This window comes from Pseudomonas sp. LRF_L74 (assembly GCF_965644255.1).
In the GTDB taxonomy this organism is placed as follows: domain Bacteria; phylum Pseudomonadota; class Gammaproteobacteria; order Pseudomonadales; family Pseudomonadaceae; genus Aquipseudomonas.
The window spans coordinates 594850-820626 of record NZ_CBFFRH010000001.1; the positions used below are offsets into that span (position 1 = coordinate 594850).

Sequence of the window (225777 nt, forward strand, 5' to 3'; positions counted from 1 at the left end):
TGGAGAATATTGATACGAGAGGAGGGGGAGAGGGTCACCGGGTGCAGATTACGCACCGCGGTGACAGTAACGCGGGATAGGGACATTCAGCAGTTACAGGCGCATCGGCATGACGACATAGGAAGAATCGTCGTTACCTGCTTCCTGAACCAGTGCACTGCTGTTGGAGTCGGACAGGGTCAGGCGAACTTGCTCTGTGCTCATCACACCGAGTACATCGAGCAGATAGCTGACGTTGAAGCCGATTTCCAACGAGGCGCCGTTGTAGTCGACAGCCACTTCTTCTTCCGCTTCTTCCTGCTCCGGGTTGTTTGCCTGGATTTTCAGCAAACCACTGGCAAGTTGCAGACGGATGCCGCGGTACTTCTCATTGGAGAGAATAGAGGTACGGCTGAACGCCTCGCGCAGTGATTGACGTTCGCCGATCACCAGCTTGTCACCACCGCGCGGCAAAACACGCTCGTAGTCGGGGAACTTGCCATCGACCAGTTTGGAGGTGAAGGTGAACTCGCCGGTGGTCGCACGAATGTGATGCTGGCCCAGGACAATAGCGACTTCGCCATCCTGCTCGGTCAACAGGCGCGCCAGTTCGAGAATGCCTTTACGCGGCACAATGACCTGATGCTTTTCGTTCTGCTCGATGTTGGCTTCCATGGCGCACAGCGCCAGGCGATGACCATCGGTGGCGACTGCACGCAGCACACCCGTCTGCACTTCCAGGAGCATGCCGTTGAGGTAATAGCGCACATCTTGTTGAGCCATGGCGAAACTGGTGCGATCGATCAGGCGACGCAGCTTGCTCTGCACCAGGCTGAAGGTCAGCGAGCCCGGACCCTCTTCGACGGTCGGGAAATCGTTGGCCGGCAGCGTCGACAGGGTGAAGCGACTGCGGCCTGCCTTGACCACCAGCTTCTGTTCATCGACACGAATGTCGATCAGTGCGTCGTTCGGCAGGCTCTTGCAGATATCCATCAGCTTGCGCGCCGGTACGGTGATCTCGCCAGGTTCGGCGCTATCTTCCAGGGCTACGCGCCCGACCAGTTCGACTTCGAGGTCGGTACCGGTCAGGGACAGTTGCTGCCCCTCGACCACGAGCAGCACGTTGGAGAGAACCGGCAGGGTCTGCCGGCGTTCGACGACGCCTGCGACCAGTTGCAGGGGTTTCAACAAGGCTTCGCGTTGAATGGTGAAATGCATGGTCTAGTCCCTAGCCTCAAGGGCTGCGTTAGGTGGTCAAGGTGCGCAGCAGTTTCTTGTAATCCTCGCGGATATCCGCGTCGGACTCCCTCAGTTCCGCAATCTTACGACAGGCATGCAGAACCGTGGTGTGGTCTCGTCCGCCAAACGCGCCGCCAATTTCAGGAAGACTGTGATTGGTCAACTCCTTGGACAACGCCATGGCCACCTGGCGTGGCCTGGCGATGGAGCGGGAACGGCGTTTGGACAACAGGTCGGAAAGCTTGATCTTGTAGTAATCACCAACGGTGCGCTGGATGTTATCCACACTCACCAGCTTGTCCTGCAGGGCGAGCAAGTCTTTCAACGACTCGCGGATCAGGTCGATGGTTATCGGGTGGTTGGTGAAGTGCGAGTGAGCGATCACACGCTTCAGCGCACCTTCGAGTTCACGTACGTTGGAACGGATGCGCTGGGCGATGAAGAACGCAGCATCGTGGGGCAGGTCGACCTTGGTCTGCTCGGCCTTCTTCATCAGGATCGCCACACGGGTTTCCAGCTCGGGCGGCTCGACGGCAACGGTCAGACCCCAGCCGAAACGCGACTTCAAACGCTCTTCCAACCCGTCGATTTCCTTCGGGTAGCGGTCACTGGTAAGGATCACCTGCTGGCCACCTTCGAGGAGTGCGTTGAACGTGTGGAAAAACTCCTCCTGAGAGCGCTCCTTCTTGGCGAAGAACTGGATATCGTCGATCAGCAACGCATCCACTGAGCGGTAGAAACGCTTGAATTCATTAATTGCGTTGAGTTGCAGCGCCTTGACCATGTCCGCGACAAACCGCTCGGAATGCAGGTAGATGACCTTCGCATTGGGGTTCTTCTTCAGCAGATGGTTACCCACAGCATGCATCAAGTGAGTCTTGCCCAGGCCGACGCCACCATAAAGGAACAACGGGTTGTAACCATGCTTGAGGTTGTCGGCGACTTGCCAGGCAGCAGCACGAGCCATCTGGTTCGACTTGCCCTCGACGAAATTCTCGAACGTGAAGGTACGGTTCAGGTAACTGGTGTGCTTGAGTGCACCCTCGACCTGCACCGTACGCTCTACTGGACGGGTCGCTATCGCTGGAGCCGCCACCGGCTCCGGCAAACCCAGCTCCGCAGTGACAGCAGCTGCAGTCGGCGTAGCTTCTGGCTGACGATTGGCAACGACGGACTGAGCAGGCGGCATCACTGGCGCACGCATGGCAGCCGAACTCCGTTTGCTGCCGATGGCCATGGACAAGGAAGGAGCCATACCGCCACTGCGCTCGGTAAGCAATTCGAGCAGACGCGGCAAGTACTTTTCGTTGACCCAGTCGAGCACGAAGCGATTGGGCGCATAGACCCGCAGGTCCTCACCGCCGTCCGCCTCGACTTGAAGCGGGCGAATCCAGGTATTGAATTGCTGGGCGGGCAACTCGTCGCGAAGCAGTTCGACGCACTGCTGCCATAGTTCAATGGACACTGAAATCCCCTAAATACCGAGATGCCATGTTTGCAAGCAAAGGCGACCATTGTATCCGCGCATGGCCAGGTTATCCACACGAACCTGGTCACGGCTCTGAATAAAATCAACGATTTACCGTCTGTCCGAGAGCAGCGTGAGCCTTGTGGATAAGCATTCGAAAAGGCTGTCGAGAAATCCAGGGACAAACCTGTGATGCCAGCGCCGTGGATAACCCGTCAGTCCATGCACAGCTATTCCATAGGTCTCACACCTGAAAATCGCAATCTTTCGACAGCTTTCATATAAACGTATAATAATGATTTAAAAGGAAAAATATTACTTATCAACAAACTAGCCGGTGCATAAGGATTAATAAAAGAAACAAGCTTTTCTCAAGAAACTTTCTCTTCTTACTTCTTTGTACGCCTGCATGCTGTATGGAAATTGACCTAGAGGCGCGTATTCACTAGAATCCGCGGTCTCTTTAAACGGGGGCCATTCCGGCCGCCAGTGGATCACCCAGGTAAGCACCATGAAACGCACTTTCCAACCCAGCACTATCAAGCGCGCTCGTACCCACGGTTTCCGCGCTCGCATGGCCACCAAGAACGGTCGTCAAGTCCTGTCGCGTCGTCGCGCCAAGGGCCGTAAGCGCCTCACCGTCTGATAAACGGAATCGGTGGTGAATCGAGGCTTCGGCCGGGACAAGCGCCTGCTCACTCCCCGGCAATTCAAGGCGGTCTTCGATTCCCCCAGCGGCAAGGCTCCCGGCAAGAATGTCCTGGTCCTGGGTCGTGGCAATGATCTCGATCATCCGCGCCTTGGGCTGGTGATAGGCAAGAAAAGCGTCAAGCTTTCCGTCGAACGCAATCGCCTCAAGCGTCTGATACGGGACTCCTTTCGTCTCAATCAGGATGCTCTGGCGGGCTGGGATATTGTCGTGGTGGCACGCAAGGGCCTCGGTGATCTGGAGAACCCAGAACTGCACCAGCAATTCGGCAAACTCTGGAAACGCCTGGCCCGCCATCAGCCTGTCAACGTGACAGCGCCTGGAACCGGGGAGAACGACAATCCCCATGCGTAAACTGGCGATCCTACCCATCCAGTTCTATCGCTACGCCATCAGCCCCTTGATGGCTGCCCGTTGTCGTTTCTATCCGTCCTGTTCCTGCTACACCCAGGAAGCCATCGAACTGCATGGCGTCCTGCGCGGTGGCTGGCTCGGCATTCGCCGTCTGAGCCGCTGCCATCCCTGGAATCCCGGTGGCTATGATCCGGTTCCACCCCTTTCGCCCCCTTCGAAGACCGAGTAATCCATGGATATCCAACGCTCGATCCTGTTCGTTGCCCTGGCCGTCGTTGCCTACCTCATGGTTCTGCAGTGGAACCAGGACTACGGCCAGGCGAACCTGCCGGAACAAAAAGCGACCATCGCGGCCAACGCAGCCCCGAATCTGCCGGACGTTCCCACGGCCGCCAACAGCAATAGCCACGATGATGTGCCAAGCGCCAATGGCGAAACGCCTGTCGTACCGGAGCAAGCCAGCGCCCCGCGCGAAGGCCTGATCAAGGTCCGCACCGACGTGCTCGACCTGGCCATCGACCCTCGTGGTGGCGATGTCGTACAGCTCAACCTGTTGCAGTACCCGCGTCGCCAGGATCGTCCAGACGTGCCGTTCCAGTTGTTCGACAACGGCAGCGAGCGCACTTATCTGGCCCAGAGCGGCCTGATCGGCACCAACACGCCGGACAAGTCCGGTTCCCGTGCCCTGTGGAGCAGCGCCCAGCAGTCCTACCAACTGGTAGACGGTCAAGAGCAACTGGTGGTCGACCTGACCCACAGCGAAGGCGGTATCAACTACGTCAAGCGCTTCACCTTCAAGCGCGGACTGAATGCCCAGTGCTCGGAGAAAGAACAGTCACTGAAGAAGCCTGGCTGCATCGATCCATCGTCCTACCAGATCGGCGTCAGCTACCTGATTGACAACCAGAGCGACAAGGAATGGTCGGGTAACGTCTACGCCCAGCTCAAGCGTGACAACAGCGGCGATCCGTCCTCGACCACCGCCACCGGCGTGTCGACTTACCTGGGCGCGGCAATCTGGACCCCCGAGAAGTCCTACACCAAGGTGTCCATGAAGGACATCGACAAGGAATCGCTGAAACTCAGCGTGGACGGCGGCTGGGTCGCCTGGCTGCAGCACTACTTCGTCACCGCCTGGGTACCGGCGAAGGGCGAGCAGCACCAGATCATGACCCGCAAGGACGGCCAGGGTAACTACATCGTCGGCTTCACCGGCCCGAGCATTGCCATTGCGGCCGGTGCCAAAGCCGAAACCAGCATGACCCTGTATGCCGGTCCCAAGGCGCAGGATTACCTGGGTACCCTGTCGCCCGGCCTGGAACTGACCGTCGACTACGGTCCGCTGTGGTTCCTTTCCCAGCCGATCTTCTGGCTGCTGGAACATATCCACAGCATCCTCGGTAACTGGGGCTGGTCGATCATCATCCTGACCCTGATCATCAAGCTCGCGTTCTTCCCGCTCTCCGCCGCCAGCTACAAATCGATGGCGCGCATGCGTGCCGTCGCGCCGAAGCTCGCTTCGTTGAAAGAGAAGTTCGGTGACGATCGCCAGAAGATGTCCCAGGCGATGATGGAGCTGTACAAGAAAGAGAAGATCAATCCGCTGGGCGGCTGCCTGCCGATCCTGGTGCAGATGCCGGTGTTCCTGGCCCTGTACTGGACCCTGCTGGAAAGCGTCGAGATGCGCCAGGCGCCGTGGATGTTCTGGATCACCGACCTGTCGATCAAGGACCCGTTCTTCATCCTGCCGATCATCATGGGCGCCACCATGTTCATCCAGCAGCGCCTGAACCCCGCGCCACCGGATCCGATGCAGGCCAAGGTGATGAAGCTGATGCCGATCGTCTTCACCTTCTTCTTCCTGTGGTTCCCGGCCGGCCTGGTCCTGTACTGGGTGGTCAACAACTGCCTGTCCATTGCCCAGCAGTGGTACATTACCCGCCAGATCGAGGCGAGTACCAAGACAGCCTGATCGCCACATACGCTGTAATCAAGACGCCCCCTCGTGGGGCGTTTTGCTATCCGTCGGGAGAACGCCATGAACCTTGCCCAGGAAACCATCGCCGCCGTTGCCACCGCCCAAGGCCGTGGTGGGGTCGGTATCGTCCGCGTCTCCGGATCACGGGCCAGGATGATCGCCATCACCCTCAGCGGTATCGAGCCGACTCCACGTCACGCCCACTACGGCGCCTGGCATGACAACGAAGGCGAGGTAATCGACGAGGGCCTGATGCTGTTCTTCCCCGGGCCGAATTCGTTCACTGGCGAAGATGTGTTGGAGTTGCAGGGCCATGGTGGCCCGGTGGTGCTCGACATGCTCCTGCAGCGCTGCCTGGAACTCGGCACTCGCCAGGCGCGCCCCGGCGAATTCAGCGAGCGGGCCTTTCTCAACGACAAGCTCGACCTGGCCCAGGCCGAAGCCATCGCCGACCTGATCGAAGCCAGCTCGGCGCAGGCGGCGCGCAATGCCGTGCGCTCGTTGCAAGGCGAATTCTCGCGCCGCGTGCACGAATTGACCGAAAAACTCATCAGCCTGCGTATCTACGTGGAGGCTGCCATCGACTTTCCCGAGGAAGAAATCGATTTTCTTGCCGACGGCCATGTACTGAATCTGCTGAACGGCGTACGCGAGCAGTTATCCACAGTCCTGCATGAAGCCGGGCAGGGCGCCTTGCTGCGTGACGGCATGACCGTGGTCATCGCCGGCCGGCCGAATGCCGGCAAGTCCAGCCTGCTCAATGCGCTGGCTGGGCGCGAAGCGGCGATCGTCACCGAGATCGCCGGCACCACCCGCGACGTATTGCGCGAACATATCCACATCGATGGCATGCCGTTGCACGTGGTGGATACAGCCGGCCTGCGCGACACCGACGATACCGTCGAGCGCATCGGTGTCGAACGTGCGCTAAAGGCTATCGGCGAAGCGGACCGGGTGCTGCTGGTGGTCGACTCGACTTCACCCGAAGCCAGCGATCCCTTCGCCCTGTGGCCGGAATTCCTCGATACTCGACCAGATCCGGCCAAGGTCACCCTGATCCGCAACAAGGCCGACCTGTCCGGCGAAGCGCCGTCCCTGAAGTTATCCACAGACGGTCTGGCGACCTTGAGTCTCTCGGCCAAATCCAGCGACGGCCTGGACCTACTGCGTGAGCATCTGAAAGCCTGCATGGGCTTCGAACAAACCGCCGAAAGCGGTTTCAGCGCCCGCCGTCGACACCTGGAAGCGCTGCGCCAGGCCGATGGCCATTTGCAGCACGGCCACGCCCAATTGACCCTGGCAGGAGCCGGCGAACTGCTCGCCGAAGACCTGCGCCAAGCCCAGCAGGCACTGGGCGAGATCACCGGGGCCTTCAGCTCGGACGATCTGCTCGGGCGAATTTTTTCCAGCTTCTGCATCGGCAAGTGAACCGCGTCAGGCAAAACCATGACGCCTGGCAGCGCCGACCACCAGAAACGTAGCGCCCAGCAGTACGAGCAGAACCGGTGAGAAAGCCGTTACCCCCATGCGTTCGAGCAACACGCCGCCGAGGATGCCGCCACCGGCTATCGCTGCGTTCCACGCCGTCACCAGCATCGACTGTGCGACGTCTGCGGCCTGCCCTGCGGATTTGGCCAAGGCAGTCTGGAAAAGGGTAGGGGCACCGCCAAAGGCCAGTCCCCATATGCCGACAGCGCCATAGACCGCTACCGGAATTCCGCTGCCGGCAGCAAGCGCTGCAACGGCTAAGCCGAACAGCAACGTGCAGGCCAGCGTCATCAGCCGCAAGTGGTGATCGATCAGTACGCCAACGATCCAGATTCCCAGCAGCGAAGCAGCGCCGAATACCAGCAACACCAAGTCAGTGCGCTCGACCATGCCCGCACTCGCCAGGAAAGGCGCGATGTAGGTATAGAGAATGTTGTGGGCAAGGACGAAGGCCAGCACCACGAACAATACGGAGCGCACGCCTGGCAGACGGAACACGTCGCCGAGCTGCAATTTCCTGCCCTTGGGCTGGCCCGGGAAATCCGGCAACCGCCAGCGCACCCAGATCATCAACGCCAAGGCCAGCACGCTCATGATGGCGAAGCAGATACGCCAGCCCAACAGTGTGCCAAGCAGCGTGCCAGCCGGAATACCGAGCGACATCGCCAGCGGCGCCCCCAACATGGCGACGGCAATCGCCCGTCCCTGTTGGTGATCGGGAACCATGCGCGCGGCGTAACCAGCCAGTAACGCCCACAGCAGGCCGGCCGAAACGCCAGCCAGTAGGCGAGCAACCAGGATCAGCACGAAACCTGTGGATAACGCTGTCACCGTGTTGGCCACCACGAACCCTGAGATGGCCATCAACAACAGCGAGCGCCGGCGCATGCCCTGGGTCACCAGGGTCAGCGGAATGGCCGCGAGTAGAGAGCCAAGCGCGTAGAAGGTTACGGCCTGTCCGACCCAGGACTCGGACACCGACAGGCTCATCGCCATCTGTGGCAGCAAACCGGCCGGCAGAGCCTCGGTGAGGATGGTGATGAATCCCCCCATGGCCAAGGCCAGCAGCGCGCCCCATGGCAGGCGTTGTTCCTGGTCCTGTTCGGCAACGGAGGAGTGGAGAGTGGTCATGGGAGATACCTTCGGCAGGGAATGGCCACAACGATAAAAAGTCATGGATTGAAGAAAAAGTGGGATAAGTTTCCGATCAGAAAGGAACTATCAGTCCGCAATAGAGGTGCAGAATGGACAGCCTGAATGGCTTCATGGTGTTCGTGCAGGTCGCGGAAACCCGCAGCTTTGTCGCTGCCGGGCGTCTGCTGGGTATCTCCGCCTCGGCTGTGGGCAAGAGCGTGGCAAGGCTGGAAGAAAAGCTTCGCGTGCGCCTTTTCCACCGCAGCACCCGTAGCGTCACGCTGACCGCCGAAGGCTCGCTGTTTCTTGAGCGCAGCCGACGCATCCTCGCGGAAATAGAAGCCGCAGAGCTGGAGCTTTCCCAGGCGTCCTGCGCGCCACGTGGTCGCTTGCGGGTCAGCCTGCCCTTGGTCAGTTCCCTGGTGCTACCCGTGCTGGGTGAGTTCATGGCCGCTTACCCGGCAATCGAACTGGACCTGGATTTCAGTGATCGCCTGGTCGACGTGATCGAGGAAGGCTTCGACGCCGTGGTGCGCACCGGCGAGCCACAGGACTCCCGCCTTTCCGCGCGTCGTCTTGGTACCTTCGAATTGATGCTGGTAGCGTCGCCCAGCTACTTGCAACACTGCGGTACACCGCAGACTCCGGCTGACCTGCTCGACCATACCTGCCTGCGCTACCGCTATCCCAACAGCGGCAAGCTGGAAACCTGGCCGCTGAATCTCCCTGTCGGCGAACCTGACCTGCAGCTCCCCACCTCGATGATCTGCAACAACATCGAGACCCGTCTGTGCTTCGCTCTGCAAGGCCGTGGTATTGCCTGCCTGCCAGAGTTCTCGGTGAACGGCGCACTGGCCGCAGGGCATCTGATTCGCGTACTGCCTGAACAGGCACGACGTACCAATGTGTTCAACATTCTCTGGCCATCGAGCAAGCATGCCTCACCGAAGGTTCGGGCACTGGTCGACTTCCTCGGTTCTCGGGTATTTCCAGCCGATACCTGAAACGAGACCTTGATCCACAGGCCAGATAAACCCTGTGGAAAACGTCCGTACAGCTACGTTCATAACCCATGGAGCAACGCGAGGAAAAACAGCCCTGTGCATAACATTCGATTCCATCCACAGGGGTTCAGCAGCTTCCTACCGTCCAACGAGCAGGAACACCACACGTTTATCATTCGCTGGAGGCTCCATTGTTACTGGCCTGGGTAACGTTATCCACAGAAACGCTGTTAACTATACATAAGAATAAAAATAAGGCTTTATAAGAATTCTTTCTCTCTATTTTCTAAAAGCCTGTATGGAATCCTGAAAGCACGTCTCGTCACCATCTGGCTATTTTTTGTCCAGAAGACTTCTTTCAACGAGCCTAACTCCCTATACTTGCCGCCCTTTCCAGATAACCCCTTTTCAACAGGCACGAGGTGCGTGGTGGATTTCCCTTCCCGTTTTGACGTGATCGTGATCGGCGGCGGCCATGCCGGTACCGAAGCAGCGCTGGCCGCTGCGCGGATGGGCGCCAGGACCCTGCTGTTGACCCATAACGTCGAAACCCTCGGCCAGATGAGCTGCAACCCGGCCATCGGCGGAATCGGCAAGAGCCATCTGGTCAAGGAAATCGACGCACTTGGCGGCGCCATGGCCATGGCCACCGATAAAGGCGGCATCCAGTTCCGTGTCCTCAACAGCCGCAAAGGCCCAGCCGTACGAGCGACACGTGCCCAAGCGGATCGCGTTCTGTACAAAGCCGCCATCCGCGAAACCCTGGAAAACCAAACCAACCTGTGGATATTCCAGCAGGCGGCGGATGACCTGATCGTCGAGCAGGATCAGGTCAAAGGTGTCGTGACCCAGATGGGCCTGCGCTTCCATGCCGACAACGTGGTGCTCACCACCGGCACATTCCTTGGCGGACTTATCCACATCGGCCTGGAAAATTATTCAGGTGGCCGCGCCGGTGACCCGCCTTCCATTGCGCTTGCTCGTCGACTGCGTGAACTGCCACTGCGCGTCGGTCGCCTGAAAACCGGCACGCCACCGCGTATCGATGGCCGTTCCGTGGATTTCTCGGTGATGACCGAACAGCCTGGCGATACGCCGATCCCGGTGATGTCGTTCCTTGGCAGCAAAGAGCTGCATCCGCGCCAGGTCAGTTGCTGGATCACCCACACCAACGCCCGCACTCACGAGATCATCGCGGCCAACCTCGACCGTTCGCCGATGTATTCCGGCGTGATCGAAGGCGTCGGCCCGCGCTATTGCCCGTCCATCGAGGACAAGATCCATCGCTTCGCCGACAAGGACAGCCATCAGGTCTTTCTCGAACCCGAGGGCCTGACCACCCACGAGCTGTACCCCAACGGCATTTCCACCTCGTTGCCGTTCGACGTGCAGTTGCAAGTAGTGCGTAGCATCCGGGGCATGGAGAACGCGCACATCGTGCGTCCCGGTTATGCCATCGAGTACGACTTCTTCGACCCCCGCGACCTGAAATACAGCCTGGAAACCAAGGTCATCGGCGGCCTGTTCTTCGCTGGCCAGATCAACGGCACCACCGGCTACGAAGAAGCCGGCGCCCAGGGCCTGCTGGCCGGTGCCAACGCGGCGCTGCGTTCGCAGGGCAAGGACAGCTGGTGCCCGCGTCGCGACGAGGCCTACATTGGCGTGATGGTCGACGACCTGATTACCTTGGGCACCCAGGAGCCGTATCGCATGTTCACCTCGCGCGCCGAATACCGGTTGGTTCTGCGCGAGGACAATGCCGACCTGCGCCTGACCGAGAAAGGCCGCAAACTCGGCCTGATCGACGACCAGCGTTGGGCCGCATTCGAGGCCAAGCGCGAAGGCATCGCTCGCGAGGAACAACGCCTGAAAAGTACCTGGGTGCGTCCCGGCACCGAACAGGGCGATGCCATCGCCGCCCGCTTCGGTACGCCGCTGGCCCATGAGTACAACCTGCTCAACCTGCTCAGCCGCCCGGAAATCGATTACCCCAGCCTGATCGAATTGACTGGAGACGGTGCTGAAGATCCGCTGGTGGCTGAACAGGTGGAGATCAAGACCAAGTACGCCGGCTACATCGACCGCCAGCAGGACGAGATCGCTCGCCTGCGCGCCAGTGAAGACACGCGCCTGCCTGAAGACCTGGACTACACCAGTATTTCCGGCCTGTCCAAGGAGATCCAGGGCAAGCTGAGCAACGCCCGTCCGCATACCCTGGGCCAGGCCTCGCGCATTCCTGGCGTGACACCGGCGGCGATTTCCCTGTTGCTGATCCATTTGAAGAAACGCGGCGCCGGTCGCAGCCTGGAGCAAAGCGCCTGATGTCAGTGGTCACTTCTCGCCATGCTGACGAACTGCGTCAGGGCGCCTTGGAACTGGGTATCGAACTCAGTGAACGCCAGCAGGAGTTGCTGCTGGCTTACCTGGCGCTGCTGATCAAGTGGAACAAGGCCTATAACCTCACGGCTGTACGCAATCCCGACGAGATGGTTTCGCGTCACCTGCTCGATAGCCTCAGTGTGGTGACTCACGTTGCCGAACATGGGGATAACTGGCTCGACGTCGGCAGCGGCGGCGGTATGCCGGGTATTCCGCTGGCGATCATGTTTCCCGAGCGACGCTTCACCTTGCTCGATTCGAATGGCAAGAAGACCCGTTTCCTGGTCCAGGTGAAGCTCGAACTGAAGCTGGCCAACCTCGAGGTTATCCACAGTCGTGTCGAGTCCTACCAGCCGGGCGAGCCGTTCACCGGCATCAGCTCGCGGGCCTTCAGCTCGCTGCAGGATTTCACCGACTGGACCCGTCACCTCGGTGACCAATCGACTCACTGGCTGGCCATGAAAGGCGTGCACCCGGACGACGAACTGCAAGCGCTGCCGGCGGACTTCAGTCTGCAGAGCTGCCATGTGCTCAAGGTTCCCGGTTGCCAAGGCCAGCGCCATCTGTTGATACTGCGTCGCTCGATTTAAGGGAGAATGTCGGCCATGGCCAAGGTATTCGCGATTGCCAACCAGAAAGGCGGAGTTGGCAAGACCACCACCTGCATCAACCTGGCTGCGTCGCTGGTCGCCACCAAGCGTCGTGTGCTGCTCATCGACCTCGACCCGCAGGGCAACGCCACCACCGGCAGCGGTGTGGATAAGTTATCCCTCGAACACTCGATCTATGACGTGCTGGTCGGCGAGAGCACCCTTGGCGAAGCCATGCAGTTTTCCGAGCACGGTGGCTACCAGCTGTTGCCGGCCAACCGCGACCTCACCGCGGCGGAAGTCGAGTTGCTGGAGATGGACATGAAGGAGGCGCGCCTGCGCGACGCCCTGGCGCCGATCCGCGAGAACTACGACTACGTACTGATCGACTGCCCACCGTCGCTGTCCATGCTGACCATCAATGCCCTGGTGGCCGCCGATGGCGTGATCATTCCCATGCAGTGCGAGTACTACGCCCTCGAAGGCCTGACCGATCTGGTCAACAGCATCCAGCGCATCGGCGCACTGCTCAACCCGAATCTGAAGATCGAAGGCCTGCTGCGCACCATGTACGACCCGCGCATCAGCCTGGCCAACGACGTTACCGCCCAGCTCAAGGAGCATTTCGGCGACAAGCTTTACGATGCCGTGATCCCGCGTAACGTACGCCTGGCCGAAGCCCCGAGCTTCGGCATGCCGGCGCTGGTCTACGACAAGCAATCCCGTGGCGCCATCGCCTACCTGGCGCTGGCCGGCGAGCTGGTACGCAGACAGCGAACCCGCGCCAAACCCGCAACTGCATAAGGAATCCCATGGCCATCAAGAAACGCGGACTCGGCCGCGGGCTCGACGCCCTGCTTGGCGGAAGCAACCCGTCCACGCTGGAACAGGAAGCCGTCCAGGCCGACAGTCGTGAACTCCAGCAACTGCCCCTGGAACTGGTGCAACGTGGCAAGTACCAGCCGCGTCGCGACATGGACCCCACCGCACTCGAAGAATTGGCCAATTCGATCAAGGCCCAGGGCGTGATGCAGCCGATCGTGGTGCGCCCGATTGGTGGCGGTCGTTTCGAGATCATCGCCGGTGAACGTCGCTGGCGGGCCAGTCAACTGGCCGGCCTGGACAAGATCCCGGCCATGGTCCGCGAAGTGCCTGACGATGCCGCCATCGCCATGGCCCTGATCGAGAACATCCAGCGCGAAGACCTCAATCCCATCGAGGAAGCCATCGCCCTGCAACGCCTGCAGCAGGAGTTCGAGCTGACCCAGCAACAGGTTGCCGATGCGGTCGGCAAGTCGCGCGCGACCATCACCAACCTGCTGCGCCTGATCGCCTTGCCGGAGGAGATCAAGACCCTGCTGTCCCATGGCGATCTGGAAATGGGCCATGCCCGCGCCCTGCTCGGTCTGCCGCTGGAAAGGCAGGTCGAAGGGGCGCGACACGTTGTCGCACGCGGCCTCACCGTGCGCCAGACCGAAGCCTTGGTTCGGCAGTGGTTGAACGACAAAGGAAAAGTCGACGTACCGGTCAAGTCCGACCCGGACATCAATCGCCTCGAACAGCGCCTGGCCGAGAAACTAGGGGCTCCCGTGCAGATCAAGCACGGTCAGAAGGGCAAGGGTCAGTTGGTCATCCGTTACAACTCCCTCGACGAGCTGCAAGGCGTTTTGGCGCATATCCGCTGAAACGACCGAAACAATTGCTCATCTATGCTGCCCTGCCGGGCGGTCGGAATTCGTTAGGGCGCTGTTGAACCGGGGGGACTGCCCCCCTATACTCTGCGCGCATTTTGGCGGCACAAAACATGCCAAGTCATTGATTTTGGGCTGCCAGCGCCAGAGGACCGTTGTAATGGATAGCCGCAAGACCCATCGCTTGCCGATCCATCGTATTCCGGTCACTCCGGTATTAGTCGCGCAACTTATCGTGGCGCTGCTGCTCGCTGCTGGTGCATATGCCTGGCGCGGGCCGGTAAGTGGTTATTCGGCACTATGCGCTGGCTTGATCGCGTGGTTGCCCAACGTGTATTTCGCCCTCAAGGCGTTTCGTTTCAACGGAGCGCGGGCGGCCCAGAACATCGTCCGGTCATTTTATGCCGGCGAGGCGGGCAAACTGATTCTGACGGCAGTGCTGTTCGCGCTGACGTTCAAGGTGGTGAAGCCACTGGATGCGCCGATGTTGTTCGGCACGTTCGTGCTGACGCTGGGCGTTGGCTGGTTCGCACCGCTGTTGATGAGAACAAGACTTTCGAGACCTTAGGGCGTTTGAGGGCAACATGGCAGAACAAACCGCTTCGGGCTACATCCAGCACCACTTGCAGAACCTGACTTTCGGGAAACTGCCGAGTGGCGACTGGGGTTTCGCCCACACCGCGCAAGAAGCAAAGGAAATGGGCTTCTGGGCCTTTCACGTCGACACCCTGGGCTGGTCGGTGGTACTCGGCCTGGTCTTCGTCCTGCTGTTCCGCATGGCCGCCAAGCGCGCCACCAGCGGCCAGCCGGGCGGTCTGCAGAACTTCGTCGAAGTGCTGATCGAGTTCGTCGACAACAGCGTGAAGGACACCTTCCACGGTCGTAGCAACGTGATCGCGCCGCTGGCCCTGACCATCTTCGTCTGGATCTTCCTGATGAACCTGATGGACCTTGTGCCGGTGGACTTCCTGCCGGTCCTGGCCGCCAAGATCACGGGTAACGAGCACCTGTTCTTCCGCGTCGTGCCGACCACCGACCCGAACGCCACCCTGGGCATGGCCCTGTCGGTGTTCGCCCTGATCATCTTCTACAGCATCAAGGTAAAAGGTATCGGCGGCTTCCTCGGCGAGCTGACCCTGCACCCGTTCAGCAGCAAGAACATCGTGATGCAGATCGTGCTGATCCCGGTGAACTTCCTGCTCGAGTTCGTCACCCTGATCGCCAAGCCGATCTCCCTGGCGCTGCGACTGTTCGGCAACATGTACGCCGGCGAACTGATCTTCATCCTGATTGCCGTGATGTTCGGCAGTGGCCTGTTCCTCCTCAGTGCACTGGGCGTTGCCCTGAACTGGGCGTGGGCGGTGTTCCACATCCTGATCATCACGCTGCAGGCCTTCATCTTCATGATGCTGACCATCGTCTATCTGTCGATGGCGCACGAAGACAGTCACTAAGAGACGCCTTGGCATCTCTGAACGAAAACCGCTTTACCGCTTCACTTAACCCTTAACAAACACGACATAAAAAGTCGGGAGGAAAGATGGAAACTGTAGTTGGTCTCACCGCGATTGCCGTTGCTCTGCTGATCGGTCTGGGCGCTCTGGGCACTGCCATTGGCTTCGGTCTGCTGGGCGGCAAATTCCTGGAAGGCGCTGCTCGCCAGCCGGAAATGGTTCCGATGCTGCAGGTCAAAATGTTCATCGTCGCCGGTCTGCTGGACGCCGTGACCATGATCGGCGTGGGTATCGCTCTGTTCTTCACCTTCGCGAATCCCTTCGTTGGTCAAATCGCCGGCTAATCACTCGTTACGAGTGATTGGTTTGACGAACACACAACGAGCGAGGTGTTGGCGTGAACATTAATGCAACCCTGATTGGCCAGGCCGTTGCGTTCTTCATTTTCGTGCTGTTCTGCATGAAGTTCGTATGGCCTCCGGTCATTACGGCTCTGCGCGAACGGCAGAAGAAGATCGCTGATGGTCTGGACGCCGCCAACCGTGCGGCTCGCGATCTGGAGCTGGCCCACGAGAAAGTGGCCGAGCAACTGCGCGATGCCAAAACCCAGGCTGCTGAAATCATTGAGCAGGCCAAGAAACGCGGTACCCAGATCGTCGACGAGGCCCGTGATCAGGCTCGTGTCGAAGCTGACCGTGTGAAGGCTCAGGCTCAGGCCGAGATCGAACAGGAACTGAACAGCGTCAAAGACGCCCTGCGTGCCCAAGTGGGCGCCCTGGCCGTCGGCGGTGCCGAGAAGATCCTGGGTAGCACCATCGATCAAAACGCGCATGCGGAGCTGGTTAACAAACTGGCCGCCGAAATCTAAGCGAGGGCGATCATGGCAGAACTGACCACGCTGGCCCGACCTTACGCCAAGGCTGCTTTCGAGCACGCCCAGGCCCACCAGCAACTGGCCTCCTGGTCAGCCATGCTCGGCCTGGCTGCAGCGGTGTCGCAAAACGACACCATGCAACGCGTGCTCAAGGCCCCGCGTCTGACGAGTACAGATAAAGCCGCCACTTTCATCGAAGTGGTGGGTGACGAGTTCGATGCCCAGGCACGTAACTTCATTTCCGTGGTAGCCGAAAACGGTCGTCTCGACCTGTTGCCGGAAATCTCCGCCGAGTTCGAGCTGTACAAAGCCGAACAAGAACGGTCGGTAGACGTGGAAGTGACCAGTGCCTTCGCATTGAGTACAGAACAGCAAGACAAACTCGCCAAGGTTCTCAGCGCACGGCTCAGCCGGGAAGTGCGTCTGCACGCTACGGAAGACTCCAGCCTCATCGGCGGCGTCGTCATCCGTGCGGGCGACCTGGTTATCGATGGCTCGGTTCGCGGCAAAATCGCGAAACTGGCCGAAGCGTTGAAATCTTGAGTTTGAAGGGGCAGCAGAGCAATGCAGCAACTCAATCCTTCCGAAATTAGTGAAATCATCAAGGGACGTATCGACAAGCTCGACGTCTCTTCCCAGGCCCGTAACGAAGGCACCGTCGTCAGTGTGTCTGACGGTATCGTGCGCATTCACGGTCTCGCCGACGTCATGTACGGCGAAATGATCGAGTTCCCGGACGGCGTCTACGGCATGGCCATGAACCTTGAGCGCGACTCCGTCGGCGCCGTGGTTCTGGGTGCCTACCAGTCGCTGGCCGAAGGCATGAGTGCCAAGTGCACCGGCCGCATCCTGGAAGTCCCGGTTGGTCCGGAACTGCTGGGTCGCGTGGTCGATGCCCTGGGTAACCCGATCGATGGCAAAGGCCCGCTCAACAACGTCGCCACCGACGCGGTTGAAAAGGTTGCGCCGGGCGTGATCTGGCGTAAGTCGGTCGACCAGCCGGTACAGACCGGTTACAAGTCGGTCGATGCCATGATCCCGGTAGGCCGTGGCCAGCGCGAGCTGATCATCGGTGACCGTCAGATCGGTAAAACCGCTCTGGCCATCGACGCCATCATCAACCAGAAGAGCAGTGGCATCCGTTGCGTCTACGTAGCGATCGGTCAGAAACAATCGACCATCGCCAACGTCGTGCGCAAACTGGAAGAAGCCGGTGCCCTGGCCAACACCATCATCGTGGCTGCCAGTGCCTCCGAATCGGCTGCGCTGCAGTTCATCGCGCCGTACGCCGGCTGCACCATGGGCGAATACTTCCGCGACCGCGGTGAAGACGCCCTGATCGTGTACGACGACCTGTCCAAGCAAGCCGTTGCCTACCGCCAGATCTCCCTGCTGCTGCGCCGTCCGCCGGGCCGCGAAGCGTATCCGGGCGACGTGTTCTATCTCCACAGCCGTCTGCTGGAGCGCGCTTCCCGCGTTTCCGAAGAGTACGTCGAGAAGTTCACCAATGGCGCCGTGACTGGCAAGACCGGTTCCCTGACCGCCCTGCCGATCATCGAAACCCAGGCGGGCGACGTTTCCGCGTTCGTTCCGACCAACGTGATCTCGATCACCGACGGTCAGATCTTCCTGGAATCGGCCATGTTCAACTCGGGTATCCGTCCGGCCGTCAACGCCGGTATCTCGGTATCCCGCGTCGGTGGTGCTGCGCAGACCAAGATCATCAAGAAGCTCTCCGGTGGTATCCGTACCGCTCTGGCTCAGTACCGTGAACTGGCGGCATTTGCCCAGTTCGCTTCTGACCTGGACGAAGCCACCCGCAAGCAGCTCGAGCATGGTCAGCGCGTTACCGAGCTGATGAAGCAGAAGCAATACGCTCCGATGTCCATCGCGGACATGGCGCTGTCGCTGTATGCCGCTGAGCGTGGTTTCCTGACCGACATCGAAGTCGCCAAGATCATCAGCTTCGAGCAGGCTCTGATCGCCTTCTTCAACCGTGATCACGCCGCTCTGATGGCGAAGATCAACGAGAAGGGTGACTTCAACGACGACATCGATGGCCAGCTGAAAGCCGGTATCGAGAAGTTCAAAGCCACCCAAACCTGGTAAGCCGTGGTGGGGGCTAACGCCCCCATCCTGCTAACCGATAGGTGTACCTATATAGGTGTTGCATGGCAGGCGCAAAAGAGATTCGCAGCAAGATTGCGAGCATCAAAAGCACGCAGAAGATCACCAGCGCCATGGAAAAGGTGGCGGTCAGCAAAATGCGCAGAGCACAACAGCGCATGGCTGCCAGCCGTCCCTACGCGGAGCGTATCCGTCAGGTGATTGGTCATCTGGCCAACGCCAACCCGGAGTACCGCCATCCGTTCATGATCGAACGCCCGGTAAAGCGCGTCGGTTATGTGGTGGTGAGCTCGGACCGTGGTCTGTGTGGTGGTCTGAATACCAACCTGTTCAAGGCTCTGGTCAAGGACATGGCGAGCAATCGCGAGCAAAACGTAGAGGTTGACCTCTGCGTGATTGGTACCAAAGGTGCGGCATTCTTCCGCAGCTTCGGTGGCAATGTCGTTGCTGCGATCAGCCACCTGGGCGAACAACCGTCGATCAACGATCTGATCGGTTCCGTCAAGGTCATGCTCGATGCTTACCTTGAAGGTCGCATCGATCGTCTGTCCGTGGTCTCGAACAAGTTCATCAATACCATGACGCAAAAGCCGACAGTGGAGCAGCTCGTTCCCCTGGTGGCGACTCCGGAAGCTGAGCTCAAGCATCACTGGGACTACCTGTACGAACCCGACGCCAAACAGCTGCTCGACGGCTTGATGGTGCGTTACGTGGAATCGCAGGTGTACCAGGCAGTGGTCGAGAACAACGCAGCTGAACAAGCTGCCCGGATGATCGCGATGAAGAACGCCACCGACAACGCTGGCGATCTGATCAAAGGCCTGCAGCTGATTTACAACAAGGCGCGTCAGGCAGCGATCACCCAGGAAATTTCGGAAATCGTCGGCGGCGCTGCCGCGGTTTAAGAACGGTTCAACTGTTAGAACGGTTGAAAAAAGTCAGAGGAACCAAAGATGAGTAGCGGACGTATCGTTCAAATCATCGGCGCCGTTATCGACGTGGAATTCCCGCGTGATCAGGTACCGAGTGTTTATGAAGCGCTGAAAGTCAGCGGCGCTGAAACCACCCTGGAAGTTCAGCAGCAGCTGGGCGACGGCGTGGTTCGTTCCATTGCGATGGGTTCGACCGAAGGCCTGAAACGCGGCCTGGACGTCACCCGTACCAACAAGGCCATCTCCGTACCGGTCGGTAAAGCGACCCTGGGCCGGATCATGGACGTGCTGGGCAACCCCATCGACGAAGCCGGCCCGATCGGTGAAGAAGAGCAGTGGGAAATCCACCGCCCTGCGCCGTCGTACGCCGAGCAAGCAGGCGGCAACGACCTGCTGGAAACCGGCATCAAGGTCATCGACCTGGTTTGCCCGTTCGCCAAGGGCGGTAAAGTCGGTCTGTTCGGTGGTGCCGGTGTCGGCAAGACCGTGAACATGATGGAACTGATCCGCAACATCGCCATGGAACACAGCGGTTACTCCGTGTTCGCGGGCGTGGGCGAGCGTACTCGTGAAGGTAACGACTTCTATCACGAGATGAAGGACTCCAACGTTCTCGACAAAGTGGCGCTGGTCTATGGCCAGATGAACGAGCCGCCAGGCAACCGTCTGCGCGTGGCACTGACCGGCCTGACCATGGCCGAGAAGTTCCGTGACGAAGGCCGTGACGTTCTGCTGTTCGTCGACAACATCTACCGCTACACCCTGGCCGGTACCGAAGTATCCGCGCTGCTGGGTCGTATGCCTTCCGCAGTGGGTTACCAGCCGACCCTGGCCGAGGAAATGGGCGTTCTGCAAGAGCGCATCACCTCCACCAAGAACGGCTCGATCACCTCGGTACAAGCTGTATACGTACCGGCGGACGACCTGACCGACCCGAGCCCGGCGACCACTTTCGCCCACTTGGACGCCACCGTCGTACTGTCGCGTGACATCGCCTCCCTGGGTATCTACCCGGCGGTCGATCCGCTCGACTCGACTTCGCGTCAGTTGGACCCGAACGTGATCGGCCAGGAGCACTACGACACCGCTCGCGGCGTTCAGTACGTGCTGCAGCGCTACAAAGAGCTGAAGGACATCATCGCGATCCTCGGCATGGACGAACTGTCGGAAGAAGACAAGCAGCTGGTATCCCGTGCTCGTAAGATCCAGCGCTTCCTGTCCCAGCCGTTCTTCGTGGCCGAAGTCTTCACCGGTTCGCCGGGCAAGTACGTCAGCCTGAAAGACACCATCGCGGGCTTCAGCGGCATCCTCAAAGGCGACTACGACCACCTGCCGGAACAAGCGTTCTACATGGTCGGCGGTATCGAAGAAGCCATCGAGAAAGCCAAGAAACTGTAACCGGTGCGCCCGGCGACGGGCGCTCACGCGAGGTTAGAAATGGCTATGACAGTCCATTGCGATATCGTCAGCGCGGAGTCGGAGATCTTCTCCGGTCTGGTCGAGATGGTGATTGCGCACGGCAACCTGGGTGATCTTGGTATCACTCCGGGCCACGCCCCGCTGATCACCGACCTCAAGCCGGGCCCGATCCGTCTGGTCAAGCAAGGTGGCGAAACCGAGGTGTTCTACATCTCCGGTGGCTTCCTCGAAGTCCAGCCGAACATGGTGAAGGTCCTGGCCGACACCGTGCAGCGCGCTGCCGACATCGACGAAGCAGCTGCCCAGGAGGCCCTCAAGGCCGCCGAGAAAGCACTGAACGAGCACGGCGCGGAGTTCGACTACGGTTCCGCCGCCGCTCACCTGGCCGAGGTTGCAGCCCAGCTGCGCACCGTCCAGCAACTGCGCAAGAAGTTCGGCGGCTGATCGGCCACCGTCTTCATCGCAGCAAGATAAAAGGGTAGCCTTGGCTACCCTTTTTCTTTTTCTGGCTACCTGCAATCGTCGCCGTCAATCTCGTGTAGAGCCCTTGTCCGGTCGCGAACAGCTTCATTTCTTATCGGATCTGCCGCCTATGTCCCTCGATATCGTCATCCTCGCCGCCGGCCAAGGCACGCGCATGCGCTCGGCCTTGCCCAAAGTTCTCCATTCTGTCGCGGGCAAGCCGATGCTCGGCCATGTCATCGACACCGCCCGGCAACTGTCGCCGCGTCGTATCCATGTGGTGATCGGTCACGGTGCGGAGTTGGTACGCGAGCGTCTGGCGGCCGACGATATCAACTTTGTCCTGCAGAGCCAGCAATTGGGCACTGGCCACGCCGTTGCCCAGGCCCTGCCGGCGCTGGAGGCGGACAAGGTCCTGATCCTCTACGGTGACGTACCGCTGACCCGCGTGGAAACCCTGTCGCGTCTGCTGGAAAAAGCCAATGACCAGCAGCTCGGCCTGCTGACGGTCAACCTGGCCGATCCGACTGGCTACGGCCGCATCATTCGTGACGAAGCTGGCGTGGTCCAGGCCATCGTCGAGCACAAGGATGCCAGTGACGCCCAGCGTGCGATCCGCGAAGGCAATACCGGCATCCTCACCGTGCCGGGCAAGCGCCTGGGTGACTGGCTGGGTCGTCTGTCCAACAGTAATGCTCAGGGTGAGTATTATCTTACCGACGTGATCGCCATGGCCGTGGCCGATGGCCTGGTGGTCGCCACCGAAACCGCCCAGGACGAGATGGAAGTGCTGGGCGCCAACGACCGTATCCAACTGTCGCAGCTCGAATGCCATTACCAGCAGCGTATCGCCCGCCAACTGATGACCCAGGGCGTGACGCTGCTCGATCCGCATCGCTTCGACGTGCGCGGTGAAGTGACCGTGGGTCGCGACGTGACCATCGATATCAACGTGATCCTCGAAGGCAAGGTCGTGATCGAGGATGACGTACAGATCGGCCCGAACTGCGTGATCAAGGACAGCACCCTGCGCAAGGGCGCCGTCGTCAAGGCCAACAGTCATCTGGACGGCGCCGAGTTGGGCGAGGGGGCCGACTGCGGTCCGTTCGCCCGTCTGCGTCCGGGCGCCAAGCTGGGGGCCAAGGCCCATGTGGGCAACTTCGTCGAGATCAAGAACGCGGTGCTGGGCGAGGGTGCCAAGGCCGGTCACCTGAGTTACCTGGGCGATGCCGACATCGGCGCCCGCACCAACATCGGCGCGGGCACCATCACCTGCAACTACGATGGCGCGAACAAATTCCGCACCGTTCTTGGCGAAGACGTATTCATCGGCTCCAACAGCGCGCTGGTTGCGCCTGTGACGCTGGGTGATCGTGTGACCACCGGCGCCGGCTCGACCGTGACCCAGGACGTGCCGGCCGATGGCCTGGCCGTTGGCCGTGCTCGCCAGCGCAATATCGAAGGCTGGAAGCGCCCGGTGAAGGGCGAGAAGAAGTCCTGAGATAAAGGAGGCTGGGACGGATGTTCGGTGTAACCGATTACGGCGCCTTCGTGGTTGCCTTCATCCTCCTCCTGGCCATTCCCGGGCCGGGCAACCTGGCCCTGATCCTGTCCACAGGCAAGGGCGGCATTCGCGGTGGCCTGGCCTCGACGCTGGGTATCATCCTCGGCGACCAGGTGCTGATGTGGATGGCCGTGGCCGGCGTCGCGGCCCTGCTCAAGGCCTACCCGACGGCCTTCCACGTCGTGCAATGGCTGGGGGCCGGTTACCTGGTCTACCTCGGCCTGCGCATGTTGCTCGCCAAGCCTGGCGCGGCGCCGACCCTGGAGATCAAACCGCGCCAGTACCTGCGCCAGACCTGCGTGATCACGCTGTTCAACCCCAAGGCCATCATCTTCTACATGGCCTTCTTCCCGCTGTTCATCGATCCTCAGCACCATCAGGGCATGGTCACCTTCGGCTTTCTCGCCGTGACCATCGCCGTACTGACGTTCCTGTACGGGCTGGCGGTGGTGCTGTGCACTCACTTCCTCGCTGAGCGCATGCGCGCCAACCCGCGCATCGCTCGCGGCCTGGAGAAGCTGGCGGGCCTGTGCCTGGTGGGTTTCGGCATCAAACTGAGCCTGAACTGAACCCTGGCAGTGTTTCTGTTCCGGTTTTCACCGGGCGTGAAATTGTTTATTGAGAATAAATCTCTTTTTGAATACAGTGCGCCGGTCTTTCAACCGGGGTAGAGCATGGCGACGGAGCGCGAACTGTTGTTGCTGGCCTATAGCGAGCATCGCGATGCCTTGCTCGGCTACCTGACCCGGCAATTCGGCAGCCCCAGCCTGGCCGAGGACATCGCCCAGGAAACCTGGTTGCGCCTGGCCAGCCGCAACCTTGCCGAGCACATCGGCAACCCCCGCGCCTATCTGTTTCGCATTGCCACCAATATCGGCACCGACCACCAGCGCCACCATGGCATGGGCATCGAGGTGCAGGCCGATGACGAGGTGGTCCAGCAGGTGCCTGCGCAAGGCGTCGATCCAGCGCGTTCGGTACAATCGCATGACGAACTGCAGCGCCTGCTCCAGGTGGTCGATGGACTACCGCCGCGCTGCCGGGAAATTTTCATGCTCTGCCGCGTCGAGGGACTGAGCCATGCCGAGATCGCCGAGCGGCTGGGTATCGCCAAGAGCACGGTGGTGTCGCAGATGGTCAAGGCGCTTTCCAGACTCGAACAGGTGATGGCTTGAGCGCGTGGATAGGTCCTGCATGAACAGCGATAACGACGACCTTATGGAACAGGCACTGGAATGGCATGTGCTGTTGCAGGATATCGATGTGACTGACCAGCAGCGGCGCGATGCCCATGCCTGGCATGAACGCAGCGATGCCCACCGCGATGCCTGGCAGCGTGCCGAAGACGTGTGGCGTCGTCTTGACCCGCTGGCCGAGGCCCTATCGGCACCCGCAGTGCTACCGACTGTCGCCTCTCGCCGCCGACGCTGGTTCCGCCCGGCGTTGGCCTGCGCCGCGTCCCTGGTGCTCGCGCTGGTGTTGATTCCGACGCTCGATCCTGCGTGGCATGCCGACTACCGGACCGACATCGCCCAGCACGGTAGCTGGCAACTGGCAGACGGTTCACGCCTCGAACTGGCTGCGGACAGTGCCCTCGATGTCGATTACAGCGACAAGCAGCGGCGCGTCCGTCTGCTGCGTGGCCAGGCCTGGTTCCAGGTGGCTGCGGATGCCGGACGTCCCTTCATCGTTTCGGCCGAGGGTGGCGAAACGCGTGCGCTTGGCACGGCCTTCGCGGTGCGGCTGGGGGAGGATCATGTGCGGGTCGTGGTCGCCGAGCATAGCGTGCAGGTCAGTACGATGAACCAGCATCAGGTCGTTCAGCAGGGGCAAGTGATCGATTACAGCCATGATCGGCTGAGCCTGCGCAGCGACACGCTCGCCAGCAATGAGCTGGCCTGGAGAAAGCAACGGCTGGTGTTCGTCCGTGCGCCGTTATCCGAGGTTCTGGGCGAGCTGCAACACTATCTGCCGGGCTACCTTCGGCTTACCGATGGGCAACTGGGCCAACTGCCGGTAACCGTGGTGATCGATACGCGACAGCCGGACAAAGCGCTGTCCAGCCTGACTGAAATCCTGCCGCTACGCCTGACCGACGTAGGTCCTTGGCTTACGTTGGTCAGGCCCGCGCAAACTGCGAAATGATGCAGACGAAGCGCGCATTGGAAAATTATTTTCACTGAGCATCCTTGCAGTTTCACGCCCAGACGTCCTGTTAGCAGCGCAAACGAGAATGATTTGCGCATGAGCTAAGGGAGACGGATTTTTCATGCAAAGCCCAACCAGCACCCGCCGTTATGCGGATGTTATCCACACTCGTTGCAAACCCCTTCTGTTGAGCGCCGCCATCGCCTGTGCGATGTTTTCCACAGGCTGGGTTCAGGCCGAAGATGCCGCAGCAGTGGCCAGCCAGACGCAAACCTACGACATTCCTGCGCAATCGCTCGACACCGCCTTGGTCGCCTGGTCCCAGATCAGCGGCGTACAGTTGTTCGCCGATGCCACGCTCACCCGCGGCCTGAGCTCGGCCGCCCTGAGTGGCCAGTATTCGTCGCAAGAGGCGCTACGCCTGCTGCTTGCAGGCACTGGCCTGGTCGGTGATTTCACCGCGCCTGACCGAGTGATGCTGGACAAGGCTGCGCAGCAGGGCAGTGCGCTGGAGCTGGATACCACCAGTGTTGCCGGCCTGCGTGACCCGGCCACCGAAGGCACCGGCTCGTACACACTGACTGGCGCCTCGGGCACCGCGACCCGCCTACCCATGACCGCCAAGGAAACACCTCAATCGCTGACCGTGGTGACCCGCCAGCAGATCGATGACACCGCAGTGACCAGCATGGGCGAACTGCTCAGCTATGTACCGGGTATCGCCGGTGTCAGTTACAACTCGGAAAACACCGATTACTTCGTCCGTGGCTTCGCCCTAAACAACATTAGCGTCGATGGTTACACCGACCGAGCCAATGGTGATTTTGGCGGCGAAGAACAGCAGGCGCTGGACACTGTGCAGTTCGATCGTGTCGAAGTCATCAAAGGCGCTGCAGGTCTGCTGAAAGGCGAGGGCAACCCTTCTGCGTCGGTCAATGCGATCCGCAAGCGTCCTACGCGTAATTTCCAGGGCTACGCGACCCTGCAGGGCGGCTCCTATGATTTCTACCGACTCGAGGCCGATGTTGGCGGCCCACTGAATGATGACGGCAGCATTCGCGGGCGGATCGCCGCTGCCGATCAGCAGAACCATACCTTCCAAGACAACTACGCCAAGAAACGCCAGAGTGTCTATGGCGTTCTGGACTGGGACCTGATGCCAAGTACCACGTTGTCGCTGACCGCCGACTATCAGAAATCGGAAACCGACTCACCGTTGTTCTGGAGTTCGTTGCCGGCTTTCTACAGCGATGGCACTCGGTTGAAGCGCTCGCGCAGTTTCTCTACCGCACCACGCTGGGCTCGTCATGACATCGAGCAATACAATGTCGGAGCTGAGCTTGAGCATCGCTTCGACAACGGCTGGACCGCACAGCTGCAATACCGTCATCACGGCGCAGAGAGTGTTGGTATTTACGGCACGCCTTCTGGCGTGAACGCGCAGACCCAGAACATTACGGGGGCGGGCAGCATCAACACTCAGCCGACCACCCGCTCCAACGATTGGGAACTGCATGCCAATGGGCCGTTCACCTTGTTCGGGCGTGAGCATGAGTTGTCGATCGGTGCTACTTACTACCGCGATAACGTGGAAACCACTCAGTACAGATCGACCTACGGCAACGTTACTGGCATCAGTGTGGATGACCTGTACTACTTGCCCGAGCCAACCTGGAACCTGAGCAATCCCAGCCATCGTGAGTACCGAAGCTCCAGTTCCTATCTGGCATCACGCTGGAATATCGCCGACCCGCTCAAGCTGATTCTGGGCGCCCGCCTGGATGCGATAAAACAGAACAATGTGGTCAGTGCCTACTGGGGCAACCAGACGACGAAATACTCCGATAGCGACATCCTGATTCCATACGCCGGTCTGGTGTACGAAATCACCCCGGAGATTTCCACCTACGTCAGCTACACCGAAATTTTCCGGCCCCAAGCCAACATGTTCGATGCCAGCGATAGCCCTCTCGAACCTCGTACGGGCGATAACATCGAGGCTGGCGTCAAGATGGCCTTCTTCGACGAACGCCTCAATACCTCGCTGGCCGTCTACAAGGTGAGGGAGCGCAATGTCGCCAACGAGACGGAGGAAATCAGTCCGGTCACGGGTGGCAATGTGTACACGCTGATCGGTGGCGTGGAAACCCAGGGAGTGGAGCTGGAGGTCAGCGGTGAGGTGCTGCCAGGCTGGCAGGTATCGGGTGGTTACACCTATAACCACATCGAGACCAGCACGGGCGAGAAGAGCCAGCCCTGGGTGCCGAACAAGACCTTCAAGCTGTTCACCAGCTACCGCCTGCCCGGCGCCTGGAACAGGCTGACCGTCGGTGGTGGCGTGCGCTGGCAGGGTTCCATCTACTACGGCGAAGGCGCGACCCGTCTGGAGCAGGACAGCTACGAGTTGGTCGACCTGATGGCGCGTTATCAGATCAGCAACAACCTGACTGCCTCGCTGAACGTGCGCAATGTCTTCGACAAGCACTACATCATTCCGCAGTGGGGCCGCATCGCCTACGGCGAGCCGACCAATATGGTCGCCACGCTGAACTACAAGTTCTAGGCACAATCATCAGCCTGGCATCGCGCGCGGGGACGCCTAGTCCATGCGCGCGGTATGCCTTTCGTCCTGCCTCCCGCTTGAAGCGCTTTTGCCAATCGCCTTCTGTCGAACACCGTTCTAACGTCGTTTGCGTGACTTGACTATCCGACCTTCTTAGGTTTTGATTCGAACCTCTATTCTTTCGAATCGAAACATGATCTCCAAACGCAACACGCCTCAGCGTCGTCATGCCATCCTGGCCTTGCTCAACGAGCAGGGCGAGGTCAGTGTGGACGGCTTGGCGAAGCGGTTCAGCACCTCTGAAGTTACGATTCGAAAGGATCTGGCCGAACTCGAAAAGAACGGCCTGCTGCTACGTCGCTACGGCGGCGCCGTGCCATTGCCCCAAGAGTTGATGGTAGACAGCGCCCAGCCGATTTCTTCCTACAAGCTGGCCATCGCCCGTGCCGGGGTGGCGCGCATTCGCGAGCATGCGCGAATCATCATCGACAGCGGCACCACCACGGCGGCAATGATTCCCGAGCTGGGTCACCGGCCGGGCCTGGTGGTGATGACCAATTCGCTGAACGTGGCCAAGGCCCTGAGCGATCTGGAACACGAGCCGGTGCTGCTAATGACCGGCGGCACCTGGGACCCGCATTCGGAATCCTTCCAGGGCCAGGTCGCCGAGCAGGTGCTGCGTTCCTACGATTTCGACCAGCTGTTCATCGGCGCCGACGGCATCGACCTGGAGCGTGGCACCACCACCTTCAACGAGCTGCTGGGCCTCTCAAGGGTGATGGCCGAGGTGGCGCGTGAGGTCATCGTCATGGTCGAGAGCGACAAGATCGGTCGGCGCATTCCCAACCTGGAACTGCCGTGGAGCAGCGTCCAGACCCTGATTACCGACGACCGCCTGGACCCCCAGGTGGCCGAACAGATTCGCGCGCGCGGGATCAGCCTGGTCCTCGCTGCCGCCCCCGCCCAAGGAGATTGATCATGTGTGGCATCGTAGGCGCCATCGCTGAACGCAACATCACCCCGATCCTGGTCGAAGGCCTCAAGCGCCTCGAATACCGTGGCTACGACAGCGCTGGTGTGGCAGTTTTCACCCTGGGTGGTGAACTGCAACGCCGTCGCCGTGTGGGCAAGGTCGCCGAGCTTGAGCAGGCCCTGGCCAGCGAACCGCTGACCGGCAATCTGGGCATCGCCCACACCCGCTGGGCCACCCATGGCGCGCCGAGCGAACGCAATGCACACCCGCACTTCTCGGGCAACGAACTGGCGGTGGTGCACAACGGCATCATCGAGAACCACGAAGCACTGCGCGAACGCCTCAAGGGCCTGGGCTACGTCTTCACCTCCGATACCGACACCGAGACCATCGTCCACCTGTTGCACCACAAGCTGGCCGAGCTGGGTGGCGACCTGACCATTGCGCTCAAGGCCGCCATCCCGGAGTTGCACGGTGCTTATGGCCTGGCGGTGATCAGTGCCAAGCAGCCCGATCGCCTGCTCGCTGCCCGTAGCGGCAGCCCGCTGGTGATCGGCCTGGGCCTGGGGGAGAACTTCCTTGCCTCCGACCAGCTCGCCCTGCGCCAGGTCACCGACCGTTTCGTCTATCTGGAAGAAGGCGATATCGCCGAGATCCGTCGCGACAGCCTGCAGATCTGGGACGCCGCCGGCCAGCCAGTGCAGCGCGAACAGGTGCAGTACCACGAAGGTGCCGAAGCCGCCGACAAGGGCGAGTACCGTCACTTCATGCTCAAGGAAATCCACGAGCAGCCCAAGGTCGTGCAGCGCACCCTGGAAGGCCGCCTCGGCAGCGATCACGTGCTGGTGCAAGCATTCGGCCCGCAGGCCGCCGAGCTGTTCGCCAAGGTGCGCAACGTGCAGATCGTCGCCTGTGGCACCAGCTATCACGCCGGCATGGTCGCCCGTTACTGGCTGGAAGAACTGGCCGGGATTCCCTGCCAGGTCGAAGTGGCCAGCGAGTTCCGCTACCGCAAGGTGGTGGTGCAGCCGGACAGCCTGTTCGTGACCATTTCCCAGTCCGGTGAGACCGCCGACACCCTGGCGGCCCTGCGCAATGCCAAGCAGCTCGGCTACCTGGCCAGCCTGGCGATCTGCAACGTCGGCACCAGCTCCCTGGTGCGCGAATCCGACCTGACCCTGCTGACCCAGGCCGGCCCGGAAATCGGCGTGGCCTCGACCAAGGCCTTCACCACCCAGTTGGTGGCGCTGATGCTGCTGACCCTGTCCCTCGGCCAGGTACGCAAGACCCTGGAAACCGGCGTCGCCGCCAAGCTGGTGGAAGAGCTGCGCCGCCTGCCGACCCGCCTGGGCGAAGCCCTGGCCATGGACAAGATCGTCGAGAAGGTTGCCGAGCTGTTCGCCGAGAAGCACCACACCCTGTTCCTCGGCCGTGGTGCGCAGTACCCGGTGGCGATGGAAGGGGCGCTCAAGCTCAAGGAAATCTCCTACATCCACGCCGAAGCCTACCCGGCTGGCGAGCTCAAGCACGGCCCGCTGGCCCTGGTCGACGCCGACATGCCGGTGGTCACCGTGGCGCCGAACAACGAACTGCTGGAAAAGCTCAAGTCCAACCTGCAGGAAGTCCGTGCCCGTGGCGGCGAGCTGGTCGTCTTCGCCGACGAACAGGCTGGCCTGAGCAACGGCGAAGGCACCCACGTCGTCGCCATGCCGCACATCCACGATGCGTTGACGCCGATCCTCTACACCCTGCCGCTGCAACTGCTGTCGTACTACGTCGCCGTGTTCAAGGGCACCGACGTCGACCAGCCGCGCAATCTGGCAAAAAGCGTGACGGTGGAGTGATGAGCAACAGGCCAGCGCTTGCCGTGGATTTAGAGAATAAGAACTGTCGCAGGAGCTCTGGGAGGCCTTTCCTTCCAGCTCCTGCGCTCTACTTGGGCTGACACAGTGCGCAGGGCCTATCCCGAATTCCAGCACTGGGCTGCTTAAAATTCAGAAAGATGATTCCCTTCGCCCTCACGTGAGGCGCAACAACTATGTTGACCCCTCACTCCGCCCCTGGCGGATGTCCAAAGTATCTCTTGTAGGCGTGACTGAAATTAGCCGGATTGGCATACCCCAACCGATAGGCAATTTGCGCTACTTGCCACTTGCGCTGTAACAACAATGTCCGCGCCAACTCCATCCTTTGCTGACGCACATATTGCAGCATCGATTGCCCGAACACCCTGGCGAACGCGCGCCGCAGGGTAGTCTCGCCCACCCCGAGATCCTGCGCGAGGACCAGACTTCCAGGCGGCTCGGCGAGGTTCGCATCGAGCATCCGTCGTGCCTCATAAGCTAGGTCGCGCTGCCCCCGCACAGCAGGCGTCGGGCCCACCGGGCGGCCTTCGAGGTGCGAGGCCAGTTCGACCAGCAACGCCAGGCTCAGGCTCTCCTGGTGCAAACGCTTCAATGCTCCTCGGTAGGGCGAGAGGTAAAGCTGTTCCAGCAGCCTCCCTAGCGCCGGGCATCGTTCGAAGCCGGTGAAGCGCATGCCATCTTCAAGCAGACCCAGCAACGGTTGCAGGTGCGGATCCTCCTCCGCCAGCTCTCGCAGATAGCCACCGGCAATACGCAACCCCGCCATGCGCGCATGACTGCCGGCAGGCAACTGGTCCAGTATCTCCATGTGCTCGCTCAGGCCTAACGCGTGTGGCTTGCCTGTCGTGTAGCGATTGAGTTGGCCGTCGACACGGTGTTGCCATTGGCCACTCAGAACTTGAACCAGGCACAGGCTGTCAGGCAGGACCTTGTGGATACGCAGGGGTTCGGGAAATTGCAGATCGCAATCGAAGTACTGCATGTGCGCACGCACGGTATGCGCGCGATAGTGGCCAATCGCCCTGCCGATCACCTGGCCGGTGGCGCTATCGAACACGCCCGCCTGGGTTAGCGAGGCGGGGTGGTCGAAGCAGAATTCCGTGTCCAGGTACGGGGTCCAGCGTTCCATTGGCAAAGCCTGTCCATCTGTAGCAGCGGCACATTTGCAAAATGTTAACGCGCACACAACCTTTGCGTCAGCTCTTGTGAGTAACGACCTGATGATTGTGCGTAGCGGCCATCCTGGTTGGCAGGACGGCGGGTGGCGATTTCAATACAGGGCCGTGACATTCAAGGATCCTGAAAAATGTTGATTTACCGCAAGATGGCGGCCGTCCTGGTAGCGGTCTTGATGTTGGTGGCGGGCCTCGTGCATGCCGAAGAACGCCCGCCGGTAGCCGACAGAGTGATCGCCTATGCAGGCGAGCAAGGCGTGAAGGTCTGGACCTTGCGCATTGGTGAGCGCAGCGCTAATCAGGCGTTGGTGCAGATTGAAGGCATCGACCATGACTGGAACATGCGCATCCAGAAGATGGATGTCGTGAAGACCGACAAGGTGACTCGCTACTACACCACCGTCGACGGCCAGAAGTTTGCCGCGCTGGTGATCCAGGGTTCGGACAGTTGGAGCGCCAGCGAATTGTATCTGCCGGGTGAGGCCCAGGCGCTGAAGATCGGCTACTCGGATTCCCTGTCCGAACAGGGAAACGCCCAGGCGTTCCTGACCGACTACCTGAGCGCGCAGAAATGATCGCCGACCCTTCGCTCACAGAGAAGCTTGCCCATGATCCCCTCTGAACAACCCAATCCGCTGAGCGATCTGTCCGACTCGCTCGGCACCGAGTACAGCCAGTCACGCGCTGCCCAGCGCGATCGTGTGATCGCTGAGCTCAAGCAGGTCATCGAGCGAGTACCCGAGCAGACCGAGTTCACCAACTCGCGCCGCTACAAGTTGTGGGGGCCGCTGATTGCCTTGGTGTCGCTGGGCATCACCTTCGGTGGTATCAAGACCGGTGGCACCGGCCTGACCTGGTGCGGCGTGGGGCTGGTGCTGTTCGGCCTGACCCTGACCTGGCAGCATCGCAACTCTGGCACCAAGGTGTTCATGCGCCTGACCCGTTGCGAGCTGTTGGTCGATACGCTGTCCGCACCAGTCGATCTGGCCGAGGTCGAAGACATCAGCGTCAAGGACGAAGGCATGATCATGGCGCAGCAGCTCGAACTGAGCAGCGAAGCAGCACTGCCGACTCACCGCGTGGTGCATCTTCAGTTCTTCTGCGACCAAGCCATGGTGCTGAAAAAGCCCAGGCCGCAAATTCGCATCATGTCCGCAGGGGTGATGACTGGTGGGCGCACCTTGAAAGCGGACGAAATGGCCGCCTTGCTCGGTGCCTACCGCGATGCGGCTTGCGCACAGCGCCAGTTGAATTTGCTGTTGAATCATGGATGACCTTGAACGTGAAGCTCATCTGACCGCATTGCAAGTTGCGGCAGACGGGCCGCGCCAGAACCTGGAACTGCGCGAGTGTTCACGCGGCAAGGCCCTGGCCTGTGCCGTGCTGGGGGTGGTGGTGGCACCGGCCGGTATCTGGCTGGTGATGTTGCCCGTGCAGTTTGGCTTGTCGGTTGCCAACCCTGTGGCCTGGACCCTGTGGGCGTGCGCTTTGGTGCTGATTGGCGCCGGGTTCGCTGCGATAGCCCTGGCTGTGGCGCTCGCGCGTCGACATGGCCAGCGCGTTCTGGCCTTGACACCCGATAAGCTGGCCTTCGCCAACTCCACCGAGCCGCTGGCGCTGGACACCTTCGATAGCTTCGAAATCGACCAGCGTCATCTGAGTTCGGTCTTGACCTTCTCGGTGGCCGTTCACGCCCGCGCTCCTTTATTGGAGCCTGCCTGTTTCAGGTCACTTATGGCGCCGGATGCTTGGCCGGTGGCGGGTGGCCTGCGCGTCAAGCTGTGGGTGTGCGCACTGAGCCTCGATGGCCAACGTGTTGGCTTCGAACAATTGACCGGACTGCTGTTGGCCTATATCGAAGGCGCACAGGCACGCCGCACCCTGGGCCAGTTGTTCCCGCAGACCGTGCGATTCGACGCTGGTCGCTGACGTACTGCCAGGGCCTGAGAAGAAGATATGTCGTTGAGCCTGACACGGCGCCTATGGTGGGCACTGCCGGTAGTTTTGTTGCCTTTGTTGCTGATGGCCTGGACCTCCCTGCAAGGCTGGCGGGCCGGTAATCAGTTGGAAAAGGCCGCGATCATGCGCCAGTGGAATGCCGCACCTGACGATGCGTTGCTGGCGCGCCTTTCGGCGCGTGAGCGCAATGAGGTTATCCGCCCCGAAGACCGACACGCCGACTTCCTGCGTCAGATCGACCGCGTCGAGGAGGACCAGGGGGCGTTGCAATTGCGCCAAGTGCTGGCCGGGCTGGGTTACTGGCTGGCCTTCGCGACGTTGCTGGTTGGGATCGGCACCTGGTTGAAGATTCGCCTGGATGCTTGGCGCGCCCGGCGATCGCAGGCCTTTCTCGAACAACGCCTGGCGCACAGTTGGCACGTCCTGGGGCGCTGCCTGGTCGGCTACACCAGCTTGCTGGTTGGCGCGCTGGGCCTGTCGCTGCTCTACGAATTGAGCTGGGGCTGGAGTAACTTCAAGGACGCTGGGATCAGTGTGCTGATCGTGGTAGTGCCGATGGTCTCGATGATCGGCGTGGGCCTGGTGATGGTCCGGCGCCTGCGTCAGCAGTGGTCATGGCTGGAAATGCCTTCGTCGAGCTTTTTAGGTCGCACCTTGGATGAGGCGAGGGCGTCTGCACTCTGGGCTTGGGTCCGGACCTTGGCTGAGCAAGTCGGTGCGCCGGTACCGGACCATCTGGTGGTGGGCCTGGATCAATCGTTCTTCGTGACTAGCATGCGTGTGGTTCTGCAGCCGTCGGGACAGATCCTCGAAGGGCGAACCCTGTACTTGCCGCTGACCTGCCTGTGCGCCTTGAGCCAGGTAGAAACGGCGGCGATCATCGGCCACGAGCTGGGCCATTTCAGTTCGCGAGACACCGAGCGAGGCAGCGAACTGGCTGCGCGCTTTAGCCTGATGTGCGCGCATTACTCAAGCCTTGGCGGGGCCGCCGGCCCGCCGCCCTGGCTGGAGCGCCCGGCGCTGTGGATGGCCGGGAATTTCCTGCAGCAGTTCGAGCGTGCTGTGCAGCATTGGCGCCGTGCGCAGGAACTGGTGGCGGACCGTGCCGGGGCGCGCCTGGTCGGTCCTCGTTTGTTCAGCCAGGCCCTGTTGAGGGTGATCGCTCTGGATGAGGCGTTGCAACGCATGCTGGTCGCTCACCGGGGCGATAACCTGATCCATGCTTGGCTTGAATATCTGCGTCACGACCGGTTGATCCTCGACGAACAGGCCCTGCAACAGAGCCTCCCTCACCCGTTCGATAGCCATCCGCCGACTGCCCTGCGCTTGCGCCAACAGAACGTGACGCTTGATCAGGACCTGCTGACTGCCGCGACTCGCGTCCCCAGCGAAACGGACCGGCGCTGGTTCGAACGGCTGCTCGGCGCCCAGACCTGCGAAACCCAACTCAAGCCTGAAGGAACCCCTTGATGAACCCTGAAGACGATTCACTGAACGATCTGGCCCAGTCCCTGACCGGAGAGCTCAATCAGAAAGCGGCTGAGCAGCGGCGCGCGGCAATTGCCGAGCGTGAGGCGCTGCTGGCGAAGGTCCCGGCGGTGACGGAACTAGCGATGAACCATAGGGTGCGTTGGCTGCTGGCGCTTTCAGTGGTGTTCCTAGTGGTGCTAGGCGGTTGGTGCTTGGCGGATGAGAAAGCCTGGGTCGCCGGTGCGCTGCTGCTCGTGCTGGCGCTGGCCTCGGCGCGCAGCTTGTGGCTGCAGCGCGAGGCAGGCAAGCAAACCTTGTTACGCCTGACTCATGACGGTGTATGGTTCGCCTGTCTGGACGGCGAACTGATCATGCGCGATCTGGTGCAAGCGCGCGTCAAGGACGGGCGGCAGATGCAGATCACCCTCACTCTGAACGAAGGCGCACGCCTGCCGGGAACGCGCAATGCAATGGGGCCATGGCTGCCCAAGGCCAAGGTCAAGCATGGGACGCCGCCACAGGTGACGCTGACTTTGTTCGGCCTGGAGCATCGAGGCAAGGCGATGGATGCCGAGCAGGTCATGGGCCTGCTGGTCGATTACGGCGCCGCAGCGCTCGCCAAGGCCGAGCTTCAGTTGCTGCGAGCGGGTTCTTGAGGCTAGTCGCAGGCGGCCCTAAGCAACCCACGGGAGCTTGGCGCTCGACGCGTTAAAGGTTTTGTACTGGTTCTCAGCCTTCCCTGTGAAAGTGTGCTGAGTGGTTGCGACAGTTTTGCGCTTCTTTCCAAAGGCGCTGCAGGCCTTGAAGGACTAGGCCTGTCAGCGACAGTTTCAACGCTCTGAATCCCGCGTCAGCTATGGGTCGATTCTGTTGAAAAAGTCCCGTCGCAGTTTTGCCCATTACAGAGCGCTAACGACATTGAAATCTGGTTCGCTCAGAAGACGGAGCTGTATTGGTTTTTAAGTAGCAACGCCAAAATCGAGCGACTTTTGAGCTGCCGAGCAACAGCGCTCTCAGAAACCGGTTTTTTCAAGAGAATCGGTCGATAGCGGTCACTCACGAACAACTGCTATCGTTCAAAGCGGCCGGTTACTACAGGCCGTAACTGGCCAGAATTGCAGCCGAACCGCGCAACCCCGCCTAGTTGTTGGCTGCGACAGTTTTGCGTTTCCTCTCCAAGAAGCTGAAGGCCGCGAATAACGGGACGCTTCCGCGACAGTTTTAATTCTCTAAAGTCATCGATGAAATCGGACGCAGGTCGGAGCCCGTGCGCGCAATCTCCGTCATGCGCTCGAGCGGGATGGTCGGGTCCAGCCACTCGCGCGCAACCTCCGGCGTCAGTACCAGGGGTTTGTGGTCGTATATGTCGATCAGGCCCTCAGCGCCGTTGTGGGTTGCGTTGCTGCGCTGTGTGTCTGCGGTAACCGGACGGGGCGATCTGCAGGGAGATCGACTCGACCCCGAGACGGTCACGATGCTGATCGACAAATGCCCTCAGGACTGGGTGCGGCGCAGGAAGGCCTGCCCGTCGAGCTTCGCCTGGGCAAAATAAGCACTGGCCAGCCGCAGGATTTCATTGGCTTTGCACAGTTCGCGGTTCTCGCGCTCAAGAGTTGAGCGCCTCCACGAAACCCTGGGGTGATTCAGTACTGCTCAGTCGAGCAGCTTTAATCCGATGGTATAAGGCTCAACCGAAGTACTGCCCTATGTATGGAGAGAGCATATCTGCAATGGCATCGATTGCCAGCCAAGCTGAGATTACGAGGATCAAACTAATCAAAGCCATAAATTTGCTACCGCCAAACTTACGGCGCCACCACCAGTTCAAAGAAAGCAGAATGAGACATAGCGGTGGAATGGTTACCAGCGCTATAGCCAATCCAATTAGGCTATTGGGTCGAGTACTTGTTATGGCGACAACAGTCAAAAAAAAGGCCATCAGCAGCTTGCGCCGACGTTCAGGCCATGGATTGTGAAGCGGAATGGGGCGCATATCAGTCACTTAAATGGATCGCTAGGGGCTGTTTCATTTCGCCATAACCATTTGATCTATAATATAAATCTCGTATCGCTGTAGCTCTTACACAACATCGATACGAGCTTGCAATGCCCCGATTACTGCTCAGCGATGAGTATTGGTCGAATGCTGCGGCAAATTCTGCTGCACAAGACCATCTACAACAAGCGTGATCTACGAATGACCGTGCAGGGCAGCTATCCCAAGGTGCGCACGGTCGAGGGTTTGCCACTGGTACGAGACGGCGACATTCTCACCTCTCCAGGGGGCATCGCTGCCGTCGAGGCGGCCAGGGAAATCGTCCTGCGACATTGCGGCCTGTCTCGTGCTCGCAAGGCGATTCAGTATCTGGTTGCGAACGCCGAGCAACTGAATCTGCCGACTGTGCAACTGCATCCGCTCGAGGAAATAGCGCTCAACTGCGCGGACCGGCGCATCGTCCAGTCCGTCACGATCATGCGGGAGCGTATGTACGAGCATCTGAGCATCAGCTCATTGGCTCGATTGATCGGCGCGACCGAGAAGCAACTGACGAAAGCCTTCGCGCAGAACCTGAAAATCTCTCCATCGGTGTTCTGGCGTGAGTTGAGGCTCGATCACACGCATTGGCTGGTACAGAACACCGATAGATCGGTTGCTCAAATCGCCTATGAATGCGGTTTTTCCGACAGCACCCATTTTTGCAAGAGCTTCAAAAAGCGATTCTCCATTTCGCCGGCGCGGCTGCGCAAACAGCATAAACAGATGGGGTGTATCTGAAACGGCATTTACTTCGGTTTGAAGCCGCGCAGGATTGAAAACTGGCGTGGCTTCTGTGGCTCAAAGCCGCTCGTCCGGCCGCAAGGTCAACACCCGCACGCCATCCGCCGTCACCGCCACCGTGTGTTCGAACTGCGCCGACAGCAGGCCGTCGCGGGTAACCACGGTCCAGCCATCGCTCAGGGTGCGGGTTCCCGGCTGGCCCTGGTTGATCATCGGCTCGATGGTGAAGGTCATGCCTTCGCGCAGGGTCAGCCCGGTGTGCGGTTTGCCCCAGTGCAGCACCTCGGGCGGCTCGTGCATTTCCCGGCCGATGCCGTGGCCGCAGTATTCGCGTACCACCGAGTAGCCGTGGGCGCGGGCGTGGCTCTGGATGGCATGGCCGATGTCGCCCAAGCGAGCGCCGGGGCGCACGACCTGGATGCCTTTCCACATCGCCTCGTAGGCGACCTTGGCGAGTTGCCGGGCCTCGGCCGAGACGTCGCCGACCAGGTAGGTCTTGCTGGAGTCGGCGATGAAACCGTTCTTCTCCAGGGTGATGTCCAGGTTCACCAGGTCGCCGCCCTGGATGATGTCCCTGGTGCTGGGCACACCGTGGCAGACGACCTCGTTGCGCGAGCTGTTGAGGACATAGGCGAAGCCGTACTGGCCCTTGCTGGCGGGACGTGCCTTGAGTTCGTCGACGATGTAGTTATCCACGAGGTCGTTGACCTGCAGGGTCGACATGCCGAGCAGGCTCAAGCCGTCCAGATACGTGAATACCGATGCCAGCAGGCGTCCGGATTCCGCCATCAGGGCGATTTCGTCTGGTGTCTTGGTCATACTGGTTCGGCCACGGCGGACGGAACAACCACGCCGGCAGCGCGTAGCTCTGCCGCGACCACTTCGCTGAAGCTCAGGGTCGGGTTCATCTCGCAGAGCATGCCGATACGAATCCAGAAACCGGCCTGGGCGTTGATCGAACGGTGCGACACCGTGCTGGCCCGGCGAATCTGATCGTGCAGTTCATCATCGATGTTGACGATACCCATGGAACTCACCTCATATGAAACGTATATGAATCATATATGGGTGTGCTCCATAGGTACAGACCGTCAGGAGTGGGCTTTGCACCCTACGCCCGGTCGTCTCTGTCTAGCCGCACTTGGAATGCCCGCAGTTCAGGCAGGTCGCGCAGCCATCCAGTTGCACCACCGCCTGGGTGCTGCACTTGCCGCACAGTTGCGAGCCGGGTGGGAAGCCGTCGCCGGGCTCCAGGGTCGAGCCGCCCTGGGAGGCTTCGTAGGCGGCGCGTTTTTCCGCGAGGTAGCGCTTCTGCTCCTCGTCCAGCGCGTGGCCTTCGAGCAGGCCGATGGCGATCAGGTGGCGCTCCAGCACCGCGCCGATTTCGGCGACGATGGAGGGCATGTAGATGCCGCCTTTCTTCAGGTAGCCGCCGCGTGGGTCGAACACCGCCTTGAGTTCCTCGACCAGGAAGGTGCAGTCGCCGCCCTTGCGGAACACGGCGGACATGATGCGGGTGAGGGCGACGATCCACTGGAAGTGGTCCATGTTCTTCGAGTTGATGAAGATCTCGAAGGGCCGGCGTTGCTCGTGGGTCGTGCCGGCGTTGAGCACCACATCGTTGACGGTGACGTAGAGCGCGTGTTCGAACAGCGGCGACTTGATCTTGTAGGTCGCGCCGATCAGGGTTTCCGGCCGGGCCAGGGCCTCGTTCATCTGTACCGGGGCATCGGCGGCTTCTTCTGCGGCCATGTTGGTCGCGTTGCGCTCCAGGTTCGGGTCGACGACCTTGAAGCCCTTGATGCGTTGCTTGATCTTGACGGTAGTCATGGGTAGCGGCTCCTCAATACTTGCCGTAGTAGCCTTCTTTGAGCGCATCGAACAGGTTGGCGGCGGTGTTCACTTCACCGTCGTATTCCACCTGCTCGTTGCCCTTGAGTTCGACGGTGCTGCCGTCTTCCAGCTCGAAGCGGTACAGGGTGTTTTCCAGGTCCTTGTCCTTGACCAGCACGCCCTGGAAGGCGGCCGGGTTGAAGCGGAACGTGGTACAGCCCTTGAGCCCCTGCTTCCAGGCGTAGAGGTAGATGTCCTTGAACGACTCGAAGGCGTAGTCGGTGGGCACGTTGGCGGTCTTGGAGATGGACGAGTCGACCCACTTCTGCGCGGCGGCCTGCACATCGACGTGTTCGGTGGGGCTGATGTCGTCGGCGGCGACGAAGTAGGCCGGCAGCTTGCGGCTGGCTTCTTCCGCGTAGGGCATGGCTTCGGCGTTGACCAGGGTGCGGTAGGCGAGCAGTTCGAAGCTGTACACCTCGACCTTCTCCTTGGCCTTGCGCCCGGCGCGGATGACATTGCGCGAGTAGTGGTGGGCGAAGCTCGGCTCGATGCCGTTGGAGGCGTTGTTGGCCAGGCTCAGGCTGATGGTGCCAGTGGGCGCGATGGAGCTGTGATGGGTGAAGCGCGCGCCGTGCTCGGCCAGTGCCTCGACCAGTTCCGGCGCGTACTCGGCGATCTTCTGCATGTAGCGCGAGTATTTCGCGTGGAGGATACGGCCGGGAATGCGATCACCGACCGTGTAGCCGTCGCTGCTCATTTCCGGACGCTTGCGCAGCATCTCGGCGGTGACCTCGTAGTCTTCGCTCAGGACTGGCGCCGGGCCTTTTTCCCTGGACAGTTCCAGGGCTTCTTCCCAGCCGACCAGGGCCATTTCCCGTGCGACTTCCTCGGTGAACACGCAGGCTTCCGGGCTGCCGTAGCGCATCTTCAGCAGGGTCAGGGTCGAGCCCAGGCCGAGGAAGCCCATGCCGTGGCGGCGCTTGCTCTCGATTTCCTGGCGCTGCTGGGGCAAGGGCAGGCCGTTGATTTCGACGACGTTGTCCAGCATGCGGGTGAAGATGCGTACCACGCGGCGGAAACGCTCCCAGTCGAAGCGGGCGTCCGCGCCGAACGGGTCGATGACGAAGCCGGTCAGGTTGACCGAGCCGAGCAGGCACGAGCCATAGGGCGGCAGGGGCTGTTCGCCGCACGGGTTGGTCGCGCGGATGTGCTCGCACCACCAGTTGTTGTTCAGCTCGTTGACCCGGTCGATGAGGATGAAGCCGGGTTCGGCGAAGTCGTAGGTGGAGACCATGATCATGTCCCACAGGTGGCGGGCGCGCAGGCTGCCGTAGACCTTGCAGGCGACCAGGCCGTCCTCGCGGACGATGTAGTCGTCGTGCACCGGCCATTCGCGCCAGCGCACCTGTGTTTCATCGCTCAGGTCCAGCTCATCGACTTCCTTGGCGTGCACCGGGAACAGCAGGGTCCAGTCTTCATCGGCCTCGACGGCGTGCATGAAGGCGTCGGTGATCAGCAGGCTGAGGTTGAACTGGCGCAGGCGGCCGTCCTCGCGCTTGGCGCGGATGAACTCACGCACGTCCGGATGGACCACATCGAAGGTGCCCATCTGCGCGCCACGGCGGCCGCCGGCGGAGCTGACGGTGAAGCACATCTTGTCGAACACATCCATGAACGACAGCGGGCCGCTGGTGTGTGCGCCAGCGCCGGAGACGAACGAGCCGCGCGGACGCAGGGTGGAGAACTCGTAGCCGATGCCGCAGCCGGCTTTCAGGGTCAGGCCGGCTTCGTGGACCTTGCCGAGGATGTCATCCATGGAGTCGTGGATGTTGCCGGAGACCGTGCAGTTGATGGTCGAGGTCGCCGGCTTGTAGGCCAGGGCACCGGCGTTGGAGATGATGCGACCCGCGGGAATGGCACCGTTGCGCAGTGCCCAGAGAAATTGCTCGTGCCAATGTTCGCGCTTGTCTGCGCTTTCGACGTTGGCCAGCGCCTGGGCCACGCGGCGCCAGGTCGCATCCACGTCGGCATCCACTGGCGTGCCGTCCTTCGCGGTGAGCCGGTATTTCTGTGCCCAGATATCTTCCGATGCAGGCTGTAGCGGGATCGTGGCGGTACGCGGCGTTTCTTCGACGAGGATTTCTTCTGGCTTGCCCATGGTCGGCCTGGTCTCCTGCTTGGATGGCTGAGTTGGGAATAATACTCATTTAATGAGGTGGGTGTCTGATCTGTATCAGCCTTTGATCGGCGATACGCTGGTCGACTGGCACCGGCAAAAAGGTTGAAATGGGAATGGTTCGCGATTAATGTGCGCGCGTTCGCCATGCTCGTTCATGGCCCTTTCTGCGCTTGTTGGCCCAGGGTCTGCCATGTCGCTACCTGAAACGGATTCGATCATTCCTCTCGATGTGCTGTACGGAACCCACCACGGCTGGCTGCAGGGCTGGCTGAGGCGTTCGGTCGGCTGTTCGCAGCAGGCAGCGGATCTGGCTCAGGATACCTTCGTGCGCCTGCTGGTGCGTGGCAAGCCGATCAGTGACCAGGCGCCCCGTGCCTTGCTGGCGCGGGTTGCCCGTGGCCTGGTGATCGACCATTGGCGACGCGATGCGCTGGAGCGCGCCTACCTGGAAGCGCTGGCGCAGTTGCCCGAGTCCAGTCATCCCTCGCCGGAGGCGCGGCATGAAGCGCTGCAGGGCCTGGAGCGCATCGCACAATTGCTCGATGGCCTCAAGCCAGCGATCCGCGAAGCATTCCTGCTGTACCAGCTCGGTGGCTTGAACCATGCCCAGGTTGCCGCGCGGCTGGGCGTTTCCAGCCGTACCGTCGAGCGGCACGTGGCCGGTGCTCTGCTGCACTGCTATCGCGCCTGTTTCGAGCCCGGCCTGTGAGCAGCGCCGAACGCTTGCCGGAATCCATCGTCTGCAGCGCCATCGAGTGGCAGATGCGCCTGCGTGCCCATGCGGGCAGCCCCGAGCTGCAGCGCCAGTTGCAGGACTGGTTGTATCAGGACCGCCGGCACCAACTGGCCTGGCAACGCCTGCAGCAGATGGGCGGGCTGTTCCAGTCGAGCCAATTGCCGGATGCGGCCCAGACCATTCCGTTGTTACAGCGGGCCGAGGCTGACCTGGGGCGGCGGCGTACCCTCAAGCTGCTGGGACTCGGTCTCGCCGCCGGCAGCGCCACGCTGTTGGCGACGCAGACACCGCCGGCCTGGCACGCCGATTTTTCCACGGCCACCGGCGAGCGGCGGCGGGTCGGTCTGGTCGCTGGCGCAGAGGTAGTGCTCAACACCGGTAGCGCCATGGATGTGCAAGGCGACTGGCTGTTGCTGCGTACGGGCGAGGCGTTGGTTGAAGGCCAGGCCTGGCAGGTGCGCTGCCGCTTTGCCGAGTGCCGGGGGCGCGATGCGCGGGTGGTGCTGCGCGAACGCGATAACGCCAGTGAAATCCGTGTCGAGCGTGGCGAGGTAGTGGTTTCCACCTCGGGTGGGGAGCGGCGCCTGCTGGCTGGTGACGGTGTGAGTGCAGCGCCGAGTGGGTTGAGCGTACTCGGCAAGGGGCCACTCGATCCTTTTGCCTGGAGCCGTGGCTTGCTGGTGGTCAGCGACATCCGCCTGGCGGATTTTCTTGTCGAGGCGGGGCGCTATCGCCGTGGCTGGCTGGGGTGCGATTCAGCGGTGGCCGATCTGCATCTGTCTGGCGTTTTCCGCCTGGACGAGCCTGGGATGATGCTGGACAACATCACTCATCTGCTGCCGGTGCAGATCATCGAGCACACGCGCTGGTGGGTGAGGGTGGTGCCGGTGGCGTGAAGGAGGGGCTGCTTCGAGGCAGGAGCGGACACCGAGATTACTTACCGTCACTCCCGCGCAGGCGGGAGCCCAAATAAAAAGGGCGCTTCTGGGCTCCCGCCTGCGCGGGAGTGACGGCTAAACACACCGAGTAATGAGGTCCGCCCCTGCCTCGCAACAGCCACTCCCCTGACTCGTTCATTCACCGACAAAAATAATCTGTCGGACTTTCTCGGCTCATCCGGTTTGGGATGATCACTCCCTCAATGGATACCGACATGCGCGCCAGCCGATCCCTGCCGTTCCCGCTTCAGCCCCGTACTCTTTCAGGCGCCATCTGCCTGGCATTGGCCTTGAGTGGCGGGGTCGCGGGCCTGTCGATGCAGGCCGCCCAGGCCGCCGTCGAGCAACGTGCGCCGAGCGTGCCGGCCGGCTCACTGGAGCTGGCGCTGAGCACCTTTGCCGAGCGTGCCGGGATCACCCTGTCCTATTCGCCCGAGGTGGTGCGCGGCCTGAACAGCCCAGGCCTGGCAGGGGGCGGTTCGCTGGAGGAGGGCCTGGCGAAACTGCTGAGCGGCAGTGGCCTGGTCGCGCAGAAGACCTCGTCCGGCTACGTGGTCTTGCCGGGAAAGACTGACGCCAGCCTGCAACTCGATGCCACCAGCATCGATGCCAAGGCGAGCCAGACCGCTTTCGCTCCGGTCGAGGGCTACTTCGCCAGCAACGCCAGCAGCGCGACCAAGAGCGACAAGCCGCTGCTGGAGACCGCGCAGAGCGTCAGCGTGGTGACCGCCGAGCAGATCGCCGACCGCAAGGTCAATCGGGTCGAGGACGCGGTTGCCTATACGGCAGGCGTGCGCACCGGCAGTTCCGGGCTGGACCCGCGTTTCGACAACATCAGCGTGCGCGGCTTCGACACCACCATGAGCGCAGACTTTCTCGATGGTCTGCGGCAGCCCTATAACGGCTGGTTGTCCATCTATGGCACCGAGGCCTATGCCTTGGAGCGTATCGAGATACTGAAGGGACCCGCTTCGGTTCTCTACGGACAGATCAGCCCGGGCGGCATGGTCAACCGGGTGAGCAAACGCCCGAGCCTGCAGGCGAAGAACGAAGTCGAAGTGCAAGCCGGTAACAACAACCATCAGCAGGCTCAGTTCGATGTCGGTGGAAAACTGGACGAGGAAGGCAATGTCCTGTTCCGGACCGTGGGTATCTATCGCGATGCCGAAAACTATATCGAACAGTTGAACAACGATGTGCGCATGCTGGCACCGTCGCTGAGCTGGCAGATCGATCCAGACACGAGCCTGACCGTGCTGGCGCAGTACCAGGAACGTCAGACCGCAGCATCGCCAATGCTGTATCAGGATGGTGACTACCTCACGGATTTCTGGCAGGGCGACGAGTATTTCGACAAGTTGCAGCAGCGCCAGTGGACCCTGGGCTACGAGTTCGAACACGCGTTCAACGACACCTTCAGCCTGCAGCAGAACCTGCGTTACGGCCAACTGGACACGACCAACCAATACCTGCAGCCCGACGGCACGATCACCGATGGCGTCATGGATCGTTATGCGGTGGGTGTCTACGAGGAAATGGAATCCGTGACTGCCGATACCCGTCTGGTCAGCCGTTTCTCTACCGGGAACCTGCAGCACACCCTGCTCAGCGGTTTCGACTACGCCTGGTACGACAGCTCGGTGCTGTACGCCTGGGGGCCGGCACCTTCCATCGACATGAACGCACCGGACTACCACCAGTCGGTCAGCCGGCCGACCGATCCGCTGGCCGATACCGATAGCCTCAGCCAGCGCACCGGCCTGTATCTGCAGGATCAGATCGAACTCGACCGCTGGCGCCTGTCCGCAGGTGTGCGCCATGACCGGGTCAAGGTTCGCAACAATGACAACCTGACGGACAGCAACAGCAAGACCAGCGACTCCGCGACGACCTTCCAGATCGGTGCGCTGTACCTGTTCGATAGCGGCTTTGCCCCGTACGCCAGCTACGCCGAATCGTTCCTGCCGCAAAGCGGGACCGACGCCAGCGGCTCCGCATTCGAGCCAACGGAAGGCAAGCAGTACGAAGTGGGCCTCAAGTATCAACCGCCTGGTGCCAATGCGATGTTCACGGCTTCGCTGTACCACCTCACGCAGGAGAACGTGGTAACGCGCGATCCAGTCGATCCGCTCAACAGCGTGCAGACCGGTGAGCAGGTATCCCGTGGCCTGGAATTGGAAGCGGTCGCCGACCTGACCGAGCGCCTGCACATGACCGCCAGCTACAGCTACAACGACCCGGAAGTGACCAAGAGCAACGACGGCAATGAAGGCAAGGACCCACGTGACGTACCGCGCCACCTGGCCTCCCTGTGGCTGGACTACCAACTGCCGTTCGGCCTGGGCTTCGGTGCCGGCGCCCGCTACACCGGCAGTGTCTACGGCGACGACCTGAACACGGTCAAGAACGATGATTACACCTTGATCGATGCCGCCGTGCATTACGACTTCGGCGGTGGCCTGGATGGCGTGCGCCTGGCCGTCAATGCGCGCAACCTGACCGACAAGCAATACATCAACTGCCAGGCGGGTTATTGCTACCGCGGCGAAGCGCGCAGCGTGGTCACCAGCCTGAGCTACAGCTGGTGACGGCCATGGGCGGGCTGCGCGCATTGCTGGCCGTCGTGCTGGTACTGGGCGGCGTTTGCGCCGCCCAGGCCGAGCCGGTAACGCTCGACGGCACCGAACAATGGACGATGAAAAGCGCCGAGGGCCGCGAATACCGGATCATGGTCAGCCTGCCGGAGGGCGACGTGCCCTACACCGGCGGCTACCCGGTGATCTACCTGCTCGATGCCAACGCTTACTTCCCGGCATTCCATGCCGCCAAGCGCGCCCAGGATCGCCTCAAGGGCGCGATCCTGGTCGGCATCGGCTACCCGAGCGACACGCCGCTGGATTTCGAGCGGCGCGCCTTCGACCTGTCGCCGCCGCAACCGCCCGAGCGCAACACGCCGGCGCAAGGTGGGCAGGAGCTGTTCCTCGACTTCATCGAGAAACGCCTGATGCCCGAGGTCAACGCGCGCTTCAAGGTCGACCAGGACCAGCGCAGCCTGGTCGGGCATTCCTTTGGCGGCATGTTCGGTGTCTACACGCTGTTCACCCGACCGGCGCTGTTCCAGCACGTGATCGCGGTGAGCCCAAGCCTGTGGTGGCATGATCGCTACCTGATGGCGCCTGAGCGTGCCTTCACCCAGCGGGCGCATGCCGGCAAGCTGGACCTGACCCACAGCAGCCTGACCCTGTTGATCGGCGATCGCGAGATGCCCCAGGAAATCCAGGATGCCCGTTCGCTGCAACTGCGCCTGGAAAACCTCTCGCAGTACGGTTTGCGCAGCGATTTCCAGCTCGAAGCGGGCGAGGACCACATGTCCGTGCCGTTCCGTGTTCCGACCCGGATTCTGGACGAGCTGCTCAGTACGCGACGTTTCTGACGCTGGACGAACCTGGCGGGCGTTCTGCCCGCCAGGTCCGGGCGGGAAATTGATCGATCCTCTCTACAGCCCATCCTGCCTGGCCTGGATAGGCTTATGCACAGGTTTTGCGAGGCGTTATCCAGGCTGTTTGTGCATAACACCAGTGCATCGATGCTCTTTTGTTCGCTTCGCTGCAACGCACAGGCGGCAAGGGCTTGAGCGAAGGCCTACCAGGATATCCACAGGATGATCCACGGTAATTGTGGATGACGTTTTTCCTTCATGTGCGACACATCTGCGGCTCGAGACCTTCGCGCGCGCAGGCGAACGGCGGTGAGCGATGCCCAGAGAAATCGCAGGCGCGATGCTTCCCAAGCCTGCTTGTGAACCGCCCAATTTCGATTTAAATCATTTAAAAAACAACAAGTTAAACAATCATATATCGCTCGGTATATGGACACCCGATCCGCTCACGCCCTAGCGTGCTCCCCCGAAACCTTCACTTACATTTACAACAGAGGGGACTGCAAATGGGTCGACTATCGGGCAAGGTGGCGCTGATCACAGGGGGGGCGGGCGGCTGTGGCCTGGCGGCTTCCGAGCTGTTCGCCAAAGAGGGCGCGCAGGTCGCCATCCTCGACTTGCCGAACAGCCAGGGCGAAGCGCTGGCGGCCAGGATCAACGAAGAGGGCGGTACGGCCATGTTCGTCGCCGCCGACGTGTCCAACGCCGAACAGGTCAACCGCGCGGTGCGCCAGGCCGAGGAGCGTTTCGGCGCGATCACCGTGTTGCTCAACCATGCCGGCACCATCCATGCCGGGCCGTTCCTGGAGACCAGCGAAGGCGAGTGGGACCGGCTGATGGGCATCAACGTCAAGGGCATGTTCCTGGTGACCAAGGCGGTGTTGCCGAAGATGATCGAGGCCGGTGGCGGCAGCATCGTCTGCACCTCGTCGATCTCCGCCGTGGTCGGCACGCCGATGGAAGTCCTGTACTGCACCACCAAGGGCGCTTGCCACATGTTCGCCCGCGGTATCGCCGTGGAGTACCGCGACCAGAACATTCGCAGCAACGCGGTGTGTCCGGGCTTCATCGGCACCGCTCATGGCCAGCGGGAAATCGAGCTGCTCAGTGGCCTGGGCGTCGATGTGTCCAGCGAAAGCATCGCCGCCATGCAAGGGCGCCTGTGCGATCCGAAGGAAGTGGCCGCCGCCGCCTTGTTCCTCGCCAGCGATGAAGCGAGCTTCGTCAACGGTACCCATCTGTTCGTGGATAACGCCTACACCGCCATCTGAAGCGCAGGACGGCCTGGCCGTCCATGACCCTAAAAAGTTATCCACAAGAACGAATAAAGCAACACGCACTTTCAATTCTGCCAAACCACAACTCTTACAAAATGAGAGGCAGCAAATGGAAAACATCGGCACTTATGTCGTTTACGTAATCATGGTGTGCGCGGTCATCGGTGCCGTGGCGTCCATCTACGATGCGGAATCCGAACTCGGCAAGGAGTTCACCGCCGGCCTGCACAGCATTGGCCCAATCTTCATTCCCGTCGCCGGGATCATGGCGTCGATTCCCTTCATTTCCAGTTTCATCAGCCAGTTCATCGGCCCGGTCTTCCAGGCCATGGGCGCCGATCCAGGCATCGCCGGGGCGATCTTCATCGCCTCTGACCTGGGCAGCTACCAATTGGCCCACCAACTGGCGCAGAGCCCGGAAGGCTGGATTCTCGGCCTGATCACCGGCTTCCAGTCCGGCTCGACGGTGATCTTCGTCATCCCGGTAGGCCTGGCGATGCTGGCCAAGGTCGATCACAAGTACATGGCCCTGGGCATCATGGCTGGCCTGCTGAGCATTCCGGTGAGCATCGTGGTCATCGCCCTGCTCATGCAGGGGCTCGGCATCAATGTGCGGCCGGACATCGCCACCAGTGGCGAGGCGACCCAGGCGCTGCATTTCACCCTGCCGCTGCTGATCCGGAACCTGATGCCGCTGATCCTGTTCTGCATCGCCCTGGCCGCCGCCCTGCGCTACCTGCCGAACCTGATGGTCTACCTGTTCCTCAAGCTCGGCCAACTGATGTACGCGGCGGTGACCCTGGTGCTGGTGGCTTCGGTGGTGGAGTACTTCACCCAGTTCTTCACTCATGTGTTCGGTGGCTGGGGCTTCGCGCCGATCATCGCCGATGCCGAGGACCAGTTCCGCGCCCTGGAGATCGCCGGCTACGTCGGCATCATGCTCTGCGGCGCGTTCCCGATGGTCTGGCTGATCAAGCGCTACCTGTCCAAGCCGATCGAAAAGGTCGCCGCGCTGATGGGCCTGTCGGCCAGCGGCGCGGCAGGCATGCTCGCCGGTTCGGCCAACGTGCTGGCGCTGTTCCGCCTGATCGGCGAGATGCCGCCGAAGGACAAGGTGCTGGTCATCGCCTTCGCCGTCTGCGCCGCCTTCACCTTCGGCGATCACATGGCCTACTCGGCCAACTTCCAGCCGTCGATCATCCTGCCGCTGATCATCGGCAAGCTCGGCGGGGGCCTGCTGGGCATGCTGCTGGCGTACTGGCTGGCGGTGCCCAAGGCGCTGGAGCTGGGGCGCAAGGATGAGGCCGAGGGTAACTTCAAGGCCACGCCTGAACTGTCCTGACGCTGAGTAGATGCAGATCGTGCTCCGGGATGCCGATGACGTTCCGGAGCATGCGCGTTCATGGCGCTGTGGATATCCTGAACGTGCAGCGCAACGCTGCCATACACTCAGCCCCTGATCGAGAGCCATTGGCGAGCCCATGAAAGCCGAGGACGCGAAACACATCTCCAGTATCATCGATGCGATTGGTTCCGAGCGGATCGGCACGGCGATCGATGCGTTGCTGAGGCGCCGGCTCGACTTCGACATGAGCTGCGTCTATCTGTTTCGCTTCAACCACAATGCTCTGCTGGTGCATAACGGCTACAACAGGTCGGTGTCGGAGAAGACCCTGAACGCCTACATCCGTGGCGGCTACCTGCTCGACCCGTTCTACGTGGCCTGCATCAACCAGCACCCGGCGGGCCTGTGGCGGATGAGCGAGCTGGCGCCGGACAGCTTCTACTCGTCGGGGTTTTCCATCTCGCGGGATATCCACCCGTGCGTGTCTTCCGAGCACGGCACACTGATCGAGGAGGTTGGCTTCATCATCCCCATCCAGCCCCAGGTCGCCATCGTCCATTCGTTGATGCGCAACCTGGACAGCGGTGCGTTCCAGGAGTGGGAACTGGATGAACTGCGGGCCTGCGCCCCGGTCTTGAGCTCGGCCTTGGCCCTGCATTGCCGGACCCGCTACGGCGACTGTGAGACGGCCACCGAGGAGGTCGATGTGCGCCTCGAAGACGCGTTCATCGAGATTCTCCAGGGGCAGTTGACCGAGACCCAGCGCTACATTGCCAAGCTGATCCTGCAGGGGCACAGCAATGCGTCGATCGCCAGTGTGCTGAAGATTTCCGAGGGCACGGTGAAGGTGCACAAGCACAACATCTACCAGCGCCTGGACATCTCCAACAACGCCGAGCTTTTTCGCCTGTTCATCAATTACCTGGCCAGGCCTTCCTGATCGACAGGATGGCGCGGCCGGTCGACGACTGGACTCACAGGAGCCCGAAGCAGTGGAAAGACGGTTTTTCAGTGGCGCCATCAAGGGCAAGAACCTGCTCTATCTGAAGGACAGCCAGGCGACGACGGTGCCCACGGCGAATGTCGGCTTCGTCCTGCTCGAGAACTTTTCCCTGCCGGCCTTCACCCAGGCCCTGGATACCCTGGTAACCGCCAACCTGTTGCAGGCCGAGCTGTTCGCCACTCATACGTTCTCGCTGGATGGCGCGGAGGTCGTCAGCGACCTGGGGATCGTCATCCGCCCGGACCGCGACTTGCAGACCACGCCCCTGGAAAGCCTGCAACTGCTGGTCATCTGCGGTGGCTTGCGCACGCCGCTGCGCATGTCGCCAGCGTTGGTCGCGCTGCTGAAAAAAGCCGCCGAACGCGGCATCGCCCTGGCTGGCCTGTGGAACGGCGCCTGGTTTCTCGGCCGCGCGGGTTTGCTGGAGGGCTACCGCTGCGCCATCCATCCCGAGCATCGCCCGGCCCTGGCCGAAGCGGTGAAGAACAGCCAGGTGACCAGCGAGAGCTACATGGTCGACCGTGACCGCTACACCGCCGCCAGCCCCAACGGCGCCTTCTACATGGTGCTCGACTGGATCGGCAACCTGCATGGCAAGGCGCTGGTGGATGGCATCGTCGACATCCTGGCGTTCGAGGCCTCGCGCTTCAAACGCGTCGACCCCAAGCTGCACTTCAAGATGACCGCGCCGCTGCGCGAAGTGGTCAAGCTGATGGAGGCGAACCTGGAGGAGCCGCTGGACCTGGTCCAGCTCTGCACCTACGTGGACCGCTCGCGGCGGCAGATCGAGCGCTTGTTCAGGGACCAGTTGGGCACTTCGCCGCTACGCTATTACTTGGAGCTGCGCCTGACCGAAGGCCGGCGCCTGCTGCAGCATTCGAGCCTGACCATCGTCGAGGTGGCGCTGGCCTGCGGTTTCGTTTCCAGCAGCCATTTCAGCAAGTGCTACGCCTCGTATTTCGGTCACTCGCCGTCGAAGGAGAAGCGCTTGAATAACTGATGGGGCAGCCCGCGTAGGGTGAGGGCTACGCAGCGCGCAGCCCATCCCCCTTGCACAGGTCCCCGCTCTACCCCCGGTGATAACGCTGCGCAAGCTTGTACACCGGCGTTTCCAGCCCCTCGAAACGGGCCTTCAACTGCAACGCCAGGTACAGCGAATAATGCCGCGACTGGTGCAGGTTGCCGCCGTGGAACCACAGGTTGGCTTGTTGGGTCGGCTTCCACATGTTGCGCAGCTCGCCTTCGTACGGCCCCGGGTCCTTGGTGGTGGACGAGCCCAGGCCCCAGCAGCGGCCAACCTTGTCGGCGACTTCCTGGGAAATCAGCTTGGCCGCCCAGCCGTTCATCGAGCCGTAGCCGGTGGCGTAGACGATCAGGTCAGCGGGCAGGCGCGTACCGTCGTTGAGCAGCACGGCATCGTCTTCGATGCGTTCGACACCGAGCCCCGGTGCGCTTTTCAGGCGGATGGTGCCATCGGCGATCAGCTCCGAGGCGCCGACGTCGATGTAGTAGCCGGAACCGCGGCGCACGTACTTCATGAACAGGCCGGAATCGTCGTCGCCGAAGTCGAGCATGAAGCCGGCCTTCTCCAGGCGAGCGTAGAAGTCCTTGTCACGCTCCTTGATCGCCTCGAAAGCCACCTTGTGGAAGCTCGGCATGACCTTGTAGGGAATCGAGGCGAACAGCATGTCGGCCTTGTCGGTGGTCAGGCCCTTGTCCAAGGCATCCTCGGAATAGAGGCCGCCGAACACCAGTTCCATGAGGCTGTCGGAGCGCACGATGTGGGTGCTGGAGCGTTGCACCATGGTCACCTCGGCGCCGTTTTCCACCAGGTCGGCGCAGATGTCGTGGGCCGAGTTGTTCGCCCCGATCACCACCGCGCGCTTGCCGCGCCAGGCGTCGCCACCGGGGTGCTTGCTGGAATGGTGTTGCTGGCCTTTGAAGCTGTCCGCGCCGGGATAGGCGGGCACATTGGGCACGCCGGACATGCCGGTGGCGAGGATCAGTTGGGTCGGCTGCAAGGTCAGGCTCTGGCCATCGCGCCGCACCTGCACGGTCCATTTGCCGGCCTGTTCGTCGAAACGGGCGCTGACGCATTCGGTGCGCGCCCAATAGTTGAGCTCCATGACCTTGCTGTACATCTCCAGCCAGTCGCCGATCTGGTCCTTGGGCGTGAAGATCGGCCAGTGCTCGGGGAAGGGCAGGTAGGGCATGTGGTCGTACCACACCGGGTCATGCAGGCACAGCGATTTGTAGCGGCCGCGCCACTGATCGCCGGGGCGCTCGGCCTTGTCGATGATCAGGGTCGGCACGCCGAGGCGCTTGAGCCGTGCGCCCAGGCCCAGGCCGCCCTGGCCACCGCCGACGATCAAACAATAAGGCTGGGCGGTGATGCCCAGGGATGCTTCTTCGTCGCGGCGGCGCTCCAGCCAGTTGCGCTTGTCGGCGTGGCCGTGGCCATGGTTGGCGCCGAGCGGGCGCCGACGACCGGTAGGTTCCTCGAAGCCCTTGAGCTCGCGCATGGCGGTCAGCAAGGTCCAGCACAGGCCGTCCTTCAGGCGTACATAGCCCTTGCCGCGAGCGGTGGCGGTCTCCAGGCTTATCCAACCTTCCAGCACGCCGTTATCCAGGGTCGCTTCGCCGTCTACCCGCCAGTGCTCGGGGCGGGTCTGTTCGAGACGGGCTTCGAGCATGTCGCGAATGTCCGCCTGGCCTTCCAGGGTCACCAGGTTCCAGCTGAACAGCAGCAGGTCGCGCCAGTAGCAGTCCTCGGCGAACAGCTCAAGGGTGCCAGCCAGGTCGCCTTGGGCAAGGCGTTGGCCAAAGGTTTCGACCCAGGCGGCGAGTTGCGCGGTGGGTGTTTGCAGCGGTGTCTCGATAGCGATGTTCATGGGGCTTCTCCCGATCTTGTTGTTGTGGCGATTGACCTTGAGCAAGGGCCGGGCCAGCTGTGGATAAGCCCGTGGCAGAGGCGTTGCCGGGCAGGTCGGGGGCGCGTTGCCGGCGCTGGTGTCACGAATCTGGAGAGGCGCGGGACAGACTGTCACGCGACGCAATCGAACGCGGCACGGGGGATTTCATCTAAGCTGGGTCAACCGCTCAACGTCCGCTGCGGAGAACAATAACAATGACGTCCGCCCTGATCAGCGCCCATGCGCAACAGGTGCTGCAGGCCGTGCATGGCACGCCCGCTGCCCATGGTCCGACCGCCGACCCGGCGATCACCCGTTCCTGGCGTCGCTGCCTGGACCAGCACCAGCTCGACCCGGCCAGCCGCCGCGCGCCCAACGTGGTCGAACAGCCACGCCTGCAGGACCACCGCGCGCCGCTGGAACACATCATCGACGTGGCGCGCTGGCAGATGAGCAGCCTGCACCGCCAGCTTGGCGGCGACGGCCACGTGGTCCTGCTCACCGACGCCCGTGGCGTGGTCATCGACAGCCTGTTCAACGAGGCCGAGCGGGTCGAGTTCCAGCGTGCCGGGCTATGGCTCGGCGCGGTGTGGAGCGAGGACCATGAAGGCACCAATGGCGTCGGTACCTGCCTGGTCGAACGCCAGCACGTGACCATCCGTCGCGACGAGCATTTCCGTGGCAAGCACGCCGGGCTGACCTGTTCGGCCAGCCCGATCTTCGATCCCAACGGCGAGCTGCTGGCCGTGCTCAACCTGTCCTCGGCACGGGAAGCGCGCACCTTGCAGCAGCGCTTCCAGGCGATGGCACTGACCAACCTGTCGGCCAAGCTGATCGAAAGCTGCTTTTTCCTGCAGCACGACCCGCAGGGCTACCTGCTGCGTTTCCATCCCGAGACCGGTTTCGTGGGGCTGCTGGGCGAAGGCCTGTTGGGCTTCGATGGGGCGGGCCTGATCCGCTCGCTCAATCAGGCCGCGCTCGACCTGCTCGGGCTCAGCCGTGAGCACTTGATCGGCCAGCCGCTGGCGAATCTGCTCGGCGACCCGCTGGAACAGGTGCTTGCCCAGGCCAATCCACAGCCCGGCGTGTGCTGGCCGCTGCGCCTGGCGGATGGCCGGCTGTTCTACGCCCAGCTCCGGGCGCCTGCCCGGACGATCCCCGCGCCAGCCCGGCAGGTCGTCGAGGATGCGCGCATCTGCCTGCAGGACCCGCATCTGCAACGTGGCTTCGCCCGTGCCTTGCGTGTGCTGGAGCGCGACGTACCGGTGTTCCTGCATGGCGAGACCGGCACCGGCAAGGAGGCTTTTGCCGCGGCCCTGCACCGTGCCAGCTCGCGTGCCCGGCAACCGTTCGTGGCGATCAATTGCGCGGCGATTCCCGAAGCGCTGATCGAGAGCGAGCTGTTCGGCTATCGCGGCGGCAGCTTCACCGGCGCGCGCAAGGACGGCATGGTCGGCAAGCTGGAGCAGGCCAATGGCGGCATCCTGTTTCTCGATGAGATCGGCGACATGCCGCTGGCGTTGCAGACCCGCCTGCTGCGAGTGCTGGAAGAGCGCCAGGTGATGCCTCTGGGAGGTGTGGCCGCGCGCCCACTGGACGTGCGCCTGATCAGTGCCAGCCATCAGGACCTGGCGGCCTGTGTGGCCGACGGGCGTTTCCGCGAAGACCTGTTCTATCGCCTGGCTGGTTTCACCGTACACCTGCCGTCCTTGCGCGAGCGCATGGACAAGGACGCGTTGCTCGATCTTCTGCTGCGCGAAGAAGCGCGAGGCGCACAGGTTCGCCTTACCGCCGAGGCCCGCCAGGCGCTGTTGGGCCATCCCTGGCCGGGCAATGTCCGCCAACTGCGGACCTTGCTGCGAACGCTGGTGGCCCTGGCCGACGACGACCCGGTCAGCCTCGCCGAGGTGATCGAGCTTTTGCCGGCCACACCGGCGGTGATCGCCTTGTCCGCCGATCCATTGGCTGCGTCCGAACGCCAGACGCTGCTGGCACTGGTCGAAACCGAACAGTGGCGCATGAGCCGGGTAGCCGAACGCCTGGGGATCAGTCGCAACACCCTCTACCGCAAGTTGCGCCAGCATGGCATTGCCCGTAATCAATAGGGGATGTGGAGCAAAAAATGATCTACAGGCTGGAACCCTTTCAAATAAAGGCCTGTAGAAAAGTATCCACAGGTTTGTCAGTAATTCGTCCCGGCTTTCTGTGGGTAATCAGCCGTATACGAGCGCTTTTTGAACAAATCCCTGAAGACCACGCAGCACGGTGCTTGTAGCCAGGCGCCCCCAACTTGTTAACAGCACCGTCCACGACTTTCGTGGACAGCTGAATGCTTGGCTGGGCCGCACCCGTTCAGATGGTGGCGAGAGGGATGGCGCCTGGATGAATGTTGTACCGAGTTCTGTAAGCCACTGTTGGCGGGGTCTCTGGCAATGTGTCCACAGGCTATTCAGCTGTTTGTCCCAGTCTGCTGTGCAAAACCTCATGGCCTGTGTACGGATTATGAGCAATCGGCTGTAAGGCAGCTATGCCAAGCCCTGCATGGTTCGTTGCACAGGATGTACACGCTGTTGTCCACTCCATTTGTGGAAAGCCACAGCCCCCATCAGGCGTGGTCTGGAGCGGTATCCGGCGAAAAAACAATAAATGCCTGTTCACAGGGAATGCACAATCGCTGCACCGCTTTTCCATAAGATCCTGTGCATAACTATTTCCGTCGATGGTTTTCTGAGCAGATGCCTGTAGGCCGTGCCACGCGTGGCTTGTATTGCGGGCTCCTCAGGTTATGCACAGCATGGTCCACAGAGTCTGTGGGAAACGCATGGTGTAGGGAGCAGTCATCCAATCGTCACACTCATCGCCTAGCGTCCCTGCGCATTAGAAAAAGCAGGAAGACCGTGATGCACCAACCGACTGATCTCGAACGCTTGATCCTTTCCCGCCGTCGCTTCATTGGCGCTGGCGCCCTTACCGGTGCCGTGTTGTTCCTCGGTGGCGGCCTGCTCGGTCGCAGTGCCCTGGCCGAGGCCGTGAGCGCCGCCAGCGGGAGCCCGCTGCTGGGGTTCGCCAATATCGCTGCGTCCGGCGCTGACCAGATCAGCCTGCCGCCGGGCTACTCGTCCAGTGTGCTGATCAGCTGGGGCCAGCCGTTGCATGCGGGCGGGCCGGCGTTCAAGGGCAACGGTGGCAATAGTGCTGCCGAGCAGTTGCAGCAGTTCGGCGACAACAACGACGGCATGAGCTTCTTCCCCTGGCCGGGCGATGCCAATCGGGCGCTGATGGCGATCAACAACGAGTACGTCAACTATCGCTACCTGCTGGCCCACGGCGGCCTGCCGAAATCCGCCGATGATGTGCGCAAGGCGCAGAACGCCGAAGGCGTGACGGTGATCGAAGTGCGCAAGGACAAGGGCGCCTGGCACTTCGTCCAGGGCTCGCCTTACAACCGGCGCATCCATGGCAACCTGCCGATTGAAGTCAGCGGCCCGGCCCGTGGCCACGAACTGCTCAAGACCCAGGCCGATCCGCATGGCGTCGAAGTGCTCGGTACCTTCCAGAACTGCTCGAGTGGCAAGACGCCCTGGGGCACCTACCTGACCTGCGAAGAGAACTTCAGCGACTGCTTTGGCAGCAGTGATGAAAACTTGAAATTCAGCCCGGACCAGAAGCGCTTCAGCGTGGTTCACGCCAGCGTGGAAAACGAGTGGCACCGCTTCGATCCGCGCTTCGACCTGGCGAAGCATCCCCATGAGCTGAACCGTCATGGCTGGATCGTCGAGATCGACCCGTTCGATCCCGGATCGAAGCCGATCAAGCGCACCGCACTGGGCCGCTTCAAGCACGAGAATGCGGCGCTGGCCACCACGCGCGATGGCCGCGCCGTGGTGTACATGGGCGACGATGAACGCGGCGAGTTCATCTACAAGTTCATCAGCCGTGAGCGTATCGATCGGCAGGATGCCAAGGCCAACCGTCATATCCTCGACAACGGCACCTTGTACGTGGCGCGTTTCGATGAGGGCGACAACGACGTCGATCATCCGCGCGGTCGCGGCCAATGGATCGAATTGACGGCGGGAAGGAACGGCCTGACCCCCGAACGCGGTTTCGCTAACCAGGCCGAAGTGGTCATTCGTACCCGCCAGGCGGGCACCCAGGTAGGCGCCACGCGCATGGACCGACCCGAGTGGATCGCCGTCAGCCCACAGGATGGCCAGGTCTATTGCACCCTGACCAACAACAGCAAACGTGGCGAGGACGGCCAGCCGGTAGGCGGGCCAAACCCACGGGCCAATAACCTCTATGGGCAGATCCTGCGCTGGCGCGAACAGGGTGACGATGCCGCTGCACTGGCTTTCGACTGGGACCTGTTCATCGTCGCCGGCAACCCGCTGGTGCACGCCGGCAAGCCCGAGGCCGGCAGCCACGCGATCAACGCCGACAACATGTTCAACAGCCCGGATGGCCTCGGCTTCGATGCCGGTGGCCGTTTGTGGGTGCTCACCGATGGCAAGTACAGCAACAGCGGCGACTACGCCGGCATGGGCAACAACCAGATGCTCTGTGCCGATCCGCGCAGTGGCGAGATTCGCCGCTTCATGGTCGGCCCGGTCGGTTGCGAGGTCACCGGCCTGGCCTTCTCGCCGGATTACACGACGATGTTCGTCGGCATCCAGCATCCTGGAGAAGACGGTGGCTCGACTTTCCCCGACCATGAACCGGGCGTGCATCCGCGCTCTTCGGTGATGGCGATCACGCGGGACGATGGCGGGGTGATCGGGGCGTGAGTCGTTGACCGAGTGGTTCCGGTGATGCCTAAAGGCTTCGCCTGAACGGGTGGTTTGAGGCAATTGCGGACATTCGTTATTCCTCCGTCATTCCCGCGAAGGCGGGAACCCAGAAGCGCTTTTTTATTTGGGCTCCCGCCTTCGCGGGAGTGACGGTAGATAATCTCGATGTCCGCTCCTGCCTCGAAACGGTCGGCTAAACCTCAGCCATCTCCCGCAGCAACACCCGCACAAGCTCCGCCGCTGGCAGCGCGCGCGCCAGCGGCGCGCCTTGTCCCGCCCACTGTACGGCGAAATCTCCGTTGCCCTTCGCGGCGGCGGCCGCCACCAGCGCCTTGGCCGCATCGTAGGTCATCGGGTAGCCCGGCAAGTCCGCTGCGTTGGCCGTATCGGCATCGCTGAACCAGCGATTGGGCAGGCCACGCGCTGGTCGGCCGGAAATCGCGGCGGTGATCGCCGTACGCTCGCCGCGCGGGCCGCGTAGTGCCTGGCGATAAGCCTCGTTGGCAGAGGATTCCGGGCAAGAGATGAACGCGGTGCCCAACTGTACGGCTGAGGCGCCGAGCGCCTGGGCGGCGCGTATGCCCTGGCCATCCATGATGCCACCGGCGGCGATGATCGGCAGCGACGTGCCGGTGGCCAGCGTGCGCACCAGCGCCAGGGTGCCGATGCGCGCATCGTGTTGTGGATCGAACACGCCCCGGTGCCCGCCTGCCTCGACGCCTTGGGCAATGATCGCGTCGAGCCCGGCGCGCTCGATCTGCCGGCCCTCGTCCAGGTCGGTGGCGCTGGCGATCAGCCGAATACCGGCCGCCTTGAGCTGGTCGAGCCAGGCTTGTCGCGGCAGGCTGAAATGAAAGCTGACCACGGCCGGACGTGTTTCCAGCAGCATGTCGAGCATCTCGGGGTTGTCGACGAAGCTGCGGTAGATCGGCCTTAGCGTGTGTGGCGGTGCGGTGCCGAATTCGGCGAACAGTGGGCGCAGATGCTCCAACCAGCGCTGTTCTTTTTCGGCATCTTGCTCGGCGGGCTGGTGGCAGAACAGATTGGCATTGAATGGCTTGTCGGTCAGGCGCCGGGTTTCTTCGATCATCGCGGCAGCCTGCGTCGCATCGCTGCCAGACAGCGCGATGGAACCCAGCGCCCCGGCATTCGATACGGCTGCCGCGAGGGCCGTGGTGGACACGCCGAGCATCGGCGCCTGGATGATCGGATGCGGAATGGCGAAACGTTGCATGAGGGACATGCGCTAAAGCCTCTTTCGTGCGTTCGCCGGACAATCTACCCGGAAAATCGCCCTGCTGCTGGCCGGTAGGACGATTTCGCTGTCGCAGTCGAGGACGAACATGACGTCTCGCCCCAGGCTGCGCTTGGCCACTGCTGGGCGGATGCATGGCTTCATCCCTGCAGGGTGGTGATCAGGCGGACCTGGTTTTCGTAGGCACTGGCGAAGTCTTGAGTCAGCAGGCGTTCGTTCCAGTCGTCCCGTTGCAACTGGCGGTAGTGACGCCGATAGGCTCGCCAGCGACCAAGCAGCGAGCCCTGGAACTGCTCGACCAGGCGTGCTGGGGCGAACTGATCGAACAGGTTGCGCAGGGCCGCATGGCTGGCGGCGAACAAGGCGGCCTGATGCGTCTGCAGATCGTCATAGGCGAGTCGCAGTGCCTGTTCGCCCAGGGCGTTGCTGTCTGGCTGCAACAGGCTGGCGAGGAGCGCGCTGCTATTGCCGGCCTGCAGCAATGGACTGCCACTGCCTTGTGCTACGCCCAGGACGTTGTTCAGTGCGCTGCGGGTGCGCAGGCAACGCAGCAGGCCGTCGACGTTCTGCCTCAGCGCGCGGGCGACCTGCAGGGCCAGGCGCCTGCGCGACTCACTATCCAGATGGTCCAGGCGCATGCCGAGGGTTTCGCCGAAGGCCTGCCAGAAGAGTTCCACATGCGGCGGCGGTGTCGCGTCCAGGGCGGCTGGCCGGTCGTCGAGGGGGATGGCGCGTTCCAGGTCAAACCGTGCCAGCAACTCATCGCTGGAGGGTTCGAGGGCGGGCAGTGGGTCGAGGCTGGGGTGTTCGTCAGCGGCGAGCACGCTCCCGGCTGGCAGGCCAGGATCGATGTCCCCGGCAAACAGCTCCGGGTCGTACAGCAGGCGAGCGCGGATGTGCAGGTCGCCCAGGCAGTAAACCTGGCCATGCTCGATGCGCTGGCGCTCGCCAGGCACCAGGCGCATGCCCGTGGGGTACAGCTGGATACCGCTACGGCTGGTGTCGGTCAGGTAGAAGTGGCCGTCGGCATAGCTGATCTCGGCGTGGCGTTCGCACAGGAGCTGCCCGTGGTCGTCTATTGTCCAGTCGCAGTCTTTACCGCGCCCGATGCTGCCGCCAACGGGGTGGAAATGCTTACTGGCCGGCTGGCCGCACATGCCGTGCTGGCCGCTGATGACATCGAAAACCAGTTCCATGGTGGTTGATCTCCTGGCGGCCTCAGCCGCGTCGTGGATAGTCGCTGGCATTGTCATGGCCGCCGGCCAGGTAAAACGCCGGGACGAGCAAAAGGGCGGTTTGGGTCAGTCTCATGGGCGCTCTCACCGGTCGGCGGGGTGGATTTTCAATTGACGCGGCAGGGGTTGCGCATAACGCAGGGCGGGTCGATCTGCGGCAGCAGCGGCATGGCTTCATGCGCACTCACAAAGCAGCCTTCCCTGGCTATCTGTGCCACGGGACATGCCGTGGCGGAGGCGGGCCTGAACCTGATGTTGATGCGTTCCTTGGGTACAACCGAGCCGTCCTTGGCCATGGTGTTCTCCTGATCAGTCGAGTACCACCGTGAGGTCCAGGTGGCAGAGTTGGCGGTGTATGGCGTCCTGGTGCCTGCGGATTTCATCGTTGCGCGGCAATTGGTCGGCGCAGCGGTACAGCAGGCACAGGACGTTCAGGGCGAGATCGGGCTCCCAGCGCGCCAGGCCGAGATCGCTCAACTGGCACTCCAGAACCTGCAACTGGGCATAGGCCATGTCGAAGCGGCGAGCGGCCATGCACAGGTGAACCTGGCCCAGTCTCCAGTGGAAGCGTTCGCGCTCGCTACGGGCATCGTTCAAACCTTCGCGCAGGTGTTGCACGGCGGTTTTCAGCCCGGCCTTGCGCAGCAGGCGGATGGCTTCATGCTGGCGGGTTTCCCAGGCTTCTTCGAGTCTGAGCTGTGGTGCCGTGACCTTCATGCTGGGGTGCGCGGCAGGCGCGTTCAGGACGCAGGTATCGATCCATGCCAGCGTTTCCCCGTCGGCGAATGGCGTCCGTTCATGAAAGCGCAGGTGCTGCACCTTGGGCAGGCGCTGGAGGAACAGGCGAAGCTGGGTTTCGATCTCGCTCATCGCGTCTTCCTGGCCAAGTGCTTTCAGGCATTGCCAGGCGAGGCGCTGACCGTCCAGCCAGAAGGGCATGTTGGCGAGATGGTGCTCCAGTTCGATCAGCAACTCGCGGTGGCGACGACGTTGCAGCAGGTCGCACAGGTGTTCGAGCTTGTCCGCAGGCAGGCCGCGAAGTGCAGTAATGCCTTGGGCGTCATGGCTCGGTAGCTGATCGATGGCCAGCCAGGTGAGGGTACGCTGCAGGCGCAGGGCGCGTGGATCGCCGGGACTGTGCTGCAGCCAGCCTTGGCACACGGTGGCTGCGGACTCCTGGAGCATGCGCAAGGCCTGGTGTGCATCGCCCTCGTCGCGTATCGCGTGTACAGCGGCCGTTGGCGTGACAGCGCTGGAGGCGAGGTTTTCCAGGCATCTGCACAATGGCAGCAGCAGGGGCGCTTGTTCGGCCAGCAAGTGGCGCAACTGACTGTCGAGCAGGTGCAACTGCTCGAGCAGCGAGGCCCGTGTGCTTTCAGGCAGGGGCCCCGCCAGTGCGGCATCGAGACGTGAGCAGAGCCAGATGAAGGCACCGCTGCGGGTGCGCATCTTGCGTGGATGCAGGTCGGGCCAGTGATGGCGGCAGAGCTGATTGAGCAGGCCAAGGCCGAGCAGCAAGCCGGGCAGGCCATCGCGTTGCAGCAGTGCCCAGGCCAGCCAGCAGGCGACCCGCAGATCCTTGGATTGCTCGCGCAGGATCAGCTCGCTGTCGGCGCAGATGGCCGACCAGTCGACCTGTGATTCGGCGTGGGGATGGAGCGCCTTGTCCAGCTCGGCCTGTAGCCGTTCGTAGGCTGTCGAGTAGCGGATGTCCTCGCCGGCATAGTCGGAGCCGGGGATCGCGGTGTGTACCAGCACCTGGCAATACGCCGCCTCATCATTCGATCCAGTCATTCCCTTGACCTGTATGAGGATTGATTGATTTCGCCACGCGCCTGGCGAATCCATCGACTCGTTTCCTGCCATTCCCTGTGCTGGAAAGTTCGAGTCGGGGTCATCCTAAAGACGCTGCCGACACGCTTGCAACCCCGTAATTGTGAAGCCTTTGGCAGTGTGAACGATTGAGTGCGGAAAAATGGGAGAGGTCGGTTTCGGCGTCGATCCATATAGGAAATATCTTATTTATCAGCGTCTTGTGATTTTTATTATCCCCGCTGGCCACGAAATTATTTATTCCGTTCCACGTGAAACCATCCCGCAGCGTTGGCTTTCACCAATAAAATGTTATGTTATAACAAATGATGTTGAGTCAGAGTGTCATGAACCAGATGAGCGAAACCGAACTGCTGCACATGCCGGAACGGGACTACATGAATGACGTTCAGCAGCGGTTTTTCCAGGCCTTGCTGCTGAGCGAGCGAGTGGCTTTGCAGGCCCGCATCGACGATGAGTTTTCGGCACTGCGTGAGCAGGAGCCGAGCAGTGATCCAGCCGATATCGGCAGTGCAGAGGAGCAGCGTCAGTGGCAGCTGCGCCTGCTGGAGCGAGAGAAGAAGTTGCTGGACAAGATCGACCAGGCGTTGGAGCGCCTGGCACGCGGCGAGTACGGCTGGTGCGAGGAAACCGGCGAGCCGATCGGCCTGCGTCGCCTGCTGTTGCGTCCCACTGCGTCGTTGTGCGTCGAGGCCAAGGAGCGGCAAGAACAGAAAGAGAAACACCACCGTGATTGAGGCAAACCCATGGAAATTCGTCTTCCCGTAACCGTGCTGTCCGGCTTTCTCGGCGCCGGCAAGAGCACGCTGCTCAACCATGTTTTGAAGAACCGCGACAACCTGCGGGTGGCGGTGATCGTCAACGACATGAGCGAAATCAATATCGACGGTGCCGAGGTGCAGAAGGGCGTGAGCCTCAATCGTGCCGAGGAAAAGCTGGTCGAGATGAGCAACGGCTGCATCTGCTGCACCCTGCGCGAGGACCTGCTGGACGAGGTCGGCCGCCTGGCGCGTGAAGGTCGCTTCGATTACCTGCTGATCGAATCGACCGGCATTTCCGAGCCGTTGCCGGTGGCCGAGACCTTCACTTTCCGCGACGAATATGGCCAGAGCCTGGCCGACGTGGCCCGCCTGGATACGCTGGTGACGGTGGTCGACGGGGTGAATTTCCTCCGCGATTACCAGGCGGCCCAGAGCCTGGCCAGCCGTGGCGAAACCCTGGGCGAGGAAGACCAGCGCTCGATCACTGACCTGCTGATCGATCAGGTCGAGTTCGCCGATGTGATCCTGATCAGCAAGACCGACCTGATCTCCGTCGAGACCTGCGAGGAGTTGCAGGCGATCCTGCGTGGGCTCAACACCCATGCGCGGATTCTGCCGATGAGCCAGGGCGAGGTGCCGCTGGCGAGCATTCTCGACACCGGATTGTTCGACTTCGAGCGCGCGGCCCGGGCACCGGGCTGGCTCAAGGAACTGCGCGGCGAACATGTGCCGGAGACCGAGGAGTACGGCATCGCTTCGAGCGCCTACCGGGCGCGCCGGCCATTCCATCCCGAGCGGTTCTTCGATTTTCTCAACCGGGGCTGGCATAACGGCCGCTTGCTGCGCTCGAAGGGGTTTTTCTGGTTGGCAAGCAAGCCGCAGGAGGCCGGTAGCTGGTCACAGGCCGGTGGCCTGATGCGCCATGGCCTGGCTGGCCGCTGGTGGCGCTTCGTGCCGAAGTCGCAGTGGCCAACGGATGAGGAAGCGCTACGCGAGGTGCTCAAGCATTGGGATCGCCAGGTCGGTGACTGCCGTCAGGAGCTGGTGTTCATCGGTCAGGATATCGATTTCGCGCGACTGAACCGGGACCTCGATGCCTGCCTGCTGACCGACGAGGAATGGGCGCTTGGCCCGCAGACCTGGCTAAGCCTGCCCGATCCGTTCGGCGCCTGGCAGGAGGACGCCGCCTGATGCTCGCGCTGCGTATGCCGCCCAAGGCGCGCCAGGTGATCGGCGCGGGCCCGGATGTACTGGGCGAAGTGCTGCACCATGGCGTCAACCTGGCGCTCTGGCAGCGTCGCCTGCCGGTACAGATCGAGGATTTCGTCACCCTGTTGCTGGCGCAGAACGAGCCCGTGGCGGAATCGTTGACGCTGAACCTGGAGTCTGACGAGCAACCGCTGGAACTGCCCAGCCTGCTCCTGGGGTATGCCGATCTGCTGGGGCGCGAGGCGTTCATCGCCGATGTCGTCTGGCTGGTGCGGGCATTCGCCTGCCTGGTGGATGCGCGCCGGATCGGCCTGCGTCTGCGCGCCCTGGACAAGGCGATGTGCCCGCGCTTCCACGTCGACCACGTGCCGCTGCGATTGATCACCTGCTATGCGGGGATCGGCACCCAATGGCTGGAGGAAGGGGCGATGCCGCGCGCCGGACTCGGCTCGGCGGTGGCCGAACCGGATGCCTCGGTCGTTCGCCACAGCGAGCCGGGTCACGTATTGCTGGCCAAGGGCGAGAAGTGGCTGGGTAACGAGGGCGCCGGGTTGATTCACCGTTCGCCCGCGCCGGCGCCAGGTGAGAGACGGTTGCTGTTGACCCTGGATTGGCTGGCTTGAGCGCGGGAGTGATGGTGCTCCTGCCTCACCAGCTCAGTATTGCGTCCAGCTCCCCTTGCTCTGCCGTTCGCAAGCCGGTTTGAGATAGCGCGCATCGCTGGCCACGCCGTAGTAGTAGATGTCCTGCTGGTAGGGCGTGCCGCCGGTGCGGGCGCCACGGCAGGCGCCGAATGCGCCGCTGGGGCATTGCTGGACGAACTGCACGTCGACCTTCTGGCCCTTGAGTCGTGGCTGGCAGAAGCCCTTGCGGAACAAGGAGCTGGGAATGCTGCGGTTCTGCTGGCAGATTTTCACATCCGTCTGGTTGCCCTGGCTATGGATGACACAGGCATCGGCCCAGGCCTGGCCGCTGAGGCCGAGCAGCAGAACGACGGCGGCAATCGAGCGCATGTGCATATCTCCCTGGCAAAGCTGCGACTTTAGCCTTTTCTGGCGACCGGCAAAACCGCACCATAGGCCATGCTGAAAAATATCCCCACCCATGTGATTGCCGGGCCGCTCGGTGCCGGCAAGACCACGCTGATCCGCGAGTTGCTCGGGCAGAAACCCGAAGCTGAACGCTGGGCCGTGCTGGTCAACGAGTTTGGCCAGGTCGGCCTGGATGCCGCGTTGCTGACTACCGACAGCGATGGCGTGACATTGAGCGAAGTGGCCGGCGGTTGCCTGTGTTGCGTCAACGGCGCGCCGTTCCAGGTCGGGCTTGGTCGCCTGTTGCGCATGGCGCGCCCGGACCGGCTCTTCATCGAGCCGTCCGGCCTCGGCCATCCCCGCGAACTGCTGGCGCAACTGCGTGACGAGCCCTGGCGCGGTGTGCTCGATGTGCAGGCGCCGGTCATGGTGCTCGATGCCCAGGCGTTGGCCGCCGGCAACGCACTGCCTGCGGCCCAGGGCGACCTGCTGGATGAGGCCGGCCTGCTGGTGCTGAACAAGTCAGACGAGCTCGATGACAAGGCGCGCGCCGGCCTGGTTCGTCTGTTGCCTGCGGTCAAGATCCGCTGGGCCAGCCACGGGCACGTGCTGTTCACCGATCTGCCTGGCCATGAGCGCCGCGCGGCGGCAACCGATGCGGCTTTCAGCGTGCCTGATGGCCAGCCACCGCTGCCGTCGATCTGGCCGGACCCGACACGTGCCGCGTGCCAGGTCAGCGACAGTGCCGACGGCTGGAGCATCGGCTGGCGCTGGCACCCCGGCCAGCGCTTCGATCTGGGCGCTGTCGAGGCGTGCCTGGCGAACTGGCCGTGGCGGCGCGCCAAGCTGGTGCTGCACGGCGAGGCCGGTTGGCGATCGGCCAATCTGCTGCCAGGGCAGGCGCTGCAGTGGAAGGCCAGCGAATGGCGCAAGGATTCGCGTCTGGAACTGATTTTCGCGCAGGCCCAGGATCGTGCCGCACTGGCCGAGGCCGTTGCGGCCTGTCGCTTGGAATGATCCGTGATTCGTCCGTTTCACCTGCCTGACGAACGCGACCCGCGTGGGTAGACTGGCTTGCGAAGAGACCTTAGTGGATAACTGCCCATGCACCTCGTGCCCTGGCGTCATGCCGGTTCTGCCCATTTCCCGCTGACGGGTTGGCATTCGCCGCCATCCGGCAAACCGTTGCTGCATTTCGTGCATGGCAACGGTTTCTGTGGGCGGGTCTACGAGCCGATGCTGAAACGACTGGCCGGGCACTTCGACCTCTGGTTGTGCGATGCCCAGGGCCATGGCGAGACGGAACATGGCGGCGATTTCCTCGGCTGGAACCGCACGGCGGAGCTGATCGGCGAGGCGTTCGAGGCCAATCATTCGCGATTCGGCGATGTTCCGAGGTATGCCTTGGGCCACAGTTTCGGCGCTGTGCAAACGGCCCTGGTCCTGGCCAGCCGACCACAGTTGTTCCGCCGTGCGGTGCTGCTCGACCCGGTGTTCTTCAGTAAGCCGATGCTGGCGCTGGCTGCGCTGTTCGAGTTGCTGCGTACCCAGCGTTTCAACGCGCTGGCGCGCAAGACGGCGGCACGCCGACGGCAGTGGCCGGATCGCCAGGCCGCGCTGGCGCAACTGACAGGGCGTGGCATCTTTCGTGGTTGGTCGGACGAAGCGTTGCGGGCCTATGTCGAGCATGCCCTGCGCGAGGGCGACGAGGGTGTCGAGTTGAAATGCCGGCCCAGCCGCGAGGCGGAGATATTCGCCAGCTATCCGCGAAAACTGTGGCCGAATCTGCAGCGAATCGGCACGCCGACCCTGGTCCTGCATGGTGAGCACAGTTATCCATTCGTTGCCGCTTCGGCGCGCCGCCTGGCTTCAGCCAACGCCAAGGTCATGCAGCGCATGGTCGTCGGCGGGCATTGCTTCATGCAGGAGCACCCCGAGGATGCGGCGCGTCAGTCGCTGGAGTTCCTGTTGCCGGCGGGTTGATCAGATGTCCATGCGGTCGTGCTGGCGTTTCCAGTCACGCAACTGGATCACCTGGCCCGATGGGCGCTGCTCCGGCTGCTGGGTGGCGACCGGCGCTTCCTCGGGGGTGTTGATCGGGAAGGCATCCAGTTCGATGCGCCCGAGCTGGCGGCCGAACATCGAGAGCTGGCCGGTCAGGCGCTGCTCGCCGGTCACGGTGAATTCGAAGGCATACAGACGTGCCAGGCGGCGCCGGCCGCGGGCATCGCGTTCGATGCCCAGGCGTTGCAGGGCGACGGCACCGTCGAGCAGTTCCACATCGAGCTTCTTGCACTGTTGCTTGGCCAGTTCCAGGGCACGTTCGCGAATGCCGTGGCCGCGCCACAGCCAGGCGACCGCGGCACAGAACAGCATCAGCAGGAACATATCGAACAGACTGAACATGACTCACTCCACACCCGGTGCCGCAGAAGCTTAACCGATCCGTGGCGTGAAGGACGGCGCTTCGTCAGCCACCTTCCACGGCCCGGTTGCTGGGGGCGATTGCCGGCAGGCCCAGGCGCTGGCACATGCCGTTGGCGATTTCGCGCTCGCCCATGATCACCAGGTCGGCGCCGTTCTGTTCCAGGTAGTCCACTTCGGCATCGAAATGCGCACGGGCGATGATTTCCAGGTCGGGATTGAGCGCGCGGGCCTGCTGGGCGATCTGCCCGGCCTCGAAGCCGTTGGCGATGGCGATCAGCAGCCAGCGCGCATGCTCGACCTGGGCCAGTTCCAATACGCCGGGCCGCGCCGCGTTGCCCAGTACCGAGCTGATACCCGCGGCGCGCAATTCATCCAGGCCGGCCCGGCTGTCCTCCGTCACCACCAAGGGAATGCCGGCCTCACGCAGGCGTTCGGCCACCCGCCGGCCAACCCGGCCATAGCCGATCAGCAGCGCGTGGTTGCGTTCGTGGATCGGTGGCGGCGCATCGACTTCCACCGTGCTCGGCTGGCCGACGCCTTCGCGCCGGTCGAGCCAGGGCTGCAGGCGCTGGATACCGACGAACAGCAGCGGGTTGACCAGGATCGACAGGATCGCACCGGCCAGCAGCAGGTCGCGGCCCTGTTCGGGCAACAGCTCCAGGCCGATGCCGAGGCTGATCAGGATGAAGCTGAACTCGCCGATCTGCGCCAGGCTGGCGGAAATGGTCAGGGCCGTGCTCAGCGGATGGCCGAACGCGCGCACGATGGCCAGGGCCGCCAGCGACTTGCCGACCACGATGACCAGGAACGTCGCCAGCACCGGCAACGGTTCCTTGATCAGCACCAGCGGGTCGAACAGCATGCCCACCGAGACGAAGAACAGCACCGCGAAGGCGTCGCGCAGCGGCAGGGTTTTCTCGGCGGCGTCGTGGCTGAGTTCCGACTCGTTCAACACCATGCCGGCGAAGAACGCGCCGAGGGCGAAGGATACGTCGAACAGCAGCGCCGAACCGTAGGCGATGCCCATGGCGATGGCCAGCACGGCAAGGGTGAACAGCTCCCGCGAGCCGGTGGCGGAGACCTTGGCCAGCACCCAGGGAATGACCCGGCGCCCGCCGAGCAGCATGATGGCGATGAACGCGCCGACCTTGGCCAGGGTGATCAACAACTGCATGCCGATGCTTACGTCGCCTTCGTGGGCCTTGCCACCGAGCATGCCCGAAAGCGCCGGCAGCAGGACCAGGGCGAGGACCATCACCAGGTCCTCGACGATCAGCCAGCCGATGGCGATGCGTCCGCGCTGGGTATCGAGCAGGTTGAGTTCTTCCAGGGCGCGCAGCAGCACCACGGTACTCGCCACCGACAGCGCCAGGCCGAAGATCAGCCCGGCGCCGAGCGACCAGCCCAGGCCCCAGGCCAGGGCCATGCCGAGCAGGGTGGCGACGGTGATCTGTACCACTGCGCCGGGAATGGCGATGGCTTTGACCGACATCAGGTCTTTCAGCGAGAAGTGCAGGCCGACGCCGAACATCAGCAGGATCACACCCAGCTCGGAGATTTCCTGGGACAGCGCCTGGTCGGCGACGAAGCCGGGGGTGAACGGGCCAGCGACCACCCCGGCGAGCAGGTAGCCAACCAGCGGCGAGATGCGCAGGCGCTGGGCCAGGGTGCCGAGGATGAAAGCCAGGACCAGGCCGGCGGCGAGGGTGGCGAGCAGGGGCGTGTGATGGGGCATGAGGTCTCCTTATGAAGCACGCAGGGGACAGTCGGGGACTGTACGAAGGTGGATCACGGGCCGACCCGTGCAGGTCGCGGTATTCGCCGCGCCCGGCAGAATACCGTGAGTGCCATTGATGGCGCTTGGCCAGAGTTTGTCAGGAAGTGTCTCCATCGCCTGCCGCGCTCAGGCCTTGCGATGCAGGGCCTGGTAACGCTGTTCCAGTTCCTCGCGGATTTCACGGCGCTGCTTGGCCTGCTCGAAGCGGCGTACTTCGTCGGGCGTTTGCGGTTGCAACTGCGGCACCGGTGTCGGCTGGCGGTTGTCATCCACCGCGACCATGGTGAAGAAGCAACTGTTGCTGTGGCGTACCGAGCGCTCGCGGATGTTCTCGGTGATCACCTTGATGCCGATCTCCATCGAGGTGCGGCCGGTGTAGTTGACCGAGGCGAGGAAGGTCACCAGTTCGCCGACGTGCACCGGCTGGCGGAAGATCACCTGGTCCACCGACAGGGTCACCACATAGGAGCCGGCATAGCGGCTGGCGCAGGCGTAGGCCACCTCGTCGAGGTACTTGAGCAGGGTGCCGCCGTGGACATTGCCGGAGAAATTGGCCATGTCCGGGGTCATCAGGACGGTCATCGAGAGTTGGGCGTTTCCAGGTTCCATGGGGTCGCTCTTCGTTTTCTTGGGTTGATCAGGCTGCACGGGCCCGCCGTGTGGGTAAGATGCCCGCTTCGCAGGCCAAGGACACTCACTTTATGTCTATGAACATGAAAGCCTATTTCTGTTACGCCCTGGCGAGCCTGTCGCCACTGTGCCTGGCCGCCGGGCAGGCGTGTTCCAGCCCGGGCCAGTGCAATCAGGACGGCACGGCTGCCTACCAGGCCGGGCATTACGATGCGGCCATCGAGGCGTTCGAGCGCCAGTTGCGTCGCGCCGAAGTCGCCGATGACGACGCCCAGCGCGAGCTGGCCCTGAACAACCTGATGCTGGCCACCCTCAAGGCCGGTGAGCCGGCGATGGCCAGGGCCTGGCTGGAACTGGCGCTGGAATCCGGCTTCGACGGTTCGGCGACTCGCCACAACCTGGCCAAGGTCGGTGCCGCCGATCTTAACGCGCTGGCGACTGCCATCGAAGGCCGTTACCTGCGCTACGCCGGCCAGGCGGCCTGGAGCGTGCTGGAAATCTCCCGCCAGGGCAGTGGCTATCGTGCCAGCTTCTCGCCGATCCGCGCCGGCGCGCAGATCGAGCAATACGGCCCGGCCGCCATCGGTGAACTGGAGGGTACTCTGCAAGGTTCGGGCAGTTACTTCAGCCTGACGACCAATGACCTGGGCAAGGACTGCGCCGTGGACCTGCTGGTCGACGGCCTGCGCGCGCGGGTCGAGGAGGTCTTCGCCGAGGGCTGCCAGGACTACGGCGGAGCGAACATCAGTGTGGGCGGGAAATACTACAAGGTGAGCCCGAAGCCGGAAGCCTGAGCGCGGCCATATGGGCCTGCGCTCAAGCGTGCCCCAGATACCAGCGCCAGTCCTGCTCGCCGACCTCGCCCGTGAACTGGCGGTATTCGGCCCACTTGATCGCCAGGAACACCTTGAGGAATTCGCCGCCGAAGGCCTGCGCGGCCCAGTCCGAGCGTTCCAGAGCGCGCAGGGCGCTGAGCCAGTCGGTCGGCAGCTGCTCGCTGGCCTGTGCATAACCGTTGCCGACGATGGCCGGGCCGGGATCGAGGCGTTCAGCGATGCCTTTGTGGAGGCCGCCGAGCAACGCCGCCGCTGCCAGGTACGGGTTGGCGTCGGCGCCGCAGATGCGGTGCTCGATGTGCCGGCTATTGGCCGGGCCGCCAGGAACGCGCAAGGACACGGTACGGTTGTTCACCCCCCAGCTCTTGGCCAGCGGCGCGTAGCTGTTGGCCTGGAAGCGGCGGAAGGCGTTGGCGTTGGGGCAGAAGATCGCCAGGGCTTCATCCAGGGTCGCGAGCATGCCGCCGATGGCCTGGCGCAACAGCGGGGTGCCTTGTGGGTCTTCGCTGGCGAACAGGTTGGCGCCTTCGGTGTCGGCCAGGCTGACGTGCAGGTGCAGGCCGCTGCCGGCCAGGTCGCCGAACGGCTTGGCCATGAAGCAGGCTTGCAGGCCGTGCGCGTTGGCCACGCCCTTGACCAGGCGTTTGTAGCGCACGCCTTCGTCGATGGCTTGCAGGGCGTCGAAACGATGCTCCAGCGTCAGTTCAAGCTGGCCCGGCGCATATTCGGAAATCGCCGTGCGCACCGGCAGGCCCTGGATTTCGCAGGCGCTATATAGATCGTCGAGGAACGGCTGTACTTGCTCCAGCTCCTGCACGCCATAGACCTGCGGCGCTTGCGGGCGCAGGCCATTCATTTGCAACGCCGGTTGCGGGCGGCCGTTTGCATCGCGTTGTTTGTCCAGCAGGTAGAACTCCAGCTCTACCGCCATCACCGGGTGATAGCCGTCGGCCTTGAGGCGATCGATCGCCCGCACCAGCACATGGCGCGGATCGGCTGGGGTGGCGGGCAGGCCTTGCTCGGGGTGCATGCTGACCTGCAACTGGCCGGTCGGCGTGCTGCGCCAGGGTTGCAGTTGCAGGCTGCCGGGCAGCGGATAGGTCCAGCAGTCGGCATCCGCCACGTCCCAGACCAGGCCGGTGCTTTCCACGTCCTGGCCCTGGATGGTCAGGGCCAGGATCGAGCTGGGTAGCGGCCGGCCGTTTTCATAGACGGCGAGTAACTCGTCACGGTGCAGCAACTTGCCACGCGGTACGCCATTGGCGTCGATCAGGATCAGCTCGAAGTGGCGGACGTCTGGGTGGCGGTCGAGGAAGTCACGGGCTTCCTGGCTATCGGCGAACTGCATGGCACTCACTTTTCTATGAATCAGGGGCGCGCGCCGGGCATGGCGAGCAATTCGGTCAGGGCCTGATCGAGGGTGGCGATCAGCCGGTCGACGTCGGCTGCGCGGGTATCCGGGCAGCACAAGGTCATGTTGTGGAACGGGGTGATGAGGATGCCGCGATTGATCAGGTACAGGTGCAGGGCCATTTGCAGGCTGTCGTGGAACGCGGCTTCGGCTGCGGCGCCGTTGTTCGGCGGCGTCGGACAGAACTGGAATTCGCAGCGCGCGCCCAGCTCGGTGACCGACCAGGCCAGGCCATGGCGGGCGATGAGTTGGCGAAAACCCTCGGCCAGGCGCGCCGCCAGCGGCAGCATGTGGGCATAGGCGGCGGGCGTCATCACCTGTTCCAGGTTGGCGCGCATGCAGTGCATGGCCAGGGCGTTGGCCGATAGCGTGGTGCCCATGCCGCTGTGGCCATGACCGTGGCTCTGTTCGCTGGCGTGCTGCTGGGCGATGCGCATGGCCTGGGCCATTTCATGGGTGCAGCCGTAGACCGAGCAGGGCACGCCGCCGGCGATGGGCTTGCCGAGGGTGATGAAGTCCGGACGCAGATTCCAGGCGCGGGTGCAGCCGCCGGGGCCGGTGGAGATGGTGTGGGTTTCGTCGATGATCAGCAGGCTGCCGTACTGGCGGGTCAGCTCGCGCAGTTTTTCCATGAAGCCCGGCTCGGGCAGGACCATGCCGATGTTGGTCATCGCCGGCTCGCACAGCACGGCGGCGACGTCGCCCTGGGCCAACGCCTGCTCCAGCGCGGCCAGGTCGTTGAACGGCACCGCGCGGCTGGTCTTGGCCAGGTTGCGGGCCTGGCCGATCAACCCGGAGCGGTGCACGGTATGGCCGTCGCGGCTGCGCACCATGACGTCGTCGACGGTGCCGTGGTAGCAGCCGTCGAACACCAGCAGCACCTTGCGCCCGGTGATCGCCCGCGCCCAGCGGATGACGAAGCGGTTGGCGTCGGTGGCGGTGGTCGCTACCTGCCAGAACGGCAGGCCGAAGCGTTCGCCGAGCAATTCGCCAGCGATCACCGCGTCTTCGCCCGGCAACATGGTGGTCAGGCCGTTGGCACCCTGCTCGGCGATGGCCTTGGCAATCGGCGCGGGGGAGTGACCGAACATGCTGCCGGTGTCGCCCAGGCAGAAATCCACGTACTCATGGCCGTCCACATCGAAGAAGCGCGCGCCCTGGGCACGGCTGACGAACAGCGGATGGGGCGTGGACCAGTCGCTCATCCAGTGCATCGGCACGCCGCCGAACAGTGAGTGGCGGGCGCGCTCGGCAAGCTCCCGGGATTTCGGGTTGTTGGCGAGGAAGCGCTCACGCTCGCGCTGGGTGAATGCTTGCACGGCCTGTTCGGCGATTCCGCTGGCGGTCATCTCATGTCCTCTTTTTGTCGGTGCAATCGTATTTTGTGATCACAAATAAGTCAAAACGGCCGGTTATCTGCAAATCGTTAACGCCTCATTCCTATTTGTGATCACATCGTGCCCGAGCTGCACGTTACACTGCGGCTGCCGTCTTCGACGGCGTTGATCCATTCACCTGCCCACAAGGTCGAATCTCATGCGTGACTGCAGCCTCACCCTGGCCCAACTGCCGGCTCCACCGGCCAGCAAGTGGTGATTCCCCATGGCCGACAATCTGCAAGAAATCTCTTATCACCGTATCCGCGACGGTTTGCTCAGCGGACGTTTCCAGCCCGGCGAGCGCCTGAAGATCCGCGATCTCGCCAGCGAATGGGGCACCAGCCCGATGCCTGTGCGTGCCGCCCTGCTGCGGCTGGTCGCCGAAGGGGCGCTGGAAGGCGAGCCGCAACGCTCGGTGCGGGTTCCCGACCTGGACCGCGAGCGCTTCCAGCATATATTGCAAACCCGCCTGAGCCTGGAAGGCATGGCCGTCGAACTGGCCGCCGAACGCATCGGCCCCGACGAAATCGCCATTCTGCGTGATTGCCTGGAGCGCATGCAGAGCGCCATCGAAGAGCGCCAGGTCGACACCTATCTACAGGTCAACAGCCTGTTCCACCTCACCCTCTATCGTGCCTGCGACAACCCGGTGCTGCTGCGCATGATCGAGTCGCTACTGTTGCAGGTCGGGCCGTTGTTCAGCCGCCTGTTCACCGGGGCTGACATGTCGCTGCGCCTGAACGAATTCCATCAGGATGCCTTCGGTGCCATCGAGGCGGGCGACGGCAAGGCCGCGCGCGTGGCGATAGAACAGGACCTGATGTTCTTCGGGCAATTCCTCCTCAGTTTGCTTGACTTGAAGAAGCACTGAGTTTGTCCGCTGCCTTGTGCCTTTGGCACAAGGCAGCGCGGAAATCGCAGCCAATTATTTCCGGATATTTGAGCCACCCCGGAATCGACGGCCCGAGTGTTAACCTGCATGGGCGGCGCCAGTTCCATGGCGCTCGTCCCCTCTAACAACCGGTTCGAACGAGCCAAGCGAGCAACCCGTGCGCGGGCCGTTGCGCCTGCCCAGCAAACAAAGGAGTGACAGAGCATGCATGCCATCAGCTTTATCCAGGATTTGGCGGTGATCATGCTGGTCGCTGGCGTGGTCACGGTGTTGTTCCATCGCTTCAAGCAGCCGGTGGTGCTGGGCTATATCCTCGCCGGCTTCATCATCGGCCCGCACACGCCGCCGTTCGGCCTGATCCACGACGAAGACACGATCAAGACCCTGGCCGAGCTGGGGGTGATCTTCCTGATGTTCTGCCTGGGCCTGGAGTTCTCCCTGCGCAAGCTGTTCAGCGTCGGCGCCACGGCGTTCATCGCCGCCGGGCTGGAAATCGCCCTGATGATCTGGATCGGCTACGAGATCGGCCAGTTCTTCGGCTGGAGCAACATGGATTCGCTGTTCCTCGGCGGCATCCTGGCGATTTCCTCGACCACCATCATCATCAAGGCGCTCGGCGACCTGAAGATGAAGAACGAGCGTTTCGCCCAGTTGATCTTCGGTGTGCTGATCGTCGAGGACATCCTTGGCATCGGCATCATCGCCTTGCTCTCGGGCATCGCCGTCAGCGGCTCGGTGGAGACCGGCCAGGTGTTCTCCACGGTCGGCAAGCTCAGCCTGTTCATGATCGTCGCGCTGGTCATCGGCATCCTGCTGGTGCCGCGCATCCTCGCCTACGTGGCCAGGTTCGAAAGCAACGAAATGCTGCTGGTGACGGTGCTCGGCCTGTGCTTCGGCTTCTGCCTGCTGGTGGTCAAGCTCGAATACAGCATGGTCCTCGGTGCCTTCCTGATCGGCGCGATCATGGCCGAATCGCGTCAGTTGTTGCAGATCGAGCGTCTGGTCGAGCCGGTTCGCGACATGTTCAGCGCTATCTTCTTCGTCGCCATCGGCCTGATGATCGACCCTGGCGTGCTGGTCGAATACGCGGTGCCGATCATCGTCATCACCCTGGCCGTGATCATCGGCAAGGTGATTTCCTGCAGCCTCGGCGCCTTCATCGCCGGCAACGACGGCCGCACCTCGCTGCGCGTCGGCATGGGGCTTTCGCAGATCGGCGAGTTCTCCTTCATCATCGCTGCGCTGGGCATGACCCTGCAGGTCACCAGCGACTTCCTCTATCCGGTGGCGGTGGCGGTATCGGCCATCACCACCCTGTCGACGCCTTACCTGATTCGTGTCGCCGATCCGTTGTCGCACCGCCTGGCGGGCTGGATGCCGGCCGGGCTGCGGCGGATGTTCGGCCTCTACGGCGACTGGCTGCGCAGCATCCAGCCACAAGGGCAGGGCGCGGTGCTGGCCGGCATGATCCGCAAGATCATCCTGCAGGTCGGGGTGAACCTGGCGCTGGTGGTGGCGATCTTCCTTGGTAGCGCCTATTTCGCCGGCACCCTGGCTGCGCACATGAGCCCGTGGGTCGAGCAGGAAAACCTGCAGAAAGGCCTGATCTGGGGCGGCGCGCTGCTGGTCTCGCTGCCGTTCCTGATCGCCGCCTACCGCAAGCTCAAGGCCCTGGCCATGCTGCTGGCGGAAATGGGCGTACGCCCGGAGAAGGCCGGTCGGCATACCGAGCGCGTGCGCCGGGTGATCTCGGAAATCATCCCGGCGCTGTCGCTGGCCTGCATCATGCTGCTGATGATGGCGCTGTCGGCGAGCATCCTGCCGACCAGCGAGTTGCTGATCATCATCGCCCTGGTGGCGGCGGGCTTGATCGCGCTGCTATGGCGCTGGTTCATCCGTGTGCATTCGCGCCTGCAGATCGCCTTGATCGAGACACTGGAGCGCAGCCAGGAGAACCATCATTGAGCCCGCTTCAGCTCTCCAGCCAGACGTCCCGGCACCAGTGCCAGACCGAGTCCCAGCTTTCGTCGGTCAGCTCGCCTTCGTCGCCGTCCCATAGCCAGACCTGGCCTTCGACGTCGACCGCGTAATAGTCGTGGCCATCCTGGCACAGTGGCACCAGGTCACGCGGCAGGCCCAGGTCCCAGGCCACCGAAGCCACTTCTGGCAGATACGTGTGGGAATGCGGATCGCTGGCGGTCACCGGTTCCAGGCGGCCATAGACCACATCGCTGACCTTGAGCAGGAACTCGCGCAGCTCGAAGGGCAGGTGGATGAGGATTTCCTCCTGGATCTCCACGAGGGTTTCCTCGTCGGGCAGCTCCAGGGGCACTGGTACGGGTTCGTTGAGTTCACGTAGCTGTTCGATGACTTCTTCCATCGCCGACTCCTCAATGCTTGGCAGCGCGTTTTATACAGTAGACGTTGCCTGGCGCAAGGCATTCATCGGCCATGAAAACGAAAAACCCGGGAAAGTCCCGGGTTCTTCGGTGCTGCCAAGCGCTCAGTTCTGGCGGATGCCGGCGACCAGCCACGGTTGGTCGTTACCCTTGAGACGCTCCATGCGCCAGCTTTCGCTGAAGCTTTCGCCCTGGTCGAAGCGCGAGGTCTTGGAGATGCCGCGGAAGGTAACGGTGGCGACGGTCTTGTCGGCCAGCTCGTCGATGCCGTCGAGCTGGACATCGAGGTTGTCGATGTAGGTCGACTGGAAGCCATCGCCCAGGCTGGCGCGTTCTTGCTTGAGGAAGCTGAGCATCTGCGGGGTGACGAATTCGCCGATCTTGTCCATTTCCGCCGCGTCCCAATGTTGCTGCAGGGCCATGAAGTGTTCACGGGCGGCGTTGACGAAGCGTTCCTCGTTGAACCAGCTCGGCGCGTTGGCTACATGTGCTGCGGGAGCCGAGCTGCCGCCGAACAGCGACTGCTGCTCGCGCTGGTACGGCGCACCCCCGGCCGGAGCCGGCGAACCTTGCTGCTGGCGCTTGCGGGCGGCGATCAGGCGGAAGATGACGAAGGCGATCAGGCCGATGATCAGGAAGTCGAAGACCTGCATGCCTTCGAAGCCGTCACCCATGAACAGCGATGCCAGCAGGCCGCCCGCGGCGAGACCGGCCAACGGACCAAGCCAGCGCGAAGCACCGCTGGCGGCACCGGCCTGGCGACCATTGGCCGCTGGCGCGGCGCCTGGCTGGTTGGCTGGCGGCGTGGCCTGGCGGGTCTGGTGAGTCGGAGCAGAGCCGAAGGACTTGCCGCCGCCCATGCGCTTGGCGCTGGCGTCGAGGCTGAGCGTCAGGCCGATGCACAGGGCCAGCGCGATGCTGAGGAAACGTTGCATAAGGTGATTCCCGGTTTTTCTTGGATAACGCGCGCCATGCTGCCGAGTCTGGCGGCACAGGGCCAGCCGTAGAGTGTTTCGGGATTTATGACGGTTGGTAAAAGAATGGTATTTGAAGGTGCGCTCAATGTTGCTCCGAGGCAAAAGCAGATGTCATTACTCGGTGTGTTTAGCCGTCACTCCCGCGCAGGCGGGAGCCCAAATAAACAAGGCGCTTTTGGGTTCCCGCCTTCGCGGGAATGACGGAGGAATAACGAATGTCCGCAGTTGCCCCAAACCGGCACCTTTGACGCCGCCGGCGTCAAAGCGCCTCAAGCTTGGCGTAGCCCAGCATCAGCCACTTGCTGCCTTCGCTCTCGAAGTTGACCTGCACGCGGGCCTGGGCGCCGTTGCCTTCGAAGTTGAGGATGATGCCGTCGCCGAACAGCGCATGGCGCACCGCCTGGCCGAGACGGAAACCGGTATCCGGGATTTCCGCATTGGCGAACATGCTGGTGGCGCTGCTGGCACCCGCGCCGCTGTAGGGGCGGCTGACGCTGTTGGACAGGCGTACTTCCTGGATCAGCGCCGGCGGCACCTCGCGGACGAAGCGCGAGACCTTGTTGTAGGTCTCGCTGCCGTACAGGCGGCGGGTTTCCGCGTAGGTCAGCACCAGGTGCTGCATGGCGCGGGTGATGCCGACATAGGCCAGGCGCCGTTCCTCTTCGAGGCGACCGGATTCCTCCAGGCTCATCTTGTGCGGGAACAGGCCTTCCTCCATGCCGACCAGGAACACCATGGGGAACTCCAGGCCCTTGGCGCTGTGCAGGGTCATCAGTTGCACGCTTTCCTCATGCTCGTCGGCCTGGGCGTCGCCCGCTTCCAGCGAGGCGTGGGTGAGGAAGGCGGCCAGCGGCGACATGTCGTCTTCTTCGTTGTTCTCGAAGTTGCGCGCGGCGCTGACCAGTTCCTCGAGGTTTTCCACCCGGGCCTGGGCCTTCTCGCCTTTTTCCGCCTGGTGCCAGGCGATCAGGCCGCTCTGTTCGATGACGGTCTGGGTCATCAGGTGCAGGGGCATGTCGAGGGTCTTGGCGGCGAGGTTCTCGATCAGTTCGACGAACGCTGCGAGGGCGCCGGACGCACGGCCAGGCAGGGCCTTGGCGGCGATCATCTGCTGCATCGCGGCCCACATCGACAGGTCTCTGTGGCGCGCATGATCGCGGATGGCCTCGACGGTCTTCTCGCCGACGCCACGGGTCGGCACGTTGATCACCCGCTCCAGGGCGGCGTCATTGTGCCGACCGTCGATCAGGCGCAGGTAGGCCACCGCGTTCTTGATCTCGGCGCGCTCGAAGAAGCGCTGGCCGCCGTAGATGCGATACGGGATACGCTCGCGCAGCAGCGCTTCTTCCAGCACCCGCGACTGGGCGTTGGAGCGGTAGAGGATGGCGATCTGGCTGCGCGACAGGCCGTTCTTCAGGGCGCGCTCGATGCTCTCGACCACGTAGCGGGCTTCGTCGTGCTCGTTGAACGCGGCATACAGGCTGATCGGCTCGCCGTCGTCGCCCTCGGTCCACAGTTCCTTGCCCAGGCGCCCGTTGTTGTTGGCGATCAGGGCGTTGGCGGCCTTGAGGATGCCGGCGGTGGAGCGATAGTTCTGCTCCAGGCGGATCATCTGGGCGTCGCCGAAATCGTCGGAGAACTGCTGGATGTTCTCGATCTTGGCGCCGCGCCAGCCGTAGATCGACTGGTCGTCGTCGCCCACCACCATCAGGCTCTCGCCGCCCTGGGCGAGGAACTTGAGCCAGGCGTACTGCACGGCGTTGGTGTCCTGGAACTCGTCGACCAGGATGTGGCGGAAGCGCTTCTGGTAGTGCTGGAGGATGCCGCCGGGGTTGTCGCGCCACAGGTCGAGGGCGCGCAGCAGCAGCTCGGCGAAGTCGATCACGCCGGTACGCGCGCAGGCCGCTTCGTAGGCCTCGTAGATCTTCAGCATGGTGGCGAGGAACAGGTCGCCGGCCGGCTGGATGTGCTTCGGCCGCAGGCCTTCGTCCTTCTGCCCGTTGATGAACCACTGCGCCTGCTTGGCTGGCCAGCGCTGCTCGTCCAGGCCCAGCTCGCGGATGATGCGCTTGATCAGGCGCTGCTGGTCGTCGGAGTCGAGGATCTGGAAGTTCTCGGCCAGGCCCGCCTCGCGCCAGTGCGCGCGCAGGATGCGATGGGCCAGGCCGTGGAAGGTGCCGACCCACATGCCGGCCGGGTTGATGCCGAGCATGTCTTCGATGCGGTGGCGCATCTCCGCCGCAGCCTTGTTGGTGAAGGTCACCGACAGGATGCTGTAGGGCGAGGCATTGATGATCTGGATCAGCCAGGCGATGCGGTGCACCAGCACGCGGGTCTTGCCGGAACCGGCACCGGCGAGCACCAGTTGGCGGCCGAGCGGTGCGGCCACGGCCTGGCACTGGGCATCGTTGAGAGAAGCGAGGAGGAGTTCGGGATCGTTTTGCATCGCGGCATTCTACGGGCCGCGGCAGGGGGCGGCAAACCGCTGGGCTGCATTCACCGCGCAGGCCGCCAGGCGCTGTTCGAGCATGCCGACGAATGGTGGCGGCGAGCGCTCTGCGCCGCAGCCTTTAGCGGTTGGGTTTGTCCTCCTCGCTCGGGTATGCTGGCGCGCTCGTCAGGCAGACCACTACAAGAACAGCGCCTATGACATTTTCACCCCGCAATCCGCTGGCGGTGCCTTCGGGCGATTCGCGCGTGATTCGGCGACGTTTCGCCACGCAGATCGCGGCGGAGCGTACGCGCCTGCTTTACCAGGGCTCCCAGGTGCCGACCCTGCTGATGCTGCTCAGCGCGCTGGCCTGTGCCGGCCTGTTGTGGAGTGGCCGCAATGACCTGCTGCTTGGTATCTGGCTGCTCTGGGTGGTGTTGCTGGCCGTACTGCGCCTGATCCAGGTGGCTGCATTCAACGCCGCCGAACCGAGTCGCCAGGCCGACAGTTATTGGCGCCGCGCGTTTCTGTTCGGTTCCGGCCTGTCGGGGCTGACCCTGGCGTTTGCCGGCATCTTTCTGGTTCCGGACGAGCGTTTCCTGTTGCAGGCCACGGTCTATGGCCTGATCGCCGCGGCCATTCTGTCCGCCAGCGTCGCCTATGCGGTGAGCCAGAAGGCTTTCCTGTCGTTTGCCGTGCCGGCTCTGGTGCCCGTGGTCATTTACCTGATGGCGGGCGACGACCCGATCCAGGAGGGCTGGGGCCTGCTCGGCACGATCCTGCTGGGCAGCCTGTGGATCGTGGCGTGGCAGGTTTGCCGGCTGATCGACCAGGGGCTGCTGCAGCGTTTTCGCAACCTGGCGTTGATCGAGGACCTCGATCAGGCGCGGCAGCGGGCCGAGGACCTGAACCGTGACCTGGGCCGCGCCCACGAAGAGCTGGAGGCCCGCGTCGCCCAGCGCACCCTGCAACTGGACGAAGCCATGCAGGCGCTGGGCAAGAGCGAAGCGCGCCTGGCCATGGCCCTGGAGGCGAGCGAGCTGGGCTTGTGGGACTGGAACCTGCAGACCGACGAAGTGCATCACAGCCATTTGCAGTCGCTATTCGGTGTCGAGCCGGAGACGGTCAAGGGTGTGCTCTCCCACCTCAAGCCGCGCTTGCATCCTGACGATCTGCCGGCCTTGCGCCGGGCGCTGGTCGAGCACTTCAAGGGGCGTACCGAGGATTACCAGGTCGAGTATCGGGTGCGGCATGCCGATGGCCGCTGGTTGTGGATTGAAGACCATGGCCGGGCCGTCGAGCGTAGCGAGCAGGGGCGCGTGGTGCGCATGCTCGGCACCCGCCGCGACATCACCGAACGCAGGCGCCTGGACGAACAGCGACGCCTGGCGGCCACGGTATTCGAGGCGGCCAGCGAAGGTATCGTGATTCTCGATGCCGATTACCTGTTGTTGTCGGTCAACGAGGCGTTCAGCCAGGTCACCGGCTATCGCAAGGAGGAATTGCTCGGGCGCAGCGTCGCGTTGTTGATGGGCAGCCGCGAGTCGCGCCGCCGCTATCAACTGATTCGCAAGGAGCTGGAGGCGCGCGGCAGTTGGTGCGGCGAGCTGATCGAGACCCGCAAGAACGGCGAGCTTTATCCACAATGGCTGCAACTCAACGCGGTACGTGATACGCGGGGCAAAATCAGCCATATCGTCGGCTTCTTCGCCGATCTCAGCGCCCGGCGCGAGGCCGAGGAGCGCCTGCGCTACCTGTCTCACTACGACGAACTCACCGGCCTGGCCAACCGCAGCCTGTTCCGCGAGCGCCTGCACGAGGCTGGCGAGCGCTCCCGCCAGGGCGAACGCAGCCTGGCCTTGCTGCACATCGATCTGGATCGCTTCAAGCTGCTCAATGACAGCCTCGGCCACGAAGTCGCCGACCAGTTGCTGCGCCAGATGGGCCGGCGCATGACCCAGGCGGTACCGGAAGCCAATACGATTGCGCGGATTTCCGGCGACGAGTTCGCCATCCTGCTCGACCAGTTCGGCAGTCTGTCGGGCCTGGCGCGCACCGCCAGCCGTCTGCTCGGCAAGCTGCGCATGCCCATGGACGTTGGCGGCCATGAGCTGGTGGTCAGCGCGTCCGTCGGCGTGTCGCTGATGCCTGGCAACGCCCGGGAAATTGCCGCCCTGATCAGCCAGGCGAACATGGCCATGCAGCACGCCAAGCACCTCGGCGGCAACACCTTCCAGTTCTATACCGACAACCTGCAGGCCTGCACCCTGGAGCGCCTGCAACTGGAAAACCAGTTGCGCAAGGGCATCGGCGAAGGCCAGTTGGAGGTGTTCTACCAGCCCAAGCTGCACCTGGCGTCTGGCAGCCTGAATGCGGCCGAGGCACTGGTGCGCTGGCGTCATCCGGAGCTTGGCCTGGTGCCGCCGAATGACTTCATTCCCCTGGCCGAGGAGACCGGCCTGATCGCGCCGATCGGCGAGTTCGTGCTGCGCCAGGCCTGTCGCCAGGCCTATGAATGGCGGGAGGCCGGGCTCGGCGAAGTGCGCGTCTCGGTCAACCTGTCGGTGCATCAGGTCCGCCAGGGCAACCTGGTCAGCCTGGTGCGCCAGGTGCTCGAAGAAACCGCTCTGCCAGCCCGGCTGCTGGAGCTGGAACTGACGGAAAGCCACCTGCTCGACAACGTCGAGCATGTGATCGCCACCTTCCAGCAGTTGCGCGAGATCGGTGTGAAGCTGGCGATCGACGATTTCGGCACCGGTTACTCCTCGCTCAGCTACCTCAAGCGCTTCCCGGTCGACTGCGTGAAGATCGACCAGTCGTTCATCCACGACTTGTCCGCCAATGGCGAGGATGCCGCGATTACCCAGGCGATCATCGCCATGGCCCACGGCCTGGGCTTGAGCGTGGTGGCCGAAGGCGTCGAGAGCGACGCGCAGATGGCGTTTCTCAAGTCCCAGGGTTGCGACGAAATCCAGGGCTACCTGATCAGCCGGCCATTGCCGGCGCAGGAATTCGCCACGTTGCTGAGCGAGGCGGCGAGGTAGCCGCTACTGCCTGGCCGACAGATGCCGCATCAGCAGGGCATGGCGCGGGTCGAGGTCGGCTGGTAGCGGCATGTACACGGTGTGGCCGTCACCCGGTGCGATCTCTGTCGCCTGGCCGTTGCCTTTTTCCAGGCTGCCGAGCAGGAAATCGAGGTTGCCGCGCGGGGTCATCAGTTGCAGGCGGTCGCCGACCATGAAACGGTTCTTCACCTTGACCTCGACCCGCTCGCCGTGGCGTTCGCCGGTCAGTTCGCCGACGAACTGCTGGTGCTCGGCCTGCGAGCTGCCGTGCTGGTAGTTCTGGTATTCGTCGTGCACATGGCGGCGCAGGAAGCCCTCGGTGTAGCCACGATTGGCGAGGGACTCCAGGTCGCGCATCAGCGCGTGGTCGAAGGGCATCCCGGCCATGGCATCGTCGATGGCGCGGCGATAGGCCTGGGCGCTGCGGGCAACGTAGAAGTGGCTCTTGGTGCGGCCTTCGATCTTCAGCGAATGCACGCCCATCTGCGCCAGGCGCTCGACGTGCTGCACGGCACGCAAGTCCTTGGAGTTCATGATGTAGGTGCCGTGTTCGTCCTCGAAGGCTTCCATCAGCTCGCCGGGACGGGTCGGGTCCTCCAGGAGGAAGGTGCGCTCGGTGGAAGGCCCTTCGCCGAGGGTCGGCTGGCAGCGCTGCACGATGCTGCCCAGCTCGTTTTCCTGGCCTTCATGAGCCTGGTACTGCCAGCGACAGGCATTGGTGCAGGTGCCCTGGTTGGGATCGCGCCGGTTGATATAGCCGGACAGCAGGCAGCGACCGGAGTAGGCCATGCACAGGGCGCCGTGGACGAAGACCTCCAGCTCCATGCCGGGCACCTGTTCACGGATTTCCGCGATCTCTTCCAGCGACAGTTCGCGAGACAGGATCACCCGTGACAGCCCCTGCTTCTGCCAGAACGCGACGCTGGCCCAATTCACCGCATTGGCCTGCACCGAGAGGTGGATCGGCATCTGTGGATAATGTTCACGCACCAGCATGATCAGCCCCGGATCGGACATGATCAGCGCATCCGGGCGCATCTCGATCACCGGTTGCAGATCCTTGAGGAAGGTCTTCAGCTTGGCGTTGTGCGGCGCGATGTTGACCACCACGTAGAAGCGCTTGCCCTGGGCGTGGGCTTCGGCGATACCCAGCGCCAGGTTGCGGTGGTCGAACTCATTGTTGCGCACGCGCAGGCTGTAGCGCGGCTGGCCGGCGTAGACGGCGTCGGCGCCATAGGCGAAGGCGTAGCGCATGGCCTTGAGGGTACCGGCGGGACAGAGCAGTTCGGGAGCGAGCATGGTGCGGCCTGGGGAAAAAGGACCGCGCAGTCTAGGGAGTGTAGAGGCTCGCGATATTGCTCCAGAGCAATACCAGGGCACATTCGGCGCGTGGCCAAGCGCTCGTGCGAGCCGAACGAGGAGGAAAGTCGGGGTGCCGTCAGTCCAGCCAGGCGCGCCCTTGTTGCTCCAGCAGGCTCTGCGCCTGTTCCGGCCCGTTGCGGCCGGCCGGGTAGGGCCGAGGGTTCTGGTAGTACTCCTGCCAGCCCTTGAGGATCGGATCGACCCAGCTCCAGGCCGCCTCGACTTCGTCGCGGCGCATGAACAGCGTCGAATCACCCACGATCACATCCAGCAGCAGGCGTTCGTAGGCGTCCCAACGGCGCTTCTGCGGGAAGACCTGGGCCAGGTTGAGGTCCAGTTCCATGGGCGTCAGGCTCATGCCCTTGCCCGGGCTCTTGCCCATCAATTGCAGGCTGATGCGCTCTTCCGGCTGCAAGCGGATGACCAGGCGGTTGGCCTGGCTGGATTCGAACAGGCGGTGCGGCACCGGCTTGAACTGGATGACGATTTCCGAGCACTTCCTTGCCATGCGCTTGCCGGTGCGCAAGTAGAAGGGCACGCCAGACCAGCGCCAGTTGTCGATCTCGGCCTTGATGGCGACGAAGGTCTCGGTATCGCTGTCGTTATCGACGTTCTTTTCGAAGTAATAGGCGGGCACTTCCTGGCCGCCGATCTTGCCGGCGGTGTATTGGCCGCGCACGGTCTTGTCCTTCACGTCGAGCCCGGAGATCGGCTTGAGGGTCTGCAGGATGCGCACCTTCTCGTTGCGCACGGCCTCGGCGTCGAAGCGTACCGGCGCTTCCATCGCCACCAGGCAGAGCAGTTGCAGCAGGTGGTTCTGCAGCATGTCGCGCATGGCGCCGGCGTGATCGTAGTAGGCGCCGCGATTCTCCACGCCAAGGGTTTCGTTGACGCTGATCTGCACGTGGTCGATATGGCCGGCGCGCCAGAGCGGTTCGAACAGGGCGTTGGCGAAGCGCAGGGCCATGAGGTTCTGCACGGTTTCCTTGCCCAGGTAGTGGTCGATGCGAAACACCTGGGGTTCGCTGAACACGGCGCCGATGGCGGCGTTGATCGCCAGCGCCGATTCCAGGGAGTGGCCGATGGGTTTCTCCAGCACGATGCGGGTGTTTTCGCCGGCCATGCTGGCGAAGGACAGGTTCTCGGCTATCGGCTCGAACAGGCTGGGCGCGGTGGCCAGGTAATAGACGCGGGCACACTGCGCGCGTTCGGCGCCGATGTAGCGATTCAGCCGGCCGTACTCGGCGCTCTGTACCAGGTCCATGGCGAAATAGTCGAGGCGTTCGGCGAAGCCCTGCCAGGTGGCGTTGTCGAAATCGCTGCGTGCTACCTGGGCACGGCAGTGCCGTTCGGCCAGGGACTGGAAGTCGCCCCGCTTCATCTCATGCCGGGCGACGGCGAGGATGCGCATGTCATCGGCCAGGCGCCCATCACGGTGCAGGTGATAGAGAGCGGGCAGCAGCTTGTGTAGTGCGAGATCGCCGGTGCCGCCAAAAACCAGCATGTCGCAGGGGGTGTTGAACACGTGGACTCCGACTGGGTTTGCCTGTGCGATAAGGCCGTTCATGTAGTATAACTACAAGAACACTACAGCCCGATCATAACAGGCCGGGTCAAAACGTCACGAGTTCGGGCCGAAAAATCAGGCATTTCAGCGCCTGGCCGACCTGTCTCCTTTTTATTGCCGCCTGACCAGCGAGTCCTTCTTGTGAATCTTTTGCAGCACATTGCCCAATCCCGCGCCCTGCTGCGCAAATCCGAGCTCAAGGTAGCCGACTACGTCCTGCTGGACCCTTCGGCTGTGATGCACAGTTCCATGGCCGACCTGGCTCACGAAGTGGGCATCAGCGAGCCGACCATCGTGCGCTTCTGCCGGGCCATTGGCTGTACCGGCTTTCAGGATCTCAAGCTCAAGCTGGCGCAAAGCCTGGCGGCAGGGGCGAGCTTCGGCCAGTTCGCGATCCATGAAGACGACTCGGTCGCCGACTTCAGCCTGAAGATCTTCGATACCACCCTGCACACGCTGATGGAAGTGCGCGAAAGCCTCGATAACGTCGCCTTGCAGCGCGCGATCAACGCCATCGCCAGTGCCCAGCGCATCGAGTTCTACGGCTTCGGTGCTTCCGGCGCGGTGGCGGCGGATGCCCAGCACAAGTTCTTTCGCCTGCTGCTCACCGCCGCGGCCTATTCCGACCCGCACATGCAGGCGATGTCGGCGGTCACGCTCAAACCGACCGACGTGGCGATCTGCATTTCCCAGTCGGGTCGTTCCAAGGACCTGCTGATCACCGCCAACCTGGTGCGTGAGTCGGGCGCCAACCTGATTACCCTGTGCCCGAGCCAGACGCCGCTTGCGGAGCTGGCCACGGTCAACCTGGCCATCGACGTGCAGGAAGACACCGATATCTACACGCCGCTGACCTCGCGCATCGCCCATCTGGTGGTGATCGATGTCCTGGCGATGGGCGTGGCCATGGCCCGTGGGCCGAGCCTGGTCAACCACCTCAAGAGCGTGAAGCGCAGCCTGCGCGGGCTGCGTTTGTCGCCGAAGTCGGTGAAAAGCGTCGAGGATTGATCGCGGATAACCGCTGCAGGCGTTTTGTTGGCCTTCACCGCTCGGTCACGCGTTCATCATCGCTTCGTCATGGCGCGGGTCGATGATGGAGACCCTTCCGGTCGGAGAGCCATCATGTCCCAGCACGCCGAATCAAAGACCCGTCGCCAGCAGGAAGACCTGCGCCGCATGCAATTCCGTCGCGCTATCGAAGACTATTCGGAAATGCGCCGCCTGAATCAGGATATCGCCGAATTTCCTGACCTGATCGCCGCCAACTACCTCAGCTCGCAGGCTGCTGCGGAGCGAAGCGCTCGCCCAGCGCGCTGATCTGCGCCCGCTCCCGGCGAATGAAATCGAGGAACGCCTGTGCCACTGGCGACAGGCGTTTTCCGCGTTGGTGCACGACGCACCAACTGCGCTGTAGCGGCAATTCCTCCACGGGCAGTTCACGCAGCAAGCCGCTGCCCAGCTCCAGGCGCACCGCGTGCCGTGGCAGCATGGCCAGGCCCAGTCCGGCCATGACGGCTTCGACCTGGGCCTCGGTCGAGCCCACCTCGAGCGTTTGTTCGAAGTGCGCGCGTTTCTGGTGGCAGTGTTCTTCGCAGGCTCGTCGAGTGCCTGATCCCGGCTCACGCAACAGCAATGGATAAGCGGTGAGATCCTGCAGCTTGAGCTTTTCCTGCTGGCACAACGGGTGGTCCGGCGGTGCCACGGCGACGATGGGGTTGGTGAAGAAGGGCAGGAAGTCCAGCTCCATGTCGCTGGGCACCTGGGACATGATCAGCAGGTCATCGCGGCTGATGGAAAGACGACGCACCGCCTGGCTGTGATTGACCACCACGAGTTGAAGGCTGACTTCTGGATGTTTGGCGCGAAAAGCGGCGAACAGGTGGGGAACCAGGTACTTGGCGCTGGATTCTATCGCCAGGTTGAGCTGGCCTTGCAATGAGCCCTGGAGGTCGGACAGGTGCATGTCCAGGCTCTCCAGGTGGCCGAAGATTTCCTCGCTGGTCTTGCGCAAGGCTTCGGCCGCGCCAGTCAGGTGCAGTTTCTTGCCGACGTAGTCGAACAGCGGCTGGCCGACCAACTCTTCCAACTGGCGAATCTGCAGGCTGACCGCAGGTTGGGTCAGGGACATCTCTTCCGCCGCGCGGCTGTAGGAACGGCTTTCGCACACGGCGCGAAAAATCTGCAACTGACGCAGGGTCATTCGCATCAGGGATTTGCGCATGGATCGTTCTCGTCGGCGGGCCAATGACACCAACTATAAGCGTTAATTTATGCTGATCCCAATAAATATTGATTTTGGTTAATTGTTACGGCGGGGTAGGGTATTTCCACGGCCACTACATGACAGATGGTCATTCGTCGACCGGCCTTGCCGGGCGCCTGTACACGTGATCGAGGAAAGGCTCGTGATCAAGAAAATCCTGATTGCCAACCGTGGTGAGATTGCCGTCCGTATCGTGCGCGCCTGCGCCGAGATGGGCATTCGCTCGGTAGCGGTCTACTCCGAGGCTGACCGCATGGCGCTGCACGTCAAGCGTGCGGACGAGGCCTACAGCATCGGTGACGATCCGCTCGCCGGCTACCTGAACCCGCGCAAGCTGGTGAACCTGGCCGTGGAAACCGGCTGCGATGCACTGCATCCCGGCTATGGTTTCCTCTCGGAGAACGCCGAGCTGGCGGAAATCTGTGCGGCGCGCGGAGTCAAGTTCATCGGCCCGAGCGCCGAGGTGATTCGCCGCATGGGCGACAAGACCGAGGCCCGGCGCAGCATGATCAAGGCCGGCGTTCCCGTGACGCCGGGCACCGAAGGCAACGTGGCCGACCTCGACGAGGCGCTGCGCGAAGGCGAGCGCATCGGCTACCCGGTGATGCTCAAGGCCACCTCGGGCGGTGGTGGACGTGGCATCCGTCGCTGCAACAGCCGCGAGGAGCTGGAGCAGGCCTATCCGCGAGTGATTTCCGAGGCGACCAAGGCCTTCGGCTCGGCCGAGGTGTTTCTCGAGAAGTGCATCGTCAATCCCAAGCACATCGAGGCGCAGATCCTCGCCGACAGCCACGGCAACACCGTACACCTGTACGAGCGCGACTGCTCGATCCAGCGCCGCAACCAGAAGCTGATCGAGATCGCGCCCAGCCCGCAACTGACGCCCGAACAGCGCGCCTACATCGGCGACCTCGCGGTGCGCGCGGCCAAGGCCGTGGGCTACGAGAACGCTGGCACCGTGGAGTTCCTGCTCGCCGAGGGCGAGGTGTACTTCATGGAGATGAACACCCGGGTGCAGGTGGAGCACACCATCACCGAGGAAATCACCGGCCTCGACATCGTCCGCGAGCAGATTCGCATAGCCTCCGGGCAGCGCCTGTCGGTGCAGCAGGAAGATATCCAGCACCGTGGTTTCGCCCTGCAGTTCCGCATCAACGCCGAGGACCCGCGCAACAACTTCCTGCCGTCGTTCGGCAAGATCACCCGTTACTACGCGCCGGGTGGCCCTGGCGTGCGTACGGACACGGCGATCTACACCGGCTACACCATTCCGCCGTACTACGACTCGATGTGCCTGAAGCTGATCGTCTGGGCTTTGACCTGGGAGGAGGCGCTGGCGCGCGGCCTGCGGGCATTGGATGACATGCGTGTGCAAGGGGTGAAGACCACCGCCACCTACTACCAGCAGATTCTCGCCAACGACGAATTCCGCAGCGGTGAGTTCAACACCAGCTTCGTCGACAACCACCCCGAACTGCTGAACTACTCGATCAAACGCAAGCCGGGCGAACTGGCCCTGGCCATCGCCGCCGCCATTGCCGCCCATGCAGGCCTGTGAGGAAAACAATCATGGCTAGAAAGATCACGGTTACCGACACCATCCTGCGCGACGCCCACCAGTCGCTGATCGCCACGCGCATGCGCAGCGAAGACATGCTGCCGATCTGCGACAAGCTCGACAAGGTCGGCTACTGGTCGCTGGAAGTCTGGGGTGGCGCCACCTTCGACGCCTGCGTGCGTTTCCTCAAGGAAGACCCGTGGGAGCGCCTGCGCAAGCTCAAGGCGGCGCTGCCCAATACCCGCCTGCAGATGCTCCTGCGCGGGCAGAACCTGCTGGGCTATCGCCACTACAGCGACGACGTGGTCAAGGCCTTCGTGGCCAAGGCCGCCGCCAACGGCATCGACGTGTTCCGCGTCTTCGATGCGATGAACGACGTGCGTAACCTGCGTGTGGCCATCGAGGCGGTGAAGGTGTCGGGCAAGCATGCCCAGGGCACCATCGCCTACACCACCAGCCCGGTACACACCGTCGCCGCATTCGTCGCCCAGGGCAAGGCCATGCAGGCGATGGGCATCGATTCCATCGCGATCAAGGACATGGCCGGCCTGCTGACGCCGTATGCGACCGCTGAACTGGTCGCCGCGTTGAAGGCCGAGATCGATCTGCCGGTGTTCATCCACAGCCACGACACCGCCGGCCTGGGCGCCATGTGCCAGCTCAAGGCCATCGAAGCGGGGGCCGACCATATCGACACCGCGATCTCCAGCTTCGCCTGGGGCACCAGCCACCCCGGCACCGAGTCGATGGTCGCCGCGCTCAAGGGCAGCGAGTACGACACCGGCCTGGACCTGGCGCTGATCCAGGAAATCGGCATGTACTTCCATGCGGTGCGCAAGAAGTACCACCAGTTCGAAAGTGAATTCACCTCCGTCGACACGCGTGTGCAGGTCAACCAGGTGCCGGGCGGGATGATTTCCAACCTGGCCAACCAGCTCAAGGAGCAGGGCGCCCTCAACCGCATGAACGAGGTGCTGGCGGAAATCCCGCGGGTGCGCGAGGACCTCGGTTTCCCGCCGCTGGTCACGCCGACCTCGCAGATCGTCGGCACCCAGGCGTTCTTCAACGTGCTGGCGGGTGAGCGCTACAAGACCATCACCAACGAGGTGAAGCTGTACCTGCAAGGCGGCTACGGCCAGGCGCCGGGGGTGGTCAGCGAGAAGCTGCGCAAGCAGGCGATCGGCAACGAAGAAGTGATCGACGTGCGTCCGGCCGACCTGCTCAAGCCGGAGCTGGCCAAGCTGCGTGCCGAGATCGGCGATCTGGCCAAGAGTGAAGAAGACGTGCTGACCTTCGCCATGTTCCCGGACATCGGTCGCAAGTTCCTCGAGGAGCGCGAGGCCGGTTCCCTGGTGCCGGAAGAGCTGCTGCCGATCCCCGATGGCAATGGCGTGGCGGCGGCGGGCGGTGGCGGCGTACCCACCGAGTTCATCATCGACGTGCACGGCGAGAGCTATCGCGTGGACATCACCGGCGTGGGCGTGAAGGGCGAAGGCAAGCGTCACTTCTACCTGTCCGTCGACGGCGTGCCGGAAGAAGTGGTGTTCGAGGCGCTCAACGATTACGTCGCCGGGGGGGCTGGCGACAAGCGCAGGAGGGCCAGCGAGCCGGGCGATGTCAGCACCAGCATGCCGGGCAACATCGTCGATGTGCTGGTCAAGGAAGGCGACACGGTCAAGGCTGGCCAGGCCGTGCTGATCACCGAGGCGATGAAGATGGAAACCGAGGTGCAGGCGCCGATATCCGGTACGGTCAAGGCCATTCATGTGGCCAAGGGCGACCGGGTCAATCCGGGCGAAGTGCTGATCGAAATCGCTTGATTGCACGTTCGAAAAAGGAGGGGAGCCTGATCGGCTCCCCTTTTTCATTTCAGTGATAGCAACGAAGGTTTCTGCGCAGGTAGGCCATAAATGAAAAAGGGAAGCTCATGGCTTCCCTTTTCTGGCCTGCGACCGATCATTCCCAGAAGGGCTTGGCGATCTCGCGCTCGCGCTCGTACAGGCTGATACCGGCGTCCTTGAGCAGGCGCTCGTCCAGGCGTGCGAGTTCGCGACGGCTGATGACGCGACGCTGCCAGGTCAGCAGGGTGGCGACTGCGCGCAGCAACAGGCTGCCGCTGGACTTGGAGTTTTCTTGGAAGATCAGGTCGGAACCGAGTGTACGTTCCATGGTGCATTTCCTTCCGCTTTTGGCGGCATGAGAGAGTGTTCGTCGTTGGAGTGTATTTTCCTTGCCTGGAGGCGAGTGTTACAGGCACAGCTACCAAGAATTGCAGGGCTCTTAGTTAGGTAACTACATAACTGTTATGGTTTTTTTAAATCAACTGTACTGCTTATAAGGTAAAAATCTCTTTAAAGCGGCCATTGCAGTGATATTCACTGAATAAATTGCACCCTTATAGTGATAGATGTGCATAACAGTTCCATTTTGGTGCATTTGCTCTGTAAATCTGTTCATGTACCTTTTTGTTCGTGTTTTATCGCGTTGGGAAGTATCCACCCAGGTTTGTTGCGTAAGGTAACGAGTCCAGATTGATGAAGAGGAAAGCCGATGACCGATCAGAGTCAGCAATTTGCCAGCGACAACTATTCCGGTGTTTGCCCTGAGGCATGGCAGGCCATGGCCGAGGCCAACGTCGGCCATCAACGGGCCTATGGCGAGGACGAGTGGACGGCGCGCGCGGCCGATCATTTTCGACAGTTGTTCGAGACCGACTGTGAGGTGTTCTTCGCCTTCAACGGCACTGCCGCAAACTCCCTTGCGCTGGCCTCGTTGTGCCAGAGCTACCACAGCGTGATCTGCTCGGAGACCGCCCATGTCGAAACCGATGAGTGCGGCGCGCCGGAGTTCTTCTCCAATGGCTCCAAGCTGCTCACTGCCAGCAGCCACGATGGCAAGCTGACCCCCGAATCGATTCGTGCCGTGGCGCTCAAGCGCCAGGACATCCATTACCCCAAGCCTCGCGTGGTTACCCTGACCCAGGCCAGTGAAGTCGGAACGGTCTACCGGCCAGAAGAGATTCGCGCGATCAGCGAAACCTGCCGTGAGCAGGGGTTGCACCTGCATATGGATGGCGCGCGTTTTTCCAATGCATGCGCTTTTCTCGGCTGCAGCCCGGCCGAGCTGACCTGGAAGGCGGGTGTCGATGTACTGTGCTTTGGTGGGACCAAGAACGGCATGGCGGTCGGTGAGGCGATTCTGTTTTTCGACCGGGCGCTGGCCGAAGATTTCGATTACCGCTGCAAGCAGGCGGGGCAACTGGCATCGAAGATGCGCTTTCTTTCCGCGCCCTGGGTTGGCTTGCTGCAGGACGGTGCCTGGCTGCGCTATGCCGATCACGCCAATCGTTGTGCCCAACTGCTGGCCGACCTGGTGAAGGACATTCCCGGCGTGCGCCTGATGTTCCCGGTAGAGGCCAACGGCGTATTCCTGCAGCTTTCGGAGTTAGCCATCGAGCGCCTGCGTGCTGCTGGCTGGCGCTTCTATACCTTCATCGGGGCGGGTGGGGCGCGCTTCATGTGTTCGTGGGACACCGAGGAGCAGCGGGTGCGCGAGCTGGCCCAGGCCATTCGTGTGGCGATGGCCTGAACTGAATAATTTCTATCGGCACCATGGAAATCCCCGCTTGGCCGCGAGCGCAGTGGCTGGCGGATGCTTGCGGCCTATCGCAGGCAAGTAGAAGGAAGGATTTCCATGAAGACCGTGGCGCAGATGCTCAGGACCAAGTCGAGCAGCAATGTGCATGCAATCGGCCCGAATCAGACCGTGCTTCAGGCATTGCAGTTGATGGCCGAGCACAACGTCGGTGCGTTGCTGGTTACCGAGGGCGATCGTCTGCTGGGCATCTTCACCGAGCGTGACTATGCGCGCAAAGGTGTGCTGCAGGGGCGTTCGTCCATCGCCACGCCGGTTCGCGACGTGATGAGCGTACCGGTGGTGACGGTCGAGCCGCGCCAGAGTATTCGCGAATGCATGACGCTGATGACCGAGCGCCACCTGCGTCACCTGCCGGTTGTCGAGGAGGGCAGGCTGCAGGGGCTGCTATCGATTGGCGACCTAGTCAAGGAAACCATCGCCGAGCAGGATGGACTGATCCAGCACCTGGAGCAGTACATCCGTGGCGACTGACCTGAGTCAGCGCTAGTCAGTGCTGCTCGGCCAGGCTTGCGGCTTTTATCGAGGCCTTGCCGCGAGTCGCCAGGCAGTAATACAGCGGGCAGGTGACCAGCAACCCGGCCAGCCATGACAGGTCGGCACCTTCCAGGTAGTTGGCATAGGGGCCGACATAGATCGAGGTGTTGGCGAAGGGCAACTGCACGATGATGCCGATGAAGTAGGCGATGATCGCGTGCATGTTGAAGCGCCCGTAGATACCGCCGTCGGCCTTGAAGATCGAGGCGATGTCGTACTGCCCGCGCTTGATCAGGTAGAAGTCGATCAGGTTGATCGACGCCCACGGCACGAGCACCAGCAGCAGCGCCAGAATCAGGCCGATGAAGTGCGAGACGAAGTCGGCCGAAGCGCTCAGAGCTGTCAGGCAGCAGCCCAGCAGAATCACACCCGACAACACCACGCGCACTGGAATGCTCGGGGTCCAGGTGCCGGCGAAGGTCTGGATCGAGGTAACGATCGACAACACGGCACCGTACAGGTTGAGGGCGTTGTGGCTGATGATGTTGAGCAGGAACAGCAGCATCAGCGCCGGGCCGAGGGCGCCAGTCGCCTGTTTCACCGCATCCATTGCTTCGGTGCCTTCCGGCGTCGCCAGCACGGCGACCGCGCCGAAACTGAACGACAGGATGGTGCCCAGGCAGGCCCCCAGGTAGGTCGCCCAGAACGGCTTGGCGATGCCGACGCTGGCCGGCAGGTAGCGCGAATAATCCGACACGTAGGGCGAGAAGCTGATCTGCCAGATGATTCCCAGGCACAGGGTGGCGACGAAACCGTGGGCGTTGAAGGCGCCACGGGTGAGGAAGTCTGCCGGCAGCTCACCGCAGAAGATCCAGGCGAAACCGGCGAACAGCGCCGCGCCCATGACCCAGGTGCCGATGCGGTTGAGGGTGTGGATGAAGCGATAGCCGATCACGCCGATGGCCGTGGCACTGATCGCGCCGATGATGATTGCCGCCGGCATCGGCACGGAGGGGGCAAGGCCATGGATCGACTTGCCCGAGAGCACGATGTTGGAAATGAAGAAGCCGACATAAATGATGGCGGCGAAGAACACGATCAACAGCGCGCCGTAGCGACCGAACTGGCCGCGACTCTGCACCATCTGCGGGATGCCCAACTGCGGCCCCTGGGCCGATGCCAGGGCGATGAAGATGCCGCCGAACATATGCCCGAGGGCGATGGCCAGCAGGCCCCAGAACAGGTCGAGGTGAAACACCTGGACGACCATGGCGCCGGTCACGATGGGCAGTGGCGCGATATTGGTGCTGAACCACAGAGTGAACAGGTCACGCGCCTTGCCGTGGCGTTCGGCGGGCGGGACATATTCGACGGTGTTGTTCTCGATCAACGTTTGCGGGTTGTTCTCGGACATCGTCTTGCCTTGCTTATTGTCTTTGTAGAAAGCGGCGTTCGGGCGTCGATGCGCTCGATAAACTTGGACACCATATTATGGTATTCCATATTTCGGGCAATATTTTTTATACGAGCGACTATCGCTTGGGTGGACTGGAATGCGTTGTCCTGAGCTTTATGATTTATCCGAAAGCCCCGAATCTACTGGCTTAAAGGACTACAAACGACGTTCGTCGGAGGATTTCATGGCGCTGAAAATAGCGCTTGATTGGCGTGTATTACGGTATACCATAAGACCTGTTTTGTCGAAAATAGATCGTTTTCTCAAGCCAGGTACCCCAAATGATCGACACCAACGCCTACAAGAATGTCATGGGCTCCTTCCCTTCCGGCGTCACCGTGATCACCACGCTGGACGCCGATGGCCAGATCGTCGGTCTGACCGCCAGTGCGTTCAGCTCGTTGTCCATGGACCCGGCGCTGGTGCTGTTCTGCCCCAACTACAGCTCCGATTCGTACCCGGCGCTGATCAAGAGCAAGCGTTTCGCCATCCACCTGCTCTCCGGCGAGCAACGCGACGAGGCCTATGCCTTTGCGAAAAAGGGCAAGGACAAGGCGCAGGGCATCGAGTGGACCTTGAGCGAGCTGGGCAACCCGCTGCTGGCCAATGCCACGGCGATCATCGAATGTGAGTTGTGGCGGGAGTATGAGGGAGGCGACCACGCCATCCTGGTCGGCGCGGTGAAGAACCTGATCGTGCCCGAGCAGGAGACTGCGCCGATGGTCTATTGCCGCGGCAAGATGGGCGCGTTACCAGCGCTGGCCTGACAGCAAGAGTTTTTCTGCGTTTCAGCGTGAGCGACTGTATCGAGGCAGAAGCGGACGTTCGTTATTCCTCCGTCATTCCCGCGAAGGCGGGAACCCAAATAAAAAGCGCTTCTGGGTTCCCGCCTTCGCGGGAATGACGACTACACACACCGTGTAAGAACGGTCATCGCACGAACGTCCATTCCTGCCTCAAAGCTGTCCCTGCGACGAAATAAAAAAAGGATGGCCGAAGCCATCCTTGAGGATCCGGAGACGAGGGAGCGGTCTCCAGGTCGATGAATGTTGCGCCCGGCATGCCATCAGGCGGTGGCGCTGAGCGGCACCAGGCGCGGGGCGATCATGTTTTCCGGGCGCAGGATGTCGGCGAGCATGGCTTCGTCGAGCAGCTTCTCCTCACGCACCAGTTCCAGCACGCCACGGCCGGTTTCCAGCGCGGTCTTGGCGATGCGCGTGGAGTTCTCGTAGCCGATGTAGGGGTTCAGCGCGGTGATCAGGCCGATGGAGTTCTCCATCAGCTCGCGGCAGCGGGCCTCGTTGGCGGTGATACCGTCGATGCATAGCTCGCGCAGCATATCCATGGCGCGGGTCAGCAGGCGGATCGAGTCGAGGATCTTGTAGGCGATCAGCGGCTCCATCACGTTCAACTGCAACTGGCCACCCTCGGCGGCGATGGTCAGCGCCAGGTCGTTGCCGATCACTTCGAAGGCAACCATGTTCACCGCTTCCGGAATCACCGGGTTGACCTTGCCTGGCATGATCGAACTGCCTGGCTGGCGCGGCGGCAGGTTGATCTCGTTGATACCGGTGCGCGGGCCGCTGGACAGCAGGCGCAGGTCGTTGCACATCTTCGACAGCTTGACCGCGGTGCGCTTGAGCATGCCGGAGAACAGCACGAAGGCGCCCATGTCGCTGGTGGCTTCGATCAGGTCGGCAGCCGGCTTGACCGGATGGCCGCTGATCACGCCCAGGCGCTCGACCGCCAGTTTCTGGTACTTCGGATCGGCGTTGATGCCGGTGCCGATGGCGGTGCCGCCCAGGTTGACTTCGGTGAGCAGTGCCGGGGCCATCATCTTCAGGTGTTGCAGGTCTTCGCCTAGGGTAGTGGCGAAGGCATGGAATTCCTGGCCGAGGGTCATCGGCACGGCGTCTTGCAACTGGGTGCGGCCCATCTTCAGCACCTTGGCGAACTCCAGACCCTTGGCCGACAGCGAGTTGATCAGCTTGTCGAGCGCATTGAGCAGGCTGTCGTGGCCGAGCAGCAGGCCGATGCGGATGGCGGTCGGGTAGGCGTCGTTGGTCGACTGCGCCATGTTCACGTCGTTGTTCGGGTGCAGGTGCTTGTACTCGCCTTTTTCGAAGCCCATGGCCTCCAGGGCGATGTTGGCGATCACCTCGTTGGCGTTCATGTTGGTCGAGGTGCCGGCGCCGCCCTGGATCATGTCGACCACGAACTGATCGTGGAACTCGCCCTGGATGATGCGGGCACAGGCGGTGCTGATCGCGGTGTGCTTGGCGGCGGACAGGTGGCCCAGCTCGCGGTTGGCATCGGCAGCGGCCTGTTTGACCATCGCCAGGCCGATCACCAGTTTCGGATAGTGCGAAAGCGGTACGCCAGTCAGTCGAAAATTCTGCACGGCACGCAGGGTCTGGATGCCGTAGTACGCTTCAGCGGGGACTTCGAGGGTGCCAAGCAGGTCTTTTTCGATGCGCGATGATGCAACAGGGGACATGATCGAGATTATCTCGCTGGGTAGGCGGCGAGCGCCGCGGATGGCCATATAGTGCGATTTAGCCGGGTATTCCGACCAATGCTGTTAAACGCTATGGTATGCACGATCGGCATAACGATGATGTGACTTTTCGAAATGCACGGATGTGCAAAATATCGAACATGAAGGACGCTCCATGAACCTGGAAACCAAGTGGCTGGAAGACTTCGTGGCGTTGGCCGCGACCCGCAGTTTTTCCCAGGCGGCGAACAAGCGTTTCGTCACCCAGCCAGCGTTCAGTCGGCGGATTCGCAGCCTGGAAGCGGCGCTGGGGCTGACCCTGGTCAACCGCTCGCGCACGCCCGTGGAGCTGACCGAGTCCGGCCAGTTGTTCCTGGTCACGGCGCGCAGCCTGGTCGAGCAGCTTGGCGAAGTGGTGCGCCACCTGCATCACCTCGAAGGGCAGAAGGGCGAGGTATTGCAGATCACCGCGGCGCACTCGCTGGCGTTCAGCTTCTTCCCGGAGTGGATCGCCAGGCTGCGTCGCGATGGCCTGCCGCTGACCACACGCCTGGCGGCGACCAACGTCGGCGAGGCGGTGCACTCGCTGCGCGAAGGCACCTGCGACCTGATCCTCGCCTATTACGATCCGGATGCGGCGCTGCAATTGGCGCCTGACCTGTTTCCCTCCATCCACCTGGGGCGCAGCGAGATGCTGCCGGTGTGTGGTGTCGACGAACAGGGCCAGCCGCTGTACGACCTGGACAGTGGCCAGAGCGTGCCGCTGCTGGCCTACAGCGCGGGCACGTTCCTGGGTCGCTCGTTGAACCTGCTGCTACGCCAGCGCGCCTTGCGTTCGACCACCGCCCACGAAACGGCGATGGCCGACAGCCTCAAGACCATGGCCTTGCAGGGCCTCGGTGTGGCCTGGGTGCCGCGCTTGTCGATGAGCGCCGAGCTGGCGCGCGGCGAACTGGCGATCTGCGGCCAGGCGCACTGGCACATACCGCTGGAGATTCGCCTGTACCGCTGGGGCATGTCGCGCAAGGCGGCGGTGCGCCTGTTGTGGCGCAAGTTGGAGGCGGGTGTGGGAGGGGAGTTGTAGGAGTAGCTAGTAGGGTGGACCGGGACGCGCAGTCAACGCGAAGCTTGTCCACCATTTCGGGACTTCAAATCAGACGCGGCACAGCATGTGGCTCGCTTTGGTGGACAAGCTTCGCGTTGTCCACCCTACTGATCATCAGGCTTTGCGTGGAAGCGATCAGCGAACGACACCTTCCTCAAGCAGCAATTTGAAGATCGCCTCGGCTCCCGCTTCCGGCGTCAGCCCGCTGAGCACCTGACCACCACCGCCCGAGGCCTTGGCCGTGGCGGCTTTCATCCGGTCGGCACCGGTCTTGGCCTTGATCACCTTGAGGCGTTTGGGGCGTGGCTTGGCGGGTTGCCACTGGGCGTTGGCGTACAGCGGGTCGTCCACCAACTCCACTGCGTCGGCTTCCAGCTTGCCGCGACGCGACGGGCCGAAGGCACTCTGACGAGCGGCAGGCGCGGCCTGGTCGACGCTGGCGACGAAGGGCAGGCGCACTTTCAGCCGGCGCCGTTGCCCGCGCGGCAAGGCTTGCAGCACGTGGGCGCTGCCGTTGTCGATGCTTTCCACTTCGGCCAGGCCGACGATCAGCGGCCAGCCCAGGCGCTCAGCCAACAGATACGGCAGCAAGCCCGAGCCTTCGCCGGTTTCCGCCTGGCTACCGGTGAGGACGAGCTGCGTGCCGGCCAGCTTCAGGTGATCGCTGAGGGCGGGCAGCGCATCGGCGCCCTGCTTCTGTTCCAGCACGGTCAATGCCGGCAAGCCCATGCCGAGGTAGGCACGCAGGGTTTCCTCATGGGGATCGCCGGCGTGCACCACGTTGAGTTTTTCGCCGGCCAGCTTGAGGCCCAGCTCGACGGCGCGGGCATCCTGCTCGGCGCGGCGCGGGCGGCCCGAGGCCGGGTGAGCACCGATGGAAACCAGGGCGACGATGTTCAGTTCAGCCATGATGCAGCCCTTGTAGCGATGGGGTGGACGGTGGATGGATGAAGCGTCATCCACCCTACGATTGAGGCATCAGGCCGCATCGCGCTTGGCTCCGTTGCGATGGGCTTCGACCCGTTCGATCAGCGCCTGGAGAATCGCGGCGGAATCGCCGATCACCGCCATGTCGGCGCGCTTGATCATGTCGCAGCCCGGATCGAGGTTGATCGCCACCACCTTGTCGCAGGCACCGATGCCCTGCAGGTGCTGGATCGCTCCGGAAATGCCGACCGCCAGGTAGACCCGCGCGGTGACCCAGGTGCCCGTGGCGCCGACCTGGCGCGCGCGTGGCATGTGGCCATCGTCAACCGCCACCCGCGAGGCGCCTTCGGTGGCGCTGAGCGCCGTTGCCGCGCGGTGGAACAGCGCCCAGTCCTTCACGCCGTTGCCGCCGGAGAGGATGAACTCGGCCTCGGCCATTGGAATCTGCGCCGGGTCGACGGCCACCGAGCCGAGGTCCTCGATACGCGGCAGGTTGCGCGCGACTTGGACCGACAGCTCGACCGCCTGTGCTTCATGGCGGGTTTCGCTGACTGGGTCGGCGCACTCGGCGGCGGCCAGGACCAGGCGTGGCAGCGCCTGCACGATGTCTTCGCGACCCGCGCCGGCACGGCCCATGCACTGGCCATCCTTGATCTGCCAGACGCGGGTGGCCGGGCGCTCTCCCAGGCTGGCGGACAGGCGCCGACCCAGTTCGCCGCCACCAGTGCGACTGTCGGGCAGCAGCCAGTGGCGCGGGGCGAACTGGCTTTCCACCGCACGCAGGGCGAGCACGCGCTGCTCGGGCGAGTAGCCTTCGTATTCGTCCCCTTGGAGCAGCAGCAGGCGATCGACGCCCGCGGTGTCGAAGGCGCTTTCCTTCGGCTCGCCGAACACCACGGCCAGCACCGCGCCGGCCTCACCGGCCAGTTGATGGGCGAGGCCGAGCAGGTCTTTGTCGTGGCTGCTCAGGCGGCCGCCGACCATGTCCGGCACCACGGCGATGATGAATGCCGGTTGCTCGACCACGTGCAACGGCAGTTGCACTTCCACGCTGGCGCTCTGGCGCTTGCCGCTGCCGCCTTGCTGGACGCCGGAACGGTCGATGCGCTTGATCCCGGCCGGGCCGATGAAGCCGGCGGAGGCCGCATGGGGGTTCTTGCGAATGACGCCGTTGGGGCCCATCCACTGGGTTTGCTGGGTCTGCATCGCCGCGTGCAGCGGATGCAGGCGGTTGCGGGCGATCCACTCGGCGCGCGGATCGCGGCGGATGATGTCACTCATGATAAGGACTCCACTGTCACTGGCTGGGCCGGTTCGTTCCAACTGCCAGCGTGACCCACCCTACGAAGGCGCGAGGTCGAATTCATCACGCCACCTCCACGGTCGCCGGCTCAGCCAATGGCTTTTTTACCGGGGCTTGGCTCTCGATCAGCACGTCCGCGACCAGCTCGGCGATGTCCTTGATCTGTGGGCGCGGTTCGACCACGCCTTCGAGCATGATGGTGCATTGCGGGCAGCCGACGGCGACCAGTTCGGCGCCGGTTTCCTTGATGTCTTCCATGCGCATGTCGGGAATCCGCTGCTTGCCGGGGATGTCGGTGATCGGCGCGCCGCCGCCGCCGCCGCAGCAACGCGAGCGGAAGCCCGAGCGGACCATTTCCTTGACCTCGATACCGATGGCCTTGAGCACCGCGCGCGGCGCTTCGTACTCGCCGTTGTAGCGGCCCAGGTAGCACGGGTCGTGGTAGGTCACGCTGCCGCCCTTATGCTGGCCAAGATTGAGGGTGCCACGCTGCATCAGGGTTTCGATGAAGGTGCTGTGGTGCATGACCTGGTAATGGCCGCCCAGCGCGCCGTACTCGTTCTTCAACACATGGAAGCTGTGCGGGTCGCAGGAGACGATGGTCTTGAACTGGTACTTGCCCAGGGTGGCGATGTTGCGTTTGGCCAACTGCTGGAAGGTCGCTTCGTCACCCAGGCGCCGGGCCACGTCGCCGCTGTCGCGTTCTTCCAGGCCGAGCACGGCGAAGTCGACGCCAGACGCCTTGAGGATCTTGACGAAGGCGCGCAGGGTGCGCTGGTTGCGCATGTCGAAGGCGCCGTCGCCGACCCAGAACAGCACTTCGGCGCTGCCCTTGTCGGCCATCAGCGGCAGGTTCAGGTCGGCCGCCCAGTTCAGACGGCCGCCGGGATTGAAACCGCCGGGGTTGTCGGTGGCGATGAGGTTTTCCAGGACTTCGGCGCCTTTGTTCGGTGTCGAGCCTTTTTCCAGGGTCAGGTGACGGCGCATGTCGACGATGGCATCGACGTGCTCGATCATCATCGGACATTCCTCGACGCAGGCGCGGCAGGTGGTGCATGACCACAGGGTCTCGGCATCCACCAGCGCCTTGCCTTGCAGCGAGACGATGGGCTGGTGCGGGCCGCCGCTGTGTTCGCCGAGCGGCTTGCCGGGGTAGGGCGAGCCGGCGAACTTGGCGTCGCTGCCACCGGCCAGGCCGATGACCATGTCCTGGATCAGCTTCTTCGGGTTCAGCGGCTGGCCGGCGGCGAAGGCCGGGCACATGGCCTCGCACTTGCCGCACTGCACGCAGGCGTCGAAGCCGAGCAACTGGTTCCAGGTGAAGTCCGTGGGTTTTTCCACACCCAGCGGGGTGTCCGGATTATCCAGGTCGAGGGCTTTCAGGCCGGTCGAGCGACCACCGCCAAAGCGTTCGCTGCGGCGGTGCCAGGCCAGGTGCAGGGCGCCGGCGAAGGCATGCTTCATCGGCCCGCCCCAGGTCATGCCGAAGAACATTTCCGACACGCCCCAGGCGATGCCGAGGGACAGCACGCCGGCGAGCATCCAGCCGCCGAAGTTGGCCGGCAGGATACCGGCGACCGGCAAGGTGGCGATGAAGAAGCTCAGCGAGAACATCAGCAGGCTTTTCGGCAGGCGCATCCACGGCCCTTTCGACAGCCGCGAGGGCGGGTTGCGCCGACGCTTGGCGACGAACAGGGCGCCAGTGAACATCAGCACCGTGGCCGCCAGCAGGGCATAGCCGAGGATGCGGTTGTGCAGGCCGAAACCGTGCACGACGATCGCCAGCAGTGCCGCCAGGACGAAGCCGCCGGCGGTGGCGACGTGGGTCTTGGACATGTACTTGTCGCGCTCGACCACGTGGTGCAGGTCCACCAGGTAGCGATTCGGCACCTTCAGCAGGCCACCGATCCAGTCGACCTTCGACGGTCGGCCGCGGCGCCACATCAGAAAGCGTTTAACAGCCCCCAGCACTGCCAGCGCCAGCGCGGCAAACAACAGAAAGGGCAGAATGGTGTTCAGCATGAGCGCACCTTTCAGGTAATCCGTAGGGTGGATGGACGAAGCCATCCACCAGTTACAACTGAGCGTCGATCCACGGTGGATGAGCGAAGCGTCATCCACCCTACGTTCGGATCAGAAGTCCTTGCACAGCCGCAGTGCGTCGTAGATCGCCGCATGCACGTTGCGCTGGGCCACGCAGTCGCCGATACGGAACAGCAGGTAGCCGTCGCCGCTCTGCGACAGGCAAGGCTGTGGCTGGATCGCGAACTGCGCTTCGATATCCATCTGCCCCTTGTTGCGCGAACCTTCCTTCAGCGCGTAGTACAGGCCCTCGTCCGGGCGCACGCCGTTCTCCACCACCACCTGGTCGACCACGCGCTCTTCCTTGGCGCCGGTGTACTCGTTCTCGAGCACCGCGATCTTCTTGTCGCCCTCGGCGTAGACCTTCTCCAGCATCATGTCGCCGGTCATGATCACTTCTTTCGGGTACATGCTGCGGTAGTAAGTCGGGAAGGTGGTGCCGCCCATGGCCACGCCCGGCTTGATGTCGTCGGTGACGATCTCGACCTGGCTGCCCTTGTCAGCGATGAAGTCGGCCACCGACATGCCGGTGAATTCGCAGATGGTGTCGTACACCAGCACGTTCTTGCCCGGTGCCACCTTGCCACTGAGGATGTCCCAGCTGCTGACCACCAGGCCTTCATGCTCGCCCCAGTGCTCGTTCTGTTCGAGGAAGGCATGGCCGCCGTTGGCCAGCACCACGATGTCCGGGCGCAGGTCCATGATGGTGTCGGCGTCGGCCGCGGTGCCCAGGCGCAGGTCGATCCCCAGGCGAGTGATTTCCAGCTGGAACCAGCGGGTGATGCCGGCGATCTGGTCGCGTTGCGGTGCCTTGGAGGCCAGGGTGATCTGCCCGCCCAGTTGTTCCTGCTTCTCGAACAGGGTCACGTCATGGCCGCGCTCGGCGCTTACGCGCGCCGCTTCCATCCCGGCCGGGCCGCCGCCGACCACCACCACCTTGCGTTTGACGCCGGTGGTCTTCTCGATGATGTGCGGCACGCCCATGTATTCGCGGCTGGTGGCGGCGTTCTGGATGCACAGTACGTCCAGGCCCTGGTACTGGCGGTCGATGCAGTAGTTGGCGCCGACGCACTGCTTGATCTGGTCGACCTGGCCCATCTTGATCTTGGCGATCAGGTGCGGGTCGGCCATGTGCGCGCGGGTCATGCCGACCATGTCCACGTAGCCGCCTTCGAGGATGCGCGTGGCCTGGTTCGGGTCCTTGATGTTCTGCGCGTGCAGCACCGGCACGTTGACCACTTCCTTGATGCCGGCCGCCAGGTGCAGGAACGGCTCCGGCGGGTAGCTCATGTTCGGGATGACGTTGGCCAGGGTGTTGTGGGTGTCGCAGCCCGAGCCGACCACGCCGATGAAGTCGAGCATGCCGGTGTCGGCGTAGTACTTGGCGATCTGCTTCATGTCGTCGTGCGACAGGCCGTCCGGGTGGAACTCGTCACCACAGATACGCATGCCCACGCAGAAGTCGTCGCCCACTTCGGCGCGCACCGCCTTGAGCACTTCCATGCCGAACTTCATGCGGCCTTCGAAGGTGCCGCCCCATTCGTCGGTGCGCTTGTTCACCCGGGGCGACCAGAACTGGTCGATCATGTGCTGGTGCACGGCGGACAGCTCGACGCCGTCCAGGCCACCGGCCTTGGCACGACGCGCGGCCTGGGCGTAGTTGCCGATGACGCGCCAGATCTCCTCGACCTCGATGGTCTTGCAGGTGGCGCGGTGAACGGGCTCACGGATACCGGACGGCGACATCAGGGTCGGCCAGTGACCGCCATCCCAGCGCGAGCGCCGGCCCATGTGGGTAATCTGGATCATGATCTTGGCGCCGTGCTTGTGCATGGCGTCAGCGAGATTCTGGAAGTGCGGGATGATGCGGTCGGTGGACAGGTTGACCGACGCCCACCAGTGCTGCGGGCTGTCGATGGCGACGACCGAGGAGCCGCCGCAGATGGCCAGGCCGATGCCGCCCTTGGCCTTCTCTTCGTAGTACTTCACATAACGCTCGGTGGTCATGCCGCCGTCGGTGGCGTAGACCTCGGCGTGCGCGGTGGACAGCACGCGGTTACGGATAGTGAGTTTGCCGATCTGGATCGGCTGAAACATCGCTTCAAAGGCCATCACGGCACCTCACGGAATCTGCATCTGCCACGTTGGAGCGACGCGGGTCGCTCCACGGGGCGTTTTCTTTTTTAGAGTGGACGGGTCACGAACAGGCCATCGTCGTGGCCTTCTTCCGAGCCGCTGTATTCCTGCACGCTGACGGTACGGATCGGGCTGCCCTTGGCGGCCAGGATCTGGTCGATGGCGCCGGAGAACCAGCCGGTGAACATGTAGTCGACCTTGCGCCCGACCTTGCCGTACACGTAGACGAAGGCGGAATGCTTGAGCTTGACCTCGGCATAGCCGGTCTCCAGATCGAGCTTCTGCGTTTCGAACAGGCCCCAGCCGCGTTGCGACAGGCGCTTCATGTAGTGTTCGAACACCGCCGCGCCTTCCAGGCCATGGCACTCGGCCTCCTTCTCGCACCAGTGCCAGGCGGACTTGTAGCCGGCCTTGTAGAGAATCTCGGCGTATTTCTCGGCGCCGAGAACGTCCTCGATGCCGCGGTGGTTATTGACGAAAAAGTGCCGTGGCACGTACAGCATCGGCAGGGCGTCGGTGGTCCATACGCCGGTTTCGTCGTCGACCAGGATGGGCATTTCGGGGGCGTGAGAGGCCATGTGGATAACTCCGTGATCAGGTTGTAGGTAGGGTGGGTCGGGGCGCGTAGCTGGCGCTTTATCCATCCACCATCGCGGCAAGCCCGCGGTGTACGGGGTTGGTGGATGAAAAGAGCGTCATCCACCCTACGGCGCGTATTCGATCTGCTGTCGTGATGGGCTTATTCGCCCCACACGTCCTTGAGGACGCGTACCCAGTTCTCGCCCATGATCTTGCGCACCACGCGCTCGGAGTGGCCGCGTTTGAGCAAGGTTTCGGTGAGGTTGGGGAACTCGCCCACGGTACGGATACCCAGCGGGTTGATGATCTTGCCGAACTGGGTCAGGCGGCGGGCGTAGCCCTTGTCGTGGGTCAGGTATTCGAAGAATTCCTTGCCGTGGCCCTGGGTGAAGTCGGTGCCGATGCCGATGGCGTCCTCGCCGACGATGTTCATCACGTACTCGATGGCTTCGGCGTAGTCGTCGATGGTCGAGTCGATGCCCTTGGCCAGGAACGGCGCGAACATGGTCACGCCGACGAAGCCGCCATGGTCGGCGATGAACTTCAGTTCGGCGTCGGACTTGTTGCGCGGGTGCTCTTTCAGCCCGGATGGCAGGCAGTGGGAGTAGGTGACCGGCTTTTTCGATTCGAGGATGACTTCCTCGCTGGTCTTGCTGCCAACGTGGGACAGGTCGCACATGATGCCGACCCGGTTCATCTCGGCGACGATCTCGCGACCGAAGCCGGACAGGCCGCCGTCACGCTCGTAGCAGCCGGTGCCGACCAGGTTCTGGGTGTTGTAGCACATCTGCACGATGCCCACGCCGAGCTGCTTGAAGATCTCCACGTAACCAAGCTGGTCTTCGAAGGCATGGGCGTTCTGGAAGCCGAACAGGATGCCGGTCTTGCCCTGTTCCTTGGCCTTGCGGATATCGGCGGTGGTGCGCACCGGCATCACCAGGTCGCTGTTCTCGCGCATCAGTTTCTGGCTGGCGCAGATGCTGTTGACAGTCGCCTGGAAGCCTTCCCATACCGACACGGTGCAGTTGGCGGCGGTGAGGCCGCCCTTGCGCATGTCTTCGAACAGTTCGCGGTTCCACTTGGCGATGATCAGACCGTCGATGACGATGCTGTCTGCGTGTAATTCTGCCGGGCTCATCAGGCTGTTCCCCTAGCTGGCGCGCCACATCGGCCGGTGGCGCTTTGGGGTCAGCTTATCCGTGGGTCGCCGCTCGCCCCGACGCAAAAACGACCGGGGCCATTCTCAAAGCGTCAAGCCGGCGACAAGCCGTGCGCTGCGAGCGCCAAGCCGGGGCGCGGTGTGGTCAGCGCCAAGCCTGTCGATTCAAAAGCGACATGCATTTGCCTATCCCAGACACGCACCTTGTCGCCATGCCTGCCGGTTCCCACAATGCCAGTGCGATACACCCGCCACGAGGAGCGTTGCCATGATGCATGCCGATCTGATCGATCAGGAAGACTTTCGCGACCGCCTGCTGTCGCTCGGTGTATTCGTCCCAGGCGACGCCAGCGCGGCACAGGCTTGCGAACTGGCCATTCTGGGCATGACGCCGGATCGGGCGGCCGCGCTCAAGCGCATGGTCGAAGACATGCTCGGCAGCGGTGCGACCATTCTTCCCGCAGTGCGTGAGGCAATCTCACGGAATTTGCTCCCCGCCCTGGTGAAAGCACACTGAGTTTCTTGCATAAAACTGCATGGCAGGTCGGTTTTAGACCGTTTGTCGTCGTTTTTCACCACCTCACTATCCCCAGCCTTAGTAATCTGACCCACGGTCCTCTCGCACGACACGAGAGGCTGTGGTATATGGTATACCCGATATAAAAATACAGAATCCGTCTTCGACAGGATTCAGGTAGGGGCACCGCGCTCATCTCACTGCCGTAATAAAAACTGAATAAACAGCATTGGAGATACGTATGAAGTTCGACAAGGTCCATCTATTGGCTTTGGCAATCGCTGCGGCCACTGGCAGCCAACTCGCCACGGCTTCCCAGGCTGACAGCAAGGGATTCATCGAAGACAGCAGCCTGAATTTTCTGACCCGCAACCTGTTCTGGAATCACGATAGAACGAACGGTGCGCATAACAACCGTGAGTGGGGGCAAGGTTTCCGTCTCGACTACGTTTCTGGCTACACGCAGGGCACCGTAGGTTTCGGCGTTGACGCCAGCGCCTATGGCCTGGTCAAGCTGGACGGCGGCCGTGGCTATGCGGGCCGGGCGGGCGTGCTGGTTCCGGATACCGAGGGTGCTACGGACAACGCTGGGTCCGTCGGCGCGGCGGTCAAGGTCCGCGTGTCCAACACCGAGTTGAAATACGGCAACAACCTGCGTCCTTACAACCCGGTCTTCGCGCCAGCCGATGCGCGCCTGGTTCCCGGCACGGCCACTGGCTTCTGGCTGACCAGCAGCGAACTCGAAGGCCTGACTGCCGAGGCCGGTCACATGACCGCCGCCAAGGACTTCAACAGCACCAACGGCGACGACAACTTCTATGCTGCCTACTCCGGTAAGAGCAGCGATACGGTGGATTTCCTCGGTGGCGCCTACGTCATCAACGACCAGGTCAGCGTCAGCCTCTATGGCGCCGAGTACGCCGACATCTGGCGCCAGTACTACGTCAATGCCAACTACACCTACCCGATCAACGATGAGCAAAGCCTGAACTTCGACTTCAACATCTACAAGACCGATGACGAAGGCAAGAAACTGGCTGGCGACATCGACACCACGGCCTACTCGCTGGCAGCGGCCTACACCATTGGCGCGCATACCTTCAAACTGTCCTACCAGAAGAACGATGGCGACACGCCATTCGACTACCTGGGCATGGGCCCTGGCACCTACCACGACTCGATCTACCTGGCCAACTCCTCGCAACTGGTCGACTTCAACGGCCCGAACGAACAGTCCGTCGGGGTGTTCTACAACCTGGACTTCGCCAGCTACGGCGTGCCGGGCCTGACCTTCGGCGTTCGTTACATCTCCGGCTGGGATATCGACGGCAGCAAGATGGACGCCAGCAGCCCGTATAACTACTACGGCAGCAAGAACAGCGAAGAACACTGGGAGCGTGACTTCGACATCAAGTACGTCGTGCAGAACGGTGCTGCGAAGGACCTTTCCGTGCGTTTGCGCCAGGCTACTCACCGCATCGGCAACGGCGCATCGGACAGCTCGTCCGATCAAGTTCGCCTGATCATCGAGTACCCCTACGAGATCTTCTGATTGCGTAACGTAGCGCAATGAAAAGGCCGGCCCGGATATCCGGGCCGGCCTTTTTTCTTGTCCCTTGGATCGGCTTCCCTACGCGCTGAGGCCCACGCAAAGGCTACTTCGATAGGCTGGCTCGCCGCTGTTCCATGCAAGGCGGGTTTCGGTTGCCATGCGCCCCGTAGGTTGGATTCTTAACTTGCCTAATCCTGCAGGAACGAGAAAAGCCGGTACACCTCGAGAGTGCACCGGTAACGAAGAAAATCGCAGTCAGGCAGCCCGTTTATCGGGCTCTTGTTTTCAAACGCGGACGCTGGCGAAGGTCGCCTCGCCGCGTGCCTGGCTCAGGGCGTTGAACGCTACGCCCGGCAGGCTGCCGTGCAGGGTGGCGGTCGACGATTCGTGGGTGCGTGTGCCAGCGACCTGGCCCTGGCGCTCGTCACGTGGCGGGATGCCGAAGTATTCGCGGTAGCACTTGGAGAAATGCGGGGTGGAAACGAAGCCGCAGATCGACGCCACTTCGATGATCGACATCGAGGTCTGCTTGAGCAGTTGGCGGGCGCGGATCAGGCGCAGTTTCAGGTAGTAGCGCGACGGCGAGCAGTTCAGGTACTTCTGGAACAGGCGCTCCAGCTGGCGGCGCGAGACGTTGACGTAGACCGACAGCTCGTCGAGGTCGATCGGCTCTTCCAGGTTGTTTTCCATCAGCGCGACGATTTCCTGCAGCTTCGGCTGGTTGCTGCCGAGCACGTGCTTGAGCGGTACGCGCTGGTGATCCTGTTCGTTGCGGATGCGCTCGTAGATGAACATCTCCGAGATCGCCGCCGACAGTTCGCGGCCATGCTCGCGGCTGATCAGGTGCAGCATCATGTCCATCGGCGCGGTGCCGCCGGAGCAGGTGGAGCGGTCGCGGTCGATGGAGAACAGGCGGGTGCTCATGGCCACGCGCGGAAAGGCTTCCTGCAACGAAGCGAGCAGTTCCCAGTGCACGCTGCACTCGTAGCCGTCGAGCAGGTTGGCATGGGCCAGCGCCCAACTGCCGGTGCACACCGAGCCCAGGTGACGACCCTGGCGGGCCTGGGTGCGCAGCCAGCTGATGTGGTCGCGGGTAACACTGCGCTGGATGTCGACGCCGCCGCAGACAATGATCACGTCCATCTGGCTGGCTTGTTCCAGCGAGGTATCCGGGGTGATCTGCAGGCCGTCGCTGGCGCGTACCGGGCCGCCGTCGGCGCTGATGGTGACCCAGCGATACAGTTCGCGACCCGACAGTTGGTTGGCCATGCGCAACGGTTCCACCGCGGATGCCAGGGAAATCAGGGTGAAATTGTCCAGAAGGAGGAAGCCCACGGATTGCATGGGACGACAGGGGGACGAGACTCTCTGGTTGAGCTGCGACATGGACTGACCCTCACGCTGAGGCTGGAACACGGGATTGCCCCTCATGTGGGGGCTCATTGTTATGGCACCGGTCTGGCCGGCGCGAAATCTGCTTTGAGGGGACTGAAGCAAGCAGCATGCCTAATTTGAATATGCGTCCAATAAAAAGGGGATCGCAATGCGATCCCCTTTCTAGAGCGTTCCCCTGGCAACGGGGTCGGGCGGCGCATGGCGCTGCCTGCGTGCCGGCCAATTTGGCGTTGTCACCGTAGTTCACGCCGGCAGTGAAGAACGGGAACACCGGCCCGGCGTGCACCAGAAAAAGGCGTGCGCGCGGAAAGTGAGCGAAAAGTAATCAGCATTCGATGGCGCTGACGGCCAGGCCGCCGCGTGAGGTTTCCTTGTATTTGTCGTGCATGTCGGCACCGGTGTCGCGCATGGTGCGGATCACCCGGTCGAGCGAGATGAAGTGCTCGCCGTCGCCGCGCAGGGCCATCTGCGCGGCGTTGATGGCCTTCACCGCGGCAATAGCGTTGCGTTCGATGCAGGGCACCTGGACCAGCCCGCCGACCGGGTCGCAGGTCAGGCCGAGGTTGTGTTCCAGGCCGATCTCGGCGGCGTTTTCCAACTGCGCCGGCGTGGCGCCAAGCACTTCGGCCAGGCCGGCGGCGGCCATGGCGCAGGCCGAGCCCACTTCGCCCTGGCAGCCGACTTCGGCACCGGAGATGGAGGCGTTCTTCTTGCACAGGATGCCCACCGCGGCGGCGCCGAGCAGGTAGTTGACCACGTCGTCTTCCGAGGCGTCCGGGTTGAATTTCATGTAGTAGTGCAGCACCGCCGGGATGATGCCGGCGGCGCCGTTGGTGGGCGCGGTGACCATGCGCCCGCCAGCGGCGTTCTCTTCGTTGACCGCCAGGGCGAACAGGTTGACCCACTCCATGGCGCTCAGGGTCGAGCCGATCACGTTGGGTTTGCCCAGTTCCTGCAGGCTGCGATGCAGGCGCGCGGCACGCCGGCGCACGTTGAGGCCGCCGGGCAGGATGCCTTCATGCTTGAGGCCGTTGTCGACGCATTCGCGCATGGCGCCCCACAGGCGCAGCAGGCCGCTGCGGATGTCCGCATCGCTACGCCAGGCGCGTTCGTTGGCCATCATCAGTTCGGACACGCGCAGGTTGTCGCGATTGCACATCTCGAGCAGTTCGGCCGCGCTGGAGAAGTCGTAAGGCAGCACGGTGCTGTCCTGGTCCAACTGGCCGCCGGCCGCCTGCTGTTCGTCGACGACGAAGCCGCCACCGACCGAGTAGTAGGTGTTGCGGTACAGCTCGCCCTGCTCGCCCTCGGCGACCAGGGTCATGGCATTGGGGTGATAGGGCAGGTTCTCGTCATGCATGCGCATGTCGCGCGCCCACTCGTAGCGAATGAGCGTGTCGCCGCCGAGCAGCAACTCATGGCTGGCCATCAGGGTCTCGATGCGCGGGTTGATCTGCTGCGGGTCGACCTGGTCGGGCCATTCGCCCATCAGGCCGACCACGGTCGCGCGGTCGGTGCCGTGGCCGACGCCGGTGGCCGACAGCGAGCCGTAGAGGTTCACTTCGACACGTCGCACGCGTTCGAGCAGTTCGCGTTCGCGCAGTTCCTGGACGAACAGCGCGCCTGCGCGCATGGGGCCTACGGTATGCGAGCTTGACGGGCCGATACCGATCTTGAACAGGTCAAACACGCTGATAGCCACGCCGAATTCCCTCAATGATGAGCTGGTGCACTGCGTGCCGTGATTGAACGGTAGCAGACCTACCCATCATCGGGCTTTCACCGCAACAGCCACGCCTGGCACCGACTTGGGCTTGTCAATATGCGCCGTTGTCGCACAGCGGCAGGGGTTCGGGTGGGTCGCAAACGGAACAGTGCGGCGGCACGAAGCATGCTAATGAACACCAGTTCTCTGCACGATTCACTCCAATCGGTGGCTTTGGCCGCCCTGCCCGAAGGGAATGCTCATGACCAGACTGAAGTGTTGGCTGTTCATCGTGGTACTCGTTTCCTCGTCTGGCCTGTACGCCGCAGACCCCGAACAATGCAGCCAGATCCGCCTGCCCGACGTCGGCTGGACCGACATCACCATGACCACCGCCGTCGCCCGCCTGATGTTCAACGAAATCGGCTACGGCACCCAGGTCAAGCGCATGTCCCTGCCAGACACCTACCAGGCGCTGGGCCGTGGCGACATGGATGTGTTTCTCGGCAACTGGATGCCGGCGCAATCGGGCCTGATCGAGCCCTATCTGCAAGACGGCCGCATCGAAAGCCTGCAGGTCAATCTCGCGCCCGTGCGCTACACCCTGGCGGTGCTCGACAGTGCCTACCAGGCTGGCTTGCGCGACTTCGCCGATATCCACCGCTACAAGGACCAGTTGCGCGGCCAGATCTACGGCATCGAGCCCGGTAACAAGGGTAACGAGATGATCAAGGAGATGATCCGCAGCGATACCTTCGGCCTCAAGGGCTTCTCCCTGGTCGAATCGAACGAGAGCGGCATGCTCAATTACGTCGAGCGCGCGCAGAAGCTGAACCAGTGGGCGGTATTCCTCGGCTGGGAGCCGCATCCGATGAACGATCGCCTGAAGATGAAGTACCTGTCCGGCGGCGATAAGTATTTCGGTCCGGACTTCGGCGCGGCCAAGGTCGTCACGGTGACGCGCAAGGGCTTTGCCGCGCAGTGCCCGAACGCGGCGAAGCTGTTGCACAACATGCGTTTCACCATCGCCGCCGAGAACCAGCTGATGGCCGAAGTGCTGGCGGGCAACACCAACCGGCGCCGCGTGGCCTTGCAATGGCTGGAGAGCAATCCAGAGGTGGTCAGGCAATGGCTCGAAGGGGTCAGCCGCCGCGACGGCTCGGCGCTGGTCAGCGTCTTCGAGCACAAGATTGCCATCGCCCGCTAACCTGACAACCGTCGTTCGGCTACGGCCCAGACCGTGCCATCCGAGGAGCAAGAACATGAAGCGCATTTTTTTCTGGCTGCTGTGCGCAGCACTGGCAATACCCACCCTTGCTATCGCCACTGAACCGGAGCGTTGTGGCCAGGTGCGTTTTTCCGATGTCGGCTGGACCGATATCACCGTGACCACCGCGATGACCCGCCTGATTCTGTCGAAGCTCGGCTACGCCACCGAGGTCAAGCGCATGTCGGTGCCCGATACCTACAAGGCCCTCGGCGAGAAGCGCCTGGACGTATTCATGGGCAACTGGATGCCGAGCATGGCCGCCGACCTGAAGCCCTATCAGGATGCCGGCAGCGTGGAAAGCCTGCCGCTCGCCAACCTGGAAGGCGCCAAGTACACCCTGGCGGTCAACCGCGCCGCTTATGAGGGCGGTGTACGCAGCTTCGCCGACCTGGCGCGGTTCAAGGAACAGCTGGGCGGCACCCTCTACGGCATCGAGCCGGGCAACGACGGTAACCAGTTGATCCGCAAGATGATCGACAGCGACGCGTTCGGCCTCAAGGGCTTCACCCTGGCCGAGTCGAGCGAGAACGGCATGCTGGCCAAGGTGATGCACGCCCAGCGCATGAACAAGTGGATCGTGTTCCTTGGCTGGGAGCCGCATCCGATGAACACGCGTTTTGAGATGAATTACCTGGAGGGCGGCGACGAATTCTTCGGGCCGGACTATGGTGGCGCGAGCGTGTTCACCAACGTGCGGGCCGGCTATCTGCAGGAGTGCCCGAACGTGGCGCGCCTGCTGGGCAACCTGCGTTTCAGCCTGGCCATGGAGAACCAGTTGATGGATGAGGTCCTGTCCGGGCGTAAGAACCGTCGCGAGGCCGCGCTGGACTGGCTGAAGGAAAACCCCCAGGTGCTGGCGCTCTGGCTTGAAGGCGTCAAGCGCCGCGATGGCAGCGTGCCCGAAGCGGGGCTCGGTCTCGAGCGGATACAGTGAGTACAGCCCACGACCTGCCTGTCGTGATCAGGAAAGTGATGTCGCCTGCCAACACGTCAGGGTCGTAAACCGACAATGGTCAGGATGCCGAGGCTTTATCGTTGAGGTGCCTATTTCGTCGCTGTCGCTACTCACCGGAGCTGACAGACCAGAGCTCACCGTTCTGGACCGAATAACAGAAAACGACGGAGCCCGAGAAGCTCGGAGCCTGTCCTACAAAAAATTTTCGGATGTACGTGCCCCTCAAGGTCGAGGGGCAATAGACCCAGGGAACCAGGGTTTCGTTGAACTGCCACAGCGTCTGTAACTGCTAGCAAGAACAGTGGAACAAGGAACGTCATGCCATGTCGGCAAGCTGCCGTGCGCGATGCGCAGCGATGCCGTTTTGCCACTGCCAGGCCAGTTGTTGCGGACAGGTAACAGTAAATCCACACAGGCAATAACAGTCGGCATCACCTGGCCTTGCTCGTCGCGTAGCACGGTCCGGTTTCCTGTAGCTGATCTGGATGTCTACTGAAAGGGACCCCTCCCATGCAGTCTGGAAAAATCGAAGTGCGTAACCTCTACAAGGTTTTCGGCACTCAGCCACAAGAAGCCATCGACCTGCTCAAGAAGGGCTGGAGCAAAGAGAAGATCCTGGCCGAACGCGGCGCGGTGATTGGCGTCAGCGACGTCTCGTTCAGCGTCGAGGAGGGCGAGATCTTCGTCCTCATGGGCCTCTCCGGCTCCGGCAAGTCCACCTTGATCCGCCTGATCAACCGTCTCGTCGAACCCACCGCCGGCGATGTCTTCATCGACGGCCAGAACGTCGCCAAATTACCCAAGGAACAGCTCATCGAACTGCGCCGCCGCGACATGAGCATGGTCTTCCAGTCGTTCGCCCTGATGCCTTCGCGCACGGTGCTGGACAACGCCGCCTTCGGCCTCGAAGTCGCCGGCGAAGGCCGCAAGATGCGCGAGCGCCGCGCCATGGAAGTGCTGGAGCAGGTCGGCCTGGCGCCGTTCGCCAGCAAGTACCCGCACGAGCTGTCCGGCGGCATGCAGCAACGCGTCGGCCTGGCCCGGGCGCTGGCGGTCAACCCGTCGATGATCATCATGGACGAGGCCTTCTCCGCCCTCGACCCGCTCAAGCGCCGCGAGATGCAGGACGTGCTGCTGGAGCTGCAGAAAACCCACCGCCGCACCATCATCTTCGTCTCCCACGATATCGAAGAAGCCATGCGCATCGGTACCCGCATCGGCATCATGGAAGGCGGCAAGCTGATTCAGGTCGGCACCCCGCAGGAGCTGATCGAGAAGCCGGCCAACGACTACGTACGCAACTTCTTCGACACCGTCGACACCAGCCGCTACCTCACCGCCGGCCAGCTCAAGGCCGATAGCGTCCCGCTCTACGTGCACAACGGCAAGGCGCCCGATGCGCAGACCGTGTGCCGCGAACTGCAGGAGCAGGACAAGCACTACGCCTTCATCGTCGACGAAGACAACAAGTTCCGCGGCTCCATCAGCCTGGAGAAGATCGCCCTGCTGGTCGAGGACGGCCGCACCACCAGCCTCGAGCAGAGCCTGCTCAAGCAGATCGACCCGGTTTCCGAAGACCTGCCGCTGGAGCAGGTGATCGAGCGCCTGGTGATCAACGAAGGGCCGATCCCGGTCGTCGATCGCAATGGCCACTACAGTGGCGCCATCAGTAAAGGGCGTCTGCTTAGTCGCCTGCAGGGGGAATGACCATGAGCGATAAACTCGATCTGGGCAGTTGGGTCAATGACGTTGTCCAGCATCTGCTGGACAACTACAGCGGCGCCTTCGAAAGCATCGGCTCGGTGGTCAGCGGCTTCTCCGAAATCATCGAAAAACTGCTGATGTGGCCGCCAGCCTGGTTGCTCATCGCCATCTTCGTGGCCCTCGGCCTGTGGCGCATCGGCTTCAAGTTCGCCCTGTTCACCGCGGCCTCGCTGGTACTGATCTTCTTCACCGGCTTCTGGGAGCAGACCGTGGTCACCCTCGGCCTGACCTTCTCCTCGACCCTGATCAGCCTGCTGCTCGGCATCCCGCTGGGCATCTGGGCGGCCAAGAGCGAGCGCGTGGCCTACATCATCCGCCCGGTGCTGGACTTCATGCAGACCATGCCGGCGTTCGTCTACCTGATCCCGGCGGCCATGCTGTTCGGCCTCGGCCGCGTGCCCGGCATCATCGCCACGGTGATCTTCGCCATGCCGCCGGCGGTGCGCCTGACCAGCCTTGGCATCCGCCAGGTGAACAAGGAAATCGTCGAGGCCGGCCAGTCCTTCGGCTGCACCAGCACCCAACTGCTGTTCAAGGTGCAGTTGCCCAATGCGTTGCCGTCGATCATGGCTGGTGTCAACCAGACCATCATGATGGCCCTGTCGATGGTGATCATCGCCTCGATGGTCGGCGCCGGCGGCCTGGGTAACGACGTGCTCGCCAGTATCCAGCGCCTGGACATCGGCCTGGGCTTCGAGAGCGGCATGGCGGTGGTCCTGCTGGCCATCATCCTCGACCGCATCACCGAGAGCTTCGGTACGCCCAGCAAGTCGCCGCGCAAGCTGTTCGGCTGGTTGGGCCGCGGCGAAGCCGCCAAGACCAAGGTCGCCAGCCACTGAGCCCGGCCCACGCAGTTTTTTTCAACGATGGGGAGTTGTAGATGAAAAATCTGATGAAGGCCGCTGGAACCGGACTGCTCGCCTGCGCACTGATGCAAGGCGCATGGGCCGCAGAAGCGGAAAGTTGCAAGCAGGTACGTTTCGCCGAGATCGGCTGGGCCGACATCTCCGCCACCACGGGCGTGGCCATGGTCCTCACCGAGGGCCTGGGCTACAGCCCGCGCAAGGTCATGGCTTCAGTGCCGATCGCCTTCACCGGGGTGAAGAACAAGCAGATCGACGTGTTCCTCGGCTACTGGGCGCCATCGATGGACTCGGTGATCGAGCCGTTCCTCAAGGACAATGGCGTCAAGGTCTTGCCGACCGCCAACCTCGAAGGCGCCAAGTACACCCTGGCGGTGCCGACCTACGCCGCCGAGGCGGGCCTGAAGAGCTTCCAGGACATCGCCAAGTTCAAGGACCAGCTCGGCGGCAAGATCTACGGCATCGAGCCGGGCAACGACGGCAACCTGCTGATCGACAAGATGATCAAGGGCAACCAGTTCGACCTGGGCGGCTTCAAGATGGTCGAGTCGAGCGAAGCCGGCATGCTGGTCCAGGTGCAGCGCGCGGTGAAGAAGAAGGAGCCGGTGGTGTTCCTCGGCTGGGCGCCGCACCCGATGAATACCCAGTTCGAGCTGACCTACCTGTCCGGTGGCGACGACGTGTTCGGCCCCGACTTCGGCGCGGCCAAGGTCTACACCGTGGTGCCGCCGGACTACGAGGCGCGTTGCGGCAACGTCGGCAAGCTGCTGGGCAACCTGCAATTCACCGTCGAAGGTGAAAGCCAGTTGATGGATCGCGTGCTGAAGAAGGAAGACCCGGTCGTGGTCGCCAAGGACTGGATCAAGGCCAACCCGGCGGTGCTGGACAAGTGGCTGTCCGGGGTCACCACCTATGACGGCCAGGATGGCGCTGCCGCCGTGAAGAAATTCGTCGGGCTCTGATTGCGTGCCAAGCCGTGCGGCTGATGCCGTACGGTCGCGGCGCGTGCCAGGTTCCACACCGCTGCATGGCCACCTGGCCGTTGCAGAGCCGTCAGCCCGCGTCAGAACGGGCGATACGGCACACAACAACGTAGTCCGCTGCCAATCCCACTAGATGGAGCAATACGTATGCGCAAGCTGAAGTCCCTGTGTCTGCAATCAATCGGCATCGCCGCCCTGGCATTCGGCATGGGCGCCGCCCAGGCCGCCGACAAACCCGAAGTGAAGATCGGCTACATCAACGGTTGGGACGACAGCGTCGCGGTCACCCACGTTGCCGGTGAAATCCTGCAGAGCAAGCTGGGTTACAAAGTCACCCTGCAACCGGTCGAGCCGGCCATCATGTGGCAGGGCGTGGCCCGTGGCGACCTCGACGTGACCCTGTCGGCCTGGCTGCCGGCGACCCACGGCGAGTACTACGGCAAGTTCAAGGACAAGGTCACCGTGCTCGGCTCCAACTACACCGGCGCCAAGATCGGCCTGATCGTGCCTGACTACGTGAAAGCCAAGACCATCGAAGACCTGAACACCTACAAGGCCGACTTCGACGGCAAGATCACCGGTATCGACGCGGGTGCCGGCGTGATGCGCCGCACCGAAGACGCCATCGCCCAGTACAAGCTCGACATCAAGCTGGTCCCGAGCTCCGGCCCGGCCATGGCCACCGCCCTGACCCGCGCCGAGAAGGCCAACAAGCCAATCGTGGTCACCGGCTGGATTCCGCACTGGATGTTCGCCAAGTGGAAACTGCGCTTCCTCGAAGACCCGAAAAACGTCTACGGCGAATCCGAGCATGTCGACAGCGTCGCCAACGCCGGCTTCGAAGCCAAGGCGCCGGAAGCGGCTGCCTTCCTCAAGAAACTGAACTGGAGCGGCGAAGAAGTCGGCGCGGTGATGCTGGCCATTCGTGACGGCGCCAAGCCGGAAGACGCGGCCAAGGACTGGATCGCCAAGAACCCCGAGCGCGTGGCCGAGTGGCTGAAATAAACATTCGCAATGCAATGAGAAAGGCGACCTGCGGGTCGCCTTTTTCGTTTGCCGGATCGACTGGCGAGGCGCTTCTTTGACCGACACATCGCCCCGGCAGCAACGTTGTTGATTGATCGTTCAATTTGATCCGACCTAGACTGTGCGCCTTTTCGCCTTCTCCGCTGGAGTACCCGATGCCCAAGGTCGGCATGCAGCCTATCCGCCGTTCACAGTTGATCGCCGCCACCCTGGAAGCGGTGGACCAGGTCGGCATGGGCGATGCCAGCATCGCCTATATCGCCCGCCTGGCCGGCGTTTCCAATGGCATCATCAGCCATTACTTCAAGGACAAGAACGGCCTGCTCGAAGCCACCATGCGCCACCTGATGCAGGCCCTGGGCAACGCCGTGCGCGAGCGCCGCGCGGCCCTCGCCGACGACAGCCCGCGCGCGCGCCTGCGGGCGATCATCGGCGGCAACTTCGACGACAGCCAGGTTAGCGGCCCGGCGATGAAGACCTGGCTGGCGTTCTGGGCGACCAGCATGCACCAGCCGGCCCTGCACCGTTTGCAGCGGGTCAACGACCATCGCCTGTACTCCAACCTGTGCTGCGAATTCCGCCGGGTGCTCGACCTGAAATCGGCCCGTGCCGCGGCCGTGGGGCTCGCGGCACTGATCGATGGCCTGTGGTTGCGTGCCGCTCTCAGTGGCGACGCACTGGATGCCCAGCAGGCGCCGCAGATCGCCTACGACTATCTGGATCAACTCTTGGCCAAGGCCTCGTCCTGAGGCGATAGCGGCTGCCACTGCTTTAGGGGGGGGTCGGCATTCCGGATAGGCAGCTTTGAGGCAACTGCGGACATTCGTTATTCCTCCGTCATTCCCGCGAAGGCGGGAACCCAGAAGACACGGCGCATTTGGATTGTTCCCCTTCGGGCCAGCGCAAGCGCTGTCCAGCGATGGAGCCGCTGTCCCGCCTTCGCGGGAATGACGATTGAGTGTGGACCGGGTGTTCGTGGAACGTCCGCTCCTGCCTTGATGCTGCCATTCCCGCTAAAGCGCGAGCGGGCTCTAAGCCTGCGGCGACTGCATGAGCGTCGGGTCAGCCGCCTGTTGGTGTTGCGCCAGGTCTGCGCGCATGGTCTTGAGCAGGGCGTACATGTACAGCAGCAACACCACCGAGAACGGCAGCCCGGCCATGACCACCACCGTCTGCATCGCGGTGAAGTTGCCGGCGAACAGCAGGCCGATGGTGACCAGGGTGATCAGCGCCGACCAGAAGATACGCAGCCAGTGTGGCGCGTCCTCGTCCAGTTCGCCGCCCTTGCGTGACAGGTTGGCCAGCATCACCGAGCCCGAATCGGCCGGGGTGAGGAACAGCACGAAACCGACGCAGATCGACAGGCCGATCACCACCTTCGACCACGGGTAGTGCTCTAGCAGCAGATAGATCGACATCGCCGGCTCCTCCAGCGCGGCCTTGCCCAGCTCGGCGGCATTCTGGTTCATCACCAGGTCGAGGGCGCTGTTGCCGAACACCGACAGCCAGGCGAGGGTGAAGCCCAGCGGGATCAGCAGTACACCGCAAACCAGTTCGCGTACGGTGCGGCCCCGGGAAATCCGCGCGATGAACATGCCGACGAAGGGCGCCCAGGAAATCCACCAGGCCCAGTAGAACAGGGTCCACAGCCCCATCCAGGCCTCGCTCTTGCCAGACTGCCCGGTGTAGACGTAGAGATCGAAGGTCTTCAGCACCAGGCCGTTGAGGTAGTCGCCGAGGTTCTGCACGAAACCATTGAGCAGGTGCAGGGTGTCACCGGCCAGCAGCACGAACACCAGCAGGCCGCTGAACAACACAATGTTCAGGTTCGACAGGCGACGAATGCCTTTCTCGATCCCGGACACCGCCGCCAGGGTGGCGACCGCACTCATCACCAGAATCACCGCCAGCAGGGCGCCCTGGCTATGCGGCAGGCCGAACAGGTATTGCAGGCCCGAAGAGACCTGTAGCGAGCCGATGCCGAGGTTGGTCACCAGGCCGAGCAGGGTGACGAAGATACCGAAGCAATCCACCGCGTTGCCGACATGACCGCGCATCAGCCGTGCGCCGAACAGCGGGAACAGGGCCGAACGCAGGGCCAGCGGCTGGTTGTGGCGATAGGCGAAGTAACCGACCGCCAGGCCGACCAGGGCATAGATCGCCCAGCCATGCACGCCCCAGTGCAGGAAGGTCAGTTGCAAGGCCTGGCGAGCGGCGTGCTCGGTGCCCGGCGTACCTTCCGGCGGGTTGTACAGGTGGTCGATGGGCTCCGACGCAGCGAAATACAGCAGCGAAATGCCGATCCCCGAGGAAAACAACATGCCCGCCCAGGCGCCGTAGCTGAAGTCGGGTCGGTCGCTGTCCGCACCCAGGCGCAGGTTGCCATAGCGCGAAAAGGCGACATAGAGCACGAACAGCAGATAGGCGCCGATGGCCAGCATGTAGTACCAGCCGAAACTGCGCGAAAGCCAGCTCTGGGCCTTGTTCAGCCAGACGCCGGCGCTTTCGGGAAACAGGATCAGGGCAACGGTGAGAATCACGATCAACGCCGTCGACCCAAAGAACACCGTGGGATTGAGGCGCGCACCCGAAGCGGGTGACGGAGAAGAAGCGGAACTCATGTGGAGCACACTCCAGGGCAGTTGATGCGAAGGCTTACCCAATCGCACTGCCGACCCGCTCATGACCTTGGCGGCGCCTCTGCAATGCAGATCGCACGGGTGCGGCGATCTGTCGCAACCGTGACGTGCGGCGCAGCTTATTCTTTATTGTTTGAGCGTTCAATAAAAATAAAGTAGGCTCGTTCCCATCCTGTTTTCGGGCACTGGCCTGCCCGCAAACAAAGCCAGATGCGTGCCTGTAGCGCTCAACGAGACCTTGGAGAATGTTCAACATGGCCCGACTAGAAGACCAGAAACTCTATATCGGTGGACGCTACGTCGCCGCCACCAGCGGCGAAACCTTCGACACCATCAACCCGGCCAACGGCGAGGTGCTGGCCAGGGTCCAGCGCGCCAGCAAGGACGATGTCGAGAAGGCCGTGGCCAGCGCCGTCGAAGGACAGAAAGTATGGGCGGCGATGACCGCCATGCAGCGTTCGCGCATCCTGCGCCGTGCCGTGGATATCCTGCGTGAGCGCAACGACGAGTTGGCCGCGCTGGAAACCCTCGACACTGGCAAGCCATTGAGCGAAACCCGCGCGGTGGACATCGTCACCGGTGCCGATGTGCTGGAGTACTACGCCGGCCTGATCCCGGCCATCGAGGGCGAGCAGATTCCGCTGCGCGAGACCTCGTTCGTCTACACCCGCCGTGAGCCTTTGGGCGTGGTCGCCGGTATCGGCGCCTGGAACTACCCGGTGCAGATCGCCCTGTGGAAGTCCGCGCCGGCCCTGGCGGCCGGTAACGCGATGATCTTCAAGCCCAGCGAAGTCACGCCGCTGAGCGTGCTCAAGCTGGCCGAGATCTACACCGAGGCCGGCCTGCCCGACGGCGTGTTCAACGTCCTCACCGGCAGCGGCCGCGAGGTCGGCCAGTGGCTCACCGAGCACCCGCTGATCGAGAAGATTTCCTTCACCGGCGGCACCAGCACCGGCAAGAAGGTCATGGCCAGCGCCTCCAGCTCGTCGCTCAAGGAAGTGACCATGGAACTGGGGGGCAAGTCGCCGCTGATCATCTTCGACGACGCCGATCTGGACCGAGCCGCCGACATCGCGGTCATGGCCAACTTCTTCAGTTCCGGCCAGGTCTGCACCAACGGCACCCGCGTGTTCATCCCGCGTACGCTCAAGGAGGCGTTCGAGGCCAAGGTGCTGGAGCGGGTCAAGCGCATCCGCCTGGGCGATCCGCAGCAGGACGACACCAACTTCGGCCCGCTGGTCAGCTTCGCCCACATGGAAAGCGTGCTTGGCTATATCGAAAAAGGTAAGGCCGAGGGTGCGCGTCTGTTGATCGGCGGCCAGCGCGTGACCGATGGCGAATATGCCAGCGGTGCCTACGTCGCTCCGACCGTGTTCACCGACTGCAGCGACGAGATGACCATCGTGCGCGAGGAAATCTTCGGCCCAGTGATGAGCATCCTCGCCTACGACAGCGAGGAAGAAGCCGTGCGCCGTGCCAACGACAGCGACTACGGCCTTGCCGCTGGCATCGTCACCCGCGACCTAGCCCGCGCCCACCGGGTTATCCACAAGCTGGAAGCCGGTATCTGCTGGATCAACACCTGGGGCGAGTCGGCGGCGGAAATGCCGGTCGGCGGCTACAAGCAATCCGGCGTCGGCCGCGAGAACGGCCTGGTCACCCTCAGCCATTACACGCGGATCAAGTCGGTACAGGTGGAATTGGGCGATTACGCCAGCGTTTTTTAAGACGCCAACCGCGCTGGAGGATATTCGTCATGCAATACGACTACATCATCATCGGCGCTGGCTCGGCCGGTAACGTGCTGGCCACGCGCCTGACCGAGGACGCCGAGGTCAGCGTGCTGTTGCTGGAAGCCGGCGGCCCCGACTATCGCATGGACTTCCGTACCCAGATGCCGGCAGCGCTCGCCTATCCGTTGCAAGGCCGGCGCTACAACTGGGCCTACGAGACTGACCCCGAGCCGCACATGAACAACCGGCGCATGGAGTGCGGGCGCGGCAAGGGCCTGGGCGGCTCGTCGCTGATCAACGGCATGTGCTACATCCGCGGCAATGCCCTGGACTTCGATGGCTGGGCCAAGGCGCCGGGCCTGGAGGACTGGAGCTACCTCGATTGCCTGCCGTACTTCCGCAAGGCGGAAACCCGCGACATCGGCCCCAACGACTACCACGGCGGCGACGGCCCGGTCAGCGTGGCCACGCCCAAGGCCGGCAACAACCCGCTGTTCCACGCCATGGTCGAGGCCGGCGTGCAGGCCGGTTATCCGCGCACCGAAGACCTCAACGGCTACCAGCAGGAAGGCTTCGGCCCGATGGACCGTTCGGTGACCCGTGAGGGGCGCCGTTCCAGCACTGCGCGCGGCTATCTCGACCAGGCCCGCAAGCGGCCGAACCTGACCATCGTCACCCACGCCCAGACCGACCGCATCCTGTTCGACGGCAAGCGCGCCGTCGGCGTTGCCTACCTGCTCGGCAGTGCCACGGCCGCGACCCAGGCCCACGCCCGCCGTGAAGTGCTGTTGTGTGCCGGCGCCATCGCCTCGCCGCAGATCCTGCAACGCTCCGGCGTGGGCAATGCCGAGCTGTTGCAAGAGCTGGATGTGCAGCTGGTGCACCACTTGCCGGGCGTCGGCGAAAACCTCCAGGACCACCTGGAGATGTACCTGCAATATGCCTGCAAGGAGCCGGTATCGATCTACCCGGCGTTGCAATGGTGGAACCAGCCGGCCATCGGTGCGCAGTGGCTGTTCGCCGGCAAGGGCCTGGGCGCCAGCAACCAGTTCGAGGCGGGTGGCTTCATTCGGACGCGCCCGGAGTTCGCCTGGCCGAATATCCAGTACCACTTCCTGCCGGTGGCGATCAATTACAACGGCAGCAATGCGGTGAAGGAGCACGGCTTCCAGGCCCACGTCGGCTCCATGCGTTCGCCGAGTCGCGGCCGCGTGCGCCTGAAGTCCAAGGACCCGCACCAGCACCCGAGCATCCTGTTCAACTACATGGCCAGCGAACAGGATTGGCAGGAGTTTCGCGACGGCATCCGCATCACCCGCGAGATCATGGCGCAGCCGGCGCTGGATGCCTATCGCGGCCGCGAACTGAGCCCCGGAGCGCACCTGCAGAGCGACGCGGAGCTGGATGCCTTCATTCGCGAGCATGCCGAGACCGCGTTCCACCCGTCCTGCTCGTGCAAGATGGGCGAGGACGACATGGCGGTGGTCGATGGCCAGGGCCGTGTGCACGGCTTGCAGGGGCTGCGCGTGGTGGATGCGTCGATCATGCCGGAGATCATCACCGGCAACCTCAACGCCACCACCATCATGATCGCCGAGAAGATCGCCGACCGTATCCGTGGTCGCCAGCCGTTGCCGCGCAGCCAGGCCAGCTACTACGTGGCCGGCGATGCGCCGGTGCGCGGCACGCCGCTGCGCGTGGTTGGCGAGGCGCGCCAGGCCTCGTGAGTCGAATGCCTGGCGCTAACGGCTATGCCCAAGGCGTTCCGGGCAAAGTGATCGGGCTTGCTGAGAGGCATTCTCAGGTTGCGCTGGCCGGTCAGCCAGCGCCTGAGATTGCACCTTGAAGAGATGTGCTTGACGCCCCGGAGGTTGGTCGCCACCGGGGCTTTTTTATTTAATTGAAAAAGCCGGCGCGAGGCCGGCTTCTTCAACGCTGGGTGAGCTCTCAGAAAGCCGGCACCACGGCGCCTTTGTACTTCTCGTTGATGAACGCCTTCAGTTCAGGCGTGTGCAGGGCCTTGGCCAGCTTCTGCAGGCCGTCCTTGTTCTTGTCCTGCTCGCGTACGACCAGGATGTTGACGTAAGGCGAGTCGCTGCCCTCGATGGCCAGGGCGTCCTTGGTCGGGTTCAGGCCGGCTTCGAGGGCGTAGTTGGTGTTGATCAGGGCCAGGTCGACCTGGTCCAGCACGCGCGGCAGGGTGGCGGCTTCCAGCTCACGGAACTTGATGCCTTTCGGGTTCTCGGCGACGTCTTTCGGCGTGGCGGTGATGCTGGCGCCATCCTTCAGCTTGATCACCCCGGCCTTTTGCAGCAGCAGCAGGGCACGGCCGCCGTTGGTGGCGTCGTTGGGGATGGCGACCTGGGCGCCTTGGGCCAGGTCGGCGAGGGTCTTGATCTTGCTGGAGTAGGCGCCGAAGGGCTCGACGTGGACGCCGGCGATGCTCACCAGCTGGGTGCCGCGCGAGGCGTTGAATTCATCCAGGTAGGGCTGGTGCTGGAAGAAGTTGGCGTCGATGCGGCCTTCGGCAACCTGCACGTTCGGTTGCACGTAGTCGGTGAAGACTTTGACCTTGAGGTCGACGCCCTCCTTGGCCAGGGCCGGTTTGACGAATTCGAGGATTTCCGCGTGCGGCACGGCGGTGGCCGCGACGGTAACGGTTTCCGCGGCCTGGGCGGCGACGGCGGAGGTCAGGGCTGCGGCGGCAGCCAGGGCGGTCAGCAGTTTTTTCATGGTCAGCTCCTTGTGAGATTCAACGCGGGGTCCTGTGGATAACGGGTCGCCCGACTGGTTATTGCAAAACACTCATTTGCGGGAAAAGTGCACCACCAGCCGATCACCGACGCTTTGCAGGACCTGCACGACGATCACCAGCAGGATCACGGTCACGGTCATCACGTCCGGCTGGTAGCGCTGGTAACCGTAGCGCACCGCCAGGTCGCCCAGGCCGCCGCCGCCGATCAGGCCGGACATGGCGGTGTAGGACACCATGGTGATGGCGGTCACGGTGATCGCGGCGACCAGGCCCGGCATGGCCTCGGGCAGCAGCGCGCGGAAGATGATCTGGCGCGGCGTGGCGCCCATCGCCTGGGTCGCTTCGAGAATGCCGCGATCGACCTCGCGCAGGGCGGTTTCCACCAGGCGCGCGAAGAACGGCGTGGCCCCCGCCACCAGCGGCGGAATGGCGCCGGCGACGCCGAGCGAGGTGCCGACGATGAGTTTGGTCAGCGGGATCATCAGGATCAGCAGGATCACGAACGGCACCGAGCGGATCACGTTGACCAGGAACGACGCGATCCGATAGAAACCGCGCTGCTCGAACATCTGGCCGGGCCCGGTGAGGAACAGCAGCACGCCCAGCGGCAGGCCGAGCAGGACGGTGAACAGGGTGGAGGCGCCGAGCATGTTCAGGGTGTCGATGCTGGCGTAGCCGATTTCTTCCCAATCGACGTTGGGCAACAGGTGTTCGAGCATCAGCGCAGTACCTCGAGGTGAACGTCGGCCGCCTGGAAGCGGGCGATGGCGCCGTCGATGTCGCCGCCGGTCAGGGCCAGGGTCAACTGGCCGTAGGGGCTGTCCTTGATGCGGTCGATGCGTCCGGCGAGGATGCTGTAGTCGACCCCGGTCTCGCGGGCCACGGTGCCCAGCAGCGGTGCATAGGTGGCCTCGCCCTGGAAGGTCAGGCGCAGGATGCGCCCTGGCACGTGAGCGAAATCGTCGTTCTGGCCATTCTCGTCGACGTGCTCCGACTCCTGCACGAAGCGGCGGGTGGTCGGATGTTGTGGATGCAGGAACACCTGGGCCACCGGACCCTGCTCGACGATGCGGCCGGCATCCATCACCGCGACCTGGTCGCAGACGCGGCGGATCACGTCCATCTCGTGGGTGATGAGGACGATGGTCAACTGCAGTTCGCGGTTGATCTCGGCCAGCAGGCGCAGGACCTGGGCGGTGGTCTGCGGGTCGAGTGCGCTGGTCGCTTCGTCGCAGAGCAGGATCTTCGGCCGCGTGGCCAGGGCGCGGGCGATGCCGACCCGCTGTTTCTGGCCGCCGGACAGCTGTGCCGGGTATTTGCTGGCATGCGCACTGAGGCCGACGCGTTCGAGCAGCGCTTGCACGCGCAGGGCGATTTCACTGCGCGACAGTTCGCCGGCCAGTTCCAGCGGCATGGCCACGTTGGCGGCGACGGTCTTCGACGACAGCAGGTTGAAGTGCTGGAAGATCATCCCGACCTGGCGGCGGAAGTCGCGCAGGCCATTGGCGTCGAGGGCGGTGATGTCGTTGCCGTCGACCACGATACGGCCAGCGCTGGGTTCCTCGAGGCGGTTGATCAGGCGCAGCAGGGTGCTCTTGCCCGCGCCGGAATGGCCGATCAGGCCGAATACCTGGCCGGCTTCGATACGCAGGTCGGTGGGTTGCAGCGCGGGAACATCCCGTCCAGCAACCCGATAGGTCTTCTGGATGTGGTGAAACTCGATCACGAAGCGAACCTTGTGGGTACGTTGGAGAGCGACTCGCATCGATGGCGCGGCCGCTCGGGCAAGCATAGGCGGTGAGCCCGGAGGCGCGCATTCTAGCGGTTTTGTTTATGCGATCTTAGTCTTTATTTGGCGATATTTTGTTCAGCGCGGCATATGCGCGAGCTAGACACGTTTGACTGGCGATGTTCTGAAAAAGCCGTTCGTCGTCACTCCTGCGAAGGCGGGAGCCCAGAAAAAAAGACGCTTCTGGATTACTCCCCTTCGGGCCGGCAGCATCGCTCGCGCACACGGTCCGCTTCGGGTCTCCTGCGTGACTAGGTCCGGCGCGGCAGGGCGAAGCCCAGCAGAAACAGCGCCGATGCACAGACCACGATGGACGGTCCGGCCGGGGTGTCCTGATACCAGGACAGCGCCAGGCCGCCGCCGACCGCGAGCATGCCGAGCAGGCTGGCGCCGATGGCCATCTGCTCCGGGGTGCGGGCATGGCGTTGGGCCGCCGCCGCCGGGATGATCAGCAAGGACGTGATCAGCAGCACGCCGACGATCTTCATGGCCACGGCGATGACGATGGCGATCAGCAGCATCAGGGTCAGGCGCAATGCCGCGACGGGCAGGCCCTCGACCCGTGCCAGCTCCTCGTGCACGGTGATCGCCAGCAGGTGGCGCCACAGCGGCAACAGCAACAACAGGACCAGCGCGCTGCCGCCGAGAATCCAGAACAGATCGGTGCTGCTGACCGCGAGCAGGTCGCCGAACAGGTAGCTCATCAGGTCGATGCGCACTTCCTTCATGAAGCTCAGGGCGACCAGGCCGAGGGACAGGGTGGTCGGCGCGAGGATGCCGAGCAGGGTGTCGGAAGCCAGTGGCTGGCGCTGTTGTAGGGTCACCAGCAGCACGGCCAGCAGCAGGCAGCCGACGGTCACCGCCAGGGTCGGGCTGATGTCCAGCAGCAGGCCGAGGGCGACGCCGAGCAGGGCGGCGTGGGACAGGGTGTCGCCGAAATAGGCCATGCGCCGCCAGACCACGAAGGAACCCAGCGGGCCGGCCACCAGTGCCAGGGCGAGGCCGGCGAGCAACGCGTTGAAGAGAAAGTCGGGCATGGGTCAGTGCTTGCAGTTCGGGCCGTGGACGTGGGCGGAGGGACGCAGGACCGCGCCATGCAGGTCATGGCTGTGGTCGTGGTGGTGGTGATAGACCGCCAGGCTCTTGGCGTCCTGGCCGAACATCTCGACGAATACCGGGTCGTTGCTGACCTTCTCCGGATGGCCGGAGCAGCAGACGTGGTGGTTCAGGCACACCACCTGGTCGGTGGTGCTCATCACCAGGTGCAGGTCGTGGGAGACCATCAGCACGCCGCAGCGGTGGCGATCGCGCAGGCGCGTGATCAGGCGATACAACTCGGCCTGGCCGGCGATGTCGACGCCCTGCACCGGCTCGTCGAGCACCAGCAGCTCGGGCTCGCGCAGCAGGGCGCGAGCCAGTAGCACGCGCTGCAATTCGCCACCGGAGACGCTCTGCAAGGGGCTGTCGATCACATGTTCGGCACCGGCCTCGGCCAGCGCTGCGCGGGCCATGGCGCGATCGACGCCACCGACCAGGCGCAGGAAGCGCAGCACCGACAGCGGCAACGTGGCATCGACCTGCAGCTTCTGCGGCATGTAGCCGATGCGCAGGCGTGGCTTGCGCCGCACCTGGCCACTGTCGGGCTTGAGCAGGCCGAGCACGGCGCGTACCAGGGTGGTCTTGCCTGCGCCGTTGGGGCCGATCAGGGTGACGATCTCGCCGGGATTGACCGCGAAACGCACGTCTTGCAACACATTCTGCCCGGCGAAGCGTACGCCGACGTCTTCGAGCTGGATCAGCGCTTCGCTCATGCAGCGGTCCGGCAACTGGCGCACAGGCCGACGATTTCCACGGTCTGGCTTTCCACCGCGAAGCCGACGTCCCTGGCGCTGGCGACGATCGCTTCGCTGATGGCCGGCTTCTCCAGTTCGATGGCGGTGTTGCAGCCCTTGCAGATCAGGAACTGGCCCTGGTGCGCATGCTCGGGATGGTTGCAGCCGATGAAGGCGTTGAGCGAGGCGATACGATGTACCAGGCCGTTTTCCAGGAGGAAATCCAGGGCCCGATAGACGGTCGGTGGCGCGGCGCGGCGGCCATCCTCGTCGCTCAATACGCCGAGAATGTCGTAGGCACCGAGCGGCTTGTGGCTCTGCCAGACCAGCTCCAGCACCCGCTTGCGCAGGGCGGTGAGGCGTACGCCTTGCTGGGCGCAGATGGCCTCGGCTTCGGCCAGCGCGCTGCTGACGCAATGGGCGTGATCGTGGGGCAGGCAGGCCAGGGGGGCCTTGGCGATGTAGGGCTTGAGCATGAGCGGCGACGTCCGGGGCAAGAGACGTTATTCTATTACTCTTTTCCGCTGGAGTGTTGTTGCCGTGTCGCGTTTGTTCCTTCTTGTCGCTCTGCTGCTGTCCGCCGTTACCGCGCGTGCCGATGTCCAGGTGCTGACCAGCATCAAACCCCTGCAACTGATCGCCGCCGCCGTCGAGGACGGGGTCGGCAGGCCCGACGTGCTGCTACCGCCCGGTGCCTCGCCGCACAACTTCGCTTTGCGCCCATCCGATGTGCGCCAGGTGCAGAGCGTGCGCTTGCTGTACTGGATCGGTCCGGACATGGAAGGCTTCCTGCCGCGCGTCCTGCAAGGTCGCTCGCTGCCAAGCGTCGCCGTGCAGGAATTGCCAGGCCTGCAACTGCGTCATTTCGTCGAGAGCGACCATGCTCACGAAGACGCCGACGAGCATGACCACGATCACCGCCCCGGCACGCTGGATGCCCACCTGTGGCTGCTGCCGCACAATGCGCGGGTGATCGCCGAGCGCATGGCGGCCGATCTGTCCGCCGCCGACCCAGCCAATGCCGCGCGCTACCAGGCCAACCTGGCGGCGTTCAGCGAGCGCCTGGATGCCCTCGACGCGCGGCTCAAGGCGCGCGTGGCGGGCGTCGCTGGCAAGCCTTACTTCGTCTTCCACGAAGCGTTCGACTACTTCGAGGCGGCCTACGGCCTGCAGCATGCCGGTGTGTTCAGCATCGCCCACGAAGTGCAGCCAGGGGCCAGGCACGTCGCTGCCATGCGCGAGCGCTTGCAGGCGACCGGGCCGACCTGCGTGTTCAGCGAGCCGCCGCTACGCCCGCGCCTGGCCGAAACCCTGAGCGCCGGCCTGCCGGTGAAATTGGCGGAGCTGGACGCGCTTGGCGCCAGGATCGAGCCGAAAGTGGGTGGCTACGAGCAACTGCTCGATGCGTTGGCCGATGGCTTGGTGGGGTGTTTGCAGAGCCTTTGAAGGTCAAGCGTGGGATGGCGTATTGGTCAAAGCGCGAACGGCAACGACAGCTCCACATGCTGGCGTTGTTCCAGCCTGCGGCGGAATTCCTCGGGATCGTGGATCAGCACGTCCTGGCCGGCGAAATTCCGCGCGGCGATCAGGCGTGACAGCCAGAAACGCAGGCAGGCGATGCGCAGCATGGTCGGCCAGATCGCGGCTTCGGCGGCGGTGAACGGGCGCAAGGCGGCGTAGGCGCCCAGCAGCGCGCGGGTGCGTGGCCCGTCGAGGCTTTCGTCCGCCTGGGAGCACCAGTCGTTCACGGTGATCGCCAGGTCGTAGAGCATCGGCCCGGAGCAGGCGTTGTAGAAGTCGATCACCCCGGTCAGGTGGTTGCCGTCGAACATCGCGTTGTCGCGGAACAGGTCGGCGTGCAGGTTGGCGCGGGGCAGGGCGAATACGCGCTCCTTGTATTCACTGATTTCGTCCAGGCAGGCACGTAGCAGCGGCAACTGCGCTTCGGGCAGCTCCAGGGCCTGCAGCGGGCCTTCGCTGAGCATCCAGTCCAGGCCCCGGTCGCTGCGCCGTTCGATGATGTCGTCGCGGGTCGCCAGGTGGATATGTGCCAACAGCTTGCCGACTTCCTCGCAGTGGTGCGCATTGGGCTGGGCGATGTGCTTGCCGGCCAGGCGCGGCTGCAACAGCGCAGGTTTTCCCGCCAGTTCGCGCAGGGCTTCGCCGTTCTGTGTCAGCACCGCATAGGGCACCGGCAGGTCGGCCTGATGCAGGCGTTCGAGCAGTTCGACGAAGAATGGCATGTCGGCCACCGGCCCGCGTTCGACCAGGGTCAGCACGTATTCGCCACCTTCCAGGCTGACGAAGAAATTGCTGTTCTCGGTTCCGGCGCTGATGCCCTGGAAGTCCCGCAGGCGGCCAAGGCCGTATGGGGCGAGAAATACTTCGAGCTCGTGACGTTCCAGGGGGGTGAAGACCGACATGACACTACCTTGCGTTCAATGACCCTTGCGGGGTCTTACCATTTGAAGATTTCCCAGGCCGGGATCAGCATGTCCGGCTGGTCTGAGCGAATGAAGTTGCCTTCACTGCCATCGGCCCGTACCAGGAAGTACGGCTTGCCGTGCTTGGGCGTGACCTTGATGGCGTAGAGAAAACCATTCTGCCGGTACTCGGTGATGGTCTTTTCGCCTTCCTGGCGGATGGTCACGTCCGGATCGCCGCCCGGTGCATCGTCCGCGGCCACTGTGACCAGTGGTGTGACGACCAGCAGACTCGCGAGCATAAAGCGGTTCAGTGCGCGCATGGTAACCTTGTTCCCTTCTCGTCAATGGTCCGCACATTCTAGCCGCGGACCCGTGGAAAAGGTTGATCCCGCGCATGTCCAACACTCCCCTCGTTCTGGTCGACGGTTCGTCCTACCTGTATCGCGCCTTCCATGCCCTGCCGCCACTGGCCAACTCCAAGGGCCAGCAGACCGGCGCGGTGAAAGGCGTGCTGAACATGCTGCGCAGCCTGCGCAAGCAGTATCCGGACAGCCCGTTCGCGGTGGTCTTCGACGCCAAGGGCGGAACCTTTCGCGACGCGCTGTTCGCCGACTACAAGGCCAATCGCCCGCCGATGCCGGAAGAGCTGCGCGGGCAGATCGAACCGCTGCATGGCTGCGTGCGTGCGCTGGGCTTTCCGCTGCTGTGCGTAGAGGGGGTCGAGGCCGACGATGTGATCGGCACCCTGGCCCGGCAGTGCGCAGGCGAGGGCCGCGACGTGGTGATTTCCACCGGCGACAAGGACATGGCACAGCTCGTCTGCCCACACGTTACGCTGGTCAACACCATGACCGGAAGCGTCTATGACGTGGATGGCGTTAAAGCGAAATTCGGTGTCGGTCCTGAGCTGATCATCGACTACCTGGCGCTGATGGGCGACAAGGTCGACAACATTCCTGGCGTGCCCGGCGTCGGCGAGAAGACCGCCCAGGGCCTGCTGGTCGGGGTCAGCGGCGGCCTCGACGTGCTCTACGCCAGCCTGGACAAGGTTCCCGAGCTGCCGATTCGTGGCGCCAAGACCCTGCCGGCCAAGCTGCTCGAGCACAAGGAGATGGCCTACCTCTCCTACCAGTTGGCGACGATCAAGCTCGACGTGCCGCTGAACATCGAGATCGAGGCGCTGCATCCCGGCGAGCAGGATCGCGAGGCGTTGCAGGCGCTGTACGGCGAGCTGGAGTTCAAGGGCTGGATCGACGAGCTGCAACGCGAGAAGCCCAAGGCCAAGGCGAAGTCCGCCGCTGCGCCGGCAGCCCCAGGCCTGTTCGACGAGCCGGAAACGATGCCGCTGGCCGAAGACGCACCGACCGGCCAGTACGACATCGTGCTCGACCAGGCGAGCTTCGATAAATGGCTGGACAAGCTGCGCGGCGCCGAACTGATCGCCTTCGACACCGAGACCACCAGCCTCGACGCGCAGCAGGCCCAGGTGGTCGGCGTGTCCTTCGCGGTCAAGGAAGGCGAGGCGGCTTATGTGCCGGTCGCCCACTCTTATATGGGCGTGCCGGTGCAGCTCGACCGTGATGCGGTGCTTGCCGCGCTCAAGCCGATCCTCGAAGACCCGGCCAAGGCCAAGGTCGGCCAGCACGCCAAGTACGACATCAACGTGCTGGCCAACGCGAGCACGCCGATCCATGTGCAGGGCGTGGCCTTCGATACCATGCTCGAATCCTACGTGCTGGACTCCACCGCCACCCGCCACGACATGGACAGCCTGGCCCTGCGTTACCTCGACCACAGCACCATCCGCTTCGAGGACATCGCCGGCAAGGGCGCCAAGCAACTGACCTTCGACCAGATCGCCCTGGAGCAGGCCGGCCCCTATGCCGCCGAGGATGCCGACGTGACCCTGCGTCTGCACCAGACCCTGTGGCAGAAGCTGGAGGCCACGCCGGCGCTGGCCAAGGTGCTGCGCGAGATCGAAATGCCGCTGGTGCCGGTGCTGGCGCGTATCGAGCGCAATGGCGCGCTGGTCGATGCCAAGCTGCTCGGCCAGCAGAGCCTGGAGCTGGGCAACAAGATGGTCGAACTGGAGCGCGAGTCGTTCGAGCTGGCCGGCCAGGAGTTCAACCTGGGCTCGCCCAAGCAGCTTGGTGCCATCCTCTATGAAAAACTCGGCCTGCCGGTGATCTCCAAGACCGCCACCGGCCAGCCGTCGACCGCCGAGGCGGTGCTCGCCGAACTGGCCGAGCAGGATTACCCGTTGCCCAAGGTGATCATGCAGTACCGCTCGCTGAGCAAGCTCAAGAGCACCTACACCGACCGCCTGCCGGAACAGATCAACCCGCGTACCGGGCGTATCCACACCAGCTATCACCAGGCCGTGGCGGCGACCGGGCGCCTGTCGTCGAGCGATCCGAACCTGCAGAACATCCCGATCCGCACCGCCGAGGGCCGGCGCATTCGCCAGGCGTTCGTCGCCCCCAAAGGCTATAAGCTGGTCGCCGCCGACTACTCGCAGATCGAGCTGCGCATCATGGCCCACCTGGCCAAGGACGAGAGCCTGCTCGATGCTTTCCGTCACGACCGCGACGTGCATCGCGCCACCGCGGCGGAGGTCATGGGCGTGGCCCTGGAAGACGTCACCACCGAGCAGCGCCGTCGCGCCAAGGCGATCAACTTCGGCCTGATCTACGGCATGAGCGCTTTCGGCCTGGCCAAGCAACTGGGCGTCGACCGCAAGGAGGCGCAGCAGTACATCGACCGCTACTTCGCCCGCTATCCCGGCGTGCTGGCCTATATGGAGCGCACCCGCGAGCAAGCGAGCGAGCAAGGTTATGTCGAAACCCTGTTCGGCCGCCGCCTGTACCTGCCGGACATCCACGCGAAGAACCCGTCGCTGCGCAAGGGCGCCGAACGCACGGCGATCAACGCGCCGATGCAGGGCAGCGCGGCGGACATCATGAAACGGGCGATGGTGGCTGTGGATAACTGGCTGCAAGAGAGTGATATCGACGCCCTGGTGATCCTGCAGGTCCACGACGAACTGGTATTGGAGGTGCGCGAGGACCAGGTAGAGGAACTGAAGGCGGGGCTGCTGCCGCTTATGAGCGCTGCCGCGCAACTGGACGTGCCGTTGCTGGTGGAGGCTGGCGTAGGCGACAACTGGGACGAGGCTCACTGACAGGCTGCTGAACCTGACCGCTTGATTATCAAAGGGTTATTAAAGATAGCTTGCTAAGAATAATCCGATTTAAAGGCGACTGAACTAAGTTCGTTTGGCACCGGTCAGAGTTAGCGAATGGCATGTAAGCCTTTCGATGCTCCTTTGTTGTGTTTAGTGTTGGCAGATCTCTGAACCCCGCCCTAGCGGTTCAGAATTGAACCCCGGACTTCCTCCTCCCCATACGAAGCCGGGGTTTTTTTTGCCTGCGATTTGGCGGCGCAAAATGAAAAGGGCCGTCAAGACGGCCCTTCATCTGGATACGCGCTGCCTTATCGGCTCATTCATCGGGCGTATCGCTTTCCTCTTCCAATAGGCCAATCCAGCCGGCGATGACCGCCTGCGCTTCCTCGACGCCAATGCGCTTGGGCGCGGAGAACAACTGGATGCTGGCCACGTCCGGGCCCCAGTGCCTGTGAATCTCCTGGCGAACCTTGAGCAGCGCGGTCTTGCCGGCGCCGAAGGTCAGCTTGTCGGCCTTGGTCAGGAGGATGTGCAGGGGCATGCCGCTGGCCTTTGACCAGTCCAGCATCATCTGGTCGAACTCGGTCAGCGGATGGCGGATGTCCATCATCAGGATCAGCCCGCACAGGCTTTCGCGACTGCCGAGGTAGGCTTCCAGGTGCTTCTGCCAGTGCTGCTTGAGCGGGATCGGCACCTTCGCGTAGCCGTAGCCGGGCAGGTCGACCAGGCGGCGCTCGTCGTCCAGGCGGAAGAAGTTCAGCAACTGGGTCCGCCCCGGGGTTTTCGAGGTGCGCGCCAGGTTGGCGTGGGTCAGGGTGTTCAGCGCGCTGGACTTGCCCGCGTTGGAACGACCGGCGAAGGCCACTTCGAACCCTTGGTCCGGCGGGCACTGATCGACCTTGGCAGCGCTGATCAGGAATCCGGCCTGCTGGCAGAGGCCGATGATGGGGTTTTTCAGTTGCATGGGAGTTCCGGTTCGAGACGGGCCTGGCAAGTGTACCAAGAGGGGGGCGCGGCATGCTGTCGCTTTCGCTCCGATGGGCCGGGTATATAATGCCTTAGAATTTGTGTGCTTTTAGCGCGCCACCGGTTCATAGAAGCCGGCCATGAACAACAAGTAGGTCGCCGCCGCTATCGAGGCGCGCAGACCCTGTGTGCCAGTGCGTGAGCCCGCGACGATGGGCGCCTGCGGTATCGAGGACTACCAGGCCAACTGGCGAGTAGACCCGAAAAGAACCTTTATCTTTAGCCGTTACTGGATCAGCTGATGAACAAACTAATGGTGAGCTTGCTGTTGACCTTCGGTGTCGGCACTGCCGCGCACAGTGCCGATGTGCTCGTCGGCGATGCCCAGGCCGGCCAGGCCAAGGCCGCCGTGTGCGGCGCCTGCCATGCGCCGGATGGCAACAGCCTGGCGCCGAATTTCCCGAAACTGGCAGGGCAGGGCGAGCGCTACCTGCTCAAGCAGATGCACGACATCAAGGACGGCAAGCGCGCTGTGCTGGAGATGACCGGCCTGCTGAGCAATCTCGGCGACCAGGACCTGGCCGACATCGCCGCCCACTACGCTGCGCAGCAGGGCAGCGTCGGCGCTGCCGATCCGAACCTGGTGGCCCAGGGCGAGGCACTGTTCCGTGGCGGCAAGCTGGTCGAAGGCATGCCGGCCTGCACGGGTTGCCACTCGCCGGATGGCACGGGCAACGCGGCGGCAGGTTTCCCTCATGTGGGCGGTCAGCATGCGCAATACGTGGCCAAGCAACTGACCGATTTTCGTGAAGGCAGCCGCACCAATGACGGCGACAGCATGATCATGCGGGCCATTGCCGCCAAGTTGAGCAACAAGGATATCGCGGCGGTCTCCAGCTATATCCAGGGCTTGCACTGATCGTGACGAGGACAAACGGGAAGAAAAGGGTGGCCAGTGCCACCCTTTTTTAGGGTGTGCCCCGCTACAATGCAGGAACCCGCCCCCTGGGCCCGGGTCGAAATCGACCCGCCCGGTGCGGTTCCATTCGTCAAGGAGTCATGCATGCGTAATCTGATTTTCAGTGCTGCTCTCGCCGTCGCCAGCCTCTTCGGCCTGCAAGTCCAGGCTGCGGATATCGAGGCTGGCAAGCAGTACGTCGAGCTGGAGAACCCGGTTCCGGTCGCCCAACCCGGCAAGATCGAGGTGGTCGAGTTGTTCTGGTACGGCTGCCCGCACTGCTTCGATCTGGAGCCAACCCTCAACGCCTGGGTCGCCAAGCTGCCGGATGATGTCAACTTCGTCCGTGTGCCGGCCCTGTTCGGCCGCCAGTGGGATATCCATGGCCAGCTCTATATCACCCTGGACCTGATGAAGGTCGAGCCGAAAGTGCGTGAGGCGGTATTCAACGCCATCCACAAGGAAGGCAAGAAACTGCTGGAGCCCGAGGAAATGGCTGACTTCCTGGCTGGCCACGGCATCGATCGCGACAGTTTCCTGAGCACCTACAACTCCTTCGCGGTGAAAGGCCAGATGACCAAGGCCCGCCAGTTGGCCAAGGCCTATCAGATCACCGGTGTGCCGACCATCATCGTCAACGGCAAATACCGCCTGGATGTCCACTCCGCCGGTGGCGAGCAGCAACTGCTGCAAGCGGTCGACCAACTGGTCGCCAAAGAGCGCGCGGCTGCTCACTGAGTAAGCCAGCATGCTGCGTCGTTGGAGTTCCGGACGCCTAGCGAGCCTGTGCAAGCCGCAGGCGAGCAGCCATTGTCCGGACTCCAGCGGCCTGCCCGCCGATGGCCTGTTGCGCTTGTTGAGCTTCAACATCCAGGTGGGCATCAGCACCCAGCGCTATCACCATTACCTGACGCGCAGTTGGCAGCACCTGTTGCCCCACACCGGGCGTGCCAGCAATCTGCAGCGCATCGGCGCGCTGCTCACCGATTATGATCTGGTGGCCTTGCAGGAGGTCGATGGCGGCAGCCTGCGCTCCGGCTATGTCAACCAGGTGGAGCACCTCGCCGAACTCGGCGGTTTTCCCTACTGGTACCAGCAGCTCAACCGCAACCTCGGGCGCCTGGCCCAGCACAGCAATGGTGTGCTGACCCGCCTGCACCCCACCCAGTTGGAAGACCATCCGCTGCCTGGCCCGCCTGGGCGCGGGGCCATCCTGATGCGCTTCGGCGAAGGCTCCGATGCCCTGGCCGTGGTGGTCATGCACCTGGCGCTGGGGGCACGCGTGCGGGCGCGCCAGCTTGCGTACATCCGCGAGTTGCTCAGTGGTTATCGTCATCAGGTACTGATGGGCGACATGAATACCCACGCCGTCGATCTGCTGCAGCATTCGCCCCTGCGTGACCTGGGCCTGCTGGCGCCACAGGTCGAGGCGACTTTTCCCAGTTGGCGGCCGCAGCGTTGCCTCGATCACATTCTGATCAGCCCGGGCTTGAGCCTGGAGCGGGTCGAGGTGCTGAGTCAGCCGATTTCCGATCATCTGCCGGTGGCGGTGGACATCCGTCTGCCTGGCCATCAGGCGGGCGGCACCCTGGAATCCTCAAAAACTCTCGTCACTGGACCGCACTCATGAGCGACGACTCCCAGCGCTGGAAAACCAAGTACCTGGAAAGCCTGGAAGAACAGGAGAAGCTCGAGGCCCGCTGGGACAATCGGCTCGACCTGTTGCGCCGTGGCCTGGTGCGCACTTCGCTGGCCGCCGAAGGCAGCGACAAGTCGGTCGACCAGTGCATGCAGGAACTGCGCGAGATCATCCGTGGCGACCAGATGGACGGGCCACTGTCGGCTCTCATCCCGCGCCTGGAAAAGGCCGTGCTCGATTCCGAGCAACGCCGTCAGCAGCGTGTCGAGCAGAATATCGCTGGCCTGACCGGCCTGACCCAGCAGTTGCTCGCCTTGGACATCCCGCGCGAAGTCCGCAAGCCGCTCAAGCAGTTCGCCAAGCGCATCGACGAACGTGCCGGCCAGTCGCGCGAGATTCCGGTGTTGCTCGCCGAGCTCAGCAACCTTCAGCAAAATGCCCTGGCCGTGCTGGGTAGCGACCAGGCGGCTCGTCCGGGTCTGTTGCAGCGCTTGTTCGGCGGCCGTGATGACGGCGTGGCGCCGACAGAAGACACTGCGCCACAGGCCGCCGCCGTGGCGGCCGAGACGCCCGCATCACCGCCAGTGGCACAGGCCCGGCAGTCCGAACAAGCCGCCCTGGCCGGTGCCGCTGCCTCGCTGGTAGCGCCCGCCCAAGCCTTGCCGAGCGTGGTCGAACCGCTACGCCGTGAGCGCCTGTTACCTGGCACGCCGTCTGCCCTGGATAGCCTGCCGCTGGACGCGCGCATTCTCACCGGCGGGGGCGATCCGTCCTATGCCTTGCCGCCATTGCCCGAGCCCGGCTACAGCGCCGTGGCGCCGCATATCGCGCAAAGCCTGCTGGGCTTGCTCAAGGAGCTGGAGCTGCCGAGCCGACATCAGCCCCAAGGTGAATCCCTGCGGCAACGTATCGACGGCGGCCTGAACTGGTACGAGCTGGTGCCGGTGCTGGACGACCTCGCCGTGCTGGTGCTGGCGGTCACCGATGGCGGCCAGCGTGAGTTCGCGGTCTATCTCAAGCAGCTCAACGAACGCCTGGTGGCGTTCCTCGATACCCTTAACAGTACCCATGTGGGCTACAACGAGAGCATCGAGAGCGCACGTTCCTTCAACAAGGAACTGCGCGAACAGGTCAGCGGCTTGCAGGCCAGCGTGCAGGAGGCGAGTGACCTGGAATCGCTCAAGCAGGCGCTGGAAATACGCCTGGATGGCCTGCTTTCCACGGTGACCGATCACCAGCGCCAGCGCGACAGTCGCGAGGGCGAGGTGGCCGAGCGTCTGCAACAGCTGGTCGAGCGCGTGGCGCAGATGGAGCACGAGGCTCAAGGCTTCCGCGACCATATCGAGGAGCAGCGGCAGAAGGCCCTGATTGATCCCCTGACCGGCCTGCCCAACCGCGCTGGCTGGATCGAGCGGCTGGAACTGGAAGTCGCTCGCCTGCAACGCTACGGCGGCGAATTGCTGCTGGCGGTGCTGGATGTCGATCACTTCAAGCGCATCAACGACGGCTATGGCCACCTGGCCGGCGACAAAGTGCTGAAGATCATCGCGGGGGAGTTGAACAAGCGCCTGCGCAAGACCGATTTCATGGCGCGCTTCGGCGGCGAGGAGTTCGTCCTGCTGATCCCTTCGACCCCGCTGGATGGCGGTTCGCAGTTGCTGGAGAACCTGCGCGAAGCCATCGAGAGCTGTCCGTTCCATTTCAAGGGCGAGCCGGTAACGATCACTGTCTCCGCCGGCCTTGCCGAGTTCGGCAAGGACGAGTCGCCCGATCAGGTTTTCGAACGTGCCGACCAGGCGTTGTACAAGGCCAAGGGCGGGGGACGAAATCGGGTCGAGGTGGGCTAGGGTCACGCTGCGCTTGGCAGGTACGGCTTCCAGGTTTCCGGAATCTCCTGCAGGCGCGGGTAGCCCATGGCGTCGAGCTGCAGGTGCGGCAACAGGAAGGGGGTATGGCGCAGTTGCGGTGCCACGCTGCGCAGCTCGGGCAGCCAGAGGCTGACGTAGCTGCCGTCCGGATCGTACTGGCGGGCCTGGCGCAAGGTGTTGAATACCTGCTGGTGGCGAGGGTCGCTGCCAATGCCGGCCAGATAGGCCCAGTTGCCCCAATTGCTGGCCGGGTCATAGTCCAGCAGATGCTCTTCGAACCAGGCCGCGCCGTGGCGCCAGTCCTGGCGCAGGTCATGCACCAGGTAACTGGCGACGATCTGCCGGCCGCGGTTGGACATGTAGCCGGTTGCCGCCAGCTCGCGCATGTTGGCGTCGATCAGGGGCATGCCAGTACGGCCTTGGGTCCATTGTTCGAAGCGCTGGTCCACGGTGTCGGGCGCGCGCTCGGTGGCTTTCAGGCCGCCGGCCCGGAACAGGGCGCTGCCATGGCGTACCAGGGTCCAGCGGAAGAAGTCGCGCCAGAGCATTTCCAGCCACAGCCCGTGGGTCGAGTCGTTGCGCCCATACATGCTTTCGTGACGACGCAATTCGGCCGCGACGCGGCGCGGCGACAGGCAGCCATTGGCCAGCCAGGGCGAGAACTTCGATGAGTATTCGCTGCCGATCAGGCCATTGCGTGTGTCTTTGTACTGGCGTACCGCCTGGCTCCGCCAGATGTAGTCGCGCAGCCTGGCCTGCGCCGCCGTTTCGCCGCCGGAAAAGGGGAACGCGCTGTTGGCCACGCCAACGGGCTCGCCCAGGCCAAGTTGCGACAAGCTGGGCAGCGCTGTGAACAGCTCCTGCGATCCGCTCGGCAGGCTGGGCATGCGCGTGGGGGCGGAGACCGGCTGGAACACCGGGACGCGCTGCTCGACCAGTTCGCGGAACTGGGTATAGACCTGCGGCAGTTCTTCCAGGGAGCAGGGCAGTTCGTCCGGGCGCAGCATGTGGTTGCCGGCCAGTTCGCGCAACGGCACATGGCCGAGGGCGCCACGTAATGCAGCCATCTGCTGGCGTTCGTCGGGGGCGATTTCCTCCAGGGTAAGTACTTCCTGCAAGGCGAAGCGCTCGACCAGTAGTGGAACCACCTCTTCGGCACGGCCGAACACCACCAGCAGGCCCGAACCCCGTTGATGCAGCTCGCCATCCAGGGCGGCCAGGCTTTCGAGGAGGAAGCGGGTGCGGTGCACGCCCAGTTTCCGACTGCCCAGGGCGCCTACCGCGAGTTGCGTCGGATCGAATACGAACAGCGGCAGGACTTCGTCGGCGTCCACCGCGGCGCTGACCGCCGGGTGATCGTCGAGGCGAAGGTCCTGCTTGAACCAGAGCAAAAGACGACGCATGGCAATGCTTCCATTCATAAGCGTTGAGATGAGGATTCAGTGTTGAGACTCGGACCAACTGCCTTTGGTGCCGTGGTGTCCTACCAACGGGCGACCGGCGTAGAGAAACGTGTCCTGATTGGCATAATCCTGTGACATATCATGGTTTGCCCGGGTCCGTTTCGTCCAGAGCCGAACGGATGTGTGACAGACGGCAGGCGATCGAGCCGTTAAACTAGCCAATTTCGAAGGGATCGACAGGCTTCATGGATATCTTCGGCATCGCCGTGCTGGTCTTTCTGGTCACCGACCCGTTCGGCAACATCGCCATCTACCTCGCCGCCCTGAAGCATGTGCCCGCGCATCGGCGCACGCGTGTGATCGCTCGGGAATTGCTGTTCGCCCTCGGCCTGCTGATGCTGTTTCTCAGCTTCGGCGACAAGATCCTCAGCGGCCTGGGCCTGTCACGCGAGGCGACCGCCATCGCGGGCGGCATCATCTTGTTCGTGATTGCCATGCGCCTGATCTTTCCGTCGCCCCAGGGCCTGCTCGGCGACGTGCCGGATGGCGAGCCGATGCTGGTGCCGCTGGCCACCCCGGCGGTGGCGGGCCCTTCGTCGCTGGCAGTACTGATGACCTTGCGCAACACTCATCAGGGCGAGCTTTGGCAGCTCTACCTGGCGGTGTTCCTGGCCTGGCTGGGCACCGCGCTGATCCTCATGCAGGCCGCCTGGCTGCAGAAGGTCCTCGGCCCACGCGGGCTGACCGCCATCGAACGCCTCACCGGCATGTTGCTGATCATGCTCAGCGTCGACATGCTGCTGGATAACCTGCAAAGCATTCTGCATATCGTCCCATGAGAATTCTCCCGCTCTTCCTCATCCTCGCGCTGAGCGCCTGCAGCCATGGCCTGAAGATCGACGACAGCCATGTCTCGCGCAGCCAGAACAGCCGGGTTCAGTACATTGTCGTGCACTACACCTCCACCGACCTGCAGCACTCGCTCGCGTTGCTCACCCAGGGCGAGGTCAGCGCCCACTACCTGATCGGCGACAGGCCGGCGACCATCTACCGCCTGGTCGACGAGAACCGCCGGGCCTGGCATGCCGGTGAGAGCGAGTGGCAGGGGCGTACCTGGCTCAACGCCAGCACCATTGGCATCGAACTGGTCAACCAGGGCTATTTCGACATGCCCAACGGCCAGCGCTACTGGCAGCCCTACAGCCCGCAGCAGATCGAGGCGCTGGTCACGCTGCTCAAGGACCTGGTGCGGCGCCATAACCTGCCGGTCGACAGCATCATCGGCCACAGCGACATCGCGCCGGGACGCAAGGTCGATCCGGGTCCGCTGTTCCCCTGGAAGCGCCTGGCCGATGAAGGGCTGATCCGCTGGCCGGACGCCACTGCGGTGGCTCGCCAGCAGGCGATATTCGACAGCGCGCTGCCGTCGATTGCGTGGTTCCAGGAGCAACTGGCGCGCCTGGGCTACCCGACGCCGAAGAGTGGAGTGCTCGACGAGCAGACCCGCCAGGTCCTGGCGGCCTTCCAGATGAAATACCGCCAGGCCGACTACAGTGGCCAGCCCGATGCGCAAAGCGCGGCGATCCTGTTGGTACTCAACGGCGGCTGACGCGGCGACCCCACCCGGTTTTCAATACGGCAGCGACAGATAGAACTGCGTGCCCTGGCCCGGACGTGAGTTCACGCCGATGCGGCCGCCATGCAACTGCACGATCTCCTTGCACAGCGCCAGGCCGAGCCCGGCGCCGCCCTTCTTGCGCCCGACCTGGACGAAGGGCTCGAAGATCCGTGCCTGCTGGCCGTAGGCGATGCCCTCGCCATCGTCCTCGATGCTGACGATGACCCGCTCGTCCTGGCGCCTGGCCAGCAGGCGGATCTGGCCGCCGGGATGGCAATGGCGCAGCGCGTTGTCGATCAGGTTGTCGAGCACCAGATCGATCTGCTGACGGTCGAGATTGAGGCGTGGCAGGGGCGCCTGGATGTCCAGTTCCAGTGCCACTTCGTGGCGGCTGGCAGGCTCTGCGAAACGCTCGCGGGCACGTTGCAGGATGTCCTCGATGGCGCAGGGCAGTTGCTCGAGTTTCTGCTGGCCGCTCTGGTAGCGCGAGAAGTTCAGCAGGTCGTTGATCAGGCGCACCAGGCGCCGCATTTCTTCGTCGACAGTACGCAGCAGGTCGCCCTCACGGGATTCTACCGGGAAGCGCAGGCGCTCCTGGAGCAGGGCGAAGGCCATGTGCATGCCGGTGACGGGGGTGCGCAACTCGTGGGACGCACGCAGGACGAACTCGTTGCGCACACGCTCGAAGGCGCGTTGTTCGGTGACATCGTGCAGCACCATGACTGCGCCCAGGATGCGGCCCTGGTCGTGGCTGACCGGCGTCAGGCTGTAGCTGAGCAGGCGTGACTCGACCTGCAGGTCCTCGGGCGTCTTGTGCAGGTTGCTGCCGCTCAGGACGTGCTGCAGTTGTTCGTCCAGTTCCGGCCGCTGCATGGCGCGACCCAGGCTTTCCACCGAATGGCCTTCCTGCCAGCCCAACTGGCGCTGCGCCACCGGGTTGAAGTGCAGCAGCATGCCGCGCCGGTCGAACACCAGCAGGCCGTCATCGATGCTGTCCAGCACCGCCTGCAGGCGCTTTTGCTCGGCCAGCACGGCATCGACGTTGCTGTCCTGGAACTGGCGCATGGCTTCGGCCATCAGGCCGAAGCGGCGACTCAGGGCGGCCAGTTCGGCGACGGGCGAGATCGGCAGGGTGACCTTGAAATCGCCCTTGCCGATCTTGTCCGCCGCCAGGGCCAGGGCCTCGATGGGCCGGCCGATGCGCTGGGCGATGCTGTTGGCGGTGAGGTAGCCGATGATCAACACCGCCAGGCCGATCACGCCGAGCAGCCAGGCGACCAGCCAGGCGCGGTCGCGGAGGTTGTCCTGGTTCTCCTGGACCGCGTTGACGTAGCGCAATTGCACGGTATTGATCCGCTCGCGCACGGTTTCCAGGGCATGGCCGAAGGCGTCGTTCCTCAGCAGTTCGCTGCGCAGCGCCTGGGCGTCGTTCATCATGCCGTCGTAGCGTGTGTAGGCCTCGCCGATGTCTTTCAGCGCCTTGCGGTCGGCATCATTGCCGGCTTCCTGGTCGGCACGCCGTAGCCAGGCGCGGAATTCCCGGTCGGCCTGGCCCATGGCAGCGGCGTCGTAATCCTTGGCCAGCAGCAGGATCACCTGTTTGCCCAATTCCTGTCGCATGCCCAGGCTGGCGTCGATGATCGTCAGGTTGCGGGTCATCGCCTGGTTTTGCGAGCCCGTCAATTGCAGCACGCTGAACATGCTCAACAGCAGCCCGGCCAGGGCCACGGTGATCAGCGCGCTGCTGCTGATGAACAGGCGGGTGCGCAGCTTCATAGGCCGAATTGCTTGCGCTTGCGGTACAGGGTCGAGGCGTCGATGCCGAGGATGCGCGCGGCCTGGTCGAGGGTTTCGCTGCTGGCCAGCACGGCGGCGATGTGGGCCCTCTCCAGTTGCTCCAAGCTCAGCTCGGCGCCGACCCGCGGGGCACTCGCGGCTTGTGTCGCTGTGCTGCTGTTGAGCCCCAGGTGGCTGATCTGTACGCGCTCCTCGGCGCAGATGATGCTGGCCCGCTCGATCACGTTGCGCAGTTCGCGGATGTTGCCGGGCCAGCTGTAATCGATCAGCGCGGTGCGCGCCTCGTCGCTGAAGGCGCGTGCCGGACGCCCGTAATCCTTGACGAAGCGAGCGAGGAAACGCTCGGCCAGGGTCAGGATGTCTTCGCCGCGCTCGCGCAGCGGCGGCAGGGTCAGGGTGATGACGTTGAGGCGGTACAGCAGGTCTTCGCGGAAGTGCCCCGCGCGGACCATTTCTTCGAGGTTGAGGTTGGTCGCGGCGAGGATGCGTACGTCGGCTTGGCGGGTGACCGGGTCGCCGACCCGCTCGTATTCCTTGTCCTGGATGAAACGCAGGAGTTTCGGCTGCAACGTGAGGGGAAAGTCGCCGATCTCGTCGAGAAACAGCGTGCCGCCATCGGCCTGGTTGACCCGCCCCAGGGTGCTTTCGCTGGCGCCGGTGAAAGCGCCGCGGCTGTGGCCGAACAGCTCGCTTTCCATCAGGTCGGCGGTCAGCGACGGGCAGTTGATGGTGACGCAGGCCTTGCGCGCACGCTGGCTCCAGCCGTGGATGGCGCGCGCCAGCTCGCCCTTGCCGGTGCCGGACTCGCCGAGGATGAGGATGTTGGCATCGGTGACCGCCACCTGCCGCGCGGTTTCCAGCACCGCCATCATCGCCGGGCTGTGCGAGTCGAGGCCTTCCTTGGGCTTGCGCACCTCGCCTTCCAGCGCTTCCAGGCGTGCGGCCAGGTGGCGGACTTCCAACTGCTTGGCGGCTGCCAGGCGCAGTTGGTCCGGGCTGCACGGCTTGACCAGGTAGTCGGCGGCGCCGTTCTGGATCGCATCCACCGCGGTATCCACCGCCGAGTGCGCGGTGACGATCACCACCCGCATCCAGGGTGCCTGCACGCGCATCTGCGCCAGCACGTCAAGGCCGTTGTCCTCGCCCAGGCGCAGGTCCAGGAAGCACAGATCGAAGACCTGGCGCAGCAGCAGGGTTTCGGCCTGCGCCGCGCTGGTCGCGGTGCTGACCTGATAGCCCTCGTCCTCCAGGCAATAACGAAACGTACGCAGGATCGCGGCTTCGTCGTCGACCAGGAGAATGCGTCCAGTGGCTTCCATCGGGGTGCTCCAGGATGTTCATGCAGGTTAGTCCGGGGAATTTCGTGCAAGTTGCACGATCAGTCTAGGGTGATCTTGCAGTCTGCATGCCATTAGCCGCTTTATTTCAAATCAACTATCTGATTTTAAAAGAAATTTAATCTGGCATGCAGCTTGCGAAAGTCCCCCTGGCGACGTTTGGACCTGCGCGTCGCGTAAAGTGCACGGAGAAATTTTCATGTCCCCGATCAAGGCCCTGTCCTTCGCTCTCGTCGCTGCCGGCCTGAGCAACCTGGTTCCCGCCCTGGCTGCGGATTCCGTCCTCGATGACGCGCGCCGTGAGGGCGCGATCGATACGGCGTTCACCCTCAACCGGCACCTGAGTCCCTATGCCCTGAGCGCAACGGTCGAGCAAGGGCACGCACGCCTGGAGGGCCGCGTGGAAAACCCGGTGGAGAAGGACTTGGCCGGGCAGATCGCTTCGGGCGTGGAAGGGGTGAGCCGTGTGGATAACCGCCTGCAAGTCGACCCGTCGGTGCAACCGCCCCACAGCGAGAAGCCAGCGCTGGCCCAGCGTTTCGATGACGCCACCCTGAGCGCCACGGTAAAATCGCAGTTGGCCTGGAATACCGGCACCCAGCGGCTCGAGGCCGAGGTCAAGAGCCGCGATGGCGTGGTCACGCTCAATGGCGATGCCCATGACCCGGTGACCAAGGAGTTGGCCGGCAAGGTCGCCGAGAACACCGATGGCGTGCGCCGGGTGAACAACTACCTGAGTGTCAGCGTTGCCGATAGCACCCGTGTACAGGTGCAAAACGCCAGTCGTGACGAGGAGGCCGAGATCAGCGATGGCTGGATCACCAGCAAGGTACGGTCCAGCTTCATCTACAGCCGCAACCTGGATGCCCAGGGCATCGTCGTCGAGACCCGTGACGGCCTGGTTCGCCTCAGCGGCAGCGTGCTCAGCGAGGCCGAGCGCCAACTGGCCATCGAAATCGCCAGCAACATCCGCGGCGTGCGCGCTGTCGAGGCCAACGCCCTGCGTGCCATCAGTTGATTCAGGCCGCGGGCCCCGCCAGGCCCGCACTTGCCGGCGATCCACCGAAGGCGATGCGCCATGAGCGGCAAGAGCGCCCAACTCGATGAGCTGATCGAAATCACCCGTGATACAGACTGTGTGAAAACTACTGCGCTCGGCCATGCGGCGTTAAAAAACAGCTGGAATGCCAGCCCAGTCAAAATGCTCATTTACAGCTCGTAAACTGCGCTTTTTCGCCGTTTTGCGGGGGCGCCTAGCCCTTGCCTGACCTTCGCTCGCTACGTTTTCACACAGTCTGGATAGCCCGCGTTTTTATGCGTGACCTCAAGCACTCGATGCGTTGAGCGAGCGCCGGGCGCAGGGAGGTTCCTGGTCGTGCAAAACGCACGACGGAAAAACAGGGATCGTGCAAGTTGCAACTGGTTTGTTCGAAAATGTTTTTTAAGTTTTTGATTTAAAAGGAATTTATTTTGATTGTGGTCTGGCATGCGAGCTGCAATCCCAAGGTATCGACAACATTCTCGGGTGACGCTGGAGACAACCAGCGATACCACGAAAAGAGAGGAACTAGGGATGAACAGCCGCCAACTGAGTTTCGTTTTGCTGGGCAATAGCGTGCTCGCCACAGCGGCGCTGGCCTTGGCCCTGGCAGGTCAACTGCGTGAAGAACGCCTGCCAATCGTGCAGATGGCGCCCTCGACTCCGCAGGTGATGCACCTGAGCCAGACCGACAGCCTGCCGGCCAGCGAACGTAGCGGCGATATTCAGGCCTGGAACGAACAACCGCGCCAGGAGCGCTGGGTTTTCTGAGCAGAGGAGAGAAACCATGTGGATTGTCGCCCTGGGTGTTGCCGTACTGATCCTCGTCCTCTCCGGCATGTTCGCCAGCGCCGTGCTGGTCGGCCTGGCCCTCCAGGAAAGCCACGATTTCAGTGACATGGAGCCGCTGCGCGCGACGCCTGCCAGGACTTTCAAGTGATACACCGCAAAACCCCAATAAATCGAGGAGAAACGCCATGTTGAGTTGGGCCATTACATTCCTGATCATCGCCATCATCGCCGCGGTACTGGGCTTCGGTGGTATCGCAGGTACTGCCACCGGCATTGCCAAAATCCTGTTCGTTGTATTTCTGGTGATGTTCATCGTCTCCTTCATCATGGGCCGTCGCCCGAGACCGTGACGATGGGCACGCTGCTGGCTGCCGCTCGGCAGGGCGGCCGCACGCAGCGGCGTGATACCGATAGCGGATGTTGCAAGGGCGAACTGTCCGCCGCGAAACCGGTCTATCGGGTTCTGGAAAAAACGTTCAGGGATCGAAGCGCCGAGTCGTCTTGTCTTCAAGCGGCGGGTCGAACGGGCAGGTACGAACGATCCTGCATGAACAGTTTCAGGTCGGTGCGCGCATCGACCGATGAACCAACCCGTTGGCTACATGGACGATCTCCATGACCACGACGGGTTTGCGACCAGGGGGCCGGGATGCACTGCGCAGACGCAGGCGGTGCGACCTAGGGGTACAGGGAGTGCCTCCAGCAATGGGCCGGGTCGGGAAGGACCACCGCAGGGGCGAACAATCGATGCCCCTGCGGTGAGCCCATCAATCAGTTCAAAGCACCTGAGCAGGCCTCCACGGCTTCGTTTCTGTCGCTCCATCTTCCCTTGCGTACTTGAGCTTGCAGCTTAAAATCCCCGCTTCTTGATGGAGGACGCTCGATGCTCAACGGCCTGTGGCTGGGATTTTTCGCGATAGCGGCAGTGGCGGCCCTGGTGCGCTGGATCGGCGGCGACCCGGCGGTGTGGGCGGCGATGGTGGAAAGCCTGTTCGCCATGGCCAAGCTGTCGGTCGAGGTCATGGTCTTGCTGTTCGGCACCCTGACCCTGTGGCTGGGTTTCCTGCGTATCGCCGAGAAAGCCGGGCTGGTCGACCTGCTCGGTCGTGCCCTCGGGCCGCTGTTCGCCAGGCTGATGCCGGAGGTGCCGCGCGGCCATCCGGCGCTGGGTTTCATCACCCTCAACTTCGCGGCCAACGGCCTGGGCCTGGACAATGCCGCCACGCCCATCGGCCTCAAGGCGATGAAGGCGCTGCAGGCACTCAACCCGAGCGCTACCACGGCGAGCAACGCGCAGATTCTGTTCCTGGTGCTCAACGCCTCGTCGTTGACCCTGCTGCCGGTTTCGATCTTCATGTACCGCGCCCAGCAGGGTGCCGCCGACCCCACGCTGATCTTTCTGCCGATCCTGCTGGCCACCAGCGCCTCGACCATCGCCGGCCTGTTCAGCGTCGCCCTGATGCAGCGCCTGCGCTTGTGGGACCCGGTGGTGCTGGCCTACCTGGTTCCCGGCGCATTGGCCCTCGGCGCCTTCATGGCGCTGCTGGCGACCTTGAGCGCCACGGCGCTGTCGGCCTTGTCATCGCTGCTCGGCAATCTGGTGCTGTTCGGCCTGATCCTGCTGTTCCTGCTGGTTGGCTGGCTGCGCAAAGTGCCGGTCTACGAGATGTTCGTCGAGGGCGCCCGCGAGGGCTTCGACGTGGCCAAGAGCCTGCTGCCGTATCTGGTGGCGATGCTCTGCGCGGTCGGTGTGCTACGTGCCTCGGGGGCGCTGGAGTTCGGCCTGGACGGCATCCGTCATCTGGTCGAATGGGCCGGTTGGGACACGCGCTTCGTCGAGGCGCTGCCAACCGCATTGGTCAAACCGTTTTCCGGCAGTGCCGCCCGCGCCATGCTGATCGAGACCATGCAGACGCATGGCGTGGACAGTTTCCCGGCGCTGGTGGCGGCGACCATCCAGGGCAGTACGGAGACGACCTTCTACGTGCTGGCCGTGTACTTCGGCGCGGTGGGCATCCAGCGGGCTCGGCATGCGGTGGGCTGCGCCTTGTTCGCCGACCTGGCTGGGGTGATCGCTGCCATCGCGGTGTGCTACTGGTTCTTCGGCTGAGTCATAAAGACATCATGCAGTCTGAATGACACGGCTATCTGGCGTGTCATTTAGACACTTTAATAAATAAGATATTGATAAATAAGTAATATTTTAATGGCATGAATCCTGACTCGTTACACGCAAACCTTCCGCGTGCAACCAGGAGTTCGCCATGCTCACCGCCCAACAGACCGCCCTGATCAAAGCCACCGTGCCCCTCCTCGAGAGCGGTGGCGAGGCGCTGACCACTCATTTCTACCGGATGATGCTGGCCGAATACCCGCAAGTACGGCCGCTGTTCAACCAGGCCCACCAGGCCAGCGGCGACCAGCCTCGCGCCCTGGCCAACGGCGTGCTGATGTATGCCAAGCACATCGACCAGCTCGGCAACCTCGGCCCGCTGGTTTCGCGCATCGTCAACAAACACGTGGCGTTGCAGATCCTGCCGGAGCATTACCCCATCGTCGGTGGCTGCCTGCTGCGGGCGATCCGCGAGGTGCTCGGCGCGGAAATCGCCACCGATGAAATCATCGATGCCTGGGGCGCGGCCTACGGCCAGCTCGCCAGCCTGCTGATCGGCGCCGAGGAAGAGGTTTACGCCGCCAATGAGCGCGCTCCCGGTGGCTGGCGCGGTGGCCGGCCGTTCCGGGTGGTGCGCAAGGAGGTGGAGAGCGAGGAGATCACCTCCTTCTACTTCCAGCCGGTCGATGGCGGCGAGATCGTCGATTACGCACCAGGCCAGTACATCGGTATGCGCCTGGACCTCGACGGCGAGGAAGTGCGCCGCAACTATTCGCTGTCGACCCAGGCCAACGGTCGCGAATACCGCATCAGCGTCAAGCGCGAGCCGAACGGTCGGGTATCCAACCACCTGCATGAGCATGTCCAGGTCGGCGACCAGATCGAGCTGTTCGCCCCGGCGGGCGATTTCACCCTGCGTGTCTCCAAGCGCCCGCTGGTGCTGATCAGTGCGGGTGTCGGTATCACTCCGCTGTTGGCCATGCTGGAAAGCGCGGTGGACAGCGGGCGGCCGATCCACTTCATTCACTGCGCCCGCAATGCCAGCGTGCGTGCCTTCGCCAAGCGGGTGGAGGAGCTGGTGGCGACTTATCCACAGGTGCGCAGCCTGGTCTGCTACAGCGACGGCGAGGGGGGCGATGCCAGCGGCCTGCTGAGTCGCGACCTGCTGGCCAAGTGGTTACCGGCGGACCGCGATGTCGATGCCTACTTCCTCGGCCCGAAACCCTTCATGGCCGCGATCAAGCGCAACCTGCGCGAACTGGGCGTGCCGGAAAGCCAGAGCCATCACGAGTTCTTCGGCCCGGCCGCGGCGTTGGAGTGACTAGAAAGAGGCAAGAGCGGACGTTCGTGCGGTGACCATTATTACGCGGTGTGTTTAGCCGTCATTCCCGCGAAGGCGGGAACCCAGAAGCGCTTTTTTATTTGGACTCCCGCCTTCGCGGGAGTGACGGCAAATCATTCCGAGCGTCTGCTCCTGCCTCTATCCTGCCGCTCACGTCGAAACCTACTCTTCCTCCTGCTCACCGAACCACCCCGTGAGCGGGTTGGGCGGGTCGTAGGCTTCGACTGCGGTAATCTGTGGCTCGATGAAGTCTTCGAAGTCATCGGCATCTTCGAAGTACAGGCCGGAGATGACCAGGAACACCGATTTGCGACCCAGCGTGGCGTGGAACAGGTTGCCGACCGGCTTGTCGTCGCTGAGCAGCAGTTCCAGGCTGGCGCCTTCACCGTATTCGCCCTGTAATTCGAGCGCACGGCGGGTGAATTCGTGGTCGCTCATCTTCAGGCCGATCAGCGCGCCCGAGGCCTGTGCCTTGGTGTTGAACAGCGCCTCGCCGGTATTACGAAACGCCGCCACCCGGCTATTGAGGAAGAAGTTCTTGCCGTTCGCGGTGTAGTCGAATTCGATGGAGCGGGAGAAATAGTTGGTGAGCCGGCTGAAGCGGCCCTGGCTCTTGATCGAATACTGGCGCTCGATATCGGCGCTGGTCACCATCAGTGCCTTTTCCTTGGCCGTCGGCTTGTCGCTCAGCGAGCAGCCATTGAGCAGGAGCAGGCTGAGCAGCAGAAACAATGACGTGCGCATGGGGCGTCCTTGTCGGTCGAGGGTGGCCAGCTTGCCGCATGTGGCGCAGGCTGGCCAGCGGCCTACGGGGTGACCTCGAAACGCAGCACGCCGATCTGCTGGCCACCTTCGGTCAATACCTGCACCTGCCAGTCGCCGCTGGAGTCGATCGGGAACACTTGCTTGTGGCTCCAGGCGCGGTAGCCGGCTTCGCGGCCGCCGTGGATATCCAGGGCGATGCGGTCCATTTCCACGCCGTTGCGCTGCCAGACATGGAAGATCCGCTCGTTGAGCCCGCGTGGCGCATTGATTGCCGTGTAGGCGTAAAGACCCTGGCTGCGCAGCTGGGCTAAGGTGATCTGCTCGATGCTCTCGCCAGGCGCGCGGTTCTGGTTATCGAACTGCTCGGTCACCGCCACTTCGGTCAGCCACAGGGTCGCTGGCGGAATCCAGCGTTGCGCCAGCCAGCCGGTCAGGCCGATCAACAGCACCAGGCCGCAGAGCATCAGCCAATGCCACCATTGGCGCAGATTCAGGGTGCTGGCCAGGCTGGGGAACGACAGCAGCAGGGCGATGCCCAGGGCCAGGCGATAGCTGTCGTAGGTGGTCAGGTGGACGATCAGCGGCAGGGCGGCGAGCAGTACGGCGAACAGGGTCAGGGTGTGATAGGCCAGGTACAGCCAGCGCCGCGCGGCCAGCCATTTGTAGTAGAGCGGGTCGATGATCGCCACCAGCGCGCCGCCGCCGAGCAGCCCGGTGAACAGCGCCTGGCCGCTGTTCCAGGCGGTGGTGACGAAGAAGAACGGCACCACGAAGAACAGGCTTTCCTGGTGGATCAACTGGGTCAGGTAGCGCAGCACCACTGGCGGCACTTCCATGCCCAGCCAGCGTGCGGCACTGCGTGTCAGCAGCCCTTCGAGCAGCAGCCAGGTCCAGCTCAGCAGCATGAGAATGGCCATGGCGCTGCCGACCCGCGCCTGGCGGTCGACCAGCAGGAAGCTGGCCACGCCGGAACAGAAGCCGAACAGGGCAATCAGGCCGGGGTAACGTTTGAGCAGATCGATCAGGCGCAATAACAGGCTGGGCATGATTCGGCAGTAAGGCTTCGCGGGGGGCGCATCATCGCATGGGACTGCCCGGGGCGGGAGGGGTTCATCAGCGGGAAGCTGAACGCCAGAAGCCGGAGTATCAATGTCGCGCTTGCTTCACGCGCCCAATCGGCACCACAACCCCTCGTAGCATTCTTCCCCATCGAACAACCGTTGCAGCTCATCGGCTGGACGCGGCTTGCTGAACCAATAGCCCTGCGCCAGGCGGCACCCCTCTAGGCGCAGGAAGTCCAGGTGTTCGTTGCGCTCGACACCCTCGGCCACCACTTCCAGGCCGAGGCTGCGGCCCAGGCCGATGATCGCCCGGCTGATCACGCTCAGGTCGCTGTCCCGAGGCGTGCTGCCGATGAAACTCTTGTCGACCTTGAGGATGTGCAACGGGAAGCGCTTGAGATAGCCCAGCGATGAATAGCCGGTCCCGAAGTCGTCCAGGGCCAGGCGCACGCCGAGGCTGGCCAGTTCGCGCAGGCCGATCAGGGTGCTGGCGCTGTCTTCCATCAACTGCGTCTCGGTGATTTCCAGCACCAGGTTGGCGGCCGGCAGGCCGCTGCGTTCGAGGATGGCGGTCAGGCGCGCGACGAAGTCTTCCTGCTGCAATTGGCGCCCGGACAGGTTGACCGAGCACCGCAGGTCCTGTTGACCGGCCATTTGCCAGGCGCGTGTCTGCCGGCAAGCCTGTTCCAGTACCCAGTCGCCGACCCGCACGATCTGCCCGGACTCTTCCAGCGAAGGGATGAATTCGCCGGGCGCGATCAATTGGCCGTCATGCTGCCAGCGCAGGAGTGCCTCGACGCCGATGAGCCGGGGCGTGTGCTCGTCCAGTTGGCAGATTGGCTGGTAGTGGACGACGAACTCGCCCAGCTCCAGCGCCATGCCCAGCGCGCTTTCCAACTCCAGTTGGTGGCGGGCGCTGGCCTGTAGCTCGTCGCTGTAGAGGGCGAATTGCGCCTTGCCGGCCTGCTTGGCGCGGTACAAGGCGAGATCGGCGGCCTGCAGCGCGTCCTGGGACGGTTCGCTGGCCTGTAGCGGGGCGATACCGATGCTGGCGCTGACTACCAGTGTCTGGTCTTCCACATGCAATGGCGGGTGCAGGCTGTCGAGCATGCGCTGGGCGACCTGCTCGGCATCGGCGCTGTCGGCGAGGTCGACCAGCAGCACGACGAATTCGTCGCCGCCGAAGCGGAACAGGTGATCGCCCGGGCGCAGGCAATGGCTGAGGCGCCGGCTGACCTCCACCAGCACCTCATCGCCATACTGATGGCCAAGGCTGTCGTTGATCAGTTTGAAGCGATCGAGGTCGATGAACAGCACCGAGGCCTGGCGCGCGGATACCTTGCGCAGGCGTTGCTGGGTCTGTTGCAGCACCTCTTCCAGGCGCAGGCGATTGGCCAGTCCGGTCAGTGGGTCGTGACGCGCGGCGTGCTGCAACTGCTGTTCGACTTCCTTGCCGGAGCTGATGTCGGTCTGCGAGCCGGCGATCCGTCGTTGGCCATCGCCATCTGCCTCGGCCACGCCACGGGCGAGCACCCACAGGTAGTCGCCGTTGCCACGGCGGATCCGGTATTCGTGGTGGAGGAACGGGCTATCGCCGCGCAGATGGGCATCGATGGCCTGGCGCAGGCCGGGGCGGTCCTCGGGATGCACCCGGTTGAACCAGCCCGCGCTGCTTTCGCCTAGGGCATCGCGGCTGATGCCGAGCATGTCCGTCCAGCGTGTCGATACATACAGGCGATCATGGCCGAGGTGCCAGTCCCAGATGCCGTCGTTGGCGCCACGCAGGGCGCGGGCGAAGCGTGCCTCGCTGTCTTCCAGGGCCTTGCGTTGGGAGGCGGCGTAAGTGTCGAGGGCCAGGGTCATGTCGAAGAACACCATTTTCAACAGGCTGGCGTAGCAGGCCGCCTGCGGATGGTCCGCGAACAGTTCGGCGAGCATCTCGTCGAGGTATTGGCGATAGGCGCCCAGGTACCATTTCAGCTCGACACCCAATTGCTGGTGGATCAGGCCGATGCGCAGGCGGCTGCGCACGTAGTCGTCATCGTAGGGGCCATGCCACAGGCGCCGGTAATAGTCGACCTGGCTGCTCTTGAGGCGAGCGAGCACGGTTTCGTCCTGGAACAGGCGCGCCGGGCCGGGAAAGTTGCGCAGATGCCGGTAGAGGTTGTCGACGAACGTCTGCTGGGCGTGTTCCATGTCGGCCGCGGTGTGCTTGAGGCGTTGTTCATCGCTGCGTTGCCAGTCGAGCAGGCGCAGGCGCTCGGCGACCTCGACGTGATCCAGGCCTATGCGGCGCATCAGTTCCTGCAGTGCTTCGACTGATCCCATGGTTTCTCCCTGCCTGCTTCGCGGCTACTTAGGGGCTTTTGGTGTTTCAGTTTGAGCGGCTGTTTCGAGCAAGAGCCGCTCCGTCATTCCCGCGCAGGCGGGAATCCAAATGCGTTGAGTCTTCTGGATTCCCGCCTGCGCGGGAATGACGACTACACACCGCGCAACAGTGGTCATTGTGCGAATGTCCACTCCTGCCTCAAAACTGCCGCCCTCGAAATGCTGAAGAAAACCTCAACAAGCCGTAAAAGCGCGGGCACAAAAAAAGCGCCACGGCGGCGCACTCGGATGGAGTGCGCCGCCGTGGCGCTTCGTCTTGCAGGCCCTTGAGTCCTGCCCGGCAAAGCCGTTCCCGCCCAAGAACGGATTCCGGGGCGGAACTGAAGGCGGTTTTCTACCTTATTCGACCGAGCGTGGCAATTCTTCCAGCAACTGCTCCAGGCGCCGCCGTAGCTCCCCCAGTTCCCGTGAACGAAAGGCGTGGCGGGTGCGTTCGAGGGTTTCCAGGGTGTCGACCAACGCGCTTTGCAAGCGACCGTGAATGCCCAGTGGAGCGTCCTTCAGCCAGCGGCATAGCGGTGCCTGGCTGCAATCAGCCGGGCGGCACAGCACCTCGCCGATGGGCAGCAGGCCGCGCAGGGTCAGGGCCAATTGCGGGTCGTTGCAAAGCACCCGTGGAGCAGTGGTGGAAGCACGCATCGGGAGCCCCGGGAGCGAAAAACAGGATGATGGCTATTTGGTGGCCATCATCCCTTGATCCAAATCAACCCGAGTGCCGTTGCTGCTCTTCTGGCTGACCGACGGGCATTGCCTGGATTTGCGCCTCGACCTCTGCCTCACTGGCGGCCAGGGCGCCGGTGTCCTCGTTTTCCAGCACCGCATAGGCGCTGCTGCAGAACAGCGAGTTGAGGCGCTTCATGTCGGCGATCAGCTCAAGGTGCAGGGAGCTGGTCTCGATGCTCTGGGTCACCTGTTGGGTCAGGCGCTCGACATGGGCGTGGGCCAGGTCGCGTTCACGGCGGCGGAACTCGCGTTTTTCGCGGATCAGGCGCTTGGCACTGGAGCGGTCGCCGCTGAGGAACACGTTGAGGCCCAGGCGCAGGTTGGCCTGCAGTTGGCCATGCAGCTCGCTGAGTTCGTTCAGGCCATTGTCGGAAAACGCGTGCTGGCGTGGGCGCTTGCGGTTGTGCAGTTTGCCGACCATCTGTTCGATCAGGTCGCCGGCATGTTCCAGGTTGACCGCCAGTTCGATGATTTCCGCCCAGCGCCGGTTGTCCTGGGCGCCGAGGTCGTCGCGCGGCATGCGCGCCAGGTACAGCTTGACCGCGTTGTGCAGGGCATCGACATCGTCATCGAGCTTGTGTATCTGCTGCACGGCTTCCACTGAGCCGGTGCGCAGCACGTCGAGCTGGTGCGTCAGCATCTGTTCGATCAGGTCGCCGATGCGCAGGGTTTCGCGCACGGCGTTGGCCAGCGCCAGGCTGGGGGTATCCAGGGCGGTCTTGTCCAGGTGACGCGGCGTGGCCACGCCATCGTCGCGCTGGCGTTCCGGCAACAGGAAGGTGCACAGGCGCGACATGATGCCCAGCGTCGGCAGCATCAGCAGGCAGCGCAGGATGTTGTAGCCGACATGGAAGCTGATCACCAGGTTCGCCGGGTTCATCTTCACGCTATCCATCCAGTGCACCAGCGGCGTGATGACCGGCGCGATCAGCAGCAGGCCGATCAGCTTGTACAGCAGGCTGCCCAGGGCCACACGGCGGCCGGCGGCGGACTGCATGCTGCTGTTGATCAGGGCCAGGATGCCGCTGCCGATATTGGCGCCGATGACCAGGCCGATGGCCACCGACAGGCTGATCACGTCGGCGCCGGCCAGGGTCGCGGTGAGCAGCACGGCGGCCAGGCTGGAATAGGTGATCATGGCGAACAGCGCGCCGAGCAGGGCGTCGAGCATCAGGTCGCCGGTGAGCGAGCCGAACAAGACGTCGATGCCCTTGGACTGCATGATCGGATGCGTCGCCTCGACGATCAGTTGCAGCGCCAGGATGATCAACCCGAGGCCGATGGCGACCCGGCCGACCTGGCCGACGCGGCTCTGCTTGCGCGAGAGGAACAGCAGCACGCCGAGAAAGATCAGCAGCGGCGACAGCCAGGACAGATCGAGGGTCAGCACCCGTGCCATCAAAGCGGTGCCGACATCGGCCCCCAGCATGATCGCCAGGGCCGGCGGCAAGGCCATCAGCCCCTGGGCGACGAACGAGGTGGCGAGCAGGGCGGTGGCGTTGCTGCTTTGCACCAGCGCGGTGACGCCGATGCCGGCGCCGAAGGCCATGAAGCGGTTTTGCATGTTGTGGCTGAGCACGTGGCGCAGCTGCGAGCCATACACGCGCAGGATGCCGGTGCGTACGACGTGGGTGCCCCACACCAGCAGGGCGATGGCGGAAAGCAGGTTGAGCAGTGTCAGCATTTCTTATTGGCCTCCTGGCAAGGTTACGTCTCCGGTCGCCCGCGACGAGGAGTACGCCTGGCGGGGTCTATGGCGAGAGCGGAATCTCCATCAGAACCCGTCCGTCCGGCATGGTTCGACCGATCAGCCATCGCGCAGCACTTTCAGCTCGGCATCCTCCGAAGAGAAGCCGCGTTCGAGCTTGACCTTGAGGCTCAGGTCGGTGCGCGAGTCGGCGTGCTTGAGCGCTTCGGCCAGGCTGATGCGGCCGGCTTCGTGCAGCGCGTAGAGGTGCTGGTCGAAAGTCTGCAGGCCCTGTTCGAGGGCGCGCGCGGTGGCCTCGCGCAAGTCGTCGAGCTGGTCGCGCTGGATCAGGTCGCGGATGTACGACGTGCCGAGCATCAGCTCGATGGCGGCCACGCGCTTCTGGGCGATGCCCGGCACCAGGCGCTGGCCGATCACCGCCAGCAGGTTGTGGGCGACATCGGCCAGCACCTGCTTGCGCGCCTCGTCGGGGAAGAAGCGCACGATGCGCTCGATGGCGTGGCTGCTGCTGGTGGCGTGCAGGGTGGCCAGGCACAGGTGGCCGGTTTCCGCATAGTGCAGGGCGTGCTGCATGGTCTCGGCGTCGCGGATTTCGCCGAGCATGATCACGTCCGGCGCCTCGCGCAGCACGTTGCGCAGGGCGTCGGCGAAGCTGTGGGTATCCAGGCCGACTTCGCGTTGGTCGATGATCGAGCGCTGGTGCCGGTGGAGGAATTCGATGGGGTCTTCGATGCAGACGATGTGGCCGCCGCGATGGCGATTGCGGAAGTCGAGCATCGCCGCCAGGGTGGTCGACTTGCCCGAGCCGGCGGCGCCGGTGACCAGGATCAGGCCGCGATCCTGCAGCGCCAGTTTCTCCATCAGCTTGGGCAGGCCGAGGCTGGCGAAGTCCGGGATCTGGTGCTTGATCAGGCGCACCACCATCGTCACTTCGCCACGCTGGTAGTAGACGTTGACCCGGTAGCGCCCGGCGTTCTGCAGGCTGACCGCCAGGTTCATCTCCAGGTCGCGCTCGAATTCGGCGGCCTGCTTCTGGGTCATCAACTGGTAGGCCATGATCTTGACCTCTCCGGCCTTCAGCAGCCGTTCGCCGATGATCTGGCTGTGCCCCTCGACCTTCATGTGCGGCGGCGCGCCGACGCTGAGGAACAGGTCCGAGCCGCCGCGCTCGTGCATCAGTTGCAGGTAAGGGAATACATCGATCGCGTCTTGGTTCATCCGCCTGGCGCTCCATTCCTTCGTGCCTCGAAGCATAGCGTCGCGGCAGCGTGCTTGTCCTCAGGGGCTGTTGCCGGCTGAACTGTCAGCAAGTGCGTCAGGTCGCGCCCAGGCGCGGCAAAGCGCAGTACTATCCGACCTCGCGCCTGGCGCATGCTCGAACAATCAAGGAGGTATTCATGCAAATCAGCCAAGGACAACGGATGCCGTTGTCGAATCTGCTCCAGGGGCAAAGCCTGGGCTTTTCGGTGCAGATCCAGTCGCCGCTGGTCATCGACTTCGCCTGTTTCGGCCTGGATGCCCAGGGCAAACTGTCGGACGACCGCTACATGGTGTTCTTCAACCAACCCAGCAGCCCCTGTGCCGGGGTGAAGTTGCAGGGGGCTGGTGATTTCGCCCTGAACCTGGCCAGCCTGCCGGCCTCCATCGAGCGCCTGGTGTTCACCGCAGCCATCGACGGCAACGGCGCGATGCGCGATATCCAGGCCAGCGCCTTCAGCATCAGCAGCGAAGCCGGCCAGGTGGTCGCCACCTGCCCGTTCAGCGGCGCGACCTTCGCCGGCGAGAAGGCGATCATGCTCGCCGATCTCTATCGCAAGGATGGCCAGTGGCGCCTGGCGTCCAACCTGCAGGGCTTCAATGAAGGCCTGGGCGCGCTGGTGCGGCATTTCGGTGGCGAAGTCGCCGACGAGCCGGCCGCGCCTGCACCTGCCCCGGTGCAGGCGAGTATTTCCCTGGAGAAGAAAGTCGCCGCTGCCGCGCCCCATCTGGTCAGCCTGGCGAAGAAGGCGCAGATCAGCCTGGAAAAGGCCAAGCTCACCCATGTGAAGGCGCGGGTGGCACTGGTCCTCGATGCGTCCGGCTCGATGCACGCGCAGTACAGCAAGGGCCGGGTGCAGGAAGTGGTCAACCGCCTGCTGCCGCTGGCCGTGCACTTCGACGACGACGGCTCCATCGACTGCTGGGCGTTCGGCGCCAAGCCGCAGAAACTCTCGGAAATCACCCTGGCCAACCACAAGGACTTCATCAATACCGACCATTACGGCTGGCGCGACTGGGACGTGGGCAGCCGGATCAACGACGAGCCGCGGGTGATGGAAAAGGTCATCGAACACTACCAGCGCTCGGCGGATCGCACGCCGGTGTACGTGATGTTCATCAGCGATGGCGGCGTGCATGAGAACCGCAAGATCACCAAGCTGATGACCGACGCGGCCAAGCTGCCGATCTTCTGGCAGTTCGTGGGGATCGGCGGGCGTGGCTACGGCATCCTCGAGAAGCTCGACGACATGGGCGGCCGGGTTGTGGACAACTGCAACTTCTTCGCCCTCGACGACCTGCACCAGATCAGCGAAGAGCAGCTCTACGACCAGTTGATGGAGGAGTTTCCGAGCTGGATCAAGGAGGCGACGGCGAAGGGGATCATTGGGTAGTGCGTACGTGGATGATCGTTCCCACGTGGACGCCTCGACGTGGGAGCGATCAATGATTGGTGCACATAGCCGTCATTCCCGCGAAGGCGGGAACCCAAAAAGCGTATTCCCCTTCGGGCCCGCGCAAGCGCTGTTCAGCGATGGAGTCGCTGTCCCGCCTTCGCGGGAATGACGGTATACCGAAACGCCCGCTATTGCCTCATCGCTGCCGACCCTAGCCTGCCCCATCCGCCGGTCAACTGATTGACATAGGCTGCGGTGCTGCTGTCGTCCAGCCTCCAGCGCTCCTATCGTCTTTACAGCCCCTGAAACGACAACAGGCCCCGAAGGGCCTGTTGTTCGAACGCCAGCCGAAGGCTCAGCCGATGCTCACGCCATGGGCTTCAGCCAACGGCTTGAGGCCGCCAGCGAAGCCTTGGCCGATGGCCTTGAACTTGAACTCGTCGCCGTGACGGTACAGTTCGCCGAAGATCATCGCGGTCTCGGTGGAGGCGTCTTCGGACAGGTCGTAGCGGGCGATTTCCTTGCCGTCGGCCTTGTTCACCACGCGGATGTAGGCGTTCGACACCTGGCCGAACGACTGCTTGCGCGCGTCGGCGTCGTGGATGGTCACGGCGAACACCAGTTTCTTCACGTCAGCGGCCAGGCCGGTGAGCTTGACCACGACCTGCTCGTCGTCGCCGTCGCCCTGACCCGAGCGGTTGTCGCCCTGGTGTTCGACCGAACCGTCGGCGGATTTCTTGTTGTTGTAGAAGATGAAGCTGGCGTCGGTCAGGACCTTGCCGCTTTCACCGGTGATGAACACCGAGGCGTCGAGGTCGAACTCGGTGCCGTCGGTAACGCGTGGGTCCCAGCCCAGGCCGACGATGACTTCGCTCAGGCCCGGTGCTTCTTTGGACAGGGAAACGTTACCGCCTTTGGACAGACTTACAGCCATGATTCGATTCCTTCAGATGAGGGGCTTGGGGAAGCCCTGAAAAAGCCATGGATCGTCGCTCCCGCGAAGACGGGAGCCCAGTTCTCTGGATTCCCGCCTTCGCGGGAATGACGACTGTTTCAGATCGTTCTTAGAAGTTCAGGCCATAACCGTTGGCCAGCGCACGCAGGCCTCCGGCATAGCCCTGGCCGACGGCGCGGAATTTCCACTCGCCGTTGTTGCGGTACAGCTCGGCGAAGATCATCGCGGTTTCGACCGAGGCGTCTTCCGCCAGGTCGTAGCGTACGACTTCGGCGCCGCTCACTTCGTTGACGATGCGGATGAACGAGTTGCTCACCTGGCCGAAGTTCTGCTTGCGCGCTTCGGCGTCGTGGATGGTCACGGTGAAGGCGATCTTGTCCACGTCGGCCGGCACGCGGCTGAGGTCGACCTTGATCACTTCGTCGTCGCCGTCGCCGGCACCGGTGCGGTTGTCGCCGGTGTGCTCGACGGAGCCGTCGGCGCTGCGCAGCTGGTTGTAGAAGATGAAATCGGCTTCGCTGCGAACCTTGCCGGTGGCACCCAGGAGGAAGGCGCTGGCGTCGAGGTCGAACTCGGTACCGTCGGTCGCGCGCGGGTCCCAGCCCAGGCCGATGAGGATCTTGGTCAGGCTCGGGTCTGTCTTGGAGAGGGACAGGTTGCCGCCTTTTTGCAGAGTCAGTGCCATGAGAACAGCTCCTTGTGATTGCTACTGATTACTTGGTTTCGCTCGCGGACTCTTCTTTTTCGGGGAAGATCACGCTGGCCAGGATGCCGACCGCCAGTACGGCCAGGACGATGAGCAGGCTGGTGTTCGGCTCGATGCTGATGCCGTGGTGGAACAGGTGGTCGGTGGCGTTCAGGCCCAGTTTGCCGGCGATGAAGAACAGCAGCACGATGACCGCTTTCTCCAGGTGCACCAGGTAGCGCTTGAGGGCTTCGAGGACGAAGTACAGGGTACGCAGGCCGAGGATCGCGAACAGCATCGCCGAGTAGACGATCAGCGGCTCGCGGCTGACCGCGATCACCGCCGGCACGGAGTCGAAGGCGAACAGCACGTCGGAGACTTCCATCACCACCAGGCAGAGGAACAGCGGAGTGGCGAAGATCGCGCCCTTGGCGGCCAGGGTGATGCCCTGGTTTTCCGGCTTCAGCACTTCCTTTTCCAGTTTCTTGCGGCCGACGAAGAAGTTGTGGCCGTACAGCTTCGGCCAGACCGGGAACAGCTTCTTGGCGAAGCGATAGGCGATGTGCTGCGAGTAGTCTTCTTCCTCGTCGTCATCGTCACCGCTCCTGAGCATCATCACCGCGGTCCAGGCGACGATCAGGGCGAAGACGATCTCGACCCACGGGCCGAAGGCCAGCAGGCCGGTGCCGATGGCGACGAAGATGCCACGGAACACGATGGCGCCGATGATGCCCCAGTACAGCACGCGATGGCGCAGGCCGTCCGGTACCTTGAACCAGGCGAAGATGGCCATGAACACGAACAGGTTGTCGACGCTCAGGACTTTCTCCAGCGCATAGCCGGTGACGAACAGGCTGGCCGCCTCGGCGCCGTGGTGGATGTAGAGGAAGCCGGCGAATGCCAGGGAAATGGCGACCCAGAACACCGACCAGAGCGACGCGCCGATCAGGGTGATCGGTTGATCCTTGCGGTGAGTGACCATATCCAGCAGCAGCGCGCCGACGGCGATGCCGACGAACACCGCCATGGTCTCAGGAGGGAAACCGATGTGAGTAGATTCCACGTTTGCGTACCTTAGAGTTCAAAGTCCGCCGGGCTCAGGCCCAGCTCCAGGCAAATCAGGCGGCAGGCCGCCCGTTCTTTTTCATCGAAGTCGCCATCGGAGGCACCGATGGCGCAGGCGACACGTACCAGCAGGCGGGCTTCGCCGTCCTTGCCCTTGATCTTGCCGATGTTCTTCAAGGCTTCGGCCTGACCGATCTGGAAGTCGAATTCGAACTTGCCGCAGGCGTCGTTGAACACCTTGATCACGTCGCTGATGTTGAAGACCTTCAGCTCCGGCGAATTGTTGATGAAACCGGCCATCTTATGTTTTTCCGCGGCGCTGATCTCGCCGTCGGCGGCGCTGATCAGCGCGCAGGCATTGGCCACCGCTTCCATGAAGGTGCGGTTCTTGAACTTGGCGACTTCCGTCGTCAGGGTTTCGCGGGCTTTGGCCGCGTTGGTTTTCAGCCAGTCGAGCATGGTGTTTCCCCCTTTGGGCGCAGTCTCGCTCTCGGTTTCGGAGTCAGGACTGCGCGATATTACTTTGAGCCGGCGCTCCAGCGCATACCCCAGCCATAAGCCTGGTCCATCTCGCGGTGGCCTTGGTGGAAGTCCACGCGGCGGCTCACCTTGACGGCTCCGTTGTCGTTTTCCAGCAGGGCGATGGCACACATGCCATAGCGACCGCCTTCCTCGTTCAGACGCACTTCGATCTCGGGCTGACCGGGAATGAAGATGGTCACCACGCCGTCGGTTTCCTTCCAGTTCGGTGCGCCATCGTAGATGAACGCGAACACCAGGATGCGACGGATTTCACTCCACTTGTGTCCGTTGATGTGCAGCCACTCGCCATCCGACACCGAACCGGTGCGGTCGTCACCCATCAGTTGGATGTAGGGTTCGTTGTGCAGGTCGCCGAAAGCACGGCCCAGGGCCTGTACCGCGCCCTTGTAGCCGTCCTGCAGTTCGAACAGGCAACCGACGTCCAGGTCGACCGACTTGTTGCGGCTGAAGAACCCGCCGCCGCTCTTGCCCTTGTTCCAGTTGAGGTTGACCTTGATCTCGCCGAAGCCGGCGGCGGTCTTCTCCAGGCTGATGCTGCTGCGGCTCTTGTCCAGGGTGATCTTGCTCAGGCTCACCGTCGGCTTCGGCGCTGCCGGGGCAGGCGCTGGCGCGGGAGGTGGAACCGCGGCAGGCGCCGCCTGGCTTGGCGCAGGCGCCGCGACCTCGACGCCGAAGTGCTTGGCCAGCGGCTCCAGGCCGCCGGCGAAGCCCTGGCCGACGCAGCGGAACTTCCACGCGCCCTGGCGCAGGTAGAACTCGCCGAGGATCAGCGCGGTTTCCTTCATGCCGCTGGTGGGGATCTGCGCTTCGAGACCGCCGCTGACCGTCAGCGACAGGCTCGACACGCGGTCGAAGGCGGCCTTGTTCTCGTAGATGGTGGCGGTCAGCGCGATCTTTTCCACGGCGCTTTCCAGGCGTGCCAGGTCGACCGTGAACTCGGCGCGACCGGCGCTGCTGCTGGTCAGTTGCAGTGCGCCGCCGAGCACACTGGTCTGGCCGTAGAAGCACATGTCGCCGTCGCCACGCACCTTGCCGCTGGTGCCCAGGGCGAACGCCGAGATGTCGATGTCAGCGCCCGGGATCGGCGAATAGACGATGGCGACCTGCAGCGGGCCGGCGGCGACAGGCGCGTTGGCGCCCGGGGCCAGGGTGGTCATGCGCGCACCGCCTGGATCGCCAGGTTGACCAGGTCATCGGCGGTACGGCCGTTGGTCGACTGGCCGATGGCCTTGAACTGCCAGCCATCGGCGCCACGACTCAGGCTGGCCATGACCACGCCGGTGTGGCCGCCTTTCTCGGCCAGGTTGAAGCGCGCCAGTTCCTTGCGGCCGGCATCGTCGAGGATGCGGCAGTAGGCGTTCTCGACCTGATCGAAGGTCTGGCCACGGAACGAGTTGACGGTGAACACCAGATGCTGGGCACTGGCCGGCAGGCGTTGCAGGGCAACGCGGATGGTCTCGTCGTCGCCGTCGCCTTCACCGGTGAGGTTGTCGCCGGAGTGCTGGATCGAGCCGTCCTTGGATTCCAGTTGGCGGAACCACACCAGGTCCAGCGGGTTGTAGGCCGAATCGAGGACGATGCACGAGGCGTCGAGGTCGATCTCGTCATTGCCGCCGCCCAGCAGCTTGGACAGGAAACCCTTGGCTTTCACCGGGTCCCAGCCCAGGCCCAGGCTGACCGAAGTCAGGCCGCTACCTGCGGTCTTTTCCAGGGAAATGCTCTGATTCTTGCTCAGGGTGAGTGCCATGCTTAAGCTCCTTGCTGGTTGTCGGGTGTCGATTTACTGATGGCCTTGGGCGCGATGCCCCCTGGCCCTGGGGTTTTTTTGAACGGTGGGCGGCGGCGCTGCCAGGTCGGATGGAAATGGCGCCAGTGCGGGTCGTGGGCGGCGGCCAGCAGTTCATGGTCGCCACGCGTGTCGCCCCAGGCGCGCAGGCGATAGTCGGTCAGTTCGCCGTAGACCGCCTCCAGGCGCAGTACCTTGTTTTCGCAGCGGCAGTTGTTGCCGGCGATGCGCCCGGTCAGGCGCCCGTCGACCACTTCCAGTTCGGTGCCGATCAGCTTGATCCCCAGGCGCTCGGCGAACGGACGCAGGACCAGCGCCGGCGACGCCGAGCACAGGGTGACTTCGGCGCCCGAGGCCAGTTCGTCGGCCACCGCGGTCAGGCCCGAAGGGCGCATCAGTCGCGGCCAGGCGCGCTGGCAGAAGACCTCGGCGCGTTGCGCCACCCATTGCGCATCCGCGCCGGAGAGGAAGGTGCTGATCAGTCGCGCCTTGAGCTCATCCCGGCTGACGCCGCGCGCCAGGTAGCGCAGGCTCGGCCCGGTCAGGCGCAGCATGCGCTTGAGGAAGGCGCGCTTGCCGAAGGCGAAGCGCAGGAACGGCACGAAGCTGTCATGGCGCGTCAGCGTGCCGTCGAAGTCGAACACCGACAGCACCTTGGCCCCGACCGGGCCGCTTTCCAGCATTTCAACGCTCATCGAATCACCTCTGCCAGGCGCACCGGCTCGCCGCTCGTGGCTTCGGCTTGTCTGACCCCATGCCACTTGGCACGTTCGAGGATATTGCTCGCCCATTTGTAATGGGTGGCCGGTTCGCACATGGCGTCATTGTGTTTGAACACTGCCGGAGCCACGTCGTTGACGATCAGCCGCGCGCAGTTGAGGTCCTCCAGGCTGACCCGCAGGGCGTCCTGGATCTGGTTGATCTGGCTCGGATGGATGGCGGTCTTGCCGACCAGGCCGTGGGACATGTCCAGCTCCAGCTCTTCTTGTAGCAGATCGGGCGTTGCCAACTGTTCGAACACCGGCGCGGTGAGGGCGAACCCTTGGGCGCCCATGACGCCGGCGAGCATCGGGATCGCATAGCCCATCGGCGTGGCGTACAGCGTGCGCGCCGGGTTGCGGCGCAGGCCCAGGCAGCCGAGCAGGTCGTTGCCGCCGATGCGCAAGGCGATGATGCGTCGATCCAGGTTGGCCTTCAGCGCCTGGCCGAGTTCGACCATGGCCCCGGGATTGTACACATCCGGGGTTTCCAGGGTGGGCATGAGGAACAGCTCGGGGTTGGTCACCGCCTGTTCCCAGATGGCCAGGTTGCCGAGGGTCAGTTTCGGCACCACGAAACCATCGACATGGCGCAGCAGCGGCCAGTCGTTGAGGATCGCGGCCATCGTCGCATCGCGTGGGCGCACGAACAGCAGCGGCCCGCCCTCGGGGCGTCCACCCTGGGCTTCGATGGCCAGCAGCAGGTTGCGCAGGTTTTCCAGCGCGGTTTGCACATCGATGTCGGCGACCGCGTCTTCCAGGCACACCACCAGCGAACGCAGCTCGGGCAGCTTGGTGGCGAACACCAGTTCGAGAATGTCGCTGCGCGTCGCCGGCATGTACAGGGTGGCGCCAAGGGCGAAAGGCGAGATGGGTTTCATCAACCGACCCTCCGGATGACCGTTACGGCGCGATAGGGACCGAGGGCCGCGCCGATTTCCTCGACACTGACCCCGGCGCGCTCGGTCAGGTGCATCAGCAGTTGCACGTCGCGGTCGCTGCGGTCGCGTACCAGCACATGCTCGGGCACCCGGCGCAGCACGGCGCGGGTCGCTTCGGCGATACCGGGCTTGACCCGGTTGAGGTTGTCGATGGCGAAGCGGGCGGCGAGGGAATGTACGACCTCATCGGCAGCGGCCTGCAGTTCCTGCTTCTGCCCCAGGCTCCACGGCGTGGCGGCGGCGACTGGCGCCAGGGCCGCGCGTTCGGCCTCGATCCGCTCGATGAACGGTCGGGTCACGTCGTGTTCATGCAGGTGGTCATAGACCACGCAGCCGTGCAGGCCGCCGTCTTGCGGCCAGATCGAACGCGAGACCAGGCCGGATACGGTGGCGCCGAGAATACCGGAGGGAATCACCCAGTCTTCCGCCGAGGCGGACAGCCAGGCGCGACCGCACGGGTCGGCCAGGACCACCAGGCGCGGCTCGGCGGGAAAGCGCGGGTCGCCACCCAGGGTGCGCTTCAGTTCGCCGGAAATCGCGCCTTTTCCCGTCCAGCCGTCGACGAATACGATGTTTTCCGCACCATGACGCTGGATGATCGCCTCCAGGGCGACGATGTCGATGCCACGGTCGCGGATGATGCTCACGCCATAGTGATGGGCATCGCGGCCCAGGTCGAGCAGCGCCCGGCGCAGCAACACGCCGAGCGGCAGGCCGGCGCGCACGAACGAGACCAGGGCAATGCTGGCTCCGTGGTATTGGCGATCCAGCGCCAGGGCCAGGGACTGCACATCGGCGGCCATGCGCGCGCCGTTCTGCGCCAGTGCCCGGGCATACAGGCCCATGTGCATCTCCGTGGGCGCGCTTTCCTGGCTGATCATTTCCGAGTAGTGCTTGCGCTGGCTCTGGATCAGCCGCTCTTTCTCCTCGACGTCGGTCAGCTCGATCTGCACCGGTTGCAGGAGGAAGTGCACGTCGTCCGCGGCGTAGCTGCCGCTGCCAACGGTCGACAGGGTATTGATCGCATCAGTCATCGAGCAGCCCCTCGACCGCCTTGGCCAGTTGCCCGTGGCTGGGGGTTGCCCAGAAATGGCATTCGCTCATGAAACCGAGGTCGGTGACACTGTCGCCGAAGCCCAGCACCGGCCGTTCGCCATGCCGGGCGCGGTCGCGGCGCAGCCATTCCTGCACGGCCAGGCGCTTGGCCAGGCCATCGGGCAGGAACGCCAGGTTGTTGCCGTTGGCATGGATGTGCAGGCCGTCGAGCAGGTTGCGACGCTGGACCTCGGCCAGGACGTTGCTCAACGCCGCGTCGTCCGACTCGTTGTGCTTGGTCACCACGTAATGGCGCAGGCCCTGTTCCTCGACCACCCAGCCACGCAGGGAGTGACCGAGCTCCTGGCCGATTGCCAGGGTGGTGGCGCTGAGCTGCGGCAGGCGTTCGCGATAGGGGCGCAGGGTCGCTTCCATCTGCGCGTGCCAGTCGCGGTCGTATTGGCCATCGGGGCCGAGCATGGCGCCGCCATGGGAGCAGATCGCGCCGAACACGAAGGGCAACCTGACCCGGCTGTAGGCTTCGATGCTGCGCGCGGTGACCGGCACCAGGTCGGCCGAATCGGACAGCCAGGCGAAGAATGCCTCCTGTGTCGGGCTCATGAAACCGTTGGGCTGGCCGTTGACGTCGAGGGTGACGCCGACGCGCGGGCTGCCCGCCGGCATCTTGCGCGCGGTCTGGAACAGGGTGTCATCGAGGTCGACGAAGACCAGTGGGCGTTCATTGACCATCGACGATGACCTCCGCATTGAGTGTTTCGATCAGTTCGCGGGGCAGGGCTTCTCGCGGCGTTTCGCTGCAGATCAGCACGCGGTCGAACTGACCGGGGCGGACGTTGTAGAGAAAGTTGGGGATGCCCAGGCCGTAGTTGTCGGAGAACGACAACGCATGCTCGATGGCATGGCCGATGGCGATGGGCGAACGGGTGGTGGAACTGAAATGCACGTCCGCCCCTGCGCGTTCCAGGCGTTCGGCCAAGAGAAACGGGCGCCAGACGAATTCGCTGGTACCGACCACCAGGATCTTCTCGCCCGCTTGCACCCGCAGGTCCGGCGCCAGGCTGTCTTCGACCTGGCGGGTACCCAGTCGGCCCCAGTCATTGCGTGCCGACAGCGGCCAGTCGCCAACCGCGACGGCGCCGACATCGGGCATTTCCGGCAGCGGTACGCTGCGATCCTCGTGGAAATGGTAGGAGCCGTTCATCAGCGAAACCTGGCTGGCCGCCGCCCCGATGCTGGCGCTGACGGCGCCGCCCGACCAGTCGGTGAGCACGCAGGTGACGATGCGTTCGATGCGGTTCAGGCCGGCATCGAGCAGGGCGCGGTGCAGGTTGATGAAGGTCTTGCCGGTGGAGGCCTCGTCGTCCACCAGGACCAGCGAGCGCGCCTGCTGCATCAGCGTGCGCAACCCTGCATCCTGCGGCAGGTGGATCAGATGGGCGCTGGCGTGGCTGTGTTCTTCCTCGAAACGGGCGAACAGTTCGCTGCCCAGCGGATGGCGGGTGCTGACCAGGTACAGGCTGTCGTCGCGGGTCTTGCTGTAGGCGCGGTGCACGCCGGCGCCCAGGCCGACGGCGGTCTCGGCCATGCCGATGACCAGCACCGGGCCGGGCAGGTCGGCGGGGATTTCCGCCGCCAGGCTGTCGAAGCTGGCGGCCATGCGCGACGGCCGGGCTGGAATGTGGCGGCCGAGCACTTTCGATACGAACAGGAATGCACGCAGGGGATTGCGCCGCTCGGCGAAGCCGAACAGGGACTCGGGCGGGAGCACGGCGTCGGTGACCTTGACTTCGAGCAATCCGCGCCTGAGTTGGGCCTTGAGAGAGGCGGGTACTGCTTTGCTTTGCATGACTACTTCCTGGGGTTTCAACAACGTTCTAACAGGTGGCGCTTGCGGGTGGTCGGTGAAGAGGCGCTGCGTGCAGCTTGTGGCCAAGCGGCCGCATAGGCTACCGCGACTGCGTGATAACCGGCTCGCTCCCCCCGTCGTGGCGGGGCTTCAATGTGTTTCTACGGATTACGCGCCTCGATCTTCCACAACGATTGCTGTGCTTCACGGGCCATCTGCGCCGTGGTGAAGGTCTTGCCGGTCGCGCTGCGGCAGGCGGCCACGCCACAGGCGTCGAGGAAGGCCAGGATCAGACCGGCCTTCACCGCGAAGTTCATGTTCTGCGCATCGGGCACGGTGGAGGTGACCATGCCGACCATCGCGCCGCTGCCATCGAACAGCGGGCTGCCGCTGGAGCCCGGCTGGATCGGCGCGGTGAACTGCAACAGGCTGGCGTCGTTGTGCAGGCCGAACAGCGCGGAAACGCCACCCTGGGTGACATGCACGCCGCCGCCGGCCAGGCCGGCGAGGGGAAAGCCCAGGGCCACCACCGATTCGCCGAGGTCGCAGCCCATGCCGTCCTTGAACGGTACTGGCTTGAACGCCGGCGCGCCCTGGATGCGCAGCAGTGCCAGGTCGTTGCGCCGGTCCACCACCACCGGCTCGGCGCGATGGCGGCCTTCGAAGGAGGCGATGTGGATTTCGCTCATGTCCTCGATGACATGGGCGCAGGTGAGAATGTGCGTCTCGGTCACCGCGAAGCCGGTGCCGGTGGCGCCGGAGGGGCGATTGCCACCACCGCCGCCACTCGGGCCGCGCCGCTGCGGATGGGCGTCGTCGATATCCGTGCCGATGCGCCGGCCCAGGGCGGACAGGCCGTAGGCCGAGCCTTCGGCCAGGGCGCGGAATTTCCATTGCTGGTTACGGCAGTAGAACTCGCCGATGATGATTGCCGCCTCGCCATTGCCGGTTAGGTCCAGGCGGTATTCGATGTTGCTCTCGACCTGCAGGCGCAGGGCGCGCAGCTCGCTCACCGGGCCGGCGGCGGAAAAGCTGTAGACCACCAGCAGCAGACGGTCGGCGCCTTCCGGCAACTGCCCGAGCTTGAGGGCGCAGCCGATCTTTTCCTGGCTGCCGCTCCAGTCCATCCACGGTTGGGTGATCTGGAACAACGCCGCGGCGCCCTTGGGCTGGCGCTTGTCATCCGTGGGAATCAGCGCCACGGCGGCGTATTCGCCAAAGGCTGTCGGATTGTCGCACTCAAGCGTCCAAGAACACTCGGTGGCTCCTAAAGCGGTGTTTGCACCAGGTGCCAGCGCCATCATCCCTGCATTGCTCCCTGAACCACTGGGCTCTGTCGAAGTGTGAATGGAAGCCGGGTCGGCGGCTTCCGAAAGGTTTTGGAAAGTATCAGATTGGATACGGCATTTGATATCAGTTGGCAGCCGGCACCGCAACGGTGATGGCCTTGACCCGGACATCCGGTTTCCAGTTCTGTGCGGGCTCGCTCAGACCGAGGCGGCGCGTGGCGAAAATCCCCGGCAGGTTGATGCCGGTGTGGCGCCCATAGCCGATGCCGCCGGAGTAACGCGGGTTGATCTCCAGCAGATGGGGCTTGCCATCGGCGTCGTCGCGGGTTTGTACGTTGACCAGGCCGTCGCACTGGAAATGCGCGGCGGCCTGCACCGCCAGCTCGACGGCGGTCGAGTCGATTTCGAAGGTCTGGTGCAGGCCCTGCTTGCGTCGGCCGAGGAAGGCCACCGGGCGCCCGGCCTCGCAGACCATGTCGACCGAGCATTCGCTGCCGGGCATGTACGGCATCACCAGCATGGTCGGCTGGCTGGCGCTTTTGCCGTAGGCGTCCAGGTAAGTGGTGAAACTGACCTCACGGGCGTCCGGGTTGGCGAAGCAACGGAACGGGTCGGCCTGCTCCTTGAAACGCCAGAAGCCCTGGCCATAGATGCCGACGGACGGTTTGATGCAGACCTCGCCCTGGGTCTTGAGTTGCTCATAGGCGGCGACCAGTTCCTCGGCGCTGCTCACCGTCAGTGCCGGTACGCAGGCCAGGCCGGCACGCTCGGCCTCGGCGGTGAAACGGCTCTTGTCATCGACCAGTTCGAAGGTGCGCAGCGAGGTGCCGCCGGTGACCAGTTGCAGTCCGTGGCTTTCGAAGCGCGCGCGCTGGGCCTCGAACACGCTGCCCACACGCCCCACCAGCAGCACCTTGATGGCGTGGCTCAGGGCGGTTTCCAGGGCCCAGTCGATGCGCTCCTGGTTGTCCTTCGGCTCGATGAAACTGACATCCGCATGGCCGGTGATTTCCGGGCGCTCCTGGCGGTGCGAGGCGTAGATGCGGACCTCGGCGGGCAACGCTTCGCGGGCCCCGAGGATGATGTCGCGCTGGCTGGACTGCCCTTCAAGAAACCAGATCAAGGTGGGGTGCTCGGTAGAGAAACAAGGGCATGGATTCTACCGGAGTGGCGCTCGCTCAAACCATTGCCAGTACGACCAGCAGGCTGCCAGCCGCAAGCAGTGTCTGCAGGGTGATGATCCCGGCCATCAGGTGGCTGTCGCCGCCGAGCTGGCGGGTCAGGACATAGGCGGTCGGGGCCGTGGGCAGGGCGAAGAACAGGATCAGCACGGTGCTTTCCATGCCGGACAGGCCCAGCACGCGGGTGACGACATAGGCCAATAGCGGCATGGCCAGCAGGCGCAGTGCGCAATTCCAGGCCAGGGCCGGGACTTCGCCGCTCAGTTCCTGCGGGCGTAGCGCCGCGCCAACGCAGAGCAGGCCCAGCGGCAGGCTGGTCACCGCCAGCAGGTTGAACAGCCGCTCCACCCCGCCGCCCAGGCCCAGGCCACAGAGGTTGTACGCCGCGCCAGCCAGGCAGGCGAGGATCAGCGGGTTCTTCGCCATCGGCAGCAACAGGCCCTTGAGGCTCACGCCACGCTCGGCAGTCAGCGCCCAGACCGACATCAGGTTCACCGTCGGCACCATCAACGCCAGCATCAGCGCCGCCAGCGCCAGGCCGTCCTTGCCGAACAGCGCGCCTACCGCCGCCAGGCCGAGGTAGGTGTTGAAGCGCAGGATGCCCTGGCTGATCGCACCGAAACGGGCCGCCGACCAGCCCAGCGTGCGCCTGGCCAGCAGCAATGCCAGCCAGCCGATACCCAGGCCTAGCAGAACGGCCAGGGCCAGGCGCGGCAGCGCCGGGTTGTCCAGCGGCGCGGTGGCCAGGCTGCTGAACAGCAGGGCGGGAAACAGGATGAAGTAATTCAGGCGTTCGGCCGTCGGCCAGAACTCATCGCCGGGGAAGCCCTTGCGCCGCAGCACATAGCCGCCAACGATCAGGGCGAACAGTGGCCACAGGGCCTGGAGCAGAACGAGCACGACGCACTCCCGTCGAGGTGGAGCGTGCATCTTGGGCAAGCGTGGCGGTCATCGCAAGCGGGTCATGGCCGATGGACTCAATGCAGGGAGGTCTTGCCCAGCACGCATTCGAGCCTGAGCAGATGGCGCCGGTCGTCGCTCCAGCGCGCCAGCAGCGTACGGATCAGGGCTTCGTCGGGACCGGCGATGGCCACCAGGCGAATCGGCTGGTGCTCATCGAATGGCACTTCTTCGTGGTCGTGCTTGCTATGGGGCACGCCTTCCGAGCATTGCTTGCACAGCAGGCGTATGGAGCGCGACCAGTCTTCGCCGGCGATGCGGTGCTCGACGAGCAGGGCGAGCAGGTCGTCCACGTCGTCCAGGTCGCTGACGTGCAGCTCGGCTTCGAAGGTCTGGTTGTCCGACGCTTCGAACAGTTCGAGGACGTTGAACACCGGGTAGCGATGGCCGTTCAGCTCGCGCTCGCCGACCGCCGCGCCGTCGTGCAGGACCACGTCGCCATAGCGATAGCCCGACTCGCCGTAGGGAATGTTGACGATGCGCACGCGTACCGGATCGATGCGCTGGCCCCACACCACTTCGCCACCCTGCTGTGGATTCAGGCGCACGGGGGTATGGCCGAAGTCCTTGCTGATCGGCGTATCGCCCGGCTCCACGGACATGCCCAGGCGCTGCCAGACATCCCGCGCGGTGCGCCAGTCATGGTTGGCGGTGGCGGCGATGGCCAGGTTCCAGTTGGCGGCCTCGTGCCCGTCGTCCAGATCGACCGCGCGCTGGTTGGCCCGCTGCGACTCGGCCCAGAGGCCACGGTATTTGTGGATCAGGCCGATGTTGTAGTACGTGCTGGGGCGGTCGTCGTCGAGCTCCAGGGCGCGCTGGTACAAGGCCAGTGCCTGCTCCTCGTCACCCGCGTCGTGCAGGTCCATGGCTTGCTGGTGCAAATCATGGGCGATGTCCTGGTCGGCCATGGCGGCTATCTCCTTGCTTGTTCTGATTGGAGTCACTGGCGGGGCGGCGAGCTTAAAGGTTGCCGATGCCCATCGGCCAGATGCAGGTGATCGTTGCGCATACCGGGCTGACGAACGAAGTCCAGGGCGATTCAGTTTGGCAGGGCACGAGAGGACGTTCGGACATGCATTTATGGGAGGGGGTGCATACGAATGGCGGCAGCGAGGCAATTGCGGACGTTCGTTATTCCTCCGTCATTCCCGCGAAGGCGGGAACCCAGAAGCGCTTTTTTATTTGGGCTCCCGCCTGCGCGGGAGTGACGGCTAAACACACCGAGTAATGACGACCGCTCCTGCCTCGAAGCCGCCTGATTGGAAACCTCAGCGCTGCGAGGCTGCAAGGTTATGAGACGCACCGCACACCCGCTCACGCTGGCTCCAGGCCAGTGCCAGCGCAATGCCCACGCCCAGCAGCAGGCCGCTGAGCATGCCGACATAGCCGAAGCGGTCGAGCAGGATGCCGGCCAGCAGCGGCACGCAGGTGCGCGCGGCGATGAACAGGCTCGACTGGATGCCATAGTCCAGGGCGTCCAGGCTGGGCCGGGTGTGCTCCATCATCAGGCCGAACACCAGGCCGGCCGAGGCGCCCATCGCCAGGGCCACCGTCAGCGCCGCCACGACCAGGATCTGCGGGCCGAGTTGCAGGCCGAGCGCGGCGATCAGCAAGAGCAGGGCGACCAGGTTGCCGAATGCGAACAGCGGCAGGGCGACGCGCGCCTGCACCAGACGCGTGATGCGCGCCGCGCCCAGGCTGGCGAGGGCGCCGAGCACGCCGCCAGCGATGCCGACCAGCATCGCCACGCGCTCGGCGGCGAAACCCTGGTCGAGCAGCAACGGCTTGAGGTACAGCCAGGCGCTGCCGATGAACGGAAAGTACAGCAGCACCAGTACCGCCCAGACCCGCCGCTGCGCGGTGGCGAAGTAACCCGGCCATTGCCGCCAGTCGACCTGTTTCGGGCCGATCTCGTCGGCCTGCACGGGCGTCATCGTGCGCAGCAACGGTACCAGCAGCATGCCGCCGAGCAAGCCGAGGGCGAGGACGCGAAACGGCCAGGCCCAGCCCAGGCGCGCGTGGATCAGCAGCATCACCCCGCCGCCGCCGATGGCACCGAGGGAAGTCGCCGCCGAGCGTACGGCGCCGGCACGAATGCGTTCGCCGGGCGGCAGGATGCGGATCGCCAGGGCGTTGACCGGCACGTCAGCCCAGACCCCGAGCAGGTTGACCAGCACGGCCAGGGCGAACAGCAGCGGGCGTGGCGTGTTTTGCAGATCGTGCGCAGCGAATATCAGCAATGCCACGGCATAGCCGCTACCCAGCAGCAGCGCCCAGTTGCGGTAGCTGGAGCGGCCGAGGCGATAGCGATCCACCGGCGTGGCGAGGATGAACTTGAGCATCGCCGGCAGCCCGGCCAGTTGCAGCAGGCCGATCTCGGTGCCGCTCCAGCCCTGCTGGCGCAGCACCAGTGGCAGGCCGACATAGAGGTAGATGATCGGCGCGGTCAGCACCAGGTTCAGCCAGCCCAGCAGCAGGTGCTGTGGCCACCAGCGTTTCGTGGTCATGGGTGCAGTCCCGTGTGCAGCCACACCGGCGCCATGGGGAAGGCGGCGCGACCTGGCGAGGTCACCTCGACGAAGCCGGCACGCTGCATGGCCTGGGCGATCTCGCCCGGACGCGGCACGTATTTGCCGCGCATCCTCATCGCCGTGTAGAACGGCAGCACCTGGGCGGCGAGGTCGGCGTCGGCGGCGATCTCGGCGTGGGCGATGATCAACCGGCCGCCAGGGTTGAGCGCGGCGAACATCTTCTCCAGCGCGCCTTGCGCGTCGTGCACGAAGTGCAGCACCGAGGAACACCAGATCAGGTCGTAGCCAGCGGCCAGCTCGTCGCGGTCGAGGTCGCAGCCCTGCACGTCGAGGCGTTCGCCCAGGCCGGCCTGCTCGATGTTGTGCCGCGCTACCTCGGCGGTGGCCAGCAACTCACCCAGCGTGCCGGTCCAGCCCGGCAGGCGCCGGGCCAGGGCGATGGCGATGTGGCCGGGGCCGCCGCCGAGGTCGAGGAAGCGACCGCGCTCGGCCAGCGGCCAGCGTTCCAGCAGGCGCAGCACGGCCGGCACGCTGACCGCCTGCTGTTCCTGGCTGATCTGTACCTGTGCGGCCTGGACCCAACCGCCGGGCGGCTGCTCGCCGGAAGGGCCGTCGACCAGCAGGTTGTCCATCTGCGTGGCGAAGGCGCCGAGCACGCGGGCGCGGTATTGCCAGGCCTGGGCGCAGTTATCCACAGCACCTTCGATAAAGAAGCGCACGCTCAGATCGGAGATGCGGTAGTGCGGCACCTCGCGCTGGTCGCGTTCGAGCAGGTCCATGCTCCACAGCAGGTCGAGCCACACCGCCGTGCCGCCAGCGTGCAGGCCCAGGCGTTCGGCGATTTGTGTGGCGCTGGCGGGCTGTTGCAGCGCTTCGAACAGGCCACGGTCCAGGGCCAGGTTCAGGGCTTGTGTCTGCACCGGTGCCGCGGCCAGGTTCCAGAAGGGTTGCAGGGGATGGGCGGGATGGAAGTTCATCAGCGGTTCCAGGTCAGGCGCAGGCCGAATTCGCGCGGCGGGCTGTACACGGTGACGAAGCCGTTCTGGTAGCCCACGGCGTCGTAGCGCTGCTCGGTCAGGTTGTTGGCGTAGGCGGCGAGTTCCCAGTTCTGCAAGCGATAGCCGGCGAGAAGGTTGACCTGTGCATAACCGCCGCGCAGGTAGCTGTTGGCGGCGTCGAGGTAGACCTTGCTGCTGCCGACCAAGCTGGCCTGGCCGTACCAGCCGGCCGGCGCGTCGTAGCGCAGGTCGAGGTGGCCGGTGTAGTCCGGGGCGAAGGGGTTGTGCTGGCCGTCGTAGTTGGCGCTGCCGTCGCGGAAGGTGGCGAAGCGTGTGCGGTTCCAGGCCACGCCGGTCTTCAGTTGCCAGCCGTGGCCGAGCATGTAGTCGAGGTCCAGCTCGATGCCGCGCGAGGTCGCGGTGGCGGCGCTGGTGATGTACAGCGTCCCCGGCGTCGGCATCTGCGTGACCTGCATGTCGTCGATGTCCATGTAGTAGCCGGCCAGCGAGTAGCGCACGCGGCGGTCGGCGAACCAGCCCTTGAGGCCGGTTTCGTAGGACCAGACTTTTTCCGGCTCGAAGGCCGCGTAGTTCAGCCCTGGCGACAGCAGGTTGAAGCCGCTGGTGCGCACGCCACGGCTGGCGCTGAAGTACCACTGGTGATCGGCGTCGATCTGGTATTGCAGGGCCAGCTTGGGCGAGAAGTGGGTGTCGTTCAGCGAACGGCTGGCGCCGCCGCGTGGCTGGAATTCGACCTTGGTGTGCTCGACGCGGGCGCCGGCCTGGATCGACCAGGCGTCGTTGAGCGGAATCGTCCAGTGGCTGAACAGTGCTTGGGTGGTGCTCTGCTGGTCGGCGTACAGTTGGTTGAGCTGCATCACGGTCTTGCTGGTGGTGTGCAGGTCGTTGTCGCTGCGGTCCAGGTAGACCCCGGCCAGCCAGTCGGCGGCACCCAGCTTGCCTTCCAGGCGCAGCTCCTGGGAGAACATGCGCAGCTGGTGGTCGCGGGCGATGTACAGCAGGTCGGCCGGGTTGAAGTCGGTGTCCTGCTGCACGTCGTCGTCGAAGGCGTTGTAGGCGCTGATCGAGCGCAGGTACAGGTCCGGCGCCAGTTCCTGGGAGGCGTTGAGCGACAGGCTCTGGCCCCGGGACTGGTTGTAGCTGTCGGTGCCCGAGGCCACTGTCTCGCGCTTGGCCGTCGGCGCGCCCCACAGCGAGGCGCCGTCGTCATACTGCTGGCGCGCGTAGCGCAGCACCAGGTCGGTCTTCTCGCTCGGCGTCCAGCGCAGGCCGAGGTTGAGGTTGTTGCGCTTGCGCGTGTCTTCCTTGTGGCCGCTGACGGTGTTGTCGATGAAACCGTCCTGCTCCGACCAACTGCCCGAGGCGCTGGCGAACAGGGTGTCGTCAATCAGCGGCTGGGCGACGGCGAAGCTCACGCCGTGCTTGTTGCGGCTGCCGACTTCAGCGGAAACGCGTGCGCGCGGCTGGTTGTCCATCGGCCGGCTGTATAGGGCGATTACCCCGGTTTCGGCGTTGCGCCCGTACAGCGTCGATTGCGGTCCACGCATGACCTCGATGCGCTCGATGTCCAGCAGGCCGTTCTCGTAGCCCTGGGCGGTCAGGGTCGGCACGCCATCGACCAGCAGCAGGGTCGAGGTCGACATGCTGTTGAAGTTGGCGGTCAGGCCGCGCATCACCGGCGAGTTGACCCCGGATTGGCCGAACGGCTGGAACGACAGCCCGGGTACGCGGCCCTCCAGTTGTTCCAGGCTGTCGAGGCCCTGCTCGTCGATGTCCTGGCCATCGACCACGGCGATGCTGGCGGCGACTTTCTCCAGCGGGCGTTCGATCTTCTCCGAGCTGACGCTGATCGACGGCAGCTCGGTGACCGTATCGGCTGCCATGGCCAGTGGCGAGAGCGAGGCGAGGGCGCTGAAGGGCAGGAGGATAGGGAGGCGGCGCAGGCTGAAATGCTGTTCCATGGAAAGACCCGAAGTGACGACGCGCCGACATGCCGCGTCCTCGGATCACTATAAAATCTCGATGAGAATGGTTATCGTCTGATCCTTAGGCGAAACGGATTCTTTCTTGGTCATTTCGGAGCGCACGCCGTGACTTACCGCTTGTCCGCTGCGGATATCTCCCTCGCTGTCGATGTCGGGCGCGGCGCCTGGCAGCGCACGCAGATTCCCGAGGAACTGGGGATCGGTTATGCCGACCGCCTGATTCTCGACGACGGCCTGAGCCTGGCCTGTTCCTGCTACCGGCCCGGGCGCGACCTGTGCGAGCAGAGCGTGATCGAGCGCGACGAGCATGCCTTGATCATTACCGTGGCCATGGCCGGCGCGTCGAGTTATCAGAGTGGCGATGGCCGCGAGTTCGCTTTCAAGGCCGGGCATACCACGGTCACCGCGTTCCGCCAGGCGCGGGGCGAGCGGCTGTACCGGGCGGATGAAGAGGTGCGCCAGGTGCGTTTGATCGTGGCCGCCCCGGTGCTGCGCAAGTGCGCCCTCGAAGGCCTGCTCGACGACCGGCAGCGTGATCGTCCGGTCTGCCAGCTATTCCATGGCGTCAGCGATGCTGCCAGCGCGCAACTGGCCGGCAACCTGGCGCGTCTGCATGGGCAGCAGGGCGGCGTGCTCGATCTGCAGATCGCCGCGCTCAGCCTGCTCGCCGAGCAGGCCCGTCGCGTGGCGTCGCCAGCGTCGGTCCAGCAGCCTTTGCGCAGCGACGACCAGGAGCGCCTGCTGCGGGCCCGCGACATCCTCGTGCAGCAGTTCGACCGACCGCTGACCGTGGCCTACCTGTGCGCCACGGTGGGCATCAACGAGTTCAAGTTCAAGCAGGCCTTTCGCGAGCTGTTCGGCACCAGCCCGCATCGCATGCTCACCGACATTCGCATGCGCAGGGCCTGGACATTGCTCGAAGCGGGCGAGCAGGCGGCCAGTGTCGGCTACAAGGTCGGCTACCAGCACCCGTCGAGTTTCAGCGCGGCGTTCCAGAAGCACTTCGGGCGCACGCCGAAATCCATCGCGCCGGGGCGGGGTTGACGCTTCGAATCGGGTCGCCGGTGCTTCGCTCTGGTGCAGGCGCTCGCCTCTTTCACACCTGAATGCCGCGTTTTACCGGTGAATTAGCCTGTGGTGCGAACCTTGCTAGCGGGGAATCGCCTGCTTTCCCCTCGGCCCAGTCTGGGGGGGCAGGTCAACAGCAAACCAATAAGTGAGAACACCCAGAAAAAGCCATATCTCACCAGGGGCAATGCACGATGGAATTGACCAAAGCCGTAATCGATTGCATGAGCACACTCCGTCGACGTCTGCGCACTGACCACGCGCTGGATATCCGACTCAGCCAACCCGATGCCATCGAGCAGATGCTGCGGGCCTGCGAAAGCTCGGGGCAGGACGACCTTGTCGGCCTGGGCGAGCGTCTCAGTGAACTGACTGGGGTGCGCTTGCCGAAGATCCTCAACGAAGAAGAGTTGATCCGCCGTTATACCCAGGCTCATTACGCCGGCCCGTTGCGCGGCTGACCCTGGCGCCCCACGCGCTTGCCTGGGGCGTCTCGCCGGCAAACCAATTCGGCTGCACACTGTCCGACCTGGATACCAGGCCGGGGAGCCCATCCATGACTGAATCCCACAGCGGCGGCTGCCATTGCGGCCGCCTGCGCTACCGTTTCGATGCGCCGCTGCGCGACATCGCCCATTGCCATTGCTCGATCTGCCGGCGTACCACCGGTGGCATCGTCACCACCTGGATCACGGTGCCGCTGAGCAGCTTTCACTGGATACAGGGCAGTGCCGCGGCCTACGCCTCGTCGGCGACCTGCACGCGCTACTTCTGCTCGCACTGCGGCTGCAACCTGGCGCTGTTCACCACCCAGAGCCCGGACACCCTGGACGTCACCGTGGCGACCCTGGATGACGTCGAGCAGGCACTGGCGGACCGGCATATCTGGACCGAAAGCCGCTTGAGCTGGTTGACGCTGGATGGGCATCTGCCGGAGGAGCAGCAGGAGGTGATCTTTTAGCTTCACCGTCGGGGGAACCCGGCATCTATTGGATTCCCGCCTTCGCGGGAATGACGAGGTTGAATCAGGGTGGAGTGAGTCAGGCGGACGTTTCGCTTTACCGTCATTCCCGCGAAGGCGGGAATCCAGAAGCCCGCCGTCTATTGATCGAGCGATCACGGATCAGGGCAAGACAATCCCGCCACTCGCCTTGTGCAACTCACGCAGGTGGGCGCCGAGTTGCTTGAGGTTGGCTTCGCCGGCTTGCACTTCCTGGCGCCGTTCGGGTTCGAGCAACTGGCGCACTTCCTTGTCCAGGTCGTCGCTGAGACGACGCAGGGTCTGCTGGCGTTCGTCGCTCTGCGCTTCCAGGCGCTGGCGTTCGCTCTGTTGAGGCAGGCCGTAGCCGCTGTCGAGCAACTCCGCCGGTTTGCTGAGAAAGCCGCTGTTGGCCAGGATGTCGCGCAGGGTCCGGTCGGCTACGCCGAAGCCCGGCTCGTGGATTTCCCGGGCCTTGAGGTAGCGCTGCTTGAGGTCTTCCTGGGCCAGCAGCAGCTGCCGGCGCATGGCGGCCTGTTCGAGCAGCAGCAGGGCGGCGCTGGCGCGCAGGTCGGCCTTGGCGAACCAGGGCTGGCGCTCGCGGGCCGGCAGTTGCAGCCAGTCTTCGACCTTCTCTTCAGGGATCGGCAAGCGCTCGCGCAAGACCTTGAACATCGCCTGGTAGCGGTCGCGGAACGAGTCGAAGCGATAGCCCAGGCGCAATGCCTCGCGCGGGTCGTCGAGCACGCTGCGGTCGGCCAGGCCGCGCGTGACCAGGCCGTCGAGCAGGCCGTTGGGCATGATGCTGTCGAAGGCGCGCAGGCGTGGATTGGCGGTGCCGCCGCGCAGCAGCTTGAGGGTTTCCACCGCGCAGTTGTTGGACAGGAACCAGTAGTCGCCGTCATAGCCCCAGTGCATTTCCAGGGCGCGTTCGAGCAAGTGATCCTGTTCTTCGCGAGTCAGTTTCAGCGGCACCGAGGCCAGGCCACGCAGTTCGACCTTGGTGTATTCGTCGATCACCTGGGCCAGCGGCAACACGAACAGCCGCGACGGATAGGCGCCGGTCAGGCCGTCCCAGCTCGACAATTGCACGTCGCCGACGAAGGCGCGGTAGGACAGCACCAGATGCTGGTCGAGGTCGAGGCGGCAGTCCGGCCCGCGCGGGCGGCCTGGTGCGCAGATCACCAGGCGCAGCATGGTGTGGCCCCAGCGGCTGGCCAACTCGTCGTTGGCTTCGGCGAACAGGTAGTCGATCTCGTAGACGCGCTCGGGGTCGAGCCAGCCCAGCGGTTGGCGGTCGAAGTCGCGGCCGGCATTCAGGTAGGCCAGCGCCCTCGGACACGCCGCCTGCTCGGCCGGCTGCCAGGCGAAGTGCTCGCGCAGGTAGCGCGCCAGGGACGGTCGTCTGCACACGTAGGTGGGGTCGAGAAGGAAGTACTCCATGTTCACCGCGACGAACTCGCGCGGGTTGCTCAGTTCGTAGCGGTCCGGGCTGCGCGCGTCCTGGCCGTTCTGCGACTCGCGTGCGCCGCGCTTGCCGACCTGTTGCTGCCAGCCAGCAAGGTCGAGCAGGCGCGGGTCGTCGCTGAGGGTGAAGCGCCGTGCGGTATCGCCCCGGCACTCGTCGCGCAGGCCGATGGCGCCAGTGGTCGCGGCGGCAGTCGCGCAGCGGTGCAGGCGCGCACGCTCGCTCGGCGACCAGAGGCGGGCGCGGTCGTAAAGGTGGGTCAACTCGTGCAGGACGGTGGCCAGCACCTCGCGGCGCAAGGTCTGGTGCGGGCGATTGGTGCGGGCTTCGGCCTGCTTCGGGTCGAGCAGGCGGGGCAGCAGCCCGCGATTCAGCGCCAGGGCAGCAGGGCCGGTGATGCGGCCGTAGGCGTTGGCCGGCAGGTCATCGCGCCAGCGCACCTCGACCTGGCGGTCCAGGCGCTGGATGAAGCTCGGTGGCAGCGCCCGCATGGCGTCGTCGAGCAGGCGCTGGCTGAGCTGGCGCTGTTCGTCGCTCAGTCCAGGCGCGTCGAGATGCAGCCGCAGGTCGGCCTGGGCGGTGAAGCTGGCCAGCAGCAGGAGGGCTGTCAGCCAGCGGGCTGTCACAGTGCGAGGATGGCTTCGGCGAGGGCCTGGTCGTCGGCGTCGCGGGCTTGCGGCAGGCGCTCGCGCAGGGTGGCGAAGGCGGCTTCGAGCTGGGCGCCACGGATCGCGCCGGCGCTGGCGACGAAGCTGGCAGCGTCGTCACGGGCGGCCTGCACCACCTTCATGTCACGCACCGAGGTGGTGGTGTCGGAGGTGAAGTTGATGCTGCGATCCAGGGCGCGAACGATGATGTTACTGGTCGCCACCGCTGTATGGGCATGTGCGCTGGCAGCGGCGCCGAGGCAGGACATGACGATCAGTGCGGACAACAGGCTACGCATGGAGAGGCTCCGGGACACGGGAAACAAAGGGGAGGTGGCGTATTGGACGAAAAAACGGCTCGGCAGTTCAAGCCGCCGCTGCGCTTGGCGTAACGGCGGCGGCCATGCTTCAGCGGGCGAGGATCACCTGGGCCAACTGCTCATCGCTGACTTGCAGTTGTGGCGCCTGCTGACGGATGTGCAGCAAAGCGGCCTCCAGGTTTGCGCCACGGATCTCGCCGGCGCTGGCGACGAAACTGGCGGCGTCTTCGCGGGCGGCGAGGACGATCTTGTCGTCGCGCCAGGACGAGCTGAGGTCGGTGCTCGCATCGCTGCTCTGCAATGCGCCGCCAACCACCACGTCGGTGGTGCCGACCAGGCTGCTGGCCGAGGCGTGCAGGCAGGCGAGCAGGGATGAAGCGACGATGAGCGAACGGAAAATACGGGACATGGATCGACTCCTGAAATCGAAGAAAGCACGCGGCGCTGCCGCACAGCCGGCGAGCCTACTCCAGAGCGGTAGTGGCGCGCCATGCTGGCTGAAGGAATCGGCCGATCCACGGCGACCCGGCCGCCAGCGTTTTCCTCGGTCTTTGAGTCACTCGCCGTCTTCGGCGCGCGCCGTACTGGCAATCGCGTGGGCAGGTGCGGGGCGGGCTGGATTGCCAATCCGGCGAGTTATCGGACAATCGCCGCCACGGATAAGGCCTGGAGAAAAAATTCTCGTCGCCCTGAAGGGATTCGTGTTCTGGCCCGGCATGTAAGCCAGAACACTCCAACACCTGCCGACGAGAATTCTCCAGTGACCCCTCGACATCCTCTACGCGCCGCCGTGCGCCACGCCGTTCTTTGCCTGGGCCTCGGCCTGGGCGCCGCACCGCTGACCTTCGCTGCCGAGCCCGTGGCGGCCAGCGCCACATACAGCCTGGCGATTCCCGCTGGCTCGCTGGACGCCGCGCTCACCCGCCTGAGCCGCGAAACCGGCCTCAACATCGCCTTCGACCAGGTCGACCTGGCCGGCAAGAACAGCCCGGCGCTGCAAGGCAGTTTCAGCGCCAATCAGGCTCTGGCGCAGTTGCTCGTCGGCAGTGGTCTGCAGGCGGTGGCGCTGGGCGATGGCGGCTATCGGCTGGTGCCAGGCTCGAACGCCCAGGGCGCCCTGGAGCTGGGCGCGACCAGCGTGACGGGCAACATGTTGGGAAGCACCACCGAAGGTACGCGCTCATACACCACCGGTGCCATGCAAACAGCGACCAAGCTTGCACTGTCGCTGCGTGAGACGCCGCAGTCGGTCAGCGTGATCACTCGTCAGCGCATGGATGACCAGAGCATGGTCAGCCTCGAGGAGGTGCTCAAGGCCACGCCGGGTATCTCGCTGACCAAGGACGGCCCGCAGCGCAGCGCGTTTTATTCGCGTGGTTTCCTGATAGAGAACCTGATGACCGACGGGTTGCCCGGCGAAATGGCGCATTACCTCACCCGGGAAATGAATTCCTCGCCTGACCTGGCGATCTATGACCGGGTCGAAGTGGTGCGTGGCTCTACGGGCATCATGCAGGGTTCCGGTACGCCCTCGGCTGCGATCAATATGGTGAGGAAGCGCCCGACTGCCGATCCGCACCTGAGCATTACCGCAGGTGCTGGAAGCTGGGACAACTACCGCAGCGAAGTGGATGCATCCAATGCGCTCAATGAGGCCGGCACGTTGCGCGGGCGCGTGGTCACGGCCTATCAGACCAAGAACAGCTTCCAGGACATCGCCGATAACGAGCGCTCGGTGCTCTATGTCGTCGGTGAGGCCGATCTGGCCGACACCACGACGTTGACCCTTGGTATTTCCGACCAGAACAGCAACAGCACCAGTTCGTGGGGCGGCTTGCCTGTCGCCAAGGATGGCAGCGACCTGGGTTTCTCACGCTCTACTTATCTGGGCAGTGACTGGGAATACTGGGACCAGGACAACACCACGTTATTCACTCGCCTGGAGCATCGCTTCGACAACGACTGGAAGCTGCTGCTGGCCGCCAGCCGTAGCTGGTCGGACATGAAGATGCACGGCACGATCGTGGAGCGCATTTATTGGGTCGATGAGAACCAGTTCGGCCAGTACGAGGCCGTGTACGACTACAAGGACCGACAGAACAGCTATGACGCTTACCTTTCCGGCCCTTTCGAGCTTTTTTCCAGGACTCATGAGCTGGTCATCGGCTCCAGCCAGCGCGAGCTGATCTTCGAGGGCATCGGTAATTACAGGGACAACGAAATCGACATGGATTTGTTCGGCTGGGACCCACATGCCCTGGCCAAAGGCTACCTGGACACCCGTTACTGGCAGCAGGAGCGCAGTTCGCGGCAGAAAAGCGCTTACGTGACCACGCGGCTGAACCTGAGCGATGACCTGAAATTCATGGTCGGTAGCCGCCTGGATTGGTTCGACTACGACGCCACCACCCGCAACGGCACGCGTTCGACCGAGTCGAGCTACAAGGTCACCCGTAACATCACCCGTTACGCCGGACTGACCTATGACCTGGACTCGCACCACTCGGCCTATGCCAGTTACACCGACATCTTCAAGCCGCAGTCGGAGCAGGATGCCGCCGGCCAGGGGCTCAAGCCCATCGTCGGCAAGAACTACGAGATCGGCATCAAGGGCGAGTATTTCGACGGTGCGCTGAATGCCAGCGCTGCGATCTTCCGCATCGATCAGGAAAACCGTGCGCAGTCGCTGGATCGCAACCAATGTTCGGATCTGGTGCCCACCTGTTACGCAACCTCAGGCGTGGTCCGCAGCGAAGGCATCGAACTGGAGATCAACGGCAGCCCGCTGCCAGGCTGGCAGATCGGTGCCGGTTATACCTTTGCCGAAGCCAAGTACCACAAGGACGAGGACAAGGATAACGAGGGGCGCCTGTTCGACACCGACATCCCACGCCATATGTTCAAGGCCTTCACCACCTATCAGCTGCCCGGCACTCTCAATCGATGGACCGTTGGGGGCGGTATTTACCGGCAGAGCACCATCTACAACAAGGGCAGCAACTTCTACGACAGCGGTACGCCGTTCCGCATCGAGCAGGAGGGTTACACCCTTGTCGACCTGATGACCAACTACAAGGCCACGGAAAACCTCGATGTGCGTCTGAACCTGAACAACGTGTTCGACAAGAAATACTTCCGCAGCATTTCTACCAACACCGCCTATGGGATCAACCAGTACGGCGAGCCACGCAACTTCATGCTGACCGTTCGCTGGTCGCTTTGATGGCTGGCGAGGCTGTCAGGATGCGATAGTCTCGCTTCACGGCATGCAGATGAGATAAATTATCATTCGTTCTCATCTGCCGGCCGTGCCCATGCCCGATTCCGTTCCCCAGGATGCCCTGCATCGACTCTACAGCGAGCACCACGGCTGGCTGCAGCAGTGGCTGCGCAACAAGCTCGGTTGCAGCGAGCAGGCCGCCGACCTGGCGCAGGATACCTTCGTGCGGGTCATCGGCCAGCGCAAATGGCTGGAGCTGCGCGAGCCACGGGCCTACCTGAGCACCATCGCGCGCAGCCTGATGATCGACCTGTTCCGCCGGCGCCTGCTGGAGCAGGCCTACCTGGAAACCCTGGCGGCCTTGCCCGAGCCTGTGGATATCTCGCCGCAGACCCGCGCCATCATCATCGAGACCCTGCTGGAAATCGACGCCCTGCTCGACGGCCTGGGCGCACGGGCGCGGGAGATCTTCCTCATGGCCCAGCTCGACGGGCTCAGCTTCGTCGAGATCGGCCGGCGCCTGGCGCTGTCGACCAACACCGTGCGCAAGCATTTCGTCCGCGCCATGGCCCACTGCCTGCTGCTGGTCGAGGACATCGACTGATGGCCGCCCAGCTCGACATGCAGACCCTGGAAGCCGCCGCCCAGTGGTACGTCGACCTGTGCGACGGCGACGAACCGCTGCGCGAAGCCCATCGCCAATGGCTGCGCAGCGACCCCCGCCACGCCCAGGCCTGGGCGCGGGTCGAGCGCCTGCAAAGCAAACTCGGCCGGGTCACCGCTGACATCGCCCGGCCGACCCTGGATGCCACGCGGATGAAGCGCCGCGCGACCTTGAAGGTGCTGGCGCTGTTGATTGGCGCAGGTGGTCTGGCAGGCATGGGCGTGCAGGTTTCGCCCTGGCGCAACGTAATGGCCGACTACCGTACCGGCATCGGCGAGCGACGCAAGGTGCGACTGGCCGACGGCAGCAGCCTGGAGCTGAACACGGCGAGCGCGGCGGACGTGAACTTCAGCGCAACGTTGCGCGAAGTCAGCCTGCGCGAAGGCGAGCTGCTCATCCAGACCGCGCCGGATGCCCTCGCCAGACCCTTCGTCGTGCATACGCCGCATGGCAGCATCCGCGCCCTGGGCACGCGCTTTCTGGTCCGCAGCGATGGCGCCGGCAGCGAGGTCGGCGTGTTGCAGCATGCCGTCGAGGTCCGCCCGCGGCAGGCGCCCGAGCAGGTGGTGCGGGTCGAGGCCGGCCAACGCCTGGCGTTCTCCAGCCGGGCCGCCGGCGCGCTGGACGCCTTGCCCGTCGGCCGCGACGCCTGGACCCGCGATCAACTGGTGGTCAGCGACTGGCGCCTGGATGATTTTCTCGCCGAGCTGGCCCGTTATCGCCCTGGCCATCTCGGCTGCGATGCCCAGGTCGCCAACCTGCGCATCTCCGGCGCCTTCCAACTGGGCGACAGCGACGTCGTGCTCGACAACCTCGGCGGCACCCTGCCGGTGCGCGTGCGCCGCTTCACCCGCTATTGGGTGCGGGTGGAGAAAAGCTAGGGGCTGTTCCCGTTTCGCGCTAATTGAACCGCCTGTACACACCGAGCGCCACGCTACTACACCATGTCGTCGCCGCTGGGCTGCTGGGCGGGCGGCGGGTTGGAGCCGGAAGCTTGGGCTTGAACTTGGGGTTGAGGTTGAGGTTGGGGTTGAACTTGGGCTTGAGGTTGAGCTTGGGGTTGGAGCATGTTCATGGCGATTGCGGGGGGGGTGGAGTTTCGCTGCCTGGTAAGGAATTTTTCCACCGCTTTGGGGACATGCGAGTCGATGGCGGCGGTAGCTTTGTTTGTCAGTTTTTCGGCCAGGTATGCGCCCATGAACCAGAAATCGAACGCCAACGCCCCTGCGACATTCTTGAATGCCTCGGCCGCCAGCGACGTTTGCGCAGGTGTGAGGTTGTCGCGCTCGCAGCGCTCTTTAATCAAGGTCGTGCCAGCACTCATCAGCGCGAACCCCCCTGCCAAGGCGACGGCGCCGCCAATAGCGGCTGGTGTGAGGTTCGTCTTCAACACATTGCTCGATATAATCGAATTCAACGTGCTGGCGATCCCTTCGCCAATGCGCTCAGGGGCCATTTGCATCGCCTTGGACGTGTTCAACTGCTTGAGCGCATTGTAGGTGTCTTTCCATTCTTGCTCGTCGACGATAGCGGGGCGATTGCCGTCTGCATCGGGCGCGTCACGTAGGCCATAGATCATGGCCGGGCCCGCCAAGTGGTTTTTATTGTCCCTGTGGTCGTTCAGCAGGTTGATGCCAGCGCCCATCCCCAACGCCGTGAGCGGCCTGAGGATGCCCTCGATCTTGGCGGCAAGATCGGCTTTGCCCTGGTGAGTAAGGCTCACCGTGATCGGAAAGATCGCAAAGTTGCGAGCGAGGAAGAAATAAAGCCAGTCGCGCCCCCCTTTTTCCGCGTTGGCGAACATGTTCTTGTCGAGCTGCTCACGTTTGTCCACCAACGACGCCTGCAGGGCAGCATGGAGCTTGTCATCCGCCGGTTTTTGGAATCTCGTGCCCTTGAAACCCGCGAATGCATCGTTGCTGGCGTTATCCGCCAAACTGGCGTAGACGCATGAAACAGCGCTGGTCAAGGCATTGTGCGCCGCGGCCGTATCCGGGGCGGTGAAAATCTCGAGCGCCTTGGGATCTACATTGGTGCCGATTGTGGTTAGCGCGAATGCCAAACCACCGATGCCGGAGTTGATGAAGGTGATCAACGGGTCTATAAGCGCCGCGGTTTTTTCCACCGCGGCCATGTCCGCAGGCGTTTCACCTTGTTGGATAAGAGACACCATGCGAGCCTGGCAGATTCGCGCCAACTCGTTATTTTGGTCCTGAGCATGCCGGATCGCGTCGAGTTCCGCCTGGCTAGCATTGGGTGATGCGGGTTTCATCACTTTGAAGTGAGGGGCGAAGTGGTGGTGCAGGTGTGAGCTGATCGCCGCGGCCTCGGGGCTCGTGAGGGTCTGGCGTATCGCAGCAACAGAGGTGCTCGGCGTGGCTCCGCTATGTATCGCCGTGTTCTGCTGGCCAGCGTACGGCCTATTGGTTCCAACTGAGTTAAACATGAACAGCCCTCCTCAAAGTGATGGTCGGCAGCGCTTGGATCCCGATCCATCCGCCCAGACAAGCCTTGCGCGGGACAATTTCAATGCGACGGAGCCATGGGTGATGAGTGGCGTGCGGGTGCGGTGGGTTCCCAGCCAATGCACATTTAACAGCCAGGCCCTGTTCAAGACTCGAACTAATAGATTGATATCTAAGATAAATATCCTGTCATTGGCGTGCTCGCAGAACGCCGATACGAGCGTGCAATGCCGAGAGGGCGCGACGGCAGCTATGGCAAAGCCCACCAGCGCGGTGCGGGCTTGCGGCGCTAAGGATCAGGCAATCGAGAAAAGCCGCGCCCGCTCTTTCGTCCAGGCTCCGGCGCTTTTACTCGAGACTTGGTCGATCGTTGCGAAAATTTTTCGCCCAGGTGTTGTCGATTCCGATTCTCGTTCGACTTGGTAGGTAGAGGCGCACTCAGACGCCGTCACCTGCATCGGAGAAATACGCAACATGGCAGAACCGAAATCTCCACGCCACGCTGTGCGGCTCGCCCTGAGCGGCGCGTTGCTGGCCACCCCGCTCGCCGCTGGTCTCGTCGCGCTGCCCGCCTGGGCGCAGACCGCCGAAGCCGAATACACCTTCGCCATTGCCGCCGGTTCGCTGGAGGCGACCATCGTCGAATTCTCCAGCGTCGCGGGGCTGACCGTTTCGTTCGAGCCGGCGGCGGCCAAAGGCCGCAACTCGCCGGGTGTGCAGGGAACGTTCACCGCCGGCCAAGCCCTGCAACGGTTGTTGCAGGGCAGCGGTATGCAGGCTGTGCCGCAGAGCGGCGGCAGTTACTCGTTGCTGCCGCTGGGCGAGCAGGGCGGCGCACTGGAACTGGGAGCGACCAGCGTCACGGGGCGCCAGCTCGGCGAGACTACTGAAGGCTCAGGCTCTTATGCCACCGGCGCGGTGAGCATCGGCAAAGGCAGTCACAAGCTCAAGGAAATCCCGCAGTCGATCACTGTCATGACCCGCCGGCAGATGGATGACCAGGGCCTCACCGATTTGCGTGATGCGGCCAACCAGATCACCGGTGTGGTCGGGGTGAAAGGTGTCGGCCAGGGCATGGTCCTGTCGTCCCGTGGGTTCCAGATCGATGCCTGGCAGTACGACGGCGTGCCGGTTCCACGCAACATGTATGCGCTGGGCAACTGGGCAACGGAAGGCCTGGTGTTCTTCGACCGCCTGGAGGTGCTGCGCGGTGCGTCCGGCTTGCTGCAGGGCACGGGCAGCCCTGGCGGCGCGGTCAACCTGGTACGCAAGCGCGGCCAGGTCGCGCCGACCGTCAGCATCACCGGCAAGGCCGGCTCCTGGGATCACTACGGCCTGCAATTGGACGCTGGCGGCCCGCTGAATGCCGAAGGTACGTTGCGCGGGCGCATGGTGGTCGACGAGGATCGGACCCACTCGTTCACCGATTACGCCTGGAGCGACACCACGTCCCTGTACGGTGCGCTGGATTACGACCTGACGCCCGATACCACCATCGGCGTGGGCATCAGCAACTCCGATAACGAGTCGCGGCCGATGGTGCGTGGCTTCCCGCGTTATCCGGACGGCGGCGATATCGGCCTGCCGCGCTCGGTGTACACCGGCGCCACCTGGAACCGTTCGGAAATCGAGCAGACCACGCTCTACGCCGATCTGGAGCACCGCTTCGACGACAACTGGAAGTTCAAGGCCTCGGCGCTGCGCATGACCGAGCAGAACAGCTCCAAGCACCAGCGCATGCACGGTGACGTTGCCGCCGACGGCAGCGGCCTGATGTTCGCCGACTGGATCACCGATTTCGATGCCACCAAGCTCGGCGCGGACATGTACCTCAGTGGCAACTTCACAGCGTTGTCGCTGGAGCATGAGGTCATCCTCGGCGGCAACTACTCGAAGTACACCTCGGACGATATGTATGCCCGGCTGTTCACGGCCAATGCCGGCAACATCTTCAACATCGACCACCATCGTCCCGAGCCGACCCTGCAGAGCATCCTGGCGGCTGGCGGCAGGGCCTTCTACATGGATTACGACGTGCGCCAGGAGGGCATCTACGGCAGTTGGCGGGTGAAGCTCAGCGAAGACCTGACCGCCGTGCTCGGCTCCCGCGTGAGCTGGTACAAGTACGTCTACTCCGCCACATCGAAAACCACCAGCACGGCGACCGGGGAGATCACGCCTTACTTCGGCCTGGTCTACGCATTGACCGATGAGTGGTCGGCCTACGCCAGCTACACCGATGTGTTCGAACCGCAGAGCGAGCGCACGGTTGGCGGCTCGGTGCTCGATCCGATCATCGGCAGCAACTATGAGCTGGGCCTCAAGGGCGAGCTGTACGACGGGCGCCTGAACACCTCGTTCGCGGTGTTCCGCTACGACCACGAGAACCGCGCGGTGAACGATTACCAAAGCGGCTTCGAATGCGATGGCTGGTACTGCTCCACAGCCTCGGGCAAGGTCCGCAGCCAGGGCTTCGAGTTGGAAGCCAGCGGCGAAGTGCTCGCCGGCCTGCAGCTCTCCGCGGGCTATACCTTCAACACCACCAAGTTCCTCGATGATCCGGACAACAAGGGCAAGGTGTTCAGCCAATGGACGCCCAAGCACATGCTGCGCGTGTGGAGCAATTACCAACTGCCGGGCGAGCTGAGCCGAATCAGCGTGGGCGCCGGCTTCAACTCGCAAAGCCACACGCTTGGCTACTACCGTGACTACAGCATTCCGGGCTTCACCGTCTGGAACGCGCGGGTGGCGTATCAGGTGACGCCGGAAGTGGGCGTGGCGCTGAACGCCAACAACCTGTTCGACAAGCGCTACTACATCCCGTCCTATTCCGATCCGGGCGGCAACAACATGTATGGCGACCCGCGCAACCTGATGTTCACCGTGAAGTACACGCCACAGTTCTAAGCCAGCCGGGTAGGGTGGATAACGCTCCGCTTATCCACCACCCGGTCTTTCCGGCTTTCTCGGGACTGCATCAGCGACGTTGGTACAGCCCCGCTTCTCCCACCAGCCAATCCCGGAATGCCTTGAGCGCGGCCGACTCGGTCTTGCGCTCGGGGACCATCAGGTAATAGGCGCGGCCATTGTCCGGCGCGGGCTTTTCCAGGGCGACCACCAGGCTGCCGTCTTCCAGTTCGCGCTGGATCAGGAACGGCGGGATCAGCGCTACGCCCATGTCGTGGCGGGCGGCCTGGGCGAGCATGGAGAACAGCTCCAGGCGCGGGCCGGTCATGTCGCGGGCGATGCTCAGGCCTTGGGCGTTGAACCACTGGCGCCAGGCGTAGGGGCGGGTGGTCTGTTGCAGCAGTGGCAGCTCGGCGATGCGTTCGGCGCTGACGGGCTGGTCGCCGAGCAAGGCGGGACTGCACACCGGCATCAAGTGTTCATGCATCAGAAAGTGCGCCTCGGTGCCGGACCAGTCGCCATCGCCATAGTAGATCGCCGCGTCGAAACCGGTGTCGGCGAACAGGAACGGGCGGGTGCGGTTGGTCAGGTGCACGGTCATTTCCGGGTGCTGGCGCTGGAAGTCCTGCAGTCGGGGCAGCAGCCATTGCGTGCCGAAGGTCGGCACCACCGCCAGTTCGATACTCATCGCGCCCTGGGCGCCCATCAAGGCCAGGGTGTCGCGCTCCACTGCGTCGAGTTGCGCGGCGACCTTGCGCGCATAGGCGCTGCCGGCTTCGGTGAGCACCACGCCGCGCCGCGAGCGACGGAACAGTTCGACGCCGAGAAAATCCTCCAGGCTGGCGATCTGGCGGCACACCGCGCCCTGGGTCAGCGACAGCTCGTCGGCGGCGCGGGTGAAGCTCTGGTGCCGTGCCGACGCCTCGAAGGCGACCAGTGCGGCGGTGCTGGGGATCTTGCGGCGCATATGCGAACGCCTCACTGAAACCGAATGAAAGGGCTGGCCAACGCTACTTCGGAGTGAGGGTTTTGCACAACAGGCTGCACAATTCTCGTTTGCCGGTAGGGCGACGGCTGCCTAGGCTTTGCAACACGTCCGCACGAGGAATTCCCATGGCCGCCAAGGCAAGCTTCAACTGGATCGACCCGCTGCTGCTCGACCAGCAACTGACCGAAGAAGAGCGCATGGTGCAGCGCAGCGCCGCACAGTTCGCCGCCGACAAGCTGGCGCCACGGGTGCTGGAAGCCTTTCGCCATGAACAGACCGACCCGGCGATCTTCCGCGAGATGGGCGACACCGGCCTGCTCGGCGCGACCATCCCCGAAGCCTATGGCGGCAGCGGCCTCAACTACGTTTGCTACGGCCTGATCGCCCGCGAAGTGGAGCGCATCGACTCCGGCTACCGCTCGATGATGAGCGTGCAGTCGTCGCTGGTGATGGTGCCGATCCATGAGTTCGGCAACGAGGCGACCAAACAGAAGTACCTGCCCAAGCTGGCCTCCGGCGAATCCATCGGCTGCTTCGGCCTGACCGAGCCGGACCACGGCTCCGATCCCGGCTCGATGATCACCCGGGCGAAAAAGGTCGACGGCGGCTACCGCCTGACCGGCAGCAAGATGTGGATCACCAACTCGCCGATCGCCGACGTGTTCGTGGTCTGGGCCAAGGATGACGCCGGCGAGATTCGTGGCTTCGTTCTGGAAAAGGGCTGGCAAGGCCTGAGCGCCCCGGCGATCCACGGCAAGGTCGGCCTGCGCGCGTCGATCACCGGTGAAATCGTCATGGACAACGTGTTCTGCCCGGAAGAGAACGCCTTCCCCGAGGTGCGCGGCCTGAAAGGGCCATTCACCTGCCTCAACTCCGCGCGCTACGGCATCAGTTGGGGCGCCATCGGCGCCGCCGAGTTCTGCTGGCACACCGCACGCCAGTACACCCTGGACCGCAAGCAGTTCGGCCGCCCGCTGGCCGCCAACCAGTTGATCCAGAAGAAACTGGCCGACATGCAGACCGAGATCACCCTGGCCCTGCAAGGCTGCCTGCGCCTGGGACGGATGAAAGACGAAGGCACGGCGGCGGTGGAAATCACCTCGATCATGAAGCGCAACAGCTGCGGCAAGGCCCTCGACATCGCTCGCCTGGCGCGCGACATGATGGGCGGCAACGGCATCAGCGACGAGTTCGGCGTGGCCCGCCACTTGGTCAACCTGGAAGTGGTGAACACCTACGAAGGCACCCACGACGTGCATGCGCTGATCCTCGGGCGGGCGCAGACGGGTATCCAGGCGTTCTTCTAAGAACCTGTTCACGATCTCGCGAGCCCATTCGAATGGTGGCTTTGAGGCAAAAGTGGCCATTCGTTATTCCGTCGTTCCCGCGAAGGCGGGAACCCAGAAGCGCTTTTTTATTGGGCTCTCGCCCTCGCGGGAGCGACGGTAAATGGCTTTTTCGAGCATTCCCACGCTCTGCGTGGGAGCGCTGCCGGTGACGCACCGCGTCACGCTTGCACGAGGCTTCCCTGATGTCCGGTGCCCTGTCTCATCTACGTGTTCTCGATCTTTCCCGCGTGCTCGCCGGACCCTGGTGCGCACAGAACCTGGCCGACCTCGGCGCCGAGGTGATCAAGGTCGAGCGCCCACAGGTGGGCGACGACACCCGCCACTGGGGCCCGCCGTACCTGCGCGACGCCGAGGGCCGCGATACCCGCGAGGCCGCCTACTTCCTCGCCGCCAACCGCAACAAGCAATCGCTGACCCTCGATTTCACCCAGGCCGAAGGCCAGCGCCTGGTGCGTGAGCTGGCCGCCAAGTCGGACATCCTCATCGAGAACTTCAAGGTCGGCGGCCTGGCGGCCTACGGCCTCGACTACGCCAGCCTCAAGGCGATCAACCCACGGCTGATCTACTGCTCGATCACCGGCTTCGGCCAGGACGGCCCCTACGCCAGGCGTGCCGGCTACGACTTCATGATCCAGGGCCTCGGCGGCCTGATGAGCCTTACCGGCCAGCCCGACGATGCCGAAGGCGCGGGGCCGGTCAAGGTCGGCGTGGCGCTCACCGACATCCTCACCGGGCTCTACGCCACTGTCGCCGTGCTCGCCGCCCTGGCCCACCGCGACAAGACCGGCGAAGGCCAGCACATCGACATGGCCCTGCTCGACGTGCAGGTCGCCTGCCTGGCCAACCAGGCGATGAACTACCTCACCACCGGCGTGCCGCCCAAACGCCTGGGCAACGCCCACCCCAACATCGTGCCGTACCAGGCCTTTCCCACCGCCGACGGCGACCTGATCCTCACCGTCGGCAACGACAGCCAGTTCCGCAAGTTCTGCGAAGTCGCCGGCCACCCCGAGTGGGCCGTCGATCCACGTTTCGCCAGCAACGCCCAGCGCGTCGCCCACCGCGCCGAACTGATCCCGCTGATCCGCCAGGCCACCGTGTTCCGCAGCACCGCCGACTGGGTCGGCCAACTGGAAGTCGCCGGCGTGCCCTGCGGCCCGGTCAACGACCTCGCCCAGGTCTTCGCCGATCCCCAGGTCATCGCCCGTGGCCTGCGCCTCGACCTGCCCCACCCACTGGCCGGCAGCACGCCCTCGGTCGCCAGCCCCTTGCGCCTGTCCGCCAGCCCGGTCGAATACCGCCAGGCGCCGCCGTTGCTGGGCGAGCATAGCGAGCGAGTGTTGCGCGAGGTGCTGGGGTTGTCGGAGGAGGCGATTGCCGGGTTGCGCGGGGCAGGGGTGGTTTAGCCGATCTATTCACGCCAACATGCATTGCCTAGGGCGTCTGCATCGAGGCGGGAGCGGTCGTTCCACGCACACCCGGTCCACACTCAATCGTCATTCCCGCGAAGGCGGGAACCCAGATGCTTTGTGTTTTCTGGGTTCCCGCCTTCGCGGGAATGACGGAGGAATAACGAATGTCCGCTCCTGCCTCAAAGCTGCCGATATTGAAATGTCAGAGGGGATAATGTTGTGTAAATCATCGGTGTTTTTATCTGCTCTGTTTATGAGCGGTATCGCTCAAGCGGATACCAACCAATGCGCAAAAGTAGACGATGTGGTGATTAACGCTGCCTCCAATATCCTGAATATAGAGAAAGACAACCTCAAGATTGCTGTACCGTTCTCGCAACAGGTTCCACCTGGTGATGATCTGGATGTGATCGAGATCATCATGATGGCTGAGAATGAACTGGACGTTGAGGTGCCGAATCAGGTGCTCGAACAGGAAGTCAAATCATCCAGCCACGAGGGACTGGCTGCCCGGGTCACGATAGAGAAACTGCAAGGTATCGTGAAGGCGGCATGTGAGGGTGCAAAGTAAGTGAGCGGTTTTGACTTTGGAGCTGCGGATTAATCAAGGAGCATCGCATGGCATTTTCTCATCAGGAACGAGACGCCTTGTTGGCGGTTAAAGGTGTCGGTCCAACTGTCGTTCAGCGCCTCGAACAGCTTGGTTTCGATTCGCTGCAGGAACTTGCCAAGGCCGATGTGCTTGAGATTGTCACCCTCGCGTCGGGGTTGGTTGGGTCCACATGCTGGAAAAACAGTCCGCAGGCGCGCTCGGCGATTCAGGCTGCGATTGAGTTGGCGAGGTCGAAGTCATGACACAACACAATATTCGATACGTTGTCTGGGCAGGCAATCCGTTGGTTTTATAGACTAATAAAAACAGGGAGTTGATAGATTTTGAGAAAGTTGATTGTTTATGCGCTGCTCGCATTCGCAGGTTGGACCTACTACCAGAAACACACCACCACAAGCAGCGTGACTACTTCATCATCCGTCACAGCGGCTGCGCCTCAAGTATTCCAGACTCCCAAGGTCACCAGGCAGGCTGAAAACTTTTCGTGTGATGGCCGACAGCATTGCAGTCAAATGCGCTCAAGAGCCGAGGCCGAGTATTTTTTACGGAATTGTCCTAACACCAAAATGGACGGTGACCATGATGGAATACCTTGCGAGAACGACTCCAGATTTTAATTTTCAAGTGGCCGTACGTCTCGCTGCGAGGGTCTCCAATGACAGCGCATTCTCTACACTCGTCTTATCGTGAAAAACTGATCGAGCATTTACTCGTTGGCGAGTTGCTAAAGTTCTCTTGGCAGTCTGAAGATTTCAGCCTGGAAGTATCCAAGCCTGAAGTCGATAACGCCGGCTACGATCTAATTGCTGAAGCCAATGGTGTAATCAGGCATATCCAACTGAAAGCGACATTCGTTGGCTCTGCAACTTATCAGAAACTACGTAGACCGTCACTGAACGCGCCATTCGATTCCACATGCCGGTTGTAAGCATCGATAGCTTGTTGATTATCCACAAGCCACTGGGTTCTCTGTCTTTCCCTTGACGCCTCGGCCAGTTCCAAAGTCGTGGCGAGGTCTATGCCGAACTCTACCGTTTGGGCGACCAGGTCTTCGTTCTCACTAATGTTGACCGTGCTCTTGTTGGCCTGAGGACCGTCGATAACTTGCATGGCCTTCACCTGAATGGCTTGCAACGCAGACGAGTATGCACACACAGGTGCGCTCAGTGATAGCCCAGTGGATGCGTCAGCCGCCATTCCCGTTCACCTCACCACTTCCCCCGTAAAACCCGGATAATGGCGCCCATTTCGTTTCTCCCGCCGGTGCCGCCCCATGGAAATCAAGGTCAATTTTCTCGACAACCTTCGACTTGAAGCCAAGTTCGACGATTTCACGGTGATCGCCGACCAGCCGATCCGCTACAAGGGCGATGGCTCGGCACCGGGGCCGTTCGACTATTTCCTGGCGTCTTCGGCGTTGTGCGCGGCGTACTTCGTCAAGCTGTACTGCCAGACCCGCGACATCCCCACCGACAACATCCGCCTGTCGCAGAACAACATCGTCGACCCGGAAAACCGCTACGCGCAGATCTTCAAGATCCAGGTCGAGCTGCCGGCGGATATCGCGGAGAAGGATCGCCTCGGCATCCTGCGCTCCATCGATCGTTGCACGGTGAAGAAGGTGGTGCAGCAGGGGCCGGAGTTCATCATCGAGGAGGTGGAAAACCTCGATGCCGATGCCCAGGCATTGCTGATGCCGGTGTCCGATACCACCACGTATATCCCGGGCAAGGACCTGCCGCTGGAGCAGACCATCGCCAATATGTCCGGCCTGCTCGCCGAGCTGGGGATGAAGATCGAGATCGCCTCGTGGCGCAATATCGTGCCCAACGTCTGGTCGCTGCATATTCGCGATGCGCTGTCGCCGCAATGCTTCACCAACGGCAAGGGCGCGACCAAGGAAAGCGCGCTGGCCTCGGCGCTGGGCGAGTTCATCGAGCGGCTGAACTGCAACTTCTTCTACAACGATCAGTTCTGGGGCGAGGACATCGCGGGCGCCGAGTTCGTCCATTACCCGAACGAGCGCTGGTTCAAGCCGGGGCCGAAGGATGCCTTGCCGGAGGAAATCCTCGACGCGCACTGCCTGGCCATCTACAACCCGGACGGCGAACTGCGCGGCTCGCACCTGTACGACACCAACTCGGGCAACACGCTGCGCGGTATCTGCTCGCTGCCGTTCGTGCGCCAGAGCGATGGCGAGACGGTGTATTTCCCGTCCAACCTGATCGAAAACCTCTACCTGAGCAACGGCATGAGCGCTGGCAATACTCTGGCCGAAGCCCAGGTGCAGTGCCTGTCGGAAATCTTCGAGCGTGCGGTCAAGCGCGAAATCCTCGAAGGCGAGCTGTGCCTGCCGGACGTGCCGCAGGAGGTGCTGGCCAAGTACCCGGGCATTCTCGCCGGCATCCAGGGCCTGGAGCAGCAGGGCTTCCCGGTGCTGGTGAAGGATGCCTCGCTGGGCGGCGAATTCCCGGTGATGTGCGTGACCCTGATGAACCCGCGCACCGGCGGTGTGTTCGCCTCGTTCGGCGCCCACCCGAGCCTTGAGGTGGCACTGGAGCGCAGCCTCACCGAACTGCTGCAAGGGCGCAGCTTCGAAGGTCTCAACGACCTGCCGCAACCGACCTTCGACAGCCTGGCGCTGACCGAGCCGAACAACTTCGTCGAGCATTTCATCGACTCCAGCGGCGTGGTGTCCTGGCGTTTCTTCGGGGCCAAGGCCGACTTCGAATTCGTCGAATGGGACTTCGCCAGCCAGGGCGAAGATTCGAACGCCGAGGAGGCCGCGACCCTGTTCGGCATCCTCGAAGCGCTGGGCAAGGAGGTCTACGTGGCCAGCTACGACGACCTCGGCGCCAACGCCTGCCGCATCCTGGTGCCGGGCTACTCGGAGATCTACCCGGTCGAGGACCTGATCTGGGACAACACCAACAAGGCCCTGCTGTTCCGCAAGGACATCCTCAACCTGCATCGCCTCAGCGACCGCGAACTCAAGTCGCTGCTGAAGAACCTGAACAACACCGAGGTCGACGACTACACCGACATCACCACGCTGATCGGCATCGAGTTCGACGACAACACGGTCTGGGGCCAGTTGACCATTCTCGAACTGAAACTGCTGGTCCATCTCGCCCTGAAGAAGTACGACGAGGCCAAGGAACTGGTCGAAGCCTTCCTGCAGTACAACGACAACACCGTCGAGCGCGGACTGTTCTATCAGGCGCTGAATGCCGTGCTGGAAGTGCAATTGGACGACGAGCTGGAGCTGGCGAACTTCGAGCACAACCTGCGGCGCATGTTCGGCGACGAGCGCATGGATGCGGCGATCGGCTCAGTGGACGGCAGCGTGCGTTTCCATGGCCTGACGCCGACCAGCATGCAGCTCGAAGGCCTCGACCGTCACCTGCGCCTGGTCGAGAGCTACAAGAAGCTGCATGCGGCGCGGGCCAGGGCGGCGGCTCGTTAATACGCGTTGGCTGCTGCGAGGCAGGAGCGGACACTTACGTTCACCGTCATTCCCGCGCAGGCGGGACAGCGGCTCCATCGCTGAACAGCGCTTGCGCTGGCCCGAAGGGGAATAATCCAAAAGCGCTTTTTTGGGGCTCCCGCCTGCGCGGGAGTGACGGCGAAACACACCGAGTAATGACGTCCGCTTCTGCCTCAGTCATGCGCTCCAACCCGAACGGCATTCTGCGTAACCCGGCGCTCAACGGTATCGTTCTGATTCGTAGTTAATTAGAATCGATATCATTTTCGTGCTGTGGCAGGTGTTCGACATGGTTGCTACCCAGGTCCCGGGTGACCAGGCTTTTCACGATCTCTACCGTGAGCACCGCAGTTGGCTGGAGCAGTGGCTGAGCCGGCGCATGGGCAATGCCTGGGATGCGGCGGACATCAGCCAGGATGCCTTCATGCGGGTGCTGGCCGGCTCGCCCGCGATCGCCGATATCCAGGAGCCGCGCGCCTACCTGCTGACCATCGGCAAGCGCCTGCTGATCAACTTCCACAAGCGGCGCAGCCTGGAGCAGGCGTACCTGGAGGCATTGGCGCAATTGCCGGAAGCCTGTGTGCCATCGCCAGAGCAACGCTGGCTGCTGCTGGAAACCCTGCAGGCGCTGGACGAACTGCTCGATGGCCTGCCCGCCATCGTGCGTCGCGCCTTCCTGCTCAGCCAACTGGAAGGGTTGGGCTATCGGGATATCGCCGAGCGGCTCGCCGTTTCCGAGCGCAGCATCAAGCGCTACATGGCGCAGGCCTACGAACACTGCCTGTTGGCCGAACTGTGCTGAACGACGACTCGCGCGGCGCGATTCGCTCCGCCGCGCGCTGGCTGGCGCTGATAGAGTCCGGCCAGGCCAGCGAGGCTGACCGTGCCGGGTTGCAGCGTTGGCGGGAGGCGGATGCGCGCCATGAACAGGCTTGGCAGAAGGCGCTGGCGCTGAAGTCGCGCTTCGGTGGGCTGCCGCCCGAATTGGCCATGGCCAGCCTGGATCGTCCGCAGCAGGACCGCCGGCGCCTGCTCAAAGGCCTGCTCGGCCTGGCGGCGGCGACGCCCGCGCTGTGGCTCGCCAGCCGCGAGTTGCCCATCGATGCCTGGCGCGCGGACGTTTCCACGGCGACCGGTGAGCGACGTCGAATCAGCCTGGGCGATGGCAGCGTACTGGAGTTGAACACCGCATCGGCGGTCAACCTCGATATCGAGCGGCGCCGGCTGTCGCTGGTGCGCGGCGAGATTGCCTTGCGCCTGCCCGGCGATACGCCGTTCGCCATCGAGACGGCCCAGGTCCTGGCCGTGGTCAACAGCGGCGAGGTCTGCATCCGGCAGGACGCCGATAGCTGTGAGTTCTCGGTGTTCAGGGGTTCCATCGAACTGCGCACACCGGCTCGGATACTGCAGTTGCACGCCGGTCAGCGCGCCCGGTTGCAGCGGGGGCAGGTGGTCGAGACCCTGGCCTTCGACCCTTTGGCACCGGGTTGGCGCGAGGGCGTGATCATGGCCAACGGCCAAGCGCTCGGCGACTTCCTGCGCGAGCTCGACCGCTATCGGCCGGGCATTCTGCGCTGGGCGCCCGAGCTGGAAAACCTGCGCGTCACCGGCAGCTTCCGTCTCGACGATACCGACCAGATCCTCTCGCTGCTCGCCGCCAGCCTGCCGCTGGAGGTGCGTTATCGCACGCGCTATTGGGTGAGCCTGGTGCCGCGCGCGAAGGTCGCGTGAGTCGCTGTCCCTTTTTGGCCGCTCGCTTGTCATGCAAGGTAAGTGAATAAAAAAGCGAGTGCTTTCATGCCGTCATCGACACCTAATCGGACACGTCTGCTGTCATCGTTTTCCTACCCGGCCATGTGCCTGGGCCTGCTGCTCGGCTTCGCGCCGCTGACGGGCCTGGTGGCCAGTGCCAGCGCCGCAGAGCGTGAATACAACATCCCGGCGAGCGACCTGGGCCAGGCCCTGAGTCGTTTCGCCAGCCAGGCGGGGGTCAGCGTGTCGATGGACCCGGCGCTGGTCAACGGCCTGCGCAGCCCGGGGCTGTCCGGTGCCTACAGTGTCGATGACGGTTTTGCCCGGCTGTTGCAAGGCAGTGGCCTGCAATTGCAGGTGGTAGGACCATCGGCCTACACCCTGGTGCCGGCCAGCGAGGCTGCCCTGGAGATTTCGCCGACCGCGATCAATGGCGTCACCATTCCTTCCGAAAGTATCGAGGGTGAACGCTACGCCGGCGGCCAGGTGGCGCGGCGCAGTTCCCAGGGGCTGCTCGGCTCGCGCGATTTCATGGAGTCGCCGCTGAGCATGACCACCTACACCAGCGAGGCGGTGAAGAACCAGCAGGCGCGCACCCTCAGCGACCTGACCGCCAGCGACCCGGCGGTGCGTTCGACCAACCCGGCCGGCGGGCGCTTCGAGCAGTTCACCATCCGTGGCTTCAGCCTGTTCAACAGCGACGTGTCCTACGGCGGCCTCTACGGCATCCTGCCGACCTACTCGATCGACATGGAAATGGCCGACCGCGTCGACATCCTTCGCGGGCCGACCCAACTGGTCAACGGTCTTTCGCCACGCGGTAGCGTCGGCGGCGGTATCAACGTGGTGCCCAAGCGCGCGACGGACAAGCCGATCACCGAATTTACCGGCAGCTACGCCTCGCAGAGCCAGGTCGGCGGCGCGATTGATGTGGGGCGTCGCTTCGGCGAAGGCAACCGCTTCGGCATTCGCTTCAATGGCGTGAAGCAGTCCGGCGATACCGAATGGGACCAGCAGAAGGTCAATCGCGAGATGTCGATCCTCGGCCTCGACCTGCGCGACGAGCGCGTGCGTGTGTCGCTGGACGTCGGCCACACCGAGCGCGATACCGACGCACCGCAGGAGCGTGTGCTGGTGAGCGCCGCCGCGCCAGTACCGCGTGCCGACGACGTGCGCCGCAACTACGCCCAGCCCTGGAGCAAGGCGCGCACCCGCGACACCTTCGGCGCCCTGCGTGGCGAGTTCGACATCGACGACTCGACGATGGTTTACGCCGCCGTCGGCCTGCGCAAGAGCGATCACGACTTCCTCCGCCATAACGTGTCGGTGAGCAACGCCGCAGGCGACTTCGTCGTTTCGCCGCGCGATTTCACCCGCGACGAGGATGTGCGCACGCTCAACGCCGGGTTGCGCAAGTGGTTCCACAGCGGCCCGGTCAGCCATGAGCTGAACCTGGCGGTGGACTATTTCTCCATGGACTTCGAGAACGGCGGTGCCCGCTACGCCAACAGCGGCAGCAACCTGTACGAGCCGGTCGTGACACCGACACCGGGCACGCCAACCCGCCAGGACGCGAAGGTCTATACCGAAAACCGTTTCAGCGGCGTCGCGTTGTCCGACACCCTGGGCCTGTTCGATGACCGCGTGCTGCTGACCCTGGGCGCGCGCTGGCAGCGGGTGATCGTGGATGACTGGTCGAATGGCGAAAAACGCCCGACCGCCTACGACGAAGAGAAGCTGTCGCCCTCGCTCGGGGTGCTGCTCAAGGCCACTGACCAGTTGTCGCTGTACGCCAACTACATGGAAGGCCTGAGCCAGGGCAAGATCGCGCCTTCGACCTCGCGCAACGAAGACGAGATATTCCCTCCGTTCATCAGCCGCCAGCTCGAAGCGGGTGCCAAGTACGACTTCGGCAGGTTCGCCCTGACCGCCGCGCTATTTCGCATCAAGCAGCCGGCCTACGAGACCAATGACGGCTCCCGTGTGTTCGGCCCCAATGGCAAGCGGGTCAACGATGGCATCGAGCTGAATGTGTTCGGCGAGCCGATCACCGGCTTCCGCGTCCTGGGTGGGGTGATGTACATCGACAGCGAACTGACCGAGACCGTGGGGGGCGCGAATGACGGCAACCGCGCGCCGGCCACGCCGAGAATCAATGCCAACCTCGGCCTCGAATGGGACGTGCCGGCCGTCTCCGGCCTGACCCTGACCGGGCGCGGCATGTACAGCAGCTCGCAGTACCTGAACCAGGCCAACACCAAGGAAATCGGCAGTTGGACACGCTACGACATCGGTGCCCGCTATGCCTTCAAGGTCGATGGCAAGGACATCACCCTGCGTGGCTCGGTGGAAAACCTGTTCGATAAACGCGACTGGATTTCCGCCGGGGCATCGGATGACAGCGAGCCGGGGCTGACCCTGTCCACGCCAAGGACCTTCGTGCTGTCGGCGACCGTGGGGTTCTGATCACGGGGCTTTGCCGGGCCTAAGAACCTGTTCACGATCTCGTGAGCTAGAGATAAACGGTGGCGAAAACGGCTGAGGCAGCGGAGTTTACGTGCTGTAAATGAGCATGCCGAGGCCGTTTTCAACGCCGTTTAGCCGACGCGCAGCAGATCGTGAACAAGTTCTAAGACTGCTTCGCGCACATGGCGCGCTCCTGCGCGGTGTTGATTTTGACTCTGTAGGAGCGCGTCATGCGCACGAAGCGATGTCTGGCGATCAAAAAATGAGACCGCGTAGCAACCTTCTGACACCCGGCTCGCCCCAGGAGAAACAAAGAGCGGCCAGCAGGCCTGGAAGGGCATAGGCGAGTCCGCAAAGCAGCAGGAACATCAATGATCCTACCAAGCATGAGGCATATATGACTCTGGCCGTTTGCAGGCTAATCAATGTGCTCAGGTCGGTCTTTGGCGCAGTGATGCAGCGAGCGACAAAGTAACTGGCAGGTGCCGCGAGCAGTGCCATCGATACGCAAATCGCTGCGTCTTGTTGAACCAGGATCAGCACCCAGGCGATGTCGAGTGGCACGACGAGCAGTAGCAGCCAGTAGCCGACAAAACCTGCCCGCACCGAGGTGCGGCGAAGATCGTTCAGCGTGCTCACTCCAGCTTCAACACCTTGGCCAGCACGATCTTCGGTCCTTTCATCTTCTTGACGATGATACGCAGGCCTTCGGCTTCGAACATTTCCTCTTCTTCCGGCACCCGCTTGAGGGTGTCGTAGACCAGGCCGGCGAGGGTTTCCGCCTCGATGTGGTCGAGGTCGACGCCGAGCAGGCGTTCGATCTTGAACAGCGGGGTGTCGCCGCGCACCAGCAGCTTGCCGGGCTGGTAGGCGAGGATGCCGCGTTCGGCCTTGTGGTGTTCGTCCTGGATATCGCCGACCAGGGCTTCGAGCACGTCCTCCATGGTCAGGAAGCCGACGACCTTGCCGTCCGCTTCTTCGACCAGGGCGAAGTGCGCGCCGCCCTGGCGGAACTGTTCGAGCAGGCGCGACAGCGGCATGTGCTTGGAGACGCGTTCCACCGGGTGGAGGATTTCCGCCAGTTTCAGGGCCGAAGGCAGCATCTCCAGCAGTGACAACTGCAGCAGCAGGTCCTTGATGTGGAGGATGCCGATGAAGCTTTCACTGTCTTCGTCGTAGATCGGGTAGCGGCTGTACTTGTGCCGGCGGAACAGGCTGAACACTTCGTCCAGCCGGGCCTTGCTGCTCAGGTAGACCAGGTCTTCGCGGGAGTTGGCCCAGTCGACCACTTCCAGTTCGCCCAGCTCGACGGCCGAGGCCAGCACGCGCATGTCCTGGTCGCTCGGGTCGCTGGCGCGGCTGGAGTGGAGGATCAACTTGAGTTCTTCGCGGCTGTAGTGGTGTTCGTGGTGCGGCCCCGGTTCGCCCTGGCCGGCGATGCGCAGGATGGCATTGGCGCTGGCGTTGAGCAGCCAGATCGCCGGGTACATGGCCCAGTAGAACAGGTACAGCGGCACGGCCGTCCACAGCGACAACAGCTCGGGCTTGCGGATCGCCCAGGACTTGGGCGCCAGTTCGCCGACCACGATGTGCAGGTAGGAAATGATGAAGAAGGCGCTGAAGAACGCCACGCCGTGGATCAGCTTGTCCGACTCCAGGCCGAAGTAGCTGAACACCGGTGTCAGCAGGTGGGCGAATGCTGGTTCGCCGACCCAACCCAGGCCGAGGGAGGCGAGGGTGATGCCGAGCTGGCAGGCCGACAGGTAGGCGTCCAGCTGATTGTGTACGGTGCGCAGGATCTTGCCGCGCCAGCCGTTCTGTTCGGCGATGGACTCGACCTTGGTCGAGCGCAGTTTGACCATGGCGAACTCGGCGGCAACGAAGAATCCGTTGAGCAGCACGAGGAACAGGGCAAAGAGAATCAGGCCGAAGTCGGCGAAGTAACTGAGGAAACTGGTACTGGGGGAAGGGTCCATGGGGTGTTCGGTGAGTGGAAGAAGGGTCCAAGGTTGGGGGCAGTTGGCGGCGAATGCAAGGCTTTAGAGGACGGTCGCAAGCTTATGGGCTCATGCCGCGAGCCGAGGCCGCGTTTCTCGTGGCTCGAAGGGCGTCTTTCGCTTGCCGTTCGAATTACCCGCGCTGTACCACCTGGCGCGCCGGGAAATGGCAGGTGAAGGTGCTGCCCTTGCCCGGGATGCTGATGATTTCCAGGCGTGCGCGATGGCGTAGCAGCACATGCTTGACGATGGCCAGGCCCAGGCCGGTGCCGCCGCTGCTGGAGGCGCGTGCCGAGTCGACCCGGTAGAAGCGTTCGGTCAGGCGCGGGATGTGCTTGGCCTCGATGCCGATACCGCTGTCGCTGACACTGAAGTGCGCACCCTGCTCGTCGCCCCACCAGCGAATGGCGATGGTGCCTTCGTCCGGGGTGTATTTCACCGCGTTGAATACCAGGTTGGAGAAGGCGCTGCGCAATTCGGCGTCGCTGCCCTTGAGCTTCAGGTGCGGGTCGGCGTCCAGGGTGATGCGATGGTTATGGCCTGCCGATAGCGCCTGGGCGTCGTTCTTGATCGCCAGCAGGAGCAGGTCGATGGCGACCGGCTGGTTGTCCGACGGGTAGTCGGTGGCCTCCAGGCGGGCCAGCAGGAGCAGGTCGTTGAGCAGGTTCTGCATGCGCGCGCCTTGCTGCTGCATCTGCTGCAGGGCGCGCTGCCAGCGCGGGTTCATGCCCTGGCCGTTGTCCAGCAGGGTTTCCAGGTAGCCGGCGATCACCGTCAGCGGCGTGCGCAGTTCGTGGGACACGTTGGCGACGAAGTCCTTGCGCATCTGCTCCAGTTGATGGAGGCGGGTCACGTCGCGGACCACCATCAGGTGATCGGCGTTGCCGTACTGGGTGATCTGCACGTGCAGGCGCCGGTTATCGTCCACGGGAGACGGCATTTCCAGGGCATCGCGATAATTGCCCTGGTCGAAGTATTCCTTGAAGCGCGGATTGCGCACCAGGTTGCTGATGGACTGGCCGACGTCCTGGGGCATCTTCAGGCCCAGCAGGGTTTCGGCGGCGTTGTTCCACCATTCCAGGCTGCCGTCGCGGTCGAGCATGATCACCGCATCGCGCAGGGCGGCGGTGGACTCCTGGGCCCGGTCGATGACCGCTTGCAGGCGATCACGGGCGCGCTGGTCGCGGCGTTGCAGGTGGTAGATGCTGTCGAGCACCTCGCCCCACAGGCCGGTGCTCTCCGGCGGCGGTTCGTCCGGCTGGCGATCACGCAGCCAGGCGTGCAGGCGCAGCAGTTGGCGGATGTTCCAGCTCAGGTAGGCACACAGGCCGATGACGATGGCCCAGGCGTATTCGCCGCTGATCAACCCAAGCAGCAGGGCCGGGCCGATTACCAACAGCAGGTGGCGCGCTATGGCACCACGCCAGTTTTCGTTCACCTGGGGTTTCCTTACGGCAGGGCTCAGCTTTTGGTGGAGAAACGATAGCCGGTGCCGCGCACGGTCTGCACCAGGTTTTCGTAGGCATCGCCAAGGGCCTTGCGCAGGCGGCGGATATGCACGTCGACGGTACGCTCCTCGACGTAGACGTTGCCGCCCCAGACCTGGTCGAGCAACTGGCCACGGGTGTAGGCGCGTTCCTGGTGGGTCATGAAGAATTGCAGCAGGCGGTATTCGGTCGGGCCCATCTCGGCCGGCTTGCCGTCGATGGTCACCCGGTGGCTGACCGGGTCGAGCAGCAGGCCGCCGACTTCGATGGGCGTTTCGTTGTCGCTGGCCCCGGCGCGGCGCAGCACGGCCTTGAGGCGGGCGACCAGCTCGCGGGGCGAGAAGGGCTTGGTGATGTAGTCGTCGGCGCCGACTTCCAGGCCCTGGATCTTGTTGTCCTCTTCGCCTTTGGCGGTGAGCATGATGATCGGGATGGAATCGGTCAGTTCGTCGCGCTTGAGGCGCCGGGCCAGCTCGATGCCGCTGGTGCCCGGGAGCATCCAGTCGAGCAGGATCAGGTCGGGCTTGCGGTCGACGATGATGGCATGGGCCTGCTGGGTGTTTTCCGCTTCCAGGCAGTCGTAGCCGGCCATTTCCAGGGCCACTGCGATCATCTCGCGGATTGGCTGCTCGTCGTCAACGATCAGGATGTTCTTGCCCACCATTCATCGAGCCTCGGTATCTCAAGTAGTGCGCCGCATTAGATAACGGAATTATTGCAGCGATGTGACAGCGGTGCTCGGTGCAAGTGTCGTGGGTGCCTTGTGGTGAGTGGTGGAATGGAGGCAGGAGCGGACACTTGTCCGATGATCGGTTTATATCCTCGTCATTCCCGCGAAGGCGGGACAGCGGCTCCATCGCTGAACAGCGCTTGCGCTGGCCCGAAGGGGAATCATCCAGAAGCGCCTTTTTTCTGGGCTCCCGCCTTCGCGGGAGTGACGGTAAATGATCTCGATCGTCCTCTCCTGCCTCGAAAGGGCGATTTACTTGAGTGCGTAATCGACCACGATTCCCAGCAGGATCGACAGCCCTGCCCAATGATTGTGCAAGAAGGCCTTGAAGCATTTCATCGGTTCACGGGCTGTGGTGTACCAGAACTCCCAGGCGAAACAGGCGGCTGCGCCGACCAGGCCGAAGAAGAACCACAGGCCCAGGGCCAGGCGCGTGCCGACCATCAGCAGGCAGAGCAGGGCGAGAACCTGCAAGGTGAGGATGATCACCCGGTCGGCATCGCCGAACAGGATGGCGGTGGACTTCACACCGATCTTCAGGTCGTCCTCGCGGTCGGCCATCGCGTAGTAGGTGTCGTAACCCACGGTCCACAACAGGTTGGCCAGGTACAGCAGCCAGGCTTGTGCTGGCGGCAGTTCGCCGGTCACGGCAGTGAAGGCCATCGGCATGCCCCAGGAGAAGGCCGCACCCAGGACTACCTGTGGATAGAAGGTGTAGCGCTTCATGAACGGGTAGCTGGCGGCCAGGGCCAGGCCGCCGAAGGACAGCAGGATGGTGGTCAGGTTGGTGAACAGCACCAGGATGAAACTCAGGACGATCAGCACGGCGAACAGGATCAGCGCCTCGCGCCCCTTGATCCTGCCGCTGGCCAGCGGACGCTCCTTGGTCCGCGCGACGTGGCCGTCGAAATGGCGGTCCGCGTAGTCGTTGATCACGCAGCCTGCCGCGCGCATCAGGGCGGTGCCGACGACGAAGACCAGCAGCAGTTTCAGGCTCGGTACGCCCTTGCTGGCGATCCACAGCGCCCACAACGTCGGCCACAGCAGCAGGTAGATGCCGATGGGCTTGTCCAGGCGCATCAACTGGACGAAGTCCCAGGCCCGGGGATGCAGGCGGTTCAGCGATTGCAGCAGGGCGGTGTACATCCGGTGTCCTCTAGGGTCTGTTGACGTTTCGGCGCGACCGCGCCGGAGCCTGTTTTTACACGAGGCAAGGCGCGAGATGCGAAGTTTAGTGGGCTAAATGAGCCATCGAGTAACGCAGGCTCGTGCAAAAACAGGCCCGGCCCTTCGGGTTGTGCGAGAAATAACCCCCGCTGTCGTTGCAGGACTTGGTAAGGGAATAACCATTGCCTGCGTCCTGCGCCTAACCGGGGGGTTATTTCTCGCGACAACGCGGCTTGCGCCGAAACGTCAACAGACCCTAGGGCGTGAACGGCGATTATACGAGTCCGTGGCCTCAGGTGGGCGTGGCGAGCCGTTGCCAGAAGGCCGGCAGGAAGGCTTCGGCCACCAGCACGCCGAGACCGTCGCGGCGGAAGCACGAGCGGCGTGCCCAATAGTCCGTTCCACGCACGTTGGGCGGCAGCCAGGCCGCGGGATAGCGACAGGCCTGCAGCTCGCCGCGGGTAAAGGCCGGGTTGCTGAACAGCAGCTCGCCGAGGGAGCGTTCGCCCAGGCTCTGCAGGTCCATGCCTGAGTCTTCCAGGGCGCTGCGCGAGGCGACGCTGCGGGCGAACACCCAAGGCTCGCCAGCGCCGAGCAGGAATACTTCGCGCAACCAGCCCTCGCTGCCATCGGCAATTCCCAGGGCGGCGCATTCGTCGGCACGCAGAACCTGCCAGCCCTGTTGCAGCAGGGCGACGCTGAAGCGGTTCGCGCTCAGTTCGCTCAGCCTTCGGGTCAGCGACTGCTGGTCGAACAACCAGGTGCGGTGTGGATCAGGGAGGATCGAAGGCAGTTCGGCCTGGCCGAGCCAGTGCGGAGATGGCGAGGACACGGTCTGAAGACTTGTGCGGCTGAGGACGGCGGCGAGCTTAGCACGTTCGTCGTCTGACGAATGACGCGGTGTTTTGGCGGGAGTGGCGCCTTTTCTGTCGTGAATGCCGTTCGATGCGGCGCGGAAAGCGCCGCCGGTACTGGCGCGGCCCCCGCATGCCGTGCCATTCTCCGCTCTGCCCCGGCGCAGAGCCGTTGTGGCGCCTTCCAACGCTGTCCCGGACGGGCAGCACGGACACAAAAACAACAAACCGTCAAAGAGGCTTCTCATGCGTAAACCCGAACTCGCAGCCGCCATTGCCGAAAAGGCCGACCTGACCAAGGATCAGGCCAACCGTGTACTCAACGCCGTTCTCGAAGAAATCACCCATGCGCTCAACCGCAAGGACAGCGTCACCCTGGTAGGTTTCGGCACATTCCTGCAACGCCATCGCGGTGCCCGCACCGGCAAGAACCCGCAGACCGGCCAGCCGGTGACGATCAAGGCCAGCAATACCGTGGCGTTCAAACCGGGCAAGGCCCTGCGCGACTCGATCAACTGATCGCAGGCCGCATACCCGTTCGCAGGGGCAGGAGGACGCCTGTCCTCGTTGCTGCCCCTGCAGTTGGATTCGCGACCGGTCGGTTCTCGTTGCGGTCGTCATCACGACGAGCCGTTACACTGCGCCACTGACCCCAAGACAAGGCAGTGCGCCATGAAATTGCGTTTTCTCCTGTGGATGCTCGGCCTGCTGATGGCCAGGGCCAGTCGCAACAACGCCGACCTGCAGAAACAGCTCGAAGGCAAGGATCTGGTGTTCCAGTTGCACACCCTCGACGGCAAGGTGTCGCGTGTCTACCAGGTCAGCAATCAGCGCGTACGCAGCCATGCCGGGCGCGCCCAGGCGCCGGCCTTCGCCATCGGTTTTCGCGATGCGCCGTACGGCTACGCGACCTTGACCGCGAAGAACCAGCAGCTCGCCTTCATGCAGGGCATTCAGAACAAGGACATCCAGATCCAGGGCAATCCCGCATTGGTGATCTGGTTCCAGGGGCTGCTCAAGTACGTCGTGCCGAAAAAGAAAAAGCCGGCCAAGCCGGCGGCCTGATGAGGTCGGCAAGACCCAGGCCGTGCTGGCGCTTTATGCTTGGCAAACTGGCGCTTGCCGGCGCTGTTCGCCGCCGGGCGCGCAGGCTCAGTTTGCGCTGTTGAACTGCGCGGCCAGGTCACGCAGGGCCGCTTCGGCCTGCAGTACCTTGCTCAGGGCTTCGTCAGCTTTTTCCCGGGATATTCCCAACGCTTCGTAGAGCGTTTCGGGGATTTCCTGGCGAGGACCGCTGCCGATGCCATGATTGCGCAGCATGTTGACCGCCAGGCACACCAGGTTGGCATAGGCTGCCTGGGGCCCCTGGTAGTGCGGGTCGTTCTGGTAGCGCAGGGCTACGGCGAGTTCTTCGGGCATGTCCCAGAAACGCATCAGCCAGGCGCTGATCTGTTCGCGGGTGATGCCCAGCAGGTGCTGCTCGATGTAGTTCGGCGTGACGTGCGGGTTGACTTCCTGGTGTCGGCAGATCAGCGAGAAATGCGGCGGGAACACGTGGGCCAGGACCAGGTAGCCGAAGTTGTGCAGCAGGCCGGCGAGGTAGGTCAGGCCGCTTTCCGGGCGGTGGGCGCGGGGTATGGCGCGGGTCAGGCCTTCGATCACCGCTCCGGTATAGATCGCCTGCTGCCAGTAGGGCGTGGCCTGTTGCGGCTGATCCTTGGGCAGGCTCAGGGTCTTGCCCAAGGCGAGGCCGAGGGCGAGGTTGATCACCAGGTCGAAACCGAGCACGCGGACGATGGCATCTTCCACCGAGCGAATCTTGCCGGGCGCGGCGTAGTAGGGCGAGGCCGCCCAGCTGACGACCTGGGCGGCCAGGGCCGGGTCGGTCTCGACCACGCCGGTGATGTCATCGACCGTGGCGCCGGGATCGACGCGCAGCTTGATGATCTTTTGCGCGGTTTCCGGCAGCGGTGGGATTTCGATGGTTTCTTCGAGGCGCTGCTGGATACGGCGGGCGGTGAAGGCTTGCACCGCCTGGGTGATTTCTGCGCGGTCATCGTCCGGGCGGTCGAGATTGATGCGGATCTGCGCCAGGGGCTGGCCGAAACGCGCGGCACTGGCCTTGTTCAGCAGCACGCCCTTGTAGGTTTCGCTGGCGATTTCCAGCAGCACGCCCGGTTCGCCCGACTCGACCAGCAGGTGCTCGTTCTGTAGCAGGCGCTCGTCGTACAGGCAGGGCGAACTGGTCAGCGGCGGCAGGCCGGGCAGGTTGGCCAGGTTGTGCTTGCCGAGCATGCGCTCCAGGCGTTCCGGCTTCACGGCGGCGAGTTTGCGCCCGGTCAACTCGGCCAGGCGATTGAGGTCGAGCAGTTGGTCCTGCGGATACAGGATCAGGATCGCGCCCACTTCATCTTCGAGCAGCACCGCTTGCACGCGGCGCTGGGCGGGCAGGCCGTTGTGGTCGAGGCGCGTGCTGTAGGCGACACCGAGCTTCTCGAGCAGTTGGCTGATAACGGCAGGGGGCTGCGGCGCGGCGTCCGGAGCGAGAGCAACTTCGGTCATGGGCGATATCCAACAAAGCAACGATGAGGGCGAGTATAACCAGAGCCTAAGGCCTGGCAGGATGACTCCGGACAAAAGAGCGCACGCATGTCAGACCTGTCCGTATTGCTGGCCGTGGCGCAGCCAGCGTTCGAGCAGCGGGCTGACATGTTGTGGCCAGCGGGCGAGCAGCGACTGTGCGGCGTCACGCACGGCTGGCAGCAGGTCGGCGTCGCGCATCAGGTCGGCGACCTTGAATTGCAGCAGACCGGTCTGGCGGGTGCCGAGCATTTCGCCGGGGCCGCGCAGTTCCAGGTCTTTCTCGGCGATGACGAAGCCGTCACTGGTCTCGCGCATGATGCCCAGGCGCTGACGGCCGATCTGCGACAGCGGCGCATGATAGAGCAACACGCAGTGGCTGGCCGCGCTGCCGCGCCCGACCCGGCCGCGCAACTGGTGGAGTTGGGCCAGGCCCAGTCGCTCGGGGTTCTCGATGATCATCAGGCTGGCGTTGGGCACGTCCACACCGACCTCGATCACCGTGGTGGCCACCAGCAACTGGATCGCGCCGCTTTTGAACTGTTCCATCACGGCGGCTTTTTCTGCCGCTTTCATGCGTCCGTGGATCAGTCCGACGCGCAGTTCGCCGAGGGCGCTGGAGAGTTCTTCGAAGCTGGTTTCGGCGGCCTGGCAGGTCAGCTCCTCGGACTCTTCGATCAGGGTGCAGACCCAATAGGCCTGGCGCCCTTCGGCACAGGCCACGCGGACCCGCTCGATGACCTCTATGCGGCGGCTGTCGGCGACCAGCAGGGTGTTCACCGGGGTGCGACCGGGCGGCAGTTCGTCGAGGATCGAGGTGTCCAGGTCGGCGTAGGCGCTCATGGCCAGGGTCCGCGGGATTGGCGTGGCGGTCATGATCAACTGGTGCGGGCTGAGGCGACCGTCGATACCCTTGCGCCGCAGGGCCAGGCGTTGCTGCACGCCAAAGCGGTGCTGCTCGTCGATGATCGCCAGGGCCAGGCGCTTGAACTGCACGTCTTCCTGAAACAATGCATGCGTGCCGACCACCATTGGCGCACCTTTGGCGATCTGCGCCAGGGCCGAGGCACGGGCCTTGCCCTTGAGCTTGCCGGCCAGCCAGGCGACCTCGATGCCGAGCGGTTGCAACCAGCGCGTGAAGTTCAGGAAGTGCTGCTCGGCGAGGATTTCCGTCGGCGCCATCAATGCGACCTGGTAGCCCGCCTCGATGGCCTGCAGCGCGGCCATGGCCGCGACCACGGTCTTGCCGGCCCCTACGTCGCCCTGGACCAAGCGCAGCATGGGCTCGCTCTGCGCGAGGTCATAGGCGATCTCGGCACCGACCCGTTGCTGCGCGCCAGTGGGTGTGAACCCCAGGTTCCGCAGGAACAGCGCTGGCAGGCGCGTGGCTTTCGGCAGCAGCGGCGCCTGCTGGGCGCGTACCTGCTCGCGCAGACGTTGCAGTGACAACTGGTGGGTCAGCAATTCCTCGAAGGCCAGACGATGCTGGGCCCAGTGGCGGCCTTCTGCGAGTTCTTCGAGGTCGGCATCCGGCGGTGGGCGGTGCAGGTAGCGGATCGCTTCGTCCAGAGGGCCAAGCTGGTAGTCGCGCGCCAGTTCCGCTGGCAGCCAGTCCGGCAGGCTGTTCGGCCCGAGACGAGCCAGGGCCAGTTGGCTGAGACTGCGCAGGCGCTGCTGGGTCAGGCCTTCGGTGGTCGGGTAGATCGGCGTCAGGGTCTGCTCGACCGGCACGTCGCTGTCTGCGCTCAGGGCGCGGTATTCCGGGTGATAGATCTCCAGGCCGGAGGCGCCGGGACGGACTTCGCCATAGCAGCGCACCTGGGTGCCGCGCTTGAGCGCGTCACGCTGGGCCTGGCTGAAATGATAGAAACGCAGGCTCAGGGTGCCGCTGCCATCCTGCAGGCGTACCAGCAGGCTGCGACGTTTACCCATGACGATATCGGCGCCGGCCACCACGCCTTCGATCACCGCATCCTGGCCGGGGCGCAAGGCACCGATGGGCACGATGCGGGTGCGATCCTGGTAACGCAGCGGCAGGTGAAAGAGGATGTCCTGCAGGTTCTCCAGGCCTACCCGCGCGAGCTTTTCCGCCAACGCCGCGCCGACGCCCTTGAGCGCCGTGACGGAAACCTGGGCCAGTTCGGTCATGCCGGGCTTGCTTCACCCTGGGGTCGGGCTACCGAGCACAGGCGGACGGAGTCGGCGAGCAGTTCGATGGCCTTGGGCCGCGGGAAGCTGGCGCGCCAGGCGATGGCGACGGTGCGGTAGGGCGACGGCGCGGTCAGCGGGCGCACTTCGATGACGCCAGGCGCATAGTGATGGCTGTCCACCGCCGAGAACGGCAGGATCGACACGCCAAGCCCCGAGGCGACCATGTGGCGGATGGTTTCCAGGGAGCTGGACTCGACCGTGGTGTGTTTGTTCTCGTCGGTCTTGCGGGTGGCGGGGCAGGCTTCCAGGACCTGGTCGCGGAAGCAGTGGCCTTCACCGAGCAGGAGCAGGCTCTTGTCGTTCAGCAACGCAGGATCGATGGCGTCCTTGGCGGTCCAGGGATGACCCGCCGGCATCAGCACGAAGAAAGGCTCGTCGTAGAGCGGTTTGGTCAGTACGTCGGCTTCCTGGAATGGCAGGGCGATGATGATCGCGTCCAGTTCGCCAGTGCGCAGCTTGTCGCGCAGGATATGGGTGAAGTTTTCTTCGATGTACAGCGGCATCTGCGGTGCGACACGGTGCAGTTGCGGAATCAGATGAGGAAAGAGATAAGGGCCGACGGTATAGATGGCGCCGATCTTCAGGGGGGCGGCCAACTGGTTCTTGCCGGCTTGTGCCAGCTCGCGGATGCCCTGGGCCTGTTCGAGGACTTTCTGTGCCTGGGTGACGATGCCCTCGCCAACCGGCGTGAGGCGAACCGCGCTCTTGCTGCGTTCGAAGATCAGCACGCCCAGTTCGTCTTCGAGTTTCTTCACCCCGACGGACAGGGTCGGCTGGCTGACGTGGCAACGCTCGGCGGCACGGCCAAAATGCTGCTCCTGGGCAAGCGTGACGATGTAGCGCAGTTCGGTGAGGGTCATAGTCGCGGTCCATTGAAATGCGGCCAAGCATAGCCGCTGTCTTCAATCGAACCAAGCGGCCTGCTCCGCTGGAGCAGGCCGCATGCTCGCTATCTTGCGAGATCGTGACCCGGTTCTTAACGTCGACGATCCAGCGAGTAGACGAAGGGAGCGACCACTTCCTTCTGCCCGTTGTCGAGCATTTCCGGCGGCGGTGGCGGCAGTGGCTGCGCCCGGCGGATCATCTCCATCGTGGCGCGGTCGAGTGACGCGCTGCCGGATTTGCCGACCAGCGAGTAGGACAGCACGTTACCCTCAGCGTCGACCACGAAGCGCAGGCGATTGACGCCTTCGAAGCCACGGCGGCGAGCATCTTCCGGGTAACGCTTGTACTTCGCCAGGTGCGCCAGCAGCTTGCTCTGCCAAGTGATTTCAGCCTGGCTCGGGGCGCTGACCGGTGCCTGTTGCGGCGCCGCTGCCTTCTCATCGATGTTTGGCGACGGCGGAGCGGGCGGTGCTTCTTCTTCCGGTTGATCCGGCTCCGGCGGCTTGGGCTCCGGCGGTTTCGGCTTCGGTGGCTTGGGCTGTGGCTTCGGCTTGGGCTTCGGCTTGGTCACCGCTATCGTCGGCTTCGGCGCTTCCACCAGCTTGGGCATCGGCTCGGGCTCTTCCTGTTTCACCTCCGGTGGCGGCGGTGGGGCAGGCTTGGGCGCGACTGGCGGCAGCGGCTCTAGCTCGATGATCATGGCCGCCGGCGGCAGCTCGATGGGCTGCATCGTCGGGTGCCAGAAGAACGCCCAGTAGAACAGCCCGGCGTGTAGCGCGAGCACAACAATGATGCTGACGCTCCACCGCGACAGCTTGGCTGGCGTTGAATTCATGGTTTTCCGACCGTTTCCAGGCCTACCAGGCCAATCTTCAGGTAGCCCGCACTACGCAGGTTGTCCATGACGACCATCAGGTCGCCGTAGTCCACACCCTTGTCGCCGCGGACGAAGATGGTCTTTTCCTTGTCGGACTTGGTCAGACGATCGAGCGTCGCGCCAAGCAGAGAAGGGTCGACCTGATCGTTGTCGAGGAACAGGCTCTTGTCTTCCTTGATGCTCAGGTAGATCGGTTTCTCCGGTCGCGGCGCCGGCTTGGCGCTGGACGCGGGCAGATCGATCTTCACATCCACGGTGGCCAGCGGTGCGGCAACCATGAAGATGATCAGCAGCACCAGCATCACGTCGATGAAGGGGGTGACGTTGATCTCGTGGTTTTCCTGGAGATCGTCAGCGCCTTCTTTCAGGTGCAGACCCATGCTTCAAACCGCCTTGGCCATGTGGGAGGAGCTGCGCTCGCCGTTGGACTGGTGGTCCAGGTCGCGGCTGACCAGCAGCAGGACCTGGGCCGAAGCGTCGGCGACCTGGGCCTTGTAGGCGGCGATGGAACGCGCGAAGACGTTGTAGATGATGACCGCCGGGATGGCGGCGACCAGGCCCAGGGCGGTGGCCAGCAGGGCTTCGGCGATACCGGGGGCGACCACGGCCAGGTTGGTGGTCTGGGTCTTGGCGATGCCGATGAAGCTGTTCATGATCCCCCAGACGGTACCGAACAGACCGACGAAGGGGGCGGTGGAGCCGATGGTGGCAAGTACGCCGGTGCCTTTGCTCATGTCGCGGCCACAGGCGGCGACCAGGCGTTCGAGGCGGAAGCTCACGCGTTCCTTGATGCTGTCCTTCTCGCGGATCACGGCGGCAGACAGTTTGATTTCCTCACGCGCATCTTCGATCAGCAGGGTGCTGAAGCTGTTCTTCACGCGTGCCTGCTCGGCGGCCTGGTTGAGGGTGCGAACGCCTTTCAGGTCGGCCAGTTCGCGGCGCAGGCGACGACGGGCGGCGACCAGTTCGAAGCTCTTGGCGATCCAGATGGTCCAGGTGATGATCGAGGCGATGATCAGGCCGATCATCACGCTCTTAACCACCACGTCGGCGTTCTGGTACATGCCCCATGGCGACAGGTCGTGGACCACCGGCGCTTCTTCGGGAATGGCTTGCGGGGCCGGCTCGCCGAAAGAGTCTGCGTCATTCAGCACGCGGTTGGCCTCTTCGCCAGTGATACCGTTCTGCTGCAGGTATTCCTGCTGAGCGGCACTGACCTGCTCGGGGGTCGCTTGCGGGCCGAGCGACTCGATCTTGTCGTGCAGGGCCTTGGCATGCGGGTCGGCTCCGGGCTGCGGCGCCTGCTGCTCGGTGTCGGCTGCCGGTGCGACATGGGCGCTGTGATCGGTGCTCGAAGCGGCCGGCGCTGTCGGCTCCTCGGCATGGCCCATTACCGGGATAAGCAGGGAAATGACCAATGCGCCAAGCAGGGCTGCATTGATTGGACGAGAGCTGGAAGAGATCGAGTTCATGCTGGCCGGACCTGAAAGGGAATCGGAGGCTAAAGAGCAAAAGGGTCCGCATTATTGCAAGTAATTCTTGTTTGTGAAAGTAACAATGTATCTTCCACTTTACTTTTCTCTATCATTGGCTACCGCCTGTCTTCCTGAACTGTCCTTTGCCATGAGGTGATAGCCAATGCCTGCAACTCCAACCCTGTTGATTGCCGGCTGTGGCGATGTGGGCGGGCGCCTTGCCCGGCGCATGTTGGCCGAGGGCTGGCGGGTCCATGGGCTGCGTCGCGAGGTGGCGCTGCTGCCGGCGGGTGTGCTGCCGGTCGCGGCCGATCTGCAACAGGCGGGCCTGCCGCCGCAGTGGCCTCGGGAGGGGCTGGACTACCTGGTCTACAGCGTCGCTGCCAGCGAGCATGACGAGGCCGGATACCAGCGCGCCTATGTCGATGGCATGCGCCATGTACTGCAATGGATGCGTCAGTGTGGGCAGCGCCCGCGCCATGTGCTGTTCGTCTCCAGCAGCGGGGTTTACGCACAGGCGCAAGGCGAATGGGTGGACGAATTCTCCCCGGCCGAGGCCGAACGCTATTCCGGGCGCCTGATGCTCGAGGCCGAGCGCCTGTTGCTGGACAGCGGCCTGCCGGCCAGCGTGGTGCGCCTGACCGGCATCTATGGTCCAGGCCGGGAGTGGCTGCTCGAACAGGTACGCCAGGGCTATCGAGTGGTCAGCGAACCACCGCTCTACGCCAACCGCATTCATGTCGACGACTGTGCCGATCTACTGGCCTTCCTGTTGCTCGCCGCGCACCGTGGCACGCCGCTGGAGACCTGCTACATCGGCGTCGACGATGAGCCGGCGGCCTTGCACGAGGTGGTAGGTTGGCTGCGTGAGCAGCTTGGTGTCGACCACTGGTCCGATGAGCAGACGGTGCGACGCTCCGGCAGCAAGCGCTGCAGCAATGCGCGAGCCCGAGCATTGGGCTGGCGCCCGCGATTCCCCAGCTATCGCGAAGGCTACGCGCAGATCCTGCAGCATGCCGATGACCAATAACCGCCTGCTGGCCAGTGCCTGGCTGCCGGGTGTCGAGCTGTTCCATGCGGACTTCTCCGGCCAGGCGTTCGGTCGGCACAGCCATGATGCCTTTGCCATCGGCGCCATTCTGTCCGGGGTTGGCGGCTATCAGTGCCGTGGGGCGCGGCATGCGATTCCTGCCGGGCACCTTTCATTGATGAACCCCGAGGAAGCGCATACCGGCCATGCCGAGTCGGAACGACTGGTCTATCGCATGCTGTATGTCGAGGAGTCTCGCTTGCCGGCGTTGCTCGGGCGTAAACGTTTGCCGCGCGGTTTCGCCGAACTGACGCCGTGTGACGATGGGGCTGTCGCCGCCGGGCTGGCCCGCGTGGCGAGCGAGCTGGAAAACCAGGACGGGTTGTCCCTGGAGAGTGAACTGCTCGATCTGCTCGAGTTGGTGTTCGTGCGTCATGGCGGCCTGCGCGCATTGCCGGCGGCCGGGCGCGATAGTGGTGTGATCCGCCGTCTGCGCGACTACCTGGAGGCGCACTGCACCGAGGCCATCAGCCTGGAAGCGATGGCGGCGCAGATGCAGCGTCATCCCCGCCATCTGATCGAGGCCTTTCGTCAGGCCTATGGCGTACCGCCCCATACCTATCTGTTGCAGCGGCGGATTCGCGAGGCCAAGCGGATGTTGCTCAAGGGCCAGTCACTGGTGGACGTTGCGCTGGGGCTGGGGTTCTACGACCAGGCGCATTTCAGCGGCGCCTTTCGCCGTTTCACCGGGGTGACGCCGGGACGCTTCCAGCGCAGCGTCAGGACCTGAGTTTCTTCCAATACCACGCGTTCACGCGGAGTACAGACTGCCGGCGATTGTTGTCGGAGGTCTGCCATGTTCACCTTGTTCGTGCTGGTTGCCAGCACCCACTTCGCCGCCTTGCTGTCGCCGGGGCCGGATTTCTTTCTGTTGCTGCGCAATGCCCTGTTGCGGGGGCGGGCCCAGGCCAACGGCAATGCGTTCGGTATTGCCTTGGCGAATCTGCTGAGCATGCTGCTGGTCGTCCTGGCGCTGGAGCTGCTGCCGCCAGGCGAGTCCGGGTTATGGCGGCTGCTACAGGGGCTCGGTGGTTGCTATTTCGTCTGGCTTGGCCTGCAGGCGCTGCGGGCTCGACGTGAGCTGCGTCTGATCGCCAATGATGGGCGTGAGGAAGGTGGGCACTGGCGCGAAGGGGTCTGGCAGGGATTGCTGGCCAGCAGCCTGAATCCAAAGCTGCCGATCTTTTACGCCGGGTTGTTCACCCTGTTACGCGAGGCCTCGATGCCGGCCTGGGGCACGGCGCTGTGCATGGCCTGGATGAGTGCGGTGGTGTTGTTCTGGGATCTGCTGCTGGTGCGCTTGCTGAGCCATGCCCGCTGGCGTGATTGGCTGGAGGAGCAGGTGGTCTGGCTGGATCGCTCATGTGGAGCGCTATTGCTGGGATTGGGCTTGGCGCTGGTTTGCCGCGCCATGGGCACGCTATTGAGGGGCGCGTGAACGAGACGGGCAGGGTGCCCGTCGTCTGCCTTTGCCCCGTTTCGCCTCAGTCCCGCTCGAGCAACCAGGCCTGGCGACCCGGATGGTACTCGGGGACTTCATCGAACTGGGCGCGGTTGACTGCTTCCTGGATGCGCAATTCGTCGCCGTCACGTTCGAACAGCCAAGGGCTGCCCTGCTGGCCCTGTTGTAGCCAGATGCTGTCGTGATCGCCGGCCATGGCGGCGCAGTCGCCAGCCAGGCACAGGGCGTAGCGGTCGGTGCCGGGCAGGCCTTCGACCTGGCCGTCTGGATGGAAAATGACCAGTCCGCCCTGGCCTTGCCCTTCGCGAATCTTCCAGGTGCCGCCCAGGTAGGCGTCATACAGCGCCCGTTCGAAACTGCTGCCGGGCGGCGCATCCGCCGCGACTGCAATGCCGGGCTTGCGGAATTCCTGCTGCGGGCCGCTACCGCTGCCAGCCTGGGTCAGTTCATCGTCGTCCAGGCTGAGGCTTTCCTGCAGGCCGCCGTCGAAGTCGACGCTCCAGGTATCCGCTTTCTGCTGGATCAGACGACCTTCGCCGAGTTCGAAGCCATTGCTGTAGGTGGCGCTGCCGCGCTGGCTGTCGATCCGCCATTCGAGGTTCGGCCCGTGGGCGAGCAGGGTTTCGCGCAGGGAGCCACCCTCGCGGGCGCTATCGATCACCGGTTGGTTGATCCAGATGCCGTCTGGATTGCCAGGTTGGCTGGAGCAACCGATCAGGCCGCCGAGCAGGGCGAGGGGCAGGAGTTGGCGCATATCAGTCGATGACCAGGATGCCGTCCATTTCCACCTGGGCGCCGCGTGGCAGCGAGGCGACGCCGATGGCGGCGCGGGCCGGGTATGGCTGTTCGAAGTAGCGCCCCATGACTTCGTTGACCTTGGCGAAGTGGGCCAGGTCGGTGAGGAAGATGTTCAGCTTGACCACGTCCTTGAACGAGCCGCCCGCGGCTTCGATCACCGCCTTGAGGTTCTCGAACACCTGCACGGTCTGCTCTTCGAAGCCTTGCACCAGCTCCATGGTCTTCGGATCCAGCGGGATCTGCCCGGACAGGTAGACCGTGTTGCCGGCCTTGATCGCCTGGGAATAGGTGCCGATGGCGGCTGGGGCCTTGTCGCTGCTGATGACGCTCTTGCTCATGGGAAGCTCCTGGTTGAGGCAGCCACACGCTGCGCGTGAAAGCCGATGAGGCTACCGGCTGCGCGCGCGCGGCTCAAGGGAAGATTGCCGGGCGTCGCGCATGGGCAGGCTTGCGGCGTGGTCAGGCCCTGACACGGGTGATGCGGGAAACGCCGGTGAGGGTGCGCAGCTTCCTGATCACCCGGGCCAGGTGCACGCGGTCATGCACGCTGACGACCAGTTGCACGATGCTGATGCGGCCATCGCGCTCGTCCATGCTGATCTTCTCGATGTTGCCGTCGGCGGCGTTGACGCTGCTGGCCAGCAGGGCGATCAGGCCGCGCTGGTGCTCCAGCTCGACGCGCAGTTCGACGTTGAATTCGCCGGTGACGTCCTTGGCCCAACTGAGCTGGATGCATTTTTCCGGGTTGTGGCGGATTTCCGCGATGTTGCGGCAGGTGTCCAGGTGCACGACCATGCCCTTGCCCGCCGACAGATGCCCGACGATCGGGTCGCCTGGAATTGGCGTGCAGCATTTGGCGTAGCTGAGCACCAGGCCCTCGGTGCCACGGATGGCCAGTGGCCCTTCGGCGTTCTGTGGTTCGTCGCCATCGCTGGCCAGCAGCCGGCGCGCGACCACGTAGGCCATGCGGTTGCCCAGGCCGATGTCTTCGAGCAGGTCTTCGATGACTTCCTGGCGGTATTCGGCCAGGGTCTGCTGGATGCGTTCCGGGGAGATCTTGTCCAGGTGGCTGTCGAAGCCGGCCAGTACCTTGTTCAGCAGGCGCTCGCCAAGACTGATCGACTCCGAGCGGCGTTGCTGCTTGAGCGCATGGCGGATGTGCGTACGCGCCTTGCCGGTGACCACGAAGTTGAGCCAGGCCGGGTTTGGCCGGGCGCCGGGCGCGCTGACGATCTCCACCGTGGAGCCGCTTTCCAGGGCTTGCGACAGCGGCGCCAGGCGGCGGTTGATGCGGC

The 225777-nt window shown here is 63.4% G+C and carries 203 protein-coding genes, 3 pseudogenes and 1 other annotated feature (2 of these 207 cut by a window edge); of the genes and pseudogenes, 109 read left to right on the top strand and 97 right to left on the bottom strand.

Annotation, left to right across the window (positions count from 1 at the left end; all coding sequences use genetic code 11):
- The 3 genes and pseudogenes from recF to dnaA form a co-directional block, all read right to left on the bottom strand.
- Positions 1-86 (bottom strand): annotated as a pseudogene (gene recF, locus ACSZPK_RS02805) (DNA replication/repair protein RecF); it reaches 1016 nt to the left of the window's first position.
- A 7-nt stretch (positions 87-93) separates the two neighbouring features.
- Complete coding sequence (dnaN, locus tag ACSZPK_RS02810; protein WP_437879864.1) at positions 94-1197, bottom strand: DNA polymerase III subunit beta; 1104 nt, start codon at positions 1195-1197, stop codon at positions 94-96.
- A 28-nt stretch (positions 1198-1225) separates the two neighbouring features.
- On the bottom strand, positions 1226-2683 hold the full coding sequence (dnaA, locus tag ACSZPK_RS02815) for a chromosomal replication initiator protein DnaA (protein ID WP_437879865.1): 1458 nt from the start codon (positions 2681-2683) through the stop codon (positions 1226-1228).
- Positions 2684-3197: 514 nt separating this feature from the next.
- Here dnaA and rpmH point away from each other — a divergent pair.
- From rpmH to mnmE, 5 genes are all read left to right on the top strand, one after another.
- A complete protein-coding gene (rpmH, locus tag ACSZPK_RS02820; protein WP_003290924.1) occupies positions 3198-3332 on the top strand; it encodes a 50S ribosomal protein L34 in 135 nt (44 codons plus the stop codon).
- 15 nt (positions 3333-3347) lie between these two features.
- Positions 3348-3749 carry a ribonuclease P protein component gene (gene rnpA / locus ACSZPK_RS02825; protein ID WP_437879866.1) on the top strand — a complete coding sequence of 134 codons (402 nt, stop codon included), beginning with the start codon at positions 3348-3350 and terminating at the stop codon, positions 3747-3749.
- On the top strand, positions 3742-3978 hold the full coding sequence (gene yidD / locus ACSZPK_RS02830) for a membrane protein insertion efficiency factor YidD (RefSeq protein ID WP_437879867.1): 237 nt from the start codon (positions 3742-3744) through the stop codon (positions 3976-3978). The genes rnpA and yidD overlap by 8 nt, the downstream gene beginning before the upstream one ends.
- Before the next feature lie 3 nt (positions 3979-3981).
- On the top strand, positions 3982-5721 hold the full coding sequence (gene yidC, locus ACSZPK_RS02835; RefSeq protein WP_437879868.1) for a membrane protein insertase YidC: 1740 nt from the start codon (positions 3982-3984) through the stop codon (positions 5719-5721).
- Between the two features lie 66 nt (positions 5722-5787).
- Entirely contained in the window at positions 5788-7155 is a 1368-nt protein-coding gene (gene mnmE / locus ACSZPK_RS02840; protein WP_437879869.1) for a tRNA uridine-5-carboxymethylaminomethyl(34) synthesis GTPase MnmE, read from the top strand.
- A 6-nt stretch (positions 7156-7161) separates the two neighbouring features.
- On the opposite strand, the gene ACSZPK_RS02845 is transcribed toward mnmE, so the two are convergent.
- The gene (locus ACSZPK_RS02845; RefSeq protein WP_437879870.1) at positions 7162-8346 is read right to left on the bottom strand and encodes an MFS transporter; all 1185 of its coding nucleotides are present in this window, start codon (positions 8344-8346) and stop codon (positions 7162-7164) included.
- 113 nt (positions 8347-8459) lie between these two features.
- Here ACSZPK_RS02845 and ACSZPK_RS02850 point away from each other — a divergent pair, with 113 nt between their 5' ends.
- The 21 genes from ACSZPK_RS02850 to glmS all read left to right on the top strand — a co-directional run bounded on the left by ACSZPK_RS02850 (position 8460) and on the right by glmS (position 30373).
- Positions 8460-9353 carry a LysR family transcriptional regulator gene (locus tag ACSZPK_RS02850; protein WP_437879871.1) on the top strand — a complete coding sequence of 298 codons (894 nt, stop codon included), beginning with the start codon at positions 8460-8462 and terminating at the stop codon, positions 9351-9353.
- Positions 9354-9782: 429 nt separating this feature from the next.
- Positions 9783-11675 carry a tRNA uridine-5-carboxymethylaminomethyl(34) synthesis enzyme MnmG gene (mnmG, locus tag ACSZPK_RS02855; RefSeq protein ID WP_437879872.1) on the top strand — a complete coding sequence of 631 codons (1893 nt, stop codon included), beginning with the start codon at positions 9783-9785 and terminating at the stop codon, positions 11673-11675.
- Positions 11675-12322, top strand: coding sequence for a 16S rRNA (guanine(527)-N(7))-methyltransferase RsmG (gene rsmG, locus ACSZPK_RS02860; RefSeq protein ID WP_437879873.1), 648 nt, complete (start codon positions 11675-11677; stop codon positions 12320-12322). Before mnmG ends, rsmG begins: the two co-directional genes overlap by 1 nt.
- Before the next feature lie 15 nt (positions 12323-12337).
- Complete coding sequence (locus ACSZPK_RS02865) at positions 12338-13126, top strand: ParA family protein (RefSeq protein ID WP_437879874.1); 789 nt, start codon at positions 12338-12340, stop codon at positions 13124-13126.
- 8 nt (positions 13127-13134) lie between these two features.
- On the top strand, positions 13135-14007 hold the full coding sequence (locus tag ACSZPK_RS02870; RefSeq protein WP_437879875.1) for a ParB/RepB/Spo0J family partition protein: 873 nt from the start codon (positions 13135-13137) through the stop codon (positions 14005-14007).
- A gap of 166 nt (positions 14008-14173) precedes the next feature.
- Positions 14174-14581, top strand: a complete 408-nt coding sequence (locus ACSZPK_RS02875) for a F0F1 ATP synthase subunit I (protein WP_437879876.1) — start codon at positions 14174-14176, stop codon at positions 14579-14581.
- A 16-nt stretch (positions 14582-14597) separates the two neighbouring features.
- The gene (atpB, locus tag ACSZPK_RS02880) at positions 14598-15467 is read left to right on the top strand and encodes a F0F1 ATP synthase subunit A (protein ID WP_437879877.1); all 870 of its coding nucleotides are present in this window, start codon (positions 14598-14600) and stop codon (positions 15465-15467) included.
- Positions 15468-15553: 86 nt separating this feature from the next.
- Positions 15554-15811, top strand: a complete 258-nt coding sequence (gene atpE / locus ACSZPK_RS02885) for a F0F1 ATP synthase subunit C (RefSeq protein ID WP_003097235.1) — start codon at positions 15554-15556, stop codon at positions 15809-15811.
- Between the two features lie 53 nt (positions 15812-15864).
- On the top strand, positions 15865-16335 hold the full coding sequence (locus ACSZPK_RS02890) for a F0F1 ATP synthase subunit B (protein ID WP_437879878.1): 471 nt from the start codon (positions 15865-15867) through the stop codon (positions 16333-16335).
- A 12-nt stretch (positions 16336-16347) separates the two neighbouring features.
- Complete coding sequence (locus ACSZPK_RS02895) at positions 16348-16884, top strand: F0F1 ATP synthase subunit delta (protein WP_437879879.1); 537 nt, start codon at positions 16348-16350, stop codon at positions 16882-16884.
- A gap of 21 nt (positions 16885-16905) precedes the next feature.
- On the top strand, positions 16906-18450 hold the full coding sequence (gene atpA / locus ACSZPK_RS02900) for a F0F1 ATP synthase subunit alpha (protein ID WP_437879880.1): 1545 nt from the start codon (positions 16906-16908) through the stop codon (positions 18448-18450).
- Positions 18451-18512: 62 nt separating this feature from the next.
- Positions 18513-19373, top strand: a complete 861-nt coding sequence (gene atpG, locus ACSZPK_RS02905) for a F0F1 ATP synthase subunit gamma (protein ID WP_437879881.1) — start codon at positions 18513-18515, stop codon at positions 19371-19373.
- Between the two features lie 48 nt (positions 19374-19421).
- On the top strand, positions 19422-20798 hold the full coding sequence (gene atpD, locus ACSZPK_RS02910; protein WP_437879882.1) for a F0F1 ATP synthase subunit beta: 1377 nt from the start codon (positions 19422-19424) through the stop codon (positions 20796-20798).
- A gap of 39 nt (positions 20799-20837) precedes the next feature.
- The gene (locus ACSZPK_RS02915) at positions 20838-21263 is read left to right on the top strand and encodes a F0F1 ATP synthase subunit epsilon (protein ID WP_437879883.1); all 426 of its coding nucleotides are present in this window, start codon (positions 20838-20840) and stop codon (positions 21261-21263) included.
- A gap of 148 nt (positions 21264-21411) precedes the next feature.
- On the top strand, positions 21412-22782 hold the full coding sequence (gene glmU / locus ACSZPK_RS02920) for a bifunctional UDP-N-acetylglucosamine diphosphorylase/glucosamine-1-phosphate N-acetyltransferase GlmU (protein WP_437879884.1): 1371 nt from the start codon (positions 21412-21414) through the stop codon (positions 22780-22782).
- Between the two features lie 20 nt (positions 22783-22802).
- Positions 22803-23414, top strand: coding sequence for a LysE family transporter (locus ACSZPK_RS02925; RefSeq protein ID WP_437879885.1), 612 nt, complete (start codon positions 22803-22805; stop codon positions 23412-23414).
- 105 nt (positions 23415-23519) lie between these two features.
- Positions 23520-24020, top strand: a complete 501-nt coding sequence (locus ACSZPK_RS02930) for an RNA polymerase sigma factor (RefSeq protein ID WP_437879886.1) — start codon at positions 23520-23522, stop codon at positions 24018-24020.
- Positions 24021-24039: 19 nt separating this feature from the next.
- Positions 24040-24990, top strand: coding sequence for a FecR family protein (locus ACSZPK_RS02935; protein WP_437879887.1), 951 nt, complete (start codon positions 24040-24042; stop codon positions 24988-24990).
- A gap of 124 nt (positions 24991-25114) precedes the next feature.
- The gene (locus ACSZPK_RS02940; RefSeq protein WP_437879888.1) at positions 25115-27556 is read left to right on the top strand and encodes a TonB-dependent siderophore receptor; all 2442 of its coding nucleotides are present in this window, start codon (positions 25115-25117) and stop codon (positions 27554-27556) included.
- 193 nt (positions 27557-27749) lie between these two features.
- On the top strand, positions 27750-28532 hold the full coding sequence (locus ACSZPK_RS02945; protein WP_437879889.1) for a DeoR/GlpR family DNA-binding transcription regulator: 783 nt from the start codon (positions 27750-27752) through the stop codon (positions 28530-28532).
- Positions 28533-28534: 2 nt separating this feature from the next.
- Complete coding sequence (gene glmS, locus ACSZPK_RS02950; protein WP_437879890.1) at positions 28535-30373, top strand: glutamine--fructose-6-phosphate transaminase (isomerizing); 1839 nt, start codon at positions 28535-28537, stop codon at positions 30371-30373.
- A 205-nt stretch (positions 30374-30578) separates the two neighbouring features.
- Here the strand turns inward: glmS and ACSZPK_RS02955 are convergent, their stop codons facing one another.
- The gene (locus ACSZPK_RS02955) at positions 30579-31523 is read right to left on the bottom strand and encodes a helix-turn-helix transcriptional regulator (protein ID WP_437879891.1); all 945 of its coding nucleotides are present in this window, start codon (positions 31521-31523) and stop codon (positions 30579-30581) included.
- A gap of 177 nt (positions 31524-31700) precedes the next feature.
- Here ACSZPK_RS02955 and ACSZPK_RS02960 point away from each other — a divergent pair, with 177 nt between their 5' ends.
- From ACSZPK_RS02960 to ACSZPK_RS02980, 5 genes are read left to right on the top strand one after another with little or no spacing between them, the layout of a single operon-like run.
- Positions 31701-32144, top strand: coding sequence for a hypothetical protein (locus ACSZPK_RS02960; RefSeq protein ID WP_437879892.1), 444 nt, complete (start codon positions 31701-31703; stop codon positions 32142-32144).
- A gap of 33 nt (positions 32145-32177) precedes the next feature.
- Complete coding sequence (locus ACSZPK_RS02965; RefSeq protein WP_437879893.1) at positions 32178-32843, top strand: hypothetical protein; 666 nt, start codon at positions 32178-32180, stop codon at positions 32841-32843.
- Positions 32836-33498, top strand: a complete 663-nt coding sequence (locus ACSZPK_RS02970; RefSeq protein ID WP_437879894.1) for a hypothetical protein — start codon at positions 32836-32838, stop codon at positions 33496-33498. The genes ACSZPK_RS02965 and ACSZPK_RS02970 overlap by 8 nt, the downstream gene beginning before the upstream one ends.
- 27 nt (positions 33499-33525) lie before the next feature.
- Positions 33526-34998, top strand: coding sequence for a M48 family metallopeptidase (locus ACSZPK_RS02975; protein WP_437879895.1), 1473 nt, complete (start codon positions 33526-33528; stop codon positions 34996-34998).
- Positions 34998-35654, top strand: coding sequence for a hypothetical protein (locus tag ACSZPK_RS02980; RefSeq protein WP_437879896.1), 657 nt, complete (start codon positions 34998-35000; stop codon positions 35652-35654). The genes ACSZPK_RS02975 and ACSZPK_RS02980 overlap by 1 nt, the downstream gene beginning before the upstream one ends.
- A gap of 725 nt (positions 35655-36379) precedes the next feature.
- Here ACSZPK_RS02980 and ACSZPK_RS02985 read toward each other — a convergent pair.
- Together ACSZPK_RS02985 and ACSZPK_RS02990 are read right to left on the bottom strand one after the other, a co-directional pair.
- Positions 36380-36621: pseudogene (locus tag ACSZPK_RS02985) on the bottom strand (IS3 family transposase); the annotation flags it as partial.
- Positions 36428-36553 (bottom strand) — a sequence feature (AL1L pseudoknot). (Overlaps the previous pseudogene by 126 nt.)
- 64 nt (positions 36622-36685) lie before the next feature.
- On the bottom strand, positions 36686-36991 hold the full coding sequence (locus tag ACSZPK_RS02990; protein WP_437880274.1) for a DUF389 domain-containing protein: 306 nt from the start codon (positions 36989-36991) through the stop codon (positions 36686-36688).
- A gap of 113 nt (positions 36992-37104) precedes the next feature.
- On the opposite strand from ACSZPK_RS02990, the pseudogene ACSZPK_RS02995 reads away from it, so the two are divergent.
- Together ACSZPK_RS02995 and ACSZPK_RS03000 are read left to right on the top strand one after the other, a co-directional pair.
- Positions 37105-37231, top strand: a pseudogene (locus ACSZPK_RS02995) (IS5/IS1182 family transposase); the annotation flags it as partial.
- A gap of 252 nt (positions 37232-37483) precedes the next feature.
- Entirely contained in the window at positions 37484-37774 is a 291-nt protein-coding gene (locus tag ACSZPK_RS03000; RefSeq protein WP_437880275.1) for a helix-turn-helix domain-containing protein, read from the top strand.
- 60 nt (positions 37775-37834) lie between these two features.
- Here the strand turns inward: ACSZPK_RS03000 and map are convergent, their stop codons facing one another.
- From map to ACSZPK_RS03020, 4 genes are all read right to left on the bottom strand, one after another.
- The gene (map, locus tag ACSZPK_RS03005; protein WP_437879897.1) at positions 37835-38596 is read right to left on the bottom strand and encodes a type I methionyl aminopeptidase; all 762 of its coding nucleotides are present in this window, start codon (positions 38594-38596) and stop codon (positions 37835-37837) included.
- On the bottom strand, positions 38593-38805 hold the full coding sequence (locus ACSZPK_RS03010; RefSeq protein ID WP_437879898.1) for a ParD-like family protein: 213 nt from the start codon (positions 38803-38805) through the stop codon (positions 38593-38595). The genes map and ACSZPK_RS03010 overlap by 4 nt, the downstream gene beginning before the upstream one ends.
- Positions 38806-38908: 103 nt before the next feature.
- The gene (locus ACSZPK_RS03015) at positions 38909-39607 is read right to left on the bottom strand and encodes a TSCPD domain-containing protein (RefSeq protein ID WP_437879899.1); all 699 of its coding nucleotides are present in this window, start codon (positions 39605-39607) and stop codon (positions 38909-38911) included.
- A 13-nt stretch (positions 39608-39620) separates the two neighbouring features.
- Positions 39621-41771, bottom strand: a complete 2151-nt coding sequence (locus tag ACSZPK_RS03020) for an adenosylcobalamin-dependent ribonucleoside-diphosphate reductase (protein WP_437879900.1) — start codon at positions 41769-41771, stop codon at positions 39621-39623.
- A 211-nt stretch (positions 41772-41982) separates the two neighbouring features.
- Between ACSZPK_RS03020 and ACSZPK_RS03025 the strand changes: the two genes are divergently transcribed.
- The 8 genes from ACSZPK_RS03025 to ACSZPK_RS03060 all read left to right on the top strand — a co-directional run bounded on the left by ACSZPK_RS03025 (position 41983) and on the right by ACSZPK_RS03060 (position 51530).
- Entirely contained in the window at positions 41983-42501 is a 519-nt protein-coding gene (locus ACSZPK_RS03025; protein WP_437879901.1) for a sigma-70 family RNA polymerase sigma factor, read from the top strand.
- Positions 42498-43424: a DUF4880 domain-containing protein gene (locus ACSZPK_RS03030; protein WP_437879902.1), complete on the top strand. Its 927-nt coding sequence runs from the start codon at positions 42498-42500 to the stop codon at positions 43422-43424. Before ACSZPK_RS03025 ends, ACSZPK_RS03030 begins: the two co-directional genes overlap by 4 nt.
- Positions 43425-43681: 257 nt before the next feature.
- Entirely contained in the window at positions 43682-46054 is a 2373-nt protein-coding gene (locus tag ACSZPK_RS03035) for a TonB-dependent siderophore receptor (protein WP_437879903.1), read from the top strand.
- A 5-nt stretch (positions 46055-46059) separates the two neighbouring features.
- A complete protein-coding gene (locus tag ACSZPK_RS03040) occupies positions 46060-46899 on the top strand; it encodes an alpha/beta hydrolase (RefSeq protein ID WP_437879904.1) in 840 nt (279 codons plus the stop codon).
- 512 nt (positions 46900-47411) lie between these two features.
- Positions 47412-48176 (top strand): SDR family NAD(P)-dependent oxidoreductase, encoded by a 765-nt coding sequence (locus ACSZPK_RS03045; RefSeq protein WP_437879905.1) that lies wholly within the window; start codon positions 47412-47414, stop codon positions 48174-48176.
- A 115-nt stretch (positions 48177-48291) separates the two neighbouring features.
- Positions 48292-49524, top strand: coding sequence for an ethanolamine utilization protein EutH (gene eutH, locus ACSZPK_RS03050; RefSeq protein WP_437879906.1), 1233 nt, complete (start codon positions 48292-48294; stop codon positions 49522-49524).
- Positions 49525-49663: 139 nt separating this feature from the next.
- Entirely contained in the window at positions 49664-50467 is an 804-nt protein-coding gene (locus ACSZPK_RS03055; protein ID WP_437879907.1) for a helix-turn-helix transcriptional regulator, read from the top strand.
- Between the two features lie 52 nt (positions 50468-50519).
- Positions 50520-51530, top strand: coding sequence for a GlxA family transcriptional regulator (locus tag ACSZPK_RS03060; protein ID WP_437879908.1), 1011 nt, complete (start codon positions 50520-50522; stop codon positions 51528-51530).
- 67 nt (positions 51531-51597) lie between these two features.
- On the opposite strand, the gene ACSZPK_RS03065 is transcribed toward ACSZPK_RS03060, so the two are convergent.
- Positions 51598-53421: an NAD(P)-binding domain-containing protein gene (locus ACSZPK_RS03065; RefSeq protein ID WP_437879909.1), complete on the bottom strand. Its 1824-nt coding sequence runs from the start codon at positions 53419-53421 to the stop codon at positions 51598-51600.
- Between the two features lie 236 nt (positions 53422-53657).
- Between ACSZPK_RS03065 and ACSZPK_RS03070 the strand changes: the two genes are divergently transcribed.
- Together ACSZPK_RS03070 and ACSZPK_RS03075 are read left to right on the top strand one after the other, a co-directional pair.
- Positions 53658-55547, top strand: a complete 1890-nt coding sequence (locus tag ACSZPK_RS03070; RefSeq protein WP_437879910.1) for a sigma-54-dependent Fis family transcriptional regulator — start codon at positions 53658-53660, stop codon at positions 55545-55547.
- A gap of 795 nt (positions 55548-56342) precedes the next feature.
- On the top strand, positions 56343-58229 hold the full coding sequence (locus tag ACSZPK_RS03075; protein WP_437879911.1) for a PhoX family protein: 1887 nt from the start codon (positions 56343-56345) through the stop codon (positions 58227-58229).
- A gap of 196 nt (positions 58230-58425) precedes the next feature.
- Here ACSZPK_RS03075 and ACSZPK_RS03080 read toward each other — a convergent pair whose 3' ends face one another.
- The 4 genes from ACSZPK_RS03080 to tssA form a co-directional block, all read right to left on the bottom strand.
- Positions 58426-59475: an NAD(P)H-dependent flavin oxidoreductase gene (locus ACSZPK_RS03080; protein WP_437879912.1), complete on the bottom strand. Its 1050-nt coding sequence runs from the start codon at positions 59473-59475 to the stop codon at positions 58426-58428.
- A 152-nt stretch (positions 59476-59627) separates the two neighbouring features.
- Positions 59628-60683, bottom strand: a complete 1056-nt coding sequence (locus tag ACSZPK_RS03085; RefSeq protein ID WP_437879913.1) for a type VI secretion system-associated FHA domain protein — start codon at positions 60681-60683, stop codon at positions 59628-59630.
- Between the two features lie 146 nt (positions 60684-60829).
- Positions 60830-61018 carry a hypothetical protein gene (locus ACSZPK_RS03090; RefSeq protein ID WP_437879914.1) on the bottom strand — a complete coding sequence of 63 codons (189 nt, stop codon included), beginning with the start codon at positions 61016-61018 and terminating at the stop codon, positions 60830-60832.
- Between the two features lie 13 nt (positions 61019-61031).
- A complete protein-coding gene (tssA, locus tag ACSZPK_RS03095) occupies positions 61032-62516 on the bottom strand; it encodes a type VI secretion system protein TssA (protein WP_437879915.1) in 1485 nt (494 codons plus the stop codon).
- Positions 62517-62890: 374 nt separating this feature from the next.
- Here tssA and dksA point away from each other — a divergent pair, with 374 nt between their 5' ends.
- From dksA to ACSZPK_RS03110, 3 genes are read left to right on the top strand one after another with little or no spacing between them, the layout of a single operon-like run.
- Entirely contained in the window at positions 62891-63292 is a 402-nt protein-coding gene (dksA, locus tag ACSZPK_RS03100) for an RNA polymerase-binding protein DksA (RefSeq protein ID WP_437880276.1), read from the top strand.
- A 9-nt stretch (positions 63293-63301) separates the two neighbouring features.
- Positions 63302-64507: a zinc metallochaperone GTPase ZigA gene (zigA, locus tag ACSZPK_RS03105; RefSeq protein ID WP_437879916.1), complete on the top strand. Its 1206-nt coding sequence runs from the start codon at positions 63302-63304 to the stop codon at positions 64505-64507.
- Positions 64507-65148, top strand: a complete 642-nt coding sequence (locus tag ACSZPK_RS03110; protein WP_437879917.1) for a DUF1826 domain-containing protein — start codon at positions 64507-64509, stop codon at positions 65146-65148. Before zigA ends, ACSZPK_RS03110 begins: the two co-directional genes overlap by 1 nt.
- A gap of 33 nt (positions 65149-65181) precedes the next feature.
- Here ACSZPK_RS03110 and ACSZPK_RS03115 read toward each other — a convergent pair whose 3' ends face one another.
- A complete protein-coding gene (locus tag ACSZPK_RS03115; RefSeq protein ID WP_437879918.1) occupies positions 65182-65538 on the bottom strand; it encodes an NADH:ubiquinone oxidoreductase in 357 nt (118 codons plus the stop codon).
- A gap of 69 nt (positions 65539-65607) precedes the next feature.
- On the opposite strand from ACSZPK_RS03115, the gene ACSZPK_RS03120 reads away from it, so the two are divergent.
- Together ACSZPK_RS03120 and ACSZPK_RS03125 are read left to right on the top strand one after the other, a co-directional pair.
- A complete protein-coding gene (locus tag ACSZPK_RS03120) occupies positions 65608-66573 on the top strand; it encodes a CobW family GTP-binding protein (RefSeq protein ID WP_437879919.1) in 966 nt (321 codons plus the stop codon).
- Between the two features lie 87 nt (positions 66574-66660).
- The gene (locus ACSZPK_RS03125) at positions 66661-67539 is read left to right on the top strand and encodes an alpha/beta fold hydrolase (RefSeq protein ID WP_437879920.1); all 879 of its coding nucleotides are present in this window, start codon (positions 66661-66663) and stop codon (positions 67537-67539) included.
- On the opposite strand, the gene ACSZPK_RS03130 is transcribed toward ACSZPK_RS03125, so the two are convergent.
- From ACSZPK_RS03130 to ACSZPK_RS03140, 3 genes are all read right to left on the bottom strand, one after another.
- Positions 67540-67962: a DUF3301 domain-containing protein gene (locus ACSZPK_RS03130; RefSeq protein ID WP_437879921.1), complete on the bottom strand. Its 423-nt coding sequence runs from the start codon at positions 67960-67962 to the stop codon at positions 67540-67542. It lies immediately after the preceding gene.
- 64 nt (positions 67963-68026) lie between these two features.
- Complete coding sequence (gene ybaL / locus ACSZPK_RS03135) at positions 68027-69718, bottom strand: YbaL family putative K(+) efflux transporter (protein WP_437879922.1); 1692 nt, start codon at positions 69716-69718, stop codon at positions 68027-68029.
- 168 nt (positions 69719-69886) lie between these two features.
- Entirely contained in the window at positions 69887-70369 is a 483-nt protein-coding gene (locus tag ACSZPK_RS03140; RefSeq protein WP_437879923.1) for an acyl-CoA thioesterase, read from the bottom strand.
- Between the two features lie 92 nt (positions 70370-70461).
- Here ACSZPK_RS03140 and ACSZPK_RS03145 point away from each other — a divergent pair, with 92 nt between their 5' ends.
- Positions 70462-71184, top strand: a complete 723-nt coding sequence (locus ACSZPK_RS03145; RefSeq protein WP_437879924.1) for a tetratricopeptide repeat protein — start codon at positions 70462-70464, stop codon at positions 71182-71184.
- Positions 71185-71206: 22 nt separating this feature from the next.
- Here ACSZPK_RS03145 and ACSZPK_RS03150 read toward each other — a convergent pair whose 3' ends face one another.
- Both ACSZPK_RS03150 and ACSZPK_RS03155 read right to left on the bottom strand, forming a co-directional pair.
- The gene (locus ACSZPK_RS03150; protein WP_437879925.1) at positions 71207-72574 is read right to left on the bottom strand and encodes a glutamine synthetase family protein; all 1368 of its coding nucleotides are present in this window, start codon (positions 72572-72574) and stop codon (positions 71207-71209) included.
- A gap of 20 nt (positions 72575-72594) precedes the next feature.
- Positions 72595-73986, bottom strand: a complete 1392-nt coding sequence (locus ACSZPK_RS03155) for an aspartate aminotransferase family protein (protein WP_437879926.1) — start codon at positions 73984-73986, stop codon at positions 72595-72597.
- 253 nt (positions 73987-74239) lie between these two features.
- Between ACSZPK_RS03155 and ACSZPK_RS03160 the strand changes: the two genes are divergently transcribed.
- Positions 74240-74887 carry a GntR family transcriptional regulator gene (locus ACSZPK_RS03160; RefSeq protein WP_437879927.1) on the top strand — a complete coding sequence of 216 codons (648 nt, stop codon included), beginning with the start codon at positions 74240-74242 and terminating at the stop codon, positions 74885-74887.
- 225 nt (positions 74888-75112) lie between these two features.
- Complete coding sequence (locus ACSZPK_RS03165) at positions 75113-76873, top strand: cation:proton antiporter (RefSeq protein ID WP_437879928.1); 1761 nt, start codon at positions 75113-75115, stop codon at positions 76871-76873.
- Between the two features lie 7 nt (positions 76874-76880).
- Here the strand turns inward: ACSZPK_RS03165 and ACSZPK_RS03170 are convergent, their stop codons facing one another.
- The 3 genes from ACSZPK_RS03170 to uvrD all read right to left on the bottom strand — a co-directional run bounded on the left by ACSZPK_RS03170 (position 76881) and on the right by uvrD (position 80730).
- Positions 76881-77288, bottom strand: a complete 408-nt coding sequence (locus ACSZPK_RS03170) for an SMI1/KNR4 family protein (protein WP_437879929.1) — start codon at positions 77286-77288, stop codon at positions 76881-76883.
- A 123-nt stretch (positions 77289-77411) separates the two neighbouring features.
- Positions 77412-78242: a Tim44 domain-containing protein gene (locus ACSZPK_RS03175; RefSeq protein ID WP_437879930.1), complete on the bottom strand. Its 831-nt coding sequence runs from the start codon at positions 78240-78242 to the stop codon at positions 77412-77414.
- Positions 78243-78543: 301 nt separating this feature from the next.
- Positions 78544-80730, bottom strand: coding sequence for a DNA helicase II (gene uvrD / locus ACSZPK_RS03180; RefSeq protein WP_437879931.1), 2187 nt, complete (start codon positions 80728-80730; stop codon positions 78544-78546).
- A 200-nt stretch (positions 80731-80930) separates the two neighbouring features.
- On the opposite strand from uvrD, the gene ACSZPK_RS03185 reads away from it, so the two are divergent.
- Entirely contained in the window at positions 80931-83759 is a 2829-nt protein-coding gene (locus ACSZPK_RS03185; protein ID WP_437879932.1) for an EAL domain-containing protein, read from the top strand.
- Positions 83760-83762: 3 nt separating this feature from the next.
- On the opposite strand, the gene trhP is transcribed toward ACSZPK_RS03185, so the two are convergent.
- Positions 83763-85079: a prephenate-dependent tRNA uridine(34) hydroxylase TrhP gene (gene trhP, locus ACSZPK_RS03190; RefSeq protein WP_437879933.1), complete on the bottom strand. Its 1317-nt coding sequence runs from the start codon at positions 85077-85079 to the stop codon at positions 83763-83765.
- Between the two features lie 139 nt (positions 85080-85218).
- Positions 85219-86646: a glucose-6-phosphate dehydrogenase gene (zwf, locus tag ACSZPK_RS03195; protein ID WP_437880277.1), complete on the bottom strand. Its 1428-nt coding sequence runs from the start codon at positions 86644-86646 to the stop codon at positions 85219-85221.
- 204 nt (positions 86647-86850) lie between these two features.
- Here zwf and hexR point away from each other — a divergent pair, with 204 nt between their 5' ends.
- Positions 86851-87717, top strand: coding sequence for a transcriptional regulator HexR (gene hexR, locus ACSZPK_RS03200; protein ID WP_437879934.1), 867 nt, complete (start codon positions 86851-86853; stop codon positions 87715-87717).
- Positions 87718-87831: 114 nt separating this feature from the next.
- Positions 87832-88026: a PA3496 family putative envelope integrity protein gene (locus ACSZPK_RS03205; RefSeq protein ID WP_437879935.1), complete on the top strand. Its 195-nt coding sequence runs from the start codon at positions 87832-87834 to the stop codon at positions 88024-88026.
- Here ACSZPK_RS03205 and ACSZPK_RS03210 read toward each other — a convergent pair.
- Entirely contained in the window at positions 87980-88930 is a 951-nt protein-coding gene (locus ACSZPK_RS03210) for a LysR family transcriptional regulator (RefSeq protein ID WP_437879936.1), read from the bottom strand. The genes ACSZPK_RS03205 and ACSZPK_RS03210 overlap by 47 nt on opposite strands.
- Positions 88931-89114: 184 nt before the next feature.
- Between ACSZPK_RS03210 and ACSZPK_RS03215 the strand changes: the two genes are divergently transcribed.
- Positions 89115-90530, top strand: a complete 1416-nt coding sequence (locus ACSZPK_RS03215; protein WP_437879937.1) for an acetyl-CoA carboxylase biotin carboxylase subunit — start codon at positions 89115-89117, stop codon at positions 90528-90530.
- Positions 90527-92350 (top strand): sodium-extruding oxaloacetate decarboxylase subunit alpha, encoded by a 1824-nt coding sequence (gene oadA, locus ACSZPK_RS03220; protein WP_437879938.1) that lies wholly within the window; start codon positions 90527-90529, stop codon positions 92348-92350. The genes ACSZPK_RS03215 and oadA overlap by 4 nt, the downstream gene beginning before the upstream one ends.
- A 136-nt stretch (positions 92351-92486) precedes the next feature.
- On the opposite strand, the gene ACSZPK_RS03225 is transcribed toward oadA, so the two are convergent.
- Complete coding sequence (locus ACSZPK_RS03225) at positions 92487-92699, bottom strand: DUF1127 domain-containing protein (RefSeq protein WP_437879939.1); 213 nt, start codon at positions 92697-92699, stop codon at positions 92487-92489.
- Between the two features lie 381 nt (positions 92700-93080).
- On the opposite strand from ACSZPK_RS03225, the gene ACSZPK_RS03230 reads away from it, so the two are divergent.
- Together ACSZPK_RS03230 and ACSZPK_RS03235 are read left to right on the top strand one after the other, a co-directional pair.
- Complete coding sequence (locus ACSZPK_RS03230) at positions 93081-94118, top strand: threonine aldolase family protein (RefSeq protein WP_437879940.1); 1038 nt, start codon at positions 93081-93083, stop codon at positions 94116-94118.
- A 105-nt stretch (positions 94119-94223) separates the two neighbouring features.
- The gene (locus ACSZPK_RS03235; RefSeq protein WP_437879941.1) at positions 94224-94658 is read left to right on the top strand and encodes a CBS domain-containing protein; all 435 of its coding nucleotides are present in this window, start codon (positions 94224-94226) and stop codon (positions 94656-94658) included.
- A 16-nt stretch (positions 94659-94674) separates the two neighbouring features.
- On the opposite strand, the gene ACSZPK_RS03240 is transcribed toward ACSZPK_RS03235, so the two are convergent.
- Positions 94675-96075 (bottom strand): purine-cytosine permease family protein, encoded by a 1401-nt coding sequence (locus ACSZPK_RS03240; protein WP_437879942.1) that lies wholly within the window; start codon positions 96073-96075, stop codon positions 94675-94677.
- A gap of 323 nt (positions 96076-96398) precedes the next feature.
- On the opposite strand from ACSZPK_RS03240, the gene ACSZPK_RS03245 reads away from it, so the two are divergent.
- Positions 96399-96884 carry a flavin reductase family protein gene (locus tag ACSZPK_RS03245; protein ID WP_437879943.1) on the top strand — a complete coding sequence of 162 codons (486 nt, stop codon included), beginning with the start codon at positions 96399-96401 and terminating at the stop codon, positions 96882-96884.
- Between the two features lie 299 nt (positions 96885-97183).
- On the opposite strand, the gene ACSZPK_RS03250 is transcribed toward ACSZPK_RS03245, so the two are convergent.
- Positions 97184-98614, bottom strand: a complete 1431-nt coding sequence (locus ACSZPK_RS03250) for an aspartate ammonia-lyase (RefSeq protein ID WP_437879944.1) — start codon at positions 98612-98614, stop codon at positions 97184-97186.
- Positions 98615-98789: 175 nt separating this feature from the next.
- Here ACSZPK_RS03250 and ACSZPK_RS03255 point away from each other — a divergent pair, with 175 nt between their 5' ends.
- Positions 98790-99698: a LysR substrate-binding domain-containing protein gene (locus ACSZPK_RS03255; protein ID WP_437879945.1), complete on the top strand. Its 909-nt coding sequence runs from the start codon at positions 98790-98792 to the stop codon at positions 99696-99698.
- 156 nt (positions 99699-99854) lie between these two features.
- On the opposite strand, the gene etfB is transcribed toward ACSZPK_RS03255, so the two are convergent.
- The 6 genes from etfB to ACSZPK_RS03285 form a co-directional block, all read right to left on the bottom strand.
- Positions 99855-100628: an electron transfer flavoprotein subunit beta gene (gene etfB, locus ACSZPK_RS03260; RefSeq protein WP_437879946.1), complete on the bottom strand. Its 774-nt coding sequence runs from the start codon at positions 100626-100628 to the stop codon at positions 99855-99857.
- Positions 100629-100697: 69 nt separating this feature from the next.
- The gene (gene etfA, locus ACSZPK_RS03265; RefSeq protein WP_437879947.1) at positions 100698-101927 is read right to left on the bottom strand and encodes an electron transfer flavoprotein subunit alpha; all 1230 of its coding nucleotides are present in this window, start codon (positions 101925-101927) and stop codon (positions 100698-100700) included.
- An 85-nt stretch (positions 101928-102012) separates the two neighbouring features.
- Positions 102013-103971 (bottom strand): dimethylglycine demethylation protein DgcB, encoded by a 1959-nt coding sequence (gene dgcB / locus ACSZPK_RS03270; RefSeq protein WP_437879948.1) that lies wholly within the window; start codon positions 103969-103971, stop codon positions 102013-102015.
- A gap of 111 nt (positions 103972-104082) precedes the next feature.
- Positions 104083-106143: a dimethylglycine demethylation protein DgcA gene (gene dgcA / locus ACSZPK_RS03275; protein ID WP_437879949.1), complete on the bottom strand. Its 2061-nt coding sequence runs from the start codon at positions 106141-106143 to the stop codon at positions 104083-104085.
- A 71-nt stretch (positions 106144-106214) separates the two neighbouring features.
- Positions 106215-106745: a DUF5943 domain-containing protein gene (locus ACSZPK_RS03280; protein ID WP_437879950.1), complete on the bottom strand. Its 531-nt coding sequence runs from the start codon at positions 106743-106745 to the stop codon at positions 106215-106217.
- Between the two features lie 161 nt (positions 106746-106906).
- Positions 106907-107884 carry a dipeptidase gene (locus tag ACSZPK_RS03285; RefSeq protein WP_437879951.1) on the bottom strand — a complete coding sequence of 326 codons (978 nt, stop codon included), beginning with the start codon at positions 107882-107884 and terminating at the stop codon, positions 106907-106909.
- Between the two features lie 289 nt (positions 107885-108173).
- Between ACSZPK_RS03285 and ACSZPK_RS03290 the strand changes: the two genes are divergently transcribed.
- The gene (locus ACSZPK_RS03290; RefSeq protein ID WP_437879952.1) at positions 108174-108422 is read left to right on the top strand and encodes a hypothetical protein; all 249 of its coding nucleotides are present in this window, start codon (positions 108174-108176) and stop codon (positions 108420-108422) included.
- A gap of 241 nt (positions 108423-108663) precedes the next feature.
- Complete coding sequence (locus tag ACSZPK_RS03295) at positions 108664-109974, top strand: OprD family porin (RefSeq protein ID WP_437879953.1); 1311 nt, start codon at positions 108664-108666, stop codon at positions 109972-109974.
- Positions 109975-110259: 285 nt separating this feature from the next.
- Here the strand turns inward: ACSZPK_RS03295 and ACSZPK_RS03300 are convergent, their stop codons facing one another.
- Entirely contained in the window at positions 110260-111360 is a 1101-nt protein-coding gene (locus ACSZPK_RS03300) for a GlxA family transcriptional regulator (protein ID WP_437880278.1), read from the bottom strand.
- Between the two features lie 334 nt (positions 111361-111694).
- Positions 111695-113071, bottom strand: coding sequence for an L-serine ammonia-lyase (locus ACSZPK_RS03305; RefSeq protein ID WP_437879954.1), 1377 nt, complete (start codon positions 113069-113071; stop codon positions 111695-111697).
- A 265-nt stretch (positions 113072-113336) separates the two neighbouring features.
- Here ACSZPK_RS03305 and choX (ACSZPK_RS03310) point away from each other — a divergent pair, with 265 nt between their 5' ends.
- From choX (ACSZPK_RS03310) to betI, 7 genes are all read left to right on the top strand, one after another.
- Positions 113337-114281 (top strand): choline ABC transporter substrate-binding protein, encoded by a 945-nt coding sequence (gene choX, locus ACSZPK_RS03310; RefSeq protein WP_437879955.1) that lies wholly within the window; start codon positions 113337-113339, stop codon positions 114279-114281.
- 55 nt (positions 114282-114336) lie between these two features.
- A complete protein-coding gene (gene choX / locus ACSZPK_RS03315) occupies positions 114337-115278 on the top strand; it encodes a choline ABC transporter substrate-binding protein (protein ID WP_437879956.1) in 942 nt (313 codons plus the stop codon).
- 531 nt (positions 115279-115809) lie between these two features.
- The gene (locus tag ACSZPK_RS03320; RefSeq protein WP_437879957.1) at positions 115810-117006 is read left to right on the top strand and encodes a quaternary amine ABC transporter ATP-binding protein; all 1197 of its coding nucleotides are present in this window, start codon (positions 115810-115812) and stop codon (positions 117004-117006) included.
- A gap of 2 nt (positions 117007-117008) precedes the next feature.
- Positions 117009-117902, top strand: a complete 894-nt coding sequence (locus tag ACSZPK_RS03325; RefSeq protein WP_437879958.1) for an ABC transporter permease — start codon at positions 117009-117011, stop codon at positions 117900-117902.
- A gap of 41 nt (positions 117903-117943) precedes the next feature.
- On the top strand, positions 117944-118888 hold the full coding sequence (locus tag ACSZPK_RS03330; protein WP_437879959.1) for a choline ABC transporter substrate-binding protein: 945 nt from the start codon (positions 117944-117946) through the stop codon (positions 118886-118888).
- 168 nt (positions 118889-119056) lie between these two features.
- Positions 119057-119914, top strand: coding sequence for a glycine betaine ABC transporter substrate-binding protein (locus ACSZPK_RS03335; RefSeq protein ID WP_437879960.1), 858 nt, complete (start codon positions 119057-119059; stop codon positions 119912-119914).
- A 176-nt stretch (positions 119915-120090) separates the two neighbouring features.
- Positions 120091-120684, top strand: a complete 594-nt coding sequence (gene betI / locus ACSZPK_RS03340) for a transcriptional regulator BetI (protein WP_437879961.1) — start codon at positions 120091-120093, stop codon at positions 120682-120684.
- A gap of 282 nt (positions 120685-120966) precedes the next feature.
- Here the strand turns inward: betI and ACSZPK_RS03345 are convergent, their stop codons facing one another.
- Positions 120967-122502, bottom strand: a complete 1536-nt coding sequence (locus ACSZPK_RS03345) for a BCCT family transporter (RefSeq protein WP_437880279.1) — start codon at positions 122500-122502, stop codon at positions 120967-120969.
- 326 nt (positions 122503-122828) lie between these two features.
- Here ACSZPK_RS03345 and betB point away from each other — a divergent pair, with 326 nt between their 5' ends.
- Together betB and betA are read left to right on the top strand one after the other, a co-directional pair.
- Positions 122829-124301 (top strand): betaine-aldehyde dehydrogenase, encoded by a 1473-nt coding sequence (gene betB, locus ACSZPK_RS03350; protein ID WP_437879962.1) that lies wholly within the window; start codon positions 122829-122831, stop codon positions 124299-124301.
- Between the two features lie 29 nt (positions 124302-124330).
- Entirely contained in the window at positions 124331-126034 is a 1704-nt protein-coding gene (betA, locus tag ACSZPK_RS03355) for a choline dehydrogenase (RefSeq protein WP_437879963.1), read from the top strand.
- Between the two features lie 220 nt (positions 126035-126254).
- On the opposite strand, the gene ACSZPK_RS03360 is transcribed toward betA, so the two are convergent.
- The 6 genes from ACSZPK_RS03360 to zur form a co-directional block, all read right to left on the bottom strand.
- Positions 126255-127040, bottom strand: coding sequence for a MetQ/NlpA family ABC transporter substrate-binding protein (locus ACSZPK_RS03360; RefSeq protein ID WP_437879964.1), 786 nt, complete (start codon positions 127038-127040; stop codon positions 126255-126257).
- Positions 127041-127112: 72 nt separating this feature from the next.
- On the bottom strand, positions 127113-127781 hold the full coding sequence (locus tag ACSZPK_RS03365) for a methionine ABC transporter permease (protein WP_437879965.1): 669 nt from the start codon (positions 127779-127781) through the stop codon (positions 127113-127115).
- Positions 127781-128788: a methionine ABC transporter ATP-binding protein gene (locus tag ACSZPK_RS03370; RefSeq protein ID WP_437879966.1), complete on the bottom strand. Its 1008-nt coding sequence runs from the start codon at positions 128786-128788 to the stop codon at positions 127781-127783. The genes ACSZPK_RS03365 and ACSZPK_RS03370 overlap by 1 nt, the downstream gene beginning before the upstream one ends.
- Before the next feature lie 314 nt (positions 128789-129102).
- Positions 129103-129888 (bottom strand): zinc ABC transporter permease subunit ZnuB, encoded by a 786-nt coding sequence (gene znuB, locus ACSZPK_RS03375; protein ID WP_437879967.1) that lies wholly within the window; start codon positions 129886-129888, stop codon positions 129103-129105.
- Between the two features lie 3 nt (positions 129889-129891).
- Positions 129892-130662 carry a zinc ABC transporter ATP-binding protein ZnuC gene (gene znuC / locus ACSZPK_RS03380; protein WP_437879968.1) on the bottom strand — a complete coding sequence of 257 codons (771 nt, stop codon included), beginning with the start codon at positions 130660-130662 and terminating at the stop codon, positions 129892-129894.
- Positions 130659-131159 carry a zinc uptake transcriptional repressor Zur gene (gene zur, locus ACSZPK_RS03385; protein ID WP_437879969.1) on the bottom strand — a complete coding sequence of 167 codons (501 nt, stop codon included), beginning with the start codon at positions 131157-131159 and terminating at the stop codon, positions 130659-130661. Before zur ends, znuC begins: the two co-directional genes overlap by 4 nt.
- 64 nt (positions 131160-131223) lie before the next feature.
- Here zur and ACSZPK_RS03390 point away from each other — a divergent pair, with 64 nt between their 5' ends.
- A complete protein-coding gene (locus tag ACSZPK_RS03390; protein ID WP_437879970.1) occupies positions 131224-132129 on the top strand; it encodes a zinc ABC transporter substrate-binding protein in 906 nt (301 codons plus the stop codon).
- Between the two features lie 26 nt (positions 132130-132155).
- On the opposite strand, the gene ACSZPK_RS03395 is transcribed toward ACSZPK_RS03390, so the two are convergent.
- Both ACSZPK_RS03395 and ACSZPK_RS03400 read right to left on the bottom strand, forming a co-directional pair.
- Complete coding sequence (locus ACSZPK_RS03395) at positions 132156-133106, bottom strand: homoserine kinase (protein ID WP_437879971.1); 951 nt, start codon at positions 133104-133106, stop codon at positions 132156-132158.
- Between the two features lie 35 nt (positions 133107-133141).
- Positions 133142-133429: a DUF2782 domain-containing protein gene (locus tag ACSZPK_RS03400; RefSeq protein WP_437879972.1), complete on the bottom strand. Its 288-nt coding sequence runs from the start codon at positions 133427-133429 to the stop codon at positions 133142-133144.
- Between the two features lie 74 nt (positions 133430-133503).
- On the opposite strand from ACSZPK_RS03400, the gene polA reads away from it, so the two are divergent.
- Positions 133504-136290 (top strand): DNA polymerase I, encoded by a 2787-nt coding sequence (polA, locus tag ACSZPK_RS03405; protein ID WP_437879973.1) that lies wholly within the window; start codon positions 133504-133506, stop codon positions 136288-136290.
- Positions 136291-136609: 319 nt separating this feature from the next.
- Here polA and yihA read toward each other — a convergent pair whose 3' ends face one another.
- Positions 136610-137257: a ribosome biogenesis GTP-binding protein YihA/YsxC gene (yihA, locus tag ACSZPK_RS03410; RefSeq protein WP_437879974.1), complete on the bottom strand. Its 648-nt coding sequence runs from the start codon at positions 137255-137257 to the stop codon at positions 136610-136612.
- Positions 137258-137560: 303 nt separating this feature from the next.
- Here yihA and ACSZPK_RS03415 point away from each other — a divergent pair, with 303 nt between their 5' ends.
- The 4 genes from ACSZPK_RS03415 to ACSZPK_RS03430 all read left to right on the top strand — a co-directional run bounded on the left by ACSZPK_RS03415 (position 137561) and on the right by ACSZPK_RS03430 (position 141703).
- A complete protein-coding gene (locus ACSZPK_RS03415) occupies positions 137561-138178 on the top strand; it encodes a c-type cytochrome (RefSeq protein WP_437879975.1) in 618 nt (205 codons plus the stop codon).
- A 144-nt stretch (positions 138179-138322) separates the two neighbouring features.
- Positions 138323-138955, top strand: a complete 633-nt coding sequence (locus ACSZPK_RS03420) for a thiol:disulfide interchange protein DsbA/DsbL (protein ID WP_437879976.1) — start codon at positions 138323-138325, stop codon at positions 138953-138955.
- Positions 138956-138965: 10 nt separating this feature from the next.
- The gene (locus tag ACSZPK_RS03425) at positions 138966-139847 is read left to right on the top strand and encodes an endonuclease/exonuclease/phosphatase family protein (protein WP_437879977.1); all 882 of its coding nucleotides are present in this window, start codon (positions 138966-138968) and stop codon (positions 139845-139847) included.
- The gene (locus tag ACSZPK_RS03430; protein ID WP_437879978.1) at positions 139844-141703 is read left to right on the top strand and encodes a GGDEF domain-containing protein; all 1860 of its coding nucleotides are present in this window, start codon (positions 139844-139846) and stop codon (positions 141701-141703) included. Before ACSZPK_RS03425 ends, ACSZPK_RS03430 begins: the two co-directional genes overlap by 4 nt.
- Before the next feature lie 2 nt (positions 141704-141705).
- Here the strand turns inward: ACSZPK_RS03430 and ACSZPK_RS03435 are convergent, their stop codons facing one another.
- Entirely contained in the window at positions 141706-143127 is a 1422-nt protein-coding gene (locus ACSZPK_RS03435) for a DASH family cryptochrome (protein ID WP_437879979.1), read from the bottom strand.
- A 245-nt stretch (positions 143128-143372) separates the two neighbouring features.
- Between ACSZPK_RS03435 and ACSZPK_RS03440 the strand changes: the two genes are divergently transcribed.
- Together ACSZPK_RS03440 and ACSZPK_RS03445 are read left to right on the top strand one after the other, a co-directional pair.
- The gene (locus ACSZPK_RS03440) at positions 143373-143966 is read left to right on the top strand and encodes a MarC family protein (RefSeq protein WP_437879980.1); all 594 of its coding nucleotides are present in this window, start codon (positions 143373-143375) and stop codon (positions 143964-143966) included.
- Entirely contained in the window at positions 143963-144736 is a 774-nt protein-coding gene (locus tag ACSZPK_RS03445) for an N-acetylmuramoyl-L-alanine amidase (protein WP_437879981.1), read from the top strand. Before ACSZPK_RS03440 ends, ACSZPK_RS03445 begins: the two co-directional genes overlap by 4 nt.
- Positions 144737-144757: 21 nt before the next feature.
- Here the strand turns inward: ACSZPK_RS03445 and ACSZPK_RS03450 are convergent, their stop codons facing one another.
- Both ACSZPK_RS03450 and algB read right to left on the bottom strand, forming a co-directional pair.
- Positions 144758-146521, bottom strand: coding sequence for an ATP-binding protein (locus tag ACSZPK_RS03450; RefSeq protein ID WP_437879982.1), 1764 nt, complete (start codon positions 146519-146521; stop codon positions 144758-144760).
- Entirely contained in the window at positions 146518-147861 is a 1344-nt protein-coding gene (algB, locus tag ACSZPK_RS03455; RefSeq protein ID WP_437879983.1) for a sigma-54-dependent response regulator transcription factor AlgB, read from the bottom strand. Before algB ends, ACSZPK_RS03450 begins: the two co-directional genes overlap by 4 nt.
- A gap of 217 nt (positions 147862-148078) precedes the next feature.
- On the opposite strand from algB, the gene ACSZPK_RS03460 reads away from it, so the two are divergent.
- From ACSZPK_RS03460 to hmpA, 7 genes are all read left to right on the top strand, one after another.
- A complete protein-coding gene (locus tag ACSZPK_RS03460; protein ID WP_437879984.1) occupies positions 148079-148897 on the top strand; it encodes a BON domain-containing protein in 819 nt (272 codons plus the stop codon).
- A gap of 60 nt (positions 148898-148957) precedes the next feature.
- Positions 148958-149101, top strand: a complete 144-nt coding sequence (locus ACSZPK_RS03465) for a hypothetical protein (RefSeq protein WP_437879985.1) — start codon at positions 148958-148960, stop codon at positions 149099-149101.
- 351 nt (positions 149102-149452) lie between these two features.
- Entirely contained in the window at positions 149453-149689 is a 237-nt protein-coding gene (locus ACSZPK_RS03470) for a hypothetical protein (protein ID WP_437879986.1), read from the top strand.
- Between the two features lie 16 nt (positions 149690-149705).
- Complete coding sequence (locus ACSZPK_RS03475; protein WP_437879987.1) at positions 149706-149858, top strand: hypothetical protein; 153 nt, start codon at positions 149706-149708, stop codon at positions 149856-149858.
- A gap of 37 nt (positions 149859-149895) precedes the next feature.
- Positions 149896-150060, top strand: a complete 165-nt coding sequence (locus ACSZPK_RS03480) for a DUF1328 domain-containing protein (protein WP_437879988.1) — start codon at positions 149896-149898, stop codon at positions 150058-150060.
- A gap of 533 nt (positions 150061-150593) precedes the next feature.
- Positions 150594-151820, top strand: coding sequence for a nucleoside recognition domain-containing protein (locus ACSZPK_RS03485; RefSeq protein ID WP_437879989.1), 1227 nt, complete (start codon positions 150594-150596; stop codon positions 151818-151820).
- Positions 151821-151974: 154 nt separating this feature from the next.
- The gene (gene hmpA / locus ACSZPK_RS03490) at positions 151975-153144 is read left to right on the top strand and encodes an NO-inducible flavohemoprotein (RefSeq protein WP_437879990.1); all 1170 of its coding nucleotides are present in this window, start codon (positions 151975-151977) and stop codon (positions 153142-153144) included.
- A 183-nt stretch (positions 153145-153327) separates the two neighbouring features.
- On the opposite strand, the gene ACSZPK_RS03495 is transcribed toward hmpA, so the two are convergent.
- The 6 genes from ACSZPK_RS03495 to ACSZPK_RS03520 form a co-directional block, all read right to left on the bottom strand.
- Positions 153328-153909, bottom strand: coding sequence for a hypothetical protein (locus ACSZPK_RS03495; protein WP_437879991.1), 582 nt, complete (start codon positions 153907-153909; stop codon positions 153328-153330).
- Positions 153910-153971: 62 nt separating this feature from the next.
- Positions 153972-154976 carry a DUF5924 family protein gene (locus ACSZPK_RS03500; protein ID WP_437879992.1) on the bottom strand — a complete coding sequence of 335 codons (1005 nt, stop codon included), beginning with the start codon at positions 154974-154976 and terminating at the stop codon, positions 153972-153974.
- A gap of 117 nt (positions 154977-155093) precedes the next feature.
- Positions 155094-157319: a putative bifunctional diguanylate cyclase/phosphodiesterase gene (locus tag ACSZPK_RS03505; protein WP_437879993.1), complete on the bottom strand. Its 2226-nt coding sequence runs from the start codon at positions 157317-157319 to the stop codon at positions 155094-155096.
- 399 nt (positions 157320-157718) lie between these two features.
- Positions 157719-158018 carry a hypothetical protein gene (locus ACSZPK_RS03510; protein WP_437879994.1) on the bottom strand — a complete coding sequence of 100 codons (300 nt, stop codon included), beginning with the start codon at positions 158016-158018 and terminating at the stop codon, positions 157719-157721.
- A gap of 64 nt (positions 158019-158082) precedes the next feature.
- Positions 158083-159786 carry a Na/Pi cotransporter family protein gene (locus tag ACSZPK_RS03515; RefSeq protein WP_437879995.1) on the bottom strand — a complete coding sequence of 568 codons (1704 nt, stop codon included), beginning with the start codon at positions 159784-159786 and terminating at the stop codon, positions 158083-158085.
- A 123-nt stretch (positions 159787-159909) separates the two neighbouring features.
- A complete protein-coding gene (locus tag ACSZPK_RS03520) occupies positions 159910-161028 on the bottom strand; it encodes a PilT/PilU family type 4a pilus ATPase (RefSeq protein ID WP_437879996.1) in 1119 nt (372 codons plus the stop codon).
- A gap of 179 nt (positions 161029-161207) precedes the next feature.
- On the opposite strand from ACSZPK_RS03520, the gene ACSZPK_RS03525 reads away from it, so the two are divergent.
- Positions 161208-162461, top strand: a complete 1254-nt coding sequence (locus tag ACSZPK_RS03525; RefSeq protein WP_437879997.1) for a VWA domain-containing protein — start codon at positions 161208-161210, stop codon at positions 162459-162461.
- 358 nt (positions 162462-162819) lie between these two features.
- Here the strand turns inward: ACSZPK_RS03525 and ACSZPK_RS03530 are convergent, their stop codons facing one another.
- The 15 genes from ACSZPK_RS03530 to ACSZPK_RS03600 all read right to left on the bottom strand — a co-directional run bounded on the left by ACSZPK_RS03530 (position 162820) and on the right by ACSZPK_RS03600 (position 176437).
- Entirely contained in the window at positions 162820-163398 is a 579-nt protein-coding gene (locus tag ACSZPK_RS03530) for a TerD family protein (RefSeq protein WP_437879998.1), read from the bottom strand.
- A gap of 130 nt (positions 163399-163528) precedes the next feature.
- The gene (locus ACSZPK_RS03535; RefSeq protein ID WP_437879999.1) at positions 163529-164104 is read right to left on the bottom strand and encodes a TerD family protein; all 576 of its coding nucleotides are present in this window, start codon (positions 164102-164104) and stop codon (positions 163529-163531) included.
- 28 nt (positions 164105-164132) lie between these two features.
- Positions 164133-165167 (bottom strand): TerC/Alx family metal homeostasis membrane protein, encoded by a 1035-nt coding sequence (locus tag ACSZPK_RS03540; protein ID WP_437880000.1) that lies wholly within the window; start codon positions 165165-165167, stop codon positions 164133-164135.
- A gap of 11 nt (positions 165168-165178) precedes the next feature.
- A complete protein-coding gene (locus ACSZPK_RS03545; RefSeq protein WP_437880001.1) occupies positions 165179-165628 on the bottom strand; it encodes a tellurite resistance TerB family protein in 450 nt (149 codons plus the stop codon).
- Positions 165629-165687: 59 nt separating this feature from the next.
- Positions 165688-166869 (bottom strand): TerD family protein, encoded by a 1182-nt coding sequence (locus ACSZPK_RS03550; protein WP_437880002.1) that lies wholly within the window; start codon positions 166867-166869, stop codon positions 165688-165690.
- Complete coding sequence (locus ACSZPK_RS03555) at positions 166866-167459, bottom strand: TerD family protein (RefSeq protein ID WP_437880003.1); 594 nt, start codon at positions 167457-167459, stop codon at positions 166866-166868. The genes ACSZPK_RS03550 and ACSZPK_RS03555 overlap by 4 nt, the downstream gene beginning before the upstream one ends.
- Positions 167460-167461: 2 nt before the next feature.
- On the bottom strand, positions 167462-168193 hold the full coding sequence (locus tag ACSZPK_RS03560) for an HAD family hydrolase (protein ID WP_437880004.1): 732 nt from the start codon (positions 168191-168193) through the stop codon (positions 167462-167464).
- Positions 168190-169137, bottom strand: a complete 948-nt coding sequence (locus ACSZPK_RS03565) for an HpcH/HpaI aldolase/citrate lyase family protein (RefSeq protein ID WP_437880005.1) — start codon at positions 169135-169137, stop codon at positions 168190-168192. Before ACSZPK_RS03565 ends, ACSZPK_RS03560 begins: the two co-directional genes overlap by 4 nt.
- Positions 169137-170231, bottom strand: a complete 1095-nt coding sequence (locus ACSZPK_RS03570) for a cysteine protease StiP domain-containing protein (protein WP_437880006.1) — start codon at positions 170229-170231, stop codon at positions 169137-169139. Before ACSZPK_RS03570 ends, ACSZPK_RS03565 begins: the two co-directional genes overlap by 1 nt.
- Positions 170224-170982 carry a trehalose phosphatase gene (locus ACSZPK_RS03575; RefSeq protein WP_437880007.1) on the bottom strand — a complete coding sequence of 253 codons (759 nt, stop codon included), beginning with the start codon at positions 170980-170982 and terminating at the stop codon, positions 170224-170226. The genes ACSZPK_RS03570 and ACSZPK_RS03575 overlap by 8 nt, the downstream gene beginning before the upstream one ends.
- Positions 170972-172099, bottom strand: a complete 1128-nt coding sequence (locus ACSZPK_RS03580; protein ID WP_437880008.1) for a phosphoribosyltransferase domain-containing protein — start codon at positions 172097-172099, stop codon at positions 170972-170974. The genes ACSZPK_RS03575 and ACSZPK_RS03580 overlap by 11 nt, the downstream gene beginning before the upstream one ends.
- 161 nt (positions 172100-172260) lie before the next feature.
- Complete coding sequence (locus ACSZPK_RS03585; RefSeq protein ID WP_437880009.1) at positions 172261-173403, bottom strand: trypsin-like peptidase domain-containing protein; 1143 nt, start codon at positions 173401-173403, stop codon at positions 172261-172263.
- Between the two features lie 109 nt (positions 173404-173512).
- Positions 173513-174511, bottom strand: coding sequence for an ATP-grasp domain-containing protein (locus tag ACSZPK_RS03590; protein ID WP_437880010.1), 999 nt, complete (start codon positions 174509-174511; stop codon positions 173513-173515).
- Positions 174512-174566: 55 nt separating this feature from the next.
- The gene (locus ACSZPK_RS03595) at positions 174567-175499 is read right to left on the bottom strand and encodes an AEC family transporter (RefSeq protein ID WP_437880011.1); all 933 of its coding nucleotides are present in this window, start codon (positions 175497-175499) and stop codon (positions 174567-174569) included.
- Between the two features lie 47 nt (positions 175500-175546).
- Entirely contained in the window at positions 175547-176437 is an 891-nt protein-coding gene (locus tag ACSZPK_RS03600) for a tetratricopeptide repeat protein (RefSeq protein ID WP_437880012.1), read from the bottom strand.
- A 65-nt stretch (positions 176438-176502) separates the two neighbouring features.
- Here ACSZPK_RS03600 and ACSZPK_RS03605 point away from each other — a divergent pair, with 65 nt between their 5' ends.
- On the top strand, positions 176503-176757 hold the full coding sequence (locus tag ACSZPK_RS03605; protein ID WP_437880013.1) for a hypothetical protein: 255 nt from the start codon (positions 176503-176505) through the stop codon (positions 176755-176757).
- Positions 176758-176797: 40 nt separating this feature from the next.
- On the opposite strand, the gene ACSZPK_RS03610 is transcribed toward ACSZPK_RS03605, so the two are convergent.
- From ACSZPK_RS03610 to ACSZPK_RS03620, 3 genes are read right to left on the bottom strand one after another with little or no spacing between them, the layout of a single operon-like run.
- Complete coding sequence (locus ACSZPK_RS03610) at positions 176798-178036, bottom strand: MFS transporter (RefSeq protein ID WP_437880014.1); 1239 nt, start codon at positions 178034-178036, stop codon at positions 176798-176800.
- Positions 178033-179037, bottom strand: a complete 1005-nt coding sequence (locus ACSZPK_RS03615; RefSeq protein WP_437880015.1) for a methyltransferase domain-containing protein — start codon at positions 179035-179037, stop codon at positions 178033-178035. The genes ACSZPK_RS03610 and ACSZPK_RS03615 overlap by 4 nt, the downstream gene beginning before the upstream one ends.
- Positions 179037-181040: a TonB-dependent receptor gene (locus ACSZPK_RS03620; protein WP_437880016.1), complete on the bottom strand. Its 2004-nt coding sequence runs from the start codon at positions 181038-181040 to the stop codon at positions 179037-179039. The genes ACSZPK_RS03615 and ACSZPK_RS03620 overlap by 1 nt, the downstream gene beginning before the upstream one ends.
- A 129-nt stretch (positions 181041-181169) precedes the next feature.
- Here ACSZPK_RS03620 and ACSZPK_RS03625 point away from each other — a divergent pair, with 129 nt between their 5' ends.
- From ACSZPK_RS03625 to ACSZPK_RS03635, 3 genes are all read left to right on the top strand, one after another.
- Positions 181170-182108 (top strand): helix-turn-helix domain-containing protein, encoded by a 939-nt coding sequence (locus ACSZPK_RS03625; protein WP_437880017.1) that lies wholly within the window; start codon positions 181170-181172, stop codon positions 182106-182108.
- A 248-nt stretch (positions 182109-182356) separates the two neighbouring features.
- On the top strand, positions 182357-182593 hold the full coding sequence (locus ACSZPK_RS03630) for a hypothetical protein (protein WP_437880018.1): 237 nt from the start codon (positions 182357-182359) through the stop codon (positions 182591-182593).
- A 95-nt stretch (positions 182594-182688) separates the two neighbouring features.
- Complete coding sequence (locus ACSZPK_RS03635) at positions 182689-183093, top strand: GFA family protein (RefSeq protein ID WP_437880019.1); 405 nt, start codon at positions 182689-182691, stop codon at positions 183091-183093.
- Positions 183094-183255: 162 nt separating this feature from the next.
- Here the strand turns inward: ACSZPK_RS03635 and ACSZPK_RS03640 are convergent, their stop codons facing one another.
- The 3 genes from ACSZPK_RS03640 to ACSZPK_RS03650 form a co-directional block, all read right to left on the bottom strand.
- Entirely contained in the window at positions 183256-185205 is a 1950-nt protein-coding gene (locus ACSZPK_RS03640; RefSeq protein WP_437880020.1) for a DUF7844 domain-containing protein, read from the bottom strand.
- Positions 185202-185495, bottom strand: a complete 294-nt coding sequence (locus ACSZPK_RS03645; RefSeq protein ID WP_437880280.1) for a DUF2388 domain-containing protein — start codon at positions 185493-185495, stop codon at positions 185202-185204. Before ACSZPK_RS03645 ends, ACSZPK_RS03640 begins: the two co-directional genes overlap by 4 nt.
- A gap of 139 nt (positions 185496-185634) precedes the next feature.
- Positions 185635-185955 carry a DUF2388 domain-containing protein gene (locus ACSZPK_RS03650; protein WP_437880021.1) on the bottom strand — a complete coding sequence of 107 codons (321 nt, stop codon included), beginning with the start codon at positions 185953-185955 and terminating at the stop codon, positions 185635-185637.
- 351 nt (positions 185956-186306) lie between these two features.
- On the opposite strand from ACSZPK_RS03650, the gene ACSZPK_RS03655 reads away from it, so the two are divergent.
- The 3 genes from ACSZPK_RS03655 to ACSZPK_RS03665 all read left to right on the top strand — a co-directional run bounded on the left by ACSZPK_RS03655 (position 186307) and on the right by ACSZPK_RS03665 (position 190311).
- Positions 186307-188769, top strand: coding sequence for a TonB-dependent siderophore receptor (locus ACSZPK_RS03655; RefSeq protein WP_437880022.1), 2463 nt, complete (start codon positions 186307-186309; stop codon positions 188767-188769).
- Positions 188770-188860: 91 nt separating this feature from the next.
- Positions 188861-189370 (top strand): sigma-70 family RNA polymerase sigma factor, encoded by a 510-nt coding sequence (locus tag ACSZPK_RS03660; RefSeq protein ID WP_437880023.1) that lies wholly within the window; start codon positions 188861-188863, stop codon positions 189368-189370.
- Positions 189370-190311, top strand: coding sequence for a FecR domain-containing protein (locus tag ACSZPK_RS03665; RefSeq protein WP_437880024.1), 942 nt, complete (start codon positions 189370-189372; stop codon positions 190309-190311). Before ACSZPK_RS03660 ends, ACSZPK_RS03665 begins: the two co-directional genes overlap by 1 nt.
- 56 nt (positions 190312-190367) lie before the next feature.
- On the opposite strand, the gene ACSZPK_RS03670 is transcribed toward ACSZPK_RS03665, so the two are convergent.
- A complete protein-coding gene (locus ACSZPK_RS03670) occupies positions 190368-191876 on the bottom strand; it encodes a hypothetical protein (RefSeq protein ID WP_437880025.1) in 1509 nt (502 codons plus the stop codon).
- Positions 191877-192369: 493 nt separating this feature from the next.
- On the opposite strand from ACSZPK_RS03670, the gene ACSZPK_RS03675 reads away from it, so the two are divergent.
- Positions 192370-194802, top strand: a complete 2433-nt coding sequence (locus ACSZPK_RS03675) for a TonB-dependent siderophore receptor (RefSeq protein ID WP_437880026.1) — start codon at positions 192370-192372, stop codon at positions 194800-194802.
- Between the two features lie 70 nt (positions 194803-194872).
- Here ACSZPK_RS03675 and ACSZPK_RS03680 read toward each other — a convergent pair whose 3' ends face one another.
- On the bottom strand, positions 194873-195769 hold the full coding sequence (locus ACSZPK_RS03680; protein ID WP_437880027.1) for a LysR family transcriptional regulator: 897 nt from the start codon (positions 195767-195769) through the stop codon (positions 194873-194875).
- A 146-nt stretch (positions 195770-195915) separates the two neighbouring features.
- Between ACSZPK_RS03680 and ACSZPK_RS03685 the strand changes: the two genes are divergently transcribed.
- The 5 genes from ACSZPK_RS03685 (at position 195916) to ACSZPK_RS03705 (ending at position 199781) form a co-directional block, all read left to right on the top strand.
- Complete coding sequence (locus tag ACSZPK_RS03685; RefSeq protein WP_437880028.1) at positions 195916-197097, top strand: acyl-CoA dehydrogenase; 1182 nt, start codon at positions 195916-195918, stop codon at positions 197095-197097.
- A 224-nt stretch (positions 197098-197321) separates the two neighbouring features.
- Complete coding sequence (locus ACSZPK_RS03690) at positions 197322-198545, top strand: CaiB/BaiF CoA transferase family protein (protein WP_437880029.1); 1224 nt, start codon at positions 197322-197324, stop codon at positions 198543-198545.
- 220 nt (positions 198546-198765) lie between these two features.
- Positions 198766-199122 (top strand): hypothetical protein, encoded by a 357-nt coding sequence (locus ACSZPK_RS03695; RefSeq protein ID WP_437880030.1) that lies wholly within the window; start codon positions 198766-198768, stop codon positions 199120-199122.
- A gap of 47 nt (positions 199123-199169) precedes the next feature.
- On the top strand, positions 199170-199406 hold the full coding sequence (locus ACSZPK_RS03700; RefSeq protein WP_437880031.1) for a helix-hairpin-helix domain-containing protein: 237 nt from the start codon (positions 199170-199172) through the stop codon (positions 199404-199406).
- Between the two features lie 159 nt (positions 199407-199565).
- Entirely contained in the window at positions 199566-199781 is a 216-nt protein-coding gene (locus ACSZPK_RS03705; protein ID WP_437880281.1) for an excalibur calcium-binding domain-containing protein, read from the top strand.
- Between the two features lie 253 nt (positions 199782-200034).
- Here the strand turns inward: ACSZPK_RS03705 and ACSZPK_RS03710 are convergent, their stop codons facing one another.
- Positions 200035-200274: a type II toxin-antitoxin system CcdA family antitoxin gene (locus tag ACSZPK_RS03710; protein WP_437880032.1), complete on the bottom strand. Its 240-nt coding sequence runs from the start codon at positions 200272-200274 to the stop codon at positions 200035-200037.
- Between the two features lie 163 nt (positions 200275-200437).
- Here ACSZPK_RS03710 and ACSZPK_RS03715 point away from each other — a divergent pair, with 163 nt between their 5' ends.
- The 4 genes from ACSZPK_RS03715 to ACSZPK_RS03730 all read left to right on the top strand — a co-directional run bounded on the left by ACSZPK_RS03715 (position 200438) and on the right by ACSZPK_RS03730 (position 206869).
- Positions 200438-202630 carry an OsmC domain/YcaO domain-containing protein gene (locus ACSZPK_RS03715; protein ID WP_437880033.1) on the top strand — a complete coding sequence of 731 codons (2193 nt, stop codon included), beginning with the start codon at positions 200438-200440 and terminating at the stop codon, positions 202628-202630.
- A gap of 310 nt (positions 202631-202940) precedes the next feature.
- Complete coding sequence (locus ACSZPK_RS03720) at positions 202941-203453, top strand: sigma-70 family RNA polymerase sigma factor (RefSeq protein ID WP_437880034.1); 513 nt, start codon at positions 202941-202943, stop codon at positions 203451-203453.
- On the top strand, positions 203447-204382 hold the full coding sequence (locus ACSZPK_RS03725) for a FecR domain-containing protein (RefSeq protein ID WP_437880035.1): 936 nt from the start codon (positions 203447-203449) through the stop codon (positions 204380-204382). Before ACSZPK_RS03720 ends, ACSZPK_RS03725 begins: the two co-directional genes overlap by 7 nt.
- 66 nt (positions 204383-204448) lie before the next feature.
- Positions 204449-206869 carry a TonB-dependent siderophore receptor gene (locus ACSZPK_RS03730; RefSeq protein WP_437880036.1) on the top strand — a complete coding sequence of 807 codons (2421 nt, stop codon included), beginning with the start codon at positions 204449-204451 and terminating at the stop codon, positions 206867-206869.
- 255 nt (positions 206870-207124) lie between these two features.
- On the opposite strand, the gene ACSZPK_RS03735 is transcribed toward ACSZPK_RS03730, so the two are convergent.
- From ACSZPK_RS03735 to ACSZPK_RS03760, 6 genes are all read right to left on the bottom strand, one after another.
- A complete protein-coding gene (locus ACSZPK_RS03735; protein WP_437880037.1) occupies positions 207125-207508 on the bottom strand; it encodes a hypothetical protein in 384 nt (127 codons plus the stop codon).
- Positions 207505-208845, bottom strand: a complete 1341-nt coding sequence (locus tag ACSZPK_RS03740; RefSeq protein ID WP_437880038.1) for a hemolysin family protein — start codon at positions 208843-208845, stop codon at positions 207505-207507. The genes ACSZPK_RS03735 and ACSZPK_RS03740 overlap by 4 nt, the downstream gene beginning before the upstream one ends.
- A 154-nt stretch (positions 208846-208999) precedes the next feature.
- Positions 209000-210304, bottom strand: a complete 1305-nt coding sequence (phoR, locus tag ACSZPK_RS03745; protein WP_437880039.1) for a phosphate regulon sensor histidine kinase PhoR — start codon at positions 210302-210304, stop codon at positions 209000-209002.
- A 23-nt stretch (positions 210305-210327) separates the two neighbouring features.
- Positions 210328-211017: a phosphate regulon transcriptional regulator PhoB gene (gene phoB, locus ACSZPK_RS03750; protein ID WP_437880040.1), complete on the bottom strand. Its 690-nt coding sequence runs from the start codon at positions 211015-211017 to the stop codon at positions 210328-210330.
- 318 nt (positions 211018-211335) lie between these two features.
- Positions 211336-212229: a 4-hydroxybenzoate octaprenyltransferase gene (gene ubiA / locus ACSZPK_RS03755; protein WP_437880041.1), complete on the bottom strand. Its 894-nt coding sequence runs from the start codon at positions 212227-212229 to the stop codon at positions 211336-211338.
- A gap of 313 nt (positions 212230-212542) precedes the next feature.
- Positions 212543-213082, bottom strand: coding sequence for a chorismate--pyruvate lyase family protein (locus tag ACSZPK_RS03760; RefSeq protein ID WP_437880042.1), 540 nt, complete (start codon positions 213080-213082; stop codon positions 212543-212545).
- 268 nt (positions 213083-213350) lie between these two features.
- Here ACSZPK_RS03760 and ACSZPK_RS03765 point away from each other — a divergent pair, with 268 nt between their 5' ends.
- Together ACSZPK_RS03765 and ACSZPK_RS03770 are read left to right on the top strand one after the other, a co-directional pair.
- The gene (locus tag ACSZPK_RS03765) at positions 213351-213623 is read left to right on the top strand and encodes an HU family DNA-binding protein (RefSeq protein WP_437880043.1); all 273 of its coding nucleotides are present in this window, start codon (positions 213351-213353) and stop codon (positions 213621-213623) included.
- A 153-nt stretch (positions 213624-213776) separates the two neighbouring features.
- A complete protein-coding gene (locus tag ACSZPK_RS03770; protein WP_437880044.1) occupies positions 213777-214169 on the top strand; it encodes a helicase in 393 nt (130 codons plus the stop codon).
- A gap of 87 nt (positions 214170-214256) precedes the next feature.
- Here ACSZPK_RS03770 and ACSZPK_RS03775 read toward each other — a convergent pair whose 3' ends face one another.
- The 6 genes from ACSZPK_RS03775 to exbB form a co-directional block, all read right to left on the bottom strand.
- A complete protein-coding gene (locus ACSZPK_RS03775) occupies positions 214257-215666 on the bottom strand; it encodes an aminoacyl-tRNA deacylase and HDOD domain-containing protein (RefSeq protein ID WP_437880045.1) in 1410 nt (469 codons plus the stop codon).
- A gap of 90 nt (positions 215667-215756) precedes the next feature.
- Positions 215757-217832 (bottom strand): ATP-dependent DNA helicase RecG, encoded by a 2076-nt coding sequence (recG, locus tag ACSZPK_RS03780; RefSeq protein ID WP_437880046.1) that lies wholly within the window; start codon positions 217830-217832, stop codon positions 215757-215759.
- Positions 217829-218755 (bottom strand): hydrogen peroxide-inducible genes activator, encoded by a 927-nt coding sequence (locus tag ACSZPK_RS03785; RefSeq protein ID WP_437880047.1) that lies wholly within the window; start codon positions 218753-218755, stop codon positions 217829-217831. The genes recG and ACSZPK_RS03785 overlap by 4 nt, the downstream gene beginning before the upstream one ends.
- 116 nt (positions 218756-218871) lie before the next feature.
- Entirely contained in the window at positions 218872-219615 is a 744-nt protein-coding gene (locus ACSZPK_RS03790; protein ID WP_437880048.1) for an energy transducer TonB, read from the bottom strand.
- Positions 219612-220037, bottom strand: a complete 426-nt coding sequence (gene exbD / locus ACSZPK_RS03795) for a TonB system transport protein ExbD (protein ID WP_437880049.1) — start codon at positions 220035-220037, stop codon at positions 219612-219614. The genes ACSZPK_RS03790 and exbD overlap by 4 nt, the downstream gene beginning before the upstream one ends.
- 3 nt (positions 220038-220040) lie before the next feature.
- On the bottom strand, positions 220041-221129 hold the full coding sequence (gene exbB / locus ACSZPK_RS03800) for a tonB-system energizer ExbB (RefSeq protein WP_437880050.1): 1089 nt from the start codon (positions 221127-221129) through the stop codon (positions 220041-220043).
- A gap of 166 nt (positions 221130-221295) precedes the next feature.
- Here exbB and ACSZPK_RS03805 point away from each other — a divergent pair, with 166 nt between their 5' ends.
- From ACSZPK_RS03805 to ACSZPK_RS03815, 3 genes are all read left to right on the top strand, one after another.
- Positions 221296-222162 (top strand): NAD-dependent epimerase/dehydratase family protein, encoded by an 867-nt coding sequence (locus tag ACSZPK_RS03805; RefSeq protein ID WP_437880051.1) that lies wholly within the window; start codon positions 221296-221298, stop codon positions 222160-222162.
- Complete coding sequence (locus tag ACSZPK_RS03810) at positions 222152-222952, top strand: AraC family transcriptional regulator (protein ID WP_437880052.1); 801 nt, start codon at positions 222152-222154, stop codon at positions 222950-222952. Before ACSZPK_RS03805 ends, ACSZPK_RS03810 begins: the two co-directional genes overlap by 11 nt.
- A gap of 66 nt (positions 222953-223018) precedes the next feature.
- Positions 223019-223660 (top strand): LysE family translocator, encoded by a 642-nt coding sequence (locus ACSZPK_RS03815; RefSeq protein WP_437880053.1) that lies wholly within the window; start codon positions 223019-223021, stop codon positions 223658-223660.
- Between the two features lie 46 nt (positions 223661-223706).
- On the opposite strand, the gene ACSZPK_RS03820 is transcribed toward ACSZPK_RS03815, so the two are convergent.
- From ACSZPK_RS03820 to spoT, 3 genes are all read right to left on the bottom strand, one after another.
- Positions 223707-224438: a hypothetical protein gene (locus ACSZPK_RS03820; protein WP_437880054.1), complete on the bottom strand. Its 732-nt coding sequence runs from the start codon at positions 224436-224438 to the stop codon at positions 223707-223709.
- 1 nt (position 224439) lies between these two features.
- Positions 224440-224820, bottom strand: coding sequence for a RidA family protein (locus ACSZPK_RS03825; RefSeq protein ID WP_437880055.1), 381 nt, complete (start codon positions 224818-224820; stop codon positions 224440-224442).
- A gap of 121 nt (positions 224821-224941) precedes the next feature.
- A protein-coding gene (gene spoT, locus ACSZPK_RS03830) for a bifunctional GTP diphosphokinase/guanosine-3',5'-bis pyrophosphate 3'-pyrophosphohydrolase (protein ID WP_437880056.1) crosses the window boundary here: on the bottom strand, positions 224942-225777 show its 3' end. Its footprint extends 1273 nt past the window's final position; only the last 836 of its 2109 coding nucleotides appear in the window; the start codon falls outside the window, past its right edge; it ends in the stop codon at positions 224942-224944.

What these genes read in the sequence shown, in the direction of transcription:
- dnaN (WP_437879864.1), bottom strand. Translation starts at nt 1,197, where the DNA reads ATGCATTTCACCATTCAACGCGAAGCCTTGTTGAAACCCCTGCAACTG.
- rpmH (WP_003290924.1), top strand. Translation starts at nt 3,198, where the DNA reads ATGAAACGCACTTTCCAACCCAGCACTATCAAGCGCGCTCGTACCCAC.
- yidD (WP_437879867.1), top strand. Translation starts at nt 3,742, where the DNA reads ATGCGTAAACTGGCGATCCTACCCATCCAGTTCTATCGCTACGCCATC.
- yidC (WP_437879868.1), top strand. Translation starts at nt 3,982, where the DNA reads ATGGATATCCAACGCTCGATCCTGTTCGTTGCCCTGGCCGTCGTTGCC.
- mnmE (WP_437879869.1), top strand. Translation starts at nt 5,788, where the DNA reads ATGAACCTTGCCCAGGAAACCATCGCCGCCGTTGCCACCGCCCAAGGC.
- ACSZPK_RS02845 (WP_437879870.1), bottom strand. Translation starts at nt 8,346, where the DNA reads ATGACCACTCTCCACTCCTCCGTTGCCGAACAGGACCAGGAACAACGC.
- ACSZPK_RS02850 (WP_437879871.1), top strand. Translation starts at nt 8,460, where the DNA reads ATGGACAGCCTGAATGGCTTCATGGTGTTCGTGCAGGTCGCGGAAACC.
- rsmG (WP_437879873.1), top strand. Translation starts at nt 11,675, where the DNA reads ATGTCAGTGGTCACTTCTCGCCATGCTGACGAACTGCGTCAGGGCGCC.
- ACSZPK_RS02865 (WP_437879874.1), top strand. Translation starts at nt 12,338, where the DNA reads ATGGCCAAGGTATTCGCGATTGCCAACCAGAAAGGCGGAGTTGGCAAG.
- ACSZPK_RS02870 (WP_437879875.1), top strand. Translation starts at nt 13,135, where the DNA reads ATGGCCATCAAGAAACGCGGACTCGGCCGCGGGCTCGACGCCCTGCTT.
- ACSZPK_RS02875 (WP_437879876.1), top strand. Translation starts at nt 14,174, where the DNA reads ATGGATAGCCGCAAGACCCATCGCTTGCCGATCCATCGTATTCCGGTC.
- atpB (WP_437879877.1), top strand. Translation starts at nt 14,598, where the DNA reads ATGGCAGAACAAACCGCTTCGGGCTACATCCAGCACCACTTGCAGAAC.
- atpE (WP_003097235.1), top strand. Translation starts at nt 15,554, where the DNA reads ATGGAAACTGTAGTTGGTCTCACCGCGATTGCCGTTGCTCTGCTGATC.
- ACSZPK_RS02895 (WP_437879879.1), top strand. Translation starts at nt 16,348, where the DNA reads ATGGCAGAACTGACCACGCTGGCCCGACCTTACGCCAAGGCTGCTTTC.
- atpA (WP_437879880.1), top strand. Translation starts at nt 16,906, where the DNA reads ATGCAGCAACTCAATCCTTCCGAAATTAGTGAAATCATCAAGGGACGT.
- atpG (WP_437879881.1), top strand. Translation starts at nt 18,513, where the DNA reads ATGGCAGGCGCAAAAGAGATTCGCAGCAAGATTGCGAGCATCAAAAGC.
- atpD (WP_437879882.1), top strand. Translation starts at nt 19,422, where the DNA reads ATGAGTAGCGGACGTATCGTTCAAATCATCGGCGCCGTTATCGACGTG.
- ACSZPK_RS02915 (WP_437879883.1), top strand. Translation starts at nt 20,838, where the DNA reads ATGGCTATGACAGTCCATTGCGATATCGTCAGCGCGGAGTCGGAGATC.
- glmU (WP_437879884.1), top strand. Translation starts at nt 21,412, where the DNA reads ATGTCCCTCGATATCGTCATCCTCGCCGCCGGCCAAGGCACGCGCATG.
- ACSZPK_RS02925 (WP_437879885.1), top strand. Translation starts at nt 22,803, where the DNA reads ATGTTCGGTGTAACCGATTACGGCGCCTTCGTGGTTGCCTTCATCCTC.
- ACSZPK_RS02930 (WP_437879886.1), top strand. Translation starts at nt 23,520, where the DNA reads ATGGCGACGGAGCGCGAACTGTTGTTGCTGGCCTATAGCGAGCATCGC.
- ACSZPK_RS02935 (WP_437879887.1), top strand. Translation starts at nt 24,040, where the DNA reads ATGAACAGCGATAACGACGACCTTATGGAACAGGCACTGGAATGGCAT.
- ACSZPK_RS02940 (WP_437879888.1), top strand. Translation starts at nt 25,115, where the DNA reads ATGCAAAGCCCAACCAGCACCCGCCGTTATGCGGATGTTATCCACACT.
- ACSZPK_RS02945 (WP_437879889.1), top strand. Translation starts at nt 27,750, where the DNA reads ATGATCTCCAAACGCAACACGCCTCAGCGTCGTCATGCCATCCTGGCC.
- glmS (WP_437879890.1), top strand. Translation starts at nt 28,535, where the DNA reads ATGTGTGGCATCGTAGGCGCCATCGCTGAACGCAACATCACCCCGATC.
- ACSZPK_RS02955 (WP_437879891.1), bottom strand. Translation starts at nt 31,523, where the DNA reads ATGGAACGCTGGACCCCGTACCTGGACACGGAATTCTGCTTCGACCAC.
- ACSZPK_RS02960 (WP_437879892.1), top strand. Translation starts at nt 31,701, where the DNA reads ATGTTGATTTACCGCAAGATGGCGGCCGTCCTGGTAGCGGTCTTGATG.
- ACSZPK_RS02965 (WP_437879893.1), top strand. Translation starts at nt 32,178, where the DNA reads ATGATCCCCTCTGAACAACCCAATCCGCTGAGCGATCTGTCCGACTCG.
- ACSZPK_RS02970 (WP_437879894.1), top strand. Translation starts at nt 32,836, where the DNA reads ATGGATGACCTTGAACGTGAAGCTCATCTGACCGCATTGCAAGTTGCG.
- ACSZPK_RS02975 (WP_437879895.1), top strand. Translation starts at nt 33,526, where the DNA reads ATGTCGTTGAGCCTGACACGGCGCCTATGGTGGGCACTGCCGGTAGTT.
- ACSZPK_RS02980 (WP_437879896.1), top strand. Translation starts at nt 34,998, where the DNA reads ATGAACCCTGAAGACGATTCACTGAACGATCTGGCCCAGTCCCTGACC.
- ACSZPK_RS02990 (WP_437880274.1), bottom strand. Translation starts at nt 36,991, where the DNA reads ATGCGCCCCATTCCGCTTCACAATCCATGGCCTGAACGTCGGCGCAAG.
- ACSZPK_RS03000 (WP_437880275.1), top strand. Translation starts at nt 37,484, where the DNA reads ATGTACGAGCATCTGAGCATCAGCTCATTGGCTCGATTGATCGGCGCG.
- map (WP_437879897.1), bottom strand. Translation starts at nt 38,596, where the DNA reads ATGACCAAGACACCAGACGAAATCGCCCTGATGGCGGAATCCGGACGC.
- ACSZPK_RS03010 (WP_437879898.1), bottom strand. Translation starts at nt 38,805, where the DNA reads ATGGGTATCGTCAACATCGATGATGAACTGCACGATCAGATTCGCCGG.
- ACSZPK_RS03015 (WP_437879899.1), bottom strand. Translation starts at nt 39,607, where the DNA reads ATGACTACCGTCAAGATCAAGCAACGCATCAAGGGCTTCAAGGTCGTC.
- ACSZPK_RS03020 (WP_437879900.1), bottom strand. Translation starts at nt 41,771, where the DNA reads ATGGGCAAGCCAGAAGAAATCCTCGTCGAAGAAACGCCGCGTACCGCC.
- ACSZPK_RS03025 (WP_437879901.1), top strand. Translation starts at nt 41,983, where the DNA reads ATGTCGCTACCTGAAACGGATTCGATCATTCCTCTCGATGTGCTGTAC.
- ACSZPK_RS03035 (WP_437879903.1), top strand. Translation starts at nt 43,682, where the DNA reads ATGCGCGCCAGCCGATCCCTGCCGTTCCCGCTTCAGCCCCGTACTCTT.
- ACSZPK_RS03040 (WP_437879904.1), top strand. Translation starts at nt 46,060, where the DNA reads ATGGGCGGGCTGCGCGCATTGCTGGCCGTCGTGCTGGTACTGGGCGGC.
- ACSZPK_RS03045 (WP_437879905.1), top strand. Translation starts at nt 47,412, where the DNA reads ATGGGTCGACTATCGGGCAAGGTGGCGCTGATCACAGGGGGGGCGGGC.
- eutH (WP_437879906.1), top strand. Translation starts at nt 48,292, where the DNA reads ATGGAAAACATCGGCACTTATGTCGTTTACGTAATCATGGTGTGCGCG.
- ACSZPK_RS03055 (WP_437879907.1), top strand. Translation starts at nt 49,664, where the DNA reads ATGAAAGCCGAGGACGCGAAACACATCTCCAGTATCATCGATGCGATT.
- ACSZPK_RS03065 (WP_437879909.1), bottom strand. Translation starts at nt 53,421, where the DNA reads ATGAACATCGCTATCGAGACACCGCTGCAAACACCCACCGCGCAACTC.
- ACSZPK_RS03070 (WP_437879910.1), top strand. Translation starts at nt 53,658, where the DNA reads ATGACGTCCGCCCTGATCAGCGCCCATGCGCAACAGGTGCTGCAGGCC.
- ACSZPK_RS03075 (WP_437879911.1), top strand. Translation starts at nt 56,343, where the DNA reads ATGCACCAACCGACTGATCTCGAACGCTTGATCCTTTCCCGCCGTCGC.
- ACSZPK_RS03080 (WP_437879912.1), bottom strand. Translation starts at nt 59,475, where the DNA reads ATGTCCCTCATGCAACGTTTCGCCATTCCGCATCCGATCATCCAGGCG.
- ACSZPK_RS03085 (WP_437879913.1), bottom strand. Translation starts at nt 60,683, where the DNA reads ATGGAACTGGTTTTCGATGTCATCAGCGGCCAGCACGGCATGTGCGGC.
- ACSZPK_RS03090 (WP_437879914.1), bottom strand. Translation starts at nt 61,018, where the DNA reads ATGGCCAAGGACGGCTCGGTTGTACCCAAGGAACGCATCAACATCAGG.
- tssA (WP_437879915.1), bottom strand. Translation starts at nt 62,516, where the DNA reads ATGACTGGATCGAATGATGAGGCGGCGTATTGCCAGGTGCTGGTACAC.
- dksA (WP_437880276.1), top strand. Translation starts at nt 62,891, where the DNA reads ATGAGCGAAACCGAACTGCTGCACATGCCGGAACGGGACTACATGAAT.
- zigA (WP_437879916.1), top strand. Translation starts at nt 63,302, where the DNA reads ATGGAAATTCGTCTTCCCGTAACCGTGCTGTCCGGCTTTCTCGGCGCC.
- ACSZPK_RS03110 (WP_437879917.1), top strand. Translation starts at nt 64,507, where the DNA reads ATGCTCGCGCTGCGTATGCCGCCCAAGGCGCGCCAGGTGATCGGCGCG.
- ACSZPK_RS03115 (WP_437879918.1), bottom strand. Translation starts at nt 65,538, where the DNA reads ATGCGCTCGATTGCCGCCGTCGTTCTGCTGCTCGGCCTCAGCGGCCAG.
- ACSZPK_RS03120 (WP_437879919.1), top strand. Translation starts at nt 65,608, where the DNA reads ATGCTGAAAAATATCCCCACCCATGTGATTGCCGGGCCGCTCGGTGCC.
- ACSZPK_RS03125 (WP_437879920.1), top strand. Translation starts at nt 66,661, where the DNA reads ATGCACCTCGTGCCCTGGCGTCATGCCGGTTCTGCCCATTTCCCGCTG.
- ACSZPK_RS03130 (WP_437879921.1), bottom strand. Translation starts at nt 67,962, where the DNA reads ATGTTCAGTCTGTTCGATATGTTCCTGCTGATGCTGTTCTGTGCCGCG.
- ybaL (WP_437879922.1), bottom strand. Translation starts at nt 69,718, where the DNA reads ATGCCCCATCACACGCCCCTGCTCGCCACCCTCGCCGCCGGCCTGGTC.
- ACSZPK_RS03140 (WP_437879923.1), bottom strand. Translation starts at nt 70,369, where the DNA reads ATGGAACCTGGAAACGCCCAACTCTCGATGACCGTCCTGATGACCCCG.
- ACSZPK_RS03145 (WP_437879924.1), top strand. Translation starts at nt 70,462, where the DNA reads ATGTCTATGAACATGAAAGCCTATTTCTGTTACGCCCTGGCGAGCCTG.
- ACSZPK_RS03150 (WP_437879925.1), bottom strand. Translation starts at nt 72,574, where the DNA reads ATGCAGTTCGCCGATAGCCAGGAAGCCCGTGACTTCCTCGACCGCCAC.
- ACSZPK_RS03155 (WP_437879926.1), bottom strand. Translation starts at nt 73,986, where the DNA reads ATGACCGCCAGCGGAATCGCCGAACAGGCCGTGCAAGCATTCACCCAG.
- ACSZPK_RS03160 (WP_437879927.1), top strand. Translation starts at nt 74,240, where the DNA reads ATGGCCGACAATCTGCAAGAAATCTCTTATCACCGTATCCGCGACGGT.
- ACSZPK_RS03165 (WP_437879928.1), top strand. Translation starts at nt 75,113, where the DNA reads ATGCATGCCATCAGCTTTATCCAGGATTTGGCGGTGATCATGCTGGTC.
- ACSZPK_RS03170 (WP_437879929.1), bottom strand. Translation starts at nt 77,288, where the DNA reads ATGGAAGAAGTCATCGAACAGCTACGTGAACTCAACGAACCCGTACCA.
- ACSZPK_RS03175 (WP_437879930.1), bottom strand. Translation starts at nt 78,242, where the DNA reads ATGCAACGTTTCCTCAGCATCGCGCTGGCCCTGTGCATCGGCCTGACG.
- uvrD (WP_437879931.1), bottom strand. Translation starts at nt 80,730, where the DNA reads ATGCAAAACGATCCCGAACTCCTCCTCGCTTCTCTCAACGATGCCCAG.
- ACSZPK_RS03185 (WP_437879932.1), top strand. Translation starts at nt 80,931, where the DNA reads ATGACATTTTCACCCCGCAATCCGCTGGCGGTGCCTTCGGGCGATTCG.
- trhP (WP_437879933.1), bottom strand. Translation starts at nt 85,079, where the DNA reads ATGCTCGCTCCCGAACTGCTCTGTCCCGCCGGTACCCTCAAGGCCATG.
- zwf (WP_437880277.1), bottom strand. Translation starts at nt 86,646, where the DNA reads ATGCTGGTTTTTGGCGGCACCGGCGATCTCGCACTACACAAGCTGCTG.
- ACSZPK_RS03205 (WP_437879935.1), top strand. Translation starts at nt 87,832, where the DNA reads ATGTCCCAGCACGCCGAATCAAAGACCCGTCGCCAGCAGGAAGACCTG.
- ACSZPK_RS03210 (WP_437879936.1), bottom strand. Translation starts at nt 88,930, where the DNA reads ATGCGCAAATCCCTGATGCGAATGACCCTGCGTCAGTTGCAGATTTTT.
- ACSZPK_RS03225 (WP_437879939.1), bottom strand. Translation starts at nt 92,699, where the DNA reads ATGGAACGTACACTCGGTTCCGACCTGATCTTCCAAGAAAACTCCAAG.
- ACSZPK_RS03230 (WP_437879940.1), top strand. Translation starts at nt 93,081, where the DNA reads ATGACCGATCAGAGTCAGCAATTTGCCAGCGACAACTATTCCGGTGTT.
- ACSZPK_RS03235 (WP_437879941.1), top strand. Translation starts at nt 94,224, where the DNA reads ATGAAGACCGTGGCGCAGATGCTCAGGACCAAGTCGAGCAGCAATGTG.
- ACSZPK_RS03240 (WP_437879942.1), bottom strand. Translation starts at nt 96,075, where the DNA reads ATGTCCGAGAACAACCCGCAAACGTTGATCGAGAACAACACCGTCGAA.
- ACSZPK_RS03245 (WP_437879943.1), top strand. Translation starts at nt 96,399, where the DNA reads ATGATCGACACCAACGCCTACAAGAATGTCATGGGCTCCTTCCCTTCC.
- ACSZPK_RS03250 (WP_437879944.1), bottom strand. Translation starts at nt 98,614, where the DNA reads ATGTCCCCTGTTGCATCATCGCGCATCGAAAAAGACCTGCTTGGCACC.
- ACSZPK_RS03255 (WP_437879945.1), top strand. Translation starts at nt 98,790, where the DNA reads ATGAACCTGGAAACCAAGTGGCTGGAAGACTTCGTGGCGTTGGCCGCG.
- etfB (WP_437879946.1), bottom strand. Translation starts at nt 100,628, where the DNA reads ATGGCTGAACTGAACATCGTCGCCCTGGTTTCCATCGGTGCTCACCCG.
- etfA (WP_437879947.1), bottom strand. Translation starts at nt 101,927, where the DNA reads ATGAGTGACATCATCCGCCGCGATCCGCGCGCCGAGTGGATCGCCCGC.
- dgcB (WP_437879948.1), bottom strand. Translation starts at nt 103,971, where the DNA reads ATGCTGAACACCATTCTGCCCTTTCTGTTGTTTGCCGCGCTGGCGCTG.
- dgcA (WP_437879949.1), bottom strand. Translation starts at nt 106,143, where the DNA reads ATGGCCTTTGAAGCGATGTTTCAGCCGATCCAGATCGGCAAACTCACT.
- ACSZPK_RS03280 (WP_437879950.1), bottom strand. Translation starts at nt 106,745, where the DNA reads ATGGCCTCTCACGCCCCCGAAATGCCCATCCTGGTCGACGACGAAACC.
- ACSZPK_RS03285 (WP_437879951.1), bottom strand. Translation starts at nt 107,884, where the DNA reads ATGAGCCCGGCAGAATTACACGCAGACAGCATCGTCATCGACGGTCTG.
- ACSZPK_RS03290 (WP_437879952.1), top strand. Translation starts at nt 108,174, where the DNA reads ATGATGCATGCCGATCTGATCGATCAGGAAGACTTTCGCGACCGCCTG.
- ACSZPK_RS03295 (WP_437879953.1), top strand. Translation starts at nt 108,664, where the DNA reads ATGAAGTTCGACAAGGTCCATCTATTGGCTTTGGCAATCGCTGCGGCC.
- ACSZPK_RS03300 (WP_437880278.1), bottom strand. Translation starts at nt 111,360, where the DNA reads ATGTCGCAGCTCAACCAGAGAGTCTCGTCCCCCTGTCGTCCCATGCAA.
- choX (WP_437879955.1), top strand. Translation starts at nt 113,337, where the DNA reads ATGACCAGACTGAAGTGTTGGCTGTTCATCGTGGTACTCGTTTCCTCG.
- choX (WP_437879956.1), top strand. Translation starts at nt 114,337, where the DNA reads ATGAAGCGCATTTTTTTCTGGCTGCTGTGCGCAGCACTGGCAATACCC.
- ACSZPK_RS03320 (WP_437879957.1), top strand. Translation starts at nt 115,810, where the DNA reads ATGCAGTCTGGAAAAATCGAAGTGCGTAACCTCTACAAGGTTTTCGGC.
- ACSZPK_RS03325 (WP_437879958.1), top strand. Translation starts at nt 117,009, where the DNA reads ATGAGCGATAAACTCGATCTGGGCAGTTGGGTCAATGACGTTGTCCAG.
- ACSZPK_RS03330 (WP_437879959.1), top strand. Translation starts at nt 117,944, where the DNA reads ATGAAAAATCTGATGAAGGCCGCTGGAACCGGACTGCTCGCCTGCGCA.
- ACSZPK_RS03335 (WP_437879960.1), top strand. Translation starts at nt 119,057, where the DNA reads ATGCGCAAGCTGAAGTCCCTGTGTCTGCAATCAATCGGCATCGCCGCC.
- betI (WP_437879961.1), top strand. Translation starts at nt 120,091, where the DNA reads ATGCCCAAGGTCGGCATGCAGCCTATCCGCCGTTCACAGTTGATCGCC.
- betB (WP_437879962.1), top strand. Translation starts at nt 122,829, where the DNA reads ATGGCCCGACTAGAAGACCAGAAACTCTATATCGGTGGACGCTACGTC.
- betA (WP_437879963.1), top strand. Translation starts at nt 124,331, where the DNA reads ATGCAATACGACTACATCATCATCGGCGCTGGCTCGGCCGGTAACGTG.
- ACSZPK_RS03360 (WP_437879964.1), bottom strand. Translation starts at nt 127,040, where the DNA reads ATGAAAAAACTGCTGACCGCCCTGGCTGCCGCCGCAGCCCTGACCTCC.
- ACSZPK_RS03365 (WP_437879965.1), bottom strand. Translation starts at nt 127,781, where the DNA reads ATGCTCGAACACCTGTTGCCCAACGTCGATTGGGAAGAAATCGGCTAC.
- znuB (WP_437879967.1), bottom strand. Translation starts at nt 129,888, where the DNA reads ATGCCCGACTTTCTCTTCAACGCGTTGCTCGCCGGCCTCGCCCTGGCA.
- znuC (WP_437879968.1), bottom strand. Translation starts at nt 130,662, where the DNA reads ATGAGCGAAGCGCTGATCCAGCTCGAAGACGTCGGCGTACGCTTCGCC.
- zur (WP_437879969.1), bottom strand. Translation starts at nt 131,159, where the DNA reads ATGCTCAAGCCCTACATCGCCAAGGCCCCCCTGGCCTGCCTGCCCCAC.
- ACSZPK_RS03395 (WP_437879971.1), bottom strand. Translation starts at nt 133,106, where the DNA reads ATGTCGGTCTTCACCCCCCTGGAACGTCACGAGCTCGAAGTATTTCTC.
- ACSZPK_RS03400 (WP_437879972.1), bottom strand. Translation starts at nt 133,429, where the DNA reads ATGCGCGCACTGAACCGCTTTATGCTCGCGAGTCTGCTGGTCGTCACA.
- polA (WP_437879973.1), top strand. Translation starts at nt 133,504, where the DNA reads ATGTCCAACACTCCCCTCGTTCTGGTCGACGGTTCGTCCTACCTGTAT.
- yihA (WP_437879974.1), bottom strand. Translation starts at nt 137,257, where the DNA reads ATGCAACTGAAAAACCCCATCATCGGCCTCTGCCAGCAGGCCGGATTC.
- ACSZPK_RS03415 (WP_437879975.1), top strand. Translation starts at nt 137,561, where the DNA reads ATGAACAAACTAATGGTGAGCTTGCTGTTGACCTTCGGTGTCGGCACT.
- ACSZPK_RS03420 (WP_437879976.1), top strand. Translation starts at nt 138,323, where the DNA reads ATGCGTAATCTGATTTTCAGTGCTGCTCTCGCCGTCGCCAGCCTCTTC.
- ACSZPK_RS03425 (WP_437879977.1), top strand. Translation starts at nt 138,966, where the DNA reads ATGCTGCGTCGTTGGAGTTCCGGACGCCTAGCGAGCCTGTGCAAGCCG.
- ACSZPK_RS03430 (WP_437879978.1), top strand. Translation starts at nt 139,844, where the DNA reads ATGAGCGACGACTCCCAGCGCTGGAAAACCAAGTACCTGGAAAGCCTG.
- ACSZPK_RS03435 (WP_437879979.1), bottom strand. Translation starts at nt 143,127, where the DNA reads ATGCGTCGTCTTTTGCTCTGGTTCAAGCAGGACCTTCGCCTCGACGAT.
- ACSZPK_RS03440 (WP_437879980.1), top strand. Translation starts at nt 143,373, where the DNA reads ATGGATATCTTCGGCATCGCCGTGCTGGTCTTTCTGGTCACCGACCCG.
- ACSZPK_RS03445 (WP_437879981.1), top strand. Translation starts at nt 143,963, where the DNA reads ATGAGAATTCTCCCGCTCTTCCTCATCCTCGCGCTGAGCGCCTGCAGC.
- ACSZPK_RS03450 (WP_437879982.1), bottom strand. Translation starts at nt 146,521, where the DNA reads ATGAAGCTGCGCACCCGCCTGTTCATCAGCAGCAGCGCGCTGATCACC.
- algB (WP_437879983.1), bottom strand. Translation starts at nt 147,861, where the DNA reads ATGGAAGCCACTGGACGCATTCTCCTGGTCGACGACGAAGCCGCGATC.
- ACSZPK_RS03460 (WP_437879984.1), top strand. Translation starts at nt 148,079, where the DNA reads ATGTCCCCGATCAAGGCCCTGTCCTTCGCTCTCGTCGCTGCCGGCCTG.
- ACSZPK_RS03465 (WP_437879985.1), top strand. Translation starts at nt 148,958, where the DNA reads ATGAGCGGCAAGAGCGCCCAACTCGATGAGCTGATCGAAATCACCCGT.
- ACSZPK_RS03470 (WP_437879986.1), top strand. Translation starts at nt 149,453, where the DNA reads ATGAACAGCCGCCAACTGAGTTTCGTTTTGCTGGGCAATAGCGTGCTC.
- ACSZPK_RS03475 (WP_437879987.1), top strand. Translation starts at nt 149,706, where the DNA reads ATGTGGATTGTCGCCCTGGGTGTTGCCGTACTGATCCTCGTCCTCTCC.
- ACSZPK_RS03480 (WP_437879988.1), top strand. Translation starts at nt 149,896, where the DNA reads ATGTTGAGTTGGGCCATTACATTCCTGATCATCGCCATCATCGCCGCG.
- ACSZPK_RS03485 (WP_437879989.1), top strand. Translation starts at nt 150,594, where the DNA reads ATGCTCAACGGCCTGTGGCTGGGATTTTTCGCGATAGCGGCAGTGGCG.
- hmpA (WP_437879990.1), top strand. Translation starts at nt 151,975, where the DNA reads ATGCTCACCGCCCAACAGACCGCCCTGATCAAAGCCACCGTGCCCCTC.
- ACSZPK_RS03495 (WP_437879991.1), bottom strand. Translation starts at nt 153,909, where the DNA reads ATGCGCACGTCATTGTTTCTGCTGCTCAGCCTGCTCCTGCTCAATGGC.
- ACSZPK_RS03500 (WP_437879992.1), bottom strand. Translation starts at nt 154,976, where the DNA reads ATGCCCAGCCTGTTATTGCGCCTGATCGATCTGCTCAAACGTTACCCC.
- ACSZPK_RS03505 (WP_437879993.1), bottom strand. Translation starts at nt 157,319, where the DNA reads ATGGGATCAGTCGAAGCACTGCAGGAACTGATGCGCCGCATAGGCCTG.
- ACSZPK_RS03510 (WP_437879994.1), bottom strand. Translation starts at nt 158,018, where the DNA reads ATGCGTGCTTCCACCACTGCTCCACGGGTGCTTTGCAACGACCCGCAA.
- ACSZPK_RS03515 (WP_437879995.1), bottom strand. Translation starts at nt 159,786, where the DNA reads ATGCTGACACTGCTCAACCTGCTTTCCGCCATCGCCCTGCTGGTGTGG.
- ACSZPK_RS03520 (WP_437879996.1), bottom strand. Translation starts at nt 161,028, where the DNA reads ATGAACCAAGACGCGATCGATGTATTCCCTTACCTGCAACTGATGCAC.
- ACSZPK_RS03525 (WP_437879997.1), top strand. Translation starts at nt 161,208, where the DNA reads ATGCAAATCAGCCAAGGACAACGGATGCCGTTGTCGAATCTGCTCCAG.
- ACSZPK_RS03530 (WP_437879998.1), bottom strand. Translation starts at nt 163,398, where the DNA reads ATGGCTGTAAGTCTGTCCAAAGGCGGTAACGTTTCCCTGTCCAAAGAA.
- ACSZPK_RS03535 (WP_437879999.1), bottom strand. Translation starts at nt 164,104, where the DNA reads ATGGCACTGACTCTGCAAAAAGGCGGCAACCTGTCCCTCTCCAAGACA.
- ACSZPK_RS03545 (WP_437880001.1), bottom strand. Translation starts at nt 165,628, where the DNA reads ATGCTCGACTGGCTGAAAACCAACGCGGCCAAAGCCCGCGAAACCCTG.
- ACSZPK_RS03550 (WP_437880002.1), bottom strand. Translation starts at nt 166,869, where the DNA reads ATGACCACCCTGGCCCCGGGCGCCAACGCGCCTGTCGCCGCCGGCCCG.
- ACSZPK_RS03555 (WP_437880003.1), bottom strand. Translation starts at nt 167,459, where the DNA reads ATGGCACTCACCCTGAGCAAGAATCAGAGCATTTCCCTGGAAAAGACC.
- ACSZPK_RS03560 (WP_437880004.1), bottom strand. Translation starts at nt 168,193, where the DNA reads ATGAGCGTTGAAATGCTGGAAAGCGGCCCGGTCGGGGCCAAGGTGCTG.
- ACSZPK_RS03565 (WP_437880005.1), bottom strand. Translation starts at nt 169,137, where the DNA reads ATGAAACCCATCTCGCCTTTCGCCCTTGGCGCCACCCTGTACATGCCG.
- ACSZPK_RS03570 (WP_437880006.1), bottom strand. Translation starts at nt 170,231, where the DNA reads ATGACTGATGCGATCAATACCCTGTCGACCGTTGGCAGCGGCAGCTAC.
- ACSZPK_RS03575 (WP_437880007.1), bottom strand. Translation starts at nt 170,982, where the DNA reads ATGGTCAATGAACGCCCACTGGTCTTCGTCGACCTCGATGACACCCTG.
- ACSZPK_RS03580 (WP_437880008.1), bottom strand. Translation starts at nt 172,099, where the DNA reads ATGCAAAGCAAAGCAGTACCCGCCTCTCTCAAGGCCCAACTCAGGCGC.
- ACSZPK_RS03585 (WP_437880009.1), bottom strand. Translation starts at nt 173,403, where the DNA reads ATGATGGCGCTGGCACCTGGTGCAAACACCGCTTTAGGAGCCACCGAG.
- ACSZPK_RS03595 (WP_437880011.1), bottom strand. Translation starts at nt 175,499, where the DNA reads ATGCACGCTCCACCTCGACGGGAGTGCGTCGTGCTCGTTCTGCTCCAG.
- ACSZPK_RS03600 (WP_437880012.1), bottom strand. Translation starts at nt 176,437, where the DNA reads ATGGCCGACCAGGACATCGCCCATGATTTGCACCAGCAAGCCATGGAC.
- ACSZPK_RS03605 (WP_437880013.1), top strand. Translation starts at nt 176,503, where the DNA reads ATGCCCATCGGCCAGATGCAGGTGATCGTTGCGCATACCGGGCTGACG.
- ACSZPK_RS03610 (WP_437880014.1), bottom strand. Translation starts at nt 178,036, where the DNA reads ATGACCACGAAACGCTGGTGGCCACAGCACCTGCTGCTGGGCTGGCTG.
- ACSZPK_RS03615 (WP_437880015.1), bottom strand. Translation starts at nt 179,037, where the DNA reads ATGAACTTCCATCCCGCCCATCCCCTGCAACCCTTCTGGAACCTGGCC.
- ACSZPK_RS03620 (WP_437880016.1), bottom strand. Translation starts at nt 181,040, where the DNA reads ATGGAACAGCATTTCAGCCTGCGCCGCCTCCCTATCCTCCTGCCCTTC.
- ACSZPK_RS03630 (WP_437880018.1), top strand. Translation starts at nt 182,357, where the DNA reads ATGAGCACACTCCGTCGACGTCTGCGCACTGACCACGCGCTGGATATC.
- ACSZPK_RS03635 (WP_437880019.1), top strand. Translation starts at nt 182,689, where the DNA reads ATGACTGAATCCCACAGCGGCGGCTGCCATTGCGGCCGCCTGCGCTAC.
- ACSZPK_RS03645 (WP_437880280.1), bottom strand. Translation starts at nt 185,495, where the DNA reads ATGTCCTGCCTCGGCGCCGCTGCCAGCGCACATGCCCATACAGCGGTG.
- ACSZPK_RS03650 (WP_437880021.1), bottom strand. Translation starts at nt 185,955, where the DNA reads ATGTCCCGTATTTTCCGTTCGCTCATCGTCGCTTCATCCCTGCTCGCC.
- ACSZPK_RS03660 (WP_437880023.1), top strand. Translation starts at nt 188,861, where the DNA reads ATGCCCGATTCCGTTCCCCAGGATGCCCTGCATCGACTCTACAGCGAG.
- ACSZPK_RS03665 (WP_437880024.1), top strand. Translation starts at nt 189,370, where the DNA reads ATGGCCGCCCAGCTCGACATGCAGACCCTGGAAGCCGCCGCCCAGTGG.
- ACSZPK_RS03670 (WP_437880025.1), bottom strand. Translation starts at nt 191,876, where the DNA reads ATGTTTAACTCAGTTGGAACCAATAGGCCGTACGCTGGCCAGCAGAAC.
- ACSZPK_RS03675 (WP_437880026.1), top strand. Translation starts at nt 192,370, where the DNA reads ATGGCAGAACCGAAATCTCCACGCCACGCTGTGCGGCTCGCCCTGAGC.
- ACSZPK_RS03680 (WP_437880027.1), bottom strand. Translation starts at nt 195,769, where the DNA reads ATGCGCCGCAAGATCCCCAGCACCGCCGCACTGGTCGCCTTCGAGGCG.
- ACSZPK_RS03685 (WP_437880028.1), top strand. Translation starts at nt 195,916, where the DNA reads ATGGCCGCCAAGGCAAGCTTCAACTGGATCGACCCGCTGCTGCTCGAC.
- ACSZPK_RS03690 (WP_437880029.1), top strand. Translation starts at nt 197,322, where the DNA reads ATGTCCGGTGCCCTGTCTCATCTACGTGTTCTCGATCTTTCCCGCGTG.
- ACSZPK_RS03695 (WP_437880030.1), top strand. Translation starts at nt 198,766, where the DNA reads ATGTTGTGTAAATCATCGGTGTTTTTATCTGCTCTGTTTATGAGCGGT.
- ACSZPK_RS03700 (WP_437880031.1), top strand. Translation starts at nt 199,170, where the DNA reads ATGGCATTTTCTCATCAGGAACGAGACGCCTTGTTGGCGGTTAAAGGT.
- ACSZPK_RS03710 (WP_437880032.1), bottom strand. Translation starts at nt 200,274, where the DNA reads ATGCAAGTTATCGACGGTCCTCAGGCCAACAAGAGCACGGTCAACATT.
- ACSZPK_RS03715 (WP_437880033.1), top strand. Translation starts at nt 200,438, where the DNA reads ATGGAAATCAAGGTCAATTTTCTCGACAACCTTCGACTTGAAGCCAAG.
- ACSZPK_RS03720 (WP_437880034.1), top strand. Translation starts at nt 202,941, where the DNA reads ATGGTTGCTACCCAGGTCCCGGGTGACCAGGCTTTTCACGATCTCTAC.
- ACSZPK_RS03730 (WP_437880036.1), top strand. Translation starts at nt 204,449, where the DNA reads ATGCCGTCATCGACACCTAATCGGACACGTCTGCTGTCATCGTTTTCC.
- ACSZPK_RS03740 (WP_437880038.1), bottom strand. Translation starts at nt 208,845, where the DNA reads ATGGACCCTTCCCCCAGTACCAGTTTCCTCAGTTACTTCGCCGACTTC.
- phoB (WP_437880040.1), bottom strand. Translation starts at nt 211,017, where the DNA reads ATGGTGGGCAAGAACATCCTGATCGTTGACGACGAGCAGCCAATCCGC.
- ubiA (WP_437880041.1), bottom strand. Translation starts at nt 212,229, where the DNA reads ATGTACACCGCCCTGCTGCAATCGCTGAACCGCCTGCATCCCCGGGCC.
- ACSZPK_RS03765 (WP_437880043.1), top strand. Translation starts at nt 213,351, where the DNA reads ATGCGTAAACCCGAACTCGCAGCCGCCATTGCCGAAAAGGCCGACCTG.
- ACSZPK_RS03770 (WP_437880044.1), top strand. Translation starts at nt 213,777, where the DNA reads ATGAAATTGCGTTTTCTCCTGTGGATGCTCGGCCTGCTGATGGCCAGG.
- ACSZPK_RS03775 (WP_437880045.1), bottom strand. Translation starts at nt 215,666, where the DNA reads ATGACCGAAGTTGCTCTCGCTCCGGACGCCGCGCCGCAGCCCCCTGCC.
- recG (WP_437880046.1), bottom strand. Translation starts at nt 217,832, where the DNA reads ATGACCGAACTGGCCCAGGTTTCCGTCACGGCGCTCAAGGGCGTCGGC.
- ACSZPK_RS03785 (WP_437880047.1), bottom strand. Translation starts at nt 218,755, where the DNA reads ATGACCCTCACCGAACTGCGCTACATCGTCACGCTTGCCCAGGAGCAG.
- ACSZPK_RS03790 (WP_437880048.1), bottom strand. Translation starts at nt 219,615, where the DNA reads ATGAATTCAACGCCAGCCAAGCTGTCGCGGTGGAGCGTCAGCATCATT.
- exbD (WP_437880049.1), bottom strand. Translation starts at nt 220,037, where the DNA reads ATGGGTCTGCACCTGAAAGAAGGCGCTGACGATCTCCAGGAAAACCAC.
- exbB (WP_437880050.1), bottom strand. Translation starts at nt 221,129, where the DNA reads ATGAACTCGATCTCTTCCAGCTCTCGTCCAATCAATGCAGCCCTGCTT.
- ACSZPK_RS03805 (WP_437880051.1), top strand. Translation starts at nt 221,296, where the DNA reads ATGCCTGCAACTCCAACCCTGTTGATTGCCGGCTGTGGCGATGTGGGC.
- ACSZPK_RS03810 (WP_437880052.1), top strand. Translation starts at nt 222,152, where the DNA reads ATGACCAATAACCGCCTGCTGGCCAGTGCCTGGCTGCCGGGTGTCGAG.
- ACSZPK_RS03815 (WP_437880053.1), top strand. Translation starts at nt 223,019, where the DNA reads ATGTTCACCTTGTTCGTGCTGGTTGCCAGCACCCACTTCGCCGCCTTG.
- ACSZPK_RS03820 (WP_437880054.1), bottom strand. Translation starts at nt 224,438, where the DNA reads ATGCGCCAACTCCTGCCCCTCGCCCTGCTCGGCGGCCTGATCGGTTGC.
- ACSZPK_RS03825 (WP_437880055.1), bottom strand. Translation starts at nt 224,820, where the DNA reads ATGAGCAAGAGCGTCATCAGCAGCGACAAGGCCCCAGCCGCCATCGGC.